Annotated in this window: 224 protein-coding genes, 22 tRNA genes, 3 rRNA genes, 3 pseudogenes, 2 riboswitches and 2 other annotated features (2 of these 256 running past the window's edge); of the genes and pseudogenes, 175 read left to right on the top strand and 77 right to left on the bottom strand. The window is 47.2% G+C overall.

What is annotated here, in order from left to right:
- The 3 genes in view from J6600_RS14960 to J6600_RS14950 are tightly spaced (at most 16 nt apart) and all read left to right on the top strand, a layout consistent with a single transcriptional unit that may run on beyond the window.
- A protein-coding gene (locus tag J6600_RS14960; protein WP_007613514.1) for an ABC transporter ATP-binding protein crosses the window boundary here: on the top strand, positions 1-445 show its 3' portion. 260 nt of this gene lie to the left of the window's left edge; 445 of the gene's 705 nt are visible here — the last part of the coding sequence; the start codon falls outside the window, past its left edge; the stop codon is at positions 443-445.
- Positions 442-969, top strand: a complete 528-nt coding sequence (locus J6600_RS14955; protein WP_053285181.1) for a stage II sporulation protein M — start codon at positions 442-444, stop codon at positions 967-969. Before J6600_RS14960 ends, J6600_RS14955 begins: the two co-directional genes overlap by 4 nt.
- Before the next feature lie 16 nt (positions 970-985).
- A complete protein-coding gene (locus J6600_RS14950) occupies positions 986-1,207 on the top strand; it encodes a DUF5970 family protein (RefSeq protein WP_003151978.1) in 222 nt (73 codons plus the stop codon).
- Between the two features lie 62 nt (positions 1,208-1,269).
- Here the strand turns inward: J6600_RS14950 and guaC are convergent, their stop codons facing one another.
- Positions 1,270-2,250: a GMP reductase gene (gene guaC / locus J6600_RS14945; protein ID WP_065180448.1), complete on the bottom strand. Its 981-nt coding sequence runs from the start codon at positions 2,248-2,250 to the stop codon at positions 1,270-1,272.
- 217 nt (positions 2,251-2,467) lie between these two features.
- Here guaC and J6600_RS14940 point away from each other — a divergent pair, with 217 nt between their 5' ends.
- Complete coding sequence (locus tag J6600_RS14940) at positions 2,468-2,611, top strand: hypothetical protein (RefSeq protein WP_003151982.1); 144 nt, start codon at positions 2,468-2,470, stop codon at positions 2,609-2,611.
- 38 nt (positions 2,612-2,649) lie between these two features.
- Here J6600_RS14940 and yumC read toward each other — a convergent pair whose 3' ends face one another.
- Entirely contained in the window at positions 2,650-3,645 is a 996-nt protein-coding gene (gene yumC, locus J6600_RS14935; RefSeq protein ID WP_007613496.1) for a ferredoxin--NADP reductase 2, read from the bottom strand.
- A gap of 311 nt (positions 3,646-3,956) precedes the next feature.
- Between yumC and J6600_RS14930 the strand changes: the two genes are divergently transcribed.
- The 4 genes from J6600_RS14930 to J6600_RS14915 all read left to right on the top strand — a co-directional run bounded on the left by J6600_RS14930 (position 3,957) and on the right by J6600_RS14915 (position 6,608).
- Positions 3,957-5,177 (top strand): NAD(P)/FAD-dependent oxidoreductase, encoded by a 1,221-nt coding sequence (locus J6600_RS14930; RefSeq protein ID WP_007408709.1) that lies wholly within the window; start codon positions 3,957-3,959, stop codon positions 5,175-5,177.
- 174 nt (positions 5,178-5,351) lie between these two features.
- Complete coding sequence (locus J6600_RS14925; protein ID WP_007408708.1) at positions 5,352-5,477, top strand: YuiA family protein; 126 nt, start codon at positions 5,352-5,354, stop codon at positions 5,475-5,477.
- Between the two features lie 68 nt (positions 5,478-5,545).
- A complete protein-coding gene (locus J6600_RS14920; RefSeq protein WP_003151989.1) occupies positions 5,546-5,866 on the top strand; it encodes a YuiB family protein in 321 nt (106 codons plus the stop codon).
- 100 nt (positions 5,867-5,966) lie between these two features.
- On the top strand, positions 5,967-6,608 hold the full coding sequence (locus J6600_RS14915) for a 3D domain-containing protein (RefSeq protein WP_017419440.1): 642 nt from the start codon (positions 5,967-5,969) through the stop codon (positions 6,606-6,608).
- Positions 6,609-6,637: 29 nt separating this feature from the next.
- Here J6600_RS14915 and J6600_RS14910 read toward each other — a convergent pair whose 3' ends face one another.
- Positions 6,638-7,114, bottom strand: a complete 477-nt coding sequence (locus J6600_RS14910) for a divergent PAP2 family protein (protein WP_021495380.1) — start codon at positions 7,112-7,114, stop codon at positions 6,638-6,640.
- Positions 7,115-7,261: 147 nt separating this feature from the next.
- Between J6600_RS14910 and J6600_RS14905 the strand changes: the two genes are divergently transcribed.
- Positions 7,262-8,752, top strand: coding sequence for a leucyl aminopeptidase (locus J6600_RS14905; protein WP_007408704.1), 1,491 nt, complete (start codon positions 7,262-7,264; stop codon positions 8,750-8,752).
- Between the two features lie 132 nt (positions 8,753-8,884).
- Positions 8,885-10,213, top strand: coding sequence for a Na+/H+ antiporter NhaC family protein (locus J6600_RS14900; RefSeq protein WP_007613482.1), 1,329 nt, complete (start codon positions 8,885-8,887; stop codon positions 10,211-10,213).
- A 47-nt stretch (positions 10,214-10,260) separates the two neighbouring features.
- Here the strand turns inward: J6600_RS14900 and J6600_RS14895 are convergent, their stop codons facing one another.
- A complete protein-coding gene (locus tag J6600_RS14895; RefSeq protein WP_007408702.1) occupies positions 10,261-10,854 on the bottom strand; it encodes a biotin transporter BioY in 594 nt (197 codons plus the stop codon).
- 99 nt (positions 10,855-10,953) lie between these two features.
- Here J6600_RS14895 and J6600_RS14890 point away from each other — a divergent pair, with 99 nt between their 5' ends.
- The 8 genes from J6600_RS14890 (at position 10,954) to J6600_RS14855 (ending at position 24,701) form a co-directional block, all read left to right on the top strand.
- Positions 10,954-11,550: a sulfite oxidase-like oxidoreductase gene (locus tag J6600_RS14890; protein WP_012118333.1), complete on the top strand. Its 597-nt coding sequence runs from the start codon at positions 10,954-10,956 to the stop codon at positions 11,548-11,550.
- Positions 11,551-11,726: 176 nt separating this feature from the next.
- On the top strand, positions 11,727-12,596 hold the full coding sequence (locus tag J6600_RS14885) for an alpha/beta hydrolase (RefSeq protein ID WP_209387554.1): 870 nt from the start codon (positions 11,727-11,729) through the stop codon (positions 12,594-12,596).
- Between the two features lie 135 nt (positions 12,597-12,731).
- Positions 12,732-13,517 (top strand): 2,3-dihydro-2,3-dihydroxybenzoate dehydrogenase, encoded by a 786-nt coding sequence (locus J6600_RS14880; protein ID WP_095273341.1) that lies wholly within the window; start codon positions 12,732-12,734, stop codon positions 13,515-13,517.
- A 23-nt stretch (positions 13,518-13,540) separates the two neighbouring features.
- A complete protein-coding gene (dhbC, locus tag J6600_RS14875) occupies positions 13,541-14,737 on the top strand; it encodes an isochorismate synthase DhbC (protein ID WP_209387553.1) in 1,197 nt (398 codons plus the stop codon).
- Positions 14,738-14,755: 18 nt separating this feature from the next.
- Positions 14,756-16,381 (top strand): (2,3-dihydroxybenzoyl)adenylate synthase, encoded by a 1,626-nt coding sequence (locus J6600_RS14870; RefSeq protein WP_209387552.1) that lies wholly within the window; start codon positions 14,756-14,758, stop codon positions 16,379-16,381.
- 17 nt (positions 16,382-16,398) lie between these two features.
- Positions 16,399-17,325, top strand: a complete 927-nt coding sequence (locus J6600_RS14865; RefSeq protein WP_022553717.1) for an isochorismatase — start codon at positions 16,399-16,401, stop codon at positions 17,323-17,325.
- 14 nt (positions 17,326-17,339) lie between these two features.
- Positions 17,340-24,467 carry an amino acid adenylation domain-containing protein gene (locus J6600_RS14860; protein WP_209387551.1) on the top strand — a complete coding sequence of 2,376 codons (7,128 nt, stop codon included), beginning with the start codon at positions 17,340-17,342 and terminating at the stop codon, positions 24,465-24,467.
- Positions 24,468-24,485: 18 nt separating this feature from the next.
- Complete coding sequence (locus J6600_RS14855; protein WP_007408694.1) at positions 24,486-24,701, top strand: MbtH family protein; 216 nt, start codon at positions 24,486-24,488, stop codon at positions 24,699-24,701.
- A 44-nt stretch (positions 24,702-24,745) separates the two neighbouring features.
- On the opposite strand, the gene J6600_RS14850 is transcribed toward J6600_RS14855, so the two are convergent.
- The 3 genes from J6600_RS14850 to J6600_RS14840 all read right to left on the bottom strand — a co-directional run bounded on the left by J6600_RS14850 (position 24,746) and on the right by J6600_RS14840 (position 28,005).
- Positions 24,746-25,423, bottom strand: coding sequence for a YukJ family protein (locus tag J6600_RS14850; protein WP_095273335.1), 678 nt, complete (start codon positions 25,421-25,423; stop codon positions 24,746-24,748).
- Positions 25,424-25,541: 118 nt separating this feature from the next.
- Entirely contained in the window at positions 25,542-26,672 is a 1,131-nt protein-coding gene (ald, locus tag J6600_RS14845) for an alanine dehydrogenase (protein ID WP_003152011.1), read from the bottom strand.
- Positions 26,673-26,775: 103 nt separating this feature from the next.
- Complete coding sequence (locus J6600_RS14840; RefSeq protein WP_014418775.1) at positions 26,776-28,005, bottom strand: sporulation transcriptional activator AdeR; 1,230 nt, start codon at positions 28,003-28,005, stop codon at positions 26,776-26,778.
- 315 nt (positions 28,006-28,320) lie between these two features.
- Here J6600_RS14840 and J6600_RS14835 point away from each other — a divergent pair, with 315 nt between their 5' ends.
- From J6600_RS14835 to J6600_RS14760, 16 genes are all read left to right on the top strand, one after another.
- A complete protein-coding gene (locus tag J6600_RS14835; RefSeq protein WP_003152013.1) occupies positions 28,321-28,614 on the top strand; it encodes a WXG100 family type VII secretion target in 294 nt (97 codons plus the stop codon).
- A 75-nt stretch (positions 28,615-28,689) separates the two neighbouring features.
- Positions 28,690-28,929, top strand: coding sequence for an ESX secretion system protein YukD (yukD, locus tag J6600_RS14830; RefSeq protein ID WP_007408690.1), 240 nt, complete (start codon positions 28,690-28,692; stop codon positions 28,927-28,929).
- Between the two features lie 14 nt (positions 28,930-28,943).
- On the top strand, positions 28,944-30,230 hold the full coding sequence (gene essB, locus J6600_RS14825; protein WP_209387550.1) for a type VII secretion protein EssB: 1,287 nt from the start codon (positions 28,944-28,946) through the stop codon (positions 30,228-30,230).
- 54 nt (positions 30,231-30,284) lie between these two features.
- The gene (gene essC, locus J6600_RS14820) at positions 30,285-34,760 is read left to right on the top strand and encodes a type VII secretion protein EssC (RefSeq protein ID WP_209387549.1); all 4,476 of its coding nucleotides are present in this window, start codon (positions 30,285-30,287) and stop codon (positions 34,758-34,760) included.
- A complete protein-coding gene (gene esaA, locus J6600_RS14815) occupies positions 34,757-37,882 on the top strand; it encodes a type VII secretion protein EsaA (RefSeq protein WP_209387548.1) in 3,126 nt (1,041 codons plus the stop codon). The genes essC and esaA overlap by 4 nt, the downstream gene beginning before the upstream one ends.
- Positions 37,883-37,889: 7 nt before the next feature.
- Positions 37,890-38,363, top strand: a complete 474-nt coding sequence (gene essA, locus J6600_RS14810; protein ID WP_021495371.1) for a type VII secretion protein EssA — start codon at positions 37,890-37,892, stop codon at positions 38,361-38,363.
- Between the two features lie 60 nt (positions 38,364-38,423).
- Positions 38,424-39,155, top strand: coding sequence for a (S)-benzoin forming benzil reductase (locus tag J6600_RS14805; protein ID WP_007408685.1), 732 nt, complete (start codon positions 38,424-38,426; stop codon positions 39,153-39,155).
- A gap of 164 nt (positions 39,156-39,319) precedes the next feature.
- The gene (locus J6600_RS14800; RefSeq protein WP_007613450.1) at positions 39,320-39,850 is read left to right on the top strand and encodes an HD domain-containing protein; all 531 of its coding nucleotides are present in this window, start codon (positions 39,320-39,322) and stop codon (positions 39,848-39,850) included.
- Positions 39,851-39,987: 137 nt separating this feature from the next.
- A complete protein-coding gene (locus J6600_RS14795; RefSeq protein ID WP_179156118.1) occupies positions 39,988-40,224 on the top strand; it encodes a DUF2642 domain-containing protein in 237 nt (78 codons plus the stop codon).
- Positions 40,225-40,359: 135 nt separating this feature from the next.
- Positions 40,360-41,466, top strand: coding sequence for an AI-2E family transporter (locus J6600_RS14790; protein WP_014418769.1), 1,107 nt, complete (start codon positions 40,360-40,362; stop codon positions 41,464-41,466).
- 61 nt (positions 41,467-41,527) lie between these two features.
- Positions 41,528-41,749, top strand: a complete 222-nt coding sequence (locus J6600_RS14785; protein WP_014418768.1) for a spore germination protein — start codon at positions 41,528-41,530, stop codon at positions 41,747-41,749.
- Between the two features lie 71 nt (positions 41,750-41,820).
- Entirely contained in the window at positions 41,821-42,069 is a 249-nt protein-coding gene (locus tag J6600_RS14780; RefSeq protein ID WP_003152028.1) for a YueH family protein, read from the top strand.
- A gap of 65 nt (positions 42,070-42,134) precedes the next feature.
- Positions 42,135-42,533, top strand: coding sequence for a YueI family protein (locus J6600_RS14775; RefSeq protein ID WP_003152031.1), 399 nt, complete (start codon positions 42,135-42,137; stop codon positions 42,531-42,533).
- A 96-nt stretch (positions 42,534-42,629) separates the two neighbouring features.
- A complete protein-coding gene (locus tag J6600_RS14770) occupies positions 42,630-43,181 on the top strand; it encodes a cysteine hydrolase family protein (RefSeq protein ID WP_003152033.1) in 552 nt (183 codons plus the stop codon).
- 17 nt (positions 43,182-43,198) lie between these two features.
- Positions 43,199-44,665, top strand: coding sequence for a nicotinate phosphoribosyltransferase (locus tag J6600_RS14765; protein WP_014418767.1), 1,467 nt, complete (start codon positions 43,199-43,201; stop codon positions 44,663-44,665).
- Positions 44,666-44,794: 129 nt separating this feature from the next.
- Complete coding sequence (locus J6600_RS14760) at positions 44,795-46,018, top strand: EAL and HDOD domain-containing protein (RefSeq protein WP_209387547.1); 1,224 nt, start codon at positions 44,795-44,797, stop codon at positions 46,016-46,018.
- Positions 46,019-46,024: 6 nt separating this feature from the next.
- Here J6600_RS14760 and J6600_RS14755 read toward each other — a convergent pair whose 3' ends face one another.
- On the bottom strand, positions 46,025-46,366 hold the full coding sequence (locus J6600_RS14755) for a YuzC family spore coat inner layer protein (RefSeq protein WP_015418107.1): 342 nt from the start codon (positions 46,364-46,366) through the stop codon (positions 46,025-46,027).
- Between the two features lie 464 nt (positions 46,367-46,830).
- Between J6600_RS14755 and degQ the strand changes: the two genes are divergently transcribed.
- The 6 genes from degQ to J6600_RS14725 all read left to right on the top strand — a co-directional run bounded on the left by degQ (position 46,831) and on the right by J6600_RS14725 (position 51,657).
- The gene (gene degQ / locus J6600_RS14750; RefSeq protein ID WP_003152043.1) at positions 46,831-46,971 is read left to right on the top strand and encodes a degradation enzyme regulation protein DegQ; all 141 of its coding nucleotides are present in this window, start codon (positions 46,831-46,833) and stop codon (positions 46,969-46,971) included.
- 151 nt (positions 46,972-47,122) lie between these two features.
- Entirely contained in the window at positions 47,123-48,028 is a 906-nt protein-coding gene (locus J6600_RS14745; RefSeq protein ID WP_014418764.1) for a polyprenyl synthetase family protein, read from the top strand.
- Positions 48,028-48,198: a competence pheromone ComX gene (comX, locus tag J6600_RS14740; RefSeq protein ID WP_032863917.1), complete on the top strand. Its 171-nt coding sequence runs from the start codon at positions 48,028-48,030 to the stop codon at positions 48,196-48,198. Before J6600_RS14745 ends, comX begins: the two co-directional genes overlap by 1 nt.
- Positions 48,176-50,527, top strand: coding sequence for a sensor histidine kinase (locus J6600_RS14735; protein ID WP_271259836.1), 2,352 nt, complete (start codon positions 48,176-48,178; stop codon positions 50,525-50,527). The genes comX and J6600_RS14735 overlap by 23 nt, the downstream gene beginning before the upstream one ends.
- Before the next feature lie 80 nt (positions 50,528-50,607).
- A complete protein-coding gene (gene comA, locus J6600_RS14730) occupies positions 50,608-51,252 on the top strand; it encodes a two-component system response regulator ComA (RefSeq protein WP_209387546.1) in 645 nt (214 codons plus the stop codon).
- Positions 51,253-51,273: 21 nt separating this feature from the next.
- Positions 51,274-51,657, top strand: coding sequence for a hotdog fold thioesterase (locus J6600_RS14725; protein ID WP_065180456.1), 384 nt, complete (start codon positions 51,274-51,276; stop codon positions 51,655-51,657).
- Positions 51,658-51,696: 39 nt separating this feature from the next.
- Here J6600_RS14725 and mnhG read toward each other — a convergent pair whose 3' ends face one another.
- The 7 genes from mnhG to J6600_RS14690 are packed head-to-tail and all read right to left on the bottom strand — an operon-like array spanning position 51,697 to position 57,466.
- On the bottom strand, positions 51,697-52,071 hold the full coding sequence (gene mnhG / locus J6600_RS14720; protein ID WP_003152056.1) for a monovalent cation/H(+) antiporter subunit G: 375 nt from the start codon (positions 52,069-52,071) through the stop codon (positions 51,697-51,699).
- Positions 52,055-52,339: a Na(+)/H(+) antiporter subunit F1 gene (locus J6600_RS14715; protein ID WP_012118311.1), complete on the bottom strand. Its 285-nt coding sequence runs from the start codon at positions 52,337-52,339 to the stop codon at positions 52,055-52,057. The genes mnhG and J6600_RS14715 overlap by 17 nt, the downstream gene beginning before the upstream one ends.
- On the bottom strand, positions 52,339-52,815 hold the full coding sequence (locus J6600_RS14710; protein ID WP_209387545.1) for a Na+/H+ antiporter subunit E: 477 nt from the start codon (positions 52,813-52,815) through the stop codon (positions 52,339-52,341). Before J6600_RS14710 ends, J6600_RS14715 begins: the two co-directional genes overlap by 1 nt.
- Before the next feature lie 5 nt (positions 52,816-52,820).
- Complete coding sequence (locus J6600_RS14705) at positions 52,821-54,302, bottom strand: Na+/H+ antiporter subunit D (protein WP_032863920.1); 1,482 nt, start codon at positions 54,300-54,302, stop codon at positions 52,821-52,823.
- A complete protein-coding gene (locus J6600_RS14700) occupies positions 54,295-54,636 on the bottom strand; it encodes a Na(+)/H(+) antiporter subunit C (RefSeq protein ID WP_022553706.1) in 342 nt (113 codons plus the stop codon). Before J6600_RS14700 ends, J6600_RS14705 begins: the two co-directional genes overlap by 8 nt.
- Positions 54,636-55,067, bottom strand: coding sequence for a Na(+)/H(+) antiporter subunit B (locus tag J6600_RS14695; RefSeq protein WP_007613424.1), 432 nt, complete (start codon positions 55,065-55,067; stop codon positions 54,636-54,638). Before J6600_RS14695 ends, J6600_RS14700 begins: the two co-directional genes overlap by 1 nt.
- Complete coding sequence (locus J6600_RS14690) at positions 55,064-57,466, bottom strand: Na+/H+ antiporter subunit A (RefSeq protein WP_209387544.1); 2,403 nt, start codon at positions 57,464-57,466, stop codon at positions 55,064-55,066. Before J6600_RS14690 ends, J6600_RS14695 begins: the two co-directional genes overlap by 4 nt.
- Before the next feature lie 242 nt (positions 57,467-57,708).
- Between J6600_RS14690 and J6600_RS14685 the strand changes: the two genes are divergently transcribed.
- Positions 57,709-57,927, top strand: coding sequence for a hypothetical protein (locus J6600_RS14685; RefSeq protein ID WP_014721737.1), 219 nt, complete (start codon positions 57,709-57,711; stop codon positions 57,925-57,927).
- Positions 57,928-57,971: 44 nt separating this feature from the next.
- Here the strand turns inward: J6600_RS14685 and nupQ are convergent, their stop codons facing one another.
- From nupQ to malK, 6 genes are all read right to left on the bottom strand, one after another.
- On the bottom strand, positions 57,972-58,931 hold the full coding sequence (gene nupQ, locus J6600_RS14680) for a guanosine ABC transporter permease NupQ (RefSeq protein WP_209387543.1): 960 nt from the start codon (positions 58,929-58,931) through the stop codon (positions 57,972-57,974).
- Positions 58,932-59,978: an ABC transporter permease gene (locus J6600_RS14675; protein WP_012118308.1), complete on the bottom strand. Its 1,047-nt coding sequence runs from the start codon at positions 59,976-59,978 to the stop codon at positions 58,932-58,934.
- Positions 59,971-61,503 (bottom strand): ABC transporter ATP-binding protein, encoded by a 1,533-nt coding sequence (locus J6600_RS14670; protein WP_103526661.1) that lies wholly within the window; start codon positions 61,501-61,503, stop codon positions 59,971-59,973. The genes J6600_RS14675 and J6600_RS14670 overlap by 8 nt, the downstream gene beginning before the upstream one ends.
- A gap of 141 nt (positions 61,504-61,644) precedes the next feature.
- Positions 61,645-62,718, bottom strand: a complete 1,074-nt coding sequence (locus J6600_RS14665) for a BMP family lipoprotein (RefSeq protein WP_007408665.1) — start codon at positions 62,716-62,718, stop codon at positions 61,645-61,647.
- Positions 62,719-63,119: 401 nt separating this feature from the next.
- A complete protein-coding gene (locus J6600_RS14660; RefSeq protein WP_003152077.1) occupies positions 63,120-63,827 on the bottom strand; it encodes a response regulator in 708 nt (235 codons plus the stop codon).
- On the bottom strand, positions 63,820-65,421 hold the full coding sequence (gene malK, locus J6600_RS14655; RefSeq protein WP_014418754.1) for a malate sensor histidine kinase MalK: 1,602 nt from the start codon (positions 65,419-65,421) through the stop codon (positions 63,820-63,822). Before malK ends, J6600_RS14660 begins: the two co-directional genes overlap by 8 nt.
- Before the next feature lie 174 nt (positions 65,422-65,595).
- On the opposite strand from malK, the gene J6600_RS14650 reads away from it, so the two are divergent.
- Positions 65,596-66,153: a YufK family protein gene (locus J6600_RS14650; RefSeq protein ID WP_007408662.1), complete on the top strand. Its 558-nt coding sequence runs from the start codon at positions 65,596-65,598 to the stop codon at positions 66,151-66,153.
- A 14-nt stretch (positions 66,154-66,167) separates the two neighbouring features.
- Here the strand turns inward: J6600_RS14650 and J6600_RS14645 are convergent, their stop codons facing one another.
- From J6600_RS14645 to J6600_RS14635, 3 genes are all read right to left on the bottom strand, one after another.
- Entirely contained in the window at positions 66,168-66,581 is a 414-nt protein-coding gene (locus J6600_RS14645; RefSeq protein ID WP_209387542.1) for a thiol-disulfide oxidoreductase DCC family protein, read from the bottom strand.
- A 21-nt stretch (positions 66,582-66,602) separates the two neighbouring features.
- Positions 66,603-68,477: a transglycosylase domain-containing protein gene (locus J6600_RS14640; protein ID WP_014418753.1), complete on the bottom strand. Its 1,875-nt coding sequence runs from the start codon at positions 68,475-68,477 to the stop codon at positions 66,603-66,605.
- 89 nt (positions 68,478-68,566) lie between these two features.
- On the bottom strand, positions 68,567-69,811 hold the full coding sequence (locus tag J6600_RS14635) for a multidrug efflux MFS transporter (RefSeq protein ID WP_014418752.1): 1,245 nt from the start codon (positions 69,809-69,811) through the stop codon (positions 68,567-68,569).
- A 151-nt stretch (positions 69,812-69,962) separates the two neighbouring features.
- Here J6600_RS14635 and kapD point away from each other — a divergent pair, with 151 nt between their 5' ends.
- Positions 69,963-70,580 carry a 3'-5' exonuclease KapD gene (kapD, locus tag J6600_RS14630; RefSeq protein WP_029575323.1) on the top strand — a complete coding sequence of 206 codons (618 nt, stop codon included), beginning with the start codon at positions 69,963-69,965 and terminating at the stop codon, positions 70,578-70,580.
- Between the two features lie 24 nt (positions 70,581-70,604).
- Here kapD and kapB read toward each other — a convergent pair whose 3' ends face one another.
- The 3 genes from kapB to J6600_RS14615 all read right to left on the bottom strand — a co-directional run bounded on the left by kapB (position 70,605) and on the right by J6600_RS14615 (position 73,608).
- Positions 70,605-70,991: a kinase-associated lipoprotein KapB gene (gene kapB / locus J6600_RS14625; protein WP_021495358.1), complete on the bottom strand. Its 387-nt coding sequence runs from the start codon at positions 70,989-70,991 to the stop codon at positions 70,605-70,607.
- A 47-nt stretch (positions 70,992-71,038) separates the two neighbouring features.
- Complete coding sequence (locus tag J6600_RS14620) at positions 71,039-72,322, bottom strand: sensor histidine kinase (protein ID WP_022553702.1); 1,284 nt, start codon at positions 72,320-72,322, stop codon at positions 71,039-71,041.
- 122 nt (positions 72,323-72,444) lie between these two features.
- On the bottom strand, positions 72,445-73,608 hold the full coding sequence (locus J6600_RS14615; protein ID WP_209387541.1) for a MalY/PatB family protein: 1,164 nt from the start codon (positions 73,606-73,608) through the stop codon (positions 72,445-72,447).
- Between the two features lie 86 nt (positions 73,609-73,694).
- Between J6600_RS14615 and J6600_RS14610 the strand changes: the two genes are divergently transcribed.
- Complete coding sequence (locus J6600_RS14610; RefSeq protein ID WP_014418748.1) at positions 73,695-73,955, top strand: DUF1871 family protein; 261 nt, start codon at positions 73,695-73,697, stop codon at positions 73,953-73,955.
- Between the two features lie 24 nt (positions 73,956-73,979).
- Here J6600_RS14610 and J6600_RS14605 read toward each other — a convergent pair whose 3' ends face one another.
- The gene (locus J6600_RS14605) at positions 73,980-74,801 is read right to left on the bottom strand and encodes an alpha/beta fold hydrolase (RefSeq protein ID WP_007408654.1); all 822 of its coding nucleotides are present in this window, start codon (positions 74,799-74,801) and stop codon (positions 73,980-73,982) included.
- A 152-nt stretch (positions 74,802-74,953) separates the two neighbouring features.
- Here J6600_RS14605 and J6600_RS14600 point away from each other — a divergent pair, with 152 nt between their 5' ends.
- The 3 genes from J6600_RS14600 to yugI all read left to right on the top strand — a co-directional run bounded on the left by J6600_RS14600 (position 74,954) and on the right by yugI (position 77,214).
- Positions 74,954-75,454 (top strand): Lrp/AsnC family transcriptional regulator, encoded by a 501-nt coding sequence (locus J6600_RS14600; protein ID WP_003152098.1) that lies wholly within the window; start codon positions 74,954-74,956, stop codon positions 75,452-75,454.
- Complete coding sequence (locus J6600_RS14595) at positions 75,455-76,624, top strand: aminotransferase (RefSeq protein ID WP_029973792.1); 1,170 nt, start codon at positions 75,455-75,457, stop codon at positions 76,622-76,624.
- Between the two features lie 197 nt (positions 76,625-76,821).
- A complete protein-coding gene (gene yugI, locus J6600_RS14590; RefSeq protein ID WP_007408653.1) occupies positions 76,822-77,214 on the top strand; it encodes a S1 domain-containing post-transcriptional regulator GSP13 in 393 nt (130 codons plus the stop codon).
- 47 nt (positions 77,215-77,261) lie between these two features.
- Here the strand turns inward: yugI and J6600_RS14585 are convergent, their stop codons facing one another.
- Positions 77,262-77,498 carry a DUF378 domain-containing protein gene (locus J6600_RS14585; RefSeq protein ID WP_003152104.1) on the bottom strand — a complete coding sequence of 79 codons (237 nt, stop codon included), beginning with the start codon at positions 77,496-77,498 and terminating at the stop codon, positions 77,262-77,264.
- Positions 77,499-77,728: 230 nt separating this feature from the next.
- On the opposite strand from J6600_RS14585, the gene J6600_RS14580 reads away from it, so the two are divergent.
- Positions 77,729-78,892, top strand: a complete 1,164-nt coding sequence (locus tag J6600_RS14580) for an iron-containing alcohol dehydrogenase (RefSeq protein ID WP_209387540.1) — start codon at positions 77,729-77,731, stop codon at positions 78,890-78,892.
- 85 nt (positions 78,893-78,977) lie between these two features.
- Complete coding sequence (locus J6600_RS14575) at positions 78,978-80,150, top strand: iron-containing alcohol dehydrogenase (RefSeq protein WP_003152109.1); 1,173 nt, start codon at positions 78,978-78,980, stop codon at positions 80,148-80,150.
- A gap of 215 nt (positions 80,151-80,365) precedes the next feature.
- Here J6600_RS14575 and ycaC read toward each other — a convergent pair whose 3' ends face one another.
- Together ycaC and J6600_RS14565 are read right to left on the bottom strand one after the other, a co-directional pair.
- A complete protein-coding gene (ycaC, locus tag J6600_RS14570) occupies positions 80,366-81,010 on the bottom strand; it encodes an isochorismate family cysteine hydrolase YcaC (RefSeq protein ID WP_014418745.1) in 645 nt (214 codons plus the stop codon).
- A 125-nt stretch (positions 81,011-81,135) separates the two neighbouring features.
- On the bottom strand, positions 81,136-81,702 hold the full coding sequence (locus J6600_RS14565; protein ID WP_209387539.1) for an NADPH-dependent FMN reductase: 567 nt from the start codon (positions 81,700-81,702) through the stop codon (positions 81,136-81,138).
- Positions 81,703-82,099: 397 nt separating this feature from the next.
- Here J6600_RS14565 and J6600_RS14560 point away from each other — a divergent pair, with 397 nt between their 5' ends.
- The 3 genes from J6600_RS14560 to J6600_RS14550 all read left to right on the top strand — a co-directional run bounded on the left by J6600_RS14560 (position 82,100) and on the right by J6600_RS14550 (position 84,298).
- On the top strand, positions 82,100-83,452 hold the full coding sequence (locus J6600_RS14560; protein WP_209387538.1) for a glucose-6-phosphate isomerase: 1,353 nt from the start codon (positions 82,100-82,102) through the stop codon (positions 83,450-83,452).
- Positions 83,453-83,517: 65 nt separating this feature from the next.
- A complete protein-coding gene (locus tag J6600_RS14555; protein WP_015418089.1) occupies positions 83,518-83,871 on the top strand; it encodes a hypothetical protein in 354 nt (117 codons plus the stop codon).
- A 22-nt stretch (positions 83,872-83,893) separates the two neighbouring features.
- Positions 83,894-84,298: a YugN-like family protein gene (locus J6600_RS14550; protein ID WP_100261973.1), complete on the top strand. Its 405-nt coding sequence runs from the start codon at positions 83,894-83,896 to the stop codon at positions 84,296-84,298.
- Here J6600_RS14550 and J6600_RS14545 read toward each other — a convergent pair.
- Together J6600_RS14545 and J6600_RS14540 are read right to left on the bottom strand one after the other, a co-directional pair.
- Positions 84,295-85,281 carry a potassium channel family protein gene (locus J6600_RS14545; RefSeq protein ID WP_053285192.1) on the bottom strand — a complete coding sequence of 329 codons (987 nt, stop codon included), beginning with the start codon at positions 85,279-85,281 and terminating at the stop codon, positions 84,295-84,297. The genes J6600_RS14550 and J6600_RS14545 overlap by 4 nt on opposite strands.
- A complete protein-coding gene (locus tag J6600_RS14540) occupies positions 85,278-85,532 on the bottom strand; it encodes a protein mistic (protein WP_209387537.1) in 255 nt (84 codons plus the stop codon). The genes J6600_RS14545 and J6600_RS14540 overlap by 4 nt, the downstream gene beginning before the upstream one ends.
- A gap of 132 nt (positions 85,533-85,664) precedes the next feature.
- Here J6600_RS14540 and J6600_RS14535 point away from each other — a divergent pair, with 132 nt between their 5' ends.
- From J6600_RS14535 to J6600_RS14505, 7 genes are all read left to right on the top strand, one after another.
- Positions 85,665-85,928: a YuzI family membrane protein gene (locus J6600_RS14535; protein ID WP_014418740.1), complete on the top strand. Its 264-nt coding sequence runs from the start codon at positions 85,665-85,667 to the stop codon at positions 85,926-85,928.
- A 46-nt stretch (positions 85,929-85,974) separates the two neighbouring features.
- The gene (locus J6600_RS14530; RefSeq protein WP_003152125.1) at positions 85,975-86,652 is read left to right on the top strand and encodes a zinc metallopeptidase; all 678 of its coding nucleotides are present in this window, start codon (positions 85,975-85,977) and stop codon (positions 86,650-86,652) included.
- A 42-nt stretch (positions 86,653-86,694) separates the two neighbouring features.
- The gene (locus J6600_RS14525; RefSeq protein WP_007408640.1) at positions 86,695-87,984 is read left to right on the top strand and encodes a hemolysin family protein; all 1,290 of its coding nucleotides are present in this window, start codon (positions 86,695-86,697) and stop codon (positions 87,982-87,984) included.
- Positions 87,985-88,073: 89 nt separating this feature from the next.
- Positions 88,074-89,732 (top strand): glycoside hydrolase family 13 protein, encoded by a 1,659-nt coding sequence (locus J6600_RS14520; protein WP_209387536.1) that lies wholly within the window; start codon positions 88,074-88,076, stop codon positions 89,730-89,732.
- A 121-nt stretch (positions 89,733-89,853) separates the two neighbouring features.
- Entirely contained in the window at positions 89,854-90,276 is a 423-nt protein-coding gene (locus tag J6600_RS14515; RefSeq protein ID WP_061862522.1) for a secondary thiamine-phosphate synthase enzyme YjbQ, read from the top strand.
- A complete protein-coding gene (locus J6600_RS14510; protein WP_014418737.1) occupies positions 90,269-91,300 on the top strand; it encodes a nitronate monooxygenase in 1,032 nt (343 codons plus the stop codon). Before J6600_RS14515 ends, J6600_RS14510 begins: the two co-directional genes overlap by 8 nt.
- Before the next feature lie 25 nt (positions 91,301-91,325).
- Positions 91,326-91,577 (top strand): hypothetical protein, encoded by a 252-nt coding sequence (locus tag J6600_RS14505; protein WP_014418736.1) that lies wholly within the window; start codon positions 91,326-91,328, stop codon positions 91,575-91,577.
- A 17-nt stretch (positions 91,578-91,594) separates the two neighbouring features.
- Here the strand turns inward: J6600_RS14505 and J6600_RS14500 are convergent, their stop codons facing one another.
- A complete protein-coding gene (locus tag J6600_RS14500) occupies positions 91,595-92,332 on the bottom strand; it encodes a protein-glutamine gamma-glutamyltransferase (RefSeq protein ID WP_053285195.1) in 738 nt (245 codons plus the stop codon).
- Positions 92,333-92,474: 142 nt separating this feature from the next.
- Here J6600_RS14500 and J6600_RS19865 point away from each other — a divergent pair.
- The 8 genes and pseudogenes from J6600_RS19865 to J6600_RS14475 all read left to right on the top strand — a co-directional run.
- A pseudogene (locus J6600_RS19865) lies at positions 92,475-93,515 on the top strand (cache domain-containing protein); the annotation flags it as partial.
- On the top strand, positions 93,510-94,460 hold the full coding sequence (locus tag J6600_RS19860) for a methyl-accepting chemotaxis protein (protein ID WP_369719120.1): 951 nt from the start codon (positions 93,510-93,512) through the stop codon (positions 94,458-94,460). The pseudogene J6600_RS19865 and the gene J6600_RS19860, both read left to right, overlap by 6 nt.
- A gap of 184 nt (positions 94,461-94,644) precedes the next feature.
- Positions 94,645-95,685 (top strand): annotated as a pseudogene (locus J6600_RS19855) (HAMP domain-containing protein); the annotation flags it as partial.
- Positions 95,680-96,633, top strand: coding sequence for a methyl-accepting chemotaxis protein (locus tag J6600_RS19850; RefSeq protein WP_427846721.1), 954 nt, complete (start codon positions 95,680-95,682; stop codon positions 96,631-96,633). The pseudogene J6600_RS19855 and the gene J6600_RS19850, both read left to right, overlap by 6 nt.
- A gap of 126 nt (positions 96,634-96,759) precedes the next feature.
- Positions 96,760-97,800 (top strand): annotated as a pseudogene (locus J6600_RS19845) (cache domain-containing protein); the annotation flags it as partial.
- Entirely contained in the window at positions 97,795-98,745 is a 951-nt protein-coding gene (locus J6600_RS19840; protein ID WP_411859492.1) for a methyl-accepting chemotaxis protein, read from the top strand. The pseudogene J6600_RS19845 and the gene J6600_RS19840, both read left to right, overlap by 6 nt.
- 115 nt (positions 98,746-98,860) lie before the next feature.
- Positions 98,861-100,867: a methyl-accepting chemotaxis protein gene (locus J6600_RS14480; protein ID WP_191389150.1), complete on the top strand. Its 2,007-nt coding sequence runs from the start codon at positions 98,861-98,863 to the stop codon at positions 100,865-100,867.
- Between the two features lie 65 nt (positions 100,868-100,932).
- Complete coding sequence (locus J6600_RS14475; RefSeq protein WP_014418730.1) at positions 100,933-101,457, top strand: type 1 glutamine amidotransferase domain-containing protein; 525 nt, start codon at positions 100,933-100,935, stop codon at positions 101,455-101,457.
- 31 nt (positions 101,458-101,488) lie between these two features.
- Here the strand turns inward: J6600_RS14475 and J6600_RS14470 are convergent, their stop codons facing one another.
- Positions 101,489-102,475 carry a Gfo/Idh/MocA family protein gene (locus tag J6600_RS14470; protein ID WP_209387535.1) on the bottom strand — a complete coding sequence of 329 codons (987 nt, stop codon included), beginning with the start codon at positions 102,473-102,475 and terminating at the stop codon, positions 101,489-101,491.
- A 179-nt stretch (positions 102,476-102,654) separates the two neighbouring features.
- On the opposite strand from J6600_RS14470, the gene J6600_RS14465 reads away from it, so the two are divergent.
- From J6600_RS14465 to J6600_RS14450, 4 genes are all read left to right on the top strand, one after another.
- Positions 102,655-103,815, top strand: coding sequence for an AI-2E family transporter (locus J6600_RS14465; RefSeq protein ID WP_014305691.1), 1,161 nt, complete (start codon positions 102,655-102,657; stop codon positions 103,813-103,815).
- A 91-nt stretch (positions 103,816-103,906) separates the two neighbouring features.
- A complete protein-coding gene (locus J6600_RS14460; protein WP_007613337.1) occupies positions 103,907-104,737 on the top strand; it encodes an undecaprenyl-diphosphate phosphatase in 831 nt (276 codons plus the stop codon).
- A gap of 127 nt (positions 104,738-104,864) precedes the next feature.
- Positions 104,865-104,937, top strand: a tRNA-Ala gene (locus tag J6600_RS14455).
- 112 nt (positions 104,938-105,049) lie between these two features.
- Positions 105,050-105,370 carry a hypothetical protein gene (locus J6600_RS14450; RefSeq protein WP_060675299.1) on the top strand — a complete coding sequence of 107 codons (321 nt, stop codon included), beginning with the start codon at positions 105,050-105,052 and terminating at the stop codon, positions 105,368-105,370.
- Positions 105,371-105,436: 66 nt separating this feature from the next.
- Here the strand turns inward: J6600_RS14450 and J6600_RS14445 are convergent, their stop codons facing one another.
- Entirely contained in the window at positions 105,437-106,078 is a 642-nt protein-coding gene (locus tag J6600_RS14445; protein ID WP_209387534.1) for a cupin domain-containing protein, read from the bottom strand.
- A 218-nt stretch (positions 106,079-106,296) separates the two neighbouring features.
- On the opposite strand from J6600_RS14445, the gene hmpA reads away from it, so the two are divergent.
- Together hmpA and J6600_RS14435 are read left to right on the top strand one after the other, a co-directional pair.
- Positions 106,297-107,472: an NO-inducible flavohemoprotein gene (gene hmpA / locus J6600_RS14440; RefSeq protein WP_025650409.1), complete on the top strand. Its 1,176-nt coding sequence runs from the start codon at positions 106,297-106,299 to the stop codon at positions 107,470-107,472.
- Positions 107,473-107,613: 141 nt separating this feature from the next.
- Positions 107,614-108,459: a glucosaminidase domain-containing protein gene (locus tag J6600_RS14435; RefSeq protein ID WP_014418724.1), complete on the top strand. Its 846-nt coding sequence runs from the start codon at positions 107,614-107,616 to the stop codon at positions 108,457-108,459.
- Positions 108,460-108,493: 34 nt separating this feature from the next.
- Here the strand turns inward: J6600_RS14435 and ktrA are convergent, their stop codons facing one another.
- The 3 genes from ktrA to cudC form a co-directional block, all read right to left on the bottom strand.
- Positions 108,494-109,162: a potassium uptake protein KtrA gene (gene ktrA / locus J6600_RS14430; protein ID WP_014418723.1), complete on the bottom strand. Its 669-nt coding sequence runs from the start codon at positions 109,160-109,162 to the stop codon at positions 108,494-108,496.
- Positions 109,163-109,328: 166 nt separating this feature from the next.
- A complete protein-coding gene (gene bslA / locus J6600_RS14425) occupies positions 109,329-109,865 on the bottom strand; it encodes a biofilm surface layer hydrophobin BslA (protein ID WP_025650408.1) in 537 nt (178 codons plus the stop codon).
- 159 nt (positions 109,866-110,024) lie between these two features.
- Complete coding sequence (cudC, locus tag J6600_RS14420) at positions 110,025-110,579, bottom strand: transcriptional regulator GbsR (RefSeq protein ID WP_014418721.1); 555 nt, start codon at positions 110,577-110,579, stop codon at positions 110,025-110,027.
- A 200-nt stretch (positions 110,580-110,779) separates the two neighbouring features.
- On the opposite strand from cudC, the gene betB reads away from it, so the two are divergent.
- From betB to J6600_RS14405, 3 genes are all read left to right on the top strand, one after another.
- Positions 110,780-112,252 (top strand): betaine-aldehyde dehydrogenase, encoded by a 1,473-nt coding sequence (gene betB / locus J6600_RS14415; protein WP_209387533.1) that lies wholly within the window; start codon positions 110,780-110,782, stop codon positions 112,250-112,252.
- Positions 112,253-112,269: 17 nt separating this feature from the next.
- Positions 112,270-113,478 carry a choline dehydrogenase gene (gbsB, locus tag J6600_RS14410; protein ID WP_209387532.1) on the top strand — a complete coding sequence of 403 codons (1,209 nt, stop codon included), beginning with the start codon at positions 112,270-112,272 and terminating at the stop codon, positions 113,476-113,478.
- Positions 113,479-113,549: 71 nt separating this feature from the next.
- A complete protein-coding gene (locus J6600_RS14405) occupies positions 113,550-114,131 on the top strand; it encodes an MOSC domain-containing protein (RefSeq protein ID WP_017419516.1) in 582 nt (193 codons plus the stop codon).
- 1 nt (position 114,132) lies between these two features.
- On the opposite strand, the gene J6600_RS14400 is transcribed toward J6600_RS14405, so the two are convergent.
- Complete coding sequence (locus J6600_RS14400; RefSeq protein ID WP_017419515.1) at positions 114,133-114,621, bottom strand: DinB family protein; 489 nt, start codon at positions 114,619-114,621, stop codon at positions 114,133-114,135.
- 146 nt (positions 114,622-114,767) lie between these two features.
- Between J6600_RS14400 and J6600_RS14395 the strand changes: the two genes are divergently transcribed.
- Both J6600_RS14395 and J6600_RS14390 read left to right on the top strand, forming a co-directional pair.
- Complete coding sequence (locus tag J6600_RS14395) at positions 114,768-115,298, top strand: NfeD family protein (RefSeq protein WP_109567151.1); 531 nt, start codon at positions 114,768-114,770, stop codon at positions 115,296-115,298.
- Between the two features lie 19 nt (positions 115,299-115,317).
- Positions 115,318-116,847: a flotillin lipid rafts scaffold protein FloT gene (locus J6600_RS14390; RefSeq protein ID WP_014418715.1), complete on the top strand. Its 1,530-nt coding sequence runs from the start codon at positions 115,318-115,320 to the stop codon at positions 116,845-116,847.
- 30 nt (positions 116,848-116,877) lie between these two features.
- Here the strand turns inward: J6600_RS14390 and thiT are convergent, their stop codons facing one another.
- Positions 116,878-117,459, bottom strand: coding sequence for an energy-coupled thiamine transporter ThiT (thiT, locus tag J6600_RS14385; protein ID WP_209387531.1), 582 nt, complete (start codon positions 117,457-117,459; stop codon positions 116,878-116,880).
- Between the two features lie 100 nt (positions 117,460-117,559).
- A riboswitch (TPP riboswitch) is annotated at positions 117,560-117,660 on the bottom strand.
- Positions 117,661-118,025: 365 nt separating this feature from the next.
- Here thiT and J6600_RS14380 point away from each other — a divergent pair.
- From J6600_RS14380 to J6600_RS14265, 24 genes are all read left to right on the top strand, one after another.
- Positions 118,026-119,575 (top strand): 16S ribosomal RNA (locus tag J6600_RS14380).
- A gap of 233 nt (positions 119,576-119,808) precedes the next feature.
- Positions 119,809-122,736 (top strand): 23S ribosomal RNA (locus J6600_RS14375).
- A 50-nt stretch (positions 122,737-122,786) separates the two neighbouring features.
- Positions 122,787-122,902 (top strand): 5S ribosomal RNA (gene rrf / locus J6600_RS14370).
- The 16S, 23S and 5S rRNA genes sit together here with 21 tRNA genes alongside, the layout of an rRNA operon.
- 23 nt (positions 122,903-122,925) lie before the next feature.
- A tRNA-Val gene (locus J6600_RS14365) sits at positions 122,926-123,001 on the top strand.
- Between the two features lie 29 nt (positions 123,002-123,030).
- A tRNA-Thr gene (locus J6600_RS14360) sits at positions 123,031-123,106 on the top strand.
- Between the two features lie 37 nt (positions 123,107-123,143).
- Positions 123,144-123,219: transfer RNA gene (locus J6600_RS14355), tRNA-Lys, on the top strand.
- A gap of 10 nt (positions 123,220-123,229) precedes the next feature.
- Positions 123,230-123,313, top strand: a tRNA-Leu gene (locus J6600_RS14350).
- A gap of 9 nt (positions 123,314-123,322) precedes the next feature.
- Positions 123,323-123,397, top strand: a tRNA-Gly gene (locus tag J6600_RS14345).
- Between the two features lie 19 nt (positions 123,398-123,416).
- Positions 123,417-123,502, top strand: a tRNA-Leu gene (locus J6600_RS14340).
- 9 nt (positions 123,503-123,511) lie between these two features.
- Positions 123,512-123,588, top strand: a tRNA-Arg gene (locus J6600_RS14335).
- Positions 123,589-123,604: 16 nt separating this feature from the next.
- Positions 123,605-123,681: transfer RNA gene (locus J6600_RS14330), tRNA-Pro, on the top strand.
- Positions 123,682-123,685: 4 nt separating this feature from the next.
- Positions 123,686-123,758, top strand: a tRNA-Ala gene (locus J6600_RS14325).
- A gap of 20 nt (positions 123,759-123,778) precedes the next feature.
- Positions 123,779-123,855, top strand: a tRNA-Met gene (locus J6600_RS14320).
- 2 nt (positions 123,856-123,857) lie between these two features.
- Positions 123,858-123,934 (top strand) — tRNA-Ile (locus J6600_RS14315).
- A 7-nt stretch (positions 123,935-123,941) separates the two neighbouring features.
- A tRNA-Ser gene (locus J6600_RS14310) sits at positions 123,942-124,034 on the top strand.
- Between the two features lie 19 nt (positions 124,035-124,053).
- Positions 124,054-124,130 (top strand) — tRNA-Met (locus tag J6600_RS14305).
- A 6-nt stretch (positions 124,131-124,136) separates the two neighbouring features.
- Positions 124,137-124,213, top strand: a tRNA-Asp gene (locus J6600_RS14300).
- A gap of 10 nt (positions 124,214-124,223) precedes the next feature.
- Positions 124,224-124,299: transfer RNA gene (locus J6600_RS14295), tRNA-Phe, on the top strand.
- Between the two features lie 20 nt (positions 124,300-124,319).
- Positions 124,320-124,395 (top strand) — tRNA-His (locus J6600_RS14290).
- An 8-nt stretch (positions 124,396-124,403) separates the two neighbouring features.
- Positions 124,404-124,477: transfer RNA gene (locus J6600_RS14285), tRNA-Gly, on the top strand.
- Positions 124,478-124,492: 15 nt separating this feature from the next.
- Positions 124,493-124,569: transfer RNA gene (locus J6600_RS14280), tRNA-Ile, on the top strand.
- Positions 124,570-124,579: 10 nt separating this feature from the next.
- Positions 124,580-124,654: transfer RNA gene (locus J6600_RS14275), tRNA-Asn, on the top strand.
- A gap of 3 nt (positions 124,655-124,657) precedes the next feature.
- Positions 124,658-124,748 (top strand) — tRNA-Ser (locus J6600_RS14270).
- A gap of 3 nt (positions 124,749-124,751) precedes the next feature.
- Positions 124,752-124,823: transfer RNA gene (locus J6600_RS14265), tRNA-Glu, on the top strand.
- A 35-nt stretch (positions 124,824-124,858) separates the two neighbouring features.
- On the opposite strand, the gene J6600_RS14260 is transcribed toward J6600_RS14265, so the two are convergent.
- Both J6600_RS14260 and J6600_RS14255 read right to left on the bottom strand, forming a co-directional pair.
- On the bottom strand, positions 124,859-125,329 hold the full coding sequence (locus J6600_RS14260; protein ID WP_053103904.1) for a TspO/MBR family protein: 471 nt from the start codon (positions 125,327-125,329) through the stop codon (positions 124,859-124,861).
- A gap of 156 nt (positions 125,330-125,485) precedes the next feature.
- Positions 125,486-126,205 carry a TraR/DksA C4-type zinc finger protein gene (locus tag J6600_RS14255; protein ID WP_007613312.1) on the bottom strand — a complete coding sequence of 240 codons (720 nt, stop codon included), beginning with the start codon at positions 126,203-126,205 and terminating at the stop codon, positions 125,486-125,488.
- Between the two features lie 282 nt (positions 126,206-126,487).
- Here J6600_RS14255 and J6600_RS14250 point away from each other — a divergent pair, with 282 nt between their 5' ends.
- The 10 genes from J6600_RS14250 (at position 126,488) to J6600_RS14205 (ending at position 138,105) form a co-directional block, all read left to right on the top strand.
- Positions 126,488-127,903 (top strand): isochorismate synthase, encoded by a 1,416-nt coding sequence (locus tag J6600_RS14250; RefSeq protein ID WP_209387530.1) that lies wholly within the window; start codon positions 126,488-126,490, stop codon positions 127,901-127,903.
- Positions 127,900-129,636, top strand: coding sequence for a 2-succinyl-5-enolpyruvyl-6-hydroxy-3-cyclohexene-1-carboxylic-acid synthase (menD, locus tag J6600_RS14245; protein WP_209387529.1), 1,737 nt, complete (start codon positions 127,900-127,902; stop codon positions 129,634-129,636). The genes J6600_RS14250 and menD overlap by 4 nt, the downstream gene beginning before the upstream one ends.
- The gene (menH, locus tag J6600_RS14240; protein ID WP_209387528.1) at positions 129,624-130,448 is read left to right on the top strand and encodes a 2-succinyl-6-hydroxy-2,4-cyclohexadiene-1-carboxylate synthase; all 825 of its coding nucleotides are present in this window, start codon (positions 129,624-129,626) and stop codon (positions 130,446-130,448) included. The genes menD and menH overlap by 13 nt, the downstream gene beginning before the upstream one ends.
- Before the next feature lie 58 nt (positions 130,449-130,506).
- Positions 130,507-131,325, top strand: coding sequence for a 1,4-dihydroxy-2-naphthoyl-CoA synthase (gene menB / locus J6600_RS14235; protein WP_003152221.1), 819 nt, complete (start codon positions 130,507-130,509; stop codon positions 131,323-131,325).
- Between the two features lie 87 nt (positions 131,326-131,412).
- Positions 131,413-132,876 (top strand): o-succinylbenzoate--CoA ligase, encoded by a 1,464-nt coding sequence (locus J6600_RS14230; protein ID WP_209387527.1) that lies wholly within the window; start codon positions 131,413-131,415, stop codon positions 132,874-132,876.
- Positions 132,873-133,988 carry an o-succinylbenzoate synthase gene (gene menC / locus J6600_RS14225; RefSeq protein ID WP_003152223.1) on the top strand — a complete coding sequence of 372 codons (1,116 nt, stop codon included), beginning with the start codon at positions 132,873-132,875 and terminating at the stop codon, positions 133,986-133,988. The genes J6600_RS14230 and menC overlap by 4 nt, the downstream gene beginning before the upstream one ends.
- 269 nt (positions 133,989-134,257) lie before the next feature.
- Positions 134,258-135,175, top strand: coding sequence for a metal ABC transporter solute-binding protein, Zn/Mn family (locus J6600_RS14220; RefSeq protein WP_209387526.1), 918 nt, complete (start codon positions 134,258-134,260; stop codon positions 135,173-135,175).
- Between the two features lie 20 nt (positions 135,176-135,195).
- Positions 135,196-135,948: a metal ABC transporter ATP-binding protein gene (locus J6600_RS14215; RefSeq protein WP_014418707.1), complete on the top strand. Its 753-nt coding sequence runs from the start codon at positions 135,196-135,198 to the stop codon at positions 135,946-135,948.
- The gene (locus J6600_RS14210; RefSeq protein WP_017418425.1) at positions 135,948-137,234 is read left to right on the top strand and encodes a metal ABC transporter permease; all 1,287 of its coding nucleotides are present in this window, start codon (positions 135,948-135,950) and stop codon (positions 137,232-137,234) included. The genes J6600_RS14215 and J6600_RS14210 overlap by 1 nt, the downstream gene beginning before the upstream one ends.
- Positions 137,224-138,105 carry a metal ABC transporter permease gene (locus J6600_RS14205; RefSeq protein ID WP_014418705.1) on the top strand — a complete coding sequence of 294 codons (882 nt, stop codon included), beginning with the start codon at positions 137,224-137,226 and terminating at the stop codon, positions 138,103-138,105. Before J6600_RS14210 ends, J6600_RS14205 begins: the two co-directional genes overlap by 11 nt.
- A 15-nt stretch (positions 138,106-138,120) precedes the next feature.
- On the opposite strand, the gene J6600_RS14200 is transcribed toward J6600_RS14205, so the two are convergent.
- Genes J6600_RS14200 through J6600_RS14190 form a run of 3 tightly spaced genes read right to left on the bottom strand, consistent with a single transcriptional unit; the run spans position 138,121 to position 140,734 of the window.
- Positions 138,121-138,279 (bottom strand): DUF1540 domain-containing protein, encoded by a 159-nt coding sequence (locus tag J6600_RS14200; RefSeq protein WP_007408842.1) that lies wholly within the window; start codon positions 138,277-138,279, stop codon positions 138,121-138,123.
- A gap of 57 nt (positions 138,280-138,336) precedes the next feature.
- Positions 138,337-139,380 (bottom strand): cytochrome d ubiquinol oxidase subunit II, encoded by a 1,044-nt coding sequence (locus tag J6600_RS14195; protein WP_209387525.1) that lies wholly within the window; start codon positions 139,378-139,380, stop codon positions 138,337-138,339.
- 22 nt (positions 139,381-139,402) lie between these two features.
- The gene (locus J6600_RS14190; protein ID WP_025649757.1) at positions 139,403-140,734 is read right to left on the bottom strand and encodes a cytochrome ubiquinol oxidase subunit I; all 1,332 of its coding nucleotides are present in this window, start codon (positions 140,732-140,734) and stop codon (positions 139,403-139,405) included.
- 197 nt (positions 140,735-140,931) lie between these two features.
- On the opposite strand from J6600_RS14190, the gene J6600_RS14185 reads away from it, so the two are divergent.
- Together J6600_RS14185 and J6600_RS14180 are read left to right on the top strand one after the other, a co-directional pair.
- A complete protein-coding gene (locus tag J6600_RS14185) occupies positions 140,932-141,180 on the top strand; it encodes a type B 50S ribosomal protein L31 (protein WP_003152229.1) in 249 nt (82 codons plus the stop codon).
- A 117-nt stretch (positions 141,181-141,297) separates the two neighbouring features.
- Positions 141,298-141,867: a beta-class carbonic anhydrase gene (locus tag J6600_RS14180; protein WP_003152233.1), complete on the top strand. Its 570-nt coding sequence runs from the start codon at positions 141,298-141,300 to the stop codon at positions 141,865-141,867.
- Here J6600_RS14180 and yidD read toward each other — a convergent pair.
- Positions 141,864-142,091 carry a membrane protein insertion efficiency factor YidD gene (gene yidD / locus J6600_RS14175; protein WP_007408838.1) on the bottom strand — a complete coding sequence of 76 codons (228 nt, stop codon included), beginning with the start codon at positions 142,089-142,091 and terminating at the stop codon, positions 141,864-141,866. The two genes, J6600_RS14180 and yidD, sit on opposite strands and share 4 nt — an antisense overlap.
- Before the next feature lie 124 nt (positions 142,092-142,215).
- Here yidD and J6600_RS14170 point away from each other — a divergent pair, with 124 nt between their 5' ends.
- Together J6600_RS14170 and J6600_RS14165 are read left to right on the top strand one after the other, a co-directional pair.
- Positions 142,216-142,689 carry an S-ribosylhomocysteine lyase gene (locus tag J6600_RS14170; RefSeq protein ID WP_003152237.1) on the top strand — a complete coding sequence of 158 codons (474 nt, stop codon included), beginning with the start codon at positions 142,216-142,218 and terminating at the stop codon, positions 142,687-142,689.
- A 114-nt stretch (positions 142,690-142,803) separates the two neighbouring features.
- A complete protein-coding gene (locus J6600_RS14165) occupies positions 142,804-143,247 on the top strand; it encodes a FixH family protein (RefSeq protein ID WP_014418701.1) in 444 nt (147 codons plus the stop codon).
- Here J6600_RS14165 and ytzI read toward each other — a convergent pair.
- Entirely contained in the window at positions 143,244-143,393 is a 150-nt protein-coding gene (ytzI, locus tag J6600_RS14160) for a YtzI protein (protein ID WP_007408836.1), read from the bottom strand. The two genes, J6600_RS14165 and ytzI, sit on opposite strands and share 4 nt — an antisense overlap.
- A gap of 124 nt (positions 143,394-143,517) precedes the next feature.
- Between ytzI and J6600_RS14155 the strand changes: the two genes are divergently transcribed.
- The 3 genes from J6600_RS14155 to ytkD all read left to right on the top strand — a co-directional run bounded on the left by J6600_RS14155 (position 143,518) and on the right by ytkD (position 145,124).
- Positions 143,518-143,955 (top strand): Dps family protein, encoded by a 438-nt coding sequence (locus J6600_RS14155; protein ID WP_007408835.1) that lies wholly within the window; start codon positions 143,518-143,520, stop codon positions 143,953-143,955.
- A 152-nt stretch (positions 143,956-144,107) separates the two neighbouring features.
- Positions 144,108-144,512, top strand: coding sequence for a phage holin family protein (locus tag J6600_RS14150; RefSeq protein WP_007408834.1), 405 nt, complete (start codon positions 144,108-144,110; stop codon positions 144,510-144,512).
- Positions 144,513-144,644: 132 nt separating this feature from the next.
- The gene (gene ytkD / locus J6600_RS14145) at positions 144,645-145,124 is read left to right on the top strand and encodes an RNA deprotection pyrophosphohydrolase (RefSeq protein ID WP_209387524.1); all 480 of its coding nucleotides are present in this window, start codon (positions 144,645-144,647) and stop codon (positions 145,122-145,124) included.
- A 34-nt stretch (positions 145,125-145,158) separates the two neighbouring features.
- On the opposite strand, the gene J6600_RS14140 is transcribed toward ytkD, so the two are convergent.
- Genes J6600_RS14140 through J6600_RS14130 form a run of 3 tightly spaced genes read right to left on the bottom strand, consistent with a single transcriptional unit; the run spans position 145,159 to position 147,744 of the window.
- On the bottom strand, positions 145,159-145,971 hold the full coding sequence (locus J6600_RS14140) for an ABC transporter permease (RefSeq protein WP_072177723.1): 813 nt from the start codon (positions 145,969-145,971) through the stop codon (positions 145,159-145,161).
- Positions 145,946-146,728 carry an ABC transporter ATP-binding protein gene (locus J6600_RS14135; RefSeq protein WP_209387523.1) on the bottom strand — a complete coding sequence of 261 codons (783 nt, stop codon included), beginning with the start codon at positions 146,726-146,728 and terminating at the stop codon, positions 145,946-145,948. Before J6600_RS14135 ends, J6600_RS14140 begins: the two co-directional genes overlap by 26 nt.
- A gap of 11 nt (positions 146,729-146,739) precedes the next feature.
- A complete protein-coding gene (locus tag J6600_RS14130; protein ID WP_095061233.1) occupies positions 146,740-147,744 on the bottom strand; it encodes an ABC transporter substrate-binding protein in 1,005 nt (334 codons plus the stop codon).
- Positions 147,745-147,883: 139 nt separating this feature from the next.
- Between J6600_RS14130 and J6600_RS14125 the strand changes: the two genes are divergently transcribed.
- Positions 147,884-148,657: an alpha/beta hydrolase family protein gene (locus tag J6600_RS14125; protein WP_209387522.1), complete on the top strand. Its 774-nt coding sequence runs from the start codon at positions 147,884-147,886 to the stop codon at positions 148,655-148,657.
- Between the two features lie 57 nt (positions 148,658-148,714).
- The gene (locus J6600_RS14120) at positions 148,715-148,957 is read left to right on the top strand and encodes a DUF2584 domain-containing protein (RefSeq protein WP_003152249.1); all 243 of its coding nucleotides are present in this window, start codon (positions 148,715-148,717) and stop codon (positions 148,955-148,957) included.
- A 42-nt stretch (positions 148,958-148,999) separates the two neighbouring features.
- On the opposite strand, the gene pckA is transcribed toward J6600_RS14120, so the two are convergent.
- On the bottom strand, positions 149,000-150,583 hold the full coding sequence (pckA, locus tag J6600_RS14115) for a phosphoenolpyruvate carboxykinase (ATP) (RefSeq protein WP_103526682.1): 1,584 nt from the start codon (positions 150,581-150,583) through the stop codon (positions 149,000-149,002).
- A 197-nt stretch (positions 150,584-150,780) separates the two neighbouring features.
- A riboswitch (SAM riboswitch) is annotated at positions 150,781-150,920 on the top strand.
- Between the two features lie 169 nt (positions 150,921-151,089).
- On the opposite strand from pckA, the gene metK reads away from it, so the two are divergent.
- The 3 genes from metK (at position 151,090) to alaP (ending at position 155,942) form a co-directional block, all read left to right on the top strand.
- The gene (gene metK, locus J6600_RS14110; protein WP_003152253.1) at positions 151,090-152,292 is read left to right on the top strand and encodes a methionine adenosyltransferase; all 1,203 of its coding nucleotides are present in this window, start codon (positions 151,090-151,092) and stop codon (positions 152,290-152,292) included.
- A 143-nt stretch (positions 152,293-152,435) separates the two neighbouring features.
- Positions 152,436-154,334, top strand: coding sequence for an asparagine synthase (glutamine-hydrolyzing) (gene asnB, locus J6600_RS14105; protein WP_003152255.1), 1,899 nt, complete (start codon positions 152,436-152,438; stop codon positions 154,332-154,334).
- Positions 154,335-154,538: 204 nt separating this feature from the next.
- The gene (alaP, locus tag J6600_RS14100) at positions 154,539-155,942 is read left to right on the top strand and encodes an alanine permease AlaP (protein WP_209387521.1); all 1,404 of its coding nucleotides are present in this window, start codon (positions 154,539-154,541) and stop codon (positions 155,940-155,942) included.
- Between the two features lie 177 nt (positions 155,943-156,119).
- Here the strand turns inward: alaP and J6600_RS14095 are convergent, their stop codons facing one another.
- Positions 156,120-156,635, bottom strand: coding sequence for a gamma carbonic anhydrase (locus tag J6600_RS14095; protein WP_209388359.1), 516 nt, complete (start codon positions 156,633-156,635; stop codon positions 156,120-156,122).
- 46 nt (positions 156,636-156,681) lie between these two features.
- Between J6600_RS14095 and J6600_RS14090 the strand changes: the two genes are divergently transcribed.
- The 3 genes from J6600_RS14090 to J6600_RS14080 all read left to right on the top strand — a co-directional run bounded on the left by J6600_RS14090 (position 156,682) and on the right by J6600_RS14080 (position 159,481).
- Complete coding sequence (locus J6600_RS14090) at positions 156,682-157,461, top strand: alpha/beta hydrolase (RefSeq protein ID WP_003152261.1); 780 nt, start codon at positions 156,682-156,684, stop codon at positions 157,459-157,461.
- A 20-nt stretch (positions 157,462-157,481) separates the two neighbouring features.
- Positions 157,482-158,561: a tetraprenyl-beta-curcumene synthase family protein gene (locus J6600_RS14085; RefSeq protein ID WP_159354715.1), complete on the top strand. Its 1,080-nt coding sequence runs from the start codon at positions 157,482-157,484 to the stop codon at positions 158,559-158,561.
- A 110-nt stretch (positions 158,562-158,671) separates the two neighbouring features.
- Positions 158,672-159,481 (top strand): glycerophosphodiester phosphodiesterase family protein, encoded by an 810-nt coding sequence (locus J6600_RS14080; RefSeq protein ID WP_021494494.1) that lies wholly within the window; start codon positions 158,672-158,674, stop codon positions 159,479-159,481.
- 17 nt (positions 159,482-159,498) lie between these two features.
- Here the strand turns inward: J6600_RS14080 and J6600_RS14075 are convergent, their stop codons facing one another.
- The 4 genes from J6600_RS14075 to J6600_RS14060 form a co-directional block, all read right to left on the bottom strand.
- Positions 159,499-159,693: a hypothetical protein gene (locus J6600_RS14075; RefSeq protein ID WP_003152265.1), complete on the bottom strand. Its 195-nt coding sequence runs from the start codon at positions 159,691-159,693 to the stop codon at positions 159,499-159,501.
- Between the two features lie 114 nt (positions 159,694-159,807).
- The gene (gene mnmM / locus J6600_RS14070; RefSeq protein ID WP_209387520.1) at positions 159,808-160,389 is read right to left on the bottom strand and encodes a tRNA 5-(aminomethyl)-2-thiouridylate-methyltransferase MnmM; all 582 of its coding nucleotides are present in this window, start codon (positions 160,387-160,389) and stop codon (positions 159,808-159,810) included.
- Positions 160,386-161,354 (bottom strand): tRNA modification radical SAM protein MnmL/YtqA, encoded by a 969-nt coding sequence (gene mnmL / locus J6600_RS14065; protein ID WP_007408822.1) that lies wholly within the window; start codon positions 161,352-161,354, stop codon positions 160,386-160,388. The genes mnmM and mnmL overlap by 4 nt, the downstream gene beginning before the upstream one ends.
- A gap of 86 nt (positions 161,355-161,440) precedes the next feature.
- Positions 161,441-163,108: an MFS transporter gene (locus J6600_RS14060; RefSeq protein ID WP_094296098.1), complete on the bottom strand. Its 1,668-nt coding sequence runs from the start codon at positions 163,106-163,108 to the stop codon at positions 161,441-161,443.
- Positions 163,109-163,549: 441 nt separating this feature from the next.
- Here J6600_RS14060 and J6600_RS14055 point away from each other — a divergent pair, with 441 nt between their 5' ends.
- The 15 genes from J6600_RS14055 (at position 163,550) to J6600_RS13985 (ending at position 178,711) form a co-directional block, all read left to right on the top strand.
- The gene (locus tag J6600_RS14055; RefSeq protein WP_094296097.1) at positions 163,550-164,662 is read left to right on the top strand and encodes an ArsR/SmtB family transcription factor; all 1,113 of its coding nucleotides are present in this window, start codon (positions 163,550-163,552) and stop codon (positions 164,660-164,662) included.
- Between the two features lie 397 nt (positions 164,663-165,059).
- On the top strand, positions 165,060-165,332 hold the full coding sequence (locus tag J6600_RS14050; RefSeq protein ID WP_003152272.1) for a YtzC family protein: 273 nt from the start codon (positions 165,060-165,062) through the stop codon (positions 165,330-165,332).
- Positions 165,333-165,679: 347 nt separating this feature from the next.
- Positions 165,680-166,072 (top strand): GntR family transcriptional regulator YtrA, encoded by a 393-nt coding sequence (gene ytrA, locus J6600_RS14045; protein ID WP_014418691.1) that lies wholly within the window; start codon positions 165,680-165,682, stop codon positions 166,070-166,072.
- A complete protein-coding gene (locus J6600_RS14040; RefSeq protein ID WP_003152276.1) occupies positions 166,065-166,943 on the top strand; it encodes an ABC transporter ATP-binding protein in 879 nt (292 codons plus the stop codon). The genes ytrA and J6600_RS14040 overlap by 8 nt, the downstream gene beginning before the upstream one ends.
- Entirely contained in the window at positions 166,937-167,923 is a 987-nt protein-coding gene (locus tag J6600_RS14035) for an ABC transporter permease subunit (protein ID WP_209387519.1), read from the top strand. Before J6600_RS14040 ends, J6600_RS14035 begins: the two co-directional genes overlap by 7 nt.
- A 15-nt stretch (positions 167,924-167,938) precedes the next feature.
- Positions 167,939-168,925, top strand: a complete 987-nt coding sequence (locus J6600_RS14030; protein ID WP_115940727.1) for an ABC transporter permease — start codon at positions 167,939-167,941, stop codon at positions 168,923-168,925.
- A gap of 36 nt (positions 168,926-168,961) precedes the next feature.
- Positions 168,962-169,942 (top strand): ABC transporter permease, encoded by a 981-nt coding sequence (locus J6600_RS14025; RefSeq protein ID WP_209387518.1) that lies wholly within the window; start codon positions 168,962-168,964, stop codon positions 169,940-169,942.
- Between the two features lie 15 nt (positions 169,943-169,957).
- Positions 169,958-170,653, top strand: coding sequence for an ABC transporter ATP-binding protein (locus J6600_RS14020; protein WP_007408816.1), 696 nt, complete (start codon positions 169,958-169,960; stop codon positions 170,651-170,653).
- Complete coding sequence (locus J6600_RS14015) at positions 170,643-171,953, top strand: ABC transporter permease (protein ID WP_021494489.1); 1,311 nt, start codon at positions 170,643-170,645, stop codon at positions 171,951-171,953. The genes J6600_RS14020 and J6600_RS14015 overlap by 11 nt, the downstream gene beginning before the upstream one ends.
- Before the next feature lie 63 nt (positions 171,954-172,016).
- Positions 172,017-172,712 carry a response regulator transcription factor gene (locus tag J6600_RS14010; protein ID WP_014418686.1) on the top strand — a complete coding sequence of 232 codons (696 nt, stop codon included), beginning with the start codon at positions 172,017-172,019 and terminating at the stop codon, positions 172,710-172,712.
- Positions 172,705-173,709: a sensor histidine kinase gene (locus J6600_RS14005; protein WP_053284956.1), complete on the top strand. Its 1,005-nt coding sequence runs from the start codon at positions 172,705-172,707 to the stop codon at positions 173,707-173,709. Before J6600_RS14010 ends, J6600_RS14005 begins: the two co-directional genes overlap by 8 nt.
- A gap of 102 nt (positions 173,710-173,811) precedes the next feature.
- A complete protein-coding gene (locus J6600_RS14000) occupies positions 173,812-174,567 on the top strand; it encodes an ABC transporter ATP-binding protein (RefSeq protein ID WP_007408812.1) in 756 nt (251 codons plus the stop codon).
- The gene (locus J6600_RS13995) at positions 174,564-176,504 is read left to right on the top strand and encodes an FtsX-like permease family protein (RefSeq protein ID WP_209387517.1); all 1,941 of its coding nucleotides are present in this window, start codon (positions 174,564-174,566) and stop codon (positions 176,502-176,504) included. The genes J6600_RS14000 and J6600_RS13995 overlap by 4 nt, the downstream gene beginning before the upstream one ends.
- 107 nt (positions 176,505-176,611) lie before the next feature.
- Complete coding sequence (locus J6600_RS13990; RefSeq protein WP_014418682.1) at positions 176,612-177,331, top strand: YwaF family protein; 720 nt, start codon at positions 176,612-176,614, stop codon at positions 177,329-177,331.
- A gap of 195 nt (positions 177,332-177,526) precedes the next feature.
- Positions 177,527-178,711, top strand: coding sequence for an MDR family MFS transporter (locus tag J6600_RS13985; protein ID WP_022553639.1), 1,185 nt, complete (start codon positions 177,527-177,529; stop codon positions 178,709-178,711).
- Between the two features lie 41 nt (positions 178,712-178,752).
- Here the strand turns inward: J6600_RS13985 and ytvA are convergent, their stop codons facing one another.
- Positions 178,753-179,538 (bottom strand): YtvA family blue-light photoreceptor, encoded by a 786-nt coding sequence (gene ytvA, locus J6600_RS13980; RefSeq protein ID WP_025649747.1) that lies wholly within the window; start codon positions 179,536-179,538, stop codon positions 178,753-178,755.
- A 388-nt stretch (positions 179,539-179,926) separates the two neighbouring features.
- On the opposite strand from ytvA, the gene J6600_RS13975 reads away from it, so the two are divergent.
- The 4 genes from J6600_RS13975 (at position 179,927) to J6600_RS13960 (ending at position 184,089) form a co-directional block, all read left to right on the top strand.
- Positions 179,927-180,262, top strand: a complete 336-nt coding sequence (locus J6600_RS13975) for a DUF4257 domain-containing protein (RefSeq protein WP_015418038.1) — start codon at positions 179,927-179,929, stop codon at positions 180,260-180,262.
- 102 nt (positions 180,263-180,364) lie between these two features.
- Positions 180,365-180,578: a binding site (T-box leader), on the top strand.
- A 108-nt stretch (positions 180,579-180,686) separates the two neighbouring features.
- A complete protein-coding gene (leuS, locus tag J6600_RS13970; protein WP_209387516.1) occupies positions 180,687-183,101 on the top strand; it encodes a leucine--tRNA ligase in 2,415 nt (804 codons plus the stop codon).
- 116 nt (positions 183,102-183,217) lie between these two features.
- Complete coding sequence (locus J6600_RS13965; protein WP_021494484.1) at positions 183,218-183,529, top strand: rhodanese-like domain-containing protein; 312 nt, start codon at positions 183,218-183,220, stop codon at positions 183,527-183,529.
- An 83-nt stretch (positions 183,530-183,612) separates the two neighbouring features.
- Positions 183,613-184,089, top strand: coding sequence for a GNAT family N-acetyltransferase (locus J6600_RS13960; protein ID WP_014418678.1), 477 nt, complete (start codon positions 183,613-183,615; stop codon positions 184,087-184,089).
- 36 nt (positions 184,090-184,125) lie between these two features.
- Here the strand turns inward: J6600_RS13960 and melA are convergent, their stop codons facing one another.
- Genes melA through J6600_RS13935 form a run of 5 tightly spaced genes read right to left on the bottom strand, consistent with a single transcriptional unit; the run spans position 184,126 to position 189,520 of the window.
- Complete coding sequence (gene melA, locus J6600_RS13955) at positions 184,126-185,424, bottom strand: alpha-galactosidase MelA (RefSeq protein WP_021494482.1); 1,299 nt, start codon at positions 185,422-185,424, stop codon at positions 184,126-184,128.
- A gap of 22 nt (positions 185,425-185,446) precedes the next feature.
- Positions 185,447-186,268, bottom strand: coding sequence for a carbohydrate ABC transporter permease (locus J6600_RS13950; protein ID WP_014418676.1), 822 nt, complete (start codon positions 186,266-186,268; stop codon positions 185,447-185,449).
- On the bottom strand, positions 186,265-187,179 hold the full coding sequence (locus J6600_RS13945) for a carbohydrate ABC transporter permease (protein WP_095272666.1): 915 nt from the start codon (positions 187,177-187,179) through the stop codon (positions 186,265-186,267). The genes J6600_RS13950 and J6600_RS13945 overlap by 4 nt, the downstream gene beginning before the upstream one ends.
- A complete protein-coding gene (locus J6600_RS13940; RefSeq protein WP_007408801.1) occupies positions 187,176-188,453 on the bottom strand; it encodes an ABC transporter substrate-binding protein in 1,278 nt (425 codons plus the stop codon). The genes J6600_RS13945 and J6600_RS13940 overlap by 4 nt, the downstream gene beginning before the upstream one ends.
- A gap of 41 nt (positions 188,454-188,494) precedes the next feature.
- Positions 188,495-189,520, bottom strand: a complete 1,026-nt coding sequence (locus tag J6600_RS13935) for a LacI family DNA-binding transcriptional regulator (protein WP_038459551.1) — start codon at positions 189,518-189,520, stop codon at positions 188,495-188,497.
- A 201-nt stretch (positions 189,521-189,721) separates the two neighbouring features.
- On the opposite strand from J6600_RS13935, the gene J6600_RS13930 reads away from it, so the two are divergent.
- Positions 189,722-189,904, top strand: coding sequence for a sporulation protein Cse60 (locus tag J6600_RS13930; RefSeq protein ID WP_003152309.1), 183 nt, complete (start codon positions 189,722-189,724; stop codon positions 189,902-189,904).
- Between the two features lie 35 nt (positions 189,905-189,939).
- Here J6600_RS13930 and opuD read toward each other — a convergent pair whose 3' ends face one another.
- Positions 189,940-191,475, bottom strand: a complete 1,536-nt coding sequence (opuD, locus tag J6600_RS13925) for a glycine betaine transporter OpuD (RefSeq protein WP_014418673.1) — start codon at positions 191,473-191,475, stop codon at positions 189,940-189,942.
- A 179-nt stretch (positions 191,476-191,654) separates the two neighbouring features.
- Positions 191,655-192,920, bottom strand: a complete 1,266-nt coding sequence (locus J6600_RS13920; RefSeq protein WP_007408798.1) for a BaiN/RdsA family NAD(P)/FAD-dependent oxidoreductase — start codon at positions 192,918-192,920, stop codon at positions 191,655-191,657.
- A gap of 208 nt (positions 192,921-193,128) precedes the next feature.
- Here J6600_RS13920 and J6600_RS13915 point away from each other — a divergent pair, with 208 nt between their 5' ends.
- A complete protein-coding gene (locus J6600_RS13915) occupies positions 193,129-194,766 on the top strand; it encodes a putative polysaccharide biosynthesis protein (protein WP_003152313.1) in 1,638 nt (545 codons plus the stop codon).
- A gap of 55 nt (positions 194,767-194,821) precedes the next feature.
- Positions 194,822-195,541: a pseudouridine synthase gene (locus J6600_RS13910; RefSeq protein ID WP_007408795.1), complete on the top strand. Its 720-nt coding sequence runs from the start codon at positions 194,822-194,824 to the stop codon at positions 195,539-195,541.
- A 127-nt stretch (positions 195,542-195,668) separates the two neighbouring features.
- Here the strand turns inward: J6600_RS13910 and J6600_RS13905 are convergent, their stop codons facing one another.
- Positions 195,669-195,890: a DeoR family transcriptional regulator gene (locus J6600_RS13905; RefSeq protein ID WP_003152337.1), complete on the bottom strand. Its 222-nt coding sequence runs from the start codon at positions 195,888-195,890 to the stop codon at positions 195,669-195,671.
- A gap of 280 nt (positions 195,891-196,170) precedes the next feature.
- On the opposite strand from J6600_RS13905, the gene J6600_RS13900 reads away from it, so the two are divergent.
- Together J6600_RS13900 and J6600_RS13895 are read left to right on the top strand one after the other, a co-directional pair.
- Positions 196,171-196,875 (top strand): ABC transporter ATP-binding protein, encoded by a 705-nt coding sequence (locus J6600_RS13900; RefSeq protein ID WP_109567136.1) that lies wholly within the window; start codon positions 196,171-196,173, stop codon positions 196,873-196,875.
- Positions 196,872-198,032 carry an ABC transporter permease gene (locus J6600_RS13895; RefSeq protein ID WP_209387515.1) on the top strand — a complete coding sequence of 387 codons (1,161 nt, stop codon included), beginning with the start codon at positions 196,872-196,874 and terminating at the stop codon, positions 198,030-198,032. The genes J6600_RS13900 and J6600_RS13895 overlap by 4 nt, the downstream gene beginning before the upstream one ends.
- A 33-nt stretch (positions 198,033-198,065) precedes the next feature.
- On the opposite strand, the gene J6600_RS13890 is transcribed toward J6600_RS13895, so the two are convergent.
- On the bottom strand, positions 198,066-199,370 hold the full coding sequence (locus J6600_RS13890) for an NCS2 family permease (RefSeq protein ID WP_012118223.1): 1,305 nt from the start codon (positions 199,368-199,370) through the stop codon (positions 198,066-198,068).
- Positions 199,371-199,465: 95 nt separating this feature from the next.
- Here J6600_RS13890 and pepV point away from each other — a divergent pair, with 95 nt between their 5' ends.
- The gene (gene pepV / locus J6600_RS13885) at positions 199,466-200,857 is read left to right on the top strand and encodes a dipeptidase PepV (RefSeq protein ID WP_209387514.1); all 1,392 of its coding nucleotides are present in this window, start codon (positions 199,466-199,468) and stop codon (positions 200,855-200,857) included.
- 37 nt (positions 200,858-200,894) lie between these two features.
- Here the strand turns inward: pepV and cysK are convergent, their stop codons facing one another.
- Positions 200,895-201,866: a cysteine synthase A gene (gene cysK / locus J6600_RS13880; protein ID WP_020954278.1), complete on the bottom strand. Its 972-nt coding sequence runs from the start codon at positions 201,864-201,866 to the stop codon at positions 200,895-200,897.
- Positions 201,867-201,955: 89 nt separating this feature from the next.
- On the opposite strand from cysK, the gene thpR reads away from it, so the two are divergent.
- From thpR to J6600_RS13860, 4 genes are all read left to right on the top strand, one after another.
- Positions 201,956-202,507 (top strand): RNA 2',3'-cyclic phosphodiesterase, encoded by a 552-nt coding sequence (thpR, locus tag J6600_RS13875; protein ID WP_209387513.1) that lies wholly within the window; start codon positions 201,956-201,958, stop codon positions 202,505-202,507.
- A 26-nt stretch (positions 202,508-202,533) separates the two neighbouring features.
- Positions 202,534-203,466, top strand: a complete 933-nt coding sequence (locus tag J6600_RS13870; protein WP_104842753.1) for a hypothetical protein — start codon at positions 202,534-202,536, stop codon at positions 203,464-203,466.
- Between the two features lie 52 nt (positions 203,467-203,518).
- On the top strand, positions 203,519-204,448 hold the full coding sequence (locus J6600_RS13865) for a YegS/Rv2252/BmrU family lipid kinase (RefSeq protein ID WP_209387512.1): 930 nt from the start codon (positions 203,519-203,521) through the stop codon (positions 204,446-204,448).
- Between the two features lie 270 nt (positions 204,449-204,718).
- Positions 204,719-205,516: a phosphotransferase family protein gene (locus J6600_RS13860; protein ID WP_003152355.1), complete on the top strand. Its 798-nt coding sequence runs from the start codon at positions 204,719-204,721 to the stop codon at positions 205,514-205,516.
- Here the strand turns inward: J6600_RS13860 and J6600_RS13855 are convergent, their stop codons facing one another.
- Positions 205,517-205,795, bottom strand: a complete 279-nt coding sequence (locus tag J6600_RS13855) for a YtzH-like family protein (RefSeq protein ID WP_003152357.1) — start codon at positions 205,793-205,795, stop codon at positions 205,517-205,519.
- Positions 205,796-205,980: 185 nt separating this feature from the next.
- Between J6600_RS13855 and trmB the strand changes: the two genes are divergently transcribed.
- The 3 genes from trmB to J6600_RS13840 all read left to right on the top strand — a co-directional run bounded on the left by trmB (position 205,981) and on the right by J6600_RS13840 (position 209,314).
- Positions 205,981-206,634 carry a tRNA (guanosine(46)-N7)-methyltransferase TrmB gene (gene trmB, locus J6600_RS13850; RefSeq protein ID WP_003152359.1) on the top strand — a complete coding sequence of 218 codons (654 nt, stop codon included), beginning with the start codon at positions 205,981-205,983 and terminating at the stop codon, positions 206,632-206,634.
- Positions 206,635-206,692: 58 nt separating this feature from the next.
- Positions 206,693-207,538 carry a YtnP family quorum-quenching lactonase gene (locus J6600_RS13845; RefSeq protein ID WP_173613439.1) on the top strand — a complete coding sequence of 282 codons (846 nt, stop codon included), beginning with the start codon at positions 206,693-206,695 and terminating at the stop codon, positions 207,536-207,538.
- A 78-nt stretch (positions 207,539-207,616) separates the two neighbouring features.
- Complete coding sequence (locus J6600_RS13840) at positions 207,617-209,314, top strand: NAD-dependent malic enzyme (protein WP_209387511.1); 1,698 nt, start codon at positions 207,617-207,619, stop codon at positions 209,312-209,314.
- Between the two features lie 55 nt (positions 209,315-209,369).
- Here J6600_RS13840 and J6600_RS13835 read toward each other — a convergent pair whose 3' ends face one another.
- On the bottom strand, positions 209,370-209,687 hold the full coding sequence (locus J6600_RS13835; RefSeq protein WP_003152366.1) for a PepSY domain-containing protein: 318 nt from the start codon (positions 209,685-209,687) through the stop codon (positions 209,370-209,372).
- Positions 209,688-209,845: 158 nt separating this feature from the next.
- Between J6600_RS13835 and J6600_RS13830 the strand changes: the two genes are divergently transcribed.
- Positions 209,846-210,919, top strand: coding sequence for a M42 family metallopeptidase (locus J6600_RS13830; RefSeq protein ID WP_209387510.1), 1,074 nt, complete (start codon positions 209,846-209,848; stop codon positions 210,917-210,919).
- 33 nt (positions 210,920-210,952) lie between these two features.
- On the opposite strand, the gene J6600_RS13825 is transcribed toward J6600_RS13830, so the two are convergent.
- Positions 210,953-211,399, bottom strand: a complete 447-nt coding sequence (locus J6600_RS13825; protein WP_014418659.1) for a YtoQ family protein — start codon at positions 211,397-211,399, stop codon at positions 210,953-210,955.
- Positions 211,400-211,595: 196 nt separating this feature from the next.
- Here J6600_RS13825 and J6600_RS13820 point away from each other — a divergent pair, with 196 nt between their 5' ends.
- From J6600_RS13820 to motS, 12 genes are all read left to right on the top strand, one after another.
- Positions 211,596-211,919 (top strand): thioredoxin family protein, encoded by a 324-nt coding sequence (locus J6600_RS13820; RefSeq protein ID WP_014418658.1) that lies wholly within the window; start codon positions 211,596-211,598, stop codon positions 211,917-211,919.
- 15 nt (positions 211,920-211,934) lie between these two features.
- Positions 211,935-212,744 carry a DUF1444 domain-containing protein gene (locus J6600_RS13815; RefSeq protein ID WP_012118213.1) on the top strand — a complete coding sequence of 270 codons (810 nt, stop codon included), beginning with the start codon at positions 211,935-211,937 and terminating at the stop codon, positions 212,742-212,744.
- Positions 212,745-212,758: 14 nt separating this feature from the next.
- The gene (gene ytpR / locus J6600_RS13810; protein WP_003152375.1) at positions 212,759-213,364 is read left to right on the top strand and encodes a YtpR family tRNA-binding protein; all 606 of its coding nucleotides are present in this window, start codon (positions 212,759-212,761) and stop codon (positions 213,362-213,364) included.
- Positions 213,365-213,531: 167 nt separating this feature from the next.
- Complete coding sequence (locus J6600_RS13805) at positions 213,532-216,135, top strand: DNA translocase FtsK (RefSeq protein ID WP_209387509.1); 2,604 nt, start codon at positions 213,532-213,534, stop codon at positions 216,133-216,135.
- Positions 216,136-216,375: 240 nt separating this feature from the next.
- Complete coding sequence (murC, locus tag J6600_RS13800) at positions 216,376-217,674, top strand: UDP-N-acetylmuramate--L-alanine ligase (RefSeq protein ID WP_032873626.1); 1,299 nt, start codon at positions 216,376-216,378, stop codon at positions 217,672-217,674.
- Positions 217,675-217,829: 155 nt separating this feature from the next.
- Positions 217,830-218,252 (top strand): DUF948 domain-containing protein, encoded by a 423-nt coding sequence (locus tag J6600_RS13795; RefSeq protein WP_007408777.1) that lies wholly within the window; start codon positions 217,830-217,832, stop codon positions 218,250-218,252.
- A gap of 32 nt (positions 218,253-218,284) precedes the next feature.
- Entirely contained in the window at positions 218,285-218,698 is a 414-nt protein-coding gene (locus J6600_RS13790; RefSeq protein ID WP_209387508.1) for a YtxH domain-containing protein, read from the top strand.
- A gap of 25 nt (positions 218,699-218,723) precedes the next feature.
- A complete protein-coding gene (gene ytxJ / locus J6600_RS13785; protein ID WP_014418654.1) occupies positions 218,724-219,050 on the top strand; it encodes a bacillithiol system redox-active protein YtxJ in 327 nt (108 codons plus the stop codon).
- 235 nt (positions 219,051-219,285) lie between these two features.
- Complete coding sequence (locus tag J6600_RS13780; RefSeq protein ID WP_003152383.1) at positions 219,286-220,362, top strand: bifunctional 3-deoxy-7-phosphoheptulonate synthase/chorismate mutase; 1,077 nt, start codon at positions 219,286-219,288, stop codon at positions 220,360-220,362.
- Between the two features lie 279 nt (positions 220,363-220,641).
- On the top strand, positions 220,642-221,646 hold the full coding sequence (gene ccpA / locus J6600_RS13775) for a catabolite control protein A (RefSeq protein ID WP_003152385.1): 1,005 nt from the start codon (positions 220,642-220,644) through the stop codon (positions 221,644-221,646).
- 68 nt (positions 221,647-221,714) lie between these two features.
- On the top strand, positions 221,715-222,530 hold the full coding sequence (motP, locus tag J6600_RS13770) for a flagellar motor protein MotP (protein WP_007408775.1): 816 nt from the start codon (positions 221,715-221,717) through the stop codon (positions 222,528-222,530).
- Positions 222,520-223,209 (top strand): flagellar motor protein MotS, encoded by a 690-nt coding sequence (motS, locus tag J6600_RS13765; protein WP_003152387.1) that lies wholly within the window; start codon positions 222,520-222,522, stop codon positions 223,207-223,209. Before motP ends, motS begins: the two co-directional genes overlap by 11 nt.
- 9 nt (positions 223,210-223,218) lie before the next feature.
- On the opposite strand, the gene J6600_RS13760 is transcribed toward motS, so the two are convergent.
- The 3 genes from J6600_RS13760 to J6600_RS13750 are packed head-to-tail and all read right to left on the bottom strand — an operon-like array spanning position 223,219 to position 225,683.
- Entirely contained in the window at positions 223,219-224,385 is a 1,167-nt protein-coding gene (locus J6600_RS13760; RefSeq protein ID WP_209388358.1) for an acetoin utilization protein AcuC, read from the bottom strand.
- Positions 224,382-225,026, bottom strand: coding sequence for an acetoin utilization AcuB family protein (locus J6600_RS13755; protein WP_209387507.1), 645 nt, complete (start codon positions 225,024-225,026; stop codon positions 224,382-224,384). Before J6600_RS13755 ends, J6600_RS13760 begins: the two co-directional genes overlap by 4 nt.
- A 24-nt stretch (positions 225,027-225,050) precedes the next feature.
- Positions 225,051-225,683, bottom strand: coding sequence for a GNAT family N-acetyltransferase (locus J6600_RS13750; protein WP_015240397.1), 633 nt, complete (start codon positions 225,681-225,683; stop codon positions 225,051-225,053).
- Between the two features lie 158 nt (positions 225,684-225,841).
- On the opposite strand from J6600_RS13750, the gene acsA reads away from it, so the two are divergent.
- The 3 genes from acsA (at position 225,842) to sr7p (ending at position 229,407) form a co-directional block, all read left to right on the top strand.
- On the top strand, positions 225,842-227,560 hold the full coding sequence (gene acsA / locus J6600_RS13745; protein ID WP_007408770.1) for an acetate--CoA ligase: 1,719 nt from the start codon (positions 225,842-225,844) through the stop codon (positions 227,558-227,560).
- Positions 227,561-227,613: 53 nt separating this feature from the next.
- Positions 227,614-227,846: a binding site (T-box leader), on the top strand.
- A gap of 50 nt (positions 227,847-227,896) precedes the next feature.
- Positions 227,897-229,162: a tyrosine--tRNA ligase gene (tyrS, locus tag J6600_RS13740; protein ID WP_007613147.1), complete on the top strand. Its 1,266-nt coding sequence runs from the start codon at positions 227,897-227,899 to the stop codon at positions 229,160-229,162.
- Positions 229,163-229,281: 119 nt separating this feature from the next.
- Entirely contained in the window at positions 229,282-229,407 is a 126-nt protein-coding gene (sr7p, locus tag J6600_RS19715) for a small protein SR7P (RefSeq protein ID WP_007408768.1), read from the top strand.
- Positions 229,408-229,447: 40 nt separating this feature from the next.
- Here the strand turns inward: sr7p and J6600_RS13735 are convergent, their stop codons facing one another.
- The 3 genes from J6600_RS13735 to J6600_RS13725 all read right to left on the bottom strand — a co-directional run.
- The gene (locus J6600_RS13735; protein ID WP_007408767.1) at positions 229,448-229,771 is read right to left on the bottom strand and encodes an AzlD domain-containing protein; all 324 of its coding nucleotides are present in this window, start codon (positions 229,769-229,771) and stop codon (positions 229,448-229,450) included.
- Positions 229,768-230,499 carry an AzlC family ABC transporter permease gene (locus J6600_RS13730; protein WP_038464177.1) on the bottom strand — a complete coding sequence of 244 codons (732 nt, stop codon included), beginning with the start codon at positions 230,497-230,499 and terminating at the stop codon, positions 229,768-229,770. Before J6600_RS13730 ends, J6600_RS13735 begins: the two co-directional genes overlap by 4 nt.
- A 72-nt stretch (positions 230,500-230,571) precedes the next feature.
- Positions 230,572-230,686, bottom strand: partial view of a TrmB family transcriptional regulator gene (locus J6600_RS13725; protein ID WP_007408765.1) — the 3' end only. 692 nt of this gene lie beyond the right edge of the window; only the last 115 of its 807 coding nucleotides appear in the window; its start codon lies beyond the right edge, outside the window; its stop codon occupies positions 230,572-230,574.

Below are 230,686 nucleotides of genomic sequence, written 5' to 3'. Positions count from 1 at the left end.
TGATTATTTAACGGGAGTCGAATACTTGCGTTTTACAGCGGAGATGTTTCAAGTGCCGTCTCAGCGGACAAATGATTATATAAAGAATATGTTAGAGACGCTGAAGCTTGCTCAAGACGGAAATCAGCTGATTAAAACATATTCACACGGAATGAAACAAAAATTATCAATTGCGGCCGCGCTCATTCATCAGCCAAAGATATTAATTCTTGACGAGCCGCTGACGGGCATTGATTTAATCAGCGGTAAAACGATACGGACGTTATTAAAGGAGTACGTCAAGCAGGGAAATACGGTCCTGTTATCGACTCACCTGCTGGAGCTGGCACATTCGCTGTGCGATACGATCGGTATTATACATGAGGGCGTTTTTGCGGCGGAGTATCAGTCATCCGAGCATTCATTAGAAGAGATTGAAGAATTGGCTGAGAGTATCTATACATGATGAACCGCCTGTTGCCGGCAATCAGGACGTCTGTCATTCCGTTAACCGCGTCATTGCTGTTTTTTTCAGGGGGTGTGATCGCTGCGTTTTTTTCCGATCACTTTGTTTCATCAGCGTCTTACAACGGCTCGTCAGGCGCGGTTGAACTGCTGAAAAATAATGCAATCGCTTGTCTGTTTTTAGCCGCGGGTTTTTTTACCTTTGGGTTGACCTCAATCTTTTATTTATTCACCAACGGGTTTATTTTAAGCGGCTCTATTATAGAAAATCTACATAGCGGGGTTCCTTTTTATCAGATTTTTTTACTGCTAATTCCTCATGGTATATTTGAAGTTCCTGCGTTATTATTAAGTGGCGCCATTGGTTTTAAGGGCGTTGAATTGGTCATCAGGCTGTGTTTTTCTAAGGAAAAAAAGATAATCGCTTCAATGTTCAGGCATATTGGAATATTGGTGCTGCTTATTATTTGTCTGCTGATCGCCGCTGCCATTATTGAAGCTTACATCACACCAATTTTTAAGTAAAAGGGGCAGAAATCATATGAGAAGTAAATTATCATTAATCGGTGTGCCGATTGTTATGATTATCGGTTATATCATTTCTTTATCCTTTGAGTGGCTGTTTCCTGTTCTTACTTTTGGGGTGGCAGGACTATATCTCTTTATATTTGCTCCGGTGCAAAATAAATTCATTCGTTACATCTTTTTGTTTATTTTTGTGATTAATCTGTTAGCCAGTGCGGCTCTTTATTTCGGTATTTAATAAAAAAATGACATTCATATTGAATGTCATTTTTTTTTATCTTCGAGCGGCTCTGCTGCGTGTTAAAATCTGTCGCCGTTGAAAATAGAGTTTTTTACGATCACGTAGTCGACATTGCGGATGGCTTCGAGTGTATTGCCGCCGGCGTAAGAGATGGAAGATTGCAGATCCTGCTCCATTTCAATCAGCGTGTCCTGTAAAGACCCTTTATGTTCGACATGCATTTTTTTGCCTTCGACGTTTTTCTTTTCGCCTTTTTGAAATTCGGAAGCGGAGCCGAAATATTCTTTGTACAGCTTTCCATCGATTTCGATCGTTTGTCCCGGTGATTCCTCGTGGCCGGCGAATAATGATCCGATCATGACCATAGACGCGCCGAATCGGATGGATTTCGCGATATCGCCGTGCGTGCGGATGCCGCCGTCAGCAATGATCGGTTTGCTCGCCGCTTTTGCGCACCAGCGAAGCGCGGCTAATTGCCACCCGCCGGTTCCGAAGCCGGTTTTAATTTTGGTGATGCAGACTTTCCCGGGGCCGATTCCCACTTTTGTCGCGTCAGCGCCCGCGCGTTCCAGCTCCCTTACAGCTTCAGGCGTCCCGACATTCCCTGCGATGACAAAGCTTTCCGGGACATGTTCTTTAATAAATTGAATCATGCTGATCACGGCATTGGAATGGCCGTGCGCGATATCAATGGTAATATAATCCGGCACAAGCTCCTGTTCTTTCAGCTCCCGGATGAATTCATAGTCATTTTCCTTCACGCCGACACTGATGGAAGAAATCAGTCCGCGCGCTTTCATATCCCGGACAAAAGTCAGGCGTTTTTCCGGCTCGAAGCGGTGCATGATATAAAAATACCCGTTTTCCGCGAGCCAGGCCGCGATGTTTTCATCTATAATCGTCTGCATGTTGGCCGGTACGACCGGAAGTTTAAACGTGTGTCCGCCCAACGTAACTGATGTATCACATTCAGATCGGCTTTCAACAATGCATTTTGCAGGAATCAGCTGAATATCTTCGTAATCAAATACATTTTCCATATATAACACCCCTAAAAGCGAATAATAGAATTAAATAAAATTAAAATGTTCGTCTTTTTATAATGTACTTTGTTTTGTCAGGAATGTCAAATGATTTCATGCCGCCTCATATGCGGTCAGCTTGTCATCCATTTGCAGTTTGGTTATCATAGTAGTATTGGGTGTTGTAAGACATTTGTTACGATAGATAGATTTGCAGAAGAAGGGAGGGGCCGGTGTGGAACAAAAACAGCCCGGGCACAGCCCGAAAGCCCAGAAAATTCAGGACCGGATTATTTTAGGCACGATTTGGGTCGTGTCGGCGCTTGTCATTGCGCTCGTTGTCGGAACCGTCATGAATTATATTTGGATGTTTAAATAAAAAAGAGTCTGTGCCGGTATGACACAGACTCTTTTTTATTATTTTTCAAACATGCTTGTAGAATGCAGAGGCTGGACGCGCGCTTTCGGGTCCATGTAAGCCTTCGCGTTGTTCACGGCTGTCGGAGCTTCGCCGAAACCGCTGGCGATCAGCTTGACCTTGCCTTCATATGTGCAGATATCTCCGGCGGCAAAGAAGCCTTCGATATTCGTTTCCATTGTGCTTTTGACGACGATGGAATTTTTCTCGATTTCAAGGCCCCAGTTTTTAATCGGGCCGAGAGAAGAAACAAAGCCGTAGTTTACGATCAGGTCATCAATTTCAATGATTTCTTTACGGTCGCCTTTCACTTCTTCGAGAACGAGCTGTTCGATCCGGTCTTCACCGACAAGTTCAGCGGGAACAAACGGTGTCAGCACGTTGACTTTAGAATTATGCAGGTTTTCGACACTGTGCTCATGCGCGCGGAATTTATCACGGCGGTGGATGATGCTGACTTCTTTCGCGATCGGCTCAAGCATGAGCGCCCAGTCCACCGCGGAATCGCCGCCGCCCAGAACGGCAACGCGTCTGCCTGCGAATTGATTGAGGTCGTCAATGAAGTAATGCAGGTTTTTGCCCTCATATTGTTCCGCTGATTCCAGCTCAAGCTTTCTCGGCTTAAATGCGCCGTTTCCCGCGGTGATAATAACCGTTTTTGAATAATGCGTTTCTGAATTCGTGACAAGCTTAAACACACCGTCCGCCTGTTTTTCAACAGATTCAACGGCCTGCTCTAAGCAGATGGTCTGATCGAACTTTGCCATTTGCTCTTTTAAGTTGTTCACAAGTTCTTGGGCGCGGATTTTCGGGAATCCGGCTACATCATAAATATATTTTTCAGGGTACAGCGCGCTGAGCTGGCCGCCAAGCTGAGGCAGGCTCTCGATGATTTTGACGCTCGCCTGTCTCATTCCCCCGTAAAAAGCGGTAAACAGGCCGACCGGGCCGCCGCCGATGACCGTAATATCATAAACCTTTGAATCCTCTTGCATACCAAATTGCCTCCTAATTGAAAATTGTTATTAATTATAACATACAATTTAAAAGGATGACGAGTGCCGAAAACCGCCCGGCCGCTTCATTCTTGAAAAAAATTGCGGCCGCCGCTAATATGGGGACAAATTCCAATCTGTTTTTTCCTGAATGTTTTCTGATTCTTCCGGATAGTATGGTGATATGCAGACATGTGCGGTTTTCTAAAAAATTTTATATTTCATTTCATAAAATCCCGCCAATAAGCTGAAGCTAATACAAATGTTGATTTGATTATGCGTCTAACAGCAAAAAAAAGAAGGTGGATGTGATGGCATTGAATAAACCCAAAATCGTGGTTTTAGGTGCAGGTTATGGTGGATTAATGACAGTAACAAGGCTTCCGAAGCATATCGGGGCAAATGACGCTGACATTACTTTGGTCAATAAACACAATTATCATTATGAAACGACATGGATGCATGAAGCGAGCGCAGGAACGCTGCATCATGACCGCTGCAGATATCAAATAAAAGATGTAATCAATGAATCACGGGTCAAATTTGTGCAGGATACCGTAAAAGCGATAGATGTGCAAAATAAAAAGGTGACGCTTTCACAAGGGGACATCCCTTATGATTATCTTGTCATCGGGCTTGGCGCCGTCCCTGAAACATTCGGGATTAAAGGCTTAAAAGAATTCGCTTTTCCGATCGCGAATATTAATACGTCGCGCCAGCTGAAAGACCATATTGAGCTCCAATTTGCGACATACAATACGGAGGCTGAAAAACGCCCTGACCGCTTAACCATCGTTGTCGGCGGAGCGGGCTTTACGGGAATTGAATTTCTCGGTGAACTTGCGAACCGCAAGCCGGAGTTATGCAGATATTATGATATAGATGAAAGTCTCGTCCGGATCGTCTGTGTCGAGGCCGCCCCGACGGTTTTGCCGGGATTTGATCCGGAGCTTGTCGATTACGCCGTTCAATACCTTGAGAGCAAAGGCGTTGAATTTAAAATCGGCACCGCGGTTCAAGAATGCCGCGCAGACGGTGTCACAGTCGGCAAGAAAGATGAAGAGCCGGAAGAAATCAAATCGCAGACTGTTGTCTGGGCCGCGGGCGTGCGCGGACATCCGATCGTGGAGGAAGCGGGCTTTGAAAATATGCGCGGCCGTGTCAAGGTCAACCCTGATCTTCGGGCGCCGGGACATGATGACGTTTTTATTCTCGGCGACAGCTCGCTCTTTATCAATGAAGAGACGGAACGGCCGTACCCGCCGACTGCTCAGATCGCGATGCAGCAAGGAGAAACGGTCGCCAAAAATCTGGGCGGTTTGATTAAAGGAGGCCAGCTTGAAGAGTTCAAGCCTGACATTAAAGGAACCGTCGCCTCCCTCGGTGAGCATAACGCTGTCGGAGTCGTATACGGCAGGAAGCTCAAAGGCATGCCGGCGTCCTTTATGAAAAAGGTCATTGACAACCGCTCGCTCTTTATGATCGGCGGTCTGGGCCTGACGCTGAAAAAAGGGAAGTTTAAATTCTTCTGAAAACCCGCGCCCGCGGGTTTTCTCTTTTTTTTAGAAAAGAGCGCTATAAAAAGCATGTAAGAGAAAAAAATGAATGTTTCCGCTTACATGAGTTGATTTGTTACATATTCTGACTTGGTGCTTGACAAGTAAATATGGTGTATTATCAGAAAATTAAGAAAAAGGGTGATCCGCATGAAAACGACAGCAAAAAGCACGGCGGCATGTCCGTTCTGCTCAGGTAAAGGGTATTTTCAATTGCTTCTTGGCGGCTCCGAAACATGTCCCTCCTGCCAGGGAAGCGGCAAAGAGAGACGCTGATTTTTCCAGACGTTGACTTTTTTACCGCCCCCGAGGTACACTGAAAGTGCTGTAGGGGGTGGATGTTTGTGATTAGTTTGCCGGTTGTCCTGATCTCAATCGTACTATTTTTTGTACTGTTTTTCGGCATAGGCTTTCTGTTGAACATGCTGCTTAGAATGTCGTGGATTATGGCTGTTGTCTATCCGATTGTATGCCTTTTCATTATCAGCAATAAAAAGATGATCAGTTACGTGCAGGCGCCGGGGGAATCCTTTCAAAGCCTGTTTCAGCGCATCATGTCATTAGCGGTTGCGGATGTCGTGATTTTGGCGGGCGGACTGGCGGGAGCCATCATGTCAGGCATTGCCATAAAGGCGCTCAGAAAAAGAGGATATCAAATGTTTTAAGCCGCTTTCTTATTCGAGAAAGCTTTTTTTGTGTCGCAGCGCTTTTTGTATAGCACCTCACCGAGTTGGGAACAATGACTCGGAGGAGAGTGATTTCAGATTGACGATAATCAGACGCGTATTCATGATAGTGCTCTTTTTGGGCGCATGCCATGCGACATACTTTTCCATAACCGGTGTTGAAGCAAAGGATCTGACAAATTGGATGACGGAACATCGCGGCGCCGTTTTGAAAAACATCGGCACTCCGTTTCAATCCTTACAGAATCAGCCGGAAAAGAAGGCATCAGGCAGGGTAAAACCGCTGGAAGAAGCTTTTGACTGGGAACGCTATCCGTCACAAAAGGTGACGGCCACCGGTTATACCGCCGGAGCGGAATCTACCGGAAAATCTCCCGGGCATCCGCAGTACGGAATTACATATTCAGGCGTGAAGGTCAAACGAGATTTATATTCAACTGTTGCGGCCGATCCGTCTGTTTTCCCGATCGGGACGATTCTGTTTATACCGAATTACGGTTACGGGGTTGTCGCCGATACCGGCTCAAAAATTAAAGGCAGCCGCCTTGACCTCTACTTTGACACCGTCAAGGACGTCTATAACAATTGGGGCAAAAAAACACTTGAGGTCTACATGATTAAAAAAGGGAACGGCACAGTGACCGAGGACGAACTTGTAAAGCTGAACGAAACCAAGTCGCTGCAAGTGTTCAGAAATCAATACAAAACGGTAAAAGAATAAAAACGCTTCAGCGTCCGCTGAAGCGTTTTTTACATAAAGAAATAATCTAAAATCAATGTCAGCACAATACCGGTGACGCCGCCGAAGAATACTTCAATCGGCTGATGGCCGAGCAGTTCTTTCAGTTTCTTCTGTTTTTCCTTCTCTTCCGCTTTCTGAAAGTCCTTCGCTTCGCTGACAAACCGATTAAAGTCGATGACCAGTTTATTAATGACCGTCGCCTGTTCACCCGCATGCCGCCTGACACCTGTAGCGTCGAACATCGTAATGACGGCGAAAATCGCGGCGACTGCAAACAGGGGCGAGTCCAGTCCCTGTTCCAAAGCGACTCCGGTTGACAGCGCGGTGACGGCGGCGGAATGGGAGCTCGGCATGCCGCCGGTGCTCGTCACAAGAGACCAGTCAAGTTTTTTGGATACGATAAATTGAATAGGCACTTTTACAACTTGGGCAAAAATAATGGCGGCAAAACTCGCCAGTAAAGGAAAATTCATAAGTACATCCATATGCGACATCCTTTCTGTATCTGCTGATTCCGATCGTATCGAAAAACTGCAGAAAACGCCCTTAGTTTGGTAAAATAAAATCAATGAAAAATGTTTTTTCATTATACCACTTTACATAACAAATACCCACATAAGGAGTGTGTACTCATGTTTTATGCATCTGATCAACTGCGGCATCCCGAAACACTGGTCATCGGTCTTTTTCAAAAAAGCACGCTGAACGGATTTACGAAGGAATTGGATGATAAATTGGACGGTCATCTGACCCAGCTGTTAAAGGATGGTGATGTGTCCGCCAAACGCAATCGTGTATCAAAAGTATACCCTCCGGCTGCGACCGGTATGAAACGTATTTATTTTATCGGCCTGGGAAGAGAAGCGGATTATTCGTTTGAAGATACGAAAGAATGCTTTGCACGAGTATTTCAGCAGGTTCATCAAGATAAAAAACAGGAAGTATCCGTGTTGCTCGATACATTCGTCTCCGGTGAAGTGCCTGCCGCCGATGCCGCTCATGCGCTTTCAGAAAGCTGTCTGCTTGCGGTTTACGAAGTGCAGGATTATAAACATAAATCGAATGAGCCGGATCAGGAACTGAAATCAGTCTGCGCCGTGACCGAAGAAGACCTGAGGGAAGTGCAGGCCGGCCTGAACGTCGGAGCGGCATACGGCCAAGGGACGAATTCAGCCCGCACGCTTGTGAATATGCCGGGTAATATGCTGACGGCCACTGATTTGGCGTCATATGCCGCCGAGCTTGCGGCGAAATACGATTTCGAGTGTGAAATTTTAGAAAAAGATGAAATGGAAGAGCTCGGCATGGGCGGGCTGCTTGCCGTTAACAAGGGCTCATCCGAACCGCCGAAAATGATCGTTCTGAAGTATCAGGGCAAAGATCAGTGGGAAGACGTCATCGGCCTGGTCGGTAAAGGAATTACCTTTGATACGGGCGGATATTCAATTAAGCCGAAAACCGGCATTGTCGGCATGAAAAGCGATATGGGAGGGGCCGCCTCGGTATTAGGGGCAATGGAGATTATCGGCGAACTGCGGCCTGAACAAAACGTGCTCGCTGTCATACCGTCTACGGACAACATGATTTCGTCCGATGCGATGAAGCCGGATGATGTCATCGTTTCGCTCAGCGGAAAAACCATTGAGATCCTGAACACCGATGCGGAAGGGCGTCTCGTGCTTGCCGACGGCATCACATACGCCAAGCAGCACGGAGCCTCTGTCCTCGTAGACGTCGCAACGTTAACGGGCGGTGTCATTGTCGCCTTAGGGAACGAAATGACGGGCGCTATGACTAATCACGCCGCGTTTTATGAACAGGTGGCGGAATCGGCGAAAGAATCCGGCGAGCCGATCTGGCAGCTTCCGATTACAGAAAAGGATAAAAAACGGGTGAGAAACAGTCAGATGGCTGATTTGAACAATTCTCCGGGAAGAGAAGGCCACGCGATTATGGCGGGGGCATTCATTGGTGAATTCGCGGAAAACACGCCGTGGGTTCATCTCGATATTGCGGGAACCGCAACGGCGAATAAAGCGACATGCTTCGGCCCTGCCGGCGCAACAGGCGTCATGGCAAGGACGTTGGCTGTTTTGACTGAGCGGTTTACGCCCGAAAGATAACAGCAGCCCGCTGCCTTGATGCAGCGGGTTTTTTGATTTCCAAAATCTTTAGTTGACTAAAGCGCAGAATCTATGGTAACTTTAATTATCTACTACATTAGCAAACTAAAGGATTTTTGGAGGGACTCATCAATGAATGCTGTTGTTGTCGCAGTACTGCTTATGCTCGTCTTAAGCCTGCTGCGTGTCAATATTATTATAGCTTTAATGATCGGCGCGCTTGCCGGCGGGCTGACCGGCGGCTTAGGCCTCGGAGAGACGGTGAAGGCTTTTACGGACGGTCTCGGCGGAAATGCCACCGTCGCGGTCAGCTACGCGCTGCTCGGAGCATTTGCCGCGGCGCTGACAAAGACGGGGCTTCCCGATGCAATGGTGGAAGCGTCTGTCAAACTAATCGGAAAAAAGGAAGATTCGCGGAAAAAAGCACTGTCAAAAGTGTTAATCGTACTGATTATTTTAATCATATCCTGTTTCTCGCAAAACGTGGTGCCCGTTCACATTGCGTTTATTCCTGTATTGATTCCGCCGCTTTTAAAAATATTTAACGAACTTGAAATAGACCGCAGGCTGATCGCGTGTGTGATGACATTCGGACTGACTGCGCCGTATATCGTTCTGCCTGTCGGATTCGGACAGATTTTCCAGGGGATGCTGAGAGATAATATGGCGTCAGCCGGTTTAAAGGTGCCGCTCAGTGATATCCCGTATGCTTTAATCATCCCGACGGCCGGGATGGCGGTCGGTTTAATTTTAGCCGTCATCGTCTTCCGGAAACCGAAGAAATATGAGACGAAGGAGATTGCCGGACTATCGTCTTCTCCTTATACGAAAAAAAGCATTGCCATCGCCCTGATCTCCATTGCCGTGTCGCTTGCCGTTCAGCTCTATCTGTCACAAGTGCTCGGAGTGGAAGGTATGATCATGGGCGCGCTTGCCGGCTTGTTTACGCTGTTTATCAGCGGAGTCATGAAGCGCAATGAAGCGGATAAGCTGATCACGGACGGCATGATTCTGATGGCTTTTATCGGGTTTGTCATGCTTGTTGCAGCCGGTTTTTCAAATGTATTGAATAAAACGGGCGATGTGGCTTCCTTGGTCAAAGCATCAACAGGCTTTATCGGCCACAGCCAATCATTAGGCGCGCTCCTGATGCTGGTGGTCGGTTTATTAATCACGATGGGAATCGGATCATCATTTGCAACCGTACCCGTCATTACGACCATATTTGTCCCGCTGTGCGCTCAGCTCGGATTCAGCCCGATGGCGACGATCGCCGTAATCGGAGCGGCCGCCGCGGTCGGTGATGCGGGTTCTCCTGCAAGTGACAGTACGCTCGGGCCGACGTCAGGCCTCAGCGCCGACGGACAGCACCACCACATTTGGGATACGTGCGTACCGACATTTATTTTCTATAACATTCCGCTTGTGATATTCGGCTGGATTGCCGCGCTTGTCCTGTAAAAAAAAGGCTCCTGGAAAGGGGAGCCTTTTTGTATGCTGAGAACATCTTACGCCGGATTTCTGCTGAACCCCGTCGCTTTATGAATAGACCTGTATACGGCAGGCGCGATTGATGCCAATAACAGTGCTAAAACGATATCTTTTATGAAAAACCATATCATGTAAAACCAGGCCATTCCGTAGCTGATCGGAGCATGAAGCCATAATTTCAGCGCAATATACGTATAGGTCGTGCCAATGATATAAATGACGGCGGTACCGATCAAAGAGGCCCATGCATAATGCAGGCGGCCGGGTTTTTTTGTTTTTTCCAGCAGCCATCCGGCTGCAAATGCCGCCGGGATGTAAGCGAGAATAAATCCGCCGCTCTTTCCGATAAACGGCGCAAAGCCTGCTGAGAATTGAGCGAAAACAGGCGCACCCGCGAGTCCGGCCAATGCGTATACCGTCATTGCAATGGCTGCCCGTCTGGCGCCGAGAAGCATCGCGGCTAACAGACAAAAGAAAGGCTGCAACGATAACGGAATTCCCGCAACTTGCAAAAAAGGAGCCATTGATGTAATGTTGGCGCCGACGGCCATCAGTGCGGCAAACATGCCGATAAGCGCCATATCGCCCGCGCGAAGGTTGCGTTGTTTCATTTGTTTTTCCCCCTTACACTTGTACCAGATTAGCGTAATCGAAGGGTGATTGATTGTCAACAAAGATTTAATGCAGGTTTACTAAATGGAGGGAGCCATATGTTTTTCGGGAAAACGAAACAAACAAAACAGTCGGAACGGATTCCGCCAAACCAAAATGTCACAACGAAGTTTCCCGTGCTTCACGCCGGAAATGTTCCTTATTATGAAGATATGTCAAAATGGAATCTGCAAGTGTACGGGCTTGTTGACCGTCCTATGCTGTTAAGCTTTGAAGATATCAAAGCCTTTCCTGAAGCCGAAGTGAAAAATGATATTCATTGCGTCACGGGCTGGTCCCGTCTTGATAATATCTGGCAGGGAATACGCGCCAAAGACATCGCTGAGAAAGCGGGCGTGCACAAAGAAGCGGGATTCGTCATTCTGCACGCTGAAGAGGGCTGGACGGCCAACCTGCCGCTTTCTGATTTTACGCGGGAAACATCCCTGCTGGCATATGCGCATAACGGCGAGCCGTTAACGCCAGAGCACGGCTATCCGCTCAGAGGCGTTTTCCCCCATCTTTATTTTTGGAAAAGCGCAAAATGGCTGCGCGGCATTCAGTTTACAAAGGAAAACCACCCCGGCTTCTGGGAGAAAAACGGCTACCATATGAGGGGAGATCCATGGAAGAATGAGCGCTTTACATGGGATTAAGCCTCCTATCACGATATAGTTCTTAGGTACCTTATTGAAATAAGGTGCTTTTTTTATATCGAAAATCCATTGACTTTGTTTGGCAAAAAACCTATTATTTGAGGTGTCTTTTGATATTGAAAATCATTATCAGTAAGCATAGATAAAGCAATTGCCGCAAAGGGGATGAACACATAATGGACGGAAAACAAATAAAGCGGGGTTTCGCGCCGGCCGGCCGATACGCGGTTCCGGGCACAGAAGTAAGAGAAATGCGCTCAAAAGGAGGCCGTACGTATCGTATCTTTGTCTCTTTTCCTCAGGAAGAACCGCCTGCATCCGGCTTCCCCGTCATATACCTGCTCGATGCGAATTCCGTGTTCGGCACAATGACCGAAGCTTTGCGGGTGCAAAGCCGACGGCCTGAAAAAACAGGCGTTGTTCCGGCGGTGATTGTCGGAATCGGCTACCCGACAGATCAGCCGTTTTCCGCCGAACGTCACAGTGATTTTACGATGCCGCTTTCTGAATCAGAACTGCCGGTGCATCCGCGCGGCGCGGCATGGCCCGAACAGGGAGGGGCGGAAGCATTTCTGGAGTTTATAGAAGAAGAAGTAAAGCCCGCGATGGAGCGGGATTATCCGATCGACAGAGGCAGGCAGACGATTTTCGGCCATTCGCTGGGCGGTCTTTTTGTGCTGCAAGTGCTTTTGACGAGGCCGGACATGTTTCAGACCTATGTTGCCGGGAGTCCGTCAATTCACTGGAACAAGCGTTTTATTCAGGAAAAAGCGGAACGTTTGTCAGACCGGCTCTCTGCGGAAAATCTTCAAGTCAGCGTATTGCTGGCTGCGGGAGAAATTGAAAAAACACATAAAAGCAGAATCCCGCAGCACGCAGAGGCGCTGTACTCTTTATTATCCGGGTTTGAAGATGAAGGAGTCCGTGCTGAATACAGCGAGTTTGAAGGAGAAGGCCATATTTCTGTCCTGCCCGTTTTAATCAGCAGAGCCCTGCGTTTCTGCCTGAATCCGGGAGGGCCGCATACCCCGTATTCTCCCGCATGAGAAAAAACAGGCCCTTCGAACTAAATGCGGCTGATTCTAATTTTCTAATTGACTGCGTGTTTTGATTTGGATATGATTGTCTTGAATCATAATTGATAATGATAATCATTATCAATATAGAAAGGGAATGATAATATGGACGCATTGGGAATGAAAGGGAAAACGGCCGTTGTCACCGGCGCCGCTCAAGGCATCGGAGAAGCAACAGCGCTTGCCCTTGCTGAACAAGGCGTAAATGTGGCAGCTATAGATACAAATGAAGACCTGCTTCTCGGGCTTACTGACAGACTTCGGAAAAAAGGCGTGCAGGCGCAGGGGTTTGCCGCAGATGTATCTGACAGTGCGGCTGTCAATGATATCATCGCCGCCGTTGAACGCGACATGGGGCCTATTGAAATATTGGCGAACGTTGCGGGCGTGCTGCGGCCGGGTCCGGTGCAATCCCTCAGTGATGAAGATTGGGATCAAACATTTTCTGTTAATACGACCGGCGTTTTTCATGTATCGCGGGCTGTAAGCCGGTACATGATTGAGCGTCAAAAAGGCGCCATCGTTACGGTCGGTTCGAATGCAGCCGGCGTTCCGCGTGCTTCCATGGCGGCTTATGCGGCGTCAAAAGCGGCTGCCGCCATGTTTACGAAATGTCTCGGACTGGAGCTTGCTGCCCATCATATCCGCTGCAACATCGTATCTCCGGGTTCAACGGAAACCGACATGCAGCGGGCGCTGTGGCAGGACGAGAACGGAGCCCGGGACGTCATCAGAGGTTCGCTTGATACATATAAAACGGGAATTCCGCTTCAAAAGCTTGCGAAGCCTTCTGATATTGCAAATGCCGTTTTGTTTCTGGCTTCTGAACAGGCAAACCATATTACGATGCATGATTTATGCGTTGATGGCGGCGCTACTTTAGGCATTTGATTTAACGAGAAGGAGGGACAAACATGACAAATCAACATTTATTGGCGGAAGTGTCAGCAAAAGAGGTGCTGGACGCTTACAAGCCCGGGGCGTTCTTTTTAGCTTCCCCGAAAAGTACGATGCTTGCGGAAGGAATGTTTGCGGAAGTGCCTGATACAGACGCGGTAAATCAGCTGGATTCAATGCCTGAACGCGTGAGACAGACGCTTCTTGAGGCAAAGCAAGCCGGCATCAAACATCCGATTGCGGCCGGCGCCATTCCTTTTGACGGCAGAAAAGCTTCCCGGCTTTTTGTACCGAAGAATGTCCATACGGCAGGCCCGCTTTCGTTTGCGGAATCTTCCGCAGAAAAGCCGCAATCCAATACATATGACATCTGTCCCGTTCCGGAGCCTGAGGGCTTTATGAGCGGTGTGGAACAAGGCGTATTCAACATTACGGACGGTCCGCTCAGCAAAATCGTGCTGTCAAGGACGCTTCATCTGACCGCTGAAAAGGATATCGACATTCCTCAGGCCGTCAAGCATTTGGCGCAGCACAACCCGCGCGGCTATACATTCGCTGCGGATGTGACGGGAACGTCAGAAACAAGAAAAACGCTTTTCGGCGCAAGTCCTGAACTGCTGCTGTCCAAAAATGGAACATCAATTCTGTCCAATCCGCTGGCAGGTTCCAGACCTCGCAGCACAGATCCCGCCGAGGATCAGAGAAGAGCGGAAGAACTGCTGCAATCAGCAAAAGATCTGCATGAACATGCCGTAGTCGTGGCCGCCGTGGCCGCCGCCCTTAAACCGTTCTGCCGTGTGCTTGATGTGCCGGAAAAACCGTCACTCATTAAAACTGAGGCGATGTGGCACCTGTCCACCGAGGTAAAGGGAGAGCTGCGTGATCCGTCAACGACATCACTTGAGCTGGCCATCGCCCTGCATCCGACACCCGCGGTATGCGGAACGCCGACGGATGCGGCGAGAGAAGCGATTCAGGATATTGAGCCGTTTGACCGCAATTTCTACACGGGAATGGCGGGCTGGTGTGATGCTGAGGGTGACGGAGAATGGATTATCGCACTCCGCTGCGCCGAAGCGGAAACAAGGTCTCTCCGGCTCTTTGCGGGTGCCGGGATTGTCGCCGGATCAAAGCCGCAGGATGAATTGGACGAAACATCGGCGAAATTCCGCACCATGCTCCGGGCGATGGGGCTTTACCAAGATGAGTTGTAAAAAAGGAGGGAACGGATCGTGCTGACTGGATTTACGCCATGGCCGGAAGAATGGGCTGACAAATACCGAAAAGACGGCTGCTGGAAGGGTGAGACGTTCGGAGGAATGCTGAAAGAGCGCGCGGCTTTATACGGAAATCAAACTGCCGTGACGTGTAAAGATGTACATTGGAGCTACAAAGAATTAGATGAAAGGGCCGATCGTTTAGCGGCGGGACTGCGTAAGCTTGGAATTCAAAAGGAAGACCGCGTTGTCGTTCAGCTGCCGAATATCGCTGAGTTTTTTGAAGTGATTTTCGCGCTGTTCCGGCTCGGAGCGCTGCCCGTTTTCGCACTGCCTTCTCATAGAAGCAGTGAGATTACGTATTTCTGCGAGTTTGCAGAGGCGAAAGCATACATCATTCCTGATATGCATTCAGGTTTTGATTACAGAGCGCTTGCCAGACAGGTGAAAGACAAACTTCCGGATTTAGCGCATGTCATTGTGGCCGGCGAAGCTGAAGAGTTTCAAGAACTGAGCAGCCTGCATAGAGAGCCTGTTCAGCTGGAAGAAGTAAGCCCGGCGGAAGTCGCCTTTTTACAGCTTTCAGGAGGCAGTACGGGGCTGTCCAAGCTGATTCCGCGAACACACGACGATTACATATACAGTTTGCGCATCAGCGCGGAAATATGCGGCTTGGATCATCACAGCGTTTATTTGGCCGCTCTGCCGACAGCGCATAATTATCCGCTCAGCTCGCCGGGTGTGTTGGGAACTTTATATGCCGGAGGCCGGGTTGTTCTGTCACCGACGCCGAGTCCGGATGACTGCTTCCCGTTAATTGAAAAAGAACGTGTCACAATTACAGCGCTCGTCCCGCCGCTTGCGATGGTGTGGATGGACGCATCCGGTTCGCGAAGTGATGATTTATCAAGCCTTCAAGTGCTGCAGGTGGGAGGCGCCAAATTCAGCGCTGAGGCGGCCCGCCGCGTAAAGAGCGCTTTCGGATGCACCCTTCAGCAGGTTTTCGGAATGGCGGAAGGATTGGTGAATTATACGAGACTGGATGATCCTGAAGAAATCATTGTCAATACGCAAGGCAGACCGATGTCACCTTTTGATGAGGTAAGGGTTTTAGACGATGACGGGCGGGATGTCGCCCCCGGTGAAGCGGGACATTTGTTTACACGCGGCCCTTACACGATTCGCGGATATTATAAAGCGCCTGAACATAATGAAAGATCATTCACAGCCGACGGATTTTATCAGACCGGCGATATCGTCAAACTGACGGCGGACGGCTATATCATCGTCGAAGGACGTGCGAAAGATCAAATCAATCGGGGCGGTGAAAAAATAGCCGCTGAGGAGGTGGAAAATCACCTTCTTGCGCATCCTGCCGTTCATGATGCGGCCATGGTTTCAATGCCGGATGATTTTCTCGGGGAGCGATCCTGTGTGTTCGTCATCCCGAAAGGAGAAGCGCCGAAACCGGGAGAGCTGAAAGCATTTTTACGTGAGCGCGGATTGGCGGCATATAAAATCCCCGACCGGATTGAATTTATCGCTTCTTTCCCGAAAACCGGCGTCGGCAAGGTCAGTAAAAAGGATCTTCGCGAAACGATCGCCCAAAAAGTAAAGCCGGCTGAAATCAAACAATCTTAAAAAAGGAAGTGTTTACATTGGCTATACCGTCTATTCCCGCATATGCGCTGCCGACAGCGTCAGATATGCCTGAAAATAAAGTATCGTGGACGCTGAATCCGAAACGCGCGGTGCTTCTGATCCATGACATGCAGAATTATTTCGTCGATGCTTTTGCGAAAGGTGAGGCTCCGATCACGGAGGCGGCTCAGAATATCAAAAAAATAAAAGAGCAATGCAAAGCACTCGGCATTCCGGTGGTGTATACCGCGCAGCCGGGCAGCCAAGACCCGGCGGACCGCGCGCTGCTGACGGATTTTTGGGGGCCGGGGCTAAAAAGCGGGCCTTATGAAGAAAAGGTCATTCCGGAGCTTGCCCCGGATGATCAGGACATTGTCCTCACAAAGTGGAGATACAGCGCGTTTAAACGGACGAATCTCCTTGACATCATGCGTGAAAGCGGCAGAGACCAGCTCATGATTACAGGAATTTATGCACACATCGGCTGTCTCGTCACAGCCTGTGAAGCATTTATGGATGATATCCAAAGCTTCTTTATCGGAGACGCCGTTGCTGATTTTTCTTCAGAAAAACATAAGATGGCCATCGAATATGCGTCTCAGCGCTGCGCTTACACGGCTTTGACAAACGAAGTACTGGAGCTGCTGGGCGGCGCGCCGGTTTCTGAAGGAGAAGAGAAGGTTTCCGCCGTATTGACAAAAGACCGGGTGCGGGAACAAATTGCGGCGATTCTTCAAGAATCACCGTCTGATATTCCGGATCATGAAGACCTGCTGGACAGAGGTCTTGACTCCGTCAGAATCATGAGCCTTGTCGAACAATGGCGCCGTGACGGAGCTGAAGTGACGTTTGTGGAACTGGCGGAGAACCCGACGCTGGAAGAGTGGTGGAGACTTCTTTCTTCCCGATCTCAAAAAGTCTTGCCGAACGCAGATTATTTATAAAGGGAGAGAATAGAATGCATGATACACAACAGCTGCCTCTGACAGGCGCACAGGCCGGTATCTGGTTTGCGCAGCAGCTTGATCCTGATAATCCGATTTACAATACAGGCGAGTACGTTGAGATAAACGGCGCGATCGATGTGAACATATTTAAAACCGCTCTCGAACGCGTGCTGATGGAAGCCGCGTCATTACACGCCCGCTTCGAAGAGGGAGCAGACGGGCCGAAGCAGATCATCAATCCTCCATTTGAGGCTGCGATCGATGTCATAGATGTGAGTTCAGAAGCTGATCCGAAAGAGGCCGCACTCAGACTCATGCAGACAGATTTGGCTGAGCCCGTCGATATGGCGGCCGGGCCTTTGTTCCGCGACATTTTATTTCAGGCGGGACCGGAACGCTTTTTCTGGTATCAGCGCATTCACCACATTGCGATAGACGGCTACGGTTTTTCACTGCTGGCACGGCGTACGGCGCAAATGTACACCGCAATACGGGAGGGACGTCCGGATAAAGGGCGCTCCTTCGGCTCTTTGGAGGAGCTGGTAAAAGAAGAACAAGAATACCGCGCGTCTGATCAATTCCTGAGAGATCGGGAATTTTGGATGGAGAAATTTGCGGATGAACCTGATGTCGTCAGTTTGGCGGAAAGAGCGCCGAGAACGTCAACACGTTTTCGGAGAAGCACGGCTTATCTTTCTGAAACGGCTTTACAGCATGTAAAAGCGATTCCGAACTGGCATGAAGCCGTCACGGCCGCAGCGGCGGTATATGTCCACCGGATGACAAACGCGGGGGATATCGTACTCGGCTTACCGATGATGGGGCGGATCGGCTCGATTTCACTGAATATTCCGAGTATGGTCATGAATCTTCTGCCTTTACGGCTTTCTCTTCGCCCGGATATGAATTTTCATGAGGCCGTCAGCCAAGTGGCAAAAGAAATCCGAAACATCCGGCGCCATCAGAAATACCGCCATGAAGATATGCGCCGCGACCTTAAATTGCTCGGAGAAAATCGCAGGCTGTTCGGCCCGCAAGTCAATGTGATGCCGTTTGACTACGCGCTTGATTTCGCCGGAGCGCCGGGCGCCGTTCATAACTTATCAGCCGGGCCCGTTGATGATTTGTCAATTAACGTTTACGACAGAGCGGACGGAAGCGGAATGCGTGTGGACTTTGATGCGAATCCGGAAGTGTACAGCGCCGAAGATATTGAAAACCATCAAAAACGATTCCTGCTTCTGTTGGAATCCGCTGTGAAGGACCAGACACAAAAAATCGGCACACTCAACCTTCTGCTTGAAAGTGAACGTCTCCGCGTACTGGAAAGCTGGAATGACACGCGCAAGGCCGAGAAGCAGAAAAGTCTGCCGGAGCTGTTTTACGAACAGGCCGTAAAAACACCGGACCGGCCGGCAATCATCACCGAAAACGAAGAGCTCAGCTATGCCGAATTGAACAAGCGCGCGAACCAGCTTGCCGGCATGCTAAAGGAAAAGGGGCTGGGACCGGAACAATTTGCCGCTTTGCTGCTTCCGCGGTCACAGGAGTTGGCCGTGAGCATGCTGGCCGTTTTGAAAACGGGAGCCGCATACCTGCCGCTTGATCCTGATTTTCCTTCTGAGCGGATCACATACATGCTCAAAGATGCACAGCCTGCATGCCTGATTACAACGATGGAATTATCCGGCCGCATGCCGGAAGACAGTGATGCAAAAAGGATCATTCTCGATGACCTGGATACGGTAAAAACCGTTGCCGCTCAAAATGCTGACTGTCCCGCTCAGGCGGAATGTTCGCCTTTGCACCCCGCTTATATCATTTATACATCGGGCTCAACGGGCAAACCGAAAGGCGTAGTCGTCACATTAAAAAGCGTAAGCAATTTCCTCTTATCCATGCGGGAAATGTTCCCGCTCGGCGAACAAGACCGCCTGCTTGCCGTTACGACTGCGGCGTTTGATATTTCCGGACTTGAGCTCTTCCTTCCGCTCATCAGCGGGGCGGGGTGCGTCATCGCACGTAAAGAGACGATTCAGGAACCGCGGGCGCTTGCGCACATGATTCACTCATACGGTATTTCAATCATGCAGGCAACGCCGACATTGTGGCATTCATTAGTCACCAATGAACCGGATTCTCTCCGGGCGCTGCGGGTGCTTGTCGGAGGTGAGGCGCTTCCGAACGCGCTTATGCATGCTCTGCTTGAATCAGGCTGTACGGTGACGAATCTGTACGGGCCGACTGAAACAACAATCTGGTCGGCCGCACAGCCGCTTGCAAAAGACCATACGGGGGCGCCTCCGATCGGAACGCCGATTTGGAACACACGGGTATACGTGCTGGACGCCGCATTGCAGCCCGTCCCGCCGGGAGTCGCGGGCGAGCTTTATATCGCGGGTGAGGGGCTTGCCAGAGGTTATTATAACCGTCCTGATTTAACAGCTGAAAGATTCATTGCCGATCCGTACGGGCCCGCGGGCGCGAGGATGTACCGGACGGGAGATCTCGTGCGCTGGCGTGAGGACGGCTCGCTTGATTATATCAGCAGAGCCGATCACCAAATTAAAATCCGCGGGTTCCGGATAGAATTAGGAGAAATTGAGTCAGTGCTGTCGAAATACCCGGGTATTTCGCAGGCCGCCGTCATTGTCCGTGAAGACCAGCCGGGAGATAAGCGGCTGGCGGCTTACGCTGTCGCGGATCAGCCCCTTGATATCGGCGGACTTCGTGCATATATGGCCGAAAGCCTGCCGGATTATATGGTGCCGGGCGCGTTTGTACAGCTGAAAGAATTGCCGCTGACGCCGAATAAGAAGCTCGATCGCAGCGCTCTGCCTGCACCTGATTTTTCCGCTGTCCTGTCTGACAGAGGGCCGCGGACGCCGCAGGAGGAAATATTATGCGATCTGTTTGCCGAGGTTCTCGGTCTCGCGCGGGTCGGAATTGATGACGGGTTCTTTGAATTGGGCGGACATTCGCTCTTAGCCGGACGCCTGATGAGCCGGGTCCGGGAGACGATGGGCGCAGAGCTTGGCATCGGCCGTCTGTTTGATACGCCGACCGTTGCCGGGCTCGCCGCACAGCTTGACACCGCAAAGAGTGCGCGGCCTAAGCTCAAGCCGTTTGACCGGCCGGAGCACATCCCGCTGTCATTTGCGCAGCTGCGTCTTTGGTTTCTCTACTGTCTTGAAGGGCCAAGCCCGACTTACAACATTCCGGTGATTGTCCGCATGTCAGGCAAGCTTGACCAATCAGCGCTGAAACACGCCTTTTACGATGTTGTCAGCCGTCATGAAAGCCTGCGCACTGTTTTTCCGGAAAATAAGGGATCATCTCATCAGCTCATTTTATCTGCTGAAGATGCCCGCCCTGTGTTTACAGTGACACGTGCAGACAAAAACGAGCTCCAAGACATGCTTGCCGCTGCGGCACGATATCGGTTTGATCTCGCTAAAGAGCCGGCCGTCCGGGCTGAGCTGTTTGATCTTGGTGACGGCGAGTATACGCTGATGATTCTCCTGCATCACATCGCAGGTGACGGCTGGTCCTTGAATCCGCTCATGCGTGACTTATCCATAGCCTATATCGCCCGGCAAACAGGTGAAAAAGCAGAATGGGCGCCGCTGGCGGTTCAATATGCGGATTATGCGCTTTGGCAGCAGCAGCTTTTAGGCAGCGCGTCTGATTCTGAGAGCTTAATCGCGCGCCAGCTGGATTTCTGGAAGAAAACGCTTGAAAATGTACCGGATCAGCTGGAGCTGCCGTCTGATTTTCCGCGTCCTGCTGAATCAAGCTACAGGGGCGGCGTCATTCCGGTCAACATTGGCCAAGAGCTTCATGCCCGTCTTCTCTCACTTGCCAGAAATCAGCGCGTAAGCCTGTTTATGGTGCTTCAATCAGGGCTTTCCGCGTTACTGACCCGGCTCGGTGCAGGGACCGATATTCCGATCGGCAGTCCGATAGCCGGCCGCAGTGATGACGCATTGGGAGACCTTGTGGGTATGTTCATTAATACACTCGTACTGAGAACCGATACCTCTGGCGATCCGAGCTTTTGTGAGCTCCTTGAAAGGGTCAGGGAAATGAATCTCGCAGCATATGAACATCAGGACGTGCCGTTTGAACGTCTCGTGGAAGAATTGAATCCGGTTCGTTCCCGGTCAAGACATCCGCTGTTCCAAGTGATGCTCGCATTCCAAAATACGCCTGATCCTGTACTCAGTCTTCCTGATATGGAAACAAGTCTGCAAATCAGCAGTGTCGGATCGTCCAAATTTGATTTGACGCTGGAATTGGCTGAACAGCGCCATGACGACGGCACGCCTGCCGGTATTGAAGGCCTGCTGGAGTTCAGTACGGACTTATTCAGAAAAGAAACGGCTGAAGCACTTGCCGGACGCCTGCTTCTTCTGCTCGAAGATGCCGCATCACATCCGGATAAACCGATCGGAAGCTTAACCATTCTTTCTGATGAAGAGCGCCGGAAGCTTTTGCCGGTTAAACGGGCAAAACAGCATATTCAGCCTCGGCAGACACTGCCTGAATTGTTTGAAATACAGGCCGCCGCAAAAGCGGATGAAACGGCGGCAGTATTTGAAGAGAGCGGGCTCACTTATAAAGAGCTGAATGAAAGAGCCAATCAGCTCGCGCATATGATGATTGCCCGCGGCGTCGGCCCGGAGCAGTTTGTCGCACTGGCGCTGCCGCGTTCTTTAGATATGATTGTCGGGCTGTTAGCCGTCCTGAAGACGGGGGCAGCGTATCTGCCGCTTGATCCTGATTATCCCGCGGACCGCATCGCTTTTATGTTACATGATGCCAAGCCTGTATTTATGCTCACCAATCGTGAAGGCGCAAGTAAGCTCTCTATCGAAAGCGGCATGCCGGCCTTCATCTTGGATGATCCGCAGAACAAGGAAACACTTCGGCAATATGCCGTCACGAACCCTGAGAATGCCGACCGTATTCGTCCGCTGTCACCGCTTCACCCGGCCTATGTCATTTACACGTCGGGATCAACAGGTGTGCCGAAAGGTGTCATCATTCCGCACAGCAATGTTATCAGGCTGTTTGAGTCGACGCGGCATTGGTATCACTTTCATTCTGATGATGTATGGACGATGTTTCACTCCTACGCTTTCGATTTCTCTGTCTGGGAAATGTGGGGGCCGTTGCTTCACGGCGGACGTCTCGTCGTCGTGCCGCATGACATCAGCAGATCGCCGGCAGCGTTTTTACATCTCCTCGTGAAAGAGCGGGTGACCGTACTTAACCAAACGCCGTCAGCGTTTTACCAGCTGATGCATGCGGAAAAAGAACACAAAGAGCTGGGGCGTCAGCTCGCACTCAGATATATCATCTTCGGCGGCGAGGCGCTTGAGCTGAGCCGGCTTGAGGATTGGTACAGCCGCCACGCGGACAATCAGCCGGTGCTCGTGAATATGTACGGCATTACGGAAACGACGGTGCACGTCAGTTACCTTGAATTAGACAAAAACATTGCCGAACTGAAGGCAAACAGCCTCATCGGCTGCGGCATTCCTGATCTGAACGTATATGTGCTTGATGACCGGCTGGAGCCTGTGCCTCCGGGCATCACGGGCGAAATGTATGTGGCCGGAGGAGGCGTGGCACGCGGTTACTTAGGGCGGCAAAGCCTGACCGCCGAACGCTTTGTGGCTGATCCGTACGGCCCGCCGGGAACGAGAATGTACCGGACAGGGGATTTAGCCCGTCTGCGGACGGACGGTTCTCTTGATTATATGGGCAGAGCGGACCACCAGATTAAAATCCGCGGCTTCCGGATTGAATTGGGAGAAATCGAAGCGGTTCTCGTCAAACATCCGGATGTCGAGGATGCTGCCGTAGTCGTCCGTGAAGACCGGCCGGGAGATAAACGGCTGGCCGCCTACCTTGTCCGATCTGCCGGCAGCACCTTGGACACGGGGGACATGCGCCGGTTTGCCGAAGAAAGCCTGCCGGATTACATGGTTCCGTCAGCTTTTGTCAAAATGAATGAACTGCCGCTGACACCGAATGGAAAGCTTGACCGAAAAGCGCTCCCTGCGCCTGACTTCCAAACGGAGGTCACCGGCCGGGGACCGAGAACGCCGCAGGAAGAAATGCTGTGTGAGCTGTTCGCAGAGGTGCTTCACCTGCCGCGTGTCGGTATTGATGACAGATTCTTTGATTTAGGCGGCCATTCTTTGCTTGCGGTTCATTTAATGAGCCGTATTCGGGAAGCGATGGGAGCCGAGCTGAGTATCGGAACATTATTTGAAGCTCCTACGGTGGCAAGCCTTGCTGAAAGACTTGAGTCAGGAACGGGCACAAGCGCGCTTGATGTTCTTCTTCCGCTCAGAACGGCAGGAGAAGAAACACCGTTGTTCTGTGTCCATCCGGCCGGCGGTCTCAGCTGGTGTTATGCCGGGCTGATGTCTTCTTTAGAGGCTGATTATCCGATATACGGCTTACAGGCGAGAGGCATCGGAAAAAAAGAACCGCTTCCGCAAAGCTTAGATGACATGGCGGCGGATTATATTGAAAAAATCCGCACCGTGCAGCCGAAAGGGCCGTACCGTCTGCTCGGCTGGTCTCTCGGAGGGAATGTCATTCAGGCCATGGCGACACAATTACAGAGCCGGGGTGAAGAGGTTTCGCTTTTGGTGATGCTTGACGCGTATCCGAATCATTTTCTGCCGATAAAAAATGCGCCTGATGACGAGGAAGCCGTTATTGCGCTGCTTGCCCTGGGAGGGTACGACCCGGACAGCCTCGGGGATCAGCCGCTTGATTTTGACACCGCGCTGACCATTCTCCGCCGTGAGGGAAGCGCATTAGCCAGTCTGGACGAGTCAGTGATGATGAATCTGAAAGACACGTACGTTAATTCTGTCGGGCTGTTAGGAACATACAAGCCGAAGCCGTTCCACGGAGATGTGCTGTTCTTCAGATCCACGATTATTCCGGAGTGGTTTGACCCGATTGAGCCGGATACTTGGAAACCGTATATTACGGGGAAAATCGAGCGGTATGACTTAGACTGCCGCCATAAAGATATGTGCCAGCCGGGCCCGCTTGCCGACATCGGCGCGATTCTGGCAGAGAAATTAAACGGACGGCGTACAGTCCGGTAAAGAAAGGAAAGAGATGATATGACAAATCCATTTGAACGGGAAGACGGCTCATACCATGTGCTCGTCAATGCTGAAGGCCAGTACTCACTGTGGCCGGCCTATCTGGATGTGCCGGACGGCTGGGAAACCCGCCTGACGAATGAAACCCGCCCCGTTTGTCTCGAATATATTGAAACAAACTGGCGTGATATGAGGCCGGAAAGCCTGAAACAGGCCGAAGCCGCTAAAATGTAATAAGAAAAGCCTGCCGTTATTTCGGCAGGCTTTTTATGCGGACATCAGCCGTTAAGCTGTGTATGATCACAAAATGTATAAGGGTGGCCTTCTTCATTCGTGCACCATGACTGAGACAGAAAAGCCAAAAAGACCGCGGCCCACTGGTCTGCAAACTGGATTAAAATACCGCCGTCGTGCCACGTTCCGTTATCCTTCTTCCAGCGTGTATCAATTGGGTTTCCCTGATTCATATGAATATTATGCATGCCGTTTGTCGGCTTGAACCCGAAAATCTTATCAGCGCCCGGCTCCGGCCCGAATTTAGAGCCGTAAATATAGACGGTGGCTTTTTCTGATTTGGCTTTTTGCATGTACGTCTCAATAAAGTCATTTAAGTCATTATCCGGACCGGTGACTTCATGCGGGAGGGGCACCATGTTCCGGGGATCAAACAATCCGCCGCGGACATAATCCAGCGCCAGCTCACGGCTGGTTTCATCAATTGGGGTATATCCATACGGAATGTTGGGCAGCAGGGTGATCGCGCTTGCGTCAAAATGATCGCGTGCCGCATACAGAACCTCTGATTCTTTTGAATTTGACATGACATTGATCGCACAGCGATAGCGCGTATCAGGCTCGCCTAGCACCTCGACTTGAAAATGCGGAGAATCATCATCTGTTTCCCTTTTCATATCTGACACAGTGCCTTTTAATACACCATAGTGCTGAACAGCCATATGAATCCTCCTTTTTCTTCCGGGATATGAATTGATATTCGAGACAGGGGGCCGTTTTTCCTTTTATGAGAAAGAAAAAAGGACAGCCCGCTGATCAGGCTGTCCTCTTCAATATCTATTAAGCTTTTGCAGCCGAACCTTGCATTGCTTTTTCAGCAGGCACGTAGTCATAACCTAAGTCTTTGGCTACCGCTTCATACGTGACATGTCCGTTAGCCGTATTTAAGCCCGCTTTAAGCGCAGGGCTGTCTGCAATGGCTTGTGCCGCGCCTTTATTGGCGATTTGAAGCGCGTAAGGAACGGTTACATTCGTTAATGCGAGCGTAGACGTACGCGGTACGGCGCCCGGCATATTGGCGACAGCGTAGTGAACGACGCCGTGTTTTTCGTAAGTCGGATTATCGTGGGTTGTAATATGATCAACGGTTTCCACAATGCCGCCCTGATCGATGGCAACATCAACAATGACGGAACCCGGTTTCATTTGTTTAACCATTTCTTCCGTAACGAGAGTCGGCGCTTTGGCTCCCGGGATGAGCACGGCGCAGATCAGAAGATCCGCTTCCGCGACGGAATCTGCAATATTTACAGGGTTTGACATCAATGTTTTAATCTGATGCCCGAAAATATCATCAAGCTGACGCAGTCGGTCTGCGTTCAAATCGATCATTGTCACATCGGCACCGAGTCCGACAGCCATTTTCGCGGCATTTGTTCCGACGCCGCCCCCTCCGATGATCGTGACTTTTCCGCGGGATACACCCGGTACGCCGGCTAATAAAATTCCTTTTCCGCCCTTTGGTTTTTCAAGAAACTGAGCCCCGATTTGAGCGGCCATTCTGCCGGCCACTTCGGACATCGGCGTAAGCAGCGGAAGGGAACGTCCGTCCGTTACCGTTTCGTACGCGATAGCTGTCACGCCTTTTTCTGTAAGCGCTTTAGCTAATTCCGGCTCTGCAGCTAAATGAAGGTAAGTGAATAAGACCAGACCTTGACGGAAATACGCATATTCTTCAGCCAGCGGTTCTTTTACCTTCATGACCATTTCCGCATCCCATACTTGCTTTCTGTCCTCCAGAATTTCCGCCCCTGCTGATACGTAATCTTCATTTGTAAAGCCGCTTCCGAGTCCCGCTCCGGATTCCACAAGAACCCGATGGCCGTTTCCGATAAGCTGTGAAACGCCTCCAGGTGTTAATGCCACTCGATTTTCATTGTTTTTGATTTCCTTTGGAACCCCGATAATCATGTCTGTTTCCCCCAATGTTTGTGTGATGCTTCAAGTGTAGCGCGATTTTTGCGAAAATTCTTTGTTTGAAACAGAAAATAAAAAAACACGGATTTGTGAAATTTCACGAACCCATGCTGCGAAGTTTGATATCAAGGTAAATCGTAAACTTTTCATTCACATTTTTTAAGTCGATTTCTGCGATCTGGCTGATTCTTTTCAGCCTGTAATTCAATGTATTGACATGGATGTTAAGCGCTTTAGCGGCGGTGTTGACGTTGCTGTCGGCATCAATAAAATGTTCGAGCGTTTTTACCATATCGGCTTGGTGCTCCCTGTCATACTGCTCAAGCTTTGAGAGAGAATAGTTCATATAGCCGCTGTGCTTGCGTTTTTCATCCAACACATCCAGGTACTGATAAATGCCGAGTTCCGAAAAGCTGAAAAGGTGTTTGGTTTCTCTCACAAACCGCTCTTTCGCTTTTAATACGGAAAGCGCTTCCTGATAGGAGCGGTAAACATAAGAAATCGATTCGTAAATACCGCCGACCGCAATCGACGCATCCTCAATTTTATATCGTTCCTTCAGCTGTTTTTGAATATGAAGGGCGAAGTGCTTTAAATCTTTAAAAGGCTGATCGGTTTTCGGCGCGGCTAATAAGATTAATTCATTTGAATCAACAGTCGCCAGCATGACATGAATCTGCTGTGTCGTTTCCTGCAAATATTGCAGCTGCTGTTCCGTCTTTTCAGTCAGCTCATCATGTAAACGGATGATCATGACGCTGAACACGGACGGCAGCGCCATCCCGAGCTTATGAAACCCTTCGGCCATTTCGGCTTCCTGATAAATATGGCCGGTCAGCATTTTCCAAAAAAACTCCTGGCCCCGCTCTTCGATTTTCGTTTTGCGGATCTGCAGGTGCAAAAGCTTGTTCCGCACCGCTTTGGCTGCCAGCTGAAGTGTCTTCAGATCCTCGTCATTGAGCTTTTTTTTGATCTCAAGCGCCCAAATAAATCCGAGAACCTGACTGTTTTTCCAGATGGAAATCGCCACGCGGTTGCTCAGGCCCACCTCGTCAATTTCTTTCACTTTGATCGGCTGGTCCGTTTTTAAAAGGGCCGGAATGGTTCCGTCTTTCCAGAGTTTGTTGATGACTTTTTCCGGCACCCTCCGCCCGATAATCGTCGACGTCCGGGCCGGATCTGTACAATCGCTGTGCGTGCTGTATGCAAGCAGTTTATGATTAACGTCTTCTATTGTAATGGGGCATTGAAGAACTTCACTGATATGGTCGGCAACATCTTCAAGCCTGTCGAAACTGTACTTAAATGGATCCTTTGGATTGGTCATCTGTATCCCTACTTTTTCATAGCTTCATATCTTGATCTTACCATCTTGCTTTTCAGACTGAAAGGCATCTTTGCAGGGAAATGGACTAGGACAATAAGATCATTCGATGAAATCGAAAATAATAAGAAAATCATACTACTGTATTTACAAAATGTGTAAATATGCCGAAAAATCCAATATATCATAAGACTCATTTTGTAAAATTAAAACAGATTTGTTTGACTGTACCGAATGGTTGTTTTTATAATAATGACGTTCAAAAAATAAGTGAATTAGCCCATATTTAGGCTGATGACACAGGAGGGTATAAGGAATATGTCTGGATTAATTCGTGTCACACCCGAAGAGCTAAGAGCGATGGCTAAGCAATATGGCGTTGAAAGTCAGGAAGTCATGAATCAGGTTGACCGCCTGAACCGCATGATTTCTGATTTGAAAGGCATGTGGGAAGGTGCTTCAAGTGAAGCATTTGCGGATCAATATGAGCAGCTGAAACCTTCATTTATTAAAATGTCTGAATTGCTGCAAGATGTGAATCATCAGCTCGATCAAACGGCAAATACGCTTGAGTCTACTGACCAAGATATCGCTAACCAAATTCGCGGATAATAAGATGAATGAAGAAACGGAGCGCCTGATTCAATCAAGAAGACGGCGCTCTTTCTATGTAAGGGTGATATGAATATGTATATCGATATTACAATAGATTTAACACATTATAACGGCAGCGTCTTCGATCTCAGATTGTCAGATTACCATTCTGTGAAAAAAGTCATTGATATTGCCCGGCAGGCTCAGCATGTATCCGTTCCGCCGCGTGAAGGCTATTGGATCAGAGTGGTCAATAAAGAAGCGGTTTTTTCCGGAGAACAAAAGCTATCTGACTGCGGCATTACGAACGGAGACCGCCTTGAAATTTTATGAAAGGACATGGTGGAATGACAGGTCATAACAGATCTTATTTAGAAACAGAATTAGACGCCGTCCGGGAAGAAACCGAATCAGGCTTCACGTTCACCTTCCAGCGGGAAAAAATCAAGCTTCTTGACGGGCTGGAAGCAAACGTGATTAAAGATGCTGATCCTTTTTTTCAAAAAGAGGTCTCAGTTTCAGAAGACGAAGTAACCATCACAATCAAACCTCCTTCTTCTTATCAGGCTTTCCGCTATATAAAAGGAAAAGATAAAAAAAGCAGGTGGCAATTTGCCTACCGTCTCGTCCAAGCCGTGAAACAGCATAAGCTGAAACGTCTCAATCTGATTGCCGCCCCTGAAAATATCGTGTTTGATAAAGCGCTGACGCCTTACTTTCTTCATTACGGCGTAAAGGAGAGCCTTCCGCCTTATGAGGAAGATAGAGAAAGGGTGTTAAAAGAGCTCAAAGCCTGTGCGGCGCTTGCAGCTGACGGGGCGTACACCTTCGATGAATATTTGAAGTACAAGGAGACGCTTCACTTCTCTCCTGAGGTGAAAAGCGTGCTAGAGGCGGAGACGATTGAAGAACTGGAAGAAACCATTCAAACCGCAATTGATTCCCTCGAAGAAAGGGACAAGACATACATAAAACTGCCGAAAAAGAAATGGAAAATCCAAAGATACGCCGGTCTGGCGCTTGCCGTCCTCCTTGTGCCGACACTTCTTTACTCCTTATACGTTCTGTTTTTCGCCCAGCCGAAGCAAGAGGCAATTACGGAAAGCAACCGCTATTTTTTAAATCAGCAGTACAGCAAAGTCATTGACACACTCGCTAAATACGATGCGGAAAGCCTCCCGGAATCTGTCCAGTACGAGCTTGCTTCCTCTTATGTGGCAGTTGAAAATCTGAGGGAAGAGCAGCGGAAAAACATCGGGAATCTGGTGACGCTGCAATCAGACCCGAAGCATTTCCTTTATTGGATTGATATCGGCAGAGGGGAAAATGAAGAAGCCATCAAAATCGGCCGCAATCTTGAGTACAACCCGTACATCTGGCTCGGACTTACAAAATATAAACAGCAATTATTAGCGGATGACAGTATGAAAGACGACGAAAAGCAGAAAGAACTGGACGCCGTGGAAAGCGAGCTTGCGAAGGCGAAAAAAGAGGCGGAGGAGCAGCATAAAGAAGCGGAGGAAAACGGTGACACCGCCGAAGCTTCCGCCGGACAGGATGAAAGCAAACAAGACAAAGCGAAAGATAACAAAGAGAACAACAAGAAAGATGAGAAAAAAGATGAAAAAAAATAACAGCACACATCAAATGGCCGCAGGTAACGATCAGGCTGTCAGGAGGTTCGCCATATGAGTCTGTTATGGGTCTTTTACCGAGAGCACGTACAAAAGATTCAGCTGTCTGAACTCCCGCCGTCTCAGCCGATTACGATCGGTCCGGATATGAAAGATACAATCACGGTCGGCACACTTCCGTTACGGCAAAACGCCGCAACCCTTTATCGAAAAGAAACAGATCGTTATGATGTTTTCCTGGGAAATAACTGTGCCGGCGAATTGACAATAGGAAATGAAATGCCCTGCCGGATTGAAGAAGAGATGATGCGGCTTCTGCTCACCCCTGACCGGGAAGAATCCTCCGTCTATTTTATCGGCGGGAAGGATGAGATCGTTTTCTCATCAGAAACAGAGGAAGCGGATATATACAAAGAGCCGTCCTCCGCTCAAACAGGGGCTTTTTATCTGCGAAAGTCGGCAGGATGCTGGTCTGTTGTCCCTGATGGCCAGGACGTTTATGTGAACGGAAAGCTTGCAGAAGCTCCCGAAAGGCTCCGCACGGGAGATGAGCTGCTGTGGAATTTTCTGCGTGTGAGGCTGACGGAGGACGACCTTTTAGAAGTCGTTCATCACGAAAAGCTTCAAACCGGTTTAACCAAAACGGTAAAACCAAGCACCGAAATGAAAAAGAAATACCCGCAATACCGAAGAACGCCGCGCATGGTCTACGATCTTCCAGAAGACCGCGTTTCATTCAGCTTTCCCTCGCAGGAAAGCGAACAGAATAACCGGGGGCTGTGGCTCGTCATTCTGCCTCCTTTGGTCATGCTGATTGTAATGGGGGTTGTCGCCATTATACAGCCGAGGGGCATATTCATCCTTGTCTCTTTGGCGATGTTTATGATGACTCTCATTACGTCCACCGTGCAGTATTTCCGTGAAAAAAACCAGCGGAAAAAACGGGAGGAAAAACGGGAGCGTGTGTACAAGCAGTATTTGGAAAGCAAACGAAAAGAGCTTCAGACGCTGTCGGAAAAACAGCTGCAAGTGCTGACGCATCATTTTCCCCCGTTTGAAAAAATGAAATATTTAACTTCTGAAATCAGCGGCCGCATTTGGGAGAAATCGCTGGAAAGCAGGGATTTTCTGATGCTTCGGCTTGGAACGGGCACGGTCCCGGCAAGCTACGAGATTTCAATGAGCGGCGGAGACCTGGCGAACCGTGATGTGGATGACTTGATGGAGCAGTCGCAGCACATGCAGCGTGTGTATAAAGATATCCGCCATGCGCCCGTGACCGTTGATTTACAAGAAGGGCCGATGGGGCTTGTCGGGAAACCCCAGATCGTCAAAAATGAAATTCACCAGCTGATCGGCCAGCTCGCGTTCTTCAACAGCTACCATGACCTGCGGTTTGTCTTTATCTTTCATGAGGACGAATATAAGGAATGGGAATGGATGAAGTGGCTGCCGCAATTTCAGCTGCCTCATATGTATGCGAAAGGATTTATTTACAATGAACAGACCCGCGATCAATTGTTATCGTCCATTTACGAGCTGCTGCGTGAGCGGGATTTGGAAGAAGATAAAGAAAAGAAGATCTTCCAGCCGCATTTTGTCTTTGTCATCACAAATCAGCAGCTGATCGCAGAGCACGTCATTTTAGAATATATCGAAGGCCGGCATGAGCATCTCGGCATCTCGGCAATCATCGCTGCGGAAACGAAGGAAAGCCTGGCGGAAAACATTCACACCCTCGTCCGCTACATTAATGAAGATGAGGGAGACATTCTCATTCAGCAGAAAAAAGCGGTACAGATCCCGTTTAAGCTGGACAGGCACGAACGGACAAACAACGAGCGGTTTTCCCGGACGCTTCGGACATTGCACCATCAGGTCGGAATGACGAATTCCATTCCTGAAACGGTCTCATTTCTGGAGCTGTTTCATGCGAAGGAAGTAAAAGAAATCGGCATCAGGCAGAAGTGGGAGACAAGTGAGTCTGCAAAATCGCTGGCTGTTCCGATCGGCTATAAAGGAAAAGACGACATCGTCTATTTAAACCTGCATGAAAAAGCGCACGGGCCGCACGGATTGCTGGCGGGAACGACCGGCTCCGGGAAAAGTGAATTTCTGCAAACGTACATCCTGTCATTGGCCGTTCACTTCCACCCGCATGAAGCGGCGTTTTTGCTGATTGACTATAAGGGCGGAGGAATGGCCCAGCCGTTTCGCAAGATGCCGCACCTTCTCGGGACCATCACGAATATTGAAGGAAGCAGAAACTTCAGTATCAGGGCGCTTGCATCCATTAAGAGCGAGCTGAAAAAACGGCAGCGGCTGTTTGATCAATATCGCGTCAATCACATCAATGACTATACAAAGCTGTATAAACAGGGAGAAACGGATATACCGATGCCGCACCTGTTTTTGATTTCAGATGAATTCGCCGAGCTGAAAAGCGAAGAGCCTGACTTTATCAGGGAGCTTGTCAGCGCGGCCCGCATCGGACGGAGCCTTGGTGTGCATTTAATTCTCGCCACGCAAAAGCCGGGCGGCATCATTGACGACCAAATATGGAGCAACTCACGCTTTAAGGTCGCGCTGAAAGTGCAGGATGCAAGTGACAGTAAAGAAATCCTGAAAAACAGTGATGCGGCGAATATTACGGTCACCGGACGCGGCTACTTGCAAGTCGGAAATAACGAAGTGTATGAGCAGTTCCAGTCTGCCTGGAGCGGCGCCCCTTACATGGAAGATGTATACGGCACCGAGGATGACATTGCCATCGTTACCGATACCGGCTTAATTCCGCTGTCTGAGGTGGATGCGGATGATGCGGCGAAAAAAGACGCCCCGGCAGAAATAGAAGCCGTAGTCGAAGAAATCGAGCGGATTCAAAATGAAATGGGCATTGAAAAGCTGCCGAGCCCGTGGCTTCCGCCGCTTGCCGAACGTATCCCGCGCACGCTTTACCCTGCGCAGGAAAAAGACCGCTTCTTCATCGCCTGCGTGGATGAGCCTGATCAGCAAAGACAGGCGCCTCTCGCTTATACGATGATGGATGACGGCAACATCGGCATTTTCGGCTCATCCGGCTACGGCAAGTCAGTGGCTGCCATCACCTTCCTGATGAACTTCGCGGAAGGATACACGCCGGAAGAGCTTCATATGTACATCTTTGATTTCGGAAACGGCACGCTTTTGCCATTGGCAAAGCTTCCGCACACCGCAGACTATTTCTTAATGGATCAAATGAGAAAGATCGAAAAATTCATGATCCGCATCAAGGAAGAAATCGAGCGGCGGAAACGGCTGTTCAGAGAAAAAGAAGTCAGCCATATCAAAATGTACAATTCGCTCAGTGAAGAAGAGCTGCCGTTTATATTTATCACAATTGACAATTTCGACATCGTAAAAGATGAAATGCATGAATTAGAAACGGAATTTATCCAGATTTCACGCGACGGGCAAAGCTTAGGCATTTACTTCCTGCTGACCGCAACGAGGGTAAACGCCGTCCGCCAGTCGCTGTTAAACAACATAAAAACGAAAGTCGTCCATTATTTAATGGATCAGTCAGAAGGATACTCCATTTACGGGCGTCCGCCGTTCAGTCTCGAACCGATCCCGGGCCGCGTCATGATCCAAAAAGAAGAACTGTATTTCGCGCAAATGTTTCTTCCGGCTGAAGCGGAAAATGACCTCGAGATGTTCCAGGCGCTGAAAGATGATGTCAAAGCATTAGCTGAACGCCACGCCGGAACAGCCGGCCCAGACCCGATTCCGATGCTTCCGGATAGGCTGACGGCCGGCGAATTTTCACTCCGTCTCGGCCCGGAACAAGAACCGTTCCGCATTCCTGTCGGGCTTCATGAGGAAAAGGTCAGCCCTGTGTACTTTGATCTGGGCAAAAATAAACATTGTCTTATTTTGGGCCAGACACAGCGTGGAAAAACAAACATCCTGAAAGTGATGCTGAATCACCTGCTGCGTGAAGGTACGGAACGGGTCGGGCTGTTTGACTCGATTGACCGCGGACTGTCGCAGTATGCGCAGGAAACAAAGGTCAGCTATCTGGACACAAAAGAAGACGTCCGGCAGTGGATCGAAACGGCAGAAGCCATTTTCACGGAGCGCGAAGCTCAATATGCGCAGGCCGTCAAAAATGGCGATGTGCACAAACTCAGTTTCTCTCCGGTCGTGTTAATGGCTGACGGCATTACAAGATTCCAGCAGACGATCGACACCGCCATTCAGGACAAGCTGGCGATGTTTATGAAATCGTACGCGCATGTGGGCTTCAGTTTTATCCCGGCGGGCAATCACAGCGAATTCTCAAAAGGCTATGATTCCTTAACGACGGAAATGAAACAGATCCGCCACGCAATGCTGCTTGTGAAAAAATCCGAACAAAATGTCATTCCGCTGCCTTACCAAAGGCAGGAACCGGACATTCAGCCGGGCTTCGGCTATTTGGTTGAAAACGGGAAGGAGCAAAAAATCCAAATACCTTTATGTTCAGCGGAAAGGGAGGCCGTCAGATGACTGAACAACGAAAAAGCCTGATCAAATTAATAGCCGCGGTCGTCATCATTCTGCTGCTGCCGGTGCTGTTTTTCCGGTTTATCGGTGATGACCCGGGAAAACAAAAAATCAACGCCACCCGCCAAATCGCAGTCGTGAATGAAGACATGGGCTTACAAACAGATGAAAATGAGGAAGAGGAATCCGTCCATTTCGGCAAAGAAGTAGCGGCCGCTCTCGGCGGCCGTCCGGATTATTCATGGACGGTTGTCAACAGGAGCGCGGCTGAAAACGGTCTGGCGGCTAAGAAGTATGACGCCGTCGTTTACATTCCATCCGATTTTTCAAAAGATATCTTAAGCTATGACAAGGAGCGTCCGCAAAAAGCCACGCTGACATTCAATATTCAAAGCAACCTGAACGCCGTCAACAAAGAAAAGGTGCAGCGTGAGCTAGAAGACGCCCAAAAATCAATGAATAAAAAAATGTCAGCATTATATTGGAATTTCGTCTCACAAAAAGTGAACAATGTCCGAGGCGATTTTGACAAGATCGTCAATAAAGAATCAGAGTTTCAAAACGTCATGTACAACTTTTACAAGCCGAGCTCCAATGACTTGGCAGGTGAAATCAAGCGGCAAAAAGATCTGATTGACGAACTGAAAAAATCAATGAATGAAGCGCAGGGCGCGGCAAAAGAAAAATTGACCTCGGCAGATGAAGCCAAAACCACGCTCAAAGACTTTGCCGATACGGTCGAGCGCTATAAACAATATCAAGAAAATCAGAAAAAACTGCTGATGGCCGCGCAGGAACAAAATCAAAAGCAAATCACAACAGGACTGAATGCCATTAAAGCACAGCAGGCCGCCAACCAGTTCAGCACGATGATGAGCGGGCTGTCTTCAGGCATAAACCAGGCGCAGACACAGCTTGACCAGACGGGATCGGCTCTTCTTGCCGCCCAACAGGTGAGAGAAGCGCAGGTTCCTGAGCAGGAACACGGGATGGCAGATATTCAATCCAATTTACTGAACAATTATTTGACTCAATATAAAGCTCAAGCAAGATTTGAAACACTGAACAGCATCCAAACCCTTATGAAAAGGGATCGGCAGGCATTAACCGTTCCGGAAAAGGACCCGGGTGATGACGGCTCGGATGAACCGAAAGAAGAAGAAAAACCGGAAGAAGAAAAACCCGGCGATTTGAAAATTGACCTTGACGATCAGCGTGACGAATTAAAGCGCATCTCCGCTGAAATCAATCACATTTCTGACGGATTAAAAGAACCGGAAAAAGAAAATCCGGCCCCTGAAAAACCGGGCCAAGGCGATGACGGTGAAAACTCCGGCGATACCGATCCGAATAACGGAACGAATCCCGGAGAAGACGGAAAAACGGAAGACGGTACAAAAGAAGAGCAGCCTGCTTCCGATAACACAAGCGATCAGGAGCCAAAAACCGTCCAAACCGCCACTGCCGCTAAAAACGTCATTCCGCCTGCTGATGAGCCGGCAGACGATCCGAACGATTCTGAAGGGGACGGCGGCACAGACATATCTGAGGCGAAAGAAAGGCTGAACCAAGCCGCAGAGCGGATTCAGCAAATTGAAAAAGAGCTGGAAGAAAAACAGCAGACTCATAATGAAGAACTGAAAAAACGTCTCGATGCTCTTGATGAAGAAATCCAAGGCCTTAAAAAGCAGATTGCCAAAGTTGAAAAACGGGCGGAGAAATTACAGGAAGATCTTGAAAAAACAGTAGAAAAGAGAAAACAAGACTTCAATACCATTTACAGAATGATTGTAAGAACAGAACAGAACATTTTGAACTACCCGTCATTGGATAGCGGCCGCAAATCTGCTCTTGAACAGATATTTGCCGCTGATATCAATACAAAAGAAATATCCGATTTAATGAGTTACTATAATGATTTATCCCTGTATGAGGCGACACTCTATCACTCTCTTGACGCGGGCTCGCTGCCTGATGTGAAAAACAGGGTGCTGAAAGCCCAGCAAGGCGAAGTCCAAACCGTTCTCGCGATCAAACCGGAAGAAACGGCAAGCTGGGAAAATCTGAAAAACAACAAAATGCAGACAGATGAAGACATCAGCAATTTCATTAAAGGCATGACCGAATTCTCGGATAACTACAGCTCGTATATCAGAGATGAACAAGCCGGAGTGCTCGATGAGCTCGCCAGCATTTCAGACAGCGCGGCGAAAGCATCCGATCAGCTGGCTGAAGGCGCCGTGCAGGAAGCGGCCGCGTTCAGCGGAGACGGATTAACCGGAACGATGGCGCTCGGCGCTCAGGATACCGTCGGCCGCGAAGTCCTGCAAATGTCTGACACGATGGGCCATCTGTCAGAACGCCAGTCCGGCATCATCAGCTATACCGACAATATGCAGCAAAGCGTAAATGACGTCCAGCAAAAAGCGGACACCCTGAACAGTAACTGGGGCAAAAACGTCAATTCCACGAAATTGATCAGAAATGACGTGTACGGCATTTTAGGGAACGCGCTCGTTGACGGACAGGAAAACGGCTACGTTTACGATTATCTCGCCAACCCGCTTAAAATCAGCGGTGAGGTGCCGGAAGACCGGGTTCAGAATGTTCCGCCGGTCGTCATTTTGGTGATCGTCCTGATCAGCAGTCTTCTGATCGGCTATTTCAGCTCGTATTATCAGCAGGCGCCGCTTCTTGTCAAAGGCGCGCTCTTTGGGATTTTAAACATTATGGTCGGATTGATGATCAGTCTGTTCGGTCTGAATATCTACTCGCTTCCGGACGATCAGACGATTAAATGGTCAGTCTTTACGATTCTCTTGCTTGCGGCGAGTTCAGCTTTTATCCGGGCAGCCTTTGTCTTCAGCTCGATTACCGGATGGATCGCATCATCAGCGCTCATTCTCTTTTATGTGGCGCCTTTGATCGACCTGATTATGCCGAACTTCACCTTTGACAGTCCGGTTTCGAAAGTCTATATCGATATTCAATACGGAACGGGCCATCTGTTTGCGATGGGGGTAACGGTTCTTGCGATCATTACGCTGATTGCGGCGGCGCTTCCGCTCGTCATTCGGCTGTTTGCGGAAAAAACGGAGGAAAGTGATCAGTCTTATGAGGCGTAACACGTTCATGGAAAAAGGATTGCTGCTGTTTGCTCTCTCCTTTTTCCTTTTCCTTCCCCAAGCCGCAGCCGCGAATGAGGAAAATACTGATGTCAAGCCGAATGAATATGAAAAGAAAGACATTGAAATTCGTACGGATTACCTGCACGACGATGCCTACTCTGAGGAAAAAACGGCGCTTCCGAAAGAACAGAAGGATATCACCTTTGATCAGCCGGCCGAAAACCCGGATGACAAACTGATATCAAATTTGTTTACATCGTCAGACACGGAGCCGAATACGATCAAAGCGCAATCGAAAAAACTGGGTATCACATTTGCCGAGCCGGCGGTGAGGCGTACCTCGGCAGATATGGAAACGGAAGAGAAAAAGACTTCTTTTCTGCTGCCTGTCATTTATGCCGTCTTGATACTCCTCGGGATTGCGGCCATGATCTATCTGATCCCGAAAGTCACGGCGCAGGAAAAGGCAAAGCGGTAAACGGATCGCTTGTGTTTGCGGGAAGACAGCCCGTAAAATAAGAAAAAAAGGAGGAGTTTCATGCAGTTTTTTCTTATAACAGGCGCGTCAAAAGGCTTGGGCCGGGCACTTACGGAACAGGCGCTTCAAGAAGGAGCCGAAGTCGCCGCGCTTTCAAGAACGATAAGCGGGGAAAAGCGCGAGGGACTGACAGAATACAGTGTTGATCTAACCGACCTGGCAGATACCGGGCGGCAGATGAAGGCGATTCTTGATCAAGCAGAGGAGAAGGGGTACTCCGCCGTCACACTGATCAACAATGCCGGAATGGTGGAACCGATCAAGCGGGCGAAAGAGGCTTCCGCCGAAGAATTGAACCGTCATTACACCCTTAATCTGACGGCGCCCGTTTTGCTCAGCCAAATGTTCACAAAGCGTTTCGAAGCGTTCAGCGGCAGCAAAACAATTGTCAACATCACATCGGGCGCGGCGAAAAATCCTTATAAAGGCTGGAGCGCGTATTGCAGCTCAAAAGCGGGGCTTGATATGTTTACGAGAACATTCGGGTTTGAACAGGAAGATGAAGAGCTGCCGGTCCGCATGATCTCATTCTCGCCGGGAGTGATGGATACAGACATGCAGGCTGTCATCCGTTCTTCGTCAAAAGAAGATTTCCATGACATCGAACGGTTCCGCAATCTGAAAGAAACGAAAAACCTCAGAAGTCCTGAATACATCGCCGGCGTCATTCACTCACTGATCGCGGGCGAGCCGGAAAACGGACGGATATACGATATCAAAGAATTTTTGTAGAGCAGCGTTCACGCTGCTCTTTTTTGTTTGTACAATCACTTCGGAGTCCGGCGGCATATGATGAATGAAACAACGTATAAGGGGTATAAGAAATGTATCAGATGAATTGAGTTTCTTCTCGATTTATGTTAGGATTCTAAAAATATAAATAAGGAGGGGTTTCCATGAGAAATGTAACGTTAATGGATGTCTTCACCCATCCAATCGCACAAAAGTATTTACAGCGTTCCGGTGTCGCCCATGCGATCGCCTGCGCGTTTCATGCATACCGTCTTGCCGTAAAAGCAGGTGTCAGCCCGGATCTTGCGGCGAAAGCGGCTTTACTGCATGACGTCGGCCATTATGAATGGTACACAGACGGCAAATGGGATTATGAAAAGTACAGAAGAAACGATATCCATGCCATTAAAGGCGCGGAACGGGCGCATAAGCTGCTCATCCGGCTCGGTGAAGAACCGAAAGCGGCGAAGGACATTGCGCTGGCGATTCTGCTTCACACCGATTCCTATCTGCCTGAAGGCGAACTGGACAAGAATACGCTCCAGCAAATCGTGAAACAAGCGGATGAACTCGATGAAGAACCCGGCGGACATCACCATTACCGCCAAATGGATCACACAGCCGCGCTCAAACAAATCCAAAAGCTTGATCAGTTAATTGACCAAGCCCAATATCCCATAAGAAGCTCAGTCTAGGCCACTCATGCGGCCTTTTCCGCTTACATAACTCCGCATGCTCACTAACACCTTTTCCGCTCCGATAGACGTACTGTGTCAAAGCCTTTGTCCGCTGCATATGCTGAAGGAAAACATAGTAAAGGGGATCAGCGAAAATGGCCCATCAAGGAAGCCCGCAAATCGTCTCGTTAGTGGACCCTTACGTTTATCAGACCATCCATAAGCTTATCGGCTCAAGGTTTATTATTCAAACCGTCAGACGCATTATCAGAGGACGGCTGATTGATGCCACTCCGGATCACATCGCCATTGAAGAAACGCATGACCGTATATTTTATATCAGAAACCGCCATGTGGTTTCCGTCATGCCTGATTATACCGAACGCGTGTAACAGCCCGAATAAGGCGCAAACCGGAGGCGGCTCTATAGAACCCCGGTGCGTCTTCTTTTTGAGATACATAGATGCACGGCGGCTTTTTTTGGTACAATCACAGTACAAGTTCACATGACAATAGGAGGAAACCGCTTGTTGAAATCAAAGGTCCATTTTTGGACGCTGCAAATTTTGCTCGTTTTGCTCATTATTTACGTATCAACGAAAGTCTCGTTTATTTTTCAGCCGTTTTTCGGTTTTATCACCACTCTGTTTTTCCCGATTTTGATCTCGGGCATTTTGTTTTTCATTTTTAATCCGATCGTGCGCCTGCTTGAGAAAAAAATCCCCCGGACATTGGCGATCCTGCTTATTTATCTCGTTTTCATCGGCCTGATTGCCTTTATGTTCACCGCCATCGGACCGATTGTGGCTTCCCAGGTCACGGGGCTGATTAACAATTTCCCTGATTACATTCATCAGATTCAAGTCTTGACGGCGCAATTATCCCATTCCAAATGGTTTACGTGGATGATGACGCAGGATTATGTGTCGATAGAAAAAATCCAGCAGTCTCTGACGGGATTTTTACAAAGCCTTCCGCAAAATATTACGGCAAGCCTGTCGGCCGTGTTCGGCGTCGTTACGAATATCACGCTTGTCGTGATCACCGTTCCGTTCATTTTGTTTTATATGCTGAAGGACGGCCGGCGGTTTCCGCTCTTGGCAGTCAAAATCCTGCCTTCTTCCTACCGGGCGGAAGGCAGGAAAATATTTAACGACTTATATGTCACATTGGCCGCCTATTTCCAAGGCCAGCTGCTGATTTGTCTCTTTGTCGGAACGGCATGCTTTATCGGATATTGGATCATCGGCCTGCAGTATGCGTTAATTCTCGGGATGGTGATCGCCGTCACCAATATCATTCCGTACTTGGGGCCGTTTCTCGGGGCGGCGCCCGCGGTGATTATCGCGTTTATGGATTCGCCGGCTAAGGCGCTGTTTGCCGTTATTGTTGTCGTTGTCGTCCAGCAGCTTGACGGGAACCTGCTTTCTCCGCTTGTCATTGGGAAACGGCTGAATACCCACCCGCTCACCATTATTCTTCTGCTTATCGGAGCGGGCAGTTTCGGCGGCATTCTCGCAATGATTCTGGCCGTGCCGGTTTACGCGGTTTTAAAAGCTTTTGTCTTAAATATCGTCCGGCTTATCAAACTTCGTCAGCGGTCAAAGCTCGAAGACAGCCGCAAGCCGAAATAAAAACGGGCACAACTCCCGATGCAGCGCATAAAATGCTGTAAAGAAAAGCGGAGGTGTGGGTATGCCTGCAATTGTGGGACCGATTTATATTATGAGTTTAGCCGGAGACGCTGCGGCGAGCTTCGGTGACGTGTTTGCCATTTCTCCCAAAGCCGTTGACCACTCAGGCGCGGGGGCAGGGGCGTTTCATTCCGGAGATTTTATCAAAGTCACTAATAAATTCAGCAAAACGCGCTTTGAAGACATCGATGTGTTTGACGAACCTGATTGGTTCAACGCGTGACAGCCTCCTTTTAGGAGGCTGTCGCTTTTTTGTAGTATAATAGAATCAGTCTTTATAAAAGGGGAATTTTTATGAAAATCAGAAAAGCGAATATTACCGTGCAGTCCGGAATGATCGGTGATGTATATCTGCATGAAAATAAAAAAGAACAGCATACCCTTGTAGCCGTTCCGGAACTTGAGTGGAGCACGATCATTTCCTATGAGGAAGAGAAAAAGGCGCTGGCGCAGCGGCTTTTACAATCGTTCAGCAAGCTGATTGAAGAAGAGCCCGCCGGAGAGCTCGCCGGCAAGATCTCCCATTGGGTGGCTGAAATGTAACGAAGCGGTTTACCGCGTCCCGTCCGGGGCGATAATTGTAAAACAAGCTGAGGAGGGACAGGCCGATGAGCGACAAAACGGTTGACCTTTATTTACAGCAGGGGATGTACGGCCCTCTGCAGACGAAACCGGATGAACGCCATTTATTTTTAGGCTCGCTGCGTGAAAGAGTCATCATTGCCCTGACGAAGGGACAGGTGCTGCAAAAGCAGCCTTATGAAGAAGTGAAACAGGCGCTGAAAAGCCGAAAAGACGCGGTACTCTATATAAACGGAAGGCTCCCGTATCATGCTTATTCACCATATATGAAGCTTGCCGCACTTGCCGGTGTTCGAAGCTCCGTCATATCGGATCTTCAATTCGAAACGCCGCTCGGCCTGGTTTTTGCCGCCGATTATGCCGTGAACCTTGACGGCATTTACGTACAGGATGACATTTTTCAGCGCTCACTCCTGAAATCTTAAAAGGGCAAAACACCGTTTGTCATTTTACAATGCCAATTCACTTACAAGTGGAGATAGGATATAATGGTTTTCATATGAATGGCGGGGAGGCCGGCTATGAAAAAAGCATTTATATGCATTGATTATACGAATGATTTTGCAGCAGAGAACGGGGCATTAACCTGCGGAGAACCCGCGAGACAGATTGAAGATACGATTGTCAGTTTGACGCAAGCATTTATAGAAAACGGTGATTACGTTGTCTTTGCGGTAGATTCGCATGATGCAGACGATGATTTTCATCCCGAGACACGCCTGTTTCCTCCGCATAATATCAACGGCACGGAGGGCAAAGAGCTGTACGGAAGGCTATCGCCTCTTTATGAGAAACATAAACACGCAAAAAACGTAAATTATATGGAAAAAACGAGATATTCTGCTTTTGCGGGAACGGATTTAGAGCTGAAACTGCGGGAACGGCAGATCACTGAGCTGCATCTTGCGGGCCTGTGCACGGACATCTGCGTTCTTCACACGGCGGTTGACGCCTACAACAAGGGCTTTCAGATCGTCATTCATCAAAACGCTGTGGCCAGCTTTAATCCGGAAGGGCATGAATGGGCCCTGTCCCATTTTAAGAACAGCATCGGAGCGCAAGTGGCAGAGTAAGGAAGGGGAAAATAATTTTGGTGGAGCATGGTTTTAAAGACGACAGTTTGTCTTTACATACAGATCTTTATCAAATTAATATGGCCGAAACGTACTGGAGAGACGGCATTCATGAGAAAAAAGCGATTTTTGAGCTTTTTTTCAGAAAGCTTCCCTTTGAAAACGGCTATGCGGTATTTGCGGGCTTAGAAAAAGCAATCGAATACTTGGAGAACTTCAAATTTACCGACAGCGATCTGAATTATTTAAAAACGGAATTGCACTATGCTGATGATTTCATTGATTATTTACGGGATCTTTCTTTTACCGGATCTCTTTACAGCATGAAAGAAGGCGAGCTCGTTTTTAACAACGAACCGATTATGCGGGTCGAAGCGCCCCTGATCGAAGCCCAGCTGATTGAGACGGCTCTGCTTAACATTGTGAATTACCAAACATTAATCGCCACGAAAGCGGCCCGCATTAAAGGCGTTGTCGGTGACGAAGACGCCCTCGAATTCGGAACGCGGCGCGCCCATGAAATGGATGCGGCTATGTGGGGAGCGAGAGCGGCTTTGATCGGCGGCTTCAGCGCAACGAGTAATGTAAGAGCCGGAAAGCGTTTTAATATACCGGTATCCGGCACGCACGCTCATGCGCTCGTACAAGCGTACCGCGATGAATATACGGCATTTAAGAAATATGCGGAGACCCACAAAGACTGCGTATTTCTCGTAGATACGTACGATACGATCCGTTCGGGCATGCCGAATGCGATTAAAGTCGCAAAGGAATTCGGCGACCGGATCAACTTCATCGGCATCCGCTTGGACAGCGGGGACTTGGCGTACCTGTCAAAAAAAGCGCGTGAAATGCTTGATGAAGCGGGTTTCACAGACGCAAAGGTCATTGCTTCAAGCGATCTTGACGAGCACACGATATTAAATCTGAAATCCCAAGGAGCGAAAATCGATACGTGGGGCATCGGCACGAAGCTGATTACCGCATACGATCAGCCGGCCCTCGGCGCGGTTTACAAGCTTGTCGCCATTGAAGAGGACGGCAAACTGACCGACACCATTAAAATTTCGTCAAACCCTGAAAAAGTGACAACGCCGGGAAGAAAGAGAGTATACCGGATTATCAACAAGCTGAATCACCACTCGGAAGGTGATTATATCGCGCTTTATGACGAGCGGGTAAATGATCAGAAACGTTTAAAAATGTTCCATCCCGTCCACACGTTCGTCAGCAAATTCGTCACTGATTTCTATGCGAAAGACCTGCATGAGCCGATCTTTGAAAACGGCGTTTTATGCTATGATAATCCCGAAATTACCGACATCCAGCAATACGTGCAGGATAACCTCAAACTTCTGTGGGAGGAATACAAACGGATCAGCAAGCCGGAAGAATATCCGGTCGATTTAAGCGAAGACTGCTGGAGCAACAAGATGCAGCGGATTCATGAAATCAAAAGCGAGCTGAAACGGGAACTTGAATAGAAGACAAAGCGGCCTTTCCTTTCTCTGGAAAGGCCTTTTTGTTGTGATAATATTTTTCACATTTAGACAAATTTCGTCAAATTATTTGATATACTTATGTTCGAAGGCCGTATCTAAGGGGGTAAATGAATGAAGGTGTTTGTTGCGAGACAGCCTATCTTCAACAGAAACGAACAGGTTGTTGCTTATGAACTTCTTTACCGGGAGAGCGAAGAGAACCGTTATTCGGCCGCTGACGGAGATAAAGCTACGACGGATCTCATTATTAACAGCTTTATCAACATCGGAATCGAAAAGCTGACTGAGGGGAAACGCTGCTTTGTGAATTTTACAGAAAGCCTGATGTTTTCAGATCTCCCTACCTCCTTTGATCCTGACCAGCTTATTATCGAAATTCTTGAGGACATACCGATCACTCCGGCACTCATCTCAAGATGCAGACAGCTGAAGAAATTAGGATATACATTAGCACTTGATGATTTTTACGCCATCAATCCGGAAAATGAAGAGTTAGTGGAACAGCTGATGAAATATATTGATATTTTAAAAATCGACTTTTTGCAATCCTCGCGTCTGGAGCGCAAAAAAATCATTCAGACGTACAGCTGTAAAAGTCTGATTTATTTAGCGGAGAAAGTGGAGACGAGAAAAGATTATAAACAGGCGGCCATAGACGGCTTTCACCTGTTTCAAGGATATTTTTTCAGTGAACCGCGTGTCATCAGCGGAAATGATCTGACGTTTCATTTTCATTCTTACTACCAGCTTTTAAGCGAATTAAACAATGACCAGCCCAATATACAGCGCGTGACGGAATACATAGAGCGGGACGTCAGCTTATCGTATCAGATTCTGCGTTTTTTAAACGGATCGCAAACAAGGCTGAAAAAAAAGATAGACAGCATCCAGCAGGCCATCATGATGCTCGGGCTGAATGAGATTAAGCGCTTGATTTACATTCTTTCATTCAGAGATTTAACGGCGAAAAGCCACTCAAGCCAAAAAGAAATCATTAAGATTTCCTTAATCAGGGCCAAACTGTGCGAACTGCTGGCGAAAAGAACCGGAAGGCCCCAGCCCTCTTCTTACATGCTGATCGGCATGTTTTCGCTCATCGATACGCTTCTCCACAGGGAGCTGGAGGATATCATCAAAGAACTGCCTTTAATCGATGAAGTCGGACAGGCGCTGCTCGGTTATGAAAACGATTATTATAAGATGCTCGCGCTAGTCAAAGCCATTGAATGCAACAACTGGGAATGTGACGAGTGGGGAAAAGAACTGAACAAAGAAGAAGCGTATGACTGTTACTTACAGGCGATCGAATGGTGCCGGCAGCTGATCGTGGATTGAGCCGCTTTAAGCCGACCACCTGAGGGCGATGATAAACCGGCTTTGCTCTCTGATCAGACTGACACGGATGCCGTCGGGATTATACGTCACGTCAAAGTCATTTTTGATGCCGGTCTGCTTAATGAGCCGCTTGACCGCTGCGGTGTCAGATGATTGCGCTGCGGTGAGGATGCGGCGCGCAAGCTCTTTTGACGCCGACAGCCGCGCAAGGAGCAGGCGTGCATCCTCCAGCATGCCCGCAGCCTCTTTTGCGGACGCTGTCAAAATATCTGCGTGAACCGGGGCACTGGGCGCAGGATGCCGGTATGGCGCGGCGAAAACAGGACAGCATGGATACACATAATGCATACGGCGGACTCCTTCCTGAGAAAACATTCGTTATACATGAGTATAGGCGGCGTGATAATGAGTTATGACATGCAAAAGACCACAATGCGGGGGTTGCGGTCTTTTCGGTGTTTGTCGGTGGTTATGCGACGTTGTTCGCCCATTCTGTTTTGAAATTGCGACGGCAGGGACTATAGTCCTTGCCGGTTTGTCGGAAAACCGTTAAAAAAACAGCAGAACCGCCAGATTGGTCTGCTTCATCCTAAACGTCTGCCTTTCTGGTAGTTATATAGTCCTGTTCGCTAAATGCTCCGTTCGGGACTATGGGATTACCTCGGTTTGCGGTGTCACGCAGATACTTTTACACATACTTTTCGGTGAAAAATCCCGCAAAAACGTTTACACTATTAGTAACAGATCAAATACCTAGGACTCGTTCACCATACACAATTCATTGATCTTTCAAAAAAAGGAGTGTGGAAACGGTGGAAAACAAATTAGAAGAAGTAAAGCAATTATTATTCCGACTTGAAAATGATATCAGAGAAACAACCGACTCATTACGAAACATTAACAAAAGCATTGATCAGCTCGATAAATTCTCATATGCAATGAAAATTTCTTAAAAAGACTTGGAAACAAGTCTTTTTTTTGTGCATTTTTTATCCATTTCGTGGATAAAGTATTATACGATTGTTAAAAAACGAAAAACCTGCTGTCTTTCATCACCTGCATTTAGTAAAATAGAATGGGAGGGTGAAGACAATTATTGAGCAAATGTGTTTAGATGCCGAAACGATTAAAGAGAAGATGAAGGAAATTGTAAATGATAATCTTTACAATTCAGATTTGATCAGTCTGCTGTGCTCTTTCATTGAAACAAAAGAATCCTTCTTTTTTGGAAACCTGGCATATCAGCATTACATAGCATTTAACGGAGCAAATTTCAAAGAAATAGAGCTACTGGCTGTTGGAATTGAATTGTTGATTTTATCATTTGATATCTTGGATGACCATGAAGATGAGGATAATGACAGTGCTCTTTGGATGAAAATTGACCGCTCAGTTTCGCTAAATGCATCAACATCTCTCTATACAATTAGTCTCCATCTCATTAATTCGCTTTGTACAGTTTCCGAATTTTCTCAGTTAGCCTTAAAATATGCATTAGAAGCAATGCAGGGGCAGCATGATGACTTAAGGAATGTGGCCGAGACTGAAGAAGAGTGCCTCGAAATGATAAAACATAAATCAGGTTCACTTACTGCGATGCCATGTGTATTGGGAACAATGCTTGCATCCGGGGAATATAACGAGACTGTTGAGAATTATTCTTACTTGTTAGGAATTGTGAAACAAATAGAGAATGATTATTATGGGTTATTTAATAAAGAACGCAGTGATATTAACAAAAAAAGAAATAACTTAGTTTTATTATACTTAAAACGAAAATTTAATCCGATGTCAGTATTAATTCTTAAAATAATGAATTCAAACCAGGAATATCAATTATTGCTTTCAGATAAAGACGCGTTCAAACAAAAGCTTTGGGATGCTGGGGTGATTCAATATATTTCTATCATGATTAAATTATATGAAGATAAAATAATGAATGAATTAAACAAAATAAATATTGAAATTGAGTTATTGCATTACAAATCATTGAATGAGGGCACAGTATAATGAATCAAGACATCGTAAATTATTTAATGAAAAACCCAGAAGTACTAGAGAAATTAAAAAAAGAAGAAGTTAGTTTACTTAGTATCCCAAATTCACTTATCCCAACTATTCTTGAGATTTTTGATAATAATGTAAAAATAAGAAGAAATGACCCAGCTTGGTTTACTTAAAAAACAAGAGAGTTGTGGTTCCTTGAGACAATTGCTGAAATGTTTTACGGTTGCTTTATTATTGTTCGGAATTTTTTATTTTACTTTTATAATTTATTATACTCAGAATGGAATATTAATAGGAACAAAAGTAGTTCAGTCTTCTAACCAAGAATTAAAAGTTGTGGATATTTCAAAATCTTCTTATGGAAGAATAATGGGTCTAAAAATTGGGGACAGAATTACTGAAATAAATGGCGGAAAACCTAAAAAAGAAAATATTTATGGTTCATACCTTGCGAAAATTAAGTATTTAAAAGTTGAGAGAGACGGGCGTTTAATAGAACTTAAAAATATTGAATTCATTTATTTAGATAGTCCATATAGTTTCTTTTCGTATATTATTCCGTGTATCTTTTTTCTTCTTAGTTTAATATGCATATTTTATATATTTAAAGTCAACCTAAGAAAAGATAGCGTCTCAGCGTATATTCTTATTTGCTTTTTACTGTGTATTTCTATTGCATACTTAAGCGCAGGAGGGGTTACAAGAGGTTATCGTATTAATAGGTACATTAATCTTTACACCTTTTTAGCTGTGCCTGTTTTATATCTAAATTTCTTGCATCAATATTTCAAAGAACTTAAAGTGAAATTTTCGAGAGGAATTTACGTTGGTTTATTGTACCTTCTTCCTCTAATTAATATCCTGCTTGAATTATTTAGAGATAGAATAGGTCATCATTTAATTGTAAGCCTTAACCTTTTAACATTTTTATTAGAAATGATTGTAGTTTATGTTAGTCTCATATTATATCAAATAAAACATAGAAAAAAGGATTTCTCTTACCTGTTAAAAGTACTTCTGGTTTCTAATACAATTGCTTTTTTACCCTTTTCTTTATTATATATTGCTCCATTGATTATTTTTGGACAATATGTATATAGCGCTGTGGTTACTGCACCTTTTCTTCTGCTCATACCTTTAGCATTGGTATATCAATTTGTCGTAAATAAGATTTACAACATTGATTTCTTGTTAGGCCGTTTGAGGTATTATTGCTTGTTAGCAGTTATTCCGACGATAGGAATCGTTTGGGTATTTGTAGTATTCATCAACAAAAATAAAAATTTTGACACTTTCCAAATTACATTGTTTGTATTTCTAATCATGCTAGCCGTTTTTTATTTCAAAGAAGTTCTAGACTTTAAGTTTCGCTTAAAGCGTTTCTCTGAAAAATACAATTACCAAGACAGCATATTTAAATATACACAGCTTCTTAAAAGCGTATCAGCTTTAAATCAAGTGTTTATGAATTTGAAAAAGACTATTTTGGACGTCTTGCCTGTTAGTAAAGCTTATATATTTGAAATCAATTCTGACGGAGACATTCTGTATTTTGATAAACAGAACAGTGAACCGAACTGGCAGCCGTATAAAAAAGAATTTGATAAAGTCACATCAGAGATTGGCAAGATTATTGAAGTAAATCAAGGTTTTCTGATGAAGATTGGAGAAAGAGGGGCAAACTCATACGTTCTGCTTTGTTTGTCGAGCATTAATACTCCGAGACTGACAAGAGATGAGATATCTTGGTTAAAGACATTGTCTTTTTATACAAGTGTTTCGATGGAAAACATATTGCAGATCGAAGAACTTATGAACCATTTACAAGATCTAAAACAACAAGGCTCAAACCCGGTCTGGCTCAAAAAGCTGATGTTTACGATCGAGGAAAAGCAGCGTTCGGATTTGGCCCGTGATCTGCATGATTCAGTGCTGCAGGACTTGATTTCTTTGAAGCGCCAGTGTGAGCTGTTTCTGGCCGATTTTAAGAAAGAGGAGCCTTGCCAGTTAGAGGTGCAGGACAAGCTTCATCAGATGAATGAGCAGATGTCGGATGTCATTTTGATGACCCGGGAGACGTGCCATGAGCTGCGTCCTCAGCTGCTGTATGATTTGGGTCTGGTCAAGGCGGTATCCAAGCTTGCCGCGCAGCAGCAGGAGCGTGCGCCGTTTCATATCCGTCTGAATACGGGCCGGTTTACGGCGGCGCTGGATTTGGATACACAGCTGAATTTGTACCGCATCATTCAGGAATTTCTTTCGAACGCCATGAAGCATTCACAGGCGAATGAGGTGCTGATTATGCTGATCAGCATTCAAAATAAAGTGATTCTGCATTATGAAGACGACGGTGTCGGATGCAATCAGGAAGAAGGCGGCGGGCAGTCGATGAGCATGGGTCTTTCGGGTATTAAGGAGCGTGTCCGGGCGCTTGACGGACGGATGAAAATCGACACAAGTGAAGGAAACGGTTTTAAAGCGGATATTGAAATGGAATTGTAACCAATTTATCACCAAATCGACTTGGCAGAAGCCAAGTCTTTTTAATAAAATGGAAATGAGTGAGTAAAAGGGAGGAAACCATGAAAAAGATACTAGTGATTGATGATCATCCGGCTGTCATGGAGGGCACCAAGACGATTCTGGAAACGGACACGAATCTTTCTGTCGATTGCCTCAGTCCTGATGCCAGTGAACAATTCGTTCTCCGGCATGATTTTTCAGCTTACGATCTCATATTAATGGATTTAAATCTGGGTGATGACATCAGCGGCATAGAGCTTTCCAAGAAAATCTTAAAAGAGAATCCTCTCTGTAAAATCATTGTCTACACAGGCTATGAGGTTGAAGATTATTTTGAAGAATCCATCCGCGCGGGCCTGCATGGCGCCATCAGCAAAACCGAATCTAAAGAGAAAATCATGCAATACATATATCACGTGCTCAACGGACAGATTTTAGTTGATTTCTCCTATTTCAAACAGCTGATGACCCAGCAAAAAACAAAAACGTCTTCTTCCCCTCAAAGTGAGCAGGATCGGTTAACACAGAGAGAGCGCCATATTCTCCAAGAGGTCGAAAAAGGTTTGACCAATCAGGAAATCGCAGATGCGCTTCACTTAAGCAAGCTGTCGATTGAATACAGCCTGACATCCATTTTTAACAAGCTGAATGTCGGCTCCCGAACTGAAGCGGTGCTGATCGCCAAGTCAGATAACGTACTATAAATCTTGAAGGGAGAATGACCTATGAATCTGAACAATACATTGCTCGGTGCACTCGGTATTGAAATCACTGAAAACACGCCGGAGAGATGCGTAGCGGTGATGCCGGTGGATAAGAGGACGGTGCAGCCTTTCGGATATCTGCATGGTGGCGCGTCAGCAGCGCTGGCAGAGACTGTTGCAAGTGTCGGGGCCCAGCATTTTATCGACCAATCGAAACAGGCGTGTGTCGGGCTTGAGATTAATGCCAATCATTTAAAATCCGTGAAAGAGGGCGGGACGGTCACAGCGATTGCGAAACCCGTTCACACAGGCAGGGCAACCATTGTGTACGAAATTAACATTTTCGATGAACGGGAAAGGCTGATCTGTGTTTCCCGCTGCACGCTGGCTGTTATAACAAAATAAACAAACAGCCGGAACCCTGAATCGTCCGGCTGTTTGTTTTTACAAATATGAATCTTCTTTTCGTTTGATCACAAAGTTTCTGATCCCTTTGTAATCATCCTGAACGCTTCTTTTATCAAGCGCCGCTCCCGAATTGTACGCGGCCCTGCATATGAGGTGCGCTCCGACCGGCGCCGTCAGCAGGATAAAAATGATGCCGAGCAGTATTTTTACAGAAATTTCTCCGGTCAGCATCCACAAGTAGCCTAACACCCCGAGCAATACCAAATTAACGCCGAGTGTCGAGCCTTTTGAAGAGGCGTGGGCGCGCGTATACACATCAGGAAGCCTGAGTGTGCCGAAAGACGCGACCAGGCAGATCAGCGATCCCATCAGAATACAAACGGCGACGGCCCATTTAACGATTTCGATCATTTTCGATAATCTCTCCTTTCTCCAAAAACTTAGCAAAGGCAATCGTGCCGATAAACGATAAAATGCCGAGCAGCAGTATGATGTCCAAAAAGGCCGATGTGTTTAAGAGAATGGATACAAGCGCGGTCATGGCAATCAGATTAATGCCGATCCCATCAAGCGCGACGACCCGGTCCGGTATCGTAGGCCCTTTTATGACGCGAATGACGTACAGAAGAGTCGAAACCGCCATAATGCCGAGTGATAATTGCAGAATAAACGTAAACATCAGCGGCTCACCTCCTGAATGGCTTTCTCAAAAGAGACGCGGATGTCATGGATTGCTTTCTCCGCATCTTCAATGTCCATGGCGTGTATATAGAGAATCGACCGGTCATCGGAGATATCCATTACAAGCGTACCCGGTGTTAAAGTGATTAACAGCGAGAGCAGCGTGATCTCCCAATCCTCCGTCAATTCCGTCTTAAACGCGAAAATGCCCGGGCGGATGTTCAGTTTCGGCGATATAACGGTTTTCAGCACGCTGACATTGGCCAAATATAATTCTTTTATAAAGACCAGCGCCAGTCTGATGACTGACCATATTTTCCAAATATAAAACGGCCGCGAGAAGAAGCGCCGGAAAAAAAACAGCGCCGCCAAGCCCGCGATAAATCCGGTCATAAAACCCGCCGCGCTGAGGCTGTTTGTGAGAAACATCCAGCAAACAGCGAGAAGAACATTTAATAATAGTTGAAAAGCCATGCCATCTACTCCTTCAAAACAGCTTCAATGTATTTTTCCGGATTCAGCAGATTCTCAGCCGTCTGATTAACATACGGTGAAACCCATTCGGTTCCGAGCCCGAACAGAAGCGACAAAAGGAGAAAAGCGGCTGCCGGATAAAGAAGTCCTTTTGCGGACCGTCCGCCTGCGCCGGGGATTTCTTTTTCTTCCCCCCAAAAAGCCGTCGTAAAAACCTTCAGCACGGAATAGAGCACAAGCAGGCTTGATAAGAGAATCAATACGGAAAACAATGTTTCCCCCTTATCGAACCCGCCTTCCGCGATCTTCAGCTTGCCCACAAATCCGCTGAACGGCGGGATGCCGGCCAAAGATATGGCTGAAATAAAGAACATCCATCCTAAAACGGGATAACGGGTGATCAGTCCGCCCATTTTATGCATGCTGGCAGTGCCTGTCAATGCGATAAGCGTGCCGGCAAGCATAAACAGCGCTCCTTTAATCAGCATATCGTGAATCAAGTAATAAACCGCTCCTTGAATGGAGGCCGGCGTGTTCATGGCAATGCCGAACAAAATCACGCCGACGGCTGTAATAATATTGTAGATGACAATTTTCATGACATCCGAAAAGGCGATAGATCCGATTACGCCGAATAGCACCGTCAGCATCGCAAGCCACATCATCAATTGGTGGGTAAAGCCCGTATCGTGAATAAAGATCAGGGTGAATACTCTTAAAATTGCATACAGGCCGACTTTCGTCAAAAGAGACCCGAATAAAGCCGAAATTGCAGCCGGCGGGGCGTAATAAGAGCCCGGCATCCAAAAATACAGCGGGAATATTCCGCCCTTTAAACCGAAAACGACGAGAAGAAGGACGCCGATGACGGTGATCAGCCCGGTCTGGCCCGATTCGCTTATTTTTACGCTTAGATCAGCCATATTCAGCGTGCCCGTCACCGCGTATAAGTAACCGACGCCGATGACAAAAAACGCTGATGACACAATGTTAAACACGATATACTTCAATGATTCTCTTAATTGAATTTTCGTTCCGCCAAGCACGATCAGCATGTAGGACGCGATAAGCAGAAGCTCAAAAAAGACGTACATGTTGAACAGGTCACCCGTCAAAAACGCTCCGCTTACGCCGGCCAGAAGAAACTGCACCCCTGAATAATAGAAAGCGCGCTCCCTTTTTTCTCCGATGGAGCGGAAGGAGTACAGGGTGACGAGCAGCCCGATTATGGCGGTTGTCAAAACAAGCAGTGCGGCGAGCTGATCCGCGGCGAGCACAATGCCGTACGGTGCTTTCCAGCCGCCGAGTGTCAGCGTCTGAATCCCGTGTGTGAAAACGGTCTGAACGAGAGCGGCGCTGATGACGATGGAGACACAGGAAGCGGCAGTGCTGAATATCCGCATCAGCATCACGTGCCTGTTCATAAAAATCAGCAGCACTGCGGCAAGCAGCGGCACCAGAATAGGCAATATCACAAAGTTATTCATGTTGATCATTTCCCCTCATTCGATCCATATCGTCCGTTTTCAGTTCCTGATAGGCGCGAAACGCCATCACAAGCAGGAAGGACGTGACGCCGAACGAAATAACGATCGCCGTCAGTATGAGTGCCTGCGGCAGCGGATCGACAAACGACGAGCTTTTTCCGCCCAGTATGGGAGGAGCGCCTTTTTTCAGTCCGCCCATGGTCAGGAGCAGCAAATGGACGCCGTGGCTTAAAAGCGCGGTGCCGATAATCACGCGCAGCAGACTTTTAGAAAGCAGCAGGTAGGTTGCCGCCATAAACAAAATACCGGCAATGACAGACATTAAGATTTCCATTATTCTTCCTCTCCAATCGTTTGAATAATGGTCATCGTCACGCCGACAACAACGAGATACACACCTAAATCAAACAAAGTGGCCGTCGCAAGCTCCGTATTCCCAAGCACCGGGAGATGAAAATGGCCGAATGTATGGGTGAGAAAGGGTGCTCCGAATAAGAACGAACCTGCACCCGTTGCAATCGCGATAAGCAGACCCGCGCCCGCCACATAAATAAAATTGACGGGCAAAATCGATTTGACGGTTTTTAAATCAAAGGCCAAAAGCAACAGCACGATGGCCGAAGACGTAATCAGTCCGCCGACAAATCCTCCGCCGGGAGCGTTATGCCCCGATAAAAATAAATAGAAAGAGAAAAGCAGAATGATAAAAGATACAAGCTTCGTTGCCGTCTGAAGGATGATGTCGTTTGTTTTTTGCTGTCTCAACGCTCTTCTCCCTCCTCTTTTACTTTTGTTCTGATCATGCCGTAAATCCCGAGTGCGGCAATCGACAGCACCGTGATTTCAAACATCGTATCAAATCCCCTGAAATCAACGAGGATGACGTTGACGATATTGTTTCCTCCCCCGAGCTTATGGCTGTAAGCGGTGAAAAAGGAGGAGATGCTGTCTTTTGTTTTTTCGCTGGAAGACGCGATTCCGAGCATTGTCACGATGACGCCGACACCGAGAGAAATGATAAAATTCGTCATCCGGAATGTTCTTGTCTTCTTTTTCCGCCGCATTTTCGGCAGATGGTAAAAACAAAGAAGAAACAAGGCGACAGATATCGTCTCAATGACGAGCTGCGTGAGCGCCAGATCGGGCGCTCTGAAAATCACGAAAAACAGCGCGAGTGTGTACCCGACAACACCGAGTGAGATAATGGCCGTCAGCCGCGATTTGGCGAACACAGTCGCAATCGTTGCGCTCACCATAACGAGGGACAGCACGATTTCATACAGGCCGATTTCAGCCATGCCTTTCGCTGTCATGGAAAAGCCGCCTTTCATGACGAATGCCGTTCCGATGAGAATGATAAACGCCGCAAAAATATACAGCAGATAATCCCGCAAAAATCCGGTCATATACGATGACGTCAGCTGGTAAGATCTTTTTTCCATACTGCCCGTCACCGCATCGTAAAGCTTGTTCAGCGTCAGTTTTTTCGGAAACAGACCGTACAAACGCTCCCATTTAGACAGCGTTACGTAACCGATCGTGCCGACAATGATGATGCCGAGGGTCATCATTACCTCAGCCGTCACCCCGTGCCACTGGGAAATATGGACATGGAATGTATCTCCGCCGGTTAACAGAGCCGGATAAATGGAGTTCATCGCCGGTTCAATCAGGCTGTAAGACAAAACGTTCGGTGCAAAAAACAGACTGACGGCGCAAGCGGCAAGGATCACCGGCGAAATCAGCATGCCGAGCGGTGCTTCATGCGGCGTCTTTTCAAGCTGATCAGGTTTGCGCGCGCCGCTGAACGTTCTGAAAAACAGCTTCATACTGTAGATGAAAGTGAAGACGCTCCCGATCCACGCGAGAACGGGGAACAGCACGCCCCACGTATCCAGGCTGAAAATATCTGCATGAGCAATCCGCAGCATACTTGTAAAGAACATTTCTTTACTTAAAAAGCCGTTAAACGGAGGGAGGCCCGCCATGGAAAACGTTCCGATCAGTGAAACGGTGAACGTTACCGGCATAAGCGCCATCAGTCCGCCGAGCCTGCGGATGTCCCGTGTTCCCGTTTCATGGTCGATAATGCCGACCGCCATAAATAAACTTCCTTTAAAAGTAGCATGGTTAATTAAGTGAAACACAGCCGCGGTGACAGCCGCCGTAAAATACTCTGAATGCTGGTAATGAAGCGCGGCGGCTCCTGCGCCGAGCATCGATACAATCATACCGAGCTGACTGACTGTGGAAAATGCCAGAATCGCTTTTAAATCGGTTTGTTTAATCGCATTGAAGGAAGCCCATACCATCGTGATCAGACCGACTGAGGCAACCGTCCAAAACCAGACGGGTGAAAATGCAAAAACCGGACTGAATCTGGCAATCACATAAATGCCCGCTTTCACCATTGTAGCCGAGTGCAGATAGGCGCTGACAGGAGTCGGCGCCTCCATGGCATCAGGCAGCCAGATATAAAACGGAAACTGCGCTGATTTCGTAAAGGCCCCCAATAACAGGAGAACCATCGCCGGAATAAAGAATGGATGGCCTGCGATAATATGCACCTGGTTGACCATTTCCCTGATACTGAAAGAATCCGTCATCAGATACAGCAGGATAAAGCCGCCGAGCATGCACAGCCCGCCGCCGACGGTAATCAGCAGTGACTTTTCCGCACCGTAGCGTGATTTCTTCCGCTTATGCCAATACCCGATTAATAAGAAGGATGACAGGCTTGTCAGCTCCCAGAACATATAAAGCACGATGACGTTATCGACGAGCACAACGCCGAGCATCGCGCCCATAAACATCAGCAGGTACACATAAAAGGGGCCGAGCTTTTCTTTGTCCTTCGATAAGTAAAAAATACTGTAAAGCGTCACCAAAGAGCCGATGCCCGTAATCAATAAAGCGAATAACAGCCCGAGTCCGTCAATATAAACGGTATAGTTAATACCGAGGGACGGAATCCATTCGGCCGCATACCGGACGGTTTCCCCAGCCATTGTGACATGGAGCTTGCTGATAAAGTAAACAAACAGCACAACGGGCACTATCAGCACAAACCAGCCTGTATGGACTTGTTTTACCCGTTTATAAAGAAAGGGAACGATAAATGCAAATAAAAAAGGCGCCAAAATCGCGAAATGTAACAGCTGCAACAGAAGACCTCCTTTGCTTGTTTTTCATCAAGCAACTGCTTTATGTAAGAATGAATCAATCAATTCACGGTCATAGGACCCAGTACAAATTATATCGCACTTTTTTTTACCCTGCTACGGCATAATGTATTCCTCTCTGTGTTTTTATGGTCTTTTGAACCCAAAATAAATTTATCAAATATCCTGATCTTTGTATATACATTTATCTTTCAGATCAAGCTTTTAAAAAAGGAGCTGGTCAGATGAAGAGAAAGGCGGCGGCCTGTATTGGAATATTTTGTTCTATTATTGCAGGAACATTCATAGCGGACGATTTCTGCAAAGGGAGGCAGCAGACGGAGGCGGATAATTGGGAGCGTTTTTTTCTCGGTGCGGAATACGCAGAAGACAAGCTGAGTGCGGCTGAATCAATGCAAACGCCGTTTCAGCCGCGTGAGTATATCAGAATCGTATATAGATGAAAAGAGTTCCGGCACCAGGGTGCGGAACTCTTTTTGTGTGGCAATCAGCGTTTTCCTTTAATGTAAGGGATGCCGTTGGCTTTAGGAGCGTCCGCGCGGCCGATGAAGCCGGCAAGCGCGAGAATGGTCAGAATGTAAGGAGCCATCAGCATGTATACATTCGGAATGTCTTTGAACAGGGGCAAAAGCGAGCCGATAATGCTCAAACTCTGCGCAAACCCGAAGAACAGCGCCGCCCCGAGCGCGCCGATCGGATGCCATTTGCCGAAAACCAGCGCGGCAAGAGCGATAAAGCCTTGCCCGGAAATGGTGGAGTGGGTGAAATCAAGCGCGATCGTGGAAGCATATACACCGCCGCCGAGCCCGCCGAACAGCCCGCTGATCATAACGCCGATATAGCGCATGCCGAACACATTGATTCCCATCGTATCGGCCGCCATCGGATGTTCCCCGACAGAACGGATGCGGAGGCCGAACGGCGTTTTGAATAGAATAAACCAGGAAACAAAGGCCAGTACGATGGCTAAAATCGACGTATAATATACGTCAGAAAAGAAAATCTTTCCTAAAACCGGAATATCGCTTAACCCGGGAATGTTCGTTTTGTAAAAGGGCTCCGGGATTTTATCAGTCTGGGCCTTTCCGTAGATCAGCTTGACGATAAACAGTGTCGCTCCTAACGCGAGCATATTGATCGCCACACCGGTTACCGTCTGATCGGCGCGGAAAGAAACCGAGGCAGCCGCGTGGATCAGTGAGAACAGTCCGCCGGCAATCATAGCCGCAGCCAAGGCGAGCCACGGAGCGGCGGCGCCAAGCTCGCGTCCGAAAAATAAGTTGAACATGACGCTTGTAAAGGCGCCGATAATCATCAGTCCTTCAAGACCGATGTTGACAACTCCCGATCTTTCAGAAAACACGCCGCCGAGAGCGGTTAAAATAAGCGGAGCCGCATATACGAGTGTTGCCGGGACAATAATGGATAAAATCTGCAGGAAGTCCACTTACTTCGCCCCCTTTTTCTTCAATTTATCAAGGATGAGACGGATGGCGTAGCTTGATGCCACAAACAAAATAATAATGGCGATGACGATGTCAACGACTTCAGAAGGCACCCCGGATTCAATCGGCATATTTAATGCCCCGACTTTAAGGCCGCCGAGAAGACATGCCGCCAGGACAACGCCGATTGCCGTGCTGCCGCCGAGAAGCGCAACCGCAATGCCGTCGAAGCCGACGCCGGTAAAAGCGCCCTTAACCGCCGCGTATTGAAAGGTTCCGAGTCCTTCCATCGCGCCGGCAAGCCCCGCGAAGGCGCCGGAAATCATCATGGCGTACATCATATTTTTTCTGACGCTCATTCCGGCGTATTGTGCGGCGTGCTGGTTAAAGCCGACAGCCCGGAATTCAAATCCGCTTTTTGTTTTATGAATGATAAACCACATGAGAACTGCCGCAAACAGAGCGATCAGAATGCCCCAGTGAAGGCGGGAGTAATCTGTCAGCTGCTCTAAAAACGGCGAGCGGAGCGACGCGCTTTCATGAATTTTGTCTGTTTTGTCCCGGTGGTCCGTCATGACATCGGAAATGAGATAATTGGTTAAATGAAGAGCGATATAATTCATCATGATCGTGACAATCACTTCGTGGACAAAAAAACGGGCTTTTAAAAATCCGGGAATCAGGCCCCAAATGCCGCCCGCAGCCGCGGCCGCCAATAACGAAAGCGGAAGGTGGATATAAGCGGGGGCGTCAAAGGAAGCGCCGACCCACACCGCGGCAGTCCAGCCGACAAGGAGCTGTCCTTCAACCCCGATATTAAACAGGCCGGTCCGAAATGCGAATGCCACGGCCAATCCGGACAAAATATATGGCGTAATCTGCCGGATCGATTCCCCGATGTAATACACTTCACCGAAAATGCCGCTCCAAAGAGCCGAATACCCGCTTACGACATTGTAGCCGCTGGCGAGCATGATGACCGCACCCGCAGCTAACCCAAGGATGATCGCAATCAGCGGCACAGCCAGATGAGAAAGTCGATTAATCATGTGTTTTCTCCGCCTCCATTTGCTTACTTCCCGCCATTAAAAGTCCGAGCTCCTGCTCGTTTGTTTCAAGCGGATTGACGTTTGCGATGATGCTGCCTTCAAAGATGACGGCGATGCGATCGCTGAGATTCATTATTTCATCAAGTTCAAAAGATAACAGAAGCACCGCTTTACCGGCATCACGCTGCTCAATGAGCTTTTTATGGACGAATTCAATCGCGCCGACATCGAGTCCCCGCGTCGGCTGGGCCGCAATTAAAAGATCCGGATTTCTGTCCACTTCCCGGCCGATAATGGCCTTTTGCTGATTCCCCCCGGAGAGAGCGCGCGCAGGCGTATATTCATCAGGTGTTCTGACATCGTATTCTTCAATCAGGCTTCGCGCTTTGTCATAAATCGTGTGTTTATTTAATATGCCGAAAGAAGAGTAGGGCTTTTGGTAATAACTTTGCAGCACGATATTTTCTCCGATCGGAAAATCAAGGACGAGCCCGTGTTTATGCCTGTCCTGCGGTATATGCCCGATTCCGGCTTCAGTGACTTTCCTGGGCGGCATGTTTTGCAGCTGTTTGCCGTTTAACGTGATCGTGCCGGCATTTGTTTTTCTGAGACCTGTAATGGCTTCAATTAATTCAGACTGGCCGTTTCCGTCAACGCCCGCAATGCCGACGATTTCACCGGCTCTGACTGAGAGGGAGAGCTGTTTGACCGCCTCAACGCCGCGCGCGTCTTTAACCGTTACATCAGAAAGTGAAAGCACTTCTTGTTTCGGATCGGCCGCTTGTTTATCCGTCTTGAATGACACTTCGCGTCCGACCATCAGGCTTGCCAGTTCATCTTGATCCGTATGTGCGACATCGAGTGTTGTAATGCCTTTTCCTTTCCGGATGATGGTGACACGATCGCAGACTTCCATAATCTCTTTTAATTTGTGGGTGATGAGGATAATTGATTTTCCTTCATTGACAAGATTTTTCATAATCTGAATCAGTTCTTGAATTTCGTGCGGAGTCAGCACCGCGGTCGGCTCGTCAAAAATGAGAATGTCGGCGCCCCGGTAGAGGGTCTTTAATATTTCCGCCCGCTGCTGCATACCGACGGAAATATCGGCAACTTTGGCTTCAGGATCAATGTGCAGGCCGTAACGGTCGGAAATATCGCGCACGTCCCGGGCGGCGCGCTGTCTGTCAATCCGGCCGAAAGTTTTCGGCTCTTTTCCGAGAATGATATTTTCTGAGACGGTAAAGGTATCCACAAGCATAAAATGCTGGTGCACCATCCCGATGCCAAGATCGTTGGCTTTGTTCGGGCTGTTGATGTGAACGCGTTCGCCCCGCACCCGGATCTCGCCTTTTTCCGGCTGATACAGGCCGAATAAAACGTTCATGAGTGTCGATTTTCCGGCGCCGTTTTCACCGAGAAGGGCGTGTATTTCGCCTTTTTTCACTTGAAGCGTGACGTCATCATTGGCGACGATTCCGGGAAACTCCTTGCGTATATTAAGCATTTCAATGATATAATCCACCGATTTGACGCTCCTTTTCAGAGATACTTTGATGAGAAAGAGCTTGGCAAAAGAAAAGCTGCAAGAGATGCAGCTTTTCCTTCACCGCTCTTTTCATAAAAGAGAGGGGATAAGCATGGAAGTCTCCTTATCCCCTGGTTCTTACTCAGCCTTGAAGGATTTCAATTCTTTTTCAGTTGAAGGGATCTCGAGCCCGTCCGCGATTTTCTTCTTCCAATCGTCTGTTGCTTTGATGACATCGTCAGAAAGGTTCTCCTTGTGATCCGAGATGCCGACTGCATCTTGCGCCAAACCGTATGTTAATGTTTTGCCGCCCGGGAATTTCCCGTCACTCGCTTTTTTCGTTAAGTCCTCTACGGCTGTATCCACTTTTTTGACCATTGATGTGAGAGTGACATTGTCTTTTGTGCCTTTGACTTGACCTTCCGCGTACTGGTCTTTATCAACACCGATAACCCATACGTTCCGCTTCGGATCTTCTTTTTTCAGATTTTTCGCTTCTGTGAAGACGCCCGTTCCCGTTGCGCCGGCCGCGTGATAAATGACGTCAACGCCTGATTTGTACATGCTTTCAGCCGTCGCCTTACCGACATCGGCTTTGTCAAATCCGCCCGCATATTTCACTTCGACGGTCGCTTTCGGATTTGCGGCTTGTACACCCGCGCGGAAGCCGATTTCGAATTTTTTGATCAATTCAGACTCCATTCCGCCCACGAATCCGACTTTTCCCGTTTTGCTCGATAGCGCAGCGGCCGCTCCCACGAGGAATGAACCTTCCTGCTCTTTAAATGTAAGGCTCGCCACGTTGTCTTTTTTGACAACGGCGTCAATGATCGCAAAATTTGTGTCTTTGCGCTGATCGGCGATTTCGCTGATGGAATCCTGCATCAGATACCCGACGCCGTAAATCAGGTCAAAGTGTTCCCGCGCTAATTTATTTAAGTTCGTTGTATAATCCGCATCTGATTTTGATTGAAGATAGTCAAAACCGCTTTTGCCTTTTGTAAGCCCGTTGTCTTTTCCGAATGCCTGAATACCTTCCCAGGCGGACTGGTTAAATGATTTGTCATCGACACCGCCGATATCCGTTACCATGCCGACGGTAAAGTTTTTGCTGCCGGAGCCGTTTGCTTTGTCACTTGAACCGCATGCGCTTAATATGGTTCCGGCCGCCGCGATGAGCGCCATCGCCATTCCGATTTTGCGTTTTTTCAAAGATATAACCCCCCTGTAAAATATGGCTGTGCCGTTCAATTCAGACTTGAGTCCCCGTACCGGATGCAGAATCGAAAAAACTTTCTGATAATAATGATGAGACGTCTCTCTTTTTCCCGCCTTGAGCGGCTGTCTCTTCCGGGTTCGGGACTTATGACTTATCTGAAAAGATCTGCTAACCAATCATAATTTATCATTTTACCCGTCATAAATAAATAGAAATTTGCTTATTTTTTAAAAAATATCAATTTTATGAATCGGCTTCCTCATCTGGATAAAACAAAGGAGGATCAGCCGGGTCATTATCCTTATATAGCATATCAAAAAGGAATCTCAATGCTTTTGTCACGGGATATGACAGTAAAAAAGCACCGTTCACAGCGGAACGGCGCTTTTTGACATTATAAATATTGTTTGATGCTGCTGACATTGCCGGTGTTGATATGATATTGAAAGACGGGCCTTCCGATCGTGCCGTACGCCATCTCTACATTCAGCACTTGTATGTCTTCCAGAAATTTAAGGTATTTCCGGATGGAGACTTGCGAGATTTCAGTATGCTTGGCGAGATCTTCCGTGGTAAAAGAGCCGTCACCGAAAGACTCAATGCTCGCCCAGATGAGTTTAAGCGTGCTTTTTGTCAATCCCTTCGGAAGGTGAACCTTTTCCGCCGCTTCTTTCTTTTGAAAAAGCTCGGCATCCAATTCTTTCTGTGTCATGCTTCTGTGTGATTGATAAACTTTCTGCTTGCGTCTGTAGTCGGAAAGAGCGGTTTGAAAGCGGTCAAATTCAAATGGTTTGATTAAATAATCGACGGCGCCGTACCGAAGCGTTTTTTTGATGACGTCCAGCTCGCTTGCGGCCGAAATGACGATGACATCAACCGATTCATTTTGCTTGCGGATTTCCGTTAAAAGCTCAAGTCCGTTTTTTCCCGGCATGTAAATGTCAAGAAGGATAAGATCGATATGATGCTCGCTCAGCACGTGCAGCGCGCTTTGAAAGGATGATGCGATCCCTTTCAGCTGAAATCCTTCAATCTGGCTGAGATAGCGTTTATTTAATTCACCCACCATGGGGTCGTCTTCAACTATGAGTACATTAATCATCATTTTCCTCCTTCGGTTCATACGGAATGCGAAGACTGAAAGTCGTTCCTTCATTCTTTTCACTTGTCACAATCATATGGCCTTTTAAATTTTCTGTTGCCTGCTGGGTGAAATAGAGGCCGAACCCCCGGTTTGTCCCTTTCGTGGAATAACCTTGTTCAAAAATACGGGCTTGGTCTGCCGCAGACATTCCGGCTCCCGTGTCCGTAATCTCTATATCAAGCTGGCGATCCTGAAACCGCATTGAGCACGTAATGTTTTTTTTCGGCATCTGCGCCACCGCGTCGAGCGCGTTGTTTAACAGGTTTCCGATAATCGTAATGAGCTCATGGATGACGGCCGGATCCGCCGCATTCGGGATCAGGCTGCCGAGCTGAATGTCCAGATCAGCACCCTGTTCGCGTATGTAGCTTTGTTTTCCTAGAAGAAACCCTGCGAGAACCGGACTTTTGACATCACTTATAATTTCGCTTGTTTCCGTCTTCTGCTGAATGGCAATGTCTTTAATGTAAGTGCCGAGATCATCGTATTCTTTTAACTGGACAAGCCCTAAAATGACATGAAGCTTATTCATGAATTCATGAGACTGGGCTCTTAATGCGTTTGCATACATTTTAACACCGGACAGCTGTTCTGCTAAATGTTTGACCTCCGTTTTGTCCCTGAACGTGGCGATCGCTCCGACGGTTTGTCCTTTCAGATGAATCGGAACCTCATTAAAGACCAGCTCAAGTCCGTTAATGCGGATATCCCTGTCCTGAAGCGGTTTTTTCGTTTCAATCACCTGTTTCAGCCGGCTTTTCGGGAGAATATCGTTCACATCTTGATCGACCGGATTAGTCGGAATACCCATTTTAATAAAAAGCCGTTTCGCTTCCGCATTGGCAAGCTTAATTTTTCCCCGCGCGTCAACCGCCAGGATGCCTTCCTTCGTTGATTCGAGCATGGCGCTCCGCTCTTCCAGCAGGGTGGCGATTTCATAAGGCTCAAGACCGTACATAATGTTTTTGACGGTGCGGGCGACAATGACGGCTCCGATGACGCCGACAAAAATACTTACGCAGATGATGAAATAAAGCGGTCTCAAACTGTGGCTGACGACATCCTGTATTTTGTTAAGCGAAATTCCGACCGAAACGACGCCCACTTGTTTTTTATCTTTTCCATAGATCGGTACGAAGGCTCTCATGGATTTCCCGAGGGTTCCCGCTGATGTGCTCGTTTTGATATGGCCGTGCATCGCCGGCTGTTCGTCTCCGCCGGTGAATTTCTTCCCGATTTTATTTGCGTCGGGGTGGGTGAGGCGGATGCTGTTCATATCCATCACCACGACAAATTCGGTTCCTGTCGTATGCTGGACGTCTAATGTATAATCCCGGAGCTCTTTCAGCCCTTTTCTTGTTTGCAATGCCTGCGTGACACTCGGTGTTTCCGCGACCAGCTTTGCGGTGCGCAGCGCGGTTGTCCGTTCTTCTTCTTTCACGCGGTCTGCTGTTTGGACGCTGATCGTGAAAAAGGTGATACAAAGTGCGATAAGGACGACAATACAGACGAATATCGTTAATCGGGTTTGCAATTTTAATGTTTTTTTCATAACAGCCTTCCTTACGTTTATCATTCCCGCGTTCTACTTTACTCCGAAAAAGCCGGTTTGTGAAGATCAGGCCCTTATTTCGTAAAAGTGAGGAAAAATGGAATTTTTTATCTTGTCAATGTGTTTTAAGTCCTCCATAATAAGTGAGGTAGATTAAAGAAAGGGACTTTTTATATGAAAAATACTTATTGGACGGGTTATTTTCCGCTCGTTGCGATTCTGCTTTTTAGTTCGTCATTATCCATTTCTACCTCGCTTTATGTCATGAAGATACTTCAGACGCTCGGCATGTATCAGGGGATGCTGGATTATTTCTCTGAGAAAGGGATCAGACTGGCGCTTTTTGCAGCGTTCGCCCTTGTGTATTTTATGCTCTTTTCGGCTTTGAAGCTGATTGCAAACACAGTGACAGAGCTGTCTCTTTTGTTTTTCACAAATGACCCTGAGGGGGACAATCTGAAAAAAATCAGATTAGGCTCTTTAATTTATGTAGGCGGAGGAATTCTTTCCTTTGCGCTCGTGCAGAATGGTTTTTGGATTGCGGCGTTATTTGCCGTTGTTACGCTCGTTTATTTGATTTTCATGGTGTACAGAATCTATTCGACACTCTCTATCGTTTCGCTGATCGGTTTTATATTGCTTGAGATTCTGTTTTGGTTTACTTTTGTTATCGGTATTTTGTACATCTTTATCAAGCTTTATAATAGCATAATGGCTAGCTTACCTGTGTAAGCTAGCCATTTTTGTTAAGACAGAAATCTGTTTTTGATCTCAGGGGAGGGGAGCATGCATGCTTCCCTTTTTCCGAACCATTTGTAACGGCGCCGGGCGATGAAAGAATAGGCTCTGTCCCTGAGGGGGCGGGGCACTGCGAAAAAAACCGCTGACAGCCGCCAGGCTCCGCGGAGATGACGTGTAACCTTTAACACGGCTGCGGATTTTTTGTATATCCGCCCGTTTTCGATAAAAATCATGCTGTCAAATTGTTCTGTCGGAAGTCCTTCTGATGCCAAAAGCTCCCGGGCGGTATCTGATTGCAATGAAGCAAATGAGATTTTGCCGGCCGGATCGCGTTTAATGATGAATTGAACGGCGCCGCTGCATAAGTTGCAGACGCCGTCAAACAAAAGCACGCGGTCCGGAAGCTGAGCTGGTTTCAAAGCGGATCCCCTCCGTTATCTTTAGTAAGCTGCCTGCAGCGTGTTTTTCCAGATCGAAAGCTGAGGGCTTGCGTCATGAAGGTATTCGACGCTTGACGGTGTATCCTTGCCGACCCATACCCCCATCGTATAAGCGTCCGTCAGGCCGACAAACCACATATCGTGATAGTCATTTGACGTTCCTGATTTTCCGCCGACGTACGGAGCTTTAAAGTTCGCTTTTTTTCCTGTACCGCTTTTGACGACGGCTTTCATCATTTCTTTGATCTGCATGTTGGTCCGCACGCTGAATACCTGCGTCGGCTCATCTTTCCATTTTAATATCGTTTTTCCTTTTAAATCAGTCACTTTTGTAATCGCGTGACTCGGCGTATAAACGCCGTTGTTGCCGAACGTGGTGTACGCATTGGTCATTTCAAGCGGCGTCATGCCGTTTGTAAAACCGCCAAGCGCCGCAGGCAGACGGTAATCCGCGCTGACCAGCTTCGCGAAATGAAACGGTTCAAGGTAGCTGAACGCCTTATTGACGCCGACGCGGTCCATGATTCTGATGGCCGGTGTGTTGTACGAGTATTTAAACGCCGTTTCCAGCGTGACCGTGCCGTACGTGCGGTTATTATAGTTCTGCGGGCAGTAATCCGCACTGCAGAATTTGCTTGCGTCAATCTTGCTGTGTGGCGTTGCGCCGGTCTTTTCAATGTAAGGTCCGTAATCAAGCAGCGGCTTAATGGATGAACCGGGCTGTCTGTATGCTTGATAGGCGCGGTTGAAATCATATTTATGATAATCTTTCCCGCCTGAAAGCGCGATAATCTGATGCGTCTGATGATTAATCACGGCCGCTCCGCCCTGAACGCCTGCATACGGCAGATTTTGATTCACTTGGGCGACGACCTGGTTTTGCATATACGGATTCAGCGCCGTATAAATCTTCACGCCGTCTTTTAACAATGTGCTGACTCTGTCGGAAAGCTCACTCTGTATTTTTTGTTTCGCCTTTCCGGAAGCTTTTTCAAGACGTTTGTCATAGCCTTCGGATGATGAAACAAGCTGTGTGAATTCATCATTTACATAGGAAACATAGTCAGGATATTTATTTGTTTTTTCGTTTATATCAAGCTTGATCTTTTCCTTTTCGGCTTTTTTCAGCTGTTTCCCGGATATAACGCCTGCTTTTTTCAATCCGTTAAGCAATCTGACTTGTCGTTTTTTCGTATAATCAAAATGCTTGAGAGGATCATATAATGTAGGGTTATTAGGGATAGCGCAGATAAAGGCCATCTCTCCCAAAGTGAGAGATTTCAGCGGCTTGCTGAAATAAAATTGCGCCGCCGAACCGACACCGTATACGCCGTTATTAAAATAAATCGTATTTAAGTAGCCTTCTAAAATCTCATCTTTGCTGTATTTTTTCTCAAGCTGATAGGAATAGGCCAGCTCCGTCAGTTTTCGGCTGAAGGTGCGTTCATGGCTTAAATACACATTCCTTGCCAGCTGCTGGGTGATGGTGCTGGCGCCCTGATCAATTTTATGATCTTTGAAATTGGAGGCGGCCGCCCTGACCATCCCCATAAAGTCAAACCCTTTATGCTCATAAAAATGACGGTCTTCAGAGGTTAAAAACAGCTGTTTTACCTCATTCGGTATTTTATTAAAGGGCACAATCACGCGGTTCTCATGATCGCTGACAATCTCAGAAACAAGGCTTCCGTCCCTGTCATACATGTAACTGTTTTGAACCAGGTTGATCGCTTTTAAATCAATATGTTTATCGAGCACCTGATCAAAAGGCTTGATTTGTTTTACCTCTTTGCCGGAAGCAATAACTGTAAATGCAAACAACGGGATAATGCCGAGCAGCAAAATCCATCCGATTATTTTACGTACCATGGTCACTCTCTTTTCTCCTGATTTCTAGCCATATCGTATCATTCTTTTAAGAATACGAGAAGGTTAAATTTAGAAGAAATCGTGATCGCTGCCGGTCAGCCCGCATTTGACGCTGTATCCTTTTGCAAATGTCCCGCCATCCATAAAAGCCCCGCGCCTATTAAAAAGAGAAAGGCGGTGACGTAGAAAGCAGCCGAAATGGAAAAACCGCTCGAGACCGCACCTCCGAGCAGAGGGCCGAGCACATTTCCGAGAAAACGAAAGCTGACGTTATAGCCGAGCACCTCTCCCTGGATGCTGCCCGGCGCCCTGACGCGGATCGCGGCCGTAATGCAGGGGAGCGTGCCGCCCATGACCATGCCGAACAGAAATCTGAAGACTAACAGAATGGAGAGGGAGGAGGCGAGCGCCTGCGGAATGAAAAACACCGCTGAGGCAATCAAAAGCACGATTAAGATCCGGCTGTGGCCGAAGCGGTCGCCGAAGTCCCCCCATTTCCGGGCAAGCAATAAGCTTCCGAGTCCGGTCGCTGAAAACGCCATTCCGGAGAAAAAAGCTAAATTAACAGGTCCGTGCAGCTCATTGACATATAAAGCGAGCAGCGGCTGGATGCTGAAATTGCCGGTCTGCACGATCATAGTAAGCACCATCATCGCCCAAAGCGCGGGCTGGTGAAAAATATAAGAGAGCACCTGTTTTCTGGAGTAGGTTTTCCGCTTGTTTTGTTTCTCGCCGAGCGGCTGCTCATTCACCTGAAATAAAACGAGAAGCACAGATGCGAAAATGACAAAGGACGTAATAAAAAATGTGTACGTAAACCCGAAGCTGTCAGCGAGCAGCCCGCCCAGCATCGGTCCGAATAAAGTGCCTGACACCTGACCCATCTGCAGCGTGCCGAGCGTCTTCCCGGCAGTCTCTTTCGGCGTCTGCGCCGAAATCATGGCAAGCGATGTCGGAACAAAGCCTGTTACTAGACCCATAAGCAGCCGCAGGACAAACAGCTGATAAACGGATGTCACAAACCCCATCAATAAAATGCTGATGGCAATGCCGGTTCCTGTAATCAAGAGAATTTTTTTGTAGCCGCGCTTATCGCCGAATCTTCCCCAAAACGGGGAAATCACAAATGCCATTAAAAACGTGACGCCGAACACATACCCGCTCCATCTCTGCACATACCCGCCCGAATGGGGGCTGATCGTTTCGATATATAACGAAAGAAACGGAACAATCATGGTCATGCTGGCGGAAATAAAGAAATTTGTAATCCAAATGACGACGAAGTTCTTCTTACGGACAGAAATAACATCACCTTCTTTACTTTTCGTGTATCTAATCATTAGTATATAGGAATGAATCCGGTATTTGTATTTTCGATGCGGATATAGGAAAATTCATTATTTTTAGAAAATGAAGAAAGTTTCAGAGGGGAAACTGATATACTATCATAAAATATCATTTTTGATCGGAGGAAAGGCAGGTGTAAAAAAAGTGGATCAGCGCAGTCTGCTCATTATTGATTTTGAATTTACAATGCCTGACGGAAAATACAGCCCGCAAAATTTCTTTCCCGAGATTATTGAAGCGGGGATTGTCAAGACGGTGAATGATGAAGTGACTGAAACGTTTTCGAGTTATATCAAACCGAAAAAATTTCCGAAGCTGACGAAACGATGCAAAACCTTTCTGAACATCACCCAAAAAGACGTGGACGGCGGAATCACGTTTAATGAATTCATCCGCAAATTAAATGAGCTTGATCCTGATAAAAACTGCACGATCGTCACCTGGGGCAATATGGATATGAAAGTGTTAAAGCAAAATTGCATGTTTAACCACATCCCTTTTCCGTTCAAAGGAGAACTTCGGGATCTGTCCCTTGAATACAAAAACTTCTTCGGCGACAGAACATTGACCGGCCTTTGGAAAGCGGCAGAAGAGTATGGCGATAAAGGGACGGGCACGCATCATAAAGCGCTGGATGATGCGCAGACGACATACAAATTATTCAAGCTTGTCGAGCGGGATAAACAATATCTTGAAAAACCGAAACCTCCGACGATCGGTGATCGCGTCGATCTGACTGAACTGTTTCGCCGGGCCACATAAAAAAACCCAATCATGCCGACTGGGTCAAGTTCTTTTAAAATAGTCACGCTCTAACGCGGCCAAGTTGGCGAGCGAACGTTCCGCCCATTCTGAGCCGTCCGCTGTAAGCTGATCTTTCAGCCGGGCAGACGCCGCTTGTAAGGAAGCCGTATAATCAGGCACCTCGCCATCAAACGGTTTGACCATCTGATGCGGTATGTTTGTCTGTTCCCCGAATGCAAGCGCTCTTCTTTCATGAAAAAACGGAACATCCGCCTGCTTCGGATGATGAAGATCTCCTTGAGCGGGATGCGTCAGAACGGCTTTAATTTTCACTAAATAGTGATTGGGCCTGACGTCTGTCACTTCCCCTATGTATGCTCCTGTTTTATAAAACCCTTTTACGATTGTGCCGATTTCAAACGTATTCATAGCGTTCACCTCTCTCTAGTTATTCTATAAAAGATCAACGCGGTTGGCTAGTGAACAGCTGCCGGAAGCCTGACTGAGGCCGTTGTGCCCGAGTGCTCGCCGCTGGTGAAACAGACGGAGCCTTCATGATGCTGAATAATCGAGAATGTTACGGTAAGCCCGAGCCCGGTGCCGTTCGTTTTCAGCGTATAATACGGCTTGCCGAGTTTCTGCAGTTCTTCATCGGACATGCCGATTCCGTTATCCGTAATCTGAATGAGAATCATCTCTTCCTGTTTTTGGACGGAGACCTCGATTCGGCCGTTTTCAGAGGGCACGGCTTCAATACTGTTTTTAATCAGATTAATGAAGGCCTGTTTCAGTTTTTTCACATCGCCGAACACATATAAATCAGGCTCGCTTCGAACAGTAACGGTCACCGATTTAAAATGGGCATAAGACTCCATTAAGGAACCTGTTTCCTTTACGAGCAGAGAAATATCAAACTTTTCTTTTTCATAGTCATCCTGCTTCGCCATATCGAGATAATTCGTAATGATCGTCTGAGCCCGGTCGAGTTCGGACAGCACAAGTTTCTGATATCCGGAGTGGGATTTGTCCTGAAGCTGCTCGCCGCTGAACAGCAGCTGCACAAAACCTCTGACGACCGTAAGCGGATTGCGGACTTCATGAGCGACGCTTGCCGCAAGCTCGCTGACGACGGCCATTTTTTCTGAGTGAATCAGCCTTGCCCGCATGGACGCATTCTCATCAATGATCTCAATCAAATAAATGCACAGCAAAAGGGCGCTGACTTGAAAAAAAACAGATACTGCCGCCTCATAATAAACGGAAGGTAGATTTTGAAAATTGAAAATATTGGTTGCGGAATAGATGAAGACAGATGCGGTTAATAAGGCGGTTTCAGTGCAGCCGATGAGAAGAGCGAAAAGCAGTTTCTTCCGCTTTGAAAAAAAAGGCCATTTCGTTTGGAGCTGGATAGGGATGATGATTAAAAAAGGAATTAAGGATAAGAAAAAAAGAGCGGAAGGTTCAAACCATATGAGCTGAAAAAAAACGGATGCCGCCCCTGCGGCAAGTCCTGCGCCGGTACCGGAATAAAGCAGGCAGACGATAATGGGAATCAGCTGCAAACCGTAACGGACGGAATGAAGCTCCTGGATGGGAAAAGCCGTACATAATAAGGAAGATGACGCTGCAAATACGGCGACCAGCAGGCGGTTCGCTCTCGGCACAAGCAAATCAGGCTTGCTGAGCCAGAAGACTTGATAAAGAAAAATAGGGAATAAAATAAAAGAGAAGTGAAGCAGGTAATCCTTTACAATCTCCATTTATGCGAAATCCTTTCCTATGTAAATATGAATCTATTATAACATCTTTACCGGAAAAAAAAGTATATATTTCTCTAAAGCGAACGCCCTTATCCCATCTGATAAAGGCGTTCTTTCCGCTGCTAAGCGAGCGCTGCTTTCATTCTCTCAAGCCCTTCTTTTACGGCGGCGGCTGAACAGCCGACATTAAGTCTCATAAATCCTTCGCCGCCCGGTCCGTATTTTGTTCCCGGCTCTAATATGATTTTCCCTTTTTTGAGCATTCTTTCTTTGAGCTCGGCATCCGAAAATCCGTACTCGCTGAAATCCATCCAGATCAAATAGGAAGCGTCAGGCTTCATCATACGGACTTTCGGCAATTCTTTTCTTAAAAAGTCCTCAGCCAATTTCATGTTCCCTTCAATGTAAGGAATCAGCGCGTCAAGCCAAGGGCCTCCCTTTGTATAAGCCGCTTCGATTGCTGCAACCGCAAATGTGTTGAGGCTGGAAATCCCGTTCTGATGCAATGCGGCGGAGAATTTCGCCCGCTTATACCGATTGGGGATGATAATGGCGGATGCCTGAATACCGGCAATATTAAACGTCTTGCTCGGCGCGACACAAGTAACGGAAATCCGCTGAAACTCCTCAGACAGAGAAGCGAAAGGCGTATGCGGCTTTCCGTACAGCATCAAGTCGGAATGTATCTCGTCAGAAACGACGGTGACGTTATGGGCGGCGCACAGCGATCCGAGCTTCATAAGCTCATCCCGGCTCCACGCTCTGCCGGACGGATTGTGGGGATTACAAAGAATCATCAGCTTGACCTCAGAATCGTTCAGCTTTTTCTCAAGATCCTCAAAATCCATACAGTAGACGCCGTTTTCTTCCCGTAATGGGTTATGTAAAACCTGCCGTTTGTTTTCCTTGATCATCTGATAAAAAGGCGTATACACCGGTGATTGAATCAACACCGGATCGCCCGGTTCGGTAAAGGCTTGTACGGCCATGCTGATTGCCGTGACAACACCGGGACTGAACGCGATGCTTGCGGGATCGGGCCGGTAGCCGTGCCGCGTCTCAAGCCATGAAGCGACGGCTTCTCTTGTGTTTTCGTCAGGAGACGTATAACCGAATATGCCGTGGTCAAGGCGGGCTTTTAAGGCGTCAGTGACCGCTTCGGGAGCGCGGAAATCCATATCGGCAACCCACATTGGAAGCGCATCCGATACGCCGAATAACGCTTCCGCCTTGTCCCATTTCACCGATTGTGTGCCAAGACGGTTTTCTCGAAGATCAAAGTTCATGTATGTCACTCCTGTAGTATCATTATTTTGCACAGCGTATCTATGATAAAATAGAATTGCAAACTTTATTATAAGCGGTGATGAAAATGGAAGAAAGCCAAGCGGTCATGGAAATGATGAAAATCATTGCCAAGTGGGACCCGTTTAAATATGGAGAAGATTTTTATGAGACAGAAGCCGTCGACATCGTTCAGGCCGTCTATAGTGAAGACCGTGCCGACAAGCTGGCAGCAGCCATTCAGGATATCTTTGAAGCTTCATTTGAGCAGAAGCTTCCGATCGAAGGCTGCCAAAAGGCCGCCGAGCAGCTTCTGTCCATAAAAGAAAGCAGCTCCTGCACCCCTTAAAAACCGGCGATTCCGCCGGTTTTTTTATTGAATAAATTCAAAAATCCGCTCCGAAACAAACTCCGGGCGCTCTTCGGGTACGAGGTGCCCCGTATCCTTCAGTGAATACAGAATGGAATCCGGCAGGTCGTCATGAAGCCGTTTTCCGACTGAGACCGGAACGACCCGGTCTTCTTCTCCCCAGATTAAAAGAGCGGGGTTTTGCACTTTCTTCAAATCCTCGGGCTCTAAATCGCCCTCCCTGTGTCTGATAAACCTTGTCATCGCTTTGAAAATCTGGCGGTCTGTAAATGGTTTTTCGTAACCGTCAATCATTTCCTGATCGATAAGCGTCCGGTCGTGAACGACATTTAACAGGTTGTTCAGCACGCCGTCTTTTGAAAGCCAATACTTAAGATACAGGTCAAAACAAGGAAGATGCGTCCCGAATATAATCGACGGGTGCGAGCGCTTTAAATACCCCGAGCTGCACAGCAGGACGATTTTAGAAAAAAGCTCGGGTCTGAGAAGAGACGCGGATAAGGAAATCTGGCCGCCCATTGAATGGCCGATGAGTGCGGCCCGGCTGATACCGAGCTTTTCCAGAAGTCCGATCAGAAGCTTGGCGAGGTTTGCGTAAGTATATACGAAAGTCCGTGACTTTTCCGATTGCCCGAAAGGAGGCAGGTCAACGGCGATAATATCATAATGGTTTCTGAGCAGCGGGATCAGTTTTCTGAAGCTGAATGCCGAAGATAAAAAACCGTGTACGCAGACGAGTGTCTGTCTGCCGGGATTTTCATAATGCTCGTAATACAGCTCAACTCCGTCTATCGCGGCCCGTTTAATCGGTGAAACAGCTTCCATGAGAGCCTTCGCCGTCCTTTCTTTGTTGTAATGTAAAGGCTTTTTTGATTGTCAGATTTTAGCTCTGGTTTCTTTCGGGTTTTTCTTAGCATTTGTCGAAAATCGTGATATAATGTCATGAAGATTTTTGATAATGCAAAGGTGTGAAACGTATGAAGCTGACCGAAAAAGAAACAGAAATATTAGAAATTTTAGACGAAAACAGCCGCGTTGATGCGGAAACGATTGCGAAAATGGCAAACATTCCCGCTGAAGAAGTCAAAAGCATCATTGAAAAGCTTGAAAAGGAAAAAGTCATCATTGATTATGCGGCGATGATCGACTGGCGCAAAGTCGACGGTTTGGAAGGCGTCACGGCGATGATTGACGTAAAAGTCACTCCGAAACGAAATGTCGGCTTTGATGAAGTCGCTGAGCGGATATACAGATTCCAGGAAGTTGAATCAGTGTACCTGATGTCAGGGGTGTATGACTTATCCGTCGTTATTCGCGGCAACACGATGTCAGACGTGGCAAGCTTCGTGTCTGAAAAATTGTCCACCCTTGAGTCTGTCGTTTCCACGACAACGCACTTCATCCTGAAAAAATATAAGCATGACGGCAAAGTCTTTGAAAGCGGAGACGATGACAAAAGAATCGTGGTGTCTCCGTAAATGGAAACGAAGACTTCTTATTTATCTGACTACGTGCAGCAGATTAAACCGTCAGGCATCCGCAAGTTCTTTGATCTGGCCGCTACGATGGAAGGCGTCATTTCACTGGGAGTGGGAGAGCCTGACTTTGTGACGGCCTGGAACGTGAGGGAAGCGAGTATTCTTTCTTTAGAACAGGGTTATACGGCTTATACGGCAAATGCGGGTCTTTATGAACTGAGAGAAGAAATCAGCCGCTACTTAGATCAGCGGTTCGGCCTGAGTTATTCGCCTGACAGTGAACTGATCGTTACTGTAGGGGCAAGCCAGGCGCTTGATCTCGCTGTCCGCGCCATTATGAATCCCGGGGAGGAAATGTTAATTCCCGAACCGTGTTTTGTCGCATATGAATCACTCGTGACCCTGACGGGGGCGAAGCCGGTGCCGATTCAGACTGTCGCTGCAAAAGGTTTCAAAGCATCCCCAGCCGATTTTGAAGCGGCCCTGACGGACAAAACAAAAGCGCTGCTTCTATGCTCGCCGTCAAATCCGACAGGTTCTGTCTATTCGAAAGAAGAGCTTGAATCCATCGCTGCTTTCGCTGAAAAACACGACTTGATCGTGCTTGCCGATGAAATTTATGCCGAGCTGACGTATGATGAGCCATTCACGAGCATGGGGGCCATCCGCGGCATGAAGGAACGCACGGTTCTCATTTCCGGCTTCTCCAAAGCATTTGCCATGACGGGATGGAGACTCGGATTTACGGCGGCGCCTCCAGTGATCAGGGATGCGATGCTCAAAATTCATCAGCACGCGATGATGTGCGCGCCTTCCATGGCTCAGTACGCGGCGCTTGAAGGGCTGAAAAACGGCCAGGAAGACGTCGAAAGAATGAAGAAAAGCTATCGGAGACGCCGAAACCTGATTGTGGAGACATTGAACGAAATCGGACTCGGCTGCCACCACCCCGGCGGAGCATTTTACGCCTTTCCTTCCATTCAGTCGACCGGCATGAGTTCAGAAGAATTCGCGGAACAGCTGCTCATTGAAGAAAAAGTAGCCGTCGTTCCGGGGAATGTGTTCGGCCCGAGCGGCGAAGGCTACATCAGATGTTCCTATGCGACATCCATTGAGCAGATTCAGGAAGCGCTCGTCAGAATCAAACGGTTTGTTGAAAAAAGGGCATAAAAAAAGATACGAACCCGGTTCGCATCCAAATAAAAGGGGGGGAATACTAGAAAGCCTTCGTAATCATAGTATACCCCCATTTTTCTGTGCTTAAACATGATCATGTAAAAAAGTTCTCTTTGCGAAAAACAAACTTGTATGATATAATTTTAAATTGCGTATAATCTGTATTTAATTTAACTTAGGAGTTGTTATGAATGGCAGCAAAATTTGAAGTGGGCAGTGTTTACACTGGTAAAGTAACAGGATTACAAGCGTATGGTGCGTTTGTTGCATTAGATGAAGAAACTCAAGGACTTGTTCACATTTCTGAAGTCACTCACGGTTTCGTAAAAGACATTAACGAGCACCTTTCTATCGGTGACGAAGTACAAGTAAAAGTACTTGCGGTTGACGAAGAAAAAGGCAAAATCAGCCTTTCTATCCGTGCGACTCAAGCGGCGCCTGAAAGAAAAGAAAGCAAACCAAGAAAACCGAAAGCGGCTCAAGCTTCTGAAGAAACATCTGCTCCGCAAGGTTTCAACACATTGAAAGATAAGCTTGAAGAGTGGATTGAACAGTCCAACCGCAAAGACCTTATCAAAAAATAATCATCAAAAAAAGCACCGGATATGTATGTTCGGTGCTTTTTTTATGTTTATCTGACTTCCGGATTTGCCGCTTCCTCGCGGGATGTTTCTTCGTTCGGCTTAAACAGCAGGCCGAGATTGATCAGACCGGCGATGCCGACAAGACCGTAAATAATCCGCGACAGAGCTGATCCTTGGCCGCCGAAGATGGCTGCTACTAAATCAAATTGGAAAAATCCGATCAGTCCCCAGTTAATAGCGCCGATAATCGTTAATACGAGACAGATACGCTGAATAACACTCATGTAAACAACCTCCTCTATGAATTCGTGAAACAGTTATAGATTGTGACAAAGCAAAGAATCTATGCATACTACATTCTCCGCCGTGTAAATCACACACTGTCTCAAGCTGTACAAGTGCCTTTCCCGGGAAGCCGCTGTCTGTAAACCGTGTGATGTGCCGTCAAAAAAGCGGATTGCTTTACATTGAATGTCATCTTTCTGCATAATATAAATCCAAAGGAGGAGATGTCATGCAAAACTTTACATATTGGAATCCGACCAAATTGATTTTCGGAAAGGGAGAGGTCGAAAAACTTCCTGAAGAAATCAAGCCGTACGGAAAGAACGTACTGCTCGTATACGGGGGCGGCAGCATTAAGCGCAGCGGTCTTTATGATCAAGTAACCGAACTGCTGAAAAAAGCAGGAGTTACCGTACATGAATTGGCAGGCGTAGAGCCGAATCCGCGTGTCTCAACGGTGAACAAAGGTGTTGCGCTCTGTAAAGAAAACAGCATCGATTTCTTATTGGCCGTCGGCGGCGGAAGTGTCATTGACTGCACGAAAGCCATCGCGGCTGGCGCTAAATATGACGGCGACGCGTGGGATATCGTCACGAAAAAACACCAGCCGAAAGAAGCGCTGCCTTTCGGAACAGTGCTGACCCTTGCGGCAACCGGTTCAGAGATGAACTCCGGATCAGTCATCACAAACTGGGAGACACAAGAGAAATACGGATGGGGGAGCCCGCTCGTTTACCCTAAATTCTCTATTCTCGATCCGGTAAACACATTTACCGTTCCGAAAGACCACACCATTTACGGCATGGTCGATATGATGAGCCATGTGTTTGAACAATATTTCCACCACACGTCAAACACGCCGTATCAGGACCGGATGTGTGAATCGCTTCTGCGCACGGTGATTGAAACAGCGCCGAAGCTGATCAATGATCTGGAGAGCTACGAGCTTCGTGAGACGATTTTATATACAGGCACGATCGCATTAAACGGAATGCTGTCAATGGGCGCAAGAGGGGATTGGGCCACACACAACATCGAGCATGCGGTATCAGCGGTTTACGATATACCGCACGCCGGAGGTTTAGCGATTCTGTTCCCGAACTGGATGAGACATGTGCTCAAAGAAAATCCGGCCCGCTTTAAACAGCTTGCCGTCCGTGTCTTCGATATTGACGAGACAGGCAAATCAGATGAAGAGATCGCACTTGAAGGAATCAGCAAGCTGTCTGATTTCTGGACGAGCCTCGGCGCTCCGAACAGACTCGCTGATTATGATATTTCTGATGAGAAGCTGGATACGATTGCAGATAAAGCGATGGCAAACGGAGCATTCGGACAGTTCAAGTCACTGCAGAAAGAAGACGTGCTTGCGATACTGAAAGCATCATTGTAATAACATAAAGGGGGCGGCCGGATTGGCAGCTCCTTTTTTTCTGTGTTATAGTAATCCCTTACGATTTTTTTGGAGGTCATGATAAATGGAGAACTTTACGTACTACAATCCGACGAAACTGATTTTCGGAAAAGGTCAAATCGACCAATTGAAAAAAGAGCTGAAGCAATACGGGAAAAACGTGCTGCTTGTTTACGGAGGCGGCAGCATTAAGCGAAACGGCCTGTATGACCAAGTAACAGGCATCTTAAAAGAAGAAGGCGCAACCGTTCATGAGCTTGCGGGCGTTGAACCGAACCCGCGTCTGGAAACGGTAAATAAAGGAATTGAGCTGTGCAGACAGCATGAGATTGATTTCCTTCTCGCAGTCGGCGGCGGAAGTGTCATCGACTGTACAAAAGCGATTGCGGCCGGTGCGAAATATGACGGCGACGCATGGGACATTTACAGCAAAAAAGTAACGGCGCAGGACGCACTCCCGTTCGGCACGGTGCTGACGCTTGCGGCGACAGGCTCTGAAATGAACCCTGATTCCGTTATCACAAATTGGGAAACAAACGAAAAATTCGTATGGGGCAGCAATGTCACTCATCCGCGTTTCTCCATTTTAGATCCTGAGAATACTTTCAGCGTTCCGGAAAACCAAACGGTATACGGCATGGTGGATATGATGAGCCACGTATTTGAACAATACTTCCACAATGTTGAAAACACGCCGCTTCAGGACAGAATGTGTTTTGCGGTCCTTCAGACGGTAATTGAAACAGCACCGAAACTTTTGGAAGACCTTGAGAACTATAAGCACCGTGAAACGATTTTATACGCGGGTACGATCGCATTAAACGGCACGCTGCAAATGGGCTATTTCGGCGATTGGGCTTCCCATACGATGGAGCACGCCGTATCAGCGGTGTATGACATCCCTCACGCGGGAGGACTTGCGATTCTGTTCCCGAACTGGATGAGATACACGCTGGATACAAATGTAGACCGTTTTAAAAACCTCATGCTCAACATGTTTGACATTGATACTGAAGGCAAAACGGATAAAGAAATTGCGCTTGAAGGGATCGATAAATTATCTGCGTTCTGGACAAGCCTCGGCGCGCCGTCCCGCCTTGCGGATTATGACATCGGCGAAGACAAGCTTGAGCTGATTGCAGACATCGCCGCAAAAGAAATGGAATACGGCGGATTCGGCAATTTCCAAAAACTGAACAAAGATGACGTACTTGCCATCTTAAAGGCGTCACTGTAAGATACATTCCCGGCCGGAGTGAAGATGAAATAGATTTTCAAGCTGCAGATGCAATCACATGCTGCGGATTTGACTCCCTGTTTCTGTACGTTTAGCAGAAAAGGATTAATTAACTTTGCGATTGCCGATCATCTATTTACACAAAATCTAAATCATGAAGAGCCTTGCTATACTTCGAATTTAAAAAAGGGGCGCTGATTCAATCAGCGCTCCTTTTATGCATTTTGTGTACTAAGGTCCCGCTGAGCCCCCATATAGCTTCCCATTAAGTTTTGATAACCGGGAAGATGACTGGAGATTAATGCGCCAAAACCTTCAACATCGTTGCGCCAATCACGCTGAAGCTCGCATGCTACGCTGAACCAGTTCATAAGCTGCGCGCCGCCATGAGCCATACGGGTTAGTGATGCATCTGCTACTTGCTTATTAAACGTCCCCGAAGCATCTGTCACAACAAACACTTCGTAGCCTGCTTTAATGGCAGAAAGCGCAGGAAAAGCAACGCAGACGTCTGTTACCACCCCCGCGATAATCAGCTGTTTTTTGCCAGTCGCTTCAATGGCTTTAACAAAGTCTTCATTGTCCCATGCATTAATTTGTCCGGGACGGGCTATTTTTGGCGCATCAGGAAAGAGATCAACGAGTTCTTGCATGAGCGGTCCGTTGGGTCCGTTTTCAAAGCTGGTTGTTAAAATAACCGGTAAATCAAAGAATTTAGCCGTATCACCGAGAGCCAATACATTGTTTTTAAATTCATCAACGCCATAGTCACGCACGAGACCGGAAATAAGGCCGGTTTGATGGTCAACTAAAAGCACGGCAGCATCATCTTTTGAAAGACGGGAATAAAGATCAGACATTTTATAATCCTCCTTGAATTAAGGCAAGTAAGTTTGTGAATTGAAAACGGTAAAATCTATTCATATGCTGTATAGATAGAAAGTTATTTCTGAGGTGACTTTTCGTGAGGGTGATGATCCTTCAATTAATCTGGAACGGGAACCGGAGCATGATCAATCCAATGGATGAACTGTTGTAAATAGCGTTGAAGATAACGTTTTGTTTGTTCATCCGTAAGTATGTTTTGAGCGGAATCAATTTTCTCATGGACTTGCGAAATCAGCATTTTTTGAAATGGCAAAACATTGACTTGCATAGCTTCGAGTACTTCTCTCAATTGCGTTTGACCAAAGGCAGTGCCGAACCCTCCGGGGGTTGCTCCGATTAAGCCAACCGGTTTTCTGTTTAAAACAGAAGAGGTCCGCGGTCTCGATGCCCAGTCCAATGCATTTTTTAATACCCCCGGAATTCCGGAATTGTACTCTGGACTCACAATGATGACGCCGTCAACGTCTTGTATATCAGCTCTAAAGGATGTTACGGAGTCTGGTGCTCCGGCAATTTCTAAATCTTCGTTAAAAAAAGGAAGACTGTCTATTTCAACCCAGCGAAATTGAGCCGCATTATCGAAGTCAAACAATGATTGAGCAATTGCTCGATTATACGAGTTTTTTCGTAAACTTCCGCAAATAAGACCAATGGTTTTAGTCATAAAATCACCTCCCGGTTTAAAATCACTTTCATCTTAACACGATACCCCAAATATAGACACTATTTTTAAAAATGGACATTTATGCCTTAATATGACTGCGCGGCAGTCTCTCAAAAGGAGTACTATATAAAAAGAACCGTCCCATCGGGATTGGCGATGGATGTCATCCTGCTCCAAAGTAAAGGTGATACGTTCCTGGATCATCAACATTCGATTCGTTACCCCTCTCACGATTATTACAAATATAACCATATCGAATCCGGGATATTGTATAAAAAATGAACGCATCTTTAGCGCAAATCCCGTATTCATCCGGCCTTCTTCATGACTTGATTTAGCGGGTGAGTTCATATAAAGTGAAAGAGAAAACAATTCACCGTGATGGAGGGACAAGCAAATGACGCATGTACGCTTTGATTACTCAAGAGCGTTACCTTTTTTCAATGAACATGAACTTACATATGCACGTGATTTCGTAAAAACGGCACACCATAATATCCATGAAAAAACAGGCGCCGGAAGCGACTTTTTAGGATGGGTGGACCTCCCTGAAAACTACGATAAAGAAGAATTCGCGCGCATTAAAAAAAGCGCTGAAAAAATCAAATCAGATTCAGACGTGCTTCTCGTCGTGGGTATCGGCGGTTCATACTTAGGCGCCCGCGCAGCGATTGAAGCGCTCAATCATTCTTTCTATAATGTTCTGCCGAAAGACAAGCGCAAAAACCCTCAAGTTATCTTTATCGGCAACAATATCAGCTCAACTTATATGAAAGATGTTATGGATCTTTTAGAAGACGCTGATTTCTCTATCAATGTCATTTCTAAATCAGGCACGACGACGGAACCTGCAATCGCTTTCCGGATTTTCCGCAAACTTCTTGAAGAAAAATACGGAAAAGAAGAAGCGAAAGCGCGGATTTACGCGACGACAGATAAAGAGCGCGGCGCTTTAAAAACGCTTTCTAATGAAGAAGGCTTCGAATCATTCGTTATTCCTGATGATGTCGGCGGACGTTTCTCCGTTCTGACTGCGGTAGGCCTTCTGCCGATTGCGGTAAGCGGGGCTGATATCGATGAAATGATGAAAGGCGCTCTTGATGCAAGCAAAGACTTTTCCAGCTCGGAATTAGAAGAGAACGCGGCTTACCAATACGCCGTCGTCCGCAACGTTCTGTATAATAAAGGAAGAACCATTGAAATGCTCATCAACTATGAGCCTGCGCTGCAATACTTTGCGGAATGGTGGAAGCAGCTCTTCGGCGAAAGTGAAGGAAAAGATGAAAAAGGCATCTATCCTTCTTCCGCTAACTTCTCAACAGACCTTCACTCTCTCGGTCAATACGTGCAGGAAGGCAGACGCGATCTGTTTGAAACTGTATTAAACGTTGAAAAACCGAAGCATGAGCTGACAATTGAAGAAGCGGAAAATGATCTCGACGGCTTAAATTACTTAGCCGGAAAAACGGTCGATTTCGTCAACAAAAAAGCGTTCGAAGGCACGATGCTTGCCCATACAGACGGAAAAGTGCCGAACTTAATTGTCAACATTCCGGATCTTAATGCATATACATTTGGATATCTCGTCTATTTCTTTGAAAAAGCGGTGGCGATGAGCGGTTATCTGCTCGGAGTCAACCCGTTTGATCAGCCGGGTGTTGAAGCCTATAAGGTGAATATGTTCGCGCTTCTCGGCAAACCGGGCTTTGAAGAGAAAAAAGCAGAGCTTGAAAAACGCCTTGAAAAATAAAAAGAAGGGCTGGCCCTCAGCATGACGGGTCAGCCTTTTTTAAACCGTGAAAGGTGTGTTGATGAATGATACGACTCTTATGTAAGCATGCCGTCATTTCCGTCTGTTCCGCCGCTATTGTCTATTCGGCACTAAAACTGTCTCCTGAATCCCTCTTACAAACCATCCTGTTTTTCGCTTTCCCTCTCGGCTTGTTTACGGACATGGTCCGGCTGAAACTGAAGATTGGCCGGATGCAGTCGCTGATCACGAAGTGCTGTCTCTATGCCGCCGTTTTCTATATTTCAACGGAAGCCGTTCTCTCCGCAATTGTGACGTATGTTCTGATTGAATGCGCCGTTATCTCTTTCCGGCGTCTGTCTGCCGCTCCCGATTCTTCCCGGGCGCCGTATGAAGATGCCGCAGAGCGGGGACGCTAAAGACAAAAAGGAGCATATGCACATGATCAGCATACCATCTTCACTTGAAGGGCAATCGTTTTTACTCCGCGAATTGGAACAGGTGATGAAACCGATCGGTTATACCATCGGAGGCGGCTGGGAGTATGACCGCGGGTTCTTTGATTACAAAATTTCCGATCAGGACGGCTATTTATTTCTCCGTATCCCTGTTGAAGCAAATAAGGGACACCTGGATGAACGGGGGGCCGCCGTTACAATCGGCACACCCTTTTTGCTGAGGCACGTCTATCAGCAGGCAACGGATGATCACGCAGGCGGCGGTGTTTTTGAGTCATTATTCAACCAATTCTCCGAGCCGAAACGGCGGGATGCGGCAATTGACCGCTCATATACAGATATCGGCATCTCGCTTGTGAAAGAGCTGGAAGACGTCCTGCTGCATTAAAGAGCCAAAAACAGATCAGTATCGAGCACCTTGTATGACAGGGGAGGGGTCAGCATCGGCCCCTCTTCTTTTTGTATGCCGATGATCGTGGTATTCCGTTTGAGATAATAGAGCGCACAGTCATGATAAGATGAGCCCTTTAATTCCCCGGGAACGGGAATGATGCGAACCTTTTTCTCCAGCGTCAGATCTGACAGCGTTTGCGGTTTGGCAAGCTGCAGCTTGACCCGGTAATGCTCAAACATCACCCGGCTCGACAGCCGTGATGTGCACAGAATCTTATTAGCTCCTGCGCGCTCGGCGTTTTTGACATACCGTTCCGTTAAAATTTCCACGATACAATAAACGGACGGATGCAGCCCTTTGATGGCGAGAAGCGTTAATACCGACAGCATATCAGCTTCGGATTCATTTTTCTGCTGATCCGCTGTCAGAATGACGGTATCGGCTTCCGTAATATTCGCCTTATTGAGCGTGCTGTCATCAGCGGCATGTCCGCGGATGAAATGGACGTTTTCAATAAGCGGCCCTTCCCTTAATGAATCATCAATCAGGACGACAGTTTTTGACGGCGCGATGTGCTGCAGTTCTTTCAGCAGCATATGTGATTTCTCATTCCATCCGATAAGAATGACGTGCCCTTTGCCTTTAAAGGCGACCTTCCCTTCGACATAGCGGTGCTGTTTGCTGAATACGGCTGAAGAAAGCGTGGCGAAATAGGCGGTCACAAAACTCGCTCCGCTTAATACAAGCACCATGCCGGCAATCTGCCCGAGCGGCGTCTGGGGAACGTAATCGCCGTAGCCGACCGTGGCCACCGTAATAACCGCCCACCAAACCCCTTCAAACACAGACGTGAATTGCTTCGGTTCAAGCATGTAAATGAGTTGGCCGAACAATAAGATCAAGGCGATAATGATCAGTCCGATCCGAACATATAACGGCCATCTCAGCCAGGAAATAAAAATACGGTTTGATTTCATTCGTCCGGCTCTTCTTTCGACAGAAAGATGGATAAAATCTGCTTAATAATGGTGTTTAGTTTTTCGTCCAGCTGTTCCTGGCCGTATGAGTCACGCGCATGTCTGATTAAATCGGCAGTCTCATCTTCAAACTGAATGAGAGGCTCGTCGTTTTCCGATTCATTATAGAGCTGGATAAAGGCGTCAAGCCCCTCGTTCATTCTGTCTATCGCATTGCTCAGCTGTTCTTTCTCGCCATTTGTCACTTTCATGTCGATCACACCTGTATCTTTTTTTATACAGTATGTCCCAGTTCGTTTGATGTCTTTCAAAAATCGACGAAAACATATTCACCCTTATTTTTTCATATGATAAAGAAAGCGGACCGAAAAAGGGTGAGTCGAATGACAGTCATTCAAAAACTGCTGGCGGCGCTGGCCGGAGCGCAGCTGCTCGCTTCGGCGGCCGTATTGCTTATTTTCGATTTGAATGGACACAATCATATGTCCGGCGGATTTTCATGGCTTGTTTTTGCAAAAGAGACCGCAGGCACGTTTCCGTTTTACATCGGAATGGCCGGGTGTATCCTCATCATGCTCGGAGGATTGATTCCTGTCAGAAAAAAGAAGCGGATTTCTGTACAGGAAAGCGGACAATCATTAAAATAATATATAAGCAGATCGTACGATATAAGAGAAAAAGGAAGAGGATAATATGCTGTTTATCTTTTTAACAATTGCTGCATTGGGATTGTCGTTTTGGGCACAATTTAAAGTGAAAAGCAATTTTCAGAAATACTCAGACGTAGAAGCTTCCAGTCAGCGGACGGGGGCGGAAACGGCAAGACGGATTCTTGATATTAACGGTTTATATGATGTGCCGGTAGAACCGGTAAGAGGCACTTTAACAGACCATTACGACCCGACGGAGCGGGTGGTGCGTTTATCTGAGCCGGTATATTACGGCCGCTCCATTTCCGCCATTTCCGTCGCTTCCCATGAAGTCGGACATGCTTTGCAGCATCAGGAATCATACGGCGCGCTTGTGCTGAGGCACAAAATTTTTCCGGTCGTCAATTTTGCCTCCGGGGTTGCCCCTCTGCTTTTCTTGGGCGGGATGCTCCTGGGCAGCTTGAACTTAATCGGACTCGGCATTATTTTGTTTTCGGCCGCTGTTTTTTTCCAGCTTGTCACACTGCCTGTCGAGTTTAATGCCAGCGCGAGGGCGAAGCGGATTATCGTGTCGGAAGGATTCATTCGCAACAGTGAAGAACACGGCGTGAATAAAGTGCTGAACGCCGCCGCGCTGACGTATGTGGCTGCGGCGCTCGTTTCATTATTCGAGCTGCTTCGTTTTGTGATGATTTTCTTAAATGGTCGTGATGAGAATTAACACGAAGGAGGTGGCCCCTTACCGTTTGCGGTAGGGGTTTTTTTGCTTATATTAAAACTGATTCTCATTATGCTGTTAATCGGATTAACGGCCATCTTTGTCGCTGCGGAATTTGCGATTGTCAAAATCCGCGGTTCAAAAATTGCGGAGCTGGTTGAAACCGGAGACAGCCGGGCGCTCGCGGCGCACAGGGTGATTTCAAATCTCGATGAATATTTATCAGCGTGCCAGCTCGGCATTACGATTACGGCGCTCGGACTCGGCTGGCTCGGTGAACCGACGATTCAGCGGCTTCTTCATCCTGTTTTCAGCCTGATCGGAATGCCGTCATCTATTACGCACGTCGTCACGTTTATTGCGGCGTTTATCGCCGTCACGTATCTGCACGTCGTCATCGGAGAGCTTGCGCCGAAAACGATATCCATTCAAAAAGCCGAAGCCGTCAGTCTGTGGACGGCGAAACCGCTCATTCTGTTTTATAAAGTGATGTATCCGTTTATTAAGCTGTTAAACGGCTCAGCCGGATTTTTGGTCAAGCTGTTCGGTTTTCATTCGGTGAAAGAACATGAGGTCGTGGTCAGTGAAGAAGAATTGCGGCTGATTTTGTCCGAAAGCTATAAAAAAGGTCAAATCAATCAATCTGAATTCCGTTACGTCAACAAGATATTTGAATTCGATAACCGGGTCGCCAGAGAAATCATGGTGCCGCGCACCGAAATCGCCGCCATCTCGCTTGAACAGTCAGTTGATGAAGCCATACATTTGATCATCAACGAACGGTATACGCGATATCCGGTTATTAAGGAAGACAAAGATCACATTCTCGGCATTATTAACAATAAGGATTTATTTAAAGCGTATTTTCTCGGCCGCTCCATTGAATTAAAAGAAATCATGCGTCCGGTCATCAGAGTCATTGAAAGCATCCCCGTTCAGGAGCTTTTGATCCGTATGCAGAAGGAGCGGATTCATATGGCGATTCTCGTTGACGAATACGGCGGCACGGCGGGACTTGTGACCGTCGAAGACATATTGGAGGAAATCGTCGGGGAAATCCGTGATGAATATGACCAGGATGAAATGCCCCACATCGTCAAAAAAGGCGAACACCATTATGTGATGGACGGCAAGGCGCTCATAGAAGAGGTGAACGATCTCCTTGATATCGCCATCGAAAATGAAGACATTGACACGATTGCCGGCTGGCTCTTAACACAAAAAATGGAGCTGAAAAATGGTGATGTGTTTCATGCCGAAGGGTGTGAATTTAAGGTGCTGGAAGCGGAAGACCATCATATCCGCTTCGTTGAAATTAAAAAAACTGATTTCTGAGCCTCCTGCTTTTGCAATGAGGCTTTTTTTATGGAAAAAATGCTTCTTCGTCCCGCTCCTTCATATGCTGTAAAGAAAGGAGTGTCGGTATGAAAACGGATTGGTGGAAAACGGCGGCCGTCTATCAAATTTATCCCCGAAGCTTTATGGATTCGAACGGGGACGGAATCGGCGACATGAACGGCATCAGAGCAAAGCTTCATTACATAAAAGAGTTGGGGGCGGATGTGATCTGGCTTTGTCCCGTTTTTGACTCGCCGGGCGCGGACAACGGCTACGATATTCGGAATTATAAACAAATTGCCGGCGAATTCGGGACGATGGAGGATTTTGACCGGCTCCTTGCGGATGTCCATTCGCTCGGCATGAAGCTGATTATAGACCTCGTCATCAACCATACAAGCGATGAGCACCCTTGGTTTATCGAATCACGCTCAGCGAAAGATTCCGAAAAACGGGACTGGTACATCTGGAGAGACGGAAAAAACGGCAAAGAGCCGAACAATTGGGAAAGCATTTTCGGCGGATCGGCGTGGGAATATGATCAAGAGACGGGCCAGTATTACCTGCACCTGTTTGACAAAAAACAGCCTGATTTAAATTGGGAAAACGAAGCGATGAGGCAGTCCGTTTATGAGATGGTCCGCTGGTGGCTTGATAAAGGCATAGACGGCTTCCGGGTGGATGCCATTTCTCACATTAAGAAAAAAGAAGGGCTCCCTGACATGCCGAATCCGGACGGTCTCCCGTACGTCCCGTCTTTCCCGTATCATATGAATGGGGAAGGCATAATGGATCTCTTAAAAGAGCTGAAACGGGAAACATTTTCGCGCTATCCGATCATGACGGTCGGCGAGGCGAACGGAGTGGCGGCTTGGGAGGCGGCTGATTGGGCCGGTGAAGAAAACGGCGTCTTTCAAATGATTTTTCAATTTGAACATCTCGGCCTCTGGGATACGGAAGATGATCAAAGCATTTCCATTCCGGCGCTTAAGCGCGTCTTGTCCGGCTGGCAGAACAGTCTTGAAGGAAAGGGCTGGAACGCGTTGTTTATGGAGAACCACGATCAGCCCCGTTCCGTCTCGGTATGGGGTGACGAACGGTTTTTGACAGAAAGCGCCAAGGCACTCGCCGCGATGTATATGCTGATGAAAGGCACGCCGTTTATTTACCAGGGGCAGGAGCTCGGAATGACCAATGTTTCGTTCCCATCCATTGAAGATTATGATGACGCCGCAATGAAATATCTGTATGAAAAAGAGACGTCCCGCGGCGTTCCGCATGAAAAAGTGATGAAGATCATCTGGAAGAAGGGCCGGGATAATTCACGGACACCGATGCAATGGAGCGGTGAGGCGAACGGCGGGTTTTCTGATGCTTCTCCGTGGCTCGGAGTGAATCCGAACCACACATGGCTGAATGCTGCATCACAAATGCAGGATGAAACATCCGTATACCATTTCTACAAACGGCTGCTCGCCCTCAGAAAAGAACACGGCGTATTGATCAGCGGCACGTATGAATTGCTGCTTCCGAATGACCGGCAGATTTATGCCTATCTAAGAAAAAACGGAACAAAAACCGCCCTGATCATCACAAATCTGTCCCGAACCCCCGCTTTATACAGGCATCCCGGTTATCCGCTTGACTCCGATGCTCTCGTGCTTGCAAACGCGGAGACAGAAGCGCACCGCCATGTGACATCCTTTCTTTTAAAGCCTTATGAGGCCCGCGTATATATATGGTGAAAAACTTCAGTCCCGAGGCTGAAGTTTTTTGTGATCTGCGTTTATCATCACGATCCGACAGGAAAAGACAAATACAGAAACGAATATGGGAAAGGAAGAGAAAAAGAAAGGAGGCATTTATATGCTGAAAAAATTGCAGATTCAAACAAACAGACGGGATGAAATGATCGACATCACACATGAAGCTGAAGCGTTTCTCCGCAAAACAGGCGTAAAAAGCGGTTTGGCGCTCATATACTGTCCCCATACAACCGCCGGCATTACCATAAATGAAAATGCCGATCCGGATGTGAAGAGGGATATGCTCAGAAGGTTTGATGAAATGTATCCGTGGGAGCACGAACTGGACCGGCATATGGAGGGAAATACGGCGGCACATATGAAAGCGAGTACAACCGGCGCCTCCCAGCATGTCATCATAGAAGACGGGCGCCTGATACTCGGAACATGGCAGGGCGTTTATTTTTGCGAATTTGACGGTCCGCGAAACAGAACCTGTTATATCAAAATACAGGCTGAAACGGAGGAAAACACAAATGAGTGAGTGGATGAGTGCATTATCATTAACAAAGCCCGTCATTCAGGCGCCGATGGCCGGCGGGCTGGTCACGCCGCGTCTGGCTTCGGCGGTATCAAATGAAGGGGCGCTCGGAAGCCTCGCTTCAGGATACGTCAGCCCGCAAGCGCTTGAAAAACAGCTTATCGAGATGAAAGACCTGACGGACCGCTCCTTTCAAGTAAATCTTTTCGTCCCGGAAGAAAGGCAGATGCCTGAGGCGGAACTGGTTGAAAAATGGAAAGCCCGCATCCCGAGGGCAAAAGACGCCAAGCCGTTCTCTGATCTGAAAGAAGAATGGAATGATTTCGAGGAAAAAGCGGAGCTTCTGATCCGTTACGGAGTCAAAGCGTGTTCATTCACCTTCGGCCTGCCGCCGGAAGAAACGGCGGAAAAGCTGAAGAAAAGCGGATGTTTCCTTTTCGGCACGGCGACAACGCCGGAGGAAGCGAAGGCCTTTGAAGAACGGGGGATGGACGCCGTTATCCTTCAGGGAATAGAAGCCGGCGGACATCGCGGGTCGTTTCTGCCGGTTAAAGGAGAACCGGCTCTCGGCCTTATGGCGCTGATTCCGCAGGCTAAAGACGCGCTGAATATCCCGGTGATTGCGGCAGGCGGCATTTTTGACCGCCGCGGCGTGCAGGCGGCCCGATGTTTGGGTGCAGACGGCGTTCAAGTAGGAACACCGTTTCTCCTTTGTGAAGAAAGCAGCGCCTCACCGGCATATCAAAAAGCCATTGCCGAATCAAAAGGAGCCGACACGCGGCTGACCACCCTGTTTTCGGGAAAACAGGCGCGGGGAATCGTGAATCAGTTCATGAAAACATATGAGGCTGACGAGGGAAATACGCTGCCTTATCCGCTGCATAATACGCTGACAAAGCCGATGCGCGGGCACGCGGCTCAATCAGGAGACGCGGAGTATATGTCTTTATGGGCCGGCCAGTCCGCCGCGAAACTTGAAGGGCCGACAGACGTGAAAACCGTTTTGGACGGATTGTGCGAATCATAATCCAGCAATCGTGAGGTGATGGATGATGAAGATTCTTCAAATGTCCTACAAAAAAAGAGGGACTATTGAGTTTGTCTTTGAAGATTTTCCGCATTCCAAAGTCACCATGGCGCCGATTAAAGGGTATTACTTTGTCCGCGCCATTAAATGGAGCCGACGGGACAGAGCCGTCACCCGACATGATTTAGAGAAGTTTGAATGGGCTGCAAACCAAGCGCTCGGCACGACGGCTTTTTACCGGAAAAGAAAAGCATTCCGCATCCCATCGTCAAAATGACAGACGATGGGATTGTTTTAATGCATGATCTGATAAAGCGCGGGTGCATCAAGCCTTGTTGCCTGGTTAAGCAGATAAGCCGGCTGCACGGCATTTTTTTTTCTTAAAGAATTCAATCTCTGGATGATTTGTTCAGCGGTCAGAATCCCGAGACCGTGGGCGAAATATTGATCATTCCCCATCACAATGACATTCTCTCCCCGCCACTGAGCCTTTGCAGGATTAAAATCAGGATTTTTAAAATATAAACAATCTCCCCGTAAAAAGTGGCTGCCGGTTTCCGTGTAGATCGGCAGATGCTCATAGTGCCAGTCATACAAAGTGATATCCCGGAAACGCCGGTTAAACCGTTCTTCACCCATTGTCTTTAAGACGGCCAAATAATAAATCACAACAATGGCGGTAGCGCATTCAAATGCGTAAAACGCCCCATTTTCAATAATGTCCCGAATCGCTTTTGAAGCGGGGATTCTGTACTTCAGCTCCAAGGCTCCTTCCGGCGTCACTCTCCAATAAGCCGTATTTCCGTATGTTTTGGCGAAAGTTGCAAATTTCACACCTGATCCGTGCAGTTCTCTTGCGGCTTCCACAATATGGCGGCGCAGCCGCACCTCGAACATCAGTTCAGCAATCGACCCGTAATCGAATTGTACGGGAGAATTGAGCAGTTCATTTATATACGGAACAAGGCTTTCTTCCGTCTGCCAGTTCGCGATGTCCTGAGGCCGAAGCACTTGGCCGGATATGATAATCATCTGCGCGCCCCCTTCTCTTTTTTTATAAGATATGCAGGAAGCTTGGGCAATGAAAATCAAGTCATAAAAAAGGAGGAAATGTTAACAAAATGTGAAGACTGAGCCGATATATAAGGTATCACACTTGAGGGAGCAGCTTAATATGAAAAAATTCATTAATTGGTGCACAAAGGCATCGATTTCACGTAAATTAATCATTTCATTTATCGTGATTTTAATCATACCGATTCTCGTGTTAGAATTCAGTTCATACCATACGGCGAGCAATTCGCTGGATGATCAGATTTCAGGCAACGCGAAAAATAACATCGAATCTTTTAACACAACGATTACAAATGATATCGGCGCAAAAGCAAAGGCGATTGAATTTTTCAGTGAAACGTTAAAAGGGTCATCCTTCTCAAAGAAAAACATGTCTGCTCTTGAAGAAAAGTTCGGGCAATACACGTCTATTCATAAAGACGTAGCCCGTATTTACGGAGGAACGGAAGACGGCAGCTACGCACAGGCGCCGAAGGAGAATACTCCGGCCGATTACGATCCGAGAACACGCACTTGGTATAAAGACGCTGTGAAGGCCGGCGGCACGCTCGTTGTCACCGACCCTTACACTGCGGCAAGCGACGGCAGGATGGTCGTCACCGTGGCAAAGCAGATGCAGGACGGAACAGGCGTAGTGGCCATGGATATTACGATTGACCAGCTGCTGAAGCAGATGCAGGGAATCAAAATCGGGCAAAAAGGCTTCGTGTTTATCACGTCCAAAAATAAAACCTATGTCGCGCATAAAGACCACAAACCGGGCGATAAAGTTTCAACCCCGTGGCTGAATGAGGTATACAGCAAAGACAGCGGCATTATTTCATACAAGCTCGATGATCAAAATAAAAAAATGGCGTTTACGACAAATAAACTGACCGGATGGAAAATAGAGGGGAGCATGGAGCTCAACGAAATTAAAGACGCCTCACAACCGGTGCTGACGATGGGAATGATCGTCCTTGCAGCATCCATTATCATCGGGGGAATTTTAATTCTGTTGATTGTCAGATCCATTACGTCACCGCTGAAACGGCTTGTCCGCTCTTCTAAACAAATCAGCGGCGGAGACTTGACCGAAACCATTGATATCCGCTCGAAAGATGAATTGGGCGAACTCGGCGCGAGCTTTAATGAAATGGGAGAATCTCTGCGCGGACTGATCAGCGCGATCCAAAACTCTGTCGACAACGTGGCCGCGTCATCGGAAGAGCTGACCGCTTCAGCTTCGCAGACAAGCAAAGCGACGGAACATATTACAATGGCGATTGAGCAGTTTTCAAACGGAAACGAAGAGCAAAGCGAAAAAGTCGATTCAAGCTCAGCCAAGCTGAATCATATTAATGACGGACTCGCCGCCGTTTCCCGCACATCATCATCCATTACGGAAGCATCTAAACAATCGAAGGAAGCTGCCGGCACCGGGGAAGAATATGTGCAGCAAACAGTCGGGCAGATGAATCTCATCAATCAATCGGTCCAGCAGGCGGAAGCGGTTGTAAAAGGCCTTGAGGCCAAATCAAAAGACATCACTCATATTTTAAGAGTCATCAACGGCATTGCCGATCAGACAAACCTGCTTGCGTTAAATGCAGCCATTGAAGCGGCAAGAGCCGGTGAATACGGGCGGGGCTTCTCAGTGGTAGCCGAAGAAGTGCGCAAGCTTGCCGTCCAATCTGCCGGTTCTGCCAAAGAGATAGAAAAACTCATTCAGGAAATCACGGCTGAGATTAATACATCGCTTCACATGTTCACATCGGTTAATGAAGAAGTTCAATCAGGACTTGCCGTAACGGACCGTACGAAAGAAAGCTTCCAGAATATCTTCGGCATGACAAACGATATCGCCGAGAAGCTTCAATCGATGAACGGCACGGTTGAACAGCTGTCGGACAGCTCCCAGCACGTTTCAGCCGCGGTGACGGATATTGCGGACGTATCTAGGGAAAGCGCAGCAAGCATTCAGGATATTGCCGCATCCGCAGAAGAACAGCTTGCATCAATGGAAGAAATCAGCACATCAGCCGATACTTTGGCGCAAATGGCCGAAGAACTGCGGGAATTAACGAAACAATTTAAAATCAACTAGTAAAAAAGGACGCTTTCCGGATGGAAGGCGTCCTTTTTTATAGTGACAGCCGGATAATTAAATAAAAAGTCTTGCATACAAAGGGAGTACATAGAACTATTTTTCGTTTATGACTTCATTTTCAATGTAATAAAAAGGGAGTCGGCCGATATAAACAGTAAATGATTGAAAGAGGTTTACAAAATTGAAAAAAACAGCAAAAAAAATCGCCAGAAAATCAATAGCCAAAAAACTTATCATTTCATTTTTACTGATCTTAATTATTCCGGTAGCAGTATTGGCTGCCGGCGCCTACCGTTCGGCGGCTTCATCCGTTGAAAAGCAAATGATGGAAAGCGCCGAAGGAAATGTGCAAATCTTAAACAATATGATTGATGACCGGATCGGAATGTTTACAAAAAGCTCAGCATATTTCAGCGAATGGGCGACAAGCGCTAAATTTAAAGAAAAAAACCAAACGGAAATGCAAGAAAGGTTCAAGCAGTTTATTGAAAGTAATGATAAAGCGTCCGCCGTATTTTCAAGCAGCAAGGAAGGAACGTTTACCCGTTATCCGCATGCCGATATGCCGGCCGATTTCAATCCGCTTGAAAGAAGCTGGTATCAGGAAGCCATGGAGAATAAAGGCCAAACCATCATCACAGACCCTTATGAGTCCATCTCAAACAAAAAGATGGTCGTCACCATGGCCCGCGCGGCGCAAGACGGATCAGGCGTCGTCGCCATTGATATAAAAATCGACGATCTCATCACGATGACAAAAGAAGTGAACATCGGAAAAGAAGGATACGCCTTTATCCTCAGCAAAAATAAAAAAGCCGTTGCCTACAGTGATGAAAAAGCCGGCTCGGCGGTATCGGGAAAATGGGTTGATACATTATACAGCGGGCAAAAAGGCGTCTATGAATATACGCTGAACGGGAAAGCGAAAAAAATGGCGTACGTGACCAATGAAGCGACGGGCTGGAAGATCAGCGGAACCATGTCTGTGGATGAAATCAAAGATGCGGCAAGACCGGTTCTGACTCTGGCCGTTATCATATTGGCGATAGCCATTGCCGCAGGGATGATTTTCATTTATTTTGTCATCCGCTCAATTACCAAACCGTTAAAACATCTCGTAGCTTCAGCAGAAAAAATCAGCAGCGGAGATCTGACGGAAACCATTGATGTCAGCTCTCAAGATGAGCTCGGCGTGCTCGGTAAAAGTTTTAATCATATGACAGATTCACTCCGTTCGCTTATTCAAGGAATTCAGGACTCTGTTGAACATGTCGCTTCTTCCTCAGAGGAGCTGACGGCTTCGGCTGAGCAGACGAGCAAAGCAACGGAACATATCACCCTTGCGATTGAACAGTTTTCTAATGGAACGGAAGACCAAAGTGAGAGTATTGATAAAGCGACAGCCCAAGTGAATGAGATGAAAGACGGGCTCAGCGATCTGGCGGAAGCGGCAGCCGTGGTGACGGAAACTTCAATTGAATCGGCGGAGATATCCGGCGCCGGTGAGCGGCTTGTCAAGAAAACAGCCGGCCAGATGGGCGCCATTGACCAATCCGTAAGCAAAGCGGAGCAAGTCGTACAAGGGCTTGAACTCAAATCGCAGGACATCAACAGCATTTTGCGCGTCATTAACGGCATTGCCGATCAAACGAATCTCCTTGCTTTAAATGCAGCCATTGAAGCGGCAAGAGCGGGAGAATACGGACGCGGTTTTTCAGTCGTTGCCGAAGAAGTGAGAAAGCTTGCCGTCCAATCCGCCGATTCAGCGAAAGAAATCGAATCCTTAATTCATGAAATCGTCAAAGAAATTCATACTTCGCTCGGAATGCTGGAATCCGTCAATCACGAGGTGAAAAGCGGACTTCAGTTAACGGACGAAACGGAAAAAAGCTTCCGGGACATTTCCGTTAAAACAAATCAGATTGCCGGTGAACTGCAAAATATGAATGCAACCGTGGAACAGCTTTCTGCCGGATCTCAGGAAGTATCAAACGCTTCAGAGGATATCGCGGCTGTCTCCAGACAAAGCGCGGCCGGCATTCAGGACATCGCGGCTTCAGCTGAAGAGCAGCTTGCGTCCATGGAGGAAATCAGTTCCTCCGCCGTCACGCTGGAAAAAATGGCGGAAGAATTACGCGAACTGACAAAGCGTTTTAAGATAAACTCTTAATTGAGTCCAAAAGGCTAATTAACAATAGGTAAAAAGTATGTTTCGTTATATTTCTTCTTTTTGGGTGTGTATATTTACCTATAATTGCCGATATGAAGGGTAAACACACAAGAGGAGTTATAGCAGATGAAAAAAATTGTGCAAATCATCAAGCAGAGATCGCTTACAAGAAAACTGCTCATTTCTTTTTTGGCCATTCTCATTCTTCCTATTTCAACGCTGGCTTTTATCGCCTATCAATCGGCGGTAAGTACGCTTGACAGGCAGATGATGGAAAGCGCATTAGATAATGTGCAGCAGATTAACGATATGATCAACACAAGCATCAGCCAAAAGGAAGACGGAACGGCATATTTCAGCGATTGGCTCACAAAGGATCGGTACAAGCCGAAAAACCAATCGCAAATTACCGATAAATTCACAGAGTACATGAAGATCAATAAAGACGTGGAATCCATTTTTACGAGTGACACGGAAGGACATTTCACACGGTATCCGGATCTGCAGATGCCTAAAGGATATAATCCGATTGAAAGAGACTGGTATAAAAAGGCCGTGGAAAATAAGGGGAAAGTTGTTGTAACAGATCCTTACCGCACGGCTTCCACCAATACGATGGTCGTGACGGTCGTTCAGCAGACGAAAGACGGCTCAGGAGTCGTCGCCATCAATATGAAAATTGATGAGCTTCTGAAAACGACAAAGAAAGTGAACATCGGAAAATCCGGCTACGCTTTTATCCTGACGAAAGACAAAAAAGTGGTCGCCCACCCGAACCGCACATCAGGCACAGTATTAAACGGGGAGTGGGCCGAACGGCTGTTCACCAGCAAAAAAGGTGATTTTCAATACAAATACGACGGCCAGGAAAAGAAAATGGTTTATGATACAAACGGGCTGACAGGCTGGAAGATTACCGGAACGATGTATCTGGACGAAATTCATGAAGCGGCCCTGCCGATTCTTCATCTGTCCCTGCTCGTTCTCGTATTAGCGATTGTGATCGGAACCATCGTCATGGTGCTGATTATCCGTTCAATCACAAAACCGCTCAAGCAGCTTGTGACATCATCGAAACAGATCAGTGAAGGCGATTTAACAGAAACGATCGAGATCCAGTCAAAAGATGAATTAGGCGAGCTTGGCAAAAGCTTTAACAATATGGCCGCTTCGCTCAGGTCTCTCATCCATGCCATCCAGGATTCCGTGAATAACGTCGCATCTTCCTCAGAGGAGCTGACGGCTTCAGCGGAGCAGACAAGCAAGGCAACCGAACATATCACATTGGCGATCGAACAATTTTCTAACGGAAATGAAAGCCAAAGTGAAAATATTGAAAGCGCGGCGGAACATATTTACCAAATGAACAGCGGGCTTGAAGATATGGCGAAAGCATCTGCCGTCATTACCGAGTCCTCCGCCACATCAGCGGAAGTCGCCAATTCAGGCGGAAAGCTCGTTCACCAGACGGTCGGCCAAATGAACGTCATTGACCGGTCAGTGAAAGAAGCTGAACAAGTGGTGCGCGGACTTGAAACAAAATCAAAAGACATTACAAACATTCTCCGTGTCATTAACGGAATCGCTGATCAGACAAACCTTCTTGCGCTGAACGCGGCAATTGAAGCCGCGCGTGCGGGTGAATACGGCCGGGGCTTCTCAGTCGTCGCTGAAGAGGTCAGAAAACTTGCGGTCCAGTCTGCCGATTCAGCGAAAGAAATCGAAAGCTTAATTATAGAAATCGTCAACGAAATCAATACATCTCTCGGCATGTTCCAATCCGTCAACAAAGAGGTGGAGAGCGGACTGGATATTACGAATCAGACCGAAACGAGCTTCAAACGGATTTCTGAAATGACGAACCAGATCGCCGGAGAAATTCAAAATATGAATGCGACGGTAGAACAGCTGACAGCAGGTTCTCAGCAGATTTCAGGAGCTTCTGAGCAAATCGCGTCCATCGCAAAAGAAAGCTCCGCCAGCATTCAGGATATTGCGGCCTCCGCCGAAGAACAGCTGGCTTCAATGGAAGAAATCAGTTCGTCTTCGGAAACGTTATCCCAAATGGCGGAAGAATTACGTGATATGACGAAACGATTTAAAATAGATTAATAGGTCATAGAACACCCAAATGTGCTGTTTGGGTGTTTTTTTTAGTTTTTTTAATAAATCTTTTGTCCTATCTGACGATATTAGATTTAGCTTTTCAAAGAAGGAGACTGAAAAAATGAAACAACTGATACATTGGATCAAACAGCCATCCATCAGCAAACCGCTGATCGCGGCATTTTTAGCCGTATTGGTGCTTCCGGTCGGCATACTCGCCTACTTCAGCTACCAAACGGCGGGGAGTACATTAGAAAGCGAACTGACCCACAGCGCCCAGGGAAATGTCAGCGAACTGAACAGCGTGCTGGAAAACATGCTCGAAGGCAAGCTCAAAGCGATTGACTACTACAGCGAATCAATCACTAAGGAAAAACTGAACACAAAAAATAAATCGGTACTGCTCGACAATATGAAGCAGTATGTCACCGTAAATGACGATGTCGCGTCAATTTACGCCGCGTCTCGCGACAAAGCGTTCGTGAAATATCCGTCCGCTGATATGCCGTCCGATTATAATCCGCTCACGCGCGAGTGGTATACAAAAGCGGTTGAAAAAAGCGGACAGCCGGTGTTTACCGAGCCTTATAAAGACGCTGCAACCGGACAGACGGTCGTTACGATTGCCCAGCAGACAAAAGACGGATCAGGCGTTGTGGCGCTTGATATTAATCTGGGCGACCTGCTGAACGCTTCCGAACGCGTCCAGATCGGTCATAAAGGATTTGCCTTCATTACAACGGGAGATAAAAAATACATCGCTCATCCGACTATAAAAGCGGGAACGGAAGGCTCCGGAGAGTGGACGAAAGAAGTGTTTTCCAAATCAAGCGGATCGTTTGAATACATGTTTGAAGGACAGCAGAAGAAAATGGCCTTCACGACAAACAAACTGACGGGCTGGAAAATCGCCGGCACATTTTTTGTCAGTGAGATCCATGACGCAGCCTCGCCTGTCATGAAAATGGCGCTGATCATCCTGGCGGTTTCTCTTATCGTCGGCGGTATTTTAATCTTTTTTATCATTCGCTCGATTGCAAAACCGCTCAAAAAACTTGTTTCGACATCAGCTAAAATCAGTGACGGCGATTTAACGGAAGTCATTGACATCAAGTCAAAAAATGAATTCGGGCAGCTCAGCCAAAGCTTCAATGAGATGTCGGCATCACTCCGGTCTGTCATCGGCGTCATCCAATCATCCGTCGAACATGTCGCTTCTTCATCCGAAGAGCTGACGGCATCCGCCGGACAGACAAGCAAGGCGACAGAGCATATTACACTGGCGATTGAACAATTCTCAAACGGAAACGAATCACAAAGCGAGAAATTGGAAGAGAGTGCTGATCACCTTTCCCAAATGAATGCCGGCATTGCCGAGACGGCGAATGTATCGGCGGAAATCACTGAATCCGCCATCCAAACCTCTGAAACGGCCGGAAGCGGAGAAGAATTAGTGGCGAAAACGGTCGGCCAGATGAAAACAATTGATCGTTCCGTACAGCAGGCGGAAGCGGTCGTAAAAGGGCTGGAAACGAAGTCGCACGACATTAAGAGCATTCTGAACGTCATTAACGGCATTGCCGATCAAACAAATCTGCTTGCCTTAAACGCGGCCATTGAAGCCGCCAGAGCAGGCGAATACGGGCGGGGCTTCTCCGTCGTTGCGGAAGAAGTGAGAAAGCTTGCCGTACAATCAGCCGGCTCCGCGAAGGAAATCGAAACGCTGATTCAGGAAATCGTCAAAGAAATCGCCACATCGCTTTCCGTATTCCAAGCAGTGAATCAAGATGTGAAGGAAGGCCTCGATATTACGGATCAAACGGCCGAAAGCTTCAAAAAAATCTCAGAAATGACGACTCAGATTTCAGGCGCCTTGCAGCATATGAACGGAACGCTTGAGAAGCTTGCAGCCGGGTCGCAAAATGTGACAAACGCGGTGGAGGACATTACCTCAGTCGCCAAAGAAGGGTCCGCCGGCATTCAAGACATCGCCGCCTCAGCTGAAGAGCAGCTGGCCTCCATGGAAGAAATCAGTTCATCCGCCGAAACGCTTGCGCATATGGCTGAAGAACTGCAGCAGGTCACACGGAAATTTACGATTCAGTCTGAAGACGAAGAACAGCTGTAGCGAGCTGTTTCTTTTCCTCATCTGAAAAAAGCGATACACTAATATAAAAGAAGGGAGTGGCAGTGATGAGATTAGAAGGCAAAAAAGTCATAGCGCTTGTCAGTGACGATTTTGAAGACCTAGAGCTTTGGTATCCCGTCTACCGGCTGAGAGAGGAAGGCGCGATCGTTCATTTAATAGGAGAAGAAGCGGGCCGTTCATACAAAGGAAAATACGGCGTGCCCGCGACGGCGGATTACGATTTTAAGAGCCTGATTATTCAGGAGTATGATGCCGTGCTCGTGCCTGGCGGCTGGGCTCCTGACAAACTGCGAAGATATCCTGAAGTTTTGGAGATCATCCGTACGATGAACGAGCAGAAAAAGCCGATCGGCCAGATCTGCCATGCGGGCTGGGTGCTCATATCTGCCGGAATTCTCGCAGGAAAAAAAGTAACGAGCACGCCCGGCATCAAAGACGACATGACAAATGCAGGGGCACAGTGGCTGGATGAAGCTGTCGTAACTGACGGCCACATTGTATCAAGCCGCCGCCCGCCCGACCTTCCGCAGTATGCAAAAGCGTTTGCTGATCTGTTAGCGTCCAAATAAAAAACATCCGCCCGAATCCGGGCGGATGTTTTTAGTTTTGATCGGCGGGAAAGACAATTCCGATTTGTTTTCTCGCTTCTTCCATAATGCTTGCCGTAATGAAAGAACGTTCAAATGTATTTTCGGAAGACTCCCGCTGTCCGTTTCGAAGAAGATAAATGAATTCAGCCGTTTCGTAGTACATCGACGGTTTCAGATCAGGGACTGAAATGTCTTCCGTCCTTCCGTCACGATAGCGGATTTCCGCCCGTTCCGGCCCGTGAATGCTGTCCAGCACGATCGTGCCGTCCTCACCCTGAATTTCCGCCGGGGCAAACGAATTTGAGATTTTCGAATGCATCAGCACCGCTTCAAATCCGTCGTATGACAGAATCACCGTGCCTTCGCCGTCAACGCCGGATGAGAGTTTATGACCGGTCGCAATGACGTTTTTCGGTTTGCCGAACAGGACGACGGCCGGATAAATGCAGTACACGCCGATGTCCATTAACGAACCGTTCGATAATTCAGGCTTAAACGCGTTTAGCACCGTACCGTTTTTATATGCATCATATCGTGATGAATATTGGCAGTAGCTTGCCGTGAATCTCCTGACGGGTCCGATTTTATGTAAGTGGTTTTGAAGCATGCTGAAGTTCGGCAGGAACGTTGTTTTCATGGCTTCCATCAAGAGAACGCCGTTCGTTTTGGCTGCGTGAATCATTTCATCCGTTTCCCTTGCGTTAGACGCAAACGGTTTTTCGCACAGTACATGCTTGCCGTGTTCCATAAAAAGGACCGCCTGCTCTTTGTGAAATGCATTCGGGCTGGCGAGATACACCGCGTCATAGGCTTTGCTTTCCGCCATTTCTTTCAGGCTGGTGAAATAATGAGCAGCGCCGTGTTTGCCGGCGAATTCCGCCGCGCGTTCCTCAGTTCTGGAATAAACCGCCGTTAATTGAAAATCATCAATAGCAGAAGCCGCCTCCAGAAATCGTTCTGTAATCCAATTCGTTCCGACTGTTGCAAATCGAATCATTGCTATCGCTCCTTCTATGTATTGGCTTACATTATAGCTTTTTTTCTGAGAAACATAAATGGAAAAAAGGCTGGCAGCTAAAGGGATAGGAAAAATTCCCATAGAGACCGGTTATTATTTTTCATTACAGGAACGATAGTGTACAATTTAAGTAAAATACATATGATGGAGGAACAATAGTGGAAACATTGCAAACATGGGGCGGCAGATTTAAACAGTTTTTCTTAGACAATAAATTTGTCTTGTTTTTGCTTGTATTGCTGCTCATCGGTCTCAATATCCTTGTCTTTATGAAGACATCATTTATTTTCACACCTATTATCGTCCTGCTCAAAACGATTGCGCTCCCCGTCATTTTGACAGGAATTGTTTATTATCTGCTTAATCCGATCGTAGATATATTGGAAAAAATAAGAGTGAAAAGAGTCTATTCCATCCTGCTCCTTTACCTCATTATTATAGGGCTGATTTCGATTACGGTCGTTTCAATTATTCCGTTTTTAAAGGAACAGATCATGAGCCTGATCGACAACCTGCCGAAATATGTGGATATTGTTGAAGATCAGACGAAAAGCCTGATCGGAAGCGATTTTGTAAATCAGGCGCAAAAGACGATGAATATCAACATTTCCGATCTTGCTAATAAAGTATCGGCGCAGGCGGCGACAATTGCAAACAGCACATTTACCGGAGTCGGGAATTTTATCGGCGCGCTGACGGAAGTGATTATTTCAATTGTGACCGTGCCGTTTATTCTGTTCTATTTGCTGAAAGACGGCAAAAAACTGCCAATCTATATCTTAAAGTTTGTGCCCACCCGTCTGAAAGAACAAACGTATACGATGCTGAGTGAAATGAACCACAGATTAAGCTCCTATATCAGAGGACAGGTCATCGTCAGCTTCTGCATCGGGTTTTTATTATTTATCGGCTATCTGATTATCGGACTTGATTATGCTTCACTGCTTGCGGTCATTGCCGCTTGTACGAGCGTTGTTCCGTATTTAGGGCCGACCATTGCCATCACGCCGGCGATTATTATCGCGTTGGTCACTTCGCCCCTTATGCTGCTGAAGCTTGCGATTGTATGGACCGTTGTCCAGCTCGTGGAAGGGAAATTAATTTCGCCGCAGATCATGGGGAAAAATCTTCACATTCACCCGATTACCATCATCTTTGTTCTTTTAACCGCCGGAAAGCTGTTCGGGGTTGTCGGCATTATTTTAGCCATCCCGGGGTATGCGGTCATCAAAGTGGTCACGACCCATCTGTTTGATTGGTTCAAAATGCGTTCGCATTTATATGAAGAAGAAAAAAATGATGCTGTATCGAAGTCATAAAATCGGAACGGACATGATATTTATTATAAGACAGGCTTTCCTTCAGAGGAGAGCTTCTCTTTTGTAAATGATGAATGAAGGGAAGAATGGGATGACACTATGGGAGATGTTCACAGCAGCCGTTTTGGGAATCGTGGAAGGGCTGACGGAGTACGCGCCGGTTTCTTCCACGGGACATATGATCATAGCGGATGACATCTGGCTGAAATCCGGAAGCCTGATGAATCCGGAAGCCGCCAATTCCTTCAAAGTGGTGATTCAGCTCGGTTCGATTCTGGCGGTGGCCATTGTGTTTAAGGATCGGATATTACATTTACTCGGCCTCAAAAAAAACGTCACGCGCGATCAGCAGAAGGGATACAGGCTGACCATCGCGCAAATCGCCGTCGGTCTTGTTCCGGCGGCGGTGCTCGGCTTTTTATTTGAGGATTTCATTGACCGCTATTTATTCTCCGTCAGAACGGTCGCTTACGGATTAATTGCCGGAGCCGTGCTTATGCTTATAGCGGACTGGATCAATAAAAGGAAAGAAACAATCGATACGGTGGACAGAATCACCTACAAACAGGCTTTCTGTGTCGGATTATTCCAGTGTCTCGCCTTATGGCCCGGATTTTCCCGCTCAGGCTCAACGATTGCCGGAGGTGTCATTGTCGGCTTGAATCACCGGGCAGCCGCAGACTTCACATTTATTATGGCTATTCCGATTATGGCGGGCGCAAGCCTTCTGAAGCTGGTGAAATACTGGAGCAGTCTTTCTTATGACATGATTCCGTTTTTTCTTGTCGGCTTTATCTGCGCCTTTGTCGTCGCCCTCTTAGTCGTCAAGTTTTTTCTTCGGCTCATCAATCGGATTAAGCTTGTCCCGTTCGCCATTTACCGTGTCATCCTCGGCATCATTTTAATCATGCTCGTGCGATAAACGTAGAGGCCCCCGGAGGGTCTTCTTTTTATGTTCGAAAAACGTCTCAGGAAAATATGAGCAAACTGAATTTTCTGCTTGAAATTCAAAGAAGACTCGTCTATAATAAAACATGACGTTACAGCACGGGGCCATAGCTCAGCTGGGAGAGCGCTACGCTGGCAGCGTAGAGGTCAGGGGTTCGAGCCCCCTTGGCTCCATACCTTTAAACCCTTATTCTATAAATAAGGGTTTTTTTGTTTTTTCATCTTCTGCGGCAGCCTCTGTGTTCTGCTTCATTTCTAACAACTCAAAATAAAGGAAAGAGAGAAAATGAAAAAGAAAATCTATCTTATATTATCTCTGTCAGCGGCACTGGCGCTTTTTTTGACAGCGCTTCCGGCTCTTTCTCCTGTCATCTTCACGTCTGCTTCAGAAAAAGGAGCCATCAGGCATGACATTTATAAAAAAGGATATCCGTATCAAAGCTACTTTGCGATTCTTCAAAAAGAAGAAGGCGGCGGAGAGGCCGGGAACCTTTATTATGTAAATTGGTTCAATTGGAAAGATGAAACCGGACAGACGCCGCACGTATGTTATTCAAAAAAATCGTCCGAAGGCGAGTACAAAGTAAGCTGCGGAACCGGACCGTAATGATCAAGAGCCCCTCTCCAATGAGGGGCTCTTTCTGTCGAGCTGAATGCCGCTCCGGCTCTCCGTTTAATATCCCCAATATAACGGCGTATCATAATGCCGATACGGATCATTCGGATAATACGTATTTGGCTGATAAGGCTTATTCATATCATGAATACCCGTGTTTTCAGTCTGTCCGCAGTATTTATCGGGACCTATCACAGTTGATTGCCGGATCGGTGAAACGGCTTTTTCCCACTCATGCTCATTCAGACAGTACGTATGCGCCATGATCTCAGGCGGCGTCAGACGGAGAATATCCGAGCCGTATATCACTTCAGGCGAAGGGGCGTCAAATATGGCCAAAAGGTGGGTTTTGTCTGAAGTGGCGACTTCATAATGCCACCACCCCTGCGGAACATTCGCCACTTGTCCTGGAGAGATCGGATAATTCCGTATTTTCTGGGTGAACGGATTCAGCATCGACACCACCGCGGAACCCGAAATACAGTACACCAATTCAGCGGCGTTTTGATGGGTATGCGGTTCAATCACATTTGTTTTGCTCAGAAAGATATCTAATAATGAAATATTTTCAAGCGTGTTTAACTGTTTAATCCCCAATACATTGATAAAGTTCCGAGCATCTTTCGTAAAAAAACGGCTCTCATTCACATCATAAGTGAATTGTGTATTCGGAGACGTGTAATCGATATCGGAAACCATGCACTCCCCCGCTTTCATCTTTAAACGTATATTCCCAAATATATGTGTCCCTGTTTCACCGGGTGATAAAAAAAGGAGGTGAAATCCATAAATTCCAAATCCAACACAATATTGTGACGACTTTTTTAAAGATTCATTTTCAATATATCTTTTATTCGAAATATCTCTTACTATAAAGATATATTGAAAATACATCTTTAGAAGGGTTGAGGATTAACATGCTGGATGAGAGAACAATAGACATCATCAAAAGCACAGTACCCGTATTGAAAACACATGGAGAAAACATCACCGGACGCTTTTATAACCTGATGTTTCAAGATCATCCCGAACTGTTAAATATGTTTAACCAAACGAACCAAAAGAAACAGACTCAGCGCGCAGCATTGGCAAATGCAGTCATTGCGGCTGCGGCGAATATTGATCAATTAGAACAAATCATTCCGGCGGTCAGACAGATCGGCCATAAACACACAAGCATCGGTGTAAAACCGGAACATTATCCGATTGTCGGAAAGTATCTGCTTCTGGCAATTAAGGATGTGCTGCAGGATGCCGCAACTCCTGAGATTATGCAGGCATGGGAAAAAGCTTACGGTGTTATTGCGGAGGCTTTCATCGGCATTGAAAAAGACATGTACAATGAAGCCGGATGGCAGGGGTATAAAGAATTTACGGTTATACAGAAAACGAAAGAAAGCAAAGATATCACATCATTTTATATCAAACCGAGTGACGGCTCTTCGCTTCCTGGATTTGAAGCGGGACAATATATCAGCATTAAAGTGCGGATTGCGGATTCTCCTTATACGCACATTCGCCAGTACAGCCTGTCTGATGCTTCTCAAAAAGGGGCATATCGGATTTCTGTGAAAAAGGACGGAGCGGTTTCTTCTCATCTCCACAATGAAGTTCAAGAGGGAGATAAACTTGAAGTCAGCGCACCCGCCGGGGATTTCAAGCTGTCTTCTTCCGAAAAACCGGTTGTTCTTATCAGTGCCGGCTCCGGAATCACGCCGATGATGAGCATGCTGAAAACAGCCGCCGAAAAACAGCCGGAGCGTTCCGTTACTTTTATTCATGCCGCGAAAAACGGAGAGTACGCCGCGTTCCGCAAAGAGGCTGAACAAGCTGCGGAGAATCATCCGAATATTAACGTCATTTATGTATACAGTGAACCGGCAGAACAAGACCGCTCAGGAGACAAGCCTTTTTACAGCGGCAGGATTGATCAAACCTTCCTGGAGCAGCTTCATCTGAATCAAGATGCTGAATTTTACTTGTGCGGATCAGCGCAGTTTATGACACAAATGAAAGACATGGTTCTTGCCCTCGGGTTTGACTCTGATTCCGTTCAATATGAATTGTTCGGCCCTCAGCTGAGCATGGCATAACAAAAAAGACTCCTCAAAGAGGAGTCTTTTTTATTTGCACAATGTGTTCTTTCTCCGTCTTTTTCCCTATTTAATTGAAATTTTCATCAATGACCAGTAAAATTATAAATCTAGTGATTCCGGAATTAAAGGAAGGTTGATATGAAAAAGAAAGCAAAGACCAAAAGGGTGCTTGGGTGCCTTTTTGCTGTATCTCTTATATTCGGATTATTTCTGGTATCAATGGTGTTTTCGAAATTCATAGTGACGGAAGAAAAACCGCCTGAAGAGGTGGACGAGCAGCAGGTCTTTATTGACAGCCTTTCCGGGCATGCTCAAATTTTATATGAGAAATATCATGTCCTTCCGAGCATCACCCTCGCACAGGCCATTCTCGAATCGGACTGGGGGAACAGTGAGCTTGCGGGGAAAGCGCGCAACCTGTTCGGTGTAAAAGGTGATTATAAAGGAAAACACGTCACGATGAAAACGGATGAATTTGAAAAAGGAAAACGAAAAACGATTCGGGCAAAATTCCGTAAATACAGCACGTTTTTTGAATCAATGGATGACCATGCAAAATTATTTGTCAACGGAACGTCTTGGAATAAAAAGAAGTACAAGCCCGTCATTGAAGCGGACAATTATAAAACAGCGGCGGCTGCCCTTCAAAAATCCGGCTACGCCACAGACCCCGGCTATGCTGAAAAAATTAAAGATGTCATAGAAACCTATAACCTGAATGAATATGACAAAATCAATGCCTCTCTTAAAGCAGTTGATATGAAAGGCGCCATCAAAGACCACGCCATTGAAGACGTGTGGTCGAAGCCGTCAAAAGAGCGGCATTCTATAAAACTGGCATCGGCGCAAAAGTTTACCGGCCAGCATATTAAAGTCGTATCTGAAAAACAAAACGGAGAATCCGTCTGGTACCAAATTCAAGTGAAAGATGAGCTGATCGGCTGGGTTGACCAAACCGCCGTCCAGTTAAGTGAAGAAACATAAGCATCAAAAAAAGCCGGCAGCCCGCCGGCTTTTTTTACATTCCTTCAGTTTCAAACCTTTTAATATCACGTTTATGCCCCATCAGCACAAGGCAGTCACATTCATGAATGACAGTCTCCGGAGAAGGGGACAGCTGAATGTCTCCGTTATGTTTCACGGCAAGAATGGTGCAGCCGAATCTGGCCCGGACGCCGAGATCAAGAATGGATTTTAAATGCAGCTTTTTCGTGGCTGAAAGCTCCACGATGCTGTATTCATCTGACAAATCAATATAATTTAAGACGTTTTCATCCGAAAGGCTTTGCGCAATCCGCACGCCCATATCCTTTTCGGGATGGATAATACGATCAGCACCGATCTTTTCAAGCACTTTGTGATGATAATAGTTTTGCGCTTTCACCCAAATATTAGGGATGTTCAGCTCCTTCAATAACAGCGTCGTCAGCGTGCTTGCCTGAATGTTGGCGCCGATTGCTACGATGACATATTCAAAATTTCTGATGCCGAGCGACTGAAGCTCGCTTTCTTCCGTTGAATTTGCCCGCACAGCATGCGTGGCATAAGAGGAGTATGCGTTGACCCGCTCTTCGCTGATATCGACCGCAAGCACCTCATGCCCCATTTTAAAAAGCTCTTTACAGATGCTTCCGCCGAAACGGCCGAGTCCGATGACGGCAAATTGTTTATTTTTGATTTTTCCCAATCCTCATAACTCCTTAAGAAACTGTTTTCGTCACTCCAAATACAACAAACAAGAATGTACTCCTGTTTCAAGGGTTTGTCAATGCGAGGGCCGGAAGAAAGAAAACAGCACAAAAAAAAGACCGGATGACAAGCGAGGGGCTTGTGCCGGTCTTTTTTCGCAATTATTAGCAGTCGCAAGGCTGTGTCGGCGGTGTGCTGCGTTTTTGAACAACAATTGTGTCCTCAGCATAGAATTTAGAGCCGATGCTTAATGATTTATTTTCTGCACGGAACTTATATGTACCTGCAGCAGGCAATGTTTTATTATTAAGAGAAAGCTTAAATTCCGCTGCGCCGAGCAAATCAATGTTTAACGGAAGTCTGACTGTTTTGCCGTTATTCAGAATTTGTCTTTCACGCAAAGCGTGTCCGTTGACTGTATCTTTTGTTGTAGCCGCAAATCCGCTAGGAAGGGTAAATTCCATAACGCCTAAGCTCAGGATCGTGTTCGGACGGTACGTCAATTCGATATCAGAAAATGACCATTCCTGCTGGCTGGCACCTGTATATTTTGCAAATAAGGTAGCAGTCGCTTTCGTGGACATTTCCGGCTCGTGAACGGTTGAGCCTGACTCAGCGGCGAATGACGCTGTCGGCAGAGAAAGAAGCAAAACCAGGCCGAATAAACTTGCCATGACAGTTGAGAAAAATTTGTGTTTCATTTTCATAAATCCCCCTAAAAAAAATTTGCTGATTGTTCTTAAAAAAGAACGACCATACCTATAAAAATTTACCATCAATTTTAATGGAAGTAAATGGGGTTATATTCCTATATTTTCTCAAAAATAATCAAATCACGACAAAAAACGCCTGATTTTGATTCAGGCGTTTTTTTCGTCCGTTTCTATCGGAATAAATTTAAAAATCTCCCCGCTCTGAACCGAGTCGGCGAGCCGCTTCAGCCAATCATAATAAGCTTTCGAACTTTCAAGCTGATCATATAACTGCCGCGCTTCTTCCTGTAATTCCGCGTTGCCTTCCTCGGCCAGCAAAACGGACTGCAAATCCGCCTGGGCCTGTACGATGGCGGACAAATTCACCTGAACTTCACGATCCCATTTCGGCGGGAAGAAATTCGTGAAAAACGTAAAGAAATCTTTTTCCGCTACAAACGTATGCTTCCGTGTGCCGCGGTGAAAGGTTTTTTTGACCACATTTAAATCCTGCAGCTTTTTGACGCCTGTGCTCATACTCGGTTTGCTCATCTGCAGTTCCTCACGCATTTCGTCAAGCGTCATTTCATCCCTCATATACATTGTTCCGTATAAAATCCCGACACTCCGTGTGATTCCGTAAAGATCCATCGTCTCTGCAATGGAATCAATGACAAGATCCCTGGCTTGTTCTATAGCTGCGAATTCTGGATTCTCATCCATATTGTCCCTCTTTTCCTCTTGAAGTTTAAATTTGTTAAGTCATTTCTTTATGTTCTTAATCTTAACGAATCATGACAAAATGTCAAAATCTAAACGGACTGACCGGGTTTTGACAGGCAAAAAAACATGTGTTAAATTAATATTGTTAAAAACATTAAATTTTTATTTAACAAACTTACTTTTCGGTAAGGAGGACTCTTATGAGCAAAACGCTTTATATCGGCGGCGAATGGGTCAGTGCAGAAAAAAAACAGACCCGCCGTATCATTAATCCATTTAATCAAGAAGAAATTGCAACGGTATGCGAAGGAGACCGGGACGATGCGGTGAAAGCCATCGCCGCAGCCAGAAAAGCATTTGATGAAGGGGAGTGGCCGGTGCTTTCCGGGCTCGAGCGCGGCCAATTTGTTCTGAAAATTGCGGAATTAATCAGACGCGATCTGAACGAATTAGCTGAGCTGGAATCGCTCGATACAGGAAAAACGATTGAAGAAAGTAAAGCCGATATGGATGATATCGCAAATGTATTTCAATATTATGCCGGTTTGGCGGATAAAGACGGAGGCGAGGTCATTTCATCTCCGATTCCTGATTCCGTAAGTAAAATCGTCAGAGAGCCCATTGGCGTATGCGGACAAATTACGCCGTGGAACTATCCGCTCCTTCAGGCGAGCTGGAAAATCGCTCCCGCTCTTGCGGCCGGAAACACGATCGTTTTAAAGCCGAGCGAGATTACTCCGCTGACAACCATTAAAGTCTTTCAATTAATAGAAGAAGCCGGTATTCCGAAAGGGGTCGCCAATCTCGTGCTGGGGCCGGGCGCTTCTGTCGGCGATGAGCTGGCGAGAAACCTCGACGTCGATTTGGTCTCTTTTACGGGCGGAATTGAAACAGGCAAAAAAATCATGCAGGCGGCAAGCGGCAACGTGAAAAAGATTGCCCTGGAGCTTGGCGGCAAAAATCCGAATATCGTGTTTCGAGATGCAGATCTCGAAACAGCTGCAGATCAAGCGCTGAACGCCGTGTTTTTCCATGCCGGCCAAGTTTGTTCGGCAGGGTCCCGTCTTTTGGTGGACGAAGCCATTCATGATGAATTTTTAGCCGAGCTGATCAAGCGCACGAAACGCATCAAATTAGGAAACGGTTTTCATGAAGATACGGAAAGCGGTCCGCTGATTTCCGCCGAGCATCGGGCCAAAGTCGAAAAATACGTAGAAATCGGCATCGAAGAAGGGGCAAAACTGGAAACAGGCGGCAAACGTCCTGATGATCCCGCCCTTCAAAACGGTTTTTTCTATGAACCTACTATTTTCTCAAACTGCAAGTCTGATATGCGGATAGTCCAAGAGGAGATATTCGGCCCCGTTTTAACAGTTGAGTCATTTTCTTCTGAAGAAGAAGTGATCAGACTTGCCAACGATACCATTTATGGGCTGGCCGGAGCGGTATGGTCAAAGGATATTGAAAAATGCGAACGCGTAGCCGCCAAACTGCGGATGGGAACGGTATGGATCAATGATTTCCACCCGTATTTCGCGCAAGCGCCATGGGGCGGGTACAAACAATCGGGCTTCGGCCGCGAACTCGGCAAGATCGGTCTGGAAGAATACACGGAAATCAAACATATTTACCGCAACACGAAACCTGCGGCTGTGAACTGGTTTCAAGCATAATTAGGAGGAGATACAATATGACATTAAATATGAAAGTAGAAAGCATGCATAAATTCCATACATTCGAAATCCCGACAGTCATTAAACACGGAATCGGCGCGATTCAGCACGCGGGAAGTGAAGTCAGAGCGCTTGGCGTCACAAAAGCGCTGCTCGTAACAGACCCGGGAATTTATAACGCGGGAGTGGCAAACCCGGTCATTGAATCTTTACAGGAAGCGGGCATTGAAGTCGTCCTGTTTAACAAAGTGGAGCCGAACCCGCCTGTACGTCTTGTAAACGAAGGATCAGAACTGTATAAAAAAGAAAACTGCAACGGCCTTGTGGCTGTCGGCGGCGGAAGCTCCATGGATACAGCGAAAGCGATCGGGGTAGAAGCGACACACGAAGGAAGCGTGCTTGATTATGAAGCCGCGGAAGGCAAAAAGCCGCTGGAAAACCGTATTCCTCCGCTGACAACGATCCCGACGACTGCGGGAACAGGTTCAGAGGTTACACAATGGGCGGTCATTACAGATGAAGAAAGAGAATTTAAATTCAATACGGGCGGACCGCTTATCGCCGCGCATTTAACGGTCATTGACCCTAAGCTGCACACGTCCATGCCTCCGCATGTGACGGCTATGACAGGTATTGACGCACTTGCGCACGCCATCGAGTGCTATACGATGAAATTCGCGCAGCCGATCACTGATGCCGTCGCTTTAATGGCCATTGAATATGCGGCGCATTATATTAAGCGCGCGTTTGCGGACGGAGAGGATTTGGAAGCAAGATACGGCATGGCGCAGGCGGCGATGCTTGCCGGCCTTTCATACGGCAGTGAATCAGCAGGCGCGGCGCATGCAATGAGCCAGACGCTCGGCGGCATCATCCCTGTCGCTCACGGACAATGCGTCGCAGCTATGATGGGGCCGGTAATGGAATACAACTGGAAAGGCTATCCGGAAAAATTCGCCCGCATCGCCAAAGCATTCGGAATCGATACAAGCAACATGACAACCGATGAAGCGGCAAAAGCGTCCGTCAACTGGATGTATGATCTTGTAAAAGATTTAGAGGTGCCGAGTTTAGAAGAACAAGGTGTGTCTCCGGACATGATTGAACGTTTATCAAAAGAAGCCATGAAAGATCCGCAAACATTCGGAAATCCAAGAGATTTGAATGAGAAAGCATACAACTGGATTTACAAACGCTGCTTTGACTTAACGCCGAAAACGGTATAATAAATGAACCCCGCTCCTTTACAGAGCGGGGTTTTTTAAGGATAATGTCAAGAAAAAGGCGGTGATGGCTGATGTGGAAACGCATAACAGCAAAGACGGAAGGCGTATATATAGCGGATACCGAACAATTTGTTACCAAAAAGATGGACAAGCTTCGTGCGGAATACGGCGGGTTCCCCGGTGACCTGCATTTCGGACTGACAAAAAAGGCCGGCGCGCGTGAGCCGATGTATGAAAGAGGAACAGAAATTTTTAACCGGAGACAAATTTCAATCGTGTCCATGGAGGAATGTGATGACATTGCGGAGAAGATGGGGATTTCTCATATCTTTCCCGAATGGCTCGGCGCTAACATCGCAATCAGCGGTTTTTCTGCACTGACGCCGCTTAAAGAAGGAAGCAGAATAATATTTCCAAGCGGTGCGTCTCTGTTGTGCGAGGGAGAAAATGATCCGTGCATTCAGCCGGGAGAAGTCATTCAATCCTTTTATCCGGATCAGCCAAAACTCGCCGCGGCGTTTGTGAGGCACGCGATGGGCAGAAGAGGAATTGTCTGTATTGTTGAACGCCCGGGTGATATATGCACGGGCGATGCGGTCACCATCCATTCTTATGAACCGAAACGCGCCAAGAAAAAAATCGAAAAGGTCTGACTCAGACCTTTTCGATTTTTTGTTTGATTTCTTCTATTTGATTGATGTGACGCTTTTCATGATGGCCGATAAAATCAATCCACTGGCGGATCGTCAGTTCTTGAAAAACAGGATGGGGAAGCACACGTTCTAAGTCTTCCTCGTTTAATGATGAAATAACTGCGGTCAGCTGCTGTCTTGCCGTATCTAATTCTTGTTTTGCTTCAATGACTGATATTCGGTTTTGCTCAGGTTCGAGGTGTGACGGCGCCGGCCGTTTATTTGTTCTGTCCTCTATAAACTCCATCGGTTTTTCTTCGATTTTTTTAAACGGTGCGTCTTTTGCCTGCTTTGATAAAAGGGTCTGCGCTGTTTCGTCAATTTTCTTTAAATGGTCAAGGACTTCCCGCACGCTCCACTCATCAGCCGCGGGCTTTCGGTTGAATTCCTCATCAGAGAGTCCTTTCAGTTCTTCCCAGGTCTGCTGTCTGGCTTCATTAAAAATGCTCATCCTATCTCCTCCTTTAGAGTAAACATATCATATCCGGATTGGATAATCATGTAATCAGCCTTCCTTATCAGAAAATTGAAACCATTTACCTTTACATCCGTATATAAAGTAACACTCCGACACCTCGGCCGAAAGGAGGATAGAAGATGAACATATTTTATCTGCCGCTTGAAACGGTCTATCTTTACACATTGATTATTTCGGGAAGTCTCACGCTTTTGATTCTGTTTTTTCAAGATGTGTTTCACGGCCTCTCGGAAGCTATTCCTGTTTCATTTTTAAACCCTGCATTGATTCTGTCTTTTTTAACAATCTTTTCAGCCTCAGGTTATATCGGCGAAATCGCCGCTCCGCTATCAAGTCCTGTCATTGCGTTGCTTTCATTTGTTCTTTCGGTTCTTTTGGTCAGCCTGCTTCACTTCTTCGTCCTTGTCCCGCTTTCATCAGCGGAAGAATCGCTCGCTTATCGGGAGACGGATTTAAAGGGCAGAGTCGGCAGGGTCATTACTTCCGTCCCGAAAGACGGCTATGGAGAAGTGATCATAGAGGGAATAGGGGGCGCCATTTCTAAATCAGCCGTCAGCTTTGATCAAGAACAGATCAAGTACGGAACGGCCGTATTAGTGATTGACGTGAAAGACGGAGTGCTTTTTGTGACGCCGCATGAACCAATCTGATATCTAAGGGGGAACTGTTATGACTATGCCGATTATCATCGTTATCGGAATCGTATTCTTTTTACTCATCGCACTTATTGCTGTATTTATTACGAAGTACCGGACGGCGGGGCCGGACGAAGCCCTTATCGTGACCGGAAGTTATTTGGGAAATAAGAACGTCCACATTGATGAAGGCGGAAATCGTCTGAAAATCGTCCGGGGCGGGGGAACTTTTGTGCTCCCGGTATTCCAGCAGGCAGAACCTCTCAGTTTACTGTCAAGCAAACTTGATGTCTCTACACCTGAAGTCTATACAGAACAAGGCGTGCCGGTAATGGCCGACGGAACCGCCATTATTAAAATCGGAGGCTCCATCGGTGAAATCGCAACAGCAGCTGAACAATTTTTGGGGAAATCTAAGGAAGACCGTGAGCAGGAGGCACGGGAGGTGCTGGAAGGCCATCTGCGCTCCATCCTCGGCTCCATGACCGTTGAAGAGATTTATAAAAACAGGGAAAAGTTTTCTCAGGAAGTCCAGCGGGTCGCGTCTCAGGATCTTGCTAAAATGGGGCTGATGATCGTTTCTTTTACGATTAAAGACGTCCGCGATAAAAACGGCTATCTTGAATCATTAGGTAAGCCGAGAATCGCCCAAGTCAAGCGGGATGCGGACATTGCCACGGCAGAAGCGGATAAAGAGACGAGGATTAAACGCGCGGCCGCTGATAAAGACGCAAAAAAATCAGAGCTGGAGCGGGCGACGGAAATAGCTGAAGCGGAAAAAATCAATCAGCTGAAAATGGCGGAATACAGAAGAGAGCAGGATACAGCAAAAGCCAATGCCGACCAGGCATATGATCTTGAAACAGCAAAAGCCCGCCAGCAGGTGACAGAGCAGGAAATGCAAATTAAAATTATTGAGCGGCAAAAGCAGATTGAATTGGAAGAAAAAGAAATCCTGCGCCGTGAGCGCCAATATGACTCTGAAGTGAAGAAAAAAGCCGATGCTGACCGTTACTCGGTGGAACAAGCGGCCGAAGCCGCAAAAGCGAAGCAGCTCGCAGAAGCGGATGCCGAGCAGTACAGTATCGAAGCGATGGCCAAGGCGGAAGCGGAACGCGTGAGAATTGACGGTCTTGCTAAAGCGGAGGCTGAAAAGGCGAGAGGAGAAACCGAAGCGGAAGTCATCCGCCTGAAAGGTCTCGCAGAAGCGGAAGCTAAAGAAAAAATCGCCGAAGCATTCGAAAAATACGGGCAGGCTGCAATCCTTGATATGATTGTGAAAATGCTGCCTGAATATGCGAAGCAAGTCTCAGCGCCTCTTTCCAACATTGATAAAATAACCGTCGTTGATACGGGAGGAAGCGGTGAAAACGGCGGGGCCAATAAAGTCACAGGCTACGCAACCAATTTAATGGCCGGTCTTCAGGAAAGCTTAAAAGCATCTTCCGGAATCAATGTAAAAGAGCTTATTGAGAATTTTTCAGGCAAAGGAAACATAAAACAAAGTATAAATGAACTTACAAAAGAACTGAGTGATTCAAACGAACGGCACAGCCCGGAATAAAAAAACAGCAGGCGTAAACCGCCTGCTGTTTCAGTTCGTCCGCTTAGCTTCAAGAAGCCGCGGCGCAGTCATGAATAATAAGATAAGGACAATGGCCGAAAGGATAAAAGAAGGAATCATATAAGTCGCGTTATAGACGGACGAATAAATCCATACCGGCGTGCCTTTCGGAGCATAGCTTCCGAAAAAGACAGCTCCGGAGACCACATGTGCCGCATAGCGCAGCACACTGCCGATGAAAACACCGCCTATAACATACATCGTTAAAGCGCCTCTTTTTTTATTCAATGCCGATTCCCGTACACCGGAAGCAAACAAGCCGCTGAAACCGAGGACTGCAAATGCCGCGATGTAATCAAGAAATAGCTGCACCGGGTGCTGCAAAAACAAATTGCCGATGGCGATCTGGACAATCCCTGTTAAAAAGCCTGTCGTAAGCCCGGCCTTCACTCCCCAGCGGAATGAAATCAAAAAAATCGGAATCATCATAATAGAGACCGAACCGCCTTGGGGCATCCGGAGAAACATACCTGAGACAATGTCAAGAATGACAGCCGACCCGGTCATAATCGCTATTTCAATTAAGCGCACAAGCTGTGTTGAATGATTCATAGTTTTCCCCCTGGTCAGACAACCGTATCAAGGATAAACAAAAAAGCAGCGCGGGGAAGGATGGGAAAAGGTCCGCGCGCTGCTTACATAAACTGCAAATCATTTGGCTTTGCCACATCCCTACGCCAGCGTTAACTAACAGGTTCAAAGGGTCAGAACAAAACGTTCACTCTCAGCTTTAATGCTCCCCTTGTGGTCATCAAGTATTTAGTTCAATCTTACTATACAAGAAAATATGCCAAACCACAAGACAGCTTATCTTTCTATAGAAGAGAAACTGAAATAAGTATGAAAGAAAATAATTAATGATTTTTTTAAAAAAACTATTGTCATATTTTCAAAAGGGTGTTATATTATTAAACGTCGCTGATGAACAGCAGACAACAACGAAAAGCTTCGGAAACAACTTAAAAAAAGTTGTTGACATAAAAGAAGCTGAGTGGTAAGATAATAAAGCTGCTTCAACAAGCGGTAATGATCTTTGAAAACTAAACAAGACAAAACGTACCTGTTAATTCAAAGTTTTAAATAAATCGCACAGCGATGTGCGTAGTCAGTCAAACACTTTATCGGAGAGTTTGATCCTGGCTCAGGACGAACGCTGGCGGCGTGCCTAATACATGCAAGTCGAGCGGACAGATGGGAGCTTGCTCCCTGATGTTAGCGGCGGACGGGTGAGTAACACGTGGGTAACCTGCCTGTAAGACTGGGATAACTCCGGGAAACCGGGGCTAATACCGGATGGTTGTTTGAACCGCATGGTTCAGACATAAAAGGTGGCTTCGGCTACCACTTACAGATGGACCCGCGGCGCATTAGCTAGTTGGTGAGGTAACGGCTCACCAAGGCGACGATGCGTAGCCGACCTGAGAGGGTGATCGGCCACACTGGGACTGAGACACGGCCCAGACTCCTACGGGAGGCAGCAGTAGGGAATCTTCCGCAATGGACGAAAGTCTGACGGAGCAACGCCGCGTGAGTGATGAAGGTTTTCGGATCGTAAAGCTCTGTTGTTAGGGAAGAACAAGTGCCGTTCAAATAGGGCGGCACCTTGACGGTACCTAACCAGAAAGCCACGGCTAACTACGTGCCAGCAGCCGCGGTAATACGTAGGTGGCAAGCGTTGTCCGGAATTATTGGGCGTAAAGGGCTCGCAGGCGGTTTCTTAAGTCTGATGTGAAAGCCCCCGGCTCAACCGGGGAGGGTCATTGGAAACTGGGGAACTTGAGTGCAGAAGAGGAGAGTGGAATTCCACGTGTAGCGGTGAAATGCGTAGAGATGTGGAGGAACACCAGTGGCGAAGGCGACTCTCTGGTCTGTAACTGACGCTGAGGAGCGAAAGCGTGGGGAGCGAACAGGATTAGATACCCTGGTAGTCCACGCCGTAAACGATGAGTGCTAAGTGTTAGGGGGTTTCCGCCCCTTAGTGCTGCAGCTAACGCATTAAGCACTCCGCCTGGGGAGTACGGTCGCAAGACTGAAACTCAAAGGAATTGACGGGGGCCCGCACAAGCGGTGGAGCATGTGGTTTAATTCGAAGCAACGCGAAGAACCTTACCAGGTCTTGACATCCTCTGACAATCCTAGAGATAGGACGTCCCCTTCGGGGGCAGAGTGACAGGTGGTGCATGGTTGTCGTCAGCTCGTGTCGTGAGATGTTGGGTTAAGTCCCGCAACGAGCGCAACCCTTGATCTTAGTTGCCAGCATTCAGTTGGGCACTCTAAGGTGACTGCCGGTGACAAACCGGAGGAAGGTGGGGATGACGTCAAATCATCATGCCCCTTATGACCTGGGCTACACACGTGCTACAATGGACAGAACAAAGGGCAGCGAAACCGCGAGGTTAAGCCAATCCCACAAATCTGTTCTCAGTTCGGATCGCAGTCTGCAACTCGACTGCGTGAAGCTGGAATCGCTAGTAATCGCGGATCAGCATGCCGCGGTGAATACGTTCCCGGGCCTTGTACACACCGCCCGTCACACCACGAGAGTTTGTAACACCCGAAGTCGGTGAGGTAACCTTTTAGGAGCCAGCCGCCGAAGGTGGGACAGATGATTGGGGTGAAGTCGTAACAAGGTAGCCGTATCGGAAGGTGCGGCTGGATCACCTCCTTTCTAAGGATTTTAACGGAATATAAGACCTTGGGTCTTATAAACAGAACGTTCCCTGTCTTGTTTAGTTTTGAAGGATCATTCCTTCAAAACATAGGAACATCTGCTAAATGCGCCACTTCCTGTGGCAACGCATGTGTTAGCATGTCCTATGCGTTGTTCTTTGAAAACTAGATAACAGAAGTAATTCACATTCAATTAGTAATGCAAGATATCACGTAGTGATTCTTTTTAACGGTTAAGTTAGAAAGGGCGCACGGTGGATGCCTTGGCACTAGGAGCCGATGAAGGACGGGACGAACACCGATATGCTTCGGGGAGCTGTAAGCAAGCTTTGATCCGGAGATTTCCGAATGGGGAAACCCACCACTCGTAATGGAGTGGTATCCATATCTGAATACATAGGATATGAGAAGGCAGACCCGGGGAACTGAAACATCTAAGTACCCGGAGGAAGAGAAAGCAAATGCGATTCCCTGAGTAGCGGCGAGCGAAACGGGACCAGCCCAAACCAAGAGGCTTGCCTCTTGGGGTTGTAGGACACTCTGTACGGAGTTACAAAGGAACGAGGTAGATGAAGAGGTCTGGAAAGGCCCGCCATAGGAGGTAACAGCCCTGTAGTCAAAACTTCGTTCTCTCCTGAGTGGATCCTGAGTACGGCGGAACACGTGAAATTCCGTCGGAATCCGGGAGGACCATCTCCCAAGGCTAAATACTCCCTAGTGACCGATAGTGAACCAGTACCGTGAGGGAAAGGTGAAAAGCACCCCGGAAGGGGAGTGAAAGAGATCCTGAAACCGTGTGCCTACAAGTAGTCAGAGCCCGTTAACGGGTGATGGCGTGCCTTTTGTAGAATGAACCGGCGAGTTACGATCCCGTGCAAGGTTAAGCAGAAGATGCGGAGCCGCGCGAAAGCGAGTCTGAATAGGGCGAATTGAGTACGTGGTCGTAGACCCGAAACCAGGTGATCTACCCATGTCCAGGGTGAAGTTCAGGTAACACTGAATGGAGGCCCGAACCCACGCACGTTGAAAAGTGCGGGGATGAGGTGTGGGTAGGGGTGAAATGCCAATCGAACCTGGAGATAGCTGGTTCTCTCCGAAATAGCTTTAGGGCTAGCCTCAAGGTAAGAGTCTCGGAGGTAGAGCACTGATTGGACTAGGGGCCCCTACCGGGTTACCGAATTCAGTCAAACTCCGAATGCCGATGACTTATCCTTGGGAGTCAGACTGCGAGTGATAAGATCCGTAGTCGAAAGGGAAACAGCCCAGACCGCCAGCTAAGGTCCCAAAGTATACGTTAAGTGGAAAAGGATGTGGAGTTGCTTAGACAACCAGGATGTTGGCTTAGAAGCAGCCACCATTTAAAGAGTGCGTAATAGCTCACTGGTCGAGTGACTCTGCGCCGAAAATGTACCGGGGCTAAACGTATCACCGAAGCTGCGGACTGTTCTTCGAACAGTGGTAGGAGAGCGTTCTAAGGGCTGTGAAGCAAGACCGGAAGGACTTGTGGAGCGCTTAGAAGTGAGAATGCCGGTATGAGTAGCGAAAGAGGGGTGAGAATCCCCTCCACCGAATGCCTAAGGTTTCCTGAGGAAGGCTCGTCCGCTCAGGGTTAGTCGGGACCTAAGCCGAGGCCGAAAGGCGTAGGCGATGGATAACAGGTTGATATTCCTGTACCACCTCCTCACCATTTGAGCAATGGGGGGACGCAGGAGGATAGGGTAAGCGCGGTATTGGATATCCGCGTCCAAGCAGTTAGGCTGGGAAATAGGCAAATCCGTTTCCCGTGAAGGCTGAGCTGTGATGGCGAGCGAATTATAGTAGCGAAGTTCCTGATTCCACACTGCCAAGAAAAGCCTCTAGCGAGGTGAGAGGTGCCCGTACCGCAAACCGACACAGGTAGGCGAGGAGAGAATCCTAAGGTGATCGAGAGAACTCTCGTTAAGGAACTCGGCAAAATGACCCCGTAACTTCGGGAGAAGGGGTGCTCTGTTAGGGTGCAAGCCCGAGAGAGCCGCAGTGAATAGGCCCAGGCGACTGTTTAGCAAAAACACAGGTCTCTGCGAAGCCGTAAGGCGAAGTATAGGGGCTGACGCCTGCCCGGTGCTGGAAGGTTAAGAGGAGCGCTTAGCGTAAGCGAAGGTGCGAATTGAAGCCCCAGTAAACGGCGGCCGTAACTATAACGGTCCTAAGGTAGCGAAATTCCTTGTCGGGTAAGTTCCGACCCGCACGAAAGGCGCAACGATCTGGGCACTGTCTCAACGAGAGACTCGGTGAAATTATAGTACCTGTGAAGATGCAGGTTACCCGCGACAGGACGGAAAGACCCCGTGGAGCTTTACTGCAGCCTGATATTGAATGTTGGTACAGCTTGTACAGGATAGGTAGGAGCCTTGGAAACCGGAGCGCCAGCTTCGGTGGAGGCATCGGTGGGATACTACCCTGGCTGTATTGACCTTCTAACCCGCCGCCCTTATCGGGCGGGGAGACAGTGTCAGGTGGGCAGTTTGACTGGGGCGGTCGCCTCCTAAAAGGTAACGGAGGCGCCCAAAGGTTCCCTCAGAATGGTTGGAAATCATTCGCAGAGTGTAAAGGCACAAGGGAGCTTGACTGCGAGACCTACAAGTCGAGCAGGGACGAAAGTCGGGCTTAGTGATCCGGTGGTTCCGCATGGAAGGGCCATCGCTCAACGGATAAAAGCTACCCCGGGGATAACAGGCTTATCTCCCCAAGAGTCCACATCGACGGGGAGGTTTGGCACCTCGATGTCGGCTCATCGCATCCTGGGGCTGTAGTCGGTCCCAAGGGTTGGGCTGTTCGCCCATTAAAGCGGTACGCGAGCTGGGTTCAGAACGTCGTGAGACAGTTCGGTCCCTATCCGTCGCGGGCGCAGGAAATTTGAGAGGAGCTGTCCTTAGTACGAGAGGACCGGGATGGACGCACCGCTGGTGTACCAGTTGTTCTGCCAAGGGCATCGCTGGGTAGCTATGTGCGGACGGGATAAGTGCTGAAAGCATCTAAGCATGAAGCCCCCCTCAAGATGAGATTTCCCATTCCGCAAGGAAGTAAGATCCCTGAAAGATGATCAGGTTGATAGGTCTGAGGTGGAAGTGTGGCGACACATGGAGCTGACAGATACTAATCGATCGAGGACTTAACCAATTTGAATGTATGCTTACTGTTATCTAGTTTTGAGAGAACACTCTCAATGGTTTGGTGGCGATAGCGAAGAGGTCACACCCGTTCCCATGCCGAACACGGAAGTTAAGCTCTTCAGCGCCGATGGTAGTCGGGGGTTTCCCCCTGTGAGAGTAGGACGCCGCCAAGCCATTACACGTAAGTGTAATATATGGAGGATTAGCTCAGCTGGGAGAGCATCTGCCTTACAAGCAGAGGGTCGGCGGTTCGAGCCCGTCATCCTCCACCATTCCTATCATACATAAGTTGGCGTATTAAGCCGGTGTAGCTCAATTGGTAGAGCAACTGACTTGTAATCAGTAGGTTGGGGGTTCAAGTCCTCTTGCCGGCACCACCTTTATATGTTATACTATATAAGTCTCTTGTAATAAGAGCCATTAGCTCAGTTGGTAGAGCATCTGACTTTTAATCAGAGGGTCGAAGGTTCGAGTCCTTCATGGCTCACCATGTTTTTCTTGCGGATGTGGCGGAATTGGCAGACGCGCTAGAATCAGGCTCTAGTGTCTTTACAGACGTGGGGGTTCAAGTCCCTTCATCCGCATTGCCAAACGCGGAAGTAGTTCAGTGGTAGAACATCACCTTGCCAAGGTGGGGGTCGCGGGTTCGAATCCCGTCTTCCGCTCCAACTATACTATACCATCCATGCCGGGGTGGTGGAATTGGCAGACACACAGGACTTAAAATCCTGCGGTAGGTGACTACCGTGCCGGTTCAAGTCCGGCCCTCGGCACTTATTGTTGCGCCCGTAGCTCAATTGGATAGAGCGTTTGACTACGGATCAAAAGGTTAGGGGTTCGACTCCTCTCGGGCGCGCCATACATACTTTTGAAAACGGGAAGTAGCTCAGCTTGGTAGAGCACATGGTTTGGGACCATGGGGTCGCAGGTTCGAATCCTGTCTTCCCGACCATTTTGGGGCCTTAGCTCAGCTGGGAGAGCGCCTGCTTTGCACGCAGGAGGTCAGCGGTTCGATCCCGCTAGGCTCCACTTGATTTTAATTGTTTTTTGGCGGTGTAGCTCAGCTGGCTAGAGCGTACGGTTCATACCCGTGAGGTCGGGGGTTCGATCCCCTCCGCCGCTACCATTGGACCTTTAGCTCAGTTGGTTAGAGCAGACGGCTCATAACCGTCCGGTCGTAGGTTCGAGTCCTACAAGGTCCACCACTTATACGGAGGAATACCCAAGTCTGGCTGAAGGGATCGGTCTTGAAAACCGACAGGGGTGTCAAAGCCCGCGGGGGTTCGAATCCCTCTTCCTCCGCCATATCTAATTTAATTATCATCGCGGGGTGGAGCAGTTCGGTAGCTCGTCGGGCTCATAACCCGAAGGTCGCAGGTTCAAATCCTGCCCCCGCAACCAAAAAATGGTCCGGTAGTTCAGTTGGTTAGAATGCCTGCCTGTCACGCAGGAGGTCGCGGGTTCGAGTCCCGTCCGGACCGCCATTTATAAAAAGGCTCGGTAGCTCAGTTGGTAGAGCAACGGACTGAAAATCCGTGTGTCGGCGGTTCGATTCCGTCCCGAGCCACCATTTAATTTAATATTGTTTTGGCGGTTGTGGCGAAGTGGTTAACGCACCAGATTGTGGCTCTGGCACTCGTGGGTTCGATTCCCATCAATCGCCCCAAACAACATGCGGGTGTAGTTTAGTGGTAAAACCTCAGCCTTCCAAGCTGATGTCGTGGGTTCGATTCCCATCACCCGCTCCATTTTTATATTGTCATGGGCCTGTAGCTCAGCTGGTTAGAGCGCACGCCTGATAAGCGTGAGGTCGGTGGTTCGAGTCCACTCAGGCCCACCATGATGATTTTTCCACAGTAGCTCAGTGGTAGAGCTATCGGCTGTTAACCGATCGGTCGCAGGTTCGAATCCTGCCTGTGGAGCCATACGGAGAAGTACTCAAGTGGCTGAAGAGGCGCCCCTGCTAAGGGTGTAGGTCGTGTAAGCGGCGCGAGGGTTCAAATCCCTCCTTCTCCGCCATAAGGCCCGTTGGTCAAGCGGTTAAGACACCGCCCTTTCACGGCGGTAACACGGGTTCGAATCCCGTACGGGTCATTAAAAAAACCTTGCATACTATGCAAGGTTTTTTATTATGCGTTCATAGCATAAATGGTAAAAGACAGGTATGTGGCAAAAGCGCTCCATAATAAATAAGGAACCAGAAGCCAGGCTGAAGCTTTACTGTATTTACCGGCAATGAGCAACAGAATGAGTGTTGTCACCGCCACAAGCAGGCAATCGATAGATGCAGCAAGCAAATTTTTCTGTGTGAATTGAAAATAGCTGAATCCTTGATTCACGATATAATTGATGAGAAGCATCACCCAAAAAGCTTTGGATTCTTTACATGAAAACTTTGCGTATATCAAGGCTGCTGAGAGCGAAATAAGCGCAAACAAAACCGCCCATATGATGCCGATCACTGATCCGCTCGGCGTCCAGTCAGGTTTTTGCAGCGCGTCATACCATTCCCGGTCGATGGGAAAGAGAACCCCCGCTAAAGAAAACAAGACATATGTAATGATAAATACAATAATCGCACCGATATACTTCTTTTTCATTTGTTCCCTCCGCCATTCAATGTCAATACATTAGTTCCCTTTTTTGGAAAGATTAAACCTTTTAAAAGGTTCATGCACCATTAAGTGTATGGGTTTTCAGTGTGAAAATGCAGCAAACCATTTATTTGTATTCAAAAACCCCGGCAGGCCGGGGTTTTAATCAGCATGAAGATCGCCGAATGTCGTCATTATTCCTTCTTCGTCCAGTTCCTGTTCATATTTTTCGTGTGCTTTGCTTGGATACACGGAAATGTTTTTTCCGGTAATATCTGTCGCGATAAAGTTTTCATAATCCTCAGCATAGCCGATGTTTTCTTCTGAGTTCATTGTCATATCCCCGTAGCTGAGCGGCGGATCCTCTAAATCCTGAGGCGTTTCTGAGTTTCCGTATTCCTCAACATCCTGATAAGCATCTTCACTATCGTAAGCCGCCCGGATTGATTCATCATCATCAAATTCAAACTGTCCGAACGGTGTTTCCTCTTCAATCGGCCTGTCTTTGGAAACGGCATCCTGCGAGGAATATTCCGCCAATGTCGTAGCCGTCGGCAGAGCTTCGAGTCTGTCATAAGGAATGTCCTTGCCGCTGACTTCACATGTGCCGTATGTGCCGTTTTCAATTTGTTTCAGAGAGTAATCAATGTCGCGAAGGTGCTCCCGTTCATGGTCGAGCAGAGCCAGGTCTTTTTCCCGCTCGTATAATTCGGTCGCCTGATCGCCGGGATGATTGTCATAGGAAGACAATTCGCCGGATGACTGATACGGGAATTCATCAGTTAACTGAAATTGATCATTTTCTTTAAAGCGGCTTAAAATATCATGTCTGGCTTCTTCCAATTCTTTTTTTAAGTGTGTGATCTGTTCGTTTGTAAGCACATCAATCCCTCGTTTCTATGTGATGCTTACTGTTAGTATGAACGCTTTTGCGCAGAAAAATGGTGGATAAAAATAGTCATTTTCCCATGAGGAAGTAAAAGGATACAGTGATTGCCGAGAGTGGGGAAAGAAAATTCAAGTTTGTTTCTTTATTCATTTGCACAAAAAGGTTTATAATAAGAAATGCAGGCATTTTGTCGTGCTCAAATCTGTGTGTTTGACACAAAGTCATCACAGGTGTATTGTATTAAAAGCATTTAACGGATTATGGAGGAATGTCTCATGGTGACAACGGTGCAGCATACGTTCCGAGAGGAAGCAGATCATGCATTACATAAAGCCAAACAAGTCAACCATGCTGTCTTATTGAGCTATTCAAGACGTATTGCGTCTTTAGACCCTCTATCATTTTTCAAAGACGGAGCAAAAAAATATAAAGGCAAACGATTTTTTTGGTCAGAACCCGGTAGTGAATTAACAATAGTCGGTCTTGGCACAGAAGCGCTGTTCCAATCGAATGAAAAAAATGGAAAGCGTTATCACGACGTTTTTGAACAATGGGAGCGCTTTAAAAAGACGGCTTTTCATATTCATGAAGAAGAAGAGGCGGCGCATACCGCGGTCGGCCCTGTTTTATTCGGCGGCTTTTCATTTAATCCCGCTGAAGAGAGAGGAGACGAATGGAACGGGTTCGAAGAAGGACTGTTCTTTATCCCCTCACTCATGCTGACAAAGACGGCAGATGGTGATTATTTAACCGTCAATCAATGGGCGGCAGACGGTAATCAGGCAGAAGATACGCTGAAACGTCTGAAATCTTTTTCGGAAGCTTTTTCAGTTTCTTCAATTGAGTATGAAGAATATCCTGTTTTAACAAAAGCGGAAGAACTTGATGTGGAAAACTGGCTTGAAGCCATTAAAGCAGCAACAAATGATATGAAAGCAAATCAATATGATAAAGTCGTGCTGGCAAGGGAAGTCGTTTTGTCATATGATGGGCCTATTCCGGCAGAGAGCGTTGTCCGTAAGCTTTTGACGGACCAAACGACAAGCTATGTTTTTGCGATTGAGCAGGGAGATAAATGCTTTGTCGGCGCTTCACCGGAACGGCTGATCAAAAAATCCGGCAAAGACGTCATGTCCACCTGTCTGGCAGGTTCAATTAAGCGCGGAGAAAATCAACAAGAAGATGAGCGTCTCGGCAAGGAATTGCTGCATGACGAAAAAAATCTCGCGGAACATGATTTTGTGGTTCAGATGATACACGATTCTTTCTTGTCGAGCTGCAGCGATGTGAAAAAGCCTGCAGGTCCGCAATTATATAAAACAAAAAGTGTTCAGCATCTATATACGCCGATCACAGGCCATCTTAAAACGTCCGCTTCGCTGTTTGATTTAATTGAAAAGCTGCATCCCACACCGGCATTGGGCGGAGCTCCCCAGCAGAAAGCTGTTGAAGTTATCGCTGATATTGAACCGATGACACGCGGATGGTACGCGGCACCGATCGGCTGGATGGACGGCGGGGAAAACGGAGAATTTGTCGTGGCTATCCGATCAGGACTGATTGAAGGCAAAAGTGCGCGGCTTTTCGCAGGCTGCGGTATTGTTGAAGATTCAGATCCGCAATCAGAATATGAAGAAACACAAATTAAACTAAAGCCGATGATCTCTGCTTTAGGAGGTGAAAGGCTTTGACAAACCCGATTACACATTATATCGGAAGCTTTATTGATGAATTCGCTCTATCGGGTGTCACCGACGCGGTTGTTTGCCCGGGATCGAGGTCAACTCCCTTGGCGGTTTTGGCGGCGGCCCACCCGGATATTCAAGTCCATATACAGATTGATGAACGGTCCGCAGGTTTTTTCGCACTCGGTCTTGCAAAAGCCCGCCAGCGTCCGGTCATGCTGATTTGTACGTCAGGAACGGCAGCGGCTAACTTCTATCCGGCCGTGATTGAAGCTCATTATTCAAGAGTGCCGCTTATTGTCCTGACTGCTGACCGGCCTCATGAATTGAGGGAAGTGGGGGCGCCTCAGGCGATTAACCAGCATTTTCTGTTCGGTAACTTTGTTAAGTTTTTCACAGACTCGGCTCTGCCTGAAGAAAATCCTCAAATGCTGAGCTATATCAGAACATTGGCCGGCAGAGCCGTAAGTGAAGCCGGGAAGCGCCCGATGGGGCCGGTCCATATCAATGTGCCGCTCAGAGAGCCTTTGATGCCGGATTTATCAGCCGGACCTTTTGAAAGAATGAGAAAGGGGCGGCACGTCTCAGTCACAACAGGGATTCAGTCAGCTGATCAAGATTCTCTCTATCATATTACAGAGCGTCTTGCGGGGACCGAAAGAGGTATGATCGTCTGCGGCGAAATTCACGGTGAAGCAGAAAAGCAGCAAATCATCGCGCTTGCCGAGATGCTTCAGTTCCCGATTTTGGCTGATCCGCTTTCAAACCTCCGAAACGGGGAGCATGATAAGACGCTGATTATTGATGCTTATGACTCGTTTTTAAAAGATGAAGAAATAAAAGAGGCGCTGCGCCCTGACGCTGTGATCCGCTTCGGTCCGATGCCGGTTTCCAAACCGCTCTTTTTATGGCTCAGAGATGATCCTGCCATTGAGCAGTTTATCGTCGATGAAGACGGAGGATGGAGAGATCCCACCCAGGCCGGCGCGCATATGATTCATTGCCATCCGTCTGTGTTTTTGGAAGCGGTCCGTTCAGCTGAAACCGGAAAACGGCCGTCCGGATGGCTTGAGAAATGGCAATTTGTCAATGACCGGTTCCGGAGTCATTTACAGGCCGCGAGCATGGATGATTTATCATTTGAAGGAAATGTATATCGTCAGCTTCAGCACCTTGTCCCTGAAGGCAGTTCGATTTTTGTCGGCAACAGCATGCCGATTCGCGACGTGGATACGTTCTTTGAAAAACAAGATCGCTCCTTCCGTGTCTATGCCAACCGCGGCGCTAACGGCATTGACGGAGTTGTCTCCTCGGCTATGGGACTGTGTGAGGGTACAAAAGCTCCTGTCACGCTTGTAATTGGAGATTTATCGTTTTACCATGATTTAAACGGGCTGTTAGCGGCTAAAAAACTTGGAATTCCGCTTACGGTTATTTTAATAAACAATGATGGCGGCGGGATTTTCTCGTTTTTGCCGCAGGCATCTGATAAGACTCATTTTGAAGAACTGTTCGGTACGCCGACGGGTCTTGATTTCCGGCATGCCGCCGCACTGTACGGCGGGACGTATACTTGCCCTGAGACATGGGAAGCATTTAAGGATGCGTATCAGCCGCAGGCGGACAAGCCCGGACTTCATATAATCGAGCTGAAAACAGATCGGACATCAAGAGTTCAATTCCATCGCGATCTGCTGCAGGCCGCAGTGCGGGAAGTGAAAAAAGAATGGAAACTGTAACTGTTAAAACGGCCGACGGCGTGTGCTATCGGGCGGCTGATAGCGGACACGAATCGTCTGAAGCTATTGTTTGTCTGCATGGATTTACGGGCAGCAAAGAATCATGGATGTTTTTACGCGGCATGTTTCCCGGCGAACGAATGGTGATGATTGACTGCCTGGGTCACGGGGAGACAGACGCGCCTGTGCAAGCGGCAAGGTATAGTACGAGCCGGCAGGTTGCGGACCTTGCCGCCGTTTTTGATCAATTAAAACTTCACAAAGTGAAACTTATTGGTTATTCTATGGGGGGGAGACTTGCGTATTCCTTTGCACAGGCATTTCCGCATCGGGTGTCAGCGCTTGTTTTGGAAAGTACAACCCCGGGCCTGAGCACGCTTCAGGAACGTAAAAAGCGGATTCAGTCAGACCGGAAGCTTGCTGACTTTATATTGCGGGAAGGTATAACATCGTTTGTCGATTATTGGGAGGGCATTCCGTTGTTTGCCACGCAGCTTTCTCTGCCGGACAGCGTAAAGGCGTCCATCCGTGCCGGCAGGCTGAAAAATAATCCGTCCGGACTTGCAGGAAGCCTGCTCGGAATGGGGACGGGCTCACAGCCTTCCTGGTGGGAGGCATTACACCGCATCAAGGCGCCCGTCCTGCTCATATGCGGTGAATGGGATGAAAAGTTTTGCGCTATTAATCAAAAGGTGCATAACCTGCTCCCATCAAGTAAAATAGAGATTGTCAAACAGGCGGGGCACACGGTACATGTGGAACAGCCGCGAATTTTTGGTAAGATAGTAAGTGAGTTTTTATACGGCTTGTAAAGCATAGAGAAAATAGCTTTTCGGCCGGACTCAGGCAAAAATGAAGGAGGTCATATCAATGGCTGCAGAATGGAAAAGTGAACGTCAGTACGATGAAATCCTGTACGAGACGTATAACGGTATTGCAAAAATAACAATTAACCGCCCGGAGGTACATAACGCATTTACTCCTAAGACGGTATCAGAAATGATTGACGCGTTTGCTTGTGCGCGTGATGACTCCAATATTGGTGTCATCGTTCTTGCGGGAGCGGGAGATAAAGCATTCTGTTCAGGCGGAGACCAAAAAGTCCGCGGTCACGGCGGATATGTCGGAGACGATCAGATCCCGCGTCTGAATGTGCTTGATCTTCAGCGTTTGATCCGTGTTATTCCTAAACCGGTCGTAGCGATGGTATCAGGCTATGCCATCGGCGGAGGCCATGTGCTTCATATCGTCTGTGATTTAACGATTGCGGCCGATAACGCGATTTTCGGCCAAACCGGACCGAAAGTGGGAAGCTTTGATGCCGGTTACGGCTCAGGTTACCTGGCGCGTATCGTCGGACATAAGAAAGCCCGTGAAATCTGGTACCTGTGCCGTCAATACAACGCGCAGGAAGCGCTCGACATGGGGCTTGTCAATACGGTTGTCCCATTAGAGAAACTTGAAGAGGAAACAATTAAATGGTGTGAAGAAATGCTTGAGAAAAGCCCTACAGCCCTTCGTTTCCTTAAAGCGGCATTTAACGCAGATACAGACGGCCTCGCCGGAATTCAGCAATTTGCAGGAGATGCAACGCTTCTTTATTACACGACTGACGAAGCGAAAGAAGGCCGCGATTCCTTTAAAGAGAAACGCAGTCCCGATTTCGGTCAATTCCCTCGTTTTCCGTGATCAGATGACACTACGAAACAGCTTGAGCCGCTCTGGTCCAAGCTGTTTTCTTTTCAAAAAAAGTACTTTTACCTCGGAGATGATAACATGCTGACAGAACAGCCGAATTGGCTCATTCAAAGGGCTCAGCTGACACCAGAGAGAATCGCTCTCATATTTGAAAACAAACAGATGACATTCAGAGAATTATATCATGCTTCTAAACAAATGGCCGCGCGGCTGTCCAAATACTGCTCGCTTAAAAAAGGAGACCGTGCCGCGATTTTGCTTTCTAACAGACCGGAAATGGTTTATGCCGTTCACGCCTGCTTCTTATTAGGGGCGGAAGCTGTGCTGTTGAATACGAAGCTCTCAAAACAGGAACGGTTGTTTCAGCTCGAAGATTCACAGGCAAAGCTTTTATTGACGGAGGACGGCTTTTGCCGCGAAGAATATGAATCTGCGGTCGCCGCCGCGGATGTGGACGAGCTGCAGGCCAAAGCGGCGGGAGACATTGAACCTGAAGCTTATGTAACACTTGATGATACGGCGACTCTTATGTATACGTCAGGAACAACGGGAAGGCCGAAGGGGGTGCAGCAGACTTTCGGTAATCATTATTCCAGCGCTGTATCGTCTGCGCTGAATCTGGGGGTCACGGAGCGGGACCGCTGGCTTATTGCGCTGCCGCTGTTTCATATCAGCGGTCTGTCTGCGCTGTTTAAGTCGGTCATTTACGGCATGCCTGTCGTGCTTCATCAAAAATTTTCTGTCACTGATGTGCTGGACAGCATCAGCTCCCATCAGGTCACGATCATTTCAGCGGTGCAGACCATGCTTTCGGGCCTGCTTGCGGAAACTGAACAATGTCCTGAATCACTGCGCTGCATTCTGCTTGGCGGGGGGCCGGCACCGCTGCCGCTCCTTGAAGAATGCCGCAGGAAACAATTTCCGGTATTCCAATCTTACGGCTTGACTGAAACCTGCTCGCAGATTGTCACGCTTTCTCCGGAATTCAGCATGGACAAGCTCGGCTCGGCCGGTAAACCGCTGTTTTCATGTGAAATTAGAATTGAAAAAGACGGAAACCCTTGTGCGCCGTTTGAACACGGTGAAATTACGGTGAAAGGCCCGAATGTAATGAAAGGGTATTACCATCGTGACGACGCAAACCAGGCCGCTTTTCATAATGGATGGTTTAAAACGGGCGATCTTGGCTATTTGGATGATGAAGGGTTTTTATACGTGCTGGACAGGCGGTCGGACCTCATTATTTCAGGCGGAGAGAACATCTACCCGGCAGAAGTGGAAGCGGCGCTGCTTGCCCATCCGGCTGTAGCGGAGGCCGGTGTTTCCGGAGCCGAAGATCCGAAGTGGGGGAAAGTGCCGCATGCTTTTCTCGTGCTGACTTCTTCTGTCAGTTCTGAGGAGCTGACCGTCTTTTGCCGTGAGCGGCTTGCAAAATATAAAATACCGGCTGCTTTTTTCGAGGTTGACGAGCTCCCGCGGAACGCGTCCAATAAACTGATGAGACATCGGCTGAATGAGCTTCGTAAAGGAGAATTGTCATGATTAAGATTGAAAAAATCACCCTTTATCATGTAAGTATGAGGCTGAAAAAACCGTTTAAAACAAGTATTGAAACGCTGCAGGACCGTAAATTTTTGATCGTGGAAGCGATCGATGAAACCGGGAGAACCGGCTGGGGGGAGGTATCGGCGTTTTCTTCTCCGTGGTATACAGAAGAAACGATTCAGACATGCGCGCATATGCTGAGAGATTTTTTCATCCCGAATGTCGTAGGCCGCGAGTTTTTCCATCCGTCAGAGGTGCCTGACAGTCTCGCGCGTTTCAAAGGAAACCGGATGGCAAAAGCGGGGCTTGAATCAGCCGTGTGGGATCTATATGCCAAGAAAAAAGGGATATCACTCGCAGAAGCCTTAGGGGGCAAAAGAGATAAAGTGCCCGCCGGCGTGGCGGTGGGTCTGGCTTCGGCTGATGAGATGCTTCGGGAAATTGAGCAATACGTAAAAGAAGGTTATCAACGTATAAAAATAAAAATTCAGCCCGGCCATGACGTTGATCTGGTCAGAGCCATCCGCAGCCGTTTTCCGAACGTACCGCTGATGGCGGATGCCAACTCGGCATATGAACTGAAAGACATCAGCAGGCTGAAAGAGTTGGATGAATTCCAGCTCATGATGATAGAACAGCCGCTTCAGGCAGATGATATTGTCGATCACCGCCACCTGCAGAAACACTTGAGAACCGCGGTATGCCTTGATGAAAGCATATGCTCATATGATGACGCAAGGCGGGCGATTGAGCTTGGGAGCTGTAAAATCATTAACATAAAACCGGCGCGTGTAGGAGGCCTGACAGAGGCTTTAAAAATACATGACTTATGCAGAGAGCATCACATGCCGGTTTGGTGCGGCGGAATGTTTGAAACCGGCATTTCGAGAGCGCAGACAGTCGCGCTTGCTTCGCTGCCGCAATTTACGATACCGGGTGATATTTCCTCATCAGACCGATACTGGGAGGAGGATATTGTCACTCCCGACATCCGTATCGAAGAGGGGTTCATCTCTGTTCCGGACGGTCCCGGACTGGGTGTCGAAGTCAATCAGGAAATAATGAGAAAATACGTCACCCAAATGGACGTTTTTACGACAAACAACTGATAAAAAGACATTTCAGCGTGTTGAGCTGCCTGTAAGCTGCTGTTATATTGAAACTGTTCATCATCACCCCTTCCCCCGTTTGAACCGGCTGTATCAGCCGGTTTTTTTAATGAGCGGACACTTGACAAATGTGAGTGTGTGCGATAATTTTGCACAAAGGAAACTTTTTGTCCTGTATCAATCATTTGTTCTTAAATATAAAGAATTGTCATAAGACTGACATCAACATCACATTTAAAAGAGAACGGGACAAAGGAAAGGGGACGGATATGAAAAAAAGCAGTGTATTGGCGTCTGTGCTGATGGTTTGTTTTGCATTGTCTTCATGCAGCTCTGAATCTTCAGGGGGACAAAAAGGAAAGCTCACGATTACGGCTACCACTTCTCAGGTGGCTGACGCCGCTGAACATATCGGCGGAGACCATGTTGAAGTGACGTCACTGATGGGGCCGGGAGTCGACCCGCATCTTTATAAAGCATCACAAGGAGATACGAAAAAATTAACGGAGGCGGATGTTGTTTTATACAGCGGACTTCACTTAGAGGGGAAAATGGAGCATATGTTAACGAAAATCAGCAGGCAAAAGCCGTCCGCAGCAGTGGCTGAATCAATACCGAAGGAGAAATTGATTCCAGCGGGTGAGAATATGTATGATCCGCATGTATGGTTCAGCATTCCGTTATGGCTGTATGCCGTTGACGAAATCGAAGCGCAATTAAAAAAAGCAAAACCCGAATATGCAGACGACTTTACAAAAAACGCCCAAGAGTATAAAGAGAATTTGAAATCTTTAGATAAAAAATCGAGAGAAAAGATCGGGACAATTCCCGAAAAAAGCCGTGTACTAGTTACAGCACATGATGCCTTTGCGTATTTTGGCAAGGAATACGGATTTGAGGTCAGAGGACTTCAAGGGCTGAGCACGGACTCTGATTACGGACTGAAAGATGTTCAAAAGCTTGTCAGTCTGCTTGCGGATAAGGAAATTAAAGCTGTGTTTACGGAAAGCAGCGTATCGAAAAAGTCAATAAACGCGGTTGTTGAGGGCGCCAAAGAAAAAGGTCATGATGTTTCGGCCGGCGGCTGGCTGTATTCAGATGCCATGGGCGAAAAGGGGACAAAAGAGGGCACGTACGCCGGTATGTTCGCCCATAACATAGATACGATTGTCAGCTCATTAAAATAAACAGGAAGGGAGAGAATGACGTGTATCCTGTCAGCATTGAAAATGTGACGGTAGCCTATCACAAAAAACCGGTCCTGCAGAACGTCACCATGCAGGTGCCGGAAGGAAAACTGATCGGGATTATCGGGCCGAACGGAGCCGGAAAATCAACGTTGATAAAAGCTGTTTTAGGATTAACGCCAAGCGCCTCCGGAACGGTCTCTATTTATGGGAAATCATCAGAAAAGGAGCGGAAGAGGATCGGCTATGTTCCGCAGCGCGGTTCTGTGGATTGGGATTTTCCGACAAGCGCTCTGGATGTCGTTTTAATGGGAAGATATGGGCATATCGGCTGGTGCAGGCGTCCGAAAAAACGTGATATTGATTTTGCTGAAGCCTGTTTGGATAAGGTCGGTATGCTTGATTATGCCAAAAGGCAGATCAGCCAGCTTTCAGGAGGCCAGCAGCAGCGGGTTTTTCTGGCCCGGGCTTTATGTCAGGATGCGGATATATACTTTATGGATGAACCGTTTGTGGGAGTTGACGCCGCTACAGAGCGGGCGATTATCACGCTGTTGACGGAATTAAAACAAAAAGGAAAAACCGTGCTCGTCGTCCATCATGACCTGCAGACGGCAAAGGAGTATTTCGATTGGATGCTGCTGCTGAACATGAGAAAGATTGCTTTCGGACCGACTGAACACGTGTTTACAATCGAAAATTTACAAAAAACGTACGGAGGAAGGCTTGCATTTTTGAAAGATCACCTCCTGGCCGAAGGGGGAACGGGCTGATGGCGCTGCATCATATATGGCTTCAGCTTCAGGAACCGAATACCCAATGGGTGTTGGCGGGAACTTTGCTTCTCGGCATGGCAAGCGGCGTGCTGGGAAGCTTTGTGCTTCTCAGGAGGCAGAGTCTGATCGGCGACGCCATGGCTCATTCGGCTTTGCCCGGAGTATGTCTTGCGTTTCTCATTGCCGGAGAAAAGACGATGCTGTTCTTCTTGATCGGAGCGGCTGCCGCGGGGCTTGCTGGAACTTGGTGCATCCAGAACATCACGGAGCATTCAAAAACGAAGGAGGATTCTGCGATCGGCATCGTATTGTCCGTGTTTTTCGGGATCGGCATTATTCTTCTGACCTATATTCAAAGACTCGGTTCCGGAAGCCAGAGCGGGCTTGATTCTTTTTTATTCGGTCAGGCGGCGTCACTTGTTAAACAGGACATTGTCATCATCGGAGTCATTTCTGCCGTTCTGCTTTTATTGTGCGCCGTCTTTTTTAAGGAATTCAAATTGATCACATTTGATATGGCATTTGCGAAAGGGGCGGGACTGCCTGTCAGGTTTCTGAACGGACTGCTGGTTTTTTTAATTGTTTGTGCGGTTGTGATCGGGCTGCAGACGGTCGGTGTCATCTTAATGGCGGCCATGCTTATTACGCCGGCGATCGCCGCAAGGTATTGGACGGAGCGTTTAACGGTCATGATCGTGCTGTCCGGATTAATCGGCGGGTTATCCGGTGTGGCGGGAACGCTTTTAAGTACGACGACGGACGGTATGGCGACCGGGCCGTTAATTATTTTAAGCGCGGCTTCCGTTTTTCTGTTTTCTCTATTATTCGCTCCGGATCGCGGACTGGTGTCAAAGACGGTTAAACTTTTCCGGCTGAGAAAAAAGACCGCTTTTGAACAAACGCTCTCAGCTATTTACGAGATGAGTGAACAAACGAATGAAACCTCAGTCACCGGGCAGATGTTGAAAAAAGAATGGGAGCGCCCTATCAGGAAACTGGAGAAAAAGGGATACCTCAAGCGCAGCGGAGCCGAACAATGGCGGATGACGGAGGCAGGGCTGACGAAGGGATACGAAATTGTCTTATCACAGCGCATGTATGAAGTTTACCTCATGCATGAAACGGAACTGGCCGGTATAGAAACGGCCGCCAGGGACGAATTTCATCCGGATCTTCTGCCGAAAGAACTGAAAGAAAAGCTTTTGCAGCTTTTACGATTGCACGGGCGAATGCCGAATGAATCACTTCAAAAGGAGAAAGGAGGCGCTTACAATGAGTTATGAAGCGTGGATTATCGCAACGGGAATCTTAGTCGGCGTGAGCTGCGCGTTAATCGGCACTTTTCTTGTGCTGAGAAACATGGCGATGCTTGCTGACGCGATCAGCCACACGGTGCTGCTCGGAATTGTCGGCGCTTTCCTTGTGACGGGAGCCCTTAACGGAATTCCAATGTTTATCGGAGCTGCGGCATCCGGGCTGCTGACGGCTTTTTTCGTACAGTTTCTGCACAGTAAAGGCGTGCAGTCTGACGCGGCTATCGGTGTCGTCTTTACATCCTTGTTTGCGGTCGGCGTCATTCTGCTGTCTGTATACGGCAAGCATGTACATCTTGATATAGAACATTCGCTTATGGGAGAAATTGCTTTCGTTCCGTGGAATACAGCTCAGCTGTTCGGCTTCGATATCGGCCCTAAAGCGTTTTGGATGATTTTATCTGTGCTTATCATCAATGTGCTGCTGATTGTCTGCTGCTATAAAGAATTTAAAATCGCCGCCTTTGACCCGGAAATGGCGATAGCCATCGGCATTCCTGTCCTGGTCATTCATTATGTGCAGATGGGTATGCTGTCGCTTACGACGGTTGCTTCTTTTGATTCAGTGGGAGCGGTTTTAGTCGTTGCGATGCTGATTGTACCGCCTGCAGCCGCCTATTTACTGACAAACCGCCTTTCTTCCATGCTTTTCATCAGCGCGGGTATCGGCGGGCTGTCAGCCGTATTGGGATATGGCGCCGCCACATGGCTCAACGTGTCAATTTCAGGTGCGATGGCTGCGATGACCGGCGTGTTTTTTCTGCTGGCTTTTCTGTTTTCTCCGGCTCAGGGGCTGATTTCAAAAAGGCTTGCGGCGCGGAAATTAAAAAGAGCTGTATAAAACAGCTCTTTTTTTTTATAAATCATGCGGTTTAAAGGTTTTGCAATCCGTTTCTTCACTTTTTTCAGCGGTTTCGCCTGTATGGCTGACCACATAAATAGCGTCGGCCGTGCATTTGTTTCCTCTGCCCCAATATGAACAGTTATTGACTTCACACAGAATTTTTTGGTCCATGCTGGCTCCCCTCCAAGATAAAAGGTACGCCATTAGTATGAGCCGCCCTGATTTCTGTTATTCCTCCTGGCGGATATAACGTCTGTCTTTCATAAAGAGCTTCCAGAAGAAATAAAACCCGGGAAACAAAATGATGAAAGCGACGATATACGTCATAAACAGCGCCCTGAAGGTTGCCGGCTCCGTAAATCCTGACATGACCGTAATATCCGGATAAATCATATAAGGAAGATGCGCCCGTCCGTAAGCATAGCTTGCCAGAAAGTATTGAAGCGCAATGGCGATCATGGCGATTCTCGGTTTGCCGAGGTTGCGGCCGAAGCGCTTATTCGGCAAAAACAGAGCCACGCCGGCAATGATAAATGTAATGACAGACAGAATGAGCCATGTCTTGTCTTTCATCATCCCCGTATACAGCCAGCCGGCTTCAGAGCGTAATGTCAGCATAATGAAGAAGGCAAACAGAAGCGACAGCGGCCCTGTTAGTAAAGAGCTCCGTCTGTAGATTCGGTACGCATGCTCCTCTTCCGCAACATTTGAAAAATCGGCCAGAAGCAGTGAAGATAAAAATAAAGTGCTTAAAATGGCAAAGCCGATAAACGCATACGCATTAAGGCTTGTAAAGACATTTGCCAAATTCAGGTGATACACTCCGCCCGTCGTCTTCTCAATAAATCCTCCGTGTGTGACCGGAAGGACCAAAATCAGCACAGCGGGAATAATGAAGCCCGAAATTCCGGAGATATATCTCATGATTTTTCTTTCCTTCGCAGTATTGGAGAAGACGAGAAAGCCGCTGCGGATGGCCAAAAGCAGCAAAATAATACTCCCCGGGATCAATAAAACGGTTCCCAGCACGAAGGTTGCCCCTGGAAAGAAGCTGAATAGGGCGACAACGATCGCGACGATAAAGACGTTGGTCACTTCCCATGTCGGGGACAAATAACGGTTGGCGATGTTTGTCGCCTTTGTTTGTTCTCTATTTAAATAAATCATCGACCAAAAGCCTGCTCCGAAGTCCATCGTTGCCATGACCGCGTAGATAAACACGAAGCCCCATACGATTGATATCGCAATGAGAGCATCCATGGTAATGTCCATTTCAATTCAGCCCTTTCTATTGTTAGGATTCCGCCGCTTTTACATCCTCCTCAACGGGATGTTTGCGGAAATAATAAAGCAGCACATAAATGACTGCGGCTGCCAAAATGGCGTAAACGACCGTAAACAGGATGAACAGCAAACCGATTGAACCGGTTGTCGTGACGACATCTGATGTTTTCAGGAGATGGTAAATCACCCATGGCTGCCGCCCCGTACAAGCGAATATCCACCCGAATTCAATTCCGATCAGACTGAGCGGTCCTGCGGTTAAAAATAAAATCAAAAGCCAAGTCGGAAAGCTGTCTTTCTTTAAAATTTTTCTCCAGACGATGCCGACGATTGAGTACAAAATGAGCAGCATCCCGATGCCGACCATTCCGTTAAAAAGTGTATGGATGAATAAAGGCGGCCACTCGTCTTTCGGAAACGCGTTCAATCCTTTGACGACGGTATCAAAGCTGTTTGCAGCCAAAAAGCTTAAAGCCCAGGGTACTTCTATCGCCCATTTTACTTTTTCTTCTTTTGCGTCAGTAAAACCCCCGATCGCAAGCGGAGCGTGTGATCTAGTTTCAAACAGCCCTTCTGCGCCCGCAAGCTTCTCAGGCTGGTATTCGTAAAGAAGCTGGGCTGACTCGTGACCGTTTAAAGAGGCAAGAATGGAAAAGATTCCGCCGATCGTTAAGGCGAGCAGCAGCGCTTTTCGGTGAAAGCGGTATACCTGCTCCTGTTTTCTCGTTCTCAGCATTTTATAAGCCGCAACTGACGCAACGATAAATGCACCGGTCATGAAAGCCGTCAGTACGACATGGCCCGCGGTGGTGAAAAAGCTTGGATTAAAAAACGCTGCCCACGGTTCGACGTCAGTGATTTTGCCGTTTAAAATTTTAAAGCCGGCCGGCGTTCCTTCAAATGCGTGAACATTTGTGATTAAGACGGCGGATGCCGCGGCGCCGATCAAAACGAAAATAACGGCAATGATGCGCATCGCCGGAGTCAGCCGGTCAGCGGCGTAGACATAAATGGACATAAACAGCGCTTCGATAAAGAAAGCATAAATTTCAATCTGAAACGGGAGTGACATCACCCTGCCGATGACTTCCATGAATCCGGGCCACAAAAGGGCAAGCTGTGTACCCGCGATCGTTCCGGTCGGTATCGCCACGCCGAGCAGAACAGCCTGCGCCTTCGTCCACCTTTTCGCCATAATGGCATAATGCGGATCTTTTGTTTTCTGATAAATCAATTCAGCCATTAAAATCATCAGAGGCAAGCCGACACCAAGCGTCGCAAAAATAATATGAAAGCCCATGGTTGTCCCGAACAGGCTTCTGGCTAACACTAAATCATCCACGATCATAAACCGCCTTTCTAAATTACCGTTTTATGTAATGTGGTTATATTATTTGCTGAAGCGATTAGATTATTCTTCTGATTCCATATATGTGCAGGGTTTAGAAACCAAGGGATCAGGGCATATATGATTGACAAGCGGTTATTTAAGGTTTAAAATAAAACGTAATTATTACGATTTGAGAAAGGGAGATCAGCATGAAAAAAGATATTCATCCGGATAACCATCAGGTGATTTTTCAAGATGTGAACAGCGGCTACCGCTTTTTAAGCCATTCTACGAAAACGTCAGAGGAAACGGCAGAGTGGGAAGACGGAAAAACATACCCGCTGATTAAAGTAGAAGTCAGCTCAGATACGCATCCGTTTTATACAGGCCGCCAAAAATTCAACGAAAAAGGCGGGAGAGTCGAACAGTTCAACAAAAAATACAATATGGGGAAATAAGACAAGCCCAATGGGGTTTGTCTTATTTATTGAGCACTTTGTCATCTCGTGCGGGGAGTGACGAAATGCCCCGCCTTATGTTATATTGTGAATAAAAAGCAGAAAGGAAACACCAAGATGAGTCTTCTAAACGATATCATGCAATTTAATGAGCAGTTCACTAAAAACAAAGATTATGAAAAATACCAAACATCTAAATTCCCGGATAAAAAGATGGCGATTTTGTCCTGTATGGACACGCGTCTTGTAGAATTGCTTCCGCATGCGATGAACATGCGAAACGGCGATGTGAAAATTATTAAAAGTGCCGGCGCGCTTGTCGCCCACCCGTTCGGAAGTATCATGCGCAGCCTTTTAGTGGCCGTATACGAATTAAACGCCGATGAAGTCTGCGTTATCGGCCACCATGATTGCGGCATGAGCAAAATCAACAGCGAGGATATGCTTGATAAAATTATCGACCGCGGTATTCCGAAAGAGCGGATTGACATGCTGAAGCACTCAGGAGTTGATCTTGATCAATGGCTGAAAAGCTTTGATTCAGTAGAAGCGAGTGTTACAGACAGCGTAAACGTCATTAAACACCATCCGCTATTCCCTGACAATGTGCCGGTGCACGGTCTGGTGATTGATCCTGAAACCGGTAAACTTGATCTGGTGATCGACGGCTACCAGCATATGGACTAATGTTTTTGTTTTTTGTCCGGTACGGGATCAACACCGCCCGGATGAAAAGGGTGGCACTTTAAAATCCGCTTCAGTGTCAGCCATCCGCCTTTTAATGCGCCGTGAGTCTTGACGGCTTCGATTCCGTACTGCGAACACGTCGGATAAAAGCGGCATGACGGCGGCGTCAGCGGAGAGATGAACTTCTGGTATCCGCGGATGAACGCAATCATTATGGTTTTCATCAAAAAACCACCTTTCTGATGCTAGTATAGAAAAAAAATTTCAGATTGAAAAGCTTCCGCCACAATTCTTATCGGAAAACTGTGTTATAATGGATGCATATTCTGAAAAAAAGGGAGTGCCATTATGCCTTCAGTAGAAAGTTTTGAGCTTGACCACAATGCGGTTGTGGCTCCGTATGTAAGACATTGCGGAGTGCATAAAGTCGGAACAGACGGCGTCGTGAATAAGTTTGACATTCGCTTCTGCCAGCCGAACAAACAGGCGATGAAGCCGGATACGATTCATACGCTTGAGCACTTGCTTGCGTTTACGATTCGCACACATTCTGAGAAATACGATCACTTCGACATCATAGATATCTCACCGATGGGCTGCCAGACAGGCTATTATCTTGTTGTCAGCGGCGAGCCGACAGCGGAAGAAATTGTGGACCTGCTTGACGCTACGCTGAAAGAAGCCATCGATATTACGGAGATTCCGGCGGCCAACGAAAAACAGTGCGGCCAGGCGAAACTTCATGATTTAGAAGGCGCGAAACGTCTGATGCGTTTCTGGCTGTCACAGGATAAAGAAGATTTGCTGAAAGTGTTCGGATAAAAAACAGGCCTTTTTGCTGACATGCAAAAAGGCTTTTTTACATATTTCTAAAAAATGTCACACCTTGTGTGTAAGCGTTTGCTAAAATAGAAGCAAACATAAAGGAGTGATGGGATGAAACGGGCTGTATTGGCAGGTATGTGCGGTATGGTATTTCTATTATCTTCCTGCGGGGGCAATTCGGACAAAACCTCCGCGGATGAGGAGCCTAAAGCGCTTGAGGTCAAGCTTACAGGACCGGAAACGGCAGCGCCGCATGAAAAAGCGGAATACAAGGCGGAGGTTTTTTACGGCGGCAAGCGTGTCACGGATGCGGATGAAGTCATGTTTGAAGTATGGAAAGAAGGAAAAAAAGGCAGCAGCAAAACAAGCAAGGCCAAGGAGGAAAAAGGGGCGTATCACCTGCGGACTGAATTTGATGAAGAGGGTGTCTATACCGTTCAATCCCACGTAACGGCAAAACAGCAGCATAATATGCCGACTGTAAAAGTGCGTGTCGGGGATGCTGAAGCTGCCGATGATTCCTCCGGCCATGAGGAACAGACGCATCATCATTAAGGATTTTTTTTATCCGTCAAGCCTTTTGATGCGTCCTCCGGCGGGTCAATCGTATGTTTTACATTATAAGCTCTTACAGTCGACCAGATGGATAAAAGCAGCACGGCGAGGACGATAAGAAAGCCGAAGCTCAGAAGAAGCAGCATGAAATCCCTCCTTTTTAACAAATCATAACATATTTTCCATCCGTAAAATCAAGGGCTAAAAATTTATGTTTTAACACACGATATATAGGGTATATCAATAGTAAACCAAAGGAGGAAGATAGGCATGTCAGAAAAACTATTGGATGCAGTCAATAAGCAAGTTGCAAACTGGACGGTCATGTATGTGAAATTACATAACTATCATTGGTACGTCAAAGGGAAAGACTTTTTCACATTGCATGAAAAGTTCGAGGAGCTGTATAACGAAACGGCTACATATATTGATGATCTGGCAGAACGTCTGCTGGCATTAAACGGCAAGCCGATCGGCACAATGACGGAATCATTGAAGACAGCGTCTGTAAAAGAAGCGGAAGGCAATGAGAGCGCAGAACAAATGGTACAGAACATTTATGATGATTTCACTGTCATTGCGGAAGAGCTGAAAAGCGGCATGGACCTCGCAGATGAGGTAGGAGACGAAACGACCGGTGATATGCTGCTTGCCATTCACCAGAATATCGAGAAACATAACTGGATGCTGAAAGCGTATTTAGGATAAATCAACAAGGGAAGACCGGGGCTATAAAGCACTCGGTCTTTTATTTGGCTGCCGAAGAGAGGTGTTGTCCATTTTTCTGAAAAATCCAGTCCGTTCCATTCACTTTTCATAGAATAATGTAAGGCCGTTTCTGTGAAAGGATGTTGGATCAAGTGGGCAAAGACTTTGGCATCTTTTCGTTTTTTGCAGTGATCGTGTCGGCAGCGGGGTTTTTCTTCGGAGGTTTTCAGTATTCGTTTCTGATTTTGCTATCGGTCATGGCGATTGAGTTTATCAGTACAAGCTTAAAAGAATCTCTTTTGCAGCAGCTGAGCGCAAGAAAGCTTTTTGCGCGGCTGGTCAAAAAAATCGTGACCCTGGCATTAGTCTCAGTTTGCCATTTTTTTGACCAGCTGCTTCATACCGAAGGCGCCATCCGTAATTTGGCTATCATGTTTTATATCTTATACGAATCGGTTCAGATCGTGATTACGGCAAGCTCGCTGGGCATACCGGTTCCGCAGGTGCTCGTCGACCTATTGGATACCCTGAAAAATAAATTCAAGCGCAAACCGTAACATTTGCTTCAAAGGAGGCTATACTAGCGGGTATGATGGTTTTCCTCTGAATTTTTGATAAAGGGCTTCCGAACAAACGCAACTGTGGTATGATGTATGGAAGATATGAAGGAACGGATTAGAGGGATAAACATGTACGAGTTTAAAGACTATTATCAGAACACTGTTCAGCTCTCCTTTGAACACCAGCCTTTTTCAGACAGCCCGAAGCACGTATGGGTCATATGCCGATATGGAGATAAGTGGCTTTTGACCGAGCATGAAGACCGGGGGTTTGAATTTCCGGGCGGAAAAGTGGAGCCGATGGAACGTGCGGAGGAAGCGGCCCTGCGCGAGGTGAAAGAAGAAACCGGTGCCGCGGTAAGACATCTGAAGTACGTCGGACAGTATAAAGTTCTCGGCAGGGAAAAGGTAATCGTGAAGAATATTTATTTTGCCGATATTGAAAAGCTTGAACAACAGGCTGACTATTTTGAAACAAAGGGGCCGGTGCTGTTCAGCGAACTGCCGGAGAATCTCCCCCGAAATAAAAAATTCAGTTTCATTATGAAAGATTCGGTGCTTCCGATCAGTCTGAAAAAGCTGAAAGAGGACGGCGTATTTCAATCATAAAAACGAAGACCCGGCGTTTACGCACGGGTCTTTTTTATATTTTTCCTTTCGTCCATTTTCTTTCTAACAGTTCGACTCCCTGATACATCAATGTCGCAAAAATCGCGATGATCAGAAGGCTTAAGAACACAAGAGTGAAATTGAAGACCTGGAATCCGTAAATGATCATGTAGCCCAGACCTTTTTCGGAAACGAGAAACTCGCCGACGATGACACCGACCCAGGATAAACCGACGTTCACTTTAAGCGCGGAAATAATCGCGGGGGCGCACGCCGGCAGAATGACTTCTTTAAACATGATGCTTCTTTTCGCTCCGAAGGTTTTCATGACCTTAATATAGTTTTCATCCACTTCCTGAAAAGCCGTAAAGACGACGATTGTCGTGATAATGACACTGATGACTGCTCCCATGGCGACAATGCTTGTGAAATTCGGTCCGAGTGCCACGATGAGAATCGGTCCGAGTGCGACCTTCGGCATCGCGTTTAAAATGACGAGGTATGGGTCTAAAACCCGGGCGAGCCTGTTTGACCACCATAACAGAGCGGCGAGGCATGTGCCGAGAAGCGTGCCGAGCAAAAAGCCGAGAACGGTTTCTCCTAAGGTTACGCCGATGTGCGCCGCAAGGGATCCGTCCGCAATCTTTTCAACTAAAAGCCTGCAAACAGCGGAGGGTGAGCTGAAGATTAACGGATCGATCCAGCCCGCCCTGCTCGATATTTCCCATCCGGCAAAAAATACGATGAAAATGGCGGCCTGATACGCACGGATCCGGAGCTTTTCTTTTTGATGTCTTTTCTTAAACTGCTGATGAAGCTGTTCAATCGTGGCGCTGCTGTTTTTCAAGGGAATTCAGCTCCTTCCATATGGTTTGAAACAGCGGCTGAAAGGCCGGATCCTGACGCGCGTCAAACGGATCTAAAGCCGCGAGCCCCTTAGGCACGGTGAATATTTGGTGGATGGTGCCCGGCTGATTCGAAAATAAATAGATCGTATCGCTCATGGCGATGGCTTCACCGATATCGTGGGTGACGAGCACGGCGGTTTTTTGAAAATCCTTTAATGTTCTGAAGACAAGGTTTTCTAAAGAAAGCTTCGTTTGAAAGTCCAGCGCGGAAAACGGTTCATCAAGGAGCAGCAGTCCCGGGTCCGGCGCAAGAGTTCTGGCAAGTGCCGCCCGCTGCCGCATCCCGCCTGACAGCTCTTTCGGGTATTTCTTTTCAACGCCGATTAATCCGAGCTTAGGCAGAAGGCTGAGAACTTCAGCTCTTTTTTCTTCTGTTAATGTTTTTGAAATGTGTAAACCGAGCAGCACGTTTTCCTCAATTGATTTCCAAGGAAATAAATAATCCTGCTGAAGCATATAACCGATTTGGTGTTCTTTATGGTTCGGCACGCTTCCTTCAATCAGCACCCGGCCTTGCGCAGGGGTGATAAGGCCGGCCAGAATGGACAGGAGTGTTGTTTTTCCGCATCCGCTCGGCCCGAGAAAGGAGATGAAATCCCCTTTTTCAATCTGAAAATGTATATCTTTCACGGCGGTTGTCTTTTCTTTCAGCGAGAAATAAGTATGTGTTACATGATCGACATGTAAAAAAGACATTCATGTTCCTCCTATTGTTCTGAGGTGACTTTTTTGGCGATTTTTGTGTTGACGAGTTTGCTGTACGGAATGTGTTTCGGGAGCTCTCCGGCTTCATCCATAATAGATTGAAGCTGTTCCCATTCATCCTTTTGCAGAACTGGGTCTGCAGAGAATGACTTTTGTTTTTTATAGCGCTCTATTGATGTTTCGATAATGGCCGGATCTGTATCGGCAAATTCCTTCTGAATCGTTTTTGCGATGTCTTTGGCCGGATGGCTTTCCACCCATTGCTGGGCGCGATAGATGGCGCGGGTGAATTTTTCCGCCGTCTTTTCATTGCTTTTCAAATAACTTTCTTTTGCCATAAAGGTTGTGTATGGCACTTGGCCGGAAGCTTCTCCGAAGGATGCGACGATATGGCCGATGCCTTCTTTTTCAAATTGGGATGCCGTCGGTTCAAACAGCTGCACATAATCACCCGTTCCGGATGCGAATGCGTTGGAAATATTGGCGAAATCAATGTTTTGAACGAGGTTAATGTCTTTTTTCGGTTCTATGTGATTCTTTTTCAGGGCGTACTCACCGGCCATTTGGGGCATGCCGCCTTTTCGCTGGCCGAGAAATGTTTTTCCTTTTAAATCGCTCCATTTGAATGATTTCTCATCCTTCCGCGACACGAGAAATGTGCCGTCCGTCTGTGTCAGCTGCGCGAAGTTGATGACCGGATCTTTTGCTCCCTGCGCCTCCACGTAAATGGATGTTTCAGAACCGACCAGCGCGATATCAGACCCGTTTGACAAAAGCGATGTCATCGTTTTGTCTCCGCCCCATGTTGTTTGAAGTGACACTTGGAGCCCTTCTTTTTTAAAGAAACCTTTTGCTTCAGCGACATACATAGGCGTATAGAAGATGGAGTGTGTAACTTCTGCCACCTTTACCTTCGTCAGACTTTCTTCCTGTCTGCAGGCCGGAAGAATGAGCAGGAAAAAGGCGCATATGACAAAAACGCAGCCCGTTTTGAGCCATTTGTTCACGGTGTAACCTCCTTGTTTTAAGCGTTAAAATAACCTTTTCTGCTTTACATATCGTATGATGGGTATAAAAAATGTGTGAGTGCCCATATTCACGTTGGGAAAGAATAAAAAAACTGATGATATAAGGAGGCTCATTGTTTTGCTGGTAGAAAAGAAAAGGTTCCCGTCTCCGAGTCCGCATGTCCGCCTCTTTGCGGTATGCTATGAGTCAGAAGGGCTGAAGGTAAAGGGGCTCCTTGCCGAGCCTGCGGCGCCGGGCACATATGACGGTTTTTTATATTTGCGCGGCGGCATAAAAAATGTCGGCATGGTACGCCCCGGAAGAATCGTTCAATTCGCTTCCCAAGGCTTTGTCGTGTTTGCGCCTTATTACAGAGGCAACCAGGGCGGCGAGGGAAATGAAGATTTTGCGGGAGAGGACAGAGAGGACGCGTTTTCCGCTTTCCGCCTGCTTCGGGAGCATCCGAACGTCAGGGAAGGGCGGGTGCATATTTTCGGTTTTTCCCGGGGCGGAATCATGGGGCTTTTGACCGCGATTGAAATGGGGCATCAAGCGGCTTCGCTCGTATCATGGGGCGGTGTGAGCGATATGGTGCTTACTTATGAAGAGCGGAAGGATATGCGGCGGATGATGAAGCGGGTGATCGGCGGCACGCCGAAAAAGGTGCCGGATGAATACAGATGGCGTTCGCCGTTTGAAAAAGCAGACCGCATTCAGGCCCCTGTGCTGCTCATCCATGGAGAGAATGATGAGAATGTTTCGATCGAACACGCCCGGATGATCGAGGACAAGCTGAAAGAGGAGGGGAAACCGGTGGAAACCTGGTATTACAGCGGTTTTACGCATTATTTTCCGCCGCAGGAAAACAGACGCATTGTCCGGCGGCTGGCGGAATGGATGAAGACACGGTAAGATGCCTGATTTATGATATGATAATAAAGAATAAGAGAATGAAAGGGGATTTTCATTTTGGGAATGCCTGTTGAATTTAATACCATGATTGTGACAAAAGGCAATGAAAAACGGATAGAGGAAAATATCTTTTTATTGGAGAAAGAGGGCTACCGCGTCTATCCTCTTGATATTCCGATGGACGTGCGCAAAACGAAAACCGGCGAGAAATCCGGCACCGGCGAGGTCCAAAAGCTCGAATGGGCGAACGGCCGGACAAGCATTACATACAGACTCACGTCGCTTCATTCGACAAACTGAAAAAACAAAAGCCGAGGGCATAAACGCCCTTGGCTTTTTTGATTACACGAGAGGTCCGCCGGCTTTGGCAATCGAGTCTGCATGGGAAAACTTTTTAAAGTTTTCTTTAAACTCATTGGCTAAAAACAGCGCTTTTTCGTTGTATGCTTGTTTATCGCTCCATGTGTTTTCAGGCTGAAGAACTTCATCCGGAACGCCCGGAACATGAACGGGACTGCGCAGGCCGAAAATGCTGTCTGCCGTCATGTCAGTCTGGTTCAGCCTGCCTTCAATAGCAGCCTTGACCATCGCTCTTGTATACGAAAGTTTCATCCGTTCTCCGACTCCGTACCCTCCGCCGGTCCAGCCTGTGTTGACCAGGAAGACTTGAACGCCGTGTTCGTCGATTTTATGCCCGAGCATTTCGGCATATACATGCGCCGGAAGCGGAAGGAACGGTGAACCGAAGCACGTCGAGAAAGTCGTTTGCGGAGATGTCACGCCGCGCTCGGTTCCCGCGAGTTTACTGGTGTACCCGCTTAAGAAGTGATACATCGCCTGTTCCTTCGTCAGTTTGCTGATCGGAGGGAGCACACCAAATGCGTCCGCCGTTAAAAAGACGATCGCCTGCGGATGGCCGGCAATGCTCGGCTGCACGATATTGCCGATCATCTCAATCGGATATGCGGCTCTTGTGTTTTCCGTGTAGAAGGAATTGTCGTAATCCGCTTCACCCGTTTTTTCATCAAGCACGACATTCTCAAGAACAGACCCGAAGCGGATCGCACGAAAAATCTGCGGTTCTTTTTCCTCGCTCAGATTGATACATTTAGCGTAACATCCGCCTTCAATGTTGAAAACGCCGGAATCTGACCAGCCGTGCTCGTCATCGCCGATCAGTTTGCGGTCCGCATCGGCTGAAAGCGTCGTTTTCCCTGTGCCGGAAAGACCGAAAAACAGGGCGACATCGCCTTTTTCACCGACATTGGCTGAGCAGTGCATCGGCAGTATATTCTGCTGCGGAAGCAGGAAGTTCATAATGGAGAATATTGATTTTTTCATTTCTCCGGCGTATTCGGTGCCGCCGATTAAAATGACGCGCTTTTCGAAAGAGACAATGATAAATGTTTCCGAATGCGTGCCGTCCGTCTCCGGATCTGCTTTAAAATGCGGAGCTGAGAGAATGGTGAAAGGCTGCGCTTGCGGATCTCTTTCATCCGTCTCCGGTCTGATAAACAGCTGGCGCGCGAATAAATTGTGCCACGCAAATTCATTTACGACCGTAATCGGGAGTCTGTATTTTTCATCCGCTCCTGCGAATCCTTCAAAAACAAACAGTTCATCCCGCTGTTTTAAGTAGCTGACGACTTTGGCGTACAGCTTTTCAAACGCCTCTTCAGAAATGGGCTGATTCACCGCGCCCCAATCAATTTGATTTTCTGTGCTTTGTTCACGGACGATAAATTTATCTTTAGGTGACCTGCCTGTATAAGCGCCGGTGGTGGCGCGTACGGCGCCCGTTGATGTCAGCGTTCCTTCATTTCGGCTGATCACTTTTTCGGTAAGTTTTGGAGCCGATAAATTATGATGTACATTCGGACTTGCAAGTAATGCTTGAAGATCTGCGGTTAAATCAACTAATTTCATAAAAACCTTCCTTTGCCGGTTTATTTGTATTTCGCTGAATGTGGAATTAGTATAACATATATCTGAAAATAGTCTATACTATTTGCGGTTTTTTGTTTGTGTTTTTCCATTGCTTCCCGAAATAAAGGCGCGTAATCGCTTTAATTCATATTGACACTTTCCGCCCTTTTACGATAAGATATTTCATTGAGCGGATACTCTTATCCCGAGCTGGCGGAGGGACAGGCCCGATGAAGCCCAGCAACCGGTTTCTCTGTAAAAAAGCAGGTGAAAACACTGTGGGAAACCAAGGTGCTAACCTGATGCAAGGTTTAATATTTTCCTTGAGCGATAAGAGTGAAAGGCACACAGACCAAACCCTTTCCTCGAGTGGAAAAGGTTTTTTTATTTCATAAAATATGCCAATTAACATTCTCTGATATAGTATGACATTGTATTAAGAGGGAGCGAGTTCCGTATCATATGAGAAGGTCTTGCAAAAGATCTTTTTTCAGGAGGAAAAGTGAATGAGTAAAAACCGTCGACTATTTACATCTGAATCTGTTACTGAGGGTCATCCGGACAAAATCTGTGACCAAATTTCTGACAGTATCTTAGATGAGATTTTAAAAAATGACCCGAACGCGCGCGTGGCCTGCGAAACATCTGTAACGACAGGACTTGTGCTGGTAAGCGGAGAGATTACTACATCAACATACGTTGACATTCCGAAAACAGTCCGTGAAACGATTAAAGAAATCGGCTACACACGCGCCAAATACGGATTTGATGCGGAGACTTGCGCTGTTTTAACATCAATTGATGAACAGTCTGCGGATATCGCAATGGGTGTCGATCAGGCTCTTGAAGCGCGTGAAGGCACAATGAGCGATGCTGAAATCGAAGCAATCGGAGCGGGAGACCAAGGCCTGATGTTCGGTTATGCGTGTAACGAAACGAAAGAGCTTATGCCGCTTCCGATCTCTTTAGCGCATAAATTAGCCCGCCGTTTGAGCGAAGTCCGCAAAGAAGACATTCTTCCGTACCTTCGCCCTGACGGCAAAACGCAAGTTACCGTTGAATATGATGAAAACAACAAGCCGGTCCGCATCGACGCGATCGTCATTTCAACTCAGCACCACCCGGAAATTACGCTTGAGCAGATTCAGCGCAATCTGAAAGAGCATGTCATTAATCCTGTCGTGCCTGAGGAACTGATCGATGAAGAAACAAAATACTTCATCAACCCTACGGGACGTTTCGTAATCGGCGGACCTCAAGGTGACGCGGGTCTTACCGGCCGTAAAATCATCGTTGACACATACGGCGGATATGCACGCCACGGCGGCGGCGCATTCTCCGGTAAGGATGCGACGAAGGTAGACCGTTCTGCGGCATACGCTGCGAGATACGTAGCGAAAAACATCGTGGCAGCAGGCCTTGCTGATTCTTGTGAAGTGCAGCTTGCATACGCAATCGGCGTGGCACAGCCTGTTTCTATTTCCATCAATACATTTGATACAGGAAAAGCTTCTGAAGAAAAACTGATCGAAGTCGTACGGAATAACTTCGACCTGAGACCTGCCGGCATTATTAAAATGCTTGATCTGCGCCGCCCGATCTATAAGCAGACTGCTGCTTACGGCCACTTCGGACGTCATGATGTGGATCTTCCTTGGGAGCGTACTGACAAGGCGGATGCGCTTCGCAAAGAAGCACTAGGAGAATAATTTTATAGCCGCTTACTTAAGCGGCTTTCCCTTTTTGTAGATGCTGCCATGCTTATTTTTTACATAGCGTGAAACCAATGGCGTAACACAGCGTCTATAAAAAGGGGGTCCAATTAGAAAATTACACTTATGGAGGCTATACTATGTGTGGATTTGTCGGTGTTTTTAATAAGCATCCATTAACTCAAACCGCAGATCAAGAAGAGCTAATCAAACAAATGAACCAAATGATCGTTCACCGCGGTCCTGACAGCGATGGGTATTATCATGACGAGCACGTCGGATTCGGCTTCAGACGGCTCAGTATTATTGACGTAGAAAACGGCGGACAGCCTTTATCATATGAAGACGAAAAATATTGGATCATTTTTAACGGCGAAATCTATAACTACATTGAATTGAGAGAAGAGCTTGAAGCGAAAGGCTACACTTTCAATACAGATTCCGATACTGAAGTGCTCCTTGCGACATACCGTCATTATAAAGAAGAAGCCGCTTCAAAGCTTCGCGGAATGTTTGCGTTTTTAATCTGGAACAAAGCTGACCGCGTCATGTACGGCGCGAGAGACCCGTTCGGAATTAAACCGCTGTATTACACAACCATCGGGGACAAAGTATATTTTGCATCTGAAAGAAAAAGTTTAATGGCCGCTCAAAACGGCATTGATCTTGATACAGCTTCTTTACAGCAATATATGTCTTTCCAATTCGTTCCTGAACCGAGCACGCTTGACGCTGAAGTGAAAAAAGTCGAGCCGGGCAGCCAGTTTACGATCCGCCCGGAAGGCGATATCGCGTTTAAAACATATTTCAAAGCGAACTTTAAGCCTGTTCAGTCTGATGAAGATAAATTGGTGAAAGAAGTCAGAGACGCAATCTTTGACTCTGTCAAAGTTCACATGAGAAGTGACGTGCCTGTCGGTTCGTTTCTATCCGGCGGTATCGACTCTTCTTTTATCGTCTCAGTTGCGAAAGAATTTCACCCGAGCCTTAAAACATTTTCCGTCGGTTTTGAGCAGCAGGGCTTCAGTGAGGTTGACGTAGCGAAGGAAACGGCTGCCGCGCTCGGGATTGAAAATATCAGCAAAGTCATTTCTCCTGAGGAGTATATGAACGAGCTTCCGAAAATCGTCTGGCACTTTGATGACCCGCTTGCAGATCCGGCGGCGATTCCTTTGTACTTTGTCGCAAAAGAAGCGAAAAAACATGTAACAGTCGCGTTATCCGGGGAAGGCGCGGACGAGCTGTTCGGCGGGTACAATATTTACCGCGAACCGCTTTCGCTTAAACCGTTTGAACGCATTCCGTCCGGTCTGAAAAAAATGCTTCTTCATGTGGCGTCCGTCATGCCTGAAGGAATGAGAGGGAAAAGCCTCTTAGTCCGCGGCTGCACACCGCTTGAGGAGCGTTATATCGGTAATGCGAAGATTTTTGAAGAGCCCGTGAAAAAACAGCTGCTCAAACATTACAATCCAGAGCTTTCATACCGTGATGTCACGAAGCCGTACTTTACGGAAAGCCGTTCATACAGCGACATTAATAAAATGCAGTATGTTGACATCCATACGTGGATGCGCGGCGACATCCTGTTAAAGGCTGACAAAATGACGATGGCCAACTCTTTGGAACTGCGCGTGCCGTTCCTTGATAAAGTCGTGTTTGACGTGGCTTCTAAAATTCCGGATGAACTGAAAACGAAAAACGGCACGACGAAATACCTTCTGCGCAAAGCTGCTGAAGGAGTAGTGCCTGATCATGTGCTTAACCGCAAAAAACTCGGCTTCCCTGTGCCGATCCGCCACTGGCTGAAAAATGAAATGAACGAATGGGTTCGCAACATCATTCGTGAAAGTGAAACAGATGCTTATATTGAAAAGGATTATGTCCTTCAGCTTCTGGAAGATCATTGTGCCGACAGAGCGGACAACAGCCGCAAAATCTGGACCGTGCTGATCTTCATGATCTGGCACAGCATCAATGTTGAAAAAAGACTGGTGCCGGAAGAGTTGAATCATCAGCCGAAAGAAGTCATTTTCGTTTAATCCAAAAGGCTTTCGATGTTATCGAAAGCCTTTTTTCTATTGTTTTTTTGTAAACCGTCTATTCCGCTCTGTTTTCGACAAAGTATTACGCAATATTCAGAAAAAGGTTATAATAGGACTAATCGGGTAGATTCCGGAAAGTGTTTTCTGGCTATTTCGTCTCGGTTTGTTGTTTCTTTGTCAAAATCAGGGGGAGGGAGAGTTATGCAAAACAAAGAGAAAACGCTTCACCGCGGCTTGGAAGAGCGGCATATCTCGCTTATGTCGTTGGGCGCCGCGATTGGAGTCGGGCTGTTTCTCGGGTCGGCTTCTGCCATAAAGCTTGCCGGGCCGGGGATTTTAGCCGCTTACGCCTGCAGCGGACTGATTATGTTTTTTATTATGCGGGCATTAGGGGAAATGGCGATTCAAAAGCCTGTAGCCGGCTCATTCAGCCGGTATGCCAGAGATTATCTCGGTCCGCTTGCCGGATTTTTAACAGGCTGGAACTATTGGTTTTTATGGGTTGTTACCTGCATGGCGGAAATCACCGCGGTCGGCATTTATATGGGCTACTGGTTCCCTGACGTGCCGTCATGGATCTGGGCGCTTTGTGCACTCGTCATTATGACGGCTGTCAACTTTCTGGCGGTCAAAGCGTACGGTGAGCTTGAATTCTGGTTTGCGCTCATTAAAGTCTTGGCGATTCTGTCAATGATCGCGATCGGTCTGGTGATGATCGTATTCGGTCTCGGAAACGGAGGCGTTGCGCTCGGAATCAGCAATTTATGGAGCCACGGCGGCTTTTTCCCGAATGGGATTAAAGGGGTACTGCTGTCGCTTCAAATGGTCATGTTTGCCTATCTCGGGATTGAGCTGATCGGTGTCACAGCCGGTGAGGTCAAAAATCCGGAAAAATCACTGGCGCGGGCCATAGATACTGTTTTTTGGCGCATTCTCATTTTTTACGTCGGAGCTTTGTTTGTCATTATGTCAATTTATCCGTGGCAGGAAATCGGTTCAGGCGGAAGCCCGTTTGTTTTGACATTTGAAAAAATCGGAATCCCCGCTGCAGCCGGAATCATTAATTTTGTCGTATTGACGGCGGCTCTTTCTTCCTGCAACAGCGGGATCTTCAGCACGGGGCGCATGCTGTTCAATCTGGCGGAACAAAATGAAGCGCCTAAAGCATACGGTACGGTCACAAAAGGCGGTGTGCCGGGAAAAGCGGTATTGGTTTCAGCGGGCGCGTTGTGCATCGGCGTTTTGCTGAACTACGTGGTGCCGGCGAAAGTGTTTACGTGGGTGACGAGCATTGCGACGTTCGGGGCGATTTGGACATGGTCGATTATTTTGCTTTCTCAAATGAAATATCGTAAAAGCTTACAGCCGGAACAACGGAAAAAACTGAAATATAAAATGCCTTTATACCCCTTTTCCTCATATATCTCGCTGGCATTTCTGGCTTTTGTCGTTGTGCTGATGGCTTTTGATGCAGAGACCAGGGTGGCCGTCATCATCGGTCCTGTCTGGTTCGGCATATTATTAGCCGCCTACTACGGGAAAGGTTTCCATAAAAGAAAAGACATAGGTCTGGAAAACGGACAGACATTCGCCGAAAAAACGTAAAAAAAGAGCCCGGGACATGGGCTCTTTTTTTCATAGGATCGGGCCAGCGGGGGAAGAATAAAACAAATTCCTGAACATTTTGCTTCTGTTTCCTGACAATCGGGAGAATGCAAATGGTTTTTACTTAAATAATATTTTGAAAAATGGTACAGTAGTAAAAACAAAGCTGATCTATTTTTATTTCTTTTGCAGTGTTTTATAATATCGGCCTTTTTCAACATATTCCGTTCTGATTCTTTCCATGTCCCGTATGTCTTCTTCTGTCAGCCGGCGGATAACCTTTGCGGGCCGGCCGAACGCAAGACAGCCGGGAGGAATGGTTTTGCCCGGAGGAACGAGACTTCCGGCGCCGATAAACGCGCCTTCTCCGATTTCCGCCCCGTCAAGAATGACGGAGCCCATACCGATTAAAGCATTCTTTTTGATGATTGCGCTGTGCAGTGTAACCTGATGGCCGATCGTGACGTCATCTTCAATAAGAAGCGGGCGGTCCGGACTTTGATGCAGACAGCTCAAGTCTTGTATGCTGACCCTTTTTCCGATCCTTGTCGGCGCAACATCCCCCCGGATGACGGCTGAGAACCAAATGCTTGATTGTTCTCCGATCACGACGTCGCCCGTAATGACGGCGTTATCCGCAATGAACGCTTCAGGATGTATGTCCGGCGTAAATTGTTTATAAGGGTAGATTATCATGTCTCATCCTTCTTTCTCTAAATTTATGTAAGAGGTGAACTGCATGTGGACTTGGAAAGCAGACAGGCCCGTCGGTACCATTGTCATTATCCACGGGGCGAGCGAATACCACGGGCGTTATAAATGGCTCGTTGAAATGTGGAGATCTTCCGGATATAACGTGGTGATGGGCGATTTGCCCGGTCAGGGAACGTCGACCCGCGCCAGAGGGCATATTCGCTCTTTCCAAGAATACATTGATGAAGTAGATATATGGATTGATAAAGCGAGAACGCTTGAAGCGCCCGTTTTCCTTTTGGGCCACAGCATGGGCGGACTGATTGCGATAGAATGGTTTAAGCAGCAGAGAAATCCCCGCATTACGGCACTCATTTTATCATCACCTTGTCTGGGTCTGCAAATAAAAGTCAATAAAGTCCTTGATTTTGCGTCTAAAGGACTGAACGTCCTCGCTCCATCCCTCAGAGTGGATTCCGGCTTATCACCTGATATGGCAACGAGGAATGCGGATATGATTGAAGCGGATCAAAACGATTCTTTATATGTCACGAAGGTATCCGTAAGATGGTACAGAGAGCTTTTAAAAACCATTGATGCCGCTATGGTGCCGACTGATGCGTTTTTAAAGGTGCCGCTTTTGCTTATGCAGGGCGGAGATGACAAAATCGTCGATAAAATGAAGGTCCGCAAATGGTTTTCCGGTGTGGCTTCCCATAATAAATCGTACCGGGAATGGGAAGGGCTTTATCATGAAATTTTTAATGAACCGGAAAGAGAAACTGTGTTTAAGGCGGCAAAAGCCTTTACAGATCAGTATATTTGAATTCGCTGGGGGTGCATATGTTGACAGTACCGGAACATCCTTTTAACCTTATGGCAAAAGTGTATCGGGAAATTTTTCCGCTCGTTCATCAGGAATTGAACATGTGGCGGGAAAAATCAGATTCCATTAAAAATACCGAGCTGCGGCAGCAGGCGGCCGCAAGTATCCGCGATAAATCGTTTCATTGTGAAGGCGGCGGCATTTTAGCCCTGCTTTCGGGAGAGCAGAAACAGAAATGCGTGCAATTTATCATCGCGTATCAGACAATCAGTGATTATCTGGACAATCTGTGCGACCGCAGCACCTCGCTTGATCCCGAGGACTTCCGCATGCTTCATCTCTCCATGCGTGACGCGCTGACGGTCGGTGCCGAGGTGCGGCCGTACTATCAGTACAGAGAGGAGCGGGATGACGGCGGTTATCTTCATGAGCTGGTCAGAACATGCCAGCGGGTGCTCGGGTCAATAGAACATTACGGTATCATTAAACCTTATTTGCTTGAGCTATGTGATTATTATTGCGATCTTCAGGTTCATAAGCATGTCGTTGAGCATGAACGCGTTCCGAGGCTTAAAGGCTGGTTTGAGCAGTACCGGTCACAGCTTCCGGAAATGGAGTGGTTTGAATTCTCGGCCTGCGCCGGATCGACGTTAGGCATTTTCTGTCTCGTTGCTTACTCGTTCCAGCCTGATTTTAACGAACTTACCGCTGAGAAAATCCGCAGCAGTTATTTTCCGTACATACAAGGGCTGCATATACTGCTCGATTATTTAATTGACCAGGAAGAGGATCTGCTTGAAGGCGATCTGAATTTCTGTACCTATTATCAGTCTCATGAAGAAATGATGCAGAGACTGCAGCATTTTATTGAAAAAGCGGATGAACATTTGAAAGGCATTCCGCATGAAAATTTTCACCGGCTGATCAACAGGGGGCTGCTCGGCGTCTATTTATCCGATGACAAAGTCGCCGGCCAAAAAGAAATGGGCCGCCTCGCGCGAAAGCTGATCAGGGCAAGCGGAAAAACGTCATTTTTCTTTTATATCAACGGAAGAGCCTACCGCAAATTTCAGAAGATGGCTTGGACGAAAAGTTCGTAATGGGTGAACTGCGCCTCTCGTGTAAATCATGTCGGCGCAGTTTTTTATTTATGACGTGAAGTATGAAATGAAACATTGTTTGCGCCTGCAGAATATGATACTTTAATTTTATGAAAAAATTAAAGTATTTAGCGGCTATAGCATTACTTTCCATTTCCGGAGGCTGCTCCGTCATCCATGCTTCCGCCGGCTATCATCCTGTCTTGATAGCGCACAGGGGCTCTTCTGCGATTGAGCCGGAACATACAGCTTTGTCTTATACACGTGCGATTAAAGACAAAGCAGATTATATTGAGATAGACTTACGGGAGACGAAGGATGGTCATCTGATTGCAATTCACGATAAAACGGTAGATCGGACAACAGATGGTAAAGGGATGACAGATGATCTGTCTTTGGCTCAGATTAAGAAACTGAATGCGGGAAAAGGAGAAAAGATTTTAACATTAGAAGAAATCATACAGAAATTCGGACAAACTGCCAATTACTATATTGAGACAAGAGAAAGCAACGGCAGCCTGGTGATGGAAAAGAAACTGATTGACATATTACAAAAACATAAGCTGATTTCCAGCCATAAAGCAGTCATTGAGTCTTTTAGCGGGAAGAGCTTAAAGAAAGTTCGATCTATGAATAAAAAAGTTCCTCTTGTCCGATTATTAAAAGATAACGAGGCTGAGGAGATAAATGATAAGCAGCTGCAAACCATCAGAACGTATGCTGATACAGTCGGGCTCAACGCCAAATTGGCAAATGAAGCAGTCGTGAAGCGCATTCATCACAATAAGATGAAAGTGCACGTGTTTTTTGATAAGGAAGACGAGCATACGCTGACGCCTATTATGCTGAAACAAAAAGCAGATGGTGTCTTTACAAACAATCCCGCTTATACACGCGGCGTGCTGCAAAACAGTAAATAAAAAGAGACATGCGCATTTTACGCTGTCTCTTTTTTTAACGGTTTCTTTTTTGCCGCAAGGTGCATTGCGAATTTGCCGATCAGCCCGATGACAAAAAATGCAGCAAACCACCAGTAATAGGTTTTCGCGAACTCAAATCCTAAATGTCTTGATAAAATGATGACGAACATCACATAGGGAACACTTGAAAATATGATGCGAAGAATATTCAAACTGCCGCTCCTCCCAGATGTTACACTTGCTTTTTTTCCATTATTTCATAGTAATTGATTTTTCTTGAAAAGTAAACACAAAAAGAGTCGGCCCGCTTATGACAGGCCGATTCTTTATTTGCCGGCAGATTTCTTTTCAATCGCTATAATAAACGGCGGGTCGTTTCGCTGGTTGAGAAAGCCGTAGCTCAGCACGCGCGCTTTTTCCTGATCAAGATTGCTGCAGTACTCCAGTAATGCACTTTTTTCCGTCTTGCCTTCAGGATGCCCGTGGTACACAACGAGAACGATCAGCCCGTTCTCCTTCAGCAGTTCAAGGAGCTGTTCGATCGCGGAAATGGTTGAGTGACCGTTTGTCGTAATGCTTTTATCGCCGCCGGGCAGATAGCCGAGATTAAAGACGGCGCAAGCCACACGACCGTGCGCATCTTCAGGCAGCGATGCCTTTATTTGATCATGGCTCTTATGGTGAAGCGTGACGCGCGGGCCGAAGTCGGCACCGAGCCGCTCCTTCGTTTTAGCGAGTGCGTCCGCTTGAATATCAAAAGCATGAACATGTCCTGCCTCACCGACAAGGCCGGCCAGAAAGTATGTATCATGTCCGTTTCCCATCGTCGCGTCAACCGTGATGTCACCTTCCTGTGCGGCGGACTTCAGCAATTCTTTACTGAAAGGGAGGATGTGCATCAAGGTCATAGGGCGGTCTCCTCCCCGATCTTTCTGAAGAGCTTTCCTTGATAGCTTCCCCGTGTTTCCAGCTCTTTTTGAATGGCACCCAGTACTTCCCACTTATTGACGCTCCACATCGGTCCGACCATTAATTCGATCGGCCCGTCTCCCGTAATGCGGTGAACAATCATTTCCGGGGGAATGATTTCGAGCTGATCACATACAAGACTTACATATTCTTCTTGAGAAAGGAACTCCAGCTTTCCTTTTTCATATTGCTTCACCATCGGTGTGCCTTTTAATAAGTGAAGCAGGTGAATTTTAATGCCTTGCACATCCAAATCAGCGACGGCTTTGGCCGTCTCCATCATCATGTCCCTGTTTTCAAGCGGAAGCCCGTTAATGATATGGGAACAAACGCGGATGCCGTGTTTCCTCAGTTTATTGACACCCTCAACATAGCAGTCAAAATCATGGGCGCGGTTGATCAGAAGGGCGGTCCGCTCATGCACGGTCTGCAACCCGAGTTCAACCCATAAATAGGTCCGCTCATTCAGTTCGGCCAAATATTCCACGACATCGTCCGGCAGGCAGTCCGGACGGGTCGCGATCGACATGCCGACAACGCCGTCAAGCTTGAGGACGGATTCGAATTTTTCACGCAGCTCCTCTACCGGGGCATGCGTATTCGTGAACGCTTGGAAATATGCGATATATTTGCCGTCTTTCCACTTTTCGTGCATGCGGTTTTTAATATCGTGAAATTGCGTGAGTAAGTCATCGGCCCGATTGCCGGCAAAATCGCCGGAGCCCGCCGCGCTGCAGAATGTGCAGCCTCCGTGTGCAACCGTGCCGTCCCGATTCGGGCAGTCAAAACCGCCGTCAAGCGCGACTTTAAACACTTTATGCCCGAAATGCTCCCGCAGATGATAATTTAATGTATGGTACCGTTTTTCCGTATTTGAATAAGGAAAAGGGTTATTCTCGTTCAATGTTCAAAAAGCCTCCCTCACATCAGATGCATCCTAAAATTGTAGCATGAATGATGGAGCGGAACAATGAAACAATTATGGAACGGTCAAGACGTAATATCTACCTGGTTTTTCTGTTGTTGTTTTAAACGTTTTGGAGAAATATCACTGAACAATGCAAAAATAATTCCTAAAATAAGAATTACACTGCCTACTTTGAATGTATTATTAAAACTATCACTTATTTTTTCATTATATAAATTTGAAATTTTTTTCTGGATAGCGATAACTTCCTTCTTTTGAATATTGAAGCTTTTTTGTACTTTTTCTTTATACGGATCCGGGGTTATAGAGAGAATTTCTTCCTCTTTTTTATTTAATTCAGCAATACTTTTGCTTCGATCGAAACCTTTACTGTCTGAATGCTTTAAGTGAGTTATTATCTCGTTCTTTGCATTTTTATCAAAAACCTGGTTGTTTTCAACGATTTTTATGGCTTCTTTTTTTGCAGAAGCTGCGTGATCATTTATGTTCATTGTAAGCACAGATGTAAGTATGGCAATGCCTAGCGCTTGTCCAACTGTCCGCATCATATTAAGAATACCTGAGGCAATTCCTACTTTCTCAGGAGGAATAAGCCGTATCCCTGAACTCATTGCTGGTCCTATTACAAGCCCTAAAGCTAAGCCGGTCAAACATAACAGAATAGTTACTGACGTTATAGAACTGTCGTATCGTATGTATCCATATAAATATGTTGTGATTGTTAAACCGAGCATACCTAGACCCGAAAGCCAAATGCCCCCGAGTTTATCAGATAGCTTTCCAGAAAGTACAGAGGTAAACATAGATGATAGAGCTAATGTAGAAACAATTAACCCCGCTTCTAATTCAGTTTTTCCCATTAAATTCGTGAGGAGTAAAGTAATAATAAGGGTACCGCTTGTTAATCCAAGGCCCTGCATAAAGAGGGTGAAAGAACTGAAACTAAACGTACGTATCTTCAGCATGGATAAGGGAATCATCGGGTTTTTAATTTTAGATTCAATAAAGAAAAACAAACAGAATAATAATACAGAGATTACAAAAAGAGAGATAATTACTGGTGATGACCAGCCTAAGTCAGATACTTTTGCAAAGCCAAAGGTTAAACAGAAGAGAGCTCCGGATAAAATAAGAATCCCCATGTAATCAATTTTTTTGCTCACTGTTTCATCATAACTCTCAGTAATAAAAAATGCTGCTAAAAACAGAGAAATCAGACCTAAAGGAATATTTATGAAGAAGATAGCTTGCCAATTAAAATTTTCAGTTAATAATCCTCCAAGTACAGGTCCTAATGTAGCTGCTAATCCTGAGAAAGCACCCCAGATTCCAATGATCATTCCTTTTTTATTTTGAGGTACGATAGCTAAAGCTATAGGCATTGTAACAGGTACAATGAAAGCAGCAGATAATCCCTGAATCACTCTAATTGTGACAAGCATTTCAATTGAAGTGCTCAAACAGGCAATAACTGATGTCAAAATAAAAAGTGCTAATCCAAACATAAAAGCTTTTTTTCTTCCAAAATGGTCTGCCAGCTTTGATGCACCTACTAATAAAACCGCAAAAGCTAAAGTATAACCTGTAGCCACCCAAGCTACTTGAGAAAGGTTACTCGAAAAATAATCCAGCATCTTAGGTAAGGCAATATTTACTATAGTGGTGTCCATTACCGAAATGAATGTACCTAATAATAATGCAGATAACATAATTAATTTTTTGAAATTCAAAACTACAACCTCCATTAGATATTAATCTAAATTTGAATTCGATATTTATCTAAAAACATGATAAGTGTAATCTTAAGAGGTGTCAATATTATTCATAAATTGTTTTTTTCATCCACTTATCTCGAAATCATATTTTTATAATTCAACAATTTTGTAACTTGAAATAACTCAATAAGAGCTAAAATTGACCTGTAAACTAGCTGAGATAATTAAGGATTTCTGAAGAGTGTGACATGAGGAGAACACTTAGCATGAGGTGAGGCAAGTCTAATAAATCTAGGACTGCTCATGATAATGCTAAGTCAGGTATGTGCTTAAAGGAAAATTCTTTAAAATTAGAAATGAATATTCTTTGAAAGTTCCCTTTTGATTGATAATATTAAAAATGTAAAATGTCTGGCATGAAGATAGTACAACGTTTTCCTTGTGGAAAAAGACTTTATGGGGTGTGAAAAAGTGCGGTTAATAATTAATGACAGTGTTTCAGAATTCTTTGACAAGATATCCTCTATTCTATTCTTAAAACACGAGGAATTCTTCAACGATTATACAACCAAATTGGGGCTGAATTTAGATAATGAATATTTTGTATTACTAGATGATCTTAAAAGAATAAAAGAGTTAGATAGTGAGTTTTTACATTTTTATTTTGGCAGCTTTTGCGACTACAAAGATGTTAGGAATGCAAATATTTTTTGTTTAGCCACAACCTTTTTTAAAATACCACAAATTTATACGAAAGATTTTTTTGAAATTATTAATTATTTGTCTGCAGTTACAGAAGAAGAGATAAGAAAAAATATTTTAGAGTCTCTAATTTATTTACAAGGAGATCTTAAAACCGAAACATCTACCCAACAGTATTTAAATGATAGGGAAAGTTTATTTGAGCTGCTTAATAATCTAAATATAAAGCCCGAATTCAAGTGGATCATATTTCAGGTAATGAAATCTCCTAAAACTTATGTAGATCAATTTTGCAATAAATTAATATTGGTGAATGGTTATCTTAACGATGCGATTTATAATTTAATTAAATTTAGAGATGAGTGGATGAATCAATTAAAAAACATAAATATGGATTTTCCAAAAAAGATAATCAGTACGTTAAAAGGTAAGGAATACTTATCTTGTAATTATATTAATATATATCCAACACTTTTACCTTACACTGCAACTATTACGAAAAGTGAAGATAACATTTATGTTGGACTGGGTTATAAAGTTGATAAAATTTTTGAAAATACATTAGAGAAAGCAGAGATTAATCACATCATTGATTTTTTGAAGCTTTTATCGGATAAAAGTAAGTTCAAGATATTAATCTTACTTAGTCATAAAAAAATGTATGCTAATGAGATTGCTGAACAACTAAATTTAACCAACGCAACGATTTCACACCATATGAGAATTTTGACATTGCAAGGTTTAGTTGAGAGTACGAGAAATCAAAATAAAACATACTATTATCTTAATTCTTCAAAATTCGATTCTCTTTTGAACGGTTTGTTGAAAAAATTTAAAGCTGTTCCAGGCTTAGATGGGGATGATTAAAAAAGGTTGTGGTTTTATAACCTTGGTGTTAGTTTCGGGATGATAATTAAAGCTAATAAAAACAGAACGTCTAATGAATTGGATACCCAAAAAAATCTGATGAATCCTGGGTGTTTTACACAAAAAAGATAATTTGATGGTGAACAATTTAAAGCGTACCGAAGATCTTGTGAGTGATGTGGAAAAATTTTAATGTTTTTAATAAAAGAAGAATTAAGTTATCGTTCTAAAATGAAGGATTTTTATAAAGAGTTCATTCTGTCTTGATTAAATTATACATTTAATCGTATTTTATACCGTTTCTGTCTTGTGTATGAATTACCTGATATTTCTTGTGAGAATTTATTTGGAATAAGAAATACTATTGATATGACATTATCAATAGGAGGACTGTTTAATGGCAACAAGACAATCAGTAGATGAACATCTCCAAAGAAGCGAACAGGCGTATGAATTTGCGAATGAGCAATTTATGACCGCTTCGAAACAAGAGCATTATAATGATAATGAGTACAGTGAAGCGCAAATGATGCTTGAAAACGCGGTGAATGAATTAAACAAGCTGTCATTATCTGCGAATGATCAGCAAAGAGAGCAGCTTTACCGAATGAGATTGCAGCTGCAGACCTTGCAAAACAATATGATTTTGCAGCGTAATTTTGATTACTGACCGCGCCGTTTCAAATGGTTCAGCAAACCTGCCGGAATCCCGGCGGGTTTTTTTGTATTTCTTTTAAAAAAGAATTGACAATAGGCCTGAGTGTGTTTATTGTATTACGTGTACTACTTGATGTAATACACATAAAACACTCAAAAAATGAAATCGACATATAAATGTTAAGCATAGGGAAGGGGAACTTTCATGAAAAACAAAAGATCCGTAAAACAAGATGTGCCTCTTATTATCGCCGCCTCGGTTTTGGCCAGCAGTCTGTTTGCCGTTCTTGTCGTCATCGGATTTCAATGGCAGAACATTTAAAGAAAGAGAGCAGCTCGTAAAAGAAAGAAGGGAAGTAAATGATTCAAATCGATCCGAGAAGCTCAACTCCGATTTATGAGCAGATCATACAGCAACTGAAAGAGCTTTGTTTAAAAGGGATCATGAAGCCGGGGGATAAACTTCCTTCTGTCAGGGAATTGGCAACGATCATTATCGCCAATCCGAACACAGTCAGCAAAGCGTACAAGGAGCTCGAACGCGATGGTGTCATTGAAACGCTGAGGGGAAGAGGAACGTATATATCGGAGAATGCAAAAACGACATTGGTTGAAGGGAAGATGACGATGATAAAAGAGCAATTGAAACAGCTCATCATCGATGCCCATTACGCGGGAGTTGAGCTGGAGAAGCTGCAGGAATGGATAAAGGAAATCAGCGCTGATCTGAAAGGAGGCAAGGATCATGATTGAATTGCGGAATCTCTCAAAAACAATAGACGGTAAAGAAGTGCTCAAGGATATTTCGCTCACCATCGGAAAAGGGGAAATTTTCGGGCTGCTCGGGCGAAACGGATCAGGGAAAACAACGCTGCTCCGGCTCATTCAGCAGATTCTGCTGCCGGATCAAGGGACGGTTTTATTTAATCAGGTGGAAATAAAGCGGCATCCGAAAGTAAAACAGAACATCATTTATATGCCTGTTGAAAATCCTTTTTATGACAAGTATACATATAAACAGCTTGTTGCGATTGTAAGCAGAATCTATCCGAATTTTGATGTGACTTACGCCAATGAGCTGATGAACAGGTACGGCATTCCAGAAACGAAGAAATACCGTGAATTATCGACAGGCCTGAAAAAACAGCTTGCGCTCGTCCTTGCCTTTGCTTCACGTCCGGCTCTTATCCTTTTGGATGAACCGACGGACGGAATTGACGCCGTAACGCGTCATGACGTGCTTCAGCTTATGGTGGATGAAGTGGCTGAACGGGAAACGAGCATTCTGATTACCTCACACCGTTTAGAAGATATTGAGCGAATGTGCAACCGGATCGGGTTTTTGGAAGGAAATCAGCTGACGAATGTGATGGACTTGGATGATATGAAGGAAGAGTACATGAAAATCCAAATGGCATTTGAAGAGGACGTCGCCTTGAAGATCAGAGAACAAAACATACCGATTCTCGACCATGCCGGTGTGTTTTATACGGTGCTGATTCAAAAGAACGATGAAAAGAAAAAGAACTTTCTGCAAGAGCTGCAGCCGAAAGTATGGAACGAACTTCCTGTGAACTTAGAAGAAGTCTTCATCGCGAAGTTTGGAGGGAACCGGAGATGGTAGGCAGGGGATTGCTGTACAGAGAATGGGTGCAGAATCGAACTGTTCTTGTGATGGTCGGCATTTTTTTAGCGGCGGTCAATCCATTTGAAGTGTTAAATACCTATCTGGTCTATCAGGGCTGTCTGGATACCCACGGAGCATATTGTAAGTTTTATGTGAATTCTTTGGATAGCGGAATGCTGAACTTGAACTGGGCGCCCGCTGTCATTTTGGCGGTTTGCTTATTCGGACTGGAGCGTACGAAAGGAACGATTGATGCGCTGTTCAGTCTGCCTTATTCCCGCGCTCAGGTGTTTCACACTAAATTTTGGCTCGGGGCGGCGCTCATTACCGGCGCTCAGGTGATCGGCTACGGGCTGGCTGAGCTGCTCATTCTTCTGTTAAAGCCTGAGCGCGTATATTTCTTTCACCATTACAGCGTCGGAGAGATTATTGTGAGTGTTTTGGCTTTTACATTGGTTGCGAGCGCAGGCTGCTTAACGGGCAATACGTTCGCCCAGCTGTTAACGGCGTTTACTGTGTCGATATCACCATACTTGATCATTACGTTGCCATTGTCCAATGTAGAAGTCATCTTCGGAGCCGGCATGTATGAGCTGATGCCGTCAGTCGATGCTTATATCAAAGTATACAATTTTTTTCAATATCTGAATCCAATAACGTACGGTGATACCGATTGGGTATCTGCCAGCAAGTATATATTAATCATTCCGGCAGTGATGAGCATTGTATTTTATGCCATCGGGTACTTTTGCTATGTCAGGCAGCCGGTGGAACGGAACGGCCGTTTTTTTCTCTGGAGACAGCTTGACCGGCCCATTCAGATTGTGGTGATCATAATCGCCGTTCTCGGTTTTGGCCTGGCGGGGTACTCGACGGGACATACGATGACAGGGTATGTGGCCGGGATGCTGGTCGGAGGAGCGATCGGATTTTTGGTCAGTTACTTTGCCATATTTAAAAAAACGAAGCATGTATAAGAAAGGAGGGCCGGAATGATACCGCGGGGATTGTTGTACACAGAATGGAAGAAAAATCAGTGGTTGTTTTTATGCAGCGGCATTCTTTTAATGGCGGCAAACCCTTTTATGGTTTATAACAACTACTCAACATATCAAGAATGTTTGAATAACCCAGCTCTTCAAGATTGTGAATTCGTTGTCAATTATACGAATGGGTCGCCTCTTTCCTTCAGCTGGATTGTGAGTGTCATCATTGCCGTCTTCTTATTAGGCTTGGAACGGACAAAGGGAACGATGGATGCTTTGTTAAGCATGCCTTACAGCAGAGGCCAAATCTTTCAGACTAAATTCTGGCTCGGCGGGGCAGTCATTGTTGTTCCTCAGGCGATAGGCTATGGAGCGGCGTCATTGCTGATATCTTTACTGAAACCGAGCCATACGTACGATTTTGATCATTTTTCAATCGGAATGATTGTCATCAGTTTTATGGCTTACGCCTTGTTAATGGCATCCGGCGCATTAACGGGACAGATATTCGCCCAGTTGTTAACGGCGTTTACCGTAACGGTTCTGCCCTTTTTACTCATCGGTCTGCCGGCCGCGAATTTGGAGGTTGTTTTCGATTTTAGTGTGGGAGATCAATTTTCTTTTATCAGCAGTTATATCGAATCCCGTCTTTTTATATTCGTAACCCCTATTGGATATGTGTTGAACGACTGGATCAGAGAAAGAGATTTGGTTTTAATCATTCCGATTGTGATGAGCCTAGTCTTTTATCTGATCGGTTACGTCAGCTTTCTGAAACATCCGAATGAGCGGAACGGCAGATTCTTTCTTTGGAGAAAATTGGACCGGCCGGTGCAGATCTTGGTGATTGCCTTTGCCGTTATGGGTTTCGGCGTTTTCGGATATGGGGTCACAGACACGATGTTCGGCTATTTAGCCGGCATTATCTTCGGCGCGATTATCGGGTTTTTCATCAGTTATTTTACGGTTTACAGGAAGTCAAAGCATATGTAGATCTGTTTGAAAATGAGCAGTTTGGAGGAAGGCAAGGTGCCGATTAGCGGTTTGCTTTATAAAGAATGGAAGCAGCGGCAGACGCTGCTGCTTCTTACATCGGGGTTCTTAGCTATTTTAGGCCCTTTGGCAATTATAAATGAGTATTTTCACTATAAGGATTGTTTAAGTGCGCTTCATCAATATTCAGGTTCAGTTTGTACGTTCAGCATTGATTACAGCAATCAAAATTTGATTGGGCTGCATTTCATTCCTCCGGTTATGATAGGGCTTTTTCTGATAAGAGCAGGCCGGGCTGAAAGGATGTTTACACTGAGTCTTCCGTATTCGAGAAGCCGGATATTTCATACGAAGTTTTTCTTGGGAGCAGCCGTGTTAGCCGGCTCGCAGTTTGTTTCTTACGGAGTATCTGACATATTGTTTCTAGCGCTTAAACCTGACGCTGTCCATCATTTTCAATCATTCAGCGCAGGGATGCTGGTTATCAGCTTGATGATTTATGCATTAGTGACAGCTGCCGGCACGATAACGGGCAATTTAGCGGCGCATCTGATCACGGCGTTCACGGTTTCCGTCTTTCCGATCGTGGTTATGACGATTTACCTGTTAAACGCTGAGTTCCTTTTTGGCAGGCAGGCAGTGCCGGATATTGATTTCCCTTGGAGCGGATTTCTGATCTATTTCATGCCTGCCGCTTACATCCATACATCATGGATGTATTACATGAAACACGCATTGTTAATCTCCGCATTAATGGGATTTTGTTTCTATCTATTCGGCTATGCGAATTTCCTGAAAATGCCGAGTGAACGAAGCGGACATTTTATCCTAAGCAAACACATTGAACGCATCATTCAAGTGCTCGTCATGGTGCTCAGTATGCTGGGAAGTGCGGGGGTATGCGGATATGCTTATAACGGTTCGTATACCGGTTACATATTCGGCATGCTTATCGGCGCGGTGATCGGGTTTTTCATCAGTTATTACTTCATCTATAAAAAAACGAAACAGATATAAGGGGGAGTGGTGTACGTGATAGAAGTACAGCATATTGATCATTCATTTAAAATCGGCAGGAAAGGCAGAGAGAGTGAGGTTCCGGTATTGAAGGATGTCTCTTTGACCGTTGAAAAAGGGGAAATCGCCTGTATCGTCGGGCGGAGCGGTTCCGGAAAATCAACGCTTCTGAATTTAATTTCCGGATACATAGCGCCGACGAAGGGCCGTATCGTCATTAACGGCACTGATGTGACGGGCTTCAGTGAAAAAGAGTGGGCGCAGTTCCGCCTCGGGCATTTCGGTTTTATTTTTCAAAGTTTTCAGCTCATTCCGAGTCTGACAACCTATGAAAATGTTGAAATGCCGCTTGCCTTAAAAGGCGTCAAACCGTCTGAACGCAAGCAAAAAGTCGCGGACATGCTGAAACGGGTCGGACTTGAGAATCATGCGAATCATTATCCGAATGAGCTGTCAGGCGGCCAGCAGCAGCGTGTCAGTATCGCAAGAGCCCTGATTTTAAATCCGTCGATTATTTTAGCTGATGAGCCGACGGGAAGCCTCGATTCAGAAACGGAGCTTGAGGTGCTTGCGTTAATTCAGCAGCTGAACCGGGAGCGCGGGATTACATTTGTCATCATTACGCATGACGATGAAGTCGCTTCAATCGCGCATTCAAAATTCCAGCTGCATGACGGTGTATTAAAAGGGGGCGTTACTGTTGAGATTTAAGGATCAGATTCACTTTATCAGAAGAAATATGAAGAAAAACCGGCTGCGTGTTTTCATGACGGTGCTGGCAACGACAATGGCGTGCGCGTTTTTGGTCGTGCTGGCGTCCGTCGGATTCGGCATCCAAAAAACGATTACAGACATTACGATGAGCCAGCAGATTGTTACGGAAATCAATGTGCTCGGCCAAGAGAACGGAAAAGCCGTGAAGAAATCAGACTTGGAAAAGTATAAAAATGTCAAGTCTGTCGTTGAAAGAACACAAGTGTATGAACCGAATAAAGCGTCGTTAGGAAACCGAACAAATGAAGATTCAGCCATTGTGCTGACAAACATGAACGATGAAGTCAAAGCCAATATGGAGCTTGATCAGGGAAGGGTCGCCCGTACAGAGAATGAAATCGTGGTCGGCTATGATTTTGCGAAGAACCTATTGACGAAAAAAGAGGCTGACGCTTACGACAAAGAGTTAAAGGATCACCAAGGCGACATGTCGGAGGTGAAAAAACCAAAAGGCTATACGAAAGACCTGCTTAATAAAACGATACAGCTGAGCATCTCCAAAACAAACAAAGACGGAGACGTTGAGAAAACGAAAACGTACGACTTTAAAGTAGTCGGAATTACAAAAAAACCGTCCCAAGATTGGATAGAGGATACAAATATTTTTGTGAGTGATCAATTCAAGAAGGACTTCTCAACATTCTTGGATCTGAAGAATGGAAATGTGGAAAAAAACATCAATGTGTATGCGGACAAATTCGAACATGTCGATCAGCTTACCCATGACCTCACGGATGACGGCTTTTATGTCAGATCTGTCACAACCGAGCTGAAGGGCGTCAATACCTTTTTCCTCGTCTTTAAAATCGGCCTGATCTTTGTCGGCTTTATCGCCGTCGTGATTTCTGCCATCGGTATTTTCAATACGATGACGATGGCGGTTACGGAACGAACGCAGGAAATCGGGATTATGAAAGCGATCGGCGCAAGCCCGTCCATCATCCGCAGAATGTTCCTGATGGAAAGCGCCTATATCGGGATATTAGGTTCTGTCATCGGGATTATCATTTCTTACGGAGTGAGTTTTGCCGTCAATCTGGCTGTGCCGGTTATCTTGAAAGCGGTAGGGGGAAACACCGGAGCTGAAGATCTTCATTATACCTTCTCCTATATCCCGCTCAGCCTCGTTGTGATCGCAGTTGTCATTTGTGCGGGGGTCGCGGTGATTTCCGGTATGAATCCGGCCCGCAAAGCGACAAAAACCAATGTTCTGACTGCATTAAGAAGAGAACTGTAAAGGAAAAAAGCCGGCTGAACATCAGCCGGTTTTTCCTCTATCTATCAGAAAAGGGCGGATACCATGTTTCACATTTTGTTAATAGAAGATGATAACACTTTGTTTCACGAGATGAAAGAGAGATTAACGGGCTGGTCATTTGCGGTGCACGGAATAAAAGATTTCAGCCGTGTCATCCGGGAGTTTTCCGAAATTAAGCCTGATTTGGTGATCATTGATGTACAGCTGCCGAAATTTGACGGCTTTCATTGGTGCAGAATGATACGCTCCCAATCAAACGTGCCGATTCTCTTTTTGTCCTCGCGCGATCATCCCGCGGATATGGTCATGTCGATGCAGCTCGGGGCAGATGATTTTATTCAGAAGCCTTTTCACTTTGATGTGTTAATCGCGAAAATACAGGCGGTGTTCCGCCGTGTGCATCAATACGGCACAGAACCGGCGCTGATGAAAAGATGGTGCGGGGCGGTCATTGACACAGAAACCAACACGGTCAGCCGTAAAAACGGTTCGGTCGAGCTGACCAAAAACGAAATGCTGATCTTAAAACTGCTGGCTGAGCAGAAAAATAAAATCGTCAGCCGGGAAGAACTCATCAGAAGCCTATGGAATGATGAGCGTTTCGTCAGTGATAATACGCTGACGGTGAATGTCAACCGGCTGCGGAAAAAACTCGATCAATTAGGCATCGGGAAAATGATTGAAACCAAGGTGGGGCAGGGATACATCGCAAAGGAAGAAGACGGTCTTTATGATTAAATCATTTCTGCTCGAAAGAAAAAGCTGGATCGCGATGTTTCTTTTGCAGCAGGCTGTGCTCCTTTTTGCGGCATATATTGATCCGTCTATTCCGTTTTTTTCGGTGCTGTATTTCGTTTACCTGTCGCTTCTTGTGTTTCTTGTATTTCTCTTGTTCCGCTATCGTAAAGAGACCGCCTATTATAAAAGCTTAAGAGAATGGGACGCCAATTTAGACATGTCTTATCTTAAAGCGCCTGACAGTCCGTTTGAGTCTATCGTTGAAGAAAGCATTGAAGGGCAGACGGAGCAGTTAAGAAAAAGCTCCCTTCATCTTCAGGCGGCGTCAGAGCATGAAAAGGACGATCTGATGTCATGGATTCACGAGGTCAAAACACCGCTGACAGCGATGCATCTCATGATCGAGCGCCTTGATGAACAGCAGCTGAAAGCCCCTTTGCTGTATGAATGGCTGCGGATTCACCATCTCCTGGACCAGCAGCTTCATCAGAAACGATTGTCCTTTATTGAAAATGATTTATCATTCCAGCGAATTCAGCTCAGACCGCTCGTTTTCAAAGAAATTAAAAATCTGCAATCATGGTGTATACAAAAAGGGATCGGGTTTGACATTCAGCTTGATTCACCAGACGTTCACAGTGACGGAAAATGGCTTTCCTTCATCATCAGGCAGCTGTTAAGCAATGCCGTCAAATACAGTGAAGCGGATGACATTACCGTAAAAAGCTATGAACAAAACGGCCGGGTGCATGTGGATATCGAAGACCGCGGCATCGGCATCGAGCCCAAAGATCTTCCGCGCATTTTTGAAAAGGGATTTACCTCGACGCGAATGAGGCGTGATCACGCGTCAACGGGGATGGGCCTGTATTTGGCTCGAAAAGCCGCGGCTCCGCTTCTTATCCGGATCAGCGTGCGCTCTGAGCCGGAAAGCGGCACGGTTTTTACCTTGGTGTTTCCGAAACAGAACGATGCCGTCAGCATGTTCAGCGTGTGACAAAAGTGTCACATGCTTTTCTCTTTTGTTCGCTTAATCAAACGAAAAAAACGGTTTCTGTTTTTAAAATAAAGATAACCAATGTAAAAGGAGAATCATAACGTGATGATTTTAGAAGCAGGCAATATACAAAAAAGCTACGGAAACAAGCTGAATAAACAAGAGGTGCTGAAAGGAATTGATCTTCAGATTCACAAAGGGGAATTCGTCAGCATTATGGGCCCGTCGGGATCAGGGAAAACGACCCTTTTGAATGTGCTTTCCTCCATTGATAAAGTGAGCGCGGGCACCATTAAACTGAATGAGACGGAGATTACATCCATGAAAGAAAAACAGCTTGCCGAATTCAGAAAACGGCATCTCGGCTTTATTTTTCAGGATTATAATTTATTGGACACGCTGACCGTGAAAGAAAACATACTCCTGCCGTTATCCATTACGAAAATGTCTAAGAAAGAGGCAGACCTGCGATTTGCCGAGACGGCAGAGGAGCTTGGGATCTATGATTTGCGACATAAGTATCCGAGTGAAATTTCCGGCGGGCAAAAACAGCGGACGTCTGCCGCAAGAGCTGTTATTCACGAACCGGGCATTATTTTTGCTGATGAGCCGACCGGAGCGCTCGATTCAAAGGCTGCCATGGATTTACTGAATAAACTCAGCCGCCTGAATCAAAAACGCCGCGCCACCATTGTGATGGTGACGCATGATCCGGTTGCCGCCAGTTATTCCGGACGTGTGGTTTTCATTAAAGACGGCCGTGTGTATACACAGCTGAATAAAGGCGGTCAGGACAGACCGGACTTTTTTCAGGATATTATGAAAACGCAAAGTGTATTGGGCGGGGTTCAGGCATGAGTATTCATCATTTGATCTTCCAGAACCTGAAAAAGAATATGAAAAACTATTACCTTTACGTTTTTGCGCTGGTGTTCAGCGCCGCCCTTTATTTCGCGTTTGTCACGATGCAATACGATCCGGCGCTTGATGAAATGAAAAGCTCCTTAAAAGGGGCGGCGGCAATCCGGGCCGCCTCTGTACTGCTTGTGGCGATCGTGTCGGTATTTCTTTTATACGCCAACACCATCTTTATTAAACGGCGCGGCCGGGAAATCGGCTTATTCCGATTAATCGGCATGACGAAAATGCACATTTTCCGCATACTCAGCACAGAAAATTTCATTTTGTATTTCGGATCGATTTGGATCGGTATTTTTGCCGGCTTTTCTCTTTCGAAATTATGTATGATGATGCTGTTTCATACAGTCGGTGTGAAAGCCTCTGTCTCACTGTTTTTTTCAAGCAAGGCGCTCGTTCAGACGTTAATTGTGTTCGGGGCAATTTACCTGCTGATTATGATGATGAATTACTTATTTATTAAACGGCAAAGCATTTTGTCTTTATTTAAAACCGCGTCATCGTCAGAAAGCGGCATAAGACGGCTTTCTTGGGTGCAGATGGCGATCGGCGTTGTCGGTATTGCGGCCATTATCGCCGGCTATGCCGTGTCCGCGGATTTATTCGGAGGCAGTTTTACGAGCATGAATGAACTGTTTTCGGCCATGGTGTTTATTCTCGGCTCGGTCATTATCGGAACCTATCTGTTTTATAAAGGTTCGGTCAGCTTTCTGGCAAATCTCATCCGGAAATCAAAAGGCGGGTATCTGAATGTCAGTGAAGTGCTGTCTTTGTCATCCATCATGTTCCGGATGAAGTCAAACGCCGTCCTGCTGACGATTATTACGACTCTTTCGGCGCTGGCAATCGGTTTGCTGTCTTTAAGCTATATCTCGTACTATTCCGCGGAAAAATCGGCTGAGCAAAATACAGCCGCGGACTTTGCGTTTGATAACCAAAAGGAGACTGACTCATTTACCGCTTTATTGAAGAAAAACGGAATTGAACACAAAGTGAAAACAATCAAGACCATTCAAGCCGGTGTCAATATGAAGAACATCATAAACGGCGATATGAAAAGCTTTCAACAAGACCCGTCCAGCTTGGCGCTGCCGATTATAAGCGAGAAAGACGCAGAAGGGACGGAGCTTTCTGACGGAGAAGCCGTGTTTACCGGATATAATGATATGATGAAAAGATTTCTCGACCTGAAAACGTCAGGTTCCATTGATATAAACGGCAAAACGGATAAAATACCGCTGGCGTATAAGGGCTTGAAGAACGACTTCCTCCTGTCATATACATTTACAAGCGGAGGGCTGCCGACCGTTATCGTCACGCAGCAGGTATTTGATCGGATCGAGAAAGATATCGACCCGTCCATCCAGGGAAAATCAAATCGGTTTTTCGGCATTACACTCAAACGTGAAGAGGACATCCAAAAAGCTGATGGTCTGTTTCAGGCGCAGCACTATTCAGACGGCGCGCTTTCGCAATTTGAAACGGCTGACACCCAAAAGAAAAACATGGGGCTGATCATGTTTATTGTCGGCTTTTTGGGGTTAACCTTTCTGATCACCTCAGGCTGTATCCTTTATTTTAAACAAATGGGCGAGTGTGAGGATGAGAAGGCTGATTACACGATATTGCGGAAGCTCGGCTTCACAACGGGGGATCTGCTGAAAGGCATCCGCCGGAAGCAGGCGTATCATTTCGGGATTCCGCTCGTTCTCGGGCTGTTCCACAGCTATTTTGCCGTTCAGTCAGGATGGTTTTTATTCGGAACGGAAGTGTGGACGCCGATGATCATCGTCATGGCGCTGTATACGCTGCTGTACTCCATCTTCGGCATGCTGTCGGTGCTTTATTATAAAAAGGTTATTCAATCCGCATTGTAAAACAAGTTGAGGAGCCTCCGCATAAGCGGAGGCTTTTTTTGTATGAATAGAAGAAAGCGATTTTTAAAAGAATAGACATACGTCATTATCTCGCGCGGGGGAGCCTTATGCAGAAGTATTTTCAATTGAAATCTGAAACAGGAGCCTTTCATCTTTTTTCCAAGGAACACATTTTCACGCTGTTGATCATCGGATTGCTGGGGACGGGCGTGATCGTATTCCGGAAAAAGCTCAACCAGAGGCGGCCGAATCGCGTTTTCCGCTATGTGCTGTTCATTCTCCTTGCCGTGTCGCAGATCAGCTATCATATATGGCTGCTTTGTCATCATGCCTGGTCGCTGAAAACAGCTCTGCCGCTGCAGCTGAGCGACCTTTCCGTCTATTTGGCGATGCTGATGGTCATGACAAAAAGCGAAAAACTGTTCGCCTTCCTCTATTTTGCCGGTTTGGGCAGCGCCGTACAGGCGATGGCAACACCTGATTTAGGGGCGTATTCTTTCCCGCATTTTCGGTACATCGTGTTTTTCGTCTCCCACGGCTGTGTTTTTCTTACCTGTCTATTCATGGCTGCTTCAGAAAGGTACAGGCCGTCGGCGCGCGGGCTGTGGGTATCGGTGCTGATCGTAAATCTGTACGGGGCGTGTGTCTTTTTTATTGATCGTGTGCTGAATGCAAATTACCTATATTTAATGAAAAAACCGAAGACCGCTTCGCTTCTGAACGTTTTCGGACCTTGGCCGTGGTATCTTCTATCAATGGAAGCGGCGGTGATATTGAGCTTTTTCATTCTGTATATTCCGTTTTGGCTGCTGAGGAAAAGAGCATAAGGCCGGCCTGTTTTTGTGAATCCAATCATTTGTAATTTTTTCAACATTCCGGCATTATTTTTTTCAGATTCTGATGTTGAAAAAAGACGTCCGCGGCGATAGAATGAATGTGCTATGATAACGTGTTCGATACGGAGCCGCGGCTTGCGGTTTCCGTTTTTTCATGGGGTTTTTTATAGAGAGAGGGGGATCGGTATGCCGCGCGCTTTGAAGATATTAATCATCGGAATGTTTATCAATGTGACGGGCGCATCTTTTTTGTGGCCGCTGAATACGATCTATATTCATAATCATTTAGGGAAATCGCTGACTGTTGCGGGGATTGTTCTGATGCTGAATTCCGGTGCCAGTGTGGCGGGGAATTTATGCGGCGGATTTTTGTTTGATAAAATCGGCGGATTCAAATCCATTATGCTCGGCATTATGATCACATTGGCAAGTCTTCTCGGACTCGTTCTGTTTCACCAATGGCCCGTTTATATTTGGCTGCTCATCATTGTCGGCTTCGGTTCCGGTATCGTGTTTCCGGCCAGTTACGCCATGGCGGGAGCGGTATGGAAAGAAGGCGGGCGGAGAGCTTTTAATGCGATTTATGTAGCTCAGAACGCAGGTGTCGCCGTGGGCTCGGCACTCGGCGGGATGGTTGCGGCGTACTCGTTTACGTACGTGTTTTTAGCCAATGCTATGCTGTATGTGCTGTTTTTCCTTATCGTATTTTTCGGGTTTCGAAATATCAAAACCGGAAATGCGAGCCAGGTTTCTGTCCTGGACTACGAGCCTGTCAGCAGCAGAACGAAATTTACGGCGCTTCTCATATTGAGCGGCGGGTATGTTCTCGGGTGGATTGCCTATTCTCAGTGGTCCACAACCGTTGCGTCACATACTCAAAGCATCGGTATGCCGCTTTCATTATACAGTGTGCTCTGGACCGTAAACGGAATATTAATTGTCGCCGGACAGCCTCTCATAGGAGTTGTTTTGAAAAAATGGTCCGGTGCGTTAAAAACGCAGATGGTCATCGGCTTTTGTATTTTTATCGTCTCGTTCGGCGTGCTTCTCAGCGCCAAGCAATTTCCGATGTACCTCACCGCAATGGTGATTTTAACCGTCGGAGAAATGCTTGTCTGGCCTGCCGTGCCTACCATTGCCAATCAGCTTGCGCCTAAGGGGAAAGAAGGGTTTTACCAAGGATTCGTCAACAGTGCGGCGACGGGCGGCAGAATGATCGGGCCGCTTCTTGGCGGCGTGCTGGTTGATCAGTACGGCATGAGCGTGCTGCTGTTGATCCTGATGGTGCTTCTTGTTGTCAGCATCGCAGCGACGGTGCTGTACGACAAACGCTTGAAAACCGTTAATAAACAAAACGTCCAAGTGCGATGACGACATAAAAAAATCCCGCTGTTTCGGCGGGATTTTTTTGTTTATACGACCGGAAGCACGTTGACCGCGTCCTTAACGTTTAAATATGTCTTTAATGAAGAAAAGCTGGCATCAAGCTGATTCATTCTCATGGCGAGGGAAGGCTTGATCCCGGTGATAATCAATTCCGTGCCGATTAATTTAAGCAGGTGGTGCAATTTGAAAATCCGGTCTGCGGTCTGTTCGTTTACCTCGGCCAGACCTGATAAGTCTATAATTAAGTAATCATCTTTAGATGCGGTTAATATGTCCGTCAAAGTTGTCACGATTGAATCAAATCGTTCTTCCGTTAAGTTTCCCACTAACGGCAAAGCGGAGATGCCGTTTCGGATCGGAACAATCGGCGTTGACAGTGTCGTGATTTCTGCGAGGGAATCCTCAAGGAGCTTTTCGTATTCTTTCTGCTCTGTGATGTCTTTTTGAAAACCGACAAAATAGAGCTTGTCTTCAACATACAGAGGATCAATGTTGAGTTCATTCCAAAATGGGGTGCCGTCTTTTTTGACATTTTTCAGCCGCACCGTGATCTTTTCTTTCTGGTTTAAGCTCTTTCTTATTTTCGCGACTTGTTGTCGGTCGGTTTCTTTGCTTTGCAGAAATCTGCAGTTCTTACCTAATATCTCTTCGGAAGAGTAGCCTGTCATATCCATAAATCCCTGATTTGTATATATGATGGGATTGTCCTCAAGAGAGGGGTCTGTAATCACCACGCCGATACGTGCGTGATCAAGCGCCTTTTTGATAAGCTCCAGCTGCTCCGGTTTTCCGAATACATTTGAGTCAGCCATGTAAAACCCCCTTTTGGCCGTAAAGCTGCGCGCTTTTTCAGCCATTGTTTCTCCCCTTTTTAAATGAATCTACAGTAACCGTAGCATAACATATGTTCTGATTCAAGCAGCCGAAGTTTGCAATTTGTCATTCGGGCTTGTCCTCATATACACTGAATATATAAGGGGAAGGCACATCATCGCTAAGTAAGTGACTAGGTCATTGTCACTGGGTGAAAAATGAATCTAATGCATCAAGCTTACCGATCATGTGTTCACATATAATGGAAGAAACAAGCTTTTTACTTTCCTGCTCAATCGCCGGTATGTAGATATCGAAAATCATCGTATTCGTAAGGGGGCTGGATGGCCTGAAGTCGCTTTACTAAATAAGGGCTTTAGGAAGGTGATGAAGATGCTGCATCAGGTAATAATTGCTTGTGTAATTGGAGGAATCATGGGGGTTCTCGGTCATGTGAAAAAGAGAGGCAGGCTGGAGAAACCCAGAATGACAAAGCGGTTTATCTATCTCGGTTTTTTGGAAGATGGTTTTATCGGAATGGCTGCTTCCATCTTACTTGTCTTATCCGCTGACCCCGATTCAGGAATTCAACTCGTCATCTTATCCATAATCGCAGGCTACGGCGGAGAAGCTGTTCTCAGGAGCTTTGATTTTGTCAGAGAACAAAACAGTGATTCGGCCGAAGCAAAACCACACCAGCAAAAAAATCCTCCATCAAAATAATATCCCCGCTCACGACCCGTTCCGGGTACATTCCCATTGTATACAAACCTGCTTGCACTTATGAACAGAATTCTATAAAATACAGGTAAGATTACGGTAGCGATAAGAACAGTGAAGAGGAGCAGTAAGAAGCAGATTTTGCAATCAGAGAGTTGACGGCCGGTGCAAGTCAATCAAGTCTGTTTCCGAACTCGCCTCAGAGTTGCAGCGGCAAAACCGCTGACGCATAACTGCGTTAAAAGTATCAAGTGAGTGCGGCTTAAAAGCGCGCTAACGAGGGTGGTACCGCGGGAAACAAAAATCTCTCGTCCCTTTTTGGGATGAGGGAGTTTTTTTAGTTTTAGAATAATCTGAATATAGTCTTCCTCATCCCGTCAATACTTGGACTACATACGCCGTATTCAATCAGAAGGAGGTTTTTACGTTGAGTTTTCAGCACGAAAAAATAGAAAAGAAATGGCAGAATTACTGGTTGGATCATAAAACGTTCGCCGTCAGTGAAGAGAATGACAAGCCGAAGTTTTACGCGCTTGACATGTTCCCGTATCCTTCAGGAGCCGGCCTTCATGTCGGACATCCGGAAGGCTATACGGCAACCGATATCCTTTCGCGCATGAGACGCATGCAAGGATACAATGTGCTTCATCCGATGGGATGGGACGCGTTCGGGCTTCCTGCCGAGCAATACGCGCTTGACACGGGGAATGATCCGGCTGAGTTCACAAAACAAAATATAGATAATTTCCGCCGCCAGATTCAATCGCTCGGATTTTCTTATGACTGGGATCGTGAAATCAATACGACTGATCCGGACTATTACAAGTGGACGCAATGGATCTTCACTAAGCTGTACGAAAAAGGGCTCGCTTACGTAGACGAAGTGCCGGTCAACTGGTGCCCGGCGCTCGGAACGGTGCTTGCGAACGAAGAAGTCATTGACGGCAAAAGCGAGCGGGGCGGCCATCCGGTTGAACGCCGCCCGATGAGACAATGGATGCTGAAAATCACCGCTTATGCGGACAGGCTCCTTGAAGATTTAGAAGAACTTGACTGGCCGGAAAGCATTAAAGACATGCAGCGCAACTGGATCGGACGCTCAGAAGGCGCAAACGTGCATTTCGCGATCGACGGCACTGATGACACGTTTACGGTGTTTACGACAAGACCGGACACGCTGTTCGGCGCGGCTTATGCCGTACTGGCTCCTGAGCATGAGCTTGTGGAGGCCATCACGACGCCTGAACAAAAAGAAGCGGTAGACGCTTATGTTAAAGAAGTTCAGGCGAAAAGTGACCTGGAACGGACGGATCTTGCGAAAACAAAAACGGGCGTCTTCACGGGCGCATATGCCGTAAACCCTGCAAACGGAGAAAAGCTGCCGATCTGGATAGCGGATTATGTCCTCGCCTCTTACGGAACGGGCGCTGTAATGGCCGTGCCGGCGCATGATGAACGTGATTTTGAATTCGCCAAAGTGTTCAGCCTGCCTGTCAAAGAAGTCGTAAAAGGCGGAAACACGGAAGAAGAAGCGTACACGGGAGACGGAGAGCATGTCAATTCCGGCTTTCTGAACGGACTGAATAAAGCGGAAGCGATTGAAAAAATGATCGCCTGGCTTGAAGAAACGAAAAACGGTGAGAAAAAAGTGACATACCGCCTGCGTGATTGGCTGTTCAGCCGCCAGCGCTATTGGGGCGAGCCGATTCCGGTTATTCATTGGGAAGACGGCACGTCAACAGCCGTTCCTGCGGAAGAGCTGCCGCTGATTCTGCCGAAAACCGATGAGATCAAACCGAGCGGAACAGGTGAATCACCGCTTGCCAACATTAAAGAGTGGGTGGAAGTCACTGATCCTGAAACGGGCAAAAAAGGCAGAAGAGAAACGAACACGATGCCGCAATGGGCGGGAAGCTGCTGGTATTTCCTCCGCTTTATCGACCCGAAAAATCCGGATCAGCTCGCTTCACCTGAGAAACTGGATAAATGGCTGCCCGTTGATATTTACATCGGAGGAGCGGAGCATGCCGTGCTTCACCTTCTGTACGCGCGTTTCTGGCATAAATTCCTCTACGATATCGGTGTCGTGCCGACGAAAGAACCGTTCCAAAAGCTGTATAACCAAGGAATGATTCTCGGGGAAAACAATGAAAAAATGAGTAAATCCCGCGGAAACGTCGTCAATCCGGATGAAATTGTGGCGTCTCACGGAGCAGATACGCTCCGCCTGTACGAAATGTTTATGGGGCCGCTTGACGCATCTATCGCCTGGTCTGAATCAGGTCTTGACGGAGCGCGCCGCTTCCTTGACCGCGTATGGCGTTTGTTTATCGAGGAAAACGGCGAGCTGACTGGCAAAGTGACAGAAGGCGCGGGCGAAACTCTTGAGCGCGTCTATCATGAAACGGTCATGAAAGTGACAGAAAACTTCGAAGCCCTTCGTTTTAACACGGGCATTTCTCAGCTGATGGTCTTCATTAATGAAGCTTACAAAGCGAATGAACTGCCGAGAGAATATATCGAAGGTTTTGTGAAGCTGCTTTCTCCTATTGCGCCGCATTTGGCGGAAGAACTGTGGGAAAAACTCGGCCACGAAGGTTCGATTGCATACGAGGCTTGGCCTGCTTATGACGAATCAAAACTGGTGGATGATGAAGTGGAAATCGTCGTCCAGCTGAACGGAAAAGTAAAAGCGAAATTAACGGTTCCGGCTGATGCTGATAAAGCAGCATTAGAACAGCTCGCACAAGCTGACGAAAAAGTAAAAGAGCAGCTTGAAGGAAAAACGATCCGAAAAATCATTGCCGTACCGGGCAAGCTTGTCAATATCGTGGCAAACTGACCGGGCGAAGCCCCTCTCCTACAGAGAGGGGCTTTTTTATCAGGCCTCTATCATAGAAATTGCACCGCGGGCTTTGGTATACTTAACACCATAAAGATGAATGGGAGTGTCACACATTGAAAATAAATGAAATCAGCACAGCCGTACTGGAAGAAAAATTAAAAGCGGGAGAAGAGCTGTATCTGATTGATGTCAGAGAAGACGAAGAAGTTGCCGAAGGAATGATTCCGCAGGCCGTTCACATCCGCATGGGGGACATCCCTGAGAAGATGGATGCGTTAGACAAGGACAAGGAGTATGTATTTATCTGCCGTTCCGGAAAAAGAAGCATGAACGTTTGTATGTATTTACATGAGCAGGGCTTCCGTACGGTTAATGTTGAAGGCGGCATGCTGGAGTGGGAAGGCGAAACAAAGCCGAAGAAATAACGCTTTGAAGTGGAAGAAGAAAAGGGACGTGCGTCTTTTTCTTCTTTTTTTATAAAAAACGGGAGGCGAATCAGGTGAAACCGATGATCCGCGCGATGAAAACAAACGATATCAAACAGGTCCGGCAAGTCGCAGAACGCAGCTGGCATCATACGTATGAAGGGATTATTCCCAGACACATTCAGGATCAGTTTCTCGAATCCGCCTATCAGGATGAGATGATGGAACGCCGGCTCTTGCATTCTCTGTTCTTTGTGGCAGAAGAAGAGGGGCGAGTGCTCGGTTTTGCAAATGTCACTCCGGTTCAAAAAGACGGAAATGCGGAGCTGACCGCCATCTATATTGACCCGGATTGCCAGGGAAGCGGGATAGGAACGGCACTCCTTAAAGAATGCATCAGGCAGTCCGGCGGGGTAAAAAAGCTTTATGTCCATGCAGAAAAAGAGAACCGCATCGCCTTGTCCTTTTATCAAGCGAAAGGGTTTCAATGGGTATGTGAATTTGAAGAAGACTTTAGGGGACACACCTTACAGACGGTCAAACTGGTGCTGAACATATAAAAGCGTCCGGCCCGCCCAGGGCCGGATCGCGAATGATCAGTGATAAGCCGGGAGCCGGTCTTTGTGCGCTTCAAATAAGTCATCGCACAAAGATATGATGTCATTCATGGAAAGCTCGGCGCTCGTATGCGGGTCAAGCATGGCCGCCTGATATACGGCTTCCTTTTTTAATGTAACGGCCGCTTCGATGGTTAAAAGCTGTGTGTTAATGTTTGTTCTGTTGAGCGCCGCGAGCTGCTCCGGAAGTTCGCCGGAATAGCACGGCATAATGTGGTTTTTGACGGCTGTGCAAGGCACTTCAACGACCGCTTTCGCGGGCAGATTCGGTATCAGTCCGGTATTCAGCACATTGCCGCCGAATGTGAACGGACGGCCCGTCTCCATCGCTTCTATAATTCTCGAACCGTATTCTTTTGAGCGTTCATGCGTCAGGTTTTGGTTGTTGATGATGCCGTCTCTCATCGTTTCCCAATTGTTGATTTGTTCCGCGCATCTCCTCGGATATTCATCAAGCGGAATTTGGAGTTCATCTATCAGCTCCGGATACCGGCTTTTTATAAAATACGGGTGATATTCGGCATTATGCTCAGATGATTCCGTTACGTAGCAGCCGAATTTATCCATCAGCTCAAACCGCACCATGTCCTTATGTTTCGTCTTTTGTTTTTCGCGTGCCCGTCTTTTAATTTCCGGATATAAATCAATTCCGTCCTTTTTAATCTCCAAAAGCCAAGCCATATGGTTGATGCCGGCAATGCGTTCTTCCGTACCTTCGTGATCCATGCCGAGTGAGTCAAACAGATCTTTGGTACATACCTGGACGCTGTGGCACAGGCCGACCGTTTTTACATTTGTATGTCTGAGCATCGCTCCGGTCAGAGAGGCCATCGGATTTGTATAGTTTAACAGCCACGCATCCGGGCAGACCTCTTCCATGTCTTTTGCGATGTCAAATAAAACGGGGATGGTGCGAAGGGAACGGAAAATGCCGCCTATTCCGACGGTATCGGCAATCGTCTGGCGGAGACCGTACCGCTTCGGGATGTCAAAGTCAATAACCGTCGCGGGTTTATAGCCTCCGACCTGAATGGCGTTTATCACATAGCCGGCGTGTTTCAGCGCCTGTTTTCGGTCATCGTAGGAGATGATGGATATACTCGTATTGTAGCGGTCTCTCATGTTTTCCAGCATGAGCTGGGATTCTTTCAGCCGTACAGCGTCAATATCATAAAGCGCGAATTCAAACCCGTTTAATGCTTCAGTCAGTAAGCAGTCCCCCAGTACATTTTTTGCGAAAATCGTGCTTCCCGCTCCGATAAACGTAATTTTCTTCAACAGAAATTCCTCCCTTTTCTTCTCAGCCTTTGACCGCCCCGGAGGACAGCCCTGAGATAAAATATTTTTGAAGCGCCAAAAACAATACGACCATCGGCAGCATCGCCATAATCGCGGCTGCGGCGACTAAGTGAAGATTGTTCGCGTTTTCGCCGAAGAATCCCGCCATGGCCACGGTCAATGTCTGCACCTGTTGATCTTGTAAAAAGAAAATCGCAAATTGGTAATCGTTCCAGATAAACACGCAGGAAATAATGCAGACCGTTGCGGTAATCGGTTTCAACAAAGGAAACACGATTGTATAAAAAGTCCTGATCAATCCCGCGCCGTCCATCCTGGCGGCTTCCTCAAGCTCTTTCGGAATGGAAGAGCGGATAAACCCTGAATATAAGAAAACGGTCAGCGGCATATATGCAGCCGTATTAATGAGAATGGCTGCGGCATGCGTATTGATCAGCCCCGCATCAGCGACCATCTTGTATAAAGGAACCATGGAAGTCAAAGGCGGGATGATCATGATTGAAATCAAAAGGCCGAAGACGATTTTGTTCAGCTTTGTATTTCTTCTTGCGAGCGGGTATGCGGCAAGCGAACCCATGAAAATTAACAAAGCGGCGGAAACGGCTGTAATGATGATCGTGTTCAGAAAGGATTGCCCGAGAGAGGCACGTTCCCATGCTTCACGAAAATTCTGAAATGAAAAGACGGATGGCAGCGACCATTTTGAACTGTAGTCTCCTTTTGCTTTTAATGACGTGGTCAGCAAAATATAAAAGGGGACAATATGAACGCACGAGATAACGGCTGCCAACAGCGTAAAAATCCGCATTCGGGCTGTTTTCATGACATTTCCGTCTCCTTTCGCTTGAAATACACGAGAGCCGAAAAGCTGATGACAAGAATAATGACGGACATAAATACTCCTTGGGCGGCGGCATATCCCGCATCCTGCCGTTTAAAATATAAATCATACATAAACGTCGACATCGATTGAGAGGAATTGCCCGGCCCGCCTGCGGTCAGCGCGAAAATGACATCAAACAGCTTCAGCCCGCCGATGATATTGATGACCATGTTGATGGTGACAGCCGGCATCAATAAAGGCAGGGTGATGGTGAAAAACGGCTGAAGACCTCCCGCGCCATCCATTTTTGCGGCTTCGTAATAATCTTTCGGAATGCTTTGCAGCCCCGCCAAATATACAATCATCGCAATGCCTGCGTATTGATACGTGTTAATCATGACGATAATCCACGGGTTTGCCGCAGGGCTTGCCAAGGCGTTGACAGGACCGATTCCCAGTGCGCCAAGTACATCATTCAGCGCACCCCCGTCATATGAGAAAATAAAATACCAAATATATCCCATAATCAGCGGACTGATAATGACGGGCAAGTAGACGATCGTTCTTGTGAGCGCCTTCATTTTTAAGCTCTGATTCAAAAGCAGCGCATATAAAAGTCCGAGCATATTCTGAAAAAAAGTGCTTCCGATGCCGTAAAGCAAAGTGTTTTTCACAACAAGCCACGTGTCCGGATCTGTAAAAAGCCTTTTATATTGAGTGGCCCCCACCCATTGATACGTCTGTGAGAAGCCGTTCCAGTTTGTAAATGTGATAAAAGCGCCTTTGACAAACGGAAAAATCATGAAAATAAAAACCGTGGCAAGAGCGGGAACGTACATCCACCACAGTGACGCGGGTTTTACCGGCTTTTGATGTTGAAATCCTTGGGTTTCTCTTGCAAGATCACTCATTCTTTTTCAGCTCCCCGTGAATCAGATTGAAGCCGGAGCCGCTTATATTCCCTGCCGAGTTTCGCTGAAATTTCAGCGGGGGTTAAGATATCGGCCATCAGCTCCTGCCCGGCTGTTCCCATCACATCCCACATTCCGTTCGGCAAATAAAGGCGGTCAAAATAAGGCTGCACCTTAATATGCTGATAGCGCTTATAGTCATTTGCGTAGAAAATGTCCGTTTGCACATTCACTAATCCGGCCGGAAGCGAGGTCGCTTCGGCAATTGATTTTGCATGCTCGGGTCGGGCCATAAATGCGATAAACTGTTTCGCTTCTTCAAGCCGCGGGGAATCCTTGAATGCCGCCAGCGTGTAACGTTCGCCTCCGATCCAAACCGGCGCGTCTCCCTTGTGGACGGCCGGGGTCGGTATGATGCCGACTTTTACCTTCGGATTGATTTGAGCGACGTCTTGGCCGAGGGTGCCGCCCTGCAGCGTAAAGGCGATTTTGTTTTGCGCCATCAGTTCAATAAGCTGGGATCGTTTTGCCGTCACGGCATCTATATTGAGCAGGTTTTCCTTTTGCATCTCTTTCAGTTTGTCAGATAAATAGGTGAAGTGTGTCCAGCGGAAGGTTCCGTTTAACAGCTGTTTTTTGTAACGGTGTGCGGGATCTGTGATGAGAAGCGGTGCGGCGAATTGATCGTAATATTGGGCAAATGAGCTTTTCTCATAGCCGGCAAACCAGAAGGGGGTGACTGTTCCGCCGCTTTTTTCTTTAATCTGTCTCAGTGCCTTCATAAAATCATCCATTGTTTCCGGCGGTTTGATTCCGTATTTTTCCAACAACGTGCGGTTGTAGGCCAGTCCGTCCTTTGCCTGATTCAGAGGGAAGGCGTATATTCTGCCTTTGGCGTCTTTGAGCATGCTGTTTAAATTCGGATCGAGCCGCTTCGTCCAAGACATCCCGCTGAGGTCGGCGGTATATTCTCCGTAGCGGATTTTGGCCCAGCCGTGTGTGTCGAAAAGATCGGGCATGTCACCGGCCGCCATTCTGACCCTCATCATATTTTCGTAGTCATTGCCTGGGAAATGAACGTTTACTTGAATGTCCGGATGTTCTTTTTGGAATGAATCAGCCAACTTTCTGAATACGGCGCGTTCGCTGTCTGAGGATATTGTGGAATAGACTGTCAATGTTTTCTGCTTTTCTCCGGCGCCGCTCTGTTCTGCCGAGCAGCCGGGAAGTATCATGCAAGTAAAAGAAAGAAACAAAGCCAGTAAGCGTTTCATCTTTTCCTCCTTTAAATATGATATAAACGCTGCGGGACACGTCACCTCCTTTCTTGTGAGCCGCAGCTTTGTCTGACAATCAATGAAGTGGGGAGCGTCACGGCCAGCGGGACGGTTCTGCCGTTTAAACGGTCGAGAAGCAATTTGACACCCGTCCGGCCCATCTCTTCCGTGTATACTTTTACCGTTGATAACGGCGTGCTGGCGTATTCTGCCTCATCAATTCCGTTGAAGCTGACAACCGCCGTATCGCGCGGGACTTGAAGGCCGGCTTCCTGCAAGGCTTTTAAAGCGCCGACAGCCATCGAATCACTTGCGATAAAAAAGGCATCGGGGAGACTTCCGCCTTTGATGGCTTCATTCATCAGCCGGAACCCTTCGTGCATGCTGTATTCGCCGATCAGTACATGCTCCGGCTCGGCGCCGGCCATTTGTAAGAAAGCGGTCAGACGCTTATCCTCAATCGTTTTATTGCTGTTTACGCCGTCTATGACGGTATGCTCCCGCTCCCGGCCGCCGATATAACCTAGCCGCTGATAACCGAGCGACAGAAGATGTTCTATCGCTTTCTGCGCTGCGGCATAAAAATCCACGCTGACGGAATCGTAGCGGGCGGGATCGGGTGTGCCGTTAACAAATACCGCGTGCCTGAAAGCGGCGCTGATATTCGTAAGCGCCTCGTCTTGCAGGCTGCCGATGACGATCACGCCGTCCAGTTCGTGAAACATATGCTCTTGAAAAGAACCGAGATGGATAGAAGATGTGATAAAAACTTTTTGCCGAAAGCATTCTTCCTCAATGCCTTTTCGGATCGCCGAAAAATAAGGATCCTGCCGTTCTTCTTCCGGTGACAGACAGCTGACAACGCCGATCAGGGGCGCTGAATCGCTGCGGCTGCGGTTCTTCCGTTTTTTTGCCGACGGCTGATAGCCCAGCTCATCAGCGATTCTCAGAACTTTTTCTCTTGTTTCATCAGTCACGGCCAAAGAGTCATCCTTATTCAAAATTCTCGATACTGTCGCGCTGGATACAGATGCCTGTAAGGCAATATCTTTGAGACGGACCATTTTGCATCTCCTTTTTACTAAATATTTACTAAACAGAAATGACCTGGTTATTGTTAAAATGATATTATCATACGTGAGTAAGCGTTTTCAACAACTATTTTTGGTTGCTTTTAGTAAAAAAACAGTAAAAAAGAAAATCTGTTTTTCTCTATCATATTTCAATTGAATCGGAATAAATTGATAGAGAAAGGAGAGGGTGATGTGCTGAAGATAGCTGTTTTTGATGAGGAGCATGAAAAGGATCTGCAGACTGAAGTCAATACATTTTTAAAGGGGATTTCTGATGAACAGCTCGTTGATATTAAATATACGGTAGCGGCGGCCTGTGATCCTGAAGGTGAGCAGCTTTATTGTTTTTCCGCTCTCATTTTATACCGAAAATAAAAAAGCCCGGACGAAATGCCGGGCTTCTTTGTGCATTATGCTTTTTTGACGCGGGGGCTTCTCGGTTTTTGGTATTTCTCCGCTTGTTTGATTCCTTTTCTCTCGCTCGCTAATGACTTGTACAGAGACACGATCATCAGAAGGATCACGACTGAAAACGGAACCGCGGCGAGAATGGCCGTGTTTTGCAGTGCGGCCAGACCGCCGGAATATAATAATACCGCTGCCACGGCGGACTGGATGATGCCCCAGATGATTTTCACCCGGTTTGAAGGGTCTAATGAGCCGTAAGACGTTTGCATTCCAAGCACAAATGTCGCTGAATCCGCTGATGTAATAAAGAATACAGCGATCAGAACAAGCGTTAATACGGATGTCACCATTGTCAGCGGATAGTGGCTGAGTGCGCCGAACAGCATCGTATCCGTTGACATTCCCGCGACATTGAATACGCCTTTCTGCTGAAGATCCATCGCGGATACACCGAAGATCGCAAACCATAAGAAAGCCAATATACAAGGTGTCACCAACACCCCGATTAAAAATTCCCGGATCGTCCGGCCCCTTGATACACGGGCGATAAAAATGCCGACAAACGGCGACCAGGATATCCACCAGGCCCAATAGAAAATGGTCCAGCTGTTAATCCATTCGCGTTTTTGGGGATCATTCGGAGACAAGCGAAAGCTCATCTGCACGATATTTTGGATGTATTGGCCGATAGAATCGGTAAATGAGTTCATAATCAGCACCGTCGGGCCTGCAATGAGCATAAAGATCATTAAAATACCCGCGAGCGCCATGTTGGTATTGCTTAAGTATTTAATCCCTTTGCCGATTCCGCTCCACGCAGAAATCAAAAATAACACGGTCACGACAGCGATCAGGATCAGCTGAATGGAAAATGTTTTCGGAATGCCGAATAAATAATGCAGACCGCCGTTGATCTGAGTCGCTCCGAGCCCTAAGCTTGTCGCCACACCGACAACGGTCGCAAACACCGCGATACAGTCAATCGCTTTGCCGATCGGCCCGTTTACTTTATCGCCCAAAAGCGGTGTCAGTGTGCTGCTGATCAAACCGGGCGCGTCTTTTCTGAATTGAAAATATGCGATACATAAAGCGACGACCGCATAGATGGCCCAAGCGTGCAGCCCCCAGTGGAAAAATGTGTACCGGAGCGCATCACGAAATGCTTGGGGCGTTTCTGTTTCACCTGAGGGAGAGCTGATGGCGTAATGGCTGATCGGTTCCGCAGCCCCGTAAAATACCAAACCGATTCCCATGCCTGCGCTGAAAAGCATGGCAAACCATGATAATAAGCCGAATTCCGGTTTTTCCCCGGGTTTTCCGAGTTTTATTGTGCCGATCGGACTCACAATGAGAAAGAGACAGAAACCGACAAATATAGAAACGACCAGCAGATAATACCAGCCGAAAGAATCCGTAATAAATTTTTGTGCCGTATCAGTGACTTGCTGCAGGCTGTCAGGAGAAATGGCCCCCCATAAAACCGCAGCTGCTGTGATGACAATCACAATCCAAAAAACACTGGAGATGTTCTTCTTCAAACGTTCTCACCCTCTGACTATTTTTTTCAATACGCCATTTTGTTTTAGTGTGGTCGTACGATTACAGATCATTCCTTTCTTCCTATTCCCTCAATCAGGTGAAACAAAACGCAGAAAACTCTATCATGTTTTTGGTCAATTATCAACGGGGACGCTCAGGTAAATGCGCTTTAAACCATTTAGAGCGAGCGTGAGAAACGTCCTGCATTCAAACCGGCGAGACGACCCGTGACAAAGGCTGAAGTGATATTGTAGCCCCCGGTATAGCCGTGAATGTCGAGTATTTCTCCGCAAAAATATAAGCCTTCCATTTTTTTAGACGCCATTTGTTTCGGCTCAATCTCTTTTACGGAAACACCTCCGCCTGTGACAAACGCTTTGTCCAAAGAAAGCGTTCCGTCAGCGGCAACCGTAAATTGTTTGCAGTCTTTGACAAAAGCCCTGAATTGATCCTTCGGCAGTTCCGTAAAGCTTGTCTGCGGATCAAGACCGTTCCGTTCCAGAAGAAAAAGCAGGTACCGTTCCTGCATCCACGGCTTCAGCGCGTTTTTGAGCGCTTTTTTCGGTGCGTCTTTCAGTTCCTTGTGCATCTTTTGAAATAACTCTTCCTCGTTGATGCCGGGAAACAGATCGATGCGGAGTTTGACCTCTGGCTGCTTTTTCAGTTCTTTGACGACAAACTGGCTGCAGCGGAGAATGGCGGGGCCTGACAAGCCGAAATGGGTAAACAGCATGTCCATCACGTGTGTGACGATTGGTTTTCCTTTTTTATTCAGGACGCTGACGGCCGCGTTTCTAAGAGACAGCCCCTGAAGTGTTTTTTGTTTAATAAACGGTTCTGACGACGTAACCGGCACTTCCGTCGGAAAGAGTTCGGTCACGGTATGACCAGCCGCTTCCGCCCATGCATAGCCGTCTCCGGTGCTGCCGGTATGCGGGACTGATTTTCCGCCGACCGCGATAATGACGGCGTCTGCGTTAATGTGTTCGTCATTGTTTGTCGTAATGCCTGCTGTCCTGCCGTTCTCGTACCGCACTTCTTTGATTTTTTCATTTGTGCGGATGGTGACATTCAGTTGTTTTAATCGGTTCAAAAGCGCATCGACAACGCTTTGCGCTTTGTCCGTCACCGGGAACATGCGCCCGTGGTCTTCTTCTTTCAGCTGAATGCCGAGTTTTTCAAAAAAGGCGATGATATCTTCATTATTAAATTCGGAAAACGCGCTGTATAAAAAGCGGCCGTTGCCGGGGATGTGTTTGATGATTTCTTCAACGGGGAGGCGGTTGGTCACGTTGCAGCGCCCGCCGCCGGAAATCGCCAGCTTCCGTCCCAGCTTGTTTCCTTTATCGATTAATAATACGTCCGCCCCTTCTTCGCCTGCGGCAATCGCAGCCATTAAACCGGACGGACCGCCGCCGATCACAATCACGTCATAATGTTTCATATTTCATCAACAACTTTCTTTTTCACGTATAATAGGCGGAAATGTCCGCTTTCTGCTATTATAGCGAAAGAAAGGGAATCCTTAAACGTATTTTGTTTTTTTAAAGGGTTTTCCCAAAAAGTTTCCCGCTGTAATTATTACCGTCTAATTGCCCAGTTGTGTTAAAATAGAAAAGTTGAATCTTCGTAGAAAATGGTGATGAGGAAACATGTCAAGCAAATTGTTAAGGGGCACGTTCGTGCTGACGCTCGGCACCTATATATCGCGGATTTTAGGGATGATTTATCTGATCCCGTTCGGAGCGATGGTCGGAGCGACGGGCGGAGCTTTGTTTCAATACGGATATAATCAATATACACTGTTTTTAAACATTGCCACGATGGGATTTCCCGCCGCGGTTTCAAAATTTGTCTCGAAATATAATTCCAAGGGAGACTATGAGACGAGCAGGCGGATGCTGAGAGCGGGAATGTCGGTTATGCTCGTAACCGGGATGATCGCTTTTTCAATTCTTTATATTTCGGCGCCGTTTTTTGCGGAAACATCTCTCGGCGGCACGAGTAACAACGGACTTACGATTGACCACGTCGTTTATGTCATCCGGATGGTCAGTCTGGCACTTTTGGTCGTGCCGATTATGAGTCTTGTGCGCGGTTTTTTCCAAGGTCACCAGATGATGGGGCCGACAGCCGTTTCACAGGTTGTGGAGCAGCTTGCCCGGATCATCTTTTTATTGGGCGCAACGTATTTGATTTTAAGAGTGATCAACGGCGGCCTTGTCATCGCAGTCGGATACGCGACTTTCGCGGCGCTGATCGGATCATTCGGAGGGCTTGTCGTCCTTTATATTTACTGGAATAAGCGGAAGGGCGATCTCCTGGCGATGAAGCCGAATCTCGTCCCGTCTGCGAACTTAAGTTATAAAAAAATGTTCATTGAGCTTTTCAGTTATGCCGCTCCTTACGTATTTGTCGGACTGGCGATTCCTTTGTATTCATATATCGATACGAATACGTTTAATAAAGCGATGATTGCGGCGGGCCATAAGGATATCAGCCAGGACATGCTTGCGATTGTCACCCTTTATGTGCCGAAGCTTGTCATGATCCCGGTTTCTCTGGCGACCGCTTTCGGTCTGACGCTGATTCCGACGATTACTGAATCGTTTACGAGCAGGAATTATAAGCTTTTGAACCAGCAGATTAACCAGACGATGCAAATCATTCTGTTTTTGGTTATTCCCGCCGTTGTCGGGATGTCCGTGTTATCGGGTCCGGCCTATACGTTCTTCTACGGCTCTGAAAGTCTTCGCCCGGATATCGGACAGGATATATTGTTCTGGTACGCGCCTGTCGCGATTCTGTTTTCTCTGTTTACCGTAAACGCCGCGATCCTGCAAGGGATTAATAAACAGAAATTTGCTGTCGTGAGCCTTTTCATCGGCGTCATTATAAAAGTGGTGCTGAACGTGCCGCTGATCAAGCTGTTTCAGGGAGACGGGGCCATCCTGGCAACGGCGCTCGGTTATATCGCTTCTCTTCTGTACGGTTTTATCATGATTAAGCGCCATGCGGGCTATTCGTATACGGTACTTATAAAACGGGTCATTTTAATCGCAGTCCTGTCCGTCGTGATGGGAGTCGCGGTCAAGCTGACTCAATGGCTGCTCAGCTTCTTTGTAACATACCAAAGCGGCCAGGTGCATGCGGCGATTGTCGTCTTTGTCTGCGCCGCTGTCGGCGGTGCGGTGTACATGTTTGCCGCGTACCGAATCGGATTTTTACAGAAAATGTTTGGAAACCGTCTGCCCCGCGTTTTGAGAAGAGGCAGGCATTCCGCCCATTAAGAATAATGAATAGTCCGCTTATCGCGGGCTTTTCTTTTTAAAGGAGAGGATCAGGATGAGACTTGATAAGCTGCTCGCCAACAGCGGATTCGGCTCAAGAAAAGATGTGAAAAAAATCGTCAAGGCTGGGGCTGTCATGATTGACGGGGAGCCGGCGAAAGATGTGAAAACCCATGTCGATCCGGAAAAACAGGACATCACGGTATACGGAGAGCCGGCAGATTATCGTGAATTTATTTATGTCATGATGAATAAGCCGCAAGGAGTGCTGTCCGCTACCGAAGACAGCCGCCAGCAAACGGTGGTTGATCTGCTGACGCCTGAAGAACAGCGATTTGAACCGTTTCCGGCGGGACGTCTTGATAAGGATACGGAAGGCTTTTTGCTTCTGACCAATGACGGGCAGCTCGCTCATCGCCTGCTTTCTCCGAAAAAGCATGTGCCTAAAACATATGAGGTCCGGTTAACTTCACCTCTGTCACCGGAAGACATCGTTCATCTGGAAAGAGGCGTCGTCATTGAAGGAGGCTATAAGACGAAGCCGGCAGCCGTTGAAATCATTACAGAAAGTCCGGATGAAACGGTGATTCACTTGACCATTACAGAAGGCAAATATCATCAGGTGAAGCTGATGGCAAAGGCTGTCGGAAATGAAGTGGCTTATTTGAAGCGGCTTTCGATGGGGGCTGTTTCTCTTGACCCGGATCTTAAACCGGGAGAATTCCGCGAGCTGACTGAAGAGGAGCTCGAAACGCTGAGAGGCGCTGAAGTGTAATCAATATCAGAAAAGCCCAAAACAGATTTGTTTTGGGCTTTTTATATAGAGGAACAAAAAACAAGGCAAAGACGCTGCTTTGCCTTGCAGCATGTCAGGCCGAAAAGGGCCTTATGTAATTGTTCGCTTAAGATGTAATTTTCACTTTTTTTCGTGTTGTCTCCCACTTGCCTCGGCTAGGACTATGAACAAGATCATTGTATGCTAACACATTTAAGTCTCGCTGAATGGTTCTAGGTGTAATGCCGAATTCATCAACCAGTTCCTGTGTTGTCACAAGGCCTTTTTCCTGGATGAACATGTAAACTGATTTAATCCGAGTCAGCATACGATTTGTTGAAGGTTTCAAAAAACCACTCCCTATCATAAGATCGGATGGACTTGATATACCACAACTTTCGACTCTAAAACTTCGTACGAATAAGCAACAAAGGATGACATTCTGTTTTTTCTCTTTTAACTGCCTCCATTATACACGATATGGACGACATGAATCTAGGAATAAGCGCAGATAATTTTTTCCAAATGGGTGCCGCCTTGGTGCATTACTATGTCCGGTCCGCTTTTATTATTATGGAAACTGAAACTTTTTTTATACATGTCCGTATGAAAACGGGGGAGTGAGAAGTTTGGGAGAATTATTGAATGCAAACATTGTCTGCGCCGGTTATGCTGACAGGCCGAAGGTGATTTCTGATGTATCTCTGACAGTCAACGCTGGTGAAATTGCCGGTTTAATCGGAGCGAACGGCGCGGGGAAAAGTACAGTGATAAAGGCGGTTCTCGGGCTGTCCCGGGATATAGAAGGCGATATTGAGTGGAATGATTCCTCTTATGCTTACATACCGGAGCGTCCGAGTTTTTACGATGAACTGACGCTTTGGGAGCACCTCGAGCTGACCGGGTCATTGCGGGGTATAGAAGGGGAAGAATGCCGTGAGCGGGCAGGGCGGCTGCTTGAAGAGTTTTCGCTGACGTCTGTAAAACATGATTTGCCTTCCGGCTTTTCAAAAGGGATGCAGCAAAAATTGATGCTCATACAGGCATTTTTGGCGAAGCCGGATATTTACATCATTGATGAGCCTTTTATCGGACTTGATCCGATCTCAACGAAGCTGTTTACCGACATGCTGATTGCTGAGAAAGAAAGGGGCGCGGGGATTTTGATGTGCACTCATGTTCTGGATACGGCGGAAAAAATCTGCGACCGGTTTTATTTGCTGGATCAGGGCGCTCTGCTTCTTCAAGGCACGTTAGAGGAGCTTCAGGAAAAAACGGGGAGCCGTTCACTGCTGGATTGCTTTTATTCAGCGGTTCGGAGCAGTCAGCGATGACCGGGCGGGCTTTGTTTTTTCAAAGGCTGTTTCATTATTGGCGGTATCAATGGAAGGTGTTCCAGACGGTCATTGATTGGACGGTCGCGCTGTATATCGTTCTTCCCGCTGCCGCATTTGCCGTTTATCAATATGCTGATTGGCTGAACGGCAGGGGGCTTCTTAATGGAGCGGCAGGAGTATTAGGATGGGGCTGGCTGTATGTATTCAGTGCCCTGCTGTTGTGCACGGGTTTTATTCATACCTTTTTGCTGGAAGCGGATCACGTATTTTTGGTGCATGCAAAACATCTGATGCAAAAGCTGAAACGGTACGCGCTTTTGTATTCGATGTTCCTTTCCCTTATCAAATGGGGTGCGCTTGCCGTAGTGTTATTTCCCTTATGGCTCCAATACGGTGACTGTACCTTACCGGCATATTCAGGTATGTTTTGCTGTCTGTTCGGTTTCCATACTGCAATATTAGCGGTGCACCGGCACAGAAAAAACAGCAGGCGGACATTCGGGAATCAGGCGGCGGGCTGGCTGAAAGTGATGGTTCTGATGGCGGGTGCGTTTTTTATGATCGTCTTTGCCGCCGAATGGTATTGGCTTTGGCCGGCGGGCTGTATATTGTTCATCTGTTCCGCTCTTTTGACTTGGAAAGGGACGGAGACATTATCAGCCTTTGAGGAAGAAGTGCTTGAGGAGAACAGGCGCAAGCTTTCATTCGCGGCCTCTGTTTTGATGCTCAGCCATGATGTGCAGCTCCCGAATGGTAAAAATAAAGGGCGGAGCAAGCCGTTTTTATATCCCGGCTCAAAGCACATCTTTACAAAACGGTCGGCGTATACGGCGTGGAAAGAATTGTTCTTTAAAGTGCTGATCCGAAACGGCGGGTATCTCCGGCAGCTTTACCTTTTAACCGCGGCTTTTACGGCTCTTATTCTCGTTCTTCCGCTCTTAGTGAAGCCGGCAGTCCTTATTTTATTTGCGATCGTCAGCCGCTATGCCGCGTCGCTTTTATTTGACCGGATCACGGATAAACCGGTTTTAAGCGGTATCAAGAGAGACAGTGATGATTATTTCCGGGCGCGAAACAGCGCATTAACCGTCATTCAAATCATCTGTTCCGCCTGGTGTCTCATTGCCGCGATTCTTTCCGTTCTTTATATGTGAAAATCCCTTTCCGAAAAAGGAAAGGGATTTTTCTTAATGTCCGTTCAAAATAAAAAGCTGAATAAAAAACAGTACGGCGAAGATGATGACTAGAGGATGGATTTCGCGCCATTTTTTCTTAGCTGCTTTAACAAGCGGATATGAAATGAAGCCAAGTGCGATTCCGGTTGAAATACTGGACGTTAAAGGCATCGCCAAAATGACGAGAAAGGCCGGGAACGCTTCATCAAGCTCATTCCAGCGGATATTCGATACCGCACCCATCATCAGGCTGCCGACAATAATCAGAGCCGGTGACGTAATCGCGGACACTTCCGATAATACGCTGACAAGCGGGCTGAAAAACATGGAAACGGCAAACATAACGGCAATCGTCAGCGCCGTCAGACCCGTTCTTCCGCCGGCCGCCACACCTGCTGAAGATTCAACGAACGCGGTCGTCGGGCTGGTGCCGAAGATGCTTCCCACCGTCGTAGCGGTCGAATCAGCCAACAGCGCTCTTCTGGCATTCGGCAGCTGATTGTTTTTGATCAATCCCGCTTGTTCGGCGACACCGATCATGGTGCCGGTCGTGTCAAAAATCGTAACGAGAAGAAAAGAAAACACAACGGCGTACAGACCGTGATGCACGACATCCCCGAGGGCACCGAACGGATTTGTGATCAAAAGCCCCTCCGGCAGGTGCGGGAAGGACATGAATCCTTTCGCGAAATGAATCTGTCCGGTCAAAAAGGCAATGACGGCGGTCAGCGCCATTCCGATGAACAGAGCCCCGTTTACATTCAGCACCATCAGTACAATACTGATGATAAGTCCGATAAGCGTTAAAATGACGGCGGGCGAATGAAGATCGCCGAGTGCGACCAGATTAGATTTATCAGCCGTGATGATTCCGGATTGGCGTAAGCCGATAAAAGCAATAAATAAGCCGATGCCGGTCGTAATTCCGTATTTTAAATTGTCCGGAATCGCTTCTATAAGTTGTTTTCTTAAAGGCGTTAACGATAAAATAATAAAGATGACTCCCGCGATAAAAACGGCGCTGAAAGCCGTCTGATACGTAATGCCGCTGCCTGTGCCGACAACGTGAAAGGCAAGATACGCGTTTAAGCCCATGCCGGGGGCAATGGCGATCGGAAAATTCGCAGCGAGAGCCATCCATAAAGTTCCGACAATGGAAGCGATAATCGTCGCGGTGAACACCTGGTCAAACGGAATTCCCGCATTGGAAAGGATCACCGGATTGACGACAATGATATACACCATTGTGAAAAAGGTGGTCAATCCCGCGGTAATTTCTCTTTTTATTGTCGTTTGATGCTTGTCGAGATGAAACATAAGTACCTCCAATGACGAACATTTTTTCAAAACATCATCTATATTATTCGTTTTATCGACATTTTGCAAGTCTTTATCAAGAAAGGGGATTTGTGATGAACTGGGAAGTTGAAGTCATCAGAAACAAAGAAGATCTGATCCGTGACACGCAGAAGTTTTTGCAGATCAACAGCGTAATGGACGAAACAACAGCCGGTCCCGGCCGGCCGTTTGGAGAAGGCGTCAATGCCAGCCTGACGTCACTGCTGGAATTCGGTGAAAAAGAAGGTTTCACCGTAAAGAATCTTGACGGCTATGCGGGCCATATTGAATGGGGAACGGGTGACGAAATCGTCGGCGTTCTGTGCCACGTCGATGTCGTTCCGCCCGGAGACGGCTGGACGAGCGATCCGTTTTCAGCCGATATCAGGGACGGCCGGATATATGCCAGAGGCGCCATAGATGATAAAGGGCCGACAATGGCGGCGTTTTATGCGCTGAAAATCGTCAAAGACATGCAGCTTCCTTTATCCAAACGCGTGAGAATCATCATCGGGACGGATGAAGAAAGTGATTGGAGATGCGTGGATCACTACTTCAAACACGAAAAAATGCCTGACATCGGCTTTGCTCCTGACGCAGATTTTCCGATCATTAACGCGGAAAAAGGAATTATAGATGCGTCACTGCGCATTGCAAAAAGCGCTTCTGACAAAGATGCAAAAAACGAGCTTCTGTCATTCCGTTCAGGACTGCGCTTGAACATGGTGCCGGATGCGGCTGAAGCGGTTATTGAAGGGAACGGTCTTGATGCCGTGCACGCATATTTCAGCAAATGGCTTGAGCGGTCAAAAACACAAGGTGAAGCAGTTTCGGAAAATGGAAAACTGACGCTTCGGGTATACGGAAAATCATGCCATGCGATGGAACCGGATAATGGTGTCAATGCCGGCTTAAAGCTTGCTGAATGCCTTAATGGAACAGAGCTGGATGGAGCCGGAAAGCACTTTGTCAAAACCGTCAGTGACTATTTTTCAAATGATACACGAGGCAAAAAGCTGAAAATTGATTGCAGGGATGACATCAGCGGAGAGCTTACATTGAATGTCGGCACCTTTACATACAGAAAGGGTGAGGAAGGAGAACTCGGCATCAACATCCGTTATCCCGTCACTTCAGACAGCAAAGTCATCCGTGATGCTTTTACGTCTGCTGAAGAATTCCGGCTTGAAGAATTTAAAGACAGCAAACCGCACCACGTTTCTGCCGATCATCCGCTCGTAAAGACGCTTCAAAAGGTTTACGAAGGACAGACGGGAAAGAAAGCGGATCTGATTTCAATCGGCGGAGGAACGTATGCGAGATCCCTTTCGGCGGGCGTCGCGTTCGGGCCGCTGTTCCCCGGCCGGCCTGACAGCGCGCATCAAAAGGATGAGTACATTGAAATCGATGACCTTCTCCGGTCAACCGCTTTATACGCCGAAGCCATTTATGAGCTTGCCAAGTGATAATAAAAAGGGACGCCGAAAGCGGCATCCCTTTTTATCATTCAAATGACCATAGATCCGTTGATAAATAACGTTCTCCCGTATCGGCCGTCATACAGATGACGATCTGTTCGGAAGGGAGGCGTTTTGCGGTTTCAATGGCGGCGAAGCAGGCGGCGCCTGAAGACGGGCCGACGAGTATACCTTCTTCCCGGGCCAGACGCCGTGTTGTCGTATACGCATCTTCATCAGATATTTTCATGATTTCATCGTAAACGTCCTGATTCAGTATGCCGGGAATAAATCCGGGGCTTGTCCCGACAAGCTTATGAGCGCCGGGTTTTCCGCCAGACAGGACGGGGGAACCCGCCGGCTCGGCGACATGAACAATCATATCCGGGAAAAGCTCCTTCAGCGTTTCTCCGGTTCCGGTAATGGTTCCGCCCGTTCCCGCCGTTGCCACAAAAGCACCGAGCGGTCTGTTGAGCTGCTGAACGGCCTGATAGATTTCAATGGCGGTCGTTTTTCGGTGGGCATCTGGATTTGCGCCGTTATCGAATTGCATCGGGATAAAACTTCCCGGAATCTGTTCGGCGAGTTCTTTCGCTTTTTTGATGCTGCCGGGCATTCTTTCCGCCCCCGGTGTTAACACAACCTCCGCGCCGTACGCTTTCAGGAGGTTGATGCGTTCTTTCGTCATCGTGTCAGGCATGACGAGGATTGCCTTGTAGCCGCGCGCCGCCGCGTTCATCGCCAGGCCGATGCCTGTGTTGCCGCTTGTCGGTTCGATGATGACAGAGCCAGGTTTTAAATGCCCGCTGTTTTCCGCTTCAATGATCATATTGTAAGCCGCTCTGTCTTTGACACTGCCGCTCGGGTTAAACGATTCTAATTTTAAATAGACCTGTGCTGCATGTTCTGGCTGAAGGCGATTGAGCTTTACGATCGGTGTGCCGCCGATCAGCTCCGCCGTGCTGTTTACGATTTTCAAGGCCGGCTCATTCCTTTCTGTATAAAACGTTCGGTACATAATATCCTATCATAATGAGCGGACAGGGTTCTCCTCTCCGCTTATCCGTTTTATAATAACACCATAACCAAAGAGGGGGAGATCCTCGTATGAAAGCTTCATTTCCGCATTATTTTATCGGCATTCCGATTCCGGCTGACATTGCTGAACCGATTTGGGAAGCAGCCAAAAAGGAGCCGGCGTTGTCATTCAAAAAATGGGTGCACCCGCATGACTATCATATTACACTCATTTTTCTCGGAGCCGCGGGTGAAGAACGGCTTGCGAAATTATCGTCTCTGCTCGCAGATGCTGCGTCGGCAGCGCAGCCGTTTACCGTACAGTTTCAGCATCTGGATACTTTCGGCGACCGCAGACAGCCGAGAGTGCTTCACCTTGAGCCCGAACGGAATGAACTGCTCTTTGATTTGCGGGAAAAAACAAAAGAGGCTGTTTTGAAAGCCGGTTTTCAAGTGGAAAAACGGCCGTATCACCCTCATATGACGATGGCGCGGAAGTGGGCGGGAGACCGGCCGTTTCCTGACGATGTGCCGTTTGAAAGCGGCAGGGTGCAAAGTGCCGTCAGCCGGTTTTCCCTGTTTCAGACCCATCTTGACCGGTCGCCTAAATACGAAGAAATCGCACAGTTTCAATTGACATAAACAAATATTCGGAGTGGAGAAATCACATGGCACAGATCATCAAAATTCACGACTGCATATCCAGATATGAACTTGATCCATATCATTATATGAACCAGTTTATCCGGCTGAAGAAAGAACGCTGGGAGGCGCTTCTTGAAGCGTTTGACCGGATGACGGAAGAAAAAGAAACGGAAACGGCTGCAGGCGGGGAAACCGATCAAGCGCCGGCCAGGAAAAAATTTTTCTTGAAAAAGAGAAAAGAAGAAAATACGGCCGATATAAATGAAAAGAGGCACCAATGGTTTGATGAGCCGGAGGGAGAAGAGGCGCTGTTCGGGAATCTTCCGTCTCAAAAATCTGAGCTCGCGCCTTTTTTCAAAGATCAGCTGTATGACTTTCAATTAAAATGGGCGAGCTCCACGCTTTCTCAAAAGTCTGAGCTTTCGCAGGCGGTCAAAAGGGACAGGATGTTAAAAATGCTGGCTCAAAAGCTGCCCGATTCCTATTTTGTGATGTATCATCCGGTTCTGCAAATTCAGCAGGCGTCCGTCGAACTGAGCATGATCATCATCTCGCCGCTGGAGATTTTCTGCGCCGCTTTTATGGAAGCGGAAGAGGACAGCGTATATATCGGATCAAAACACCGTTTTTGGGAAGAAAGAGGCTCCGGCAGCACGCGCCAAGTATTGAATCCGTCTCTCAGCCTGCACCGGACGGGCTCGGTCGTTTCGCAAATCGTAAAAGAAAAGCAGGCCGACATTCCCGTGCGGAAGCTTTTGCTCAGCAGAACGTCTTATATTGATTACCCGGAGCCGCCGTACGGGCTGGAAATAGCTGATAAACGGACTGCCGCAGAGTGGCTGGAAAAGCAGCAGAAAAATACGGCGCCGATCAAGCACCACCAGCTGAAGGCGGCGAAGGCTCTTTTGTCTTACGGCTTGAGCGATTCAAGCCGGAGACAGGAATGGCTTGATTAAAACGGACGTTTGCCGGCTGTCTCTTCATCTATGAAGCAGGTGAAAACAAACGATGAGTCAATGGTTTTTTATTATTAATCCGGTCTCAGGAGGCGGGCGGGGCCGGCGTGTCTGGAAATCAGTTCAAAAAGAGCTGACCAGGCGCGGGGTCAGCCACCGCTCTTTTTTGACCGGGCATCCCGGACATGCGGAGGTGCTGGCGAGACAGATTTCAATGATGCAGGATCATAAGCTTAAGCGGCTGTTCGTCATCGGCGGTGACGGGACGATGCATGAAGTCATTAACGGACTGAAAGGAACGGATCAGATTGAGCTGACCTTTGTGCCTGCCGGTTCGTACAATGACTTTTCGAAAGGGCTCGGTATTAAGAAGTCGGCGCTCCTCCAAGAAATCAAAAGTCTGCACCGCCCGCTCACACGGAAATTTTTTGCGGGAAACATCAACTTTTTTCATGACAAAGCGCAATCACTTTATTTTATTAACCACCTGTCTGTCGGCTTCGATGCCTCAGTTTTGAAGGCAGCCGCGAATTTTCCGTTTTCGCGCGTTCTTCGGTTTTTGCGTCTCGGCTTTGTGATTTACCCGCTCGCGCATTTACATACGGCCACGGGGTTTCAGCCGTTCAGATTTGTTTGTAAGGCAGACGGCCAGAGGCATGAATTCCGCAATGTCTGGTTTGTCATTGCGGCTAATCACCCTTATTACGGAGGCGGCATGAAAGCGGCGCCTTCAGCAAATCCCCGTCAAAACCATTTTGATATTGTCATCGCAGAAAACCTGTCCTTTTTCTCGCTGTATCGTTTTTTATGGGCGATGAGCTTCGGCCGGCATATCAAAATGGAAGGAGTGACGATGATAAAGGGGAAGGAATTCGTTTTTGAAACAGATGGGAAAATTCCGTTTCACGCTGACGGCGAGCTGATCGGAACGACGCCGTTTCGGCTTATGCCGGGCGGTACGCCGCTGAAAATAAAAACATAATAAACAAATGAAACCCGTCACATGTTTCACGGCAAAGAGCGGTTCGCGGCATAAATCTTCAGAATTCACAGGTGTTCTTGCTAGTTTTGCTTGACGAAGTTTGTGCTGTAGCGCTAAAATTTATAGGACGGCTATTGATTAGCATATGAGACTCTCAATAGCTGTCTTTTTTATTCTCATGAAATTGTTTATGACAGGCCGCTCCGCCAATAGTGAAAGGCTGGAGGCCTATTCTAAAATATTTTAAGAAATGATGGGTTGAACATTGATATGAACTGGTTGGGACAATTACTAGGTAGCGATTGGGAGATCTTCCCCGCCGGAGGAGCTACAGGAGATGCATATTATGCGAAACATAACGGCCAACAGCTTTTTTTAAAACGTAATAGCTCGCCCTTTTTAGCCGTGTTATCCGCCGAAGGCATTGTTCCGAAGCTGGTTTGGACGAAACGGATGGAAAACGGAGACGTCATTACGGCTCAGCATTGGATGGCGGGCAGGGAGCTGAAGGCAAAGGATATGAGCGGACGCCCGGTGGCTGAGCTGCTCCGCAAAATCCACACATCAAAAGCTTTGCTCGACATGCTGAAAAGATTGGGAAAAGAACCGCTTGATCCGGGCGCCCTTTTGTCGCAGCTGAAGCAGGCCGTCTTTGCCGTGCGGCAATTTTCGCCGCTTATTCAGGAAGGCCTTGCTTATTTGGAAGCTCATGTGGATCAGGTGCAATTCGGTGAAAAAGTCGTTTGCCATTGTGATGTGAATCATAATAACTGGCTTCTGTCTGAAGACAACCAGCTGTATTTAATAGATTGGGACGGCGCCATGATAGCCGATCCGGCCATGGATCTCGGCCCTTTATTGTATCATTACGTCGAAGAGCCAGCGTGGGACAGCTGGCTTGGGATGTACGGCATGAAGCTCACGGAAGGGCTTCGGCTGAGGATGGCGTGGTACATGTTATCGGAGACCATCACCTTCATCGCCTGGCACAAATCAAAAGGAAACGACAAAGCGTATCATGATGCCATGGAAGAGCTTCATGCCCTGATGAAGCGGATTGTCAAGTAGTCAGGAGTACGAATCCATCTGCTCCACCCATTGGGACAAATGGTTTTGGTGCTCCTGAATATGCGTGTCGATGGAATCGGCCGTGATGCCGGACTGGCTGTAGCGGTAGACATCCTCGAGCACGTTTTTTATATTTGAATCAAGCCCGGTGTTGGCCATCAGTGATTTGATGACGCGCTCCAGCTGTTCATACTCGGCAACCGTGCCGCAGCAATCCAATTGATGGTCGGCCAGTATGTCCTTTAATAACCGGACCTGATGTTCGCTTGTTAAGCCCATGATTCATATACACATCCTTTCTGTGTCATACATTGTGCAAAGCGGTGCGGTTTTATGCATCACATGAGTGTTCCGGACCGGGGAGCCTCTTTTTTTATGCAGCCGGCGCTTTTAAAAGGCGCTTGCGGCTCTTTATGTTTCATGGTATGTTGTTACTCGAAATTATAGATAGAGGTGTCAATCATATGAGAATGCGCCATAAACCTTGGGCGAATGATTTTCTGGCAGAAAACGCTGACATCGCCATCAGTGACCCGGCCCAGTATAAAGGGCGGTGGAACACGGTCTTTGGCAATGACAACCCGATCCATATTGAAGTCGGTACGGGAAAAGGGCAGTTCATTTCAGGAATGGCCAAGCAGAATCCGGATATCAACTATATCGGGATTGAGCTGTTTAAAAGCGTCATCGTCACTGCCGTCCAAAAAGTAAAGGACAGCGGGGCTCACAATGTCCGTTTGTTAAATATAGACGCGGAAACACTGAATGACGTATTTGAACGGGGAGAAATCAAGCGCGTATATTTAAACTTTTCTGACCCGTGGCCGAAAAACCGCCACGAAAAGCGCCGTTTAACATTTAAAACGTTCTTGAAAAAATACGAAGAAGTGATGGGCGAAACAGGTGAGATTCATTTTAAAACCGATAACCGCGGTTTATTCGAATACTCTCTGAAAAGCTTTTCCGAATACGGCCTGCTTCTGACGGAAGTCAGCCTTGATCTGCACAACAGCGATCCGAAGGGCAATATTATGACAGAATACGAAGAAAAATTCTCCGCGCTCGGCCAGCCGATTTACCGGGCCGAAGTAGAATGGAGAACAAAAGACAGACTCTGATGCGGGAGTCTGTTTTTTTATGCCGCCATTTGCTACCATTACATCAGGAGGGATAAAGATGGAGACATTGAATATTGGGAATATTTCATTAACATGGCTGGACGGCGGTGTAACGCATATGGACGGCGGAGCGATGTTCGGCGTTGTCCCGAAGCCTTTATGGTCGAGAAAATACCCCGTAAATGACAAAAACCAGATTGAATTAAGAACAGACCCGATTCTGATCAGAAAAAACGGCCTGAATATATTGGTTGACGCGGGTATCGGCAGAGGGAAATTCTCTGATAAACAAAAAAGGAATTACGGCGTAACACAGGAATCCAATCTGAAACAATCTCTTCGTGAACTCGGGCTTTCCTGTGAGGACATTCATATTGCCGCGATGACCCATCTTCATTTTGACCATGCATGCGGCCTGACGGAGTACAGCGGAGAGGAGCTTGTCTCTGTTTTCCCGAATGCCCGCATTATCACTTCTGCGACAGAGTGGCGCGAAATGAGAAATCCTAATATCAGATCGAAAAATACATATTGGAGAGAAAATTGGGAGGCGGTACAAGATCAGGTCGAAACCTTTGAGAACGAGTATCAGCTGACAGAAGGCATTACGATGCACCACACCGGCGGCCACAGCGACGGCCACAGCGTCATCGTCTTAGAAGACGAAGGGGAAACGGCTGTGCATTTTGCCGACCTGATGCCGACGAACGCGCATAAAAATCCGTTATGGGTGCTGGCCTATGATGATTATCCGATGACTTCCATTCCGCAAAAGCAGAAATGGCAGACGTTCGCGGCAGAAAAAGACGCCTGGCTGATTTTCTATCACGACGCGATTTACAGAGCGGTAAAATGGGGAGAAGACGGCGAAGTGGCTGCATCTGTCAAACGGGAGAAAAAATAAGCGGATCGATGATTTGCCTGTATGAATTTCGGGAATAAAAGCAAACCTAAGACAAATTGCTTTGAAAGGAAGAGACAGGTGAATCAATTTCAAGTGACGAAAGATGGAGAAATCAAAACAACTCTGCGCGGATTAGAAGTGCTTTCTACGCCTTTTTTAAATAAAGGGGTGGCCTTTACACAGGAGGAAAGAAAGGAACTCGGGCTCGAGGGATTTCTGCCGCCGAAAGTATTGACAATCGAAGAGCAGGCGAGGCGGGCCTACGAACAATTCAGTTCGCAGCCTGATGAGCTGAGCAAAAATGTCTACTTGACCGCTCTCCATGACCGGAATGAAACGTTATTTTACAGGCTGTTAAATGATCATTTAGGCGAAATGCTGCCGATCGTATATACGCCGACCGTCGGCACTGCGATCCAGCGTTACAGCCATGAGTACAGAAAACCCCGCGGTCTGTATTTGTCAATAGATGATCCTGAGGGAATGCGCACCGCATTTCAGCAGTTCGGAAAAAATGAAAACATTGACTTAATCGTTGCCACAGATGCGGAGGGCATTCTGGGAATCGGTGACTGGGGCGTCGGCGGCATCGCCATTTCTGTCGGAAAACTCGCGGTGTATACGGCGGCGGCCGGAATTGATCCGTCACGAGTGCTTGCGGTCGTATTGGACGCGGGGACAAATCAGGAAAGCCTCTTAAATGACCCGCTTTACGTCGGAAACCAGCATTCAAGAGTACGCGGCGAGAAATATGACCGCTTTATTGATGAGTATGTCTCGCTTGCCCGGGAAACATTCCCGAATGCGCTGCTTCATTGGGAGGATTTCGGTACGGCTAACGCCCGCGGCATATTAAAACGGTATAAAGATAAAGTCTGTACGTTTAACGATGACATTCAAGGAACGGGCGCGGTATCGCTTGCAGCTGTTTTAGCGTGTGCGAAAGCATCAAAAGTGCCTTTAAAAGAGCATAAAGTCGTCGTCTTCGGCGCGGGAACGGCCGGGATCGGAATTGCTGAGCAGCTGCGCGAAGCCATGGTGCATGACGGATTAAGCGAAGAAGAATCCTACAGCCATTTTTGGTGTATCGACAGAAACGGATTGTTAACGGATGATATGAAGGACTTGCGTGATTTTCAGGTTCCGTACGCTCGCCCTGCTGATGAAGTGAAAGAGTACGGCCGCAGCGGTGAAGGCGGATCAATCGATCTGGCGGAGACGGTGCGTCAAGCCAAGCCGACGATTCTGATCGGCACATCCACCGTATCAGGCGCATTTACGGAAGAAATCGTCAAAGAAATGGCCTCGCATGTCAAACGGCCCGCTATTTTGCCGATGTCAAACCCGACGACATTATCAGAAGCAAAACCTGAAGATTTAATTAAATGGACGGAAGGCCGCGCGCTTGTCACTACGGGAAGTCCATTCCCGCCTGTTGCGTATAACGGCGTTACCTACCATATCGGACAGGCGAATAACGCGCTCGTATTCCCGGGACTCGGACTCGGCACGATTGTGACGAAAGCAAGGCTCATTACGGACAATATGTTCGTTGCCTGCGCGAATGCCATCGCCGGTATGGTGGACGTCGGCAAGCCCGGTGCGCCGATGCTTCCGAAAGTGGAGGATCTCAGGACGGTATCGGCAACCGTGGCGGTAGCCGTAGCGAAAGCAGCCATTCAGGACGGTGTAGCGGAAACGGAACCCGAGGATCTGATCCAAGCGGTGCAGGACGCGATGTGGCACCCCGTATATAAACGAATTCGGCCGATGTAACCGAATAAAGCCCAAAACGCTGATGGTTTTGGGCTTTATTTTTTGCTTGTCCGAATTATGAGGCGACAGAATCAATGACATCGACAATCTGGCCTGTTTTTGCATTGACCATAACTTCATATTGCTCCAGTTCGCCGAATGCCGAACGTGTCACGCCGGTTTTGTATACCTGGATGGTTTCTCCGTTTACCTGGTAGGGCTCGGGCTCTGTGTAAATCCATGATCCGTCTATCGGCCCGCGCTGTTTAAAAGCCGCTTTCACGATACGGAGCGCTTTTTCTGAAGAGATATAAGGTTTCATCGCATACTTTTTCACTGCGATGGCAGCGCATAATCCGACTCCTGCACCTAAGAGAAAATGACGTAATTTCAATATGAAGCACCTCCAATTATGTCGTAGTTTTTATTATACAGAAGATGCCAGACGGTGTTAAGTAAAGCGGCGGTTTTACAGCCCATTCAATCTGAGCGCTTGGAAAACGGTTGTTTTTCTAATAAAATAAAAGCATTACATAGAAATGAGGGGAAAATATGAATGAGGAAACGAAAACGCTTTTCCGGACGCTGACGCAGCTTCCCGGCGCACCGGGAAATGAACATCAGGTCCGCTCCTTTATGAAACGGGAGCTTGCGAAATATGCGGATGACATCGTGCAGGACAGACTCGGAAGTGTTTTCGGAGTAAGGCGCGGCGCTGAAGATGCGCCGACCGTTATGGTAGCCGGCCATATGGATGAAGTCGGGTTTATGGTAACGCAGATTACGGATAACGGCATGCTGAGATTTCAGACGCTCGGCGGCTGGTGGAGTCAGGTGCTGCTTGCCCAGCGCGTCGAGGTGCAGACGGATAACGGACCGATTATCGGCGTCATCTCAAGCATCCCGCCCCACATTTTAACGGATGCCCAGCGCGCAAAGCCGATGGAGATCAAAAATATGATGATTGATATCGGTGCCGATGACAGAGAGGACGCGGTCAAAATGGGGATCAGACTGGGACAGCAGGTCGTGCCTGTCTGCCCGTTCACCCCGATGGCCAACGAGAAGAAAATATTGTCCAAAGCGTGGGATAACCGCTACGGCTGCGGGTTAAGCATTGAATTATTAAAAGAGCTGCACGGAAAAGACCTGCCGAACAATCTGTACGCCGGGGCCACCGTACAGGAGGAAGTCGGCTTGAGAGGGGCGCAGACAGCGGCCAACATGATTCAGCCTGATCTCTTCTTCGCGCTTGATGCCAGCCCGGCAAATGATATGAGCGGCGATAAGGAGCTGTTCGGCCGTCTCGGCGAGGGGGTGCTGCTCCGCATTCTTGACAGAACGACGGTCATGCACCGCGGGATGAGAGAGTTTGTCCTTGATATGGCGGAAACGCACAATATCCCTTATCAATATTTCGCTTCAGGCGGGGGAACGGATGCCGGACGGGTCCACATCTCAAACAGCGGGGTTCCGTCTGCCGTCATCGGCGTTTGTTCAAGATACATTCATACAAATGCCGCTATCATCCATGTCGATGATTATGCCGCGGCGAAAGAAATGCTCATTAAGCTGGTCATGGCGAGTGACAAACAGACGGTCGAAACGATTAGAGAAAATGTGTAAAAAAATAAGCAGGACCGCATAAAGGCGGCCTGCTTATTCTGTTTCAAATAAATAAGAGAGTGCTTTCATCGCTTGATTGACGGTTTCGACCGTGATATTGGCTTTTCCGGAAAGCTCTTTCAGCGGATGATGAAGTTCTTTCGGACGGATGAGAATGAGCGGCTTTCCTTTTGCGATGGCATAAGAAGCATCCATCGCGGTATTCCACTGTTTATATTTCTCGCCAAACAGGGCGATCACAAAATCGGCTTTTTCCATCAGCACCTCTGTACGGAAATTGTTGATATCGGAAGCTCTGGCGTCTTTTAAAACAGAATCGGGCTGCACGCCCATAATCTCTTCTCCGATATTGTCTGAACGTTCATGGTTTTCCATCGGGCCGACAAACGTAATCGGCAGGTCCAGCGCCGTTGCTTTTTGTTTGATCTCATCCCGCCAATCACTGTGGATTTCACCCGCTAAATACACGACAAACTGCATCTTTTGCCCCTCCTTATGTACATATTCAGATTTTCGTACGGCTACAAGCAAAATGGTAAACGAAACTTGCTTGATAATGCAAATGAAATATGATAATGATATTGCATATAGTTGGTCTTGCCGTAAACAGTCTGGTATGATCCAATTGGACAAACATCAGCATCTAAAAACTCATAATCCAGATGGAGGAATAACAATGAAAAAGATTGAAAGCACGGAAGAATTGCAAAAAGCGGTACAAGACGATTGGGCGGTATTTATGTTTTCAGCGGATTGGTGCCCGGACTGCCGCTTTGTGGAGCCGTTTCTCCCTGAGCTGGAAGCGGACTTTCCTGAATTCACTTATTACTACGTAGACCGCGATCAATTTATTGATACATGCGCGGAATGGGAAATTTACGGCATTCCGAGCTTTATTGTGTTTAACGGAGGAAAAGAAGTGAACCGCTTCGTCAGCAAAGACCGTAAAACAAAAGAAGAAATTGAGCAATTTTTAACCGATTCCCTTGCTAAAGCATAAAGGAGGCCACGGGCTTTGAAAATGACGTCAAGGAAGCTGGCGGATTTATTAAAACAGCGCCTGCAGCACGAGAACCGATCCTTCTTTTTTGACAGAGAAAAAGACACCCTCCGTGTTGAGGATCAAACGACCAAAAAAGGCATCACATTGGAGCTCCCGCCGATCATTGCGAAGTGGGAGACGAAAAAAGAAGAAGCGATCGACGAAATCGTCTACTATGTGTCAGAAGCAATGGAGGCGATGGAAGGCAGCGGACAGGAGATGTCCGGAAAGGAAGCCGGAATCTATCCGGTCATCCGCTCCACATCATTTCCCGATCAAACGAGCGACGGCATTCCGCTCGTGTATGATGACCATACGGCCGAAACGAGAATCTACTACGCGCTTGACCTCGGTAAGACGTACCGCTTAATTGACAGCCGTATGCTCGAGAAAGAAAACTGGACAAAAGAACGGATCAGGGAGACGGCGTCATTCAATCTCCGCTCTCTTCCTTCGGTTGTGAAACAGGATACGGTTGCGGACAATTATTTTTATTTTTTCAGGGCGAATGACGGCTATGACGCCAGCCGGATTCTCAATGATTCGATTCTTCATGAATACAAGCAGGCCGCTGAAGGCGAATTGGCGATTTCCGTCCCGCATCAAGATGTATTAATACTTGCTGACATTCGAAATGAATCGGGTTATGATATTTTAGGGCAAATGTCCATGAGCTTCTTTGCAAGCGGCACGGTGCCGATTACGGCCCTTTCATTTCTGTATAATGAAGGCAGACTGGAACCTGTGTTTATCATGGCGAAAAGCCGGCCGAAAAAGGATTAGAAAGGATTTTTCTTATGAACGCTTTTTACAATAAAGAAGGTGTGGGAGATACGCTTCTGATCTCTCTTAAAGATGCGGCACGCGAAGAAATCGGCTATGAAAGAGAAGGCGATGTCGTCAGAATCTTTAACAAAGAAACAAAAGAAACGACGGGCTTTAACATTTTTAACGTGTCTTCTTACTTACAGATTGAGGACAACGGCCCCGTCGCTTTGTCTGAGACATTCGTTCAGGATGTGAATGAAATACTGAACAGAAACGGCGTTTCAGAAACGCTGACGGTTGACCTTTCTCCGAAATTTGTTGTCGGTCACGTTGAATCGAAAGAAAAACATCCGAATGCGGATAAACTGAATATCTGCCAAGTGAATGTGGGAGAGGAAACCCTTCAAATCGTTTGCGGCGCGCCGAATGTGGACAAAGGACAAAAAGTCGTCGTCGCTAAAGTCGGCGCGGTAATGCCGAGCGGACTTGTGATTAAAGACGCTGAATTAAGAGGCGTTCCGTCAAGTGGCATGATCTGCTCCGCGAAAGAACTCGCTTTGCCGGATGCGCCGGCGGAAAAAGGGATTCTTGTTCTTGAAGACAGCCGCGAGGCCGGCGAAGCATTTCAATTCTAACTCCCATAAATAAGCGCACAGAATCGAATGATGTGAGAGAAAGCCGTTAAGCAGGCCTGCTTAACGGCTTTCTTCAGTTGGAAGCTTAATCTTTTCTGAGCCGCCCGGCAATGGTATACTAAATATCGTCCCAGACTACTAAAAAGGGAGTTAGAGAGTGATTAAACATGAGTTGGCTGAATAAATTTTTTGACTTATTTTTAGGTGAAAAAGAAGAAGAGCATGAACGTGAACCGAACACGCATGCCCAAATCCCGAAACAGCAGATACCGGATCAGCCAGAAGGCAAATTAACGCGCATGGAAGATCCTAAAATATATTACGAATATCCGAAAGGGAATTTCCGCTTCCCCGTCGTTCCGGACGGCTATAAGCGAACGGAGCAAAACCAAAGACAGCGGGAAAGGCACGAACGCCGCCAGCCGTCCCGGGGTTATGCCGTTGGGCAGGAGCAAACCGAGCGGAAACAGAATACACATAAAGAGCCTGATACGGTGAAAAAGCCCTTTAAACCGTCATCGATTCCTTCACCGGTTTACGGCTTTCAATCTCAGCACAGCATAAAAAAAGCGCCTATTTCCGAACAGCGGCGTGAAGAGAACGTAACATTGCTGTCAGAGGAGCAATTTGTTTCGCCAAAAGCCGGTCAGGAAACGGAAAAAGAGCCCGTCTTCACAACATCCGGCATAACAAAACAGACGAATGACCGGCCAGAACCGTTTGCGAAACAAGAAACGGAAGAAATCCCGGCCGTTAAAAAAGAGGAGCTTCACACCGAGGCTGAGAATGCAAAAGAGCAAGTGTTTGCAGCAGCAGAACCGCAGCAGACTGAAGAGCGGGAGCACACGGAAAGCGCAGAGTCTGCCGGCTTTACAGAAGAACAAGAGCATGAACAAACCCGCCCGCAGCCTATAATAGAGTCTGAGTATGAAGCATCCCGAACGGCTGAAAACACAGAGGAACAAGCGGCGCCGCAGGAGGAATATCAGGAGCCTGAGCCGGAAAAAGCACCGCCTTTTGAAACCGCAGAAGAACCGGTGTATACATACACAGAACCCGGATACGATGAGGAAGTTCAGCCGCAGTCTGAAGACAAGCCCGAATCAGGTGAAACCGACGCGAAACAGGAAGCAGATGCTCAGCCTGAGTACAATGAAGCCGAGCGGCATTCAGACCCCGAGCCTGAACCTGCAAGCATCGAGACGGCCGATGCCCCGTCCCGGCCTGCCGAAGAAAAAACGGAGCATCGCGGAGAGCCGCAGCCTGTGAAAAAAGCGGAGCGGCCGAAAGAGCGCAATGTTCCGTTTAACGTCATGATGCTTAAAAGCGATAAACACAAGCAGACGAAGACGCCAGAGGGCGGAGCGAGCTATGTCTTTCCGAATCTGTCGCTTCTGGACGTACCGCCGGCGCAAAGACATGACGACCAATCGTGGATTGAAGAACAGCGCGAGCTTTTAAACGTTACACTGAAAAACTTTAATGTGCGCGCCCAAGTCGTTCATGTCACACAAGGCCCGTCCGTCACACGTTTTGAAGTGCATCCTGAGCCCGGAGTGAAAGTAAACAAAATTACAAACTTAGCAGATGATATTAAACTGAGCCTGTCTGCCAAGGATATTCGGATTGAGGCGCCGATCCCCGGTAAAAACACGATCGGCATTGAAGTTCCGAACCGCGTAAGCAAGGTCGTCGATTTACGGCAGATGATCAGAAGCGCCGCTTTCAGGACGAATCCGTCTCCGCTTACAGCCGCGCTCGGTGTCGATATTTCCGGAAACCCGGTCGTCATTGATTTGAAAAAGATGCCGCACGGGTTGATAGCGGGTGCGACAGGATCGGGAAAAAGCGTCTGCATCAATACCATTTTGGTCAGTCTGCTTTATAAGGCGGATCCGAGTGATGTCAAAATGCTTCTGATTGATCCGAAAATGGTCGAGCTTGCGCCTTATAACCAAATTCCGCATTTGGTCAGCCCCGTCATCACAGACGCCAAAGCCGCGACCGCCGCGTTAAAATGGGTTGTGGAAGAGATGGAACGGCGATATGAACTGTTTGCCCATTCGGGTGTGAGAGATATCGGCCGCTTTAATGAATTAACCGCCGATCATAAGACAGGCGAAAAGCTCCCGTACCTCGTAGTGGTTATTGATGAGCTTGCCGATTTAATGATGGTCGCGCCGAACGATGTGGAAGAAAGCATTGCCAGAATCGCGCAGAAAGCGAGAGCCTGTGGCATTCATCTGCTTGTCGCGACACAGCGTCCGTCTGTCGATGTCATTACCGGAATGATCAAGGCAAACATACCGACGAGGATTGCATTCTCCGTCTCAAGCCAGGTAGATTCCAGAACGATCATCGACATGGCGGGAGCGGAAAAGCTGCTCGGAAAAGGCGACATGCTGTACTGGGAAAACGGTACCGGAAAACCGGTGCGCCTGCAGGGCAACTTTGTATCCGACAGAGAAATTGACCGCGTCGTCTCTCATGTCAGAAAGCAGCTGCCGCCTTCTTATTTGTTTGAACAGGAAGAACTGATCAGGCAGGGAACCGCCCTTAAGGAAGAAGACGAACTGTTTCCTGAGGCGTGCCAATTCGTCGTGGAGCAAAACAGCGCCAGCACCTCAAGCCTTCAAAGAAGGTTCAGAATCGGTTATAACCGCGCCGCGAGGCTGATTGACATGATGGAAGCCGAAGGCATGATCTCAGAAGCGAAGGGCAGCAAACCCCGTGAAGTGCTGATTACGGCCGCTGACATTGCTCAAGAATAAGAATATCGTTCATTTTTCTCACAAACATGGTATGATAGTGGATGGACCATCAAAACTGCATCACTGTCACGCGCTGAAATATCATGCGGCAGGTTTAATCAAAAAGAAAGTTACAGATACTGACGATAACGTAAAAATAAATGGAAGCGCCGCTGTGCGGGCTTTTCGCCCGCGGCGGTCGCAAAATGAAATGAGCGTCATATACTGGGGAACAGATAGACGTTTGTTGGAGGTACGATTATGACTGTTTATCATTTTGTTGGAATAAAAGGGACAGGTATGAGCCCGCTTGCTCAAATCCTGCATGATACAGGGTATCAGGTGCAGGGATCGGATATCGAGAAGCAGATTTTCACTCAGGCTGCCCTTGAAAAAAGAAATATCCCGATCTATCCGTTCAGCGCCGATAACATCAAACCCGGCTTAACGGTAATCGCCGGTAACGCATTCCCTGATTCTCATCCGGAAATCGCAAAGGCGCTCGCTGAAGGGATTCCTGTCATCAGATATCATAAATTTTTAGCTGAATATATGAAAAAATATACAAGTGTCGCGGTAACGGGCGCACACGGCAAGACGTCCACAACGGGCCTCTTGGCACACGTGATGCAGCAGGCGAAGCCGACTTCGTTTCTTATCGGGGACGGAACGGGCAGAGGAAATGAAAGCAGCGAATACTTTGTATTTGAAGCCTGCGAGTACCGCCGTCATTTCTTAAGCTATCAGCCTGATTATGCGATTATGACGAATATTGATTTTGACCACCCTGATTATTTCGCCAACATTGACGATGTGTTTGATGCTTTCCAAAACATGGCGCTTCAAGTCAACAAAGGCATCATTGCCTGCGGTGATGACGAGTACCTGCCGAAAATTCACGCCAATGTGCCTGTCGTGTATTACGGCACGGGAGAAGAAAATGATTTTCAAGCGAGAAACATCGTAAAAAATACGGAAGGCACGACATTTGACGTCTTTGTCCGCAATACGTTTTACGATACGTTCTACATCCCGGCATACGGCCATCACAATGTCCTCAATTCCTTAGCGGTCATTGCGCTTTGCCACTATGAAGAGATAGACGTGAACATGATTAAGCTCGGACTTGAATCATTCGGCGGCGTCAAACGCAGATTCAATGAAAAAGTGATCGGCAGCCAGGTACTGATCGACGACTACGCCCACCATCCGACTGAAATCAAAGTCACGATTGAGGCGGCGCGCCAAAAATATCCCGAACGTGAAATCATCGCGGTATTTCAGCCGCATACGTTTACACGGACGCAATCATTCCTGGATGAATTCGCAGAAAGCTTAAGCGCGGCCGACCGCGTGTATTTGTGTGACATTTTCGGCTCTGCCCGCGAGAACGTCGGCAAGCTCACGATCACGGATCTTCAGGAAAAAATCGATAACGCAGAACTCATTGAAGAAAATGACACATCCGTGTTAAAAGCGCATGAAGGCGCAGTGCTGATCTTCATGGGCGCCGGAGACATTCAAAAATATATGAGAGCCTATGAAAACGTCATAGCGTAACGAAAAAGCAGTGGGGCTCTCACTGCTTTTTTGTGCGTGCTGCAAAGGGATTTACCGAGAAACGGAGAAATAGTATACATACAGATCTTTCATATATGTTTATCATTTTAAGAATTGGGTATATACCACTATATCCTGCATTAAGGAGGTATTAGATGATCATCATTCTTTACTTAAGCGTCGCACTCATTGCCGTTGCATTTCTCATCCTCGTCATCTATCTGTCCAAAACATTAAAGTCCGTGCAGATGACCTTAACAAACGTTGCCTCGACTTTAGACGGCCTTGAAGGGCAGATGAAAGGCATTACCGCAGAGACAACCGAGCTGTTACATAAGACAAACCGTCTCGCGGAAGACATTCAGGAAAAATCAGAGAAATTAAATACGGTTGTCCATGCTGTCCAGGAAGTGGGAACTTCCGTCCAGCAGTTTAATACATCCATAAAGCAGGCAGCAGGTTCCGTTACGGCCTCTGTAAGAGAGAATCAGGATAAGATCAGTCAGGTTGTCACCTGGAGCCAGGCCGCTATGGAAATATGGGACAAGTGGAAGCAAAAGAAAAAAACATCGCTTTAATCATAAGAAAAATCCACTAAGGAGGAATCATAATGAGCAAAGATGGAATCAATAGTAAGGATTTTTTAATCGGAACGCTGATCGGGGGAATTATCGGCGCGACAACGGCGTTGTTTCTGGCGCCTAAATCAGGTAAGGAGCTGCGCGACGATCTCGGCAGTCAGGCTTCTGCGTTAAAGGATAAGACGGACAGAATGACGGCCGACGCGAAAGAAAAAGGCTCTCAATATGTCAGCATCGCCAAGGACAAAACATCTAATATCACCCAGCTGGTAGCTGATCAGTCAGGCCAGATTATGAATAAAGTGAAGGATTTAAAAGACTGTTCTAAGAGCACACTAACCGAGAAAGCCGAAGAGACGAGAAGCGAAATGCAGGACACGGCCCAAAGCATCAAGGCCGAAGCGGAAGACGCCGGGGAAAAAGCCGGTCAGGCAAATCGCTGATCCTCAATAAGGAGAGATAACCGACATGACAAAACAGCTGATATCGTCTGAAGAAGAGTTCAAAAATGCCGCTGAGAAAGAAAACACGCTCGTGTTTTTGAAACACAGCACAACCTGCCCGATCAGCCAAGCCGCGTTTCAGGAGTTTGACGCCTTTGCATCGGAGCATTCGGAAGTGCCTTCTTATTACCTGCAGGTGCAGGACAGCCGGCCGCTTTCAAACTATATCGCCGAGACATACGGCGTGAAACATGAAAGCCCGCAAGTATTCGTCATTACAAACGGCGAAGTGAAATGGCACGCGTCTCATTCACAAATCACAAAAAACGCAATAGAGCAGCACCTTTCATAATTGCTGGCCGCCGGTTGATACCGGCGGTTTTTTTTTGAAAAAAACTATTGATCATTTCAGCCGGATCATGTAGGATATCAATATACGTTACTTCAACGCATAAAAGCTTAAAAGCGTTTTGGTGATAAAGTAAAATGCGAAAAAATTTATTATTTTATATTCCTATTTTCGCATAACTGTAGTAAGATGCATGTTAACCATTAAAATAAAACATAGCATAGAAGGGATGAAAAAGATGAGCAACAAGGAATTAGAGAGCCTAAGACAGCAGGCAGACGCACTAAACTTAGAAATCCTTAAATTAATCAATGAACGCGGAGCCGTTGTAAAAGAAATCGGTAAAGCAAAGGAAGCACAGGGTGTCAACCGATTTGACCCTGTCAGAGAGCGTACAATGCTTAACCGCATTATTGAAAGCAATGACGGCCCATTTGAAAACTCAACGATCCAGCATATTTTCAAAGAAATTTTCAAAGCCGGACTTGAACTTCAAGAAGAGGATCACAGCAAAGCGTTGCTCGTCTCCCGGAAGAAAAAAGCAGAAGATACGATCGTTGATATTAAAGGTGAAAAAATCGGTGACGGCGATCAGAGATTCATCGTCGGACCTTGTGCCGTAGAAAGCTATGAGCAGGTTGCCGAAGTAGCGGCCGCAGCGAAAAAACAAGGCATTAAAATCCTGCGCGGGGGCGCGTTTAAACCCCGCACAAGTCCGTATGATTTCCAAGGTCTCGGTGTAGAAGGCCTGCAAATTCTTAAACGCGTCGCTGATGAATATGACCTCGCGGTGATCAGTGAAATCGTAACGCCCGCCCACATTGAGCAAGCGATTGATTACATTGACGTCATTCAGATCGGCGCGCGGAACATGCAAAACTTTGAATTGCTGAAAGCGGCCGGTTCCGTTAAAAAGCCGGTATTGTTAAAACGCGGTCTTGCCGCAACAATTTCAGAGTTCATCAATGCAGCTGAATACATCATGTCACAAGGAAACGACCAAATCATTCTTTGTGAGCGCGGAATCAGAACGTACGAAACGGCAACGAGAAACACACTCGACATTTCTGCCGTGCCGATTTTGAAACAGGAAACTCACTTGCCGGTGTTTGTTGACGTCACACACTCAACAGGCCGCCGCGATCTCCTGCTTCCGACAGCAAAAGCGGCGCTTGCGATCGGCGCTGACGGCGTGATGGCCGAAGTTCACCCTGATCCTTCCGTTGCCCTTTCAGACTCTGCGCAGCAGATGGATATACCTGAATTCGAGAAATGGCTGAACGAATTAAAGCCAATGCTGAAAGTAAAAGCATAATACAACGTTCCGCTCTTTAAAGGCCGCCTCGCGCGGCTTTTTTTTCGTATCTTCATTTTATTTAATTATAAAATGAAAGTGAACGTTTTCATCACTGGGAAAAACGTGTATAATTTCATGAGAGATATTTAAATTTGATGAATAATGAAAAATAATGTACACTACTGACTTACGCTTACAATCATAAACGACAGAATGCGAAATCGTACGACATTTCTTTACATAAAGTGTTTATGCTATAGATAAGGATAAGTGTATCCAGTAAAAGGAGTGGTTTCAGTGAGCAACATTACGATATACGATGTGGCCAGAGAAGCAAATGTCAGTATGGCAACTGTTTCCCGCGTCGTGAACGGCAACCCGAATGTAAAACCGACGACCAGAAAAAAAGTATTGGAAGCCATTGACCGGCTCGGCTACCGCCCGAACGCGGTGGCAAGAGGGCTTGCAAGCAAAAAAACGACAACGGTCGGCGTCATCATCCCTGATATCTCAAGCATTTTCTACTCGGAACTTGCGCGTGGAATTGAAGATATCGCGACGATGTACAAATATAATATTATTTTAAGCAACTCGGACCAAAATCTTGAGAAAGAACTGCATCTGTTAAATACGATGCTCGGCAAACAAGTGGACGGTATCGTATTTATGGGCGGCAACATTACGGACGAGCATGTCGAAGAATTTAAGCGCTCTCCTGTGCCGATCGTCTTGGCGGCATCAGTGGAAGAACAGGGCGAGACGCCTTCTGTCGCCATTGATTATGAACAGGCGATTTATGATGCCGTTAAGCTCTTCATTGATAAAGGGCATCGCGATATCGCATTCGTCTCCGGACCGATGCAAGAGCCGATCAACCGTTCGAAAAAACTGCAAGGGTACAAACGGGCGCTTGAAGAAGCGGCGATTCCGTTTAACGAGCAATTCGTAGCGGAAGGCGATTACACCTATGATTCCGGTATGGAGGCGCTTCAAAGCTTGATGGGCCTTGACCGGAAACCGACGGCGATTCTTTCTGCGACGGATGAAATGGCCCTCGGCATTATCCATGCGGCCCAAGATCAAGGTCTTTCGATTCCTGATGATCTTGATATTATCGGTTTTGACAATACGAGATTGAGCCTGATGGTCCGCCCTCAGCTTTCAACAGTCGTGCAGCCTACGTACGATATCGGCGCCGTGGCGATGAGACTTTTGACAAAACTGATGAACAAAGAGCCGGTTGAAGAGCATATCGTCGAATTGCCTCACCGCATCGAATTAAGACAATCAACCAAGTCATAAAAAAACGGAAAAGCAAGCTTCACTCTGAGGGGTGGAATCTTGCTTTTTTACTTGAGTAAGGAGAAGATATGAAACGTTTTGATTATCTGACGCCCGTTGGCTTTATGTTAGGCTGTATTATTGTCGCAATCGGTATTCTGTCAGGGACGGGACTGGCGGGAATCAGTTCATTTTTAGATCTGACTTCTTTTTTAATCGTCACAGGCGGCCTTGCTGCGGCGATCTTTATCAGTTTTCCGCCGAGGGATTTAAAGAAAACCCCTTCTGTTCTGAAACAGGTATTCTCCCGTCAGGATGACAATGTGAAAGAGCTTGTCAGAGTATTTGTCAGCCTTTCGGAGCAGGCGCGCAGGCAGGGGCTGCTGTCTCTGGATGACCAGGCGCGTGAGATCAAGGATCCGTTTTTAAAAAAAGGGCTTTTGCTTGCGATTGACGGCTGGGACGAGGAAACGATCCGGCTGGTGATGGATTCTGAGATCGCCGCGATGGAAGAAAGACACAGAAAAGGAAGACGCGTTTTTGAAAAAGCCGGTGATTTCGCACCTGCCTGGGGAATGATCGGGACGCTCGTCGGACTCGTTCTCATGCTTAAAAACTTAAATGACCCGCATACCCTCGGACCGAACATGGCCGTTGCGCTATTGACGACGCTGTACGGAGCGCTGCTTGCCAACTTGGTATTTATCCCAATCGCGGCAAAGCTTGAAGAAAAAACGGAAAGTGAAATTTTCATCAAACAGGTCATGATCGAAGGGGTTGTCGGCATCCAATCGGGCAAAAATCCCCGCAACCTCGAAAGTCAGCTTGTCGTCTTCAGCTCAAGAGAAGACTGGCGTAAAGGACAGCCTGCGAACAAGAAAAAGGGCGCTGTCCATGAAGCTTAGAAAAGAGCGTTTTGAAAGAAGAAACAAACCGGAACATTCCGGCGGTTCACCGAGATGGATGGTGACGTTCGCTGACTTGATCACGCTCATTCTCGTGTTCTTTATATTGCTTTTTTCGATGTCGCAAATAGACGCGGAAAAATTTCAATCTGCCGTTTCATCGATTCATACAAACGGCAGCGGGGGTGAACCGGCGTCATCAGACAAAGCAAACGAAAATAAAGAACAGGATTTGCTGTTACAAAATGTGAAGACATACATAAAAGCGCATCATTTGAGTTCGAAATTGACGGCGAAGCGCGATGAGCGCGGAGTGGTCCTTGTGCTGCAGGAGGCCGTTCTGTTTCAGACAGGAAAAGCGGATGTGCTGAAAAACGCCGAGCCGGTTCTGCATCAGATCGCGGTACTTTTAAAAACAATTCCGAATGACATACAGGTAGAAGGCCATACGGACAGCCGCCGGATTTCCACCTATCAATTTCCGTCGAACTGGGAGCTGTCGTCTGCAAGAGCGGCGAGTGTGATCCGGTATTTTACCGCGAATGAAGACTTTTCCGCCAAACGGTTTATCTCTGCCGGGTATGCGGATACGAAACCTGTGAAGGACAACAAAAGTCCCGGACATATGAAAGAAAACCGCCGTGTAGAAATTGTGATCAAAAAAACGACCTCCTCATAAGGTCGTTTTTTATTTTGTCTTATACCGCTGCTCAGACCGGATGGCAAAAAGTGTTTTTTCCACGGTTTGGGCATTTTTTTCTGAAATTTCTTCTTTGCGGGGAATCGGCGGATATAATTGTTCAGGATCACTCCAAAAAGCGGGCAACGTGCAGGGGGAGTGCTTCTGCCATTTATCAATCCATTTCTGCGGTATGCGTTCCCCGGGATCAATCCCTTTCATCTCAAGCCAAATGCGGCTCCATGCTCTCGGGACGACTCTCCAAATATCGTATCCGCCGCCGCCGACCGCGATCCATCTGCCGCTGCAATATTGATGGGCTAATGAATGAGCGAGCCGCGGGATCTCCTGATAAATGGAAATTGTATTGGACAGGTGTGTCAACGGGTCGTAATAATGGGCGTCCGCACCGTTTTGGGTAAGTATCACATCCGGCTTAAAAAAAGCCGCGATTTCTGAGGCGGCCGTTTTGTAAGCGTGAAGAAAGGAATCGTCCTCTGTGAAAGCATCCAGCGGAATGTTAAAAGAATAGCCGTAGCCTTGCCCGCTTCCTTTTTCCAGTACCTGTCCCGTCCCGGGAAATAAATAACGCCCAGTCTCGTGAAAAGATACAGTGCAGACATCAGACCTGTCGTAAAACGTAAATTGAACGCCGTCGCCGTGATGAGCGTCTGTATCAATGTATAGCACTTTTGCCCCGTAGTTCTTCTGGATGTATTGGATAGCCACGGCGCTGTCATTATAGATACAAAAGCCTGAGGCCCTGCCGCGGAAGCCGTGATGAAGGCCGCCTCCTAAATTGCAGGCGTGCCTAGCTTGTCCCGTCATGACATAATCAGCCGCCGTTAAGGTGCCGCCCACCAGAAGTGACGCGGCTTCATGCATGCCGGCAAAAACGGGGGTGTCTTCCGTTCCGAGACCGTAGCTTTCTCCTTCCGCGGCAGGGAGCCGGCCCGCACCCGCTAGTTCCACCGCCTGTATATAATCCTCCGTATGAACGAGAGCCAGCTCTTCTTTAGCGGCCGTGCGCGGTGTGACGATATCTCCTTCGTCAAACGCATCCGCCGCCTGAAGCAGATCGTATGTTAAAAGCACGCGGCGCTGATTGAACGGATGATCCTGATGAAATTGATACGTCTGATAAGAAGGCGAGTAAACAAAAACGCTGTCTCTCATGGCTGATCCCTCAAATGTTTCGGCCATAAGACATTGTATCCGGCTTCTTGAACGGCACGGATAAAAGGGAGCGGATTCATCGTCTTCACTCGGAAGACGAGAATGTTCGACCCGGCGGAATCATGGGGATAGACGAGCACACTCAGGATTTGCAGCTGAAGATCACGGCACATGCAGCTGAGATCAGCAAGGCTTTTTGTCATATCCGTCACCAGGATTTCCACCTGTGATCCCGGCTGGGCCGCGCCTGTCAGGCTGACGAAAGTCCGGAGCACGTCGGTTTTCGTTAAAATGCCCATCAGCTTATGGTTTACCGTAATCGGCAGACAGCCGATGCCGTGCTCATAAAAGGAAGCGGATATTTCTTCCACAAAGTCAAGCGGATGGGCGCAGATGACATTCCGTTTCATAATGGTCTCCACTTTGTTTGTCAGAAACACGCCGCGTTCCTTTTGGTCAAAGCTGCCGGGGCCGGCCTGTTTAATGTCTCTGTCTGTGACAATACCGATGACGTGCAGCTCGTCGTCGATGACAGGGAGATGGCGGATATGATATACCTTCATTTTACGGACGGCTGTTTCAATGGAGTCGTGTTTTGAGACGGTGATGACGTCCCGTTTCATGATTTGTTCTGCAATCATCTTTTTATCCCCTTTGTATGTCAGTCAATACATAAATCGCTGATAAAAACGAAGCCTGTCGAACTGTTCAATTGACTCCTGACTGACGTGCCTGCCGATGCGGGCCATCAGACAATTGGCCGGGTGAGAGCTGATTTCCGGTTCATCCGTTGCGAACCAGACAAGACCCCCGGCATTCATCATCTTTTCCATGATCTTTCTGTATTCCCACACATCTTTTTTCATTCCTTTTAAATCCCAATGCCAGTAATATTCCGTCGTCATGATGATGTACCGTTCCATCTGTTCATCCATCATGCTGACTGTCAGCAGCGTTTTTCCGACAGAACAGCCCCTGTAGCCGGGAGCGACCTCGATCGCCCCGAGTTCAAGGAGGTCTTCCATATTTCCGTCAGACCACCGTTCAAGCGGATCAGGATATAAATACGTCACATAGCCGATAATCGTCTGTCCGTCCCTGGCGATAATGATCCGACCTTCAGGAAGCCCGGCGATCTCGATTAACGCTTTGTGCTGTTCATGAGGAAGGCGAAAGGCTGTCAGGCCTTCATGAAACTCATACTGTGCTAGGTCCTCTGGAGGAACGGGCCCTTCTACTAAAAGAGGGCCGGCTGCTGTCTGAATTGATGAAGAATGGTACGTTTTATGATGTTTCACTGATTCACCGCCTGTCGGTTCTTAATAAAAACACATCTCCCTTAAGCATAACAAAATATAAAGCGTTTTCAATAGTGTTGTAATTTATATTTTAAAAATTGAGAAAACTGTGAACATCTACTATAATTAGTCTATAGATAAGCAAAGGGGGATGTTGCATGAATTTGAAAGCGTTGCCGGCGGAAAAGGGGAATTATCATCTGCGAAATTATGAGGAAACGTACCGCAGCTTCGATTGGAAAGAGGTCGAAGCGGCGTTTTCCTGGCATCAGACGGGGAAGCTGAATGCGGCGTATGAAGCAATTGACCGTCATGCCGAATCATTTCGAAAAAACAAAGTAGCGCTGTATTACAAGGACGCAAACCGGGATGAAAAATACACATTTAAAGAAATGATGGAGGAATCGAACCGGGCGGGAAATGTACTGAGACGGTATGGAAACGTGGAAAAAGGGGACCGCGTTTTTATTTTCATGCCGCGTTCGCCGGAGCTTTACTTTATCATGCTCGGCGCAATTAAAATCGGTGCGATCGCCGGTCCTTTATTTGAAGCGTTTATGGAAGGCGCCGTCAAAGACCGCCTCTTGAACAGCCAGGCAAAGGTTGTCGTGACGACACCTGAACTGGCCGAACGGATTCCGGCGGACAGCCTGCCCGACCTCGAGCATATTTTCATTGTCGGCGGCAGCAAAGAAGCGGGAGATAAAATCATCCATTATGATAAAGCGGCTGAGGGAGAAAGCACGAGACTTGATATTGAATGGATGGACAGAAGAGACGGCTACCTGCTTCACTACACATCAGGATCTACCGGAACGCCCAAAGGTGTGCTCCACGTTCATGAAGCCATGATTCAGCAATACCAGACCGGCAAGTGGGTGCTTGATCTTAAAGAAGACGATATTTACTGGTGCACTGCGGACCCGGGCTGGGTGACCGGGACGGTGTACGGGATATTTGCGCCGTGGCTGAACGGAGCGGCGAATGTGATCGTCGGCGGCAGATTCAGTCCGGAAAACTGGTACGGCACGATTGAGAAGCTCGGTGTCAGCGTCTGGTACAGCGCTCCGACGGCTTTCAGAATGCTTATGGGCGCCGGAGATGAAATGGCATCCAAATTTGACCTTACTTCACTTCGTCACGTCCTGAGTGTCGGAGAACCTTTGAACCCCGAGGTCATCAAGTGGGGACATAAAGTATTCGGCAAGCGCATCCACGACACATGGTGGATGACAGAAACGGGCGGTCAGCTCATCTGCAATTATCCTTGCATGGAGATCAAGCCGGGTTCAATGGGGAAACCGATTCCGGGAGTGGAAGCGGCGATCGTTGACAATCAGGGAAATGAGCTTCCGCCGTACCGAATGGGAAATCTCGCCATTAAAAAGGGCTGGCCGTCGATGATGGATTCCATTTGGAATAACAAAGAGAAATATGATTCCTATTTCATGCCGGGCGGCTGGTATGTTTCCGGAGATTCTGCTTATATGGATGAAGACGGTTATTTCTGGTTCCAAGGCAGAGTCGATGATGTCATCATGACATCCGGCGAGCGCGTCGGCCCGTTTGAAGTCGAAAGCAAACTTGTTGAACATCCCGCGATTGCCGAAGCCGGCGTCATCGGAAAGCCGGACCCTGTCCGGGGAGAAATTATTAAAGCGTTTATCGCGCTCAGAGAAGGGCATGAGCCATCCGATCAGCTGAAGGAGGACATTCGCCTCTTTGTAAAACAGGGGCTTGCCGCGCATGCCGCACCGCGGGAAATTGAATTCAAAGATAAACTTCCGAAAACACGGAGCGGAAAAATCATGAGACGTGTGCTGAAGGCATGGGAGCTGAACCTGCCGGCAGGAGATCTGTCCACAATGGAAGATTAAAGACGGCGTTGACATCGTATCTTATTTATGTTAAAAATGAGTAAGCTTCATACGAAAAGGTTTTGATTGAGACAAGTAGGATATCTGATTGTTCAAGAGAGCTGATGGCCGGTGAAAATCAGTACATAAGATATGCCGAATACACTCATGAACCGCTTTTGCGAACAAAGCCATTCCAAGGCTTTCAGTAGTGAAAGAACGGACACGGTCCGTTATCAAAAAGAGTGATAAAAGTTTTTTTATGCTTTTATTAGTAGGGTGGTACCGCGATTATATCGTCCCTTCGTTTTAAACGAAGGGGCGTTTTTTATTTTCATAAACAAAGGAGCAGACAAAATGACTAACTTATTAGAGGATTTATCATTCCGCGGCTTAATCCAGCAAATGACGGATGAAGAAGGACTGAATAAACAGCTGAACGAAGAAAAAATCCGTTTATACTCAGGGTTTGACCCGACGGCTGACAGCCTGCACATCGGACACCTTCTGCCGATATTGACACTGCGCCGTTTCCAGCTTGCAGGCCACCATCCGATTGCGCTTGTAGGCGGCGCGACGGGACTGATCGGCGATCCGAGCGGCAAAAAAGCGGAGCGTACGTTAAATACTCAGGATATCGTTGTCGAATGGTCGCAAAAAATTAAAAATCAGCTTTCCCGATTTTTAGATTTCGAGGCCGGAGAAAACCCCGCTGTCATAGCGAACAACTTTGATTGGATCGGAAAGCTGAGCATTATTGAATTTCTCCGTGACGTCGGAAAGAACTTCGGAATTAACTACATGCTTGCGAAAGATACCGTAAGCTCAAGAATTGAAACCGGGATTTCTTACACGGAATTCAGCTACATGATCCTGCAATCCTACGATTTTCTGAATCTGTACAGAGAAAAGAACTGCAAACTTCAAATCGGAGGCAGTGACCAGTGGGGCAACATCACGGCCGGTCTTGAACTGATCAGAAAATCAGAAGAAGAAGGGGCGAAAGCTTTCGGTCTTACCATTCCGCTCGTCACAAAAGCTGACGGCACGAAATTCGGCAAAACGGAAGGCGGCGCCATTTGGCTTGATAAAGAAAAAACATCGCCGTACGAATTCTACCAGTTCTGGATCAATACAGATGACCGCGACGTCGTCAAATATTTAAAATACTTTACTTTCTTGTCAAAAGAGGAAATTGAAGCTTATGCTGAAAAAACGGAGACGGCTCCTGAGAAAAGAGAAGCGCAGAAACGTCTCGCTGAAGAGGTGACTGTTCTTGTACACGGCCGCGAAGCGCTTGAGCAGGCCGTTCATATCTCCCAGGCGCTGTTCAGCGGCAATATTAAAGAGCTTTCCGCTCAAGACGTCAAGGTAGGATTTAAAGATGTACCTTCGTTTGAAAAAGACCGCTCTGAAGAACTGTCTTTAGTAGACGTGCTTGTGGAATCTAAATTGTCGCCTTCAAAACGGCAGGCCCGCGAAGACATTCAAAACGGAGCTGTTTACATTAACGGCGAGCGCCAGACGGACATCGGGCATCTTCTGACTGCGGAAGACCGCATTGAAGATCAATTTACCGTACTGCGCCGCGGAAAGAAAAAATACTTCCTGATCACGTACTGAAAATAAAAAGCAGTCCGGCCGCTCAATGCGGCAGGCTGCTTTTTTATGTTTTGTGAATACTGCACGGGGAAATGAGTACAGTACATAATATAAGCAAAACAGGGAAGGGGTGCTGCGCCGTGAATTTCATGTTTACCATCGCAAAAGAAAGATTGCAGCGGGATCATTGGGAACAGCAGCAAAGCATAAATGCCGAAGCCAAAGCCGAGGAATCAGAGACGGAAGAAGAAAATCCGACATCATAAAGGGAAAGCCTCCATTCTGCGGAATGGAGGCTTTTGATTGTCACCATATCAGCCTGACGGCGGCCATCAGCACGACTCCTGTGATGACCGTGATGGATAAGCTTTTTGTCCGCATTGCGCAAAGCAATGTCGGGATGAGAACGATCATGGCTTTCCAATCAAAGGTCAAAGCGCTGTTTGTTTTCACAATCATGCTTTCCGTTACCAGAGCCGTCAAAATGCAAAGCGGAATAAAGGAGAGCCATTTTAAAGCCAATTCAGGCATCTGAATGTTCCGGACAAATATAAACGGAACAATGCGCGGCACAAGTGTAACAATCATGCAGCCGAGTATAATCCAGATCATTTGTGTGCTGATGCTCATTTGTCTGTCACCACCCCGATCGTTGCCACAATCACGGTTGAGGCGATGACCGCGATGTGTGACGGGACGAAATACGATAACAAGACCATAAAAATGATCATATAGAGAATTAAGGAGAGGCTGTGCTTCAGCTTTTCCGAAGCGGACGACTGCAATTGCAGCACAAGCAGCGCCGCAAACATAGCGGGCAAAGCAAAGTCCAGGCCGAGCGCATAAGGATCAGATATCCATTGTCCGAGAAGCCCGCCCATCACGCAGGAAATAACCCAGCACATGTAAGCGGTTATATTGAGACCGTTCATCCACTTATCGTATAACCTGCCGTTCTGAGCCGCTTTGTTCACCGCTACCCCGAAAGATTCGTCAGTAAGCAAAGCCCCGAAGCCGATATTTTTCGCCAAAGAGTATTTCGTGAAATACGGCGCGATGGTCAGGCTCAGCAGAAGGTGCCGCAGATTGACGATAAACGTCGTTAAAATAATGGCGGAAATCGGACTCCCGGAAACAAGGAGCGAGCAAATAATAAATTGGGCGGCGCCGGCATAGACACACAAAGATAACAAACAAATTTCAAGAATGCTTAGATGAGAGGCAACGCCAACGATGCCGAAAGCAAAACCGATGCTCATATAGCCCAGCAGCGTAGGCACACAATCCCGCACCCCCTGTAAAAACGTATCGTTCATTTCCCGGGAAACGGCGGTTTTTTGCACTTCTGTGTTAATCATTTTTTATACTCCTTTCATAGAGATTATAATGATAACGACTAATGAAAAAATCAAAGAAAATACGGTTCACATTTATATGAACCGATTTCCGGTGACGACATGAAATAACGAATGATTTTGTTTCATCAGGCCCTCAACTTTTTCAGCCCCTACTTCTTTCACAAGCTCCGCGAACATCAGATCGTGC

This window comes from Bacillus sp. LJBV19 (assembly GCF_017797845.1).
In the GTDB taxonomy this organism is placed as follows: domain Bacteria; phylum Bacillota; class Bacilli; order Bacillales; family Bacillaceae; genus Bacillus; species Bacillus velezensis.
Note: the sequence above shows the minus strand (reverse complement) of the source record. Positions and strands in the feature narration are given on the sequence as shown.

Excerpts from the sequence above, each read along its gene's own strand:
- J6600_RS14500 (WP_053285195.1), bottom strand. The coding sequence starts at position 92,332 with ATGATTATCATATCCGGCCAAGTGCTTCGGCCTCAGGACATCGCGAAC.
- J6600_RS13910 (WP_007408795.1), top strand. The coding sequence starts at position 194,822 with ATGAGACTTGATAAGCTGCTCGCCAACAGCGGATTCGGCTCAAGAAAA.
- J6600_RS13860 (WP_003152355.1), top strand. The coding sequence starts at position 204,719 with ATGAACTGGTTGGGACAATTACTAGGTAGCGATTGGGAGATCTTCCCC.
- J6600_RS13830 (WP_209387510.1), top strand. The coding sequence starts at position 209,846 with ATGAATGAGGAAACGAAAACGCTTTTCCGGACGCTGACGCAGCTTCCC.
- J6600_RS13985 (WP_022553639.1), top strand. The coding sequence starts at position 177,527 with ATGCCGCGCGCTTTGAAGATATTAATCATCGGAATGTTTATCAATGTG.
- J6600_RS14395 (WP_109567151.1), top strand. The coding sequence starts at position 114,768 with ATGAACATATTTTATCTGCCGCTTGAAACGGTCTATCTTTACACATTG.
- J6600_RS14785 (WP_014418768.1), top strand. The coding sequence starts at position 41,528 with ATGCCTGCAATTGTGGGACCGATTTATATTATGAGTTTAGCCGGAGAC.
- J6600_RS14530 (WP_003152125.1), top strand. The coding sequence starts at position 85,975 with ATGCTGTTTATCTTTTTAACAATTGCTGCATTGGGATTGTCGTTTTGG.
- J6600_RS13915 (WP_003152313.1), top strand. The coding sequence starts at position 193,129 with ATGTCAAGCAAATTGTTAAGGGGCACGTTCGTGCTGACGCTCGGCACC.
- alaP (WP_209387521.1), top strand. The coding sequence starts at position 154,539 with ATGCAAAACAAAGAGAAAACGCTTCACCGCGGCTTGGAAGAGCGGCAT.
- J6600_RS14220 (WP_209387526.1), top strand. The coding sequence starts at position 134,258 with ATGAAAAAAAGCAGTGTATTGGCGTCTGTGCTGATGGTTTGTTTTGCA.
- pckA (WP_103526682.1), bottom strand. The coding sequence starts at position 150,583 with ATGAAATTAGTTGATTTAACCGCAGATCTTCAAGCATTACTTGCAAGT.
- J6600_RS14185 (WP_003152229.1), top strand. The coding sequence starts at position 140,932 with ATGAAAAAAGATATTCATCCGGATAACCATCAGGTGATTTTTCAAGAT.
- J6600_RS14565 (WP_209387539.1), bottom strand. The coding sequence starts at position 81,702 with ATGACTAAAACCATTGGTCTTATTTGCGGAAGTTTACGAAAAAACTCG.
- J6600_RS14010 (WP_014418686.1), top strand. The coding sequence starts at position 172,017 with ATGTTTCACATTTTGTTAATAGAAGATGATAACACTTTGTTTCACGAG.
- J6600_RS14600 (WP_003152098.1), top strand. The coding sequence starts at position 74,954 with ATGAAGCTGACCGAAAAAGAAACAGAAATATTAGAAATTTTAGACGAA.
- J6600_RS14660 (WP_003152077.1), bottom strand. The coding sequence starts at position 63,827 with ATGATTAATGTACTCATAGTTGAAGACGACCCCATGGTGGGTGAATTA.
- J6600_RS13990 (WP_014418682.1), top strand. The coding sequence starts at position 176,612 with ATGCAGAAGTATTTTCAATTGAAATCTGAAACAGGAGCCTTTCATCTT.
- motP (WP_007408775.1), top strand. The coding sequence starts at position 221,715 with ATGAAACGTTTTGATTATCTGACGCCCGTTGGCTTTATGTTAGGCTGT.
- J6600_RS14040 (WP_003152276.1), top strand. The coding sequence starts at position 166,065 with ATGATTGAATTGCGGAATCTCTCAAAAACAATAGACGGTAAAGAAGTG.
- J6600_RS14510 (WP_014418737.1), top strand. The coding sequence starts at position 90,269 with ATGAGTGAGTGGATGAGTGCATTATCATTAACAAAGCCCGTCATTCAG.
- J6600_RS14155 (WP_007408835.1), top strand. The coding sequence starts at position 143,518 with ATGTCAGAAAAACTATTGGATGCAGTCAATAAGCAAGTTGCAAACTGG.
- J6600_RS13735 (WP_007408767.1), bottom strand. The coding sequence starts at position 229,771 with ATGAGCATCAGCACACAAATGATCTGGATTATACTCGGCTGCATGATT.
- J6600_RS14205 (WP_014418705.1), top strand. The coding sequence starts at position 137,224 with ATGAGTTATGAAGCGTGGATTATCGCAACGGGAATCTTAGTCGGCGTG.
- menH (WP_209387528.1), top strand. The coding sequence starts at position 129,624 with ATGGAAACTGTAACTGTTAAAACGGCCGACGGCGTGTGCTATCGGGCG.
- J6600_RS13920 (WP_007408798.1), bottom strand. The coding sequence starts at position 192,920 with ATGAAACATTATGACGTGATTGTGATCGGCGGCGGTCCGTCCGGTTTA.
- essC (WP_209387549.1), top strand. The coding sequence starts at position 30,285 with ATGAGTCTGTTATGGGTCTTTTACCGAGAGCACGTACAAAAGATTCAG.
- J6600_RS14725 (WP_065180456.1), top strand. The coding sequence starts at position 51,274 with ATGAATCTGAACAATACATTGCTCGGTGCACTCGGTATTGAAATCACT.
- J6600_RS13755 (WP_209387507.1), bottom strand. The coding sequence starts at position 225,026 with ATGATTGCAGAACAAATCATGAAACGGGACGTCATCACCGTCTCAAAA.
- J6600_RS14545 (WP_053285192.1), bottom strand. The coding sequence starts at position 85,281 with ATGAAATCAAACCGTATTTTTATTTCCTGGCTGAGATGGCCGTTATAT.
- J6600_RS14050 (WP_003152272.1), top strand. The coding sequence starts at position 165,060 with ATGGCAACAAGACAATCAGTAGATGAACATCTCCAAAGAAGCGAACAG.
- J6600_RS14575 (WP_003152109.1), top strand. The coding sequence starts at position 78,978 with ATGGAGAACTTTACGTACTACAATCCGACGAAACTGATTTTCGGAAAA.
- J6600_RS14840 (WP_014418775.1), bottom strand. The coding sequence starts at position 28,005 with ATGACCAATCCAAAGGATCCATTTAAGTACAGTTTCGACAGGCTTGAA.
- cysK (WP_020954278.1), bottom strand. The coding sequence starts at position 201,866 with ATGTACCGAACGTTTTATACAGAAAGGAATGAGCCGGCCTTGAAAATC.
- J6600_RS14800 (WP_007613450.1), top strand. The coding sequence starts at position 39,320 with ATGAGAAATGTAACGTTAATGGATGTCTTCACCCATCCAATCGCACAA.
- J6600_RS14135 (WP_209387523.1), bottom strand. The coding sequence starts at position 146,728 with ATGTCTTTTTTACATGTCGATCATGTAACACATACTTATTTCTCGCTG.
- J6600_RS14620 (WP_022553702.1), bottom strand. The coding sequence starts at position 72,322 with ATGGAGATTGTAAAGGATTACCTGCTTCACTTCTCTTTTATTTTATTC.
- J6600_RS14480 (WP_191389150.1), top strand. The coding sequence starts at position 98,861 with ATGAAACAACTGATACATTGGATCAAACAGCCATCCATCAGCAAACCG.
- J6600_RS13890 (WP_012118223.1), bottom strand. The coding sequence starts at position 199,370 with ATGTTTCATCTCGACAAGCATCAAACGACAATAAAAAGAGAAATTACC.
- J6600_RS14675 (WP_012118308.1), bottom strand. The coding sequence starts at position 59,978 with ATGATTAATCGACTTTCTCATCTGGCTGTGCCGCTGATTGCGATCATC.
- hmpA (WP_025650409.1), top strand. The coding sequence starts at position 106,297 with ATGCTGGATGAGAGAACAATAGACATCATCAAAAGCACAGTACCCGTA.
- J6600_RS14855 (WP_007408694.1), top strand. The coding sequence starts at position 24,486 with ATGACAAATCCATTTGAACGGGAAGACGGCTCATACCATGTGCTCGTC.
- J6600_RS13780 (WP_003152383.1), top strand. The coding sequence starts at position 219,286 with ATGAGCAACAAGGAATTAGAGAGCCTAAGACAGCAGGCAGACGCACTA.
- thiT (WP_209387531.1), bottom strand. The coding sequence starts at position 117,459 with ATGAATCATTCAACACAGCTTGTGCGCTTAATTGAAATAGCGATTATG.
- mnmM (WP_209387520.1), bottom strand. The coding sequence starts at position 160,389 with ATGACCTTGATGCACATCCTCCCTTTCAGTAAAGAATTGCTGAAGTCC.
- J6600_RS14610 (WP_014418748.1), top strand. The coding sequence starts at position 73,695 with ATGGAAGAAAGCCAAGCGGTCATGGAAATGATGAAAATCATTGCCAAG.
- J6600_RS13845 (WP_173613439.1), top strand. The coding sequence starts at position 206,693 with ATGGAGACATTGAATATTGGGAATATTTCATTAACATGGCTGGACGGC.
- J6600_RS14555 (WP_015418089.1), top strand. The coding sequence starts at position 83,518 with ATGATACGACTCTTATGTAAGCATGCCGTCATTTCCGTCTGTTCCGCC.
- J6600_RS14745 (WP_014418764.1), top strand. The coding sequence starts at position 47,123 with ATGTGTTTAGATGCCGAAACGATTAAAGAGAAGATGAAGGAAATTGTA.
- J6600_RS13855 (WP_003152357.1), bottom strand. The coding sequence starts at position 205,795 with ATGGGCTTAACAAGCGAACATCAGGTCCGGTTATTAAAGGACATACTG.
- J6600_RS14735 (WP_271259836.1), top strand. The coding sequence starts at position 48,176 with ATGACCCAGCTTGGTTTACTTAAAAAACAAGAGAGTTGTGGTTCCTTG.
- J6600_RS13865 (WP_209387512.1), top strand. The coding sequence starts at position 203,519 with ATGAGTCAATGGTTTTTTATTATTAATCCGGTCTCAGGAGGCGGGCGG.
- J6600_RS14450 (WP_060675299.1), top strand. The coding sequence starts at position 105,050 with ATGAAAAAGAAAATCTATCTTATATTATCTCTGTCAGCGGCACTGGCG.
- J6600_RS13975 (WP_015418038.1), top strand. The coding sequence starts at position 179,927 with ATGAAGATGCTGCATCAGGTAATAATTGCTTGTGTAATTGGAGGAATC.
- ytzI (WP_007408836.1), bottom strand. The coding sequence starts at position 143,393 with ATGCTGCTTCTTCTGAGCTTCGGCTTTCTTATCGTCCTCGCCGTGCTG.
- J6600_RS14805 (WP_007408685.1), top strand. The coding sequence starts at position 38,424 with ATGCAGTTTTTTCTTATAACAGGCGCGTCAAAAGGCTTGGGCCGGGCA.
- bslA (WP_025650408.1), bottom strand. The coding sequence starts at position 109,865 with ATGAAACACAAATTTTTCTCAACTGTCATGGCAAGTTTATTCGGCCTG.
- J6600_RS13870 (WP_104842753.1), top strand. The coding sequence starts at position 202,534 with ATGGCACAGATCATCAAAATTCACGACTGCATATCCAGATATGAACTT.
- J6600_RS13940 (WP_007408801.1), bottom strand. The coding sequence starts at position 188,453 with ATGAAACGCTTACTGGCTTTGTTTCTTTCTTTTACTTGCATGATACTT.
- J6600_RS14835 (WP_003152013.1), top strand. The coding sequence starts at position 28,321 with ATGTCTGGATTAATTCGTGTCACACCCGAAGAGCTAAGAGCGATGGCT.
- asnB (WP_003152255.1), top strand. The coding sequence starts at position 152,436 with ATGTGTGGATTTGTCGGTGTTTTTAATAAGCATCCATTAACTCAAACC.
- J6600_RS14210 (WP_017418425.1), top strand. The coding sequence starts at position 135,948 with ATGGCGCTGCATCATATATGGCTTCAGCTTCAGGAACCGAATACCCAA.
- J6600_RS14860 (WP_209387551.1), top strand. The coding sequence starts at position 17,340 with ATGCATGATACACAACAGCTGCCTCTGACAGGCGCACAGGCCGGTATC.
- J6600_RS14795 (WP_179156118.1), top strand. The coding sequence starts at position 39,988 with ATGGCCCATCAAGGAAGCCCGCAAATCGTCTCGTTAGTGGACCCTTAC.
- J6600_RS14650 (WP_007408662.1), top strand. The coding sequence starts at position 65,596 with ATGAAAAATACTTATTGGACGGGTTATTTTCCGCTCGTTGCGATTCTG.
- J6600_RS14035 (WP_209387519.1), top strand. The coding sequence starts at position 166,937 with ATGGTAGGCAGGGGATTGCTGTACAGAGAATGGGTGCAGAATCGAACT.
- ycaC (WP_014418745.1), bottom strand. The coding sequence starts at position 81,010 with ATGTCTGATCTTTATTCCCGTCTTTCAAAAGATGATGCTGCCGTGCTT.
- J6600_RS13995 (WP_209387517.1), top strand. The coding sequence starts at position 174,564 with ATGAGTATTCATCATTTGATCTTCCAGAACCTGAAAAAGAATATGAAA.
- J6600_RS14505 (WP_014418736.1), top strand. The coding sequence starts at position 91,326 with ATGAAGATTCTTCAAATGTCCTACAAAAAAAGAGGGACTATTGAGTTT.
- yukD (WP_007408690.1), top strand. The coding sequence starts at position 28,690 with ATGTATATCGATATTACAATAGATTTAACACATTATAACGGCAGCGTC.
- essB (WP_209387550.1), top strand. The coding sequence starts at position 28,944 with ATGACAGGTCATAACAGATCTTATTTAGAAACAGAATTAGACGCCGTC.
- J6600_RS14905 (WP_007408704.1), top strand. The coding sequence starts at position 7,262 with ATGTTTTATGCATCTGATCAACTGCGGCATCCCGAAACACTGGTCATC.
- comA (WP_209387546.1), top strand. The coding sequence starts at position 50,608 with ATGAAAAAGATACTAGTGATTGATGATCATCCGGCTGTCATGGAGGGC.
- J6600_RS14890 (WP_012118333.1), top strand. The coding sequence starts at position 10,954 with ATGTTTTTCGGGAAAACGAAACAAACAAAACAGTCGGAACGGATTCCG.
- J6600_RS14710 (WP_209387545.1), bottom strand. The coding sequence starts at position 52,815 with ATGGCTTTTCAACTATTATTAAATGTTCTTCTCGCTGTTTGCTGGATG.
- ald (WP_003152011.1), bottom strand. The coding sequence starts at position 26,672 with ATGATTATCGGGGTTCCAAAGGAAATCAAAAACAATGAAAATCGAGTG.
- J6600_RS14930 (WP_007408709.1), top strand. The coding sequence starts at position 3,957 with ATGGCATTGAATAAACCCAAAATCGTGGTTTTAGGTGCAGGTTATGGT.
- J6600_RS14260 (WP_053103904.1), bottom strand. The coding sequence starts at position 125,329 with ATGAAAAAGAAGTATATCGGTGCGATTATTGTATTTATCATTACATAT.
- J6600_RS14585 (WP_003152104.1), bottom strand. The coding sequence starts at position 77,498 with ATGAGTGTTATTCAGCGTATCTGTCTCGTATTAACGATTATCGGCGCT.
- J6600_RS14850 (WP_095273335.1), bottom strand. The coding sequence starts at position 25,423 with ATGGCTGTTCAGCACTATGGTGTATTAAAAGGCACTGTGTCAGATATG.
- J6600_RS14635 (WP_014418752.1), bottom strand. The coding sequence starts at position 69,811 with ATGATTAGATACACGAAAAGTAAAGAAGGTGATGTTATTTCTGTCCGT.
- J6600_RS13895 (WP_209387515.1), top strand. The coding sequence starts at position 196,872 with ATGACCGGGCGGGCTTTGTTTTTTCAAAGGCTGTTTCATTATTGGCGG.
- ytxJ (WP_014418654.1), top strand. The coding sequence starts at position 218,724 with ATGACAAAACAGCTGATATCGTCTGAAGAAGAGTTCAAAAATGCCGCT.
- J6600_RS14560 (WP_209387538.1), top strand. The coding sequence starts at position 82,100 with ATGACGCATGTACGCTTTGATTACTCAAGAGCGTTACCTTTTTTCAAT.
- malK (WP_014418754.1), bottom strand. The coding sequence starts at position 65,421 with ATGAAAAAAACATTAAAATTGCAAACCCGATTAACGATATTCGTCTGT.
- J6600_RS14950 (WP_003151978.1), top strand. The coding sequence starts at position 986 with ATGAGAAGTAAATTATCATTAATCGGTGTGCCGATTGTTATGATTATC.
- menB (WP_003152221.1), top strand. The coding sequence starts at position 130,507 with ATGGCTGCAGAATGGAAAAGTGAACGTCAGTACGATGAAATCCTGTAC.
- J6600_RS14705 (WP_032863920.1), bottom strand. The coding sequence starts at position 54,302 with ATGAATAACTTTGTGATATTGCCTATTCTGGTGCCGCTGCTTGCCGCA.
- J6600_RS13790 (WP_209387508.1), top strand. The coding sequence starts at position 218,285 with ATGAGCAAAGATGGAATCAATAGTAAGGATTTTTTAATCGGAACGCTG.
- J6600_RS14715 (WP_012118311.1), bottom strand. The coding sequence starts at position 52,339 with ATGTTTACGTTTATTCTGCAATTATCACTCGGCATTATGGCGGTTTCG.
- J6600_RS14230 (WP_209387527.1), top strand. The coding sequence starts at position 131,413 with ATGCTGACAGAACAGCCGAATTGGCTCATTCAAAGGGCTCAGCTGACA.
- J6600_RS13730 (WP_038464177.1), bottom strand. The coding sequence starts at position 230,499 with ATGATTAACACAGAAGTGCAAAAAACCGCCGTTTCCCGGGAAATGAAC.
- J6600_RS14595 (WP_029973792.1), top strand. The coding sequence starts at position 75,455 with ATGGAAACGAAGACTTCTTATTTATCTGACTACGTGCAGCAGATTAAA.
- tyrS (WP_007613147.1), top strand. The coding sequence starts at position 227,897 with ATGACTAACTTATTAGAGGATTTATCATTCCGCGGCTTAATCCAGCAA.
- menC (WP_003152223.1), top strand. The coding sequence starts at position 132,873 with ATGATTAAGATTGAAAAAATCACCCTTTATCATGTAAGTATGAGGCTG.
- J6600_RS14520 (WP_209387536.1), top strand. The coding sequence starts at position 88,074 with ATGAAAACGGATTGGTGGAAAACGGCGGCCGTCTATCAAATTTATCCC.
- J6600_RS13935 (WP_038459551.1), bottom strand. The coding sequence starts at position 189,520 with ATGGTCCGTCTCAAAGATATTGCCTTACAGGCATCTGTATCCAGCGCG.
- J6600_RS14615 (WP_209387541.1), bottom strand. The coding sequence starts at position 73,608 with ATGAACTTTGATCTTCGAGAAAACCGTCTTGGCACACAATCGGTGAAA.
- J6600_RS14910 (WP_021495380.1), bottom strand. The coding sequence starts at position 7,114 with ATGGATGTACTTATGAATTTTCCTTTACTGGCGAGTTTTGCCGCCATT.
- J6600_RS14925 (WP_007408708.1), top strand. The coding sequence starts at position 5,352 with ATGAAAACGACAGCAAAAAGCACGGCGGCATGTCCGTTCTGCTCAGGT.
- J6600_RS14090 (WP_003152261.1), top strand. The coding sequence starts at position 156,682 with ATGTGGACTTGGAAAGCAGACAGGCCCGTCGGTACCATTGTCATTATC.
- J6600_RS13820 (WP_014418658.1), top strand. The coding sequence starts at position 211,596 with ATGAAAAAGATTGAAAGCACGGAAGAATTGCAAAAAGCGGTACAAGAC.
- J6600_RS14390 (WP_014418715.1), top strand. The coding sequence starts at position 115,318 with ATGACTATGCCGATTATCATCGTTATCGGAATCGTATTCTTTTTACTC.
- motS (WP_003152387.1), top strand. The coding sequence starts at position 222,520 with ATGAAGCTTAGAAAAGAGCGTTTTGAAAGAAGAAACAAACCGGAACAT.
- dhbC (WP_209387553.1), top strand. The coding sequence starts at position 13,541 with ATGACAAATCAACATTTATTGGCGGAAGTGTCAGCAAAAGAGGTGCTG.
- J6600_RS19850 (WP_427846721.1), top strand. The coding sequence starts at position 95,680 with ATGACAGATTCACTCCGTTCGCTTATTCAAGGAATTCAGGACTCTGTT.
- J6600_RS14760 (WP_209387547.1), top strand. The coding sequence starts at position 44,795 with ATGAAGGTGTTTGTTGCGAGACAGCCTATCTTCAACAGAAACGAACAG.
- J6600_RS13760 (WP_209388358.1), bottom strand. The coding sequence starts at position 224,385 with ATGAGAGACAGCGTTTTTGTTTACTCGCCTTCTTATCAGACGTATCAA.
- guaC (WP_065180448.1), bottom strand. The coding sequence starts at position 2,250 with ATGGAAAATGTATTTGATTACGAAGATATTCAGCTGATTCCTGCAAAA.
- J6600_RS14780 (WP_003152028.1), top strand. The coding sequence starts at position 41,821 with ATGAAAATCAGAAAAGCGAATATTACCGTGCAGTCCGGAATGATCGGT.
- betB (WP_209387533.1), top strand. The coding sequence starts at position 110,780 with ATGAGCAAAACGCTTTATATCGGCGGCGAATGGGTCAGTGCAGAAAAA.
- ytrA (WP_014418691.1), top strand. The coding sequence starts at position 165,680 with ATGATTCAAATCGATCCGAGAAGCTCAACTCCGATTTATGAGCAGATC.
- J6600_RS14685 (WP_014721737.1), top strand. The coding sequence starts at position 57,709 with ATGAAGAGAAAGGCGGCGGCCTGTATTGGAATATTTTGTTCTATTATT.
- J6600_RS14165 (WP_014418701.1), top strand. The coding sequence starts at position 142,804 with ATGAAACGGGCTGTATTGGCAGGTATGTGCGGTATGGTATTTCTATTA.
- J6600_RS19840 (WP_411859492.1), top strand. The coding sequence starts at position 97,795 with ATGGCCGCTTCGCTCAGGTCTCTCATCCATGCCATCCAGGATTCCGTG.
- trmB (WP_003152359.1), top strand. The coding sequence starts at position 205,981 with ATGAGAATGCGCCATAAACCTTGGGCGAATGATTTTCTGGCAGAAAAC.
- J6600_RS14460 (WP_007613337.1), top strand. The coding sequence starts at position 103,907 with ATGACACTATGGGAGATGTTCACAGCAGCCGTTTTGGGAATCGTGGAA.
- gbsB (WP_209387532.1), top strand. The coding sequence starts at position 112,270 with ATGACATTAAATATGAAAGTAGAAAGCATGCATAAATTCCATACATTC.
- J6600_RS14900 (WP_007613482.1), top strand. The coding sequence starts at position 8,885 with ATGAATGCTGTTGTTGTCGCAGTACTGCTTATGCTCGTCTTAAGCCTG.
- J6600_RS14580 (WP_209387540.1), top strand. The coding sequence starts at position 77,729 with ATGCAAAACTTTACATATTGGAATCCGACCAAATTGATTTTCGGAAAG.
- J6600_RS19860 (WP_369719120.1), top strand. The coding sequence starts at position 93,510 with ATGGGAGAATCTCTGCGCGGACTGATCAGCGCGATCCAAAACTCTGTC.
- thpR (WP_209387513.1), top strand. The coding sequence starts at position 201,956 with ATGAAAGCTTCATTTCCGCATTATTTTATCGGCATTCCGATTCCGGCT.
- J6600_RS13795 (WP_007408777.1), top strand. The coding sequence starts at position 217,830 with ATGATCATCATTCTTTACTTAAGCGTCGCACTCATTGCCGTTGCATTT.
- J6600_RS14605 (WP_007408654.1), bottom strand. The coding sequence starts at position 74,801 with ATGGAAGCTGTTTCACCGATTAAACGGGCCGCGATAGACGGAGTTGAG.
- J6600_RS14515 (WP_061862522.1), top strand. The coding sequence starts at position 89,854 with ATGCTGAAAAAATTGCAGATTCAAACAAACAGACGGGATGAAATGATC.
- J6600_RS14200 (WP_007408842.1), bottom strand. The coding sequence starts at position 138,279 with ATGGACCAAAAAATTCTGTGTGAAGTCAATAACTGTTCATATTGGGGC.
- yugI (WP_007408653.1), top strand. The coding sequence starts at position 76,822 with ATGGCAGCAAAATTTGAAGTGGGCAGTGTTTACACTGGTAAAGTAACA.
- J6600_RS14405 (WP_017419516.1), top strand. The coding sequence starts at position 113,550 with ATGTGGAAACGCATAACAGCAAAGACGGAAGGCGTATATATAGCGGAT.
- J6600_RS13950 (WP_014418676.1), bottom strand. The coding sequence starts at position 186,268 with ATGAAAACAGCCCGAATGCGGATTTTTACGCTGTTGGCAGCCGTTATC.
- J6600_RS14770 (WP_003152033.1), top strand. The coding sequence starts at position 42,630 with ATGAAAAAAGCATTTATATGCATTGATTATACGAATGATTTTGCAGCA.
- yidD (WP_007408838.1), bottom strand. The coding sequence starts at position 142,091 with ATGAAAACCATAATGATTGCGTTCATCCGCGGATACCAGAAGTTCATC.
- J6600_RS14250 (WP_209387530.1), top strand. The coding sequence starts at position 126,488 with ATGGTGACAACGGTGCAGCATACGTTCCGAGAGGAAGCAGATCATGCA.
- J6600_RS14470 (WP_209387535.1), bottom strand. The coding sequence starts at position 102,475 with ATGATTCGATTTGCAACAGTCGGAACGAATTGGATTACAGAACGATTT.
- comX (WP_032863917.1), top strand. The coding sequence starts at position 48,028 with ATGAATCAAGACATCGTAAATTATTTAATGAAAAACCCAGAAGTACTA.
- kapB (WP_021495358.1), bottom strand. The coding sequence starts at position 70,991 with ATGAATACGTTTGAAATCGGCACAATCGTAAAAGGGTTTTATAAAACA.
- yumC (WP_007613496.1), bottom strand. The coding sequence starts at position 3,645 with ATGCAAGAGGATTCAAAGGTTTATGATATTACGGTCATCGGCGGCGGC.
- J6600_RS14755 (WP_015418107.1), bottom strand. The coding sequence starts at position 46,366 with ATGCATTATGTGTATCCATGCTGTCCTGTTTTCGCCGCGCCATACCGG.
- J6600_RS14170 (WP_003152237.1), top strand. The coding sequence starts at position 142,216 with ATGCCTTCAGTAGAAAGTTTTGAGCTTGACCACAATGCGGTTGTGGCT.
- J6600_RS13805 (WP_209387509.1), top strand. The coding sequence starts at position 213,532 with ATGAGTTGGCTGAATAAATTTTTTGACTTATTTTTAGGTGAAAAAGAA.
- J6600_RS14540 (WP_209387537.1), bottom strand. The coding sequence starts at position 85,532 with ATGAAAGTGACAAATGGCGAGAAAGAACAGCTGAGCAATGCGATAGAC.
- esaA (WP_209387548.1), top strand. The coding sequence starts at position 34,757 with ATGACTGAACAACGAAAAAGCCTGATCAAATTAATAGCCGCGGTCGTC.
- J6600_RS13945 (WP_095272666.1), bottom strand. The coding sequence starts at position 187,179 with ATGAGTGATCTTGCAAGAGAAACCCAAGGATTTCAACATCAAAAGCCG.
- J6600_RS14435 (WP_014418724.1), top strand. The coding sequence starts at position 107,614 with ATGAAAAAGAAAGCAAAGACCAAAAGGGTGCTTGGGTGCCTTTTTGCT.
- J6600_RS14475 (WP_014418730.1), top strand. The coding sequence starts at position 100,933 with ATGAGATTAGAAGGCAAAAAAGTCATAGCGCTTGTCAGTGACGATTTT.
- J6600_RS14955 (WP_053285181.1), top strand. The coding sequence starts at position 442 with ATGATGAACCGCCTGTTGCCGGCAATCAGGACGTCTGTCATTCCGTTA.
- J6600_RS14445 (WP_209387534.1), bottom strand. The coding sequence starts at position 106,078 with ATGGTTTCCGATATCGATTACACGTCTCCGAATACACAATTCACTTAT.
- J6600_RS14895 (WP_007408702.1), bottom strand. The coding sequence starts at position 10,854 with ATGAAACAACGCAACCTTCGCGCGGGCGATATGGCGCTTATCGGCATG.
- pepV (WP_209387514.1), top strand. The coding sequence starts at position 199,466 with ATGAACTGGGAAGTTGAAGTCATCAGAAACAAAGAAGATCTGATCCGT.
- essA (WP_021495371.1), top strand. The coding sequence starts at position 37,890 with ATGGAAAAAGGATTGCTGCTGTTTGCTCTCTCCTTTTTCCTTTTCCTT.
- J6600_RS14400 (WP_017419515.1), bottom strand. The coding sequence starts at position 114,621 with ATGAGCATTTTTAATGAAGCCAGACAGCAGACCTGGGAAGAACTGAAA.
- J6600_RS13825 (WP_014418659.1), bottom strand. The coding sequence starts at position 211,399 with ATGCAGTTTGTCGTGTATTTAGCGGGTGAAATCCACAGTGATTGGCGG.
- metK (WP_003152253.1), top strand. The coding sequence starts at position 151,090 with ATGAGTAAAAACCGTCGACTATTTACATCTGAATCTGTTACTGAGGGT.
- ytpR (WP_003152375.1), top strand. The coding sequence starts at position 212,759 with ATGAACGCTTTTTACAATAAAGAAGGTGTGGGAGATACGCTTCTGATC.
- murC (WP_032873626.1), top strand. The coding sequence starts at position 216,376 with ATGACTGTTTATCATTTTGTTGGAATAAAAGGGACAGGTATGAGCCCG.
- J6600_RS14550 (WP_100261973.1), top strand. The coding sequence starts at position 83,894 with ATGATCAGCATACCATCTTCACTTGAAGGGCAATCGTTTTTACTCCGC.
- J6600_RS14535 (WP_014418740.1), top strand. The coding sequence starts at position 85,665 with ATGACAGTCATTCAAAAACTGCTGGCGGCGCTGGCCGGAGCGCAGCTG.
- ytkD (WP_209387524.1), top strand. The coding sequence starts at position 144,645 with ATGTACGAGTTTAAAGACTATTATCAGAACACTGTTCAGCTCTCCTTT.
- ytvA (WP_025649747.1), bottom strand. The coding sequence starts at position 179,538 with ATGGCTGACTCAAATGTATTCGGAAAACCGGAGCAGCTGGAGCTTATC.
- J6600_RS14195 (WP_209387525.1), bottom strand. The coding sequence starts at position 139,380 with ATGGACATTACCATGGATGCTCTCATTGCGATATCAATCGTATGGGGC.
- J6600_RS14030 (WP_115940727.1), top strand. The coding sequence starts at position 167,939 with ATGATACCGCGGGGATTGTTGTACACAGAATGGAAGAAAAATCAGTGG.
- acsA (WP_007408770.1), top strand. The coding sequence starts at position 225,842 with ATGAATTTGAAAGCGTTGCCGGCGGAAAAGGGGAATTATCATCTGCGA.
- J6600_RS14080 (WP_021494494.1), top strand. The coding sequence starts at position 158,672 with ATGAAAAAATTAAAGTATTTAGCGGCTATAGCATTACTTTCCATTTCC.
- J6600_RS14180 (WP_003152233.1), top strand. The coding sequence starts at position 141,298 with ATGAGTCTTCTAAACGATATCATGCAATTTAATGAGCAGTTCACTAAA.
- J6600_RS14005 (WP_053284956.1), top strand. The coding sequence starts at position 172,705 with ATGATTAAATCATTTCTGCTCGAAAGAAAAAGCTGGATCGCGATGTTT.
- J6600_RS14775 (WP_003152031.1), top strand. The coding sequence starts at position 42,135 with ATGAGCGACAAAACGGTTGACCTTTATTTACAGCAGGGGATGTACGGC.
- J6600_RS14885 (WP_209387554.1), top strand. The coding sequence starts at position 11,727 with ATGGACGGAAAACAAATAAAGCGGGGTTTCGCGCCGGCCGGCCGATAC.
- J6600_RS14880 (WP_095273341.1), top strand. The coding sequence starts at position 12,732 with ATGGACGCATTGGGAATGAAAGGGAAAACGGCCGTTGTCACCGGCGCC.
- cudC (WP_014418721.1), bottom strand. The coding sequence starts at position 110,579 with ATGGATGAGAATCCAGAATTCGCAGCTATAGAACAAGCCAGGGATCTT.
- mnhG (WP_003152056.1), bottom strand. The coding sequence starts at position 52,071 with ATGATCGAAATCGTTAAATGGGCCGTCGCCGTTTGTATTCTGATGGGA.
- J6600_RS14055 (WP_094296097.1), top strand. The coding sequence starts at position 163,550 with ATGGGGTGTGAAAAAGTGCGGTTAATAATTAATGACAGTGTTTCAGAA.
- J6600_RS13960 (WP_014418678.1), top strand. The coding sequence starts at position 183,613 with ATGATCCGCGCGATGAAAACAAACGATATCAAACAGGTCCGGCAAGTC.
- J6600_RS14700 (WP_022553706.1), bottom strand. The coding sequence starts at position 54,636 with ATGGAAATCTTAATGTCTGTCATTGCCGGTATTTTGTTTATGGCGGCA.